This is a genomic window from Acetomicrobium flavidum (assembly GCF_900129645.1).
Taxonomy (GTDB): Bacteria; Synergistota; Synergistia; order Synergistales; family Acetomicrobiaceae; genus Acetomicrobium; species Acetomicrobium flavidum.
The window spans coordinates 1-230,686 of sequence record NZ_FSQZ01000001.1 but is presented as its reverse complement, the minus strand read 5'-3'; the positions used below and the strand labels follow the sequence as shown (position 1 = coordinate 230,686).

The following is a 230,686-nucleotide window of genomic DNA, read 5'->3' as shown; positions in this document are numbered from 1 at the left end:
CTCAGCACTATGATGACACCACCGCTTCGCACGCAATCAACGCTTTTCGTTAAGCCTTGCTTCAATGCATTTATCTCGTCGTTTACCACAATCCTTAAAGCCTGAAAGATCTTCCTGGCCGGGTGTTTGCCCATGTGCCTTTGTATTCTGGCAGGCAGGGCGTTGCGAACGATCTCAACAAGCTCTGTAGTCGAAGAAATCTGACCATGGCGCTCGCGGTAGCGTACAATAGCTTTAGCCAAGAGGTGTGAATAACGCTCTTCTCCATATTTGTAAAATATCTCGGTCAATTCATCGACGGTCAACTTATTAATCAAATCATATGCTGATATTGCGCCCTGCTTGTCCATACGCATGTCTAGAGGTCCTTCTTTGTTGAAGGAAAATCCCCTCTCTTCGTCATCCACTTGCATCGACGAAACACCCAGGTCAAAGAGCACTGCATCAGCTAACCGACCTGACAAATGTGACATCACTATATCGTCTATTAACTTAAAATTGGATTTGACCAGCATTACCCTATCTTTGAAGTCTGCAAGCTTTTTTGATGCTACCGCCAACGCCTCTTCGTCTTGATCAACACCTAAGATGACCACACTTGGGAACGTGGAACATATCCTTAAGGCATGTCCTCCTAGCCCTAGGGTGGCGTCTATCAACAAATCCAATCTATCGATCTTAGATAATATATCAATAATTTCATCAGACATTACTGGAACGTGATCTATTGATCCCATTCTACTCCCTCCACTATGGAAGGAAGGTTTGCCATTACGTCTCTTCTGTATTTATCCCATATGTCGCGATCCCATACTTCCAAATGATCTCCCACCCCAATTATGCAAACCTCTACGTCTAAAGAAGCATGGGATTTCAGTATTTGCGGGAGCAATATCCTTCCTGCAGTGTCCACCGGAAGTTCATGTGCGGTTGCCAGCAACACCCTTAAAAAATCCCTCGACTTGCTTCTGAAAAATGGCATTTTTTGGAAGCGCTCTAGCAACTTCTCCCATTCATTCTTTGAATATAGTGATATGCACTGTTCAACTCCGACGGATGCGACAATAAGATCTCCTAGATCTTGCCGAAACTTTGACGGCAAGACTAGTCGTCCTTTCTTGTCTAAGCGGTGTTCGTAAGTGCCTATCATCATCCTTCACTTCATCCCACTTTAAGACACTTTCTACCACTTTACCATCAAGTTGCCACACAATACAAGCCCCAGGACCCAAAAGTTTCACCTTTGTATGGGTCCCGGGGCTTAAGTTTGATGGAATCTCGAGCATCTCATAAGCCGGGTTCTGTGTAAAGATGACCATTTCTCTTGGAAGGGACTTGCGCCCCTTCTCCAGCGATCAACCCGGAGGTCAGCGGGCCACCTCATTCCTCCCTATTTGATCTTGCTCCAAGCGGGGTTTGCCTGGCTCATTGGTCGCCCAATGACCGGTGGGCTCTTACCCCACCTTTTCACCCTTACTCTCAAAAGAGAGCGGTATGTTTCTGTGGCACTCTCCCGAGGCTCGCGCCTGCTGGACGTTATCCAGCGCTTTGCCCTGTGGAGCCCGGACTTTCCTCATCCCGCTGGGGGACGCGGTCATCTGAGATGCTCGAATTCCTTGCTATGATTTCAATTTAAGGATATCATCATAGACACTTCCCTGCAATAGGTTGTGCCAATAGACCTGTTATAACCGAAAAGTTAGGAGGAGCTGGATGGAATCGCAATTTTCTCCAATGCCTGGATACGAGGAATTCAAAAGAAAGGTACGAACCCTTATGAACATCGATTTAGATGCCTACAAACAGCAGATTCATAGAAGGGTTCATATGTTGATGCAACGATGGAAATGCTCGAATTACGATGAATATATAGATATATTGCGAAAAAACCCCGATAAACGCAAGGAATTCCTCGATTATCTGGCAATAAATGTATCGGAGTTCTTTAGAAATCCGTCCATATGGTGGCTCTTGCGCGACAAGATCTTGCCTTCCCTGGTCAATGAGAGAGGCAAAAGGTTGAAGATGTGGAGCGCCGGTTCGGCCACCGGAGAGGAAGCCTACTCGCTGGCAATCCTTGCACAGGAGTTAAATCTGCTATGCCCACCTTACATAGAGGCTTGGGATATAGACGAAGAGGCAACCAACATTGCCTTGAAGGGTATATACCACAAAAGACAGCTGACAAATGTCCCACAAAACTGGATCGAAAGGTATTTTGTGAAATTGCAGGATGATTATTATCAGATAAAGGAAGAGATCAAAAAGCGCGTTCAATTCAAACTGGTAAATTTATTGAATACGCCATTTTCACAAAACACATACGATCTCATACTGTGTCGCAACGTCACGATATATTTTTCGCCTGATACTAAAAAAGTCCTATACCAAAAATTTGCCCAGGCACTGAGGGCTGGAGGTATTCTGATGGTAGGTGCAACGGAGACGATATACGACTACCGTGACTTGGGGTTGGAGTCTCTGGGGCAGTTCTTATACCGAAAAAAATTGCCCTAATAATATACCCCCCATAGTACAATCCATGGGGGGTATATTATTAGTAAGGTCTTCGCTATCGTTGCTTATTAACGCTTAATGCGAACGAACGATCTCCTTGATCCGCATCAGCCTGCTCAAGTTAGAACGTTCCATTTCGTCAAGCCTCATCGTTATATCCCTTATCGTCTCTTCAAAGGCCGGGATCAGTACATATTCTAGGGCGTTTACCCTTCTTCGCGTTCGTTCGATCTCGCTTGCCATCAAGCGAAGGGCTTTTTCTTCGCCGGCTAAGCGAACTAAATCTGGGAGCAATGCCGTAAACTGCTCCAAGGCCAAATCAAGGCTTCCAGAGGTCATGGCGAAACCATACCCCTTGCTTTTGCTCCTTGATTCCTCCACGGAGAATTCCGGCACGACTACGCTCATTAAATTTCGCATCGTCACTTCAACGCCCGTTTCTCCGCCCCCGGCCATCATGAGCGATTGCTCCAGTATTGCCGGCACCATCTGCGCTCGTGCCATCAAAAAGCTTCGATAGCAGTCAATTAAGGCAGCTTCGACCTTTTCTCGCAATTCTGTTGCATCTCTGGCCTTCTGTAGGAATTCCTTTATAAGGGCATCTTGTTTGTCCTTAAGCAACTTATGACCTCTTTTTGCTGCCACAAGACGCCTCTTGATGACGTTTAACATCATCCTGTTGGGATTTACATTTAACTTATTGGCCATTTTCGATCACTCTCCTGCGTCTACGTGGCAGAGGATACGACCACCTCATCACTTGATTCGCCGCCCCGCCTCTTGGGCTTAAGGTATTTGTCGATGTACTCGTCCCTGACTCGCTTAAGTTCTGACAGCGGAAGCGGAGCCAAGAGCTCCCATCCGAGCTCTAAAGTATCAAGTATGCTCCTGTTTTCGTATTCACCTTGTCTGACATATCTGTCCTCAAATTTATCGGCAAACTCTGCAAAGGCTTTATCGTTTTCCGTCAATGCGCCTTCACCTAATATGACGGCCAACTCCTTGGCTTCCTTGCCTCTTGCGTATGCGGCAAAGAGCTGGTTGAGCAGGTCGGCATGATCCTCTCTCGTTTTGCCCTTTCCAATTCCCTTGTCCTTCAAACGGGAAAGCGAGGGCAAGACGTCAACAGGTGGGTAAATTCCCTTACGATGCAAGCCCCTGCTCAATATAATTTGGCCTTCCGTGATATAACCGGTCAGGTCAGGTATAGGATGAGTTATATCGTCTTCCGGCATTGTAAGTATTGGCAGCTGAGTGATGGAACCCTTATATCCGCGCAATCGCCCCGCGCGCTCGTACATCGTTGCAAGGTCAGTGTAGAGGTATCCGGGGTAGCCCCTTCTTCCGGGGACTTCCTTTCTGGCAGCCGATATCTCCCGAAGTGCCTCGCAGTAATTGGTCATGTCGGTAAGTATGACCAAGACATGCATGTCTAGCTCGAATGCCAAGTACTCGGCACACGTGAGGGCCAACCTGGGCGTTGTTATACGCTCGATCGCAGGGTCGTCGGCCAAGTTAAGGAACATCACCGTTCTGTCTATGGCGCCCGTCATCCTGAAGTCCTCCATGAAGAAGGAGGCCTCCTCGAAGGTGATGCCCATGGCGGCAAATACCACGGCAAAACCTTCTTTGGATCCTAAAACGGTCGCCTGACGAGCAATCTGTGCGGCCATCTTATTGTGCGGCATGCCGCTGCCCGAAAAGATAGGCAACTTCTGGCCCCTAACTATGGGGTTCATGCCATCTATTGTAGATATCCCGGTCTGGATAAACTCCGAAGGATAATCCCTGGAATAGGGATTGATCGGATAACCGTTTATATCCAAGTGTTTTTCCGGAATTATGGCAGGGCCGTCATCAATGGGCTCTCCCCGCCCGTTGAATATCCTTCCCAATAGATCCCTTGAGACCGGGATCATCAGCACCTTGCCCATGAAGCGCACTTTTGTATTTTCCAGATCTATTCCGGTGGTTCCTTCGAAGACCTGGACCAGTGCCCTATCGGTGGATATCTCCAACACACGGCCCCGCCTTTTTTCGCCGTTGCTCAATGCGATCTCGACAAGCTCATCGTATCTTACGTCTATCGTCTTTTCGACTATCATCAAGGGGCCGGAAAGATCACTTATTGTTCTGTATTCCTTAGGCAGCATAGTTATCGCCTCCCGTTGGGATTATCTTGGTTATTTGGGAGCGAATCTCAGCTTCCAGTCTATCTAAAGAGTCAAGGTCTTCTTCCTTTACGTATCGCATCCTGGCTATTTGTTCCCTTACGGGAAGTTCGAAGAGCTTCTTTATGTCAGCTCCACGCTTAATGGCATCCATGGCTATGTGATGGAAGGTCAAAATATTGCGCAACATCCTAAACTGCTTATCCATGGAAGCATAGGTATCGACTTCATGAAAGGCGTTCTGATGGAGGAAGTCCTCCCTTATGGACTTCGCCGTCTCTAGGATCAAGCGTTCTTCCCTGGATAGGGCGTCAATTCCAACCAATCTTACCACTTCCCTGAGTTGAGCCTCTTCCTCCAAAAGGGACATTGCTTCGATTCGCTGGGCGCTCCATTCGCCATCATAACGTTCGTCCCAATATTCTCCGAGCACATCTGTGTAAAGGGAATAGCTGTTAAGCCAGTTGATCGCAGGAAAGTGACGCTGATAGGCCAGAGAAGCGTCCAACCCCCAGAAGACCTTTGTGACCCTTAGCGTGTTTTGGCTAACAGGTTCCGAAAGATCTCCTCCTGGAGGCGATACCGCCCCTATGACGCTTATGGCTCCTTCTCTTTCATCGCTTCCCAGACATATACATCTTCCCGCACGTTCATAGAAAGATGCAAGCCTTGTGCCAAGGTACGCCGGATAACCTTCCTCGCCGGGCATTTCCTCCAATCGCCCCGATATCTCGCGCAGTGCCTCTGCCCAACGGCTCGTGGAATCCGCCATCAAGGCGACCGAGTATCCCATATCCCTATAATATTCCGCAATGGTAATTGCCGTGTAAATGCTGGCCTCGCGAGCTGCAACGGGCATGTTGGATGTATTGGCTATCAGGACCGTCCTTTTCATCAAGGGCTGTCCGGAGCGAGGATCCTGGAGCTCCGGGAATTCCAACAAGACGTCCGTCATCTCGTTGCCCCGTTCGCCGCATCCGACATAAACCACTATCTCGGCATCAGCCCATTTGGCCAACTGGTGTTGGATTACGGTCTTGCCGCTTCCAAAGGGACCTGGAACGCAGGCGGTGCCTCCCCTCGCAATGGGGAAGAACATATCCACCACGCGCTGTCCAGTCAAAAGGGGCACTTCCGGTTTAAGCCTCCTCGCTACCGGCTTGGGAAACCTGACGGGCCAACGTTGCATCATGGTGACCTTATGCACATAGCCATTGCCGTCCTCTATCTCGGCTATGACGTCCTCCACGGTATATTCTCCCTGCTGTATGGATTTAACTTTGCCCTCTATGCCTGCAGGAACTAATATACGATGCTCTACCAATACTGTTTCCTGTACTATTCCAAGCACATCACCCGATACAACGGCATCTCCTTTTTTTGCCCTGGGTATGAACTCCCATTTTTTCTTCCTGTCTAGTGCCGGAACATCGATTCCCCTCGTTATGAAGGGGCTTTTGGCTTCTTTTTCAATTATGTTAAGAGGTCTTTGGACTCCATCGAAGAACTGTTCGATCAGACCGGGGCCCAGTTCTACGCTCAAGGGCGCCCCCGTACTTACGACGGGCTCCTTGGGCTTTAAGCCGGAGGTCTCTTCATATACCTGAATAAAAGCACTGTCTCCCTTTAGCTCTATTATTTCCCCTACAAGACCTAAGTTGCCCACACGGACCACGTCGTACATGGAAGCCCCTGACATTCCGCCAGCAACTACCAATGGTCCTGATATTCTGGTAATTGATCCTTTTATCTGCTTACGAGCCGCTTCGCTCATGAAAGCTTCCCTCCAAATCCAAAATTTTCACTTGTTGGCAAATATGTCAATTCCCACTGCCCTTTCTACCCAATTTCTTATCTGCAATGTCCCGTAACCCGTCGAATGCTTCAAAGTTGGGATTGGAATCACGTTTAAGGCTTCATCATGCGTGAGTTCGCCTATCAGCTGTTCGTATCTTTGGTAAAGATCTTCTGTCATCAGGCAAATGGCAAACTTTTCGTTGATCATATCGAGCATGATCCTTCTTAGGCCTTCTTCGTCGTTTGGATCATCTATCGCATATTGCTTCAAGCCTATTGCTTGAAAGGGCAAAACGCTCTCATAATCGCCCACAGCCGCTACAGGATGACTTCTACGCTGCATTACGCAACAGCCCCTTTATCATGTCCTTTTCCACACCGCTGGCCTTACCGACGAGAATGATCCTGAGATTGCGAACCTCTGTCTCTTTGAGCCATAGATAACGGACGATCTGCTCGGGCGCAAAGGGATCATATTGATATTTATTAAGGTAATCGCTTATCAACTTATCGGAACGCCGCTCAACTTCGGGCAATATATGGGATTCGTCCAATTCTTCTATGTCGTTTAAAATGCTACCCATATAACCAAAAGCCAATGCTCTCGACCAGGATTCCCGAGGTTCGGAGTAAAGTTGGGTTAAAAGCTGTATGGAATAGGTGCCTCCAGGATGAAGGAGATCTAGCGTTTGCGATATATCTGCATTGATCCTTTTTAGGCGCAGCAAGGTCCTGATGTTCTCTCCATCTATGCGATAGCGCACATATTCCTTTACTCCCATAAAAGGAATGCCGTCGGCGATTAGCCGCATGACATAAAACATATGACTGTCCAATATCTTTTCTATTTCCACGACATCCCCACTCTGCTCCCATACCATGATGCATGAGGGTATAACCCGATGAAGTTGATAGGGCAAAAGACGTAGGTCATCGCTTTCGATGGCCAGTATCATATCCTCAGCGGGATAGGATCCCAAGGATATCAATAGATCCCATCGGGTCCTTCCTCCTGCCTTCTGCATGAAGGAGCTCTTGAGGATGACTTTCAGGTTGTGAAAGTCATAGGGAATTTGGAATAAATAAACCAGCGATTGGTCGGGAACAAACTTTTTGAACTCATCATAAATATATGTAAGTTCCGCCTCTAACACCTTATCGTACGAGGAGGTGTTAATCTCGGTTGCCCATTGTCCATAGCATGTTTCTATGAGCGACTTCCAGGCACTATCGTAACTGTCCGCATCGGCCATCTGTTGCATAGTAGCCTGATCGACCATCCTGCTTTCCATGGCCTTAACGCGAGATACAGCATAGGTGTAATCGCCTTTAGCTTCCAACTGTCTCACCGACCCTAAAATCCTTATTTATGCTGATCAATCTGAAAAAAGTTCCTTTGCAATGACCAATTCCAATTCGTCCTGGATGTTGGTTATAAGCATATCGAAGGAACAGTTTATGTCTATATCACCAACATTAAGCACGAAACCGCCTTTAAAGGGCATGGGCTCGCCGGCCAATATAATCTTCGCATTGTGTTGTTTGTTGAAGTTTGCTACCCATTCTGGCGTTATGACTTTCTCGTTCTCTCCGATATATATGATGCCCTCGGAACTTTCCGATTCCTCGACGGCCAGCTTTAAAAGCTTCTCGACAAAAGTCGAATAGCGCTCTTTATTCAGTGAGCAAAGCTTCACGAGAGCCTGATTCAAGATTTCTTCAATTAAAGATCTTTTCATGGCCAATTCGAGCTTCCTCAAGTCTAGATTAGCCACTATCTCCCTGCGCTTAAAGACGTTCTCTCTTTCTGTATTGGCTCGCTGAAGCCACTCTTCCTGTATTTGTCGGGCTTCCTCTTTAGCTTTTGCTAAGATTTCATCTGCCTGTTCTTTAGCCTTCTTTAAGATATCATCGGCTTGCTTTTTAGCATCTTCCTCGATTTTGGTCTTTACATCCGCTAGAGCCATTTCCCACACCCCTAAAGTTTGATGCCGTTCAACAATATAATGCTCATCAAAAGGGCTAATACGGCGTAGGTCTCGACCATAGCTGGAAGTATAACTGCCTTACCGGTTTCCTCGGGACGTTTTGCTATCAATTGAATACAAGCAGCGGATGTCTTTCCCTGTGAGTAGCCGGATATATAGCCAACAATGGCAATGGGAAGACAGGCAAATAAAATTGCCATTCCCTGTGCTAATGTTACTGACATAGGAGAACCTCCAAGCAAACCGACTTTCATGATGGTGTAAAAGCCGGTCAGCAATCCGTAAATGCCCTGGGTCCCCGGTATGGCCTGAAGCAACAAGACCAATCCGAACTTTCCTGGGTCTTCAGTCATGACCCCTGCTCCTGACTCTCCTGCAACCCCAACGCCCAAAGCGGAACCAGATCCGGCACAACCAGCAGCTAAAGCAGCACCCAATATTGACAAAACTAATCCCCACTCCATCTTAAACGACACACTCCTTTCAAAAAATGTAAATTTAGTTTAATCACCTAATTATCAAGCGGAACTAACCAAAAACTCTACTTCTAATCAATGCCTCATAATCATGAGCCTCTGATATTTCTACGTAGCGCGCATCCATGTTGAAAGAATGAAAGGGTCTGCCTCCAGCTTTATAAAACTTGCTAAAGAATTCAACATATTGTAAACGCAAGGAATGAACGAAAGCTCCGAGTACGTTGACAGCCAGGCTGAATACATGACCTCCCACAAATAAAACAATCCCCAATAGCCAACCTATATAGGGAATGTGAGAGAGTTGCAACGTAAGAGTGTTGATGATCATGGCAATTGCCGATGTAGCTAGACCGAGAGCAAGAAGTCGACTATAGCTTAACACGTCCCCCAAATAGGATGTTACAGAATATAAGCTCAATAGACCCGAGAGGATCTTGGAAAAGATGTTTTTCTTTTCTCTTCCTTGAGTAGCGACCAAAATGCCTGCACCAACAAATGAAAGTATTATGCTCGGCATGGAGAAGGCAGAAGGCAGCATTCCGGATCGCACCAATATGTAGCTTGCCAATCCCAAGAGGAAGGTGATCCAGCCCCCTTGATCTCCTATGGCTCCAATGTAATCTTTTCTTCTAAGGTTATCGAAGAAGGCTATGAAAAGCCCAAATATAATCTGCACGAAACCAAGGGACAAGGAGAATCCCAAAAATGGCATAGGATTGTACATTACGTCGGTGATTTTTACCGAATTCTTTATATCTCGGATAGCCTCAAAAATGGGAAAAGAGTCGATCATATCTCCAAACCAGGATCCCGTCAAAAGGCCAACCAATATAGTTGCAATTCCCCCTAAAAACAATAAAGTGAAGAATTTAAAAGTATCCCTGCGTGGGCGATATTTTAATATTGCGTACAAAAGTAAGGAAGCTAAGACGATACCATATCCCCCATCTCCTAAGCACATGCCAAAAAACACAAAGTAGAAGGGAGCAAAAAGGGGAGTCGGATCTATTGCATCGTATTCGGGAAGGCCATAAAGCTTCGTTAGTGGCTCGAAGGGCAAAGCCCATTTTTTCGAGACAAGAAATACCGGTGGTTCATCTTCTTCTCCGGGATCGGTAAACTCCATGTCTACCAGTTTGCCATATGGGGATATTGCTTCCTTGATTAAGTCCACAGTGACCCTAGGGACCCACATTTGCATCCAAGTGGCATGATCGGTAGATAGGCCGGAAGACAATGCTTCGGTCTTCTTTTTGATTAGATCGTAATAATCGTGAAGAAGCTGCACCTTTGCGAAGTTGCTTCTGGATTCCTCGGCTGCAAGGTCGCACAGCTTCTTTTCCTGAATGTTTAGATCTTCCCTGCTGTTGGCAATTTTTGCCAGCTCTTCCAATGGAGTTTCCGTAAGCCTTCTGTCAAGTTCAACTATGGAAGCTCCATTGGCAATAAATATATTGCGTATTTCTTCTTCCTTGTTCTTTAGGAATGTGGCCATCGCATAGACTTCCTTGTCCTTCTCGGCCGGCTTAGTTATGTAAAATTCTCCCTCTTGAGGCTTGATGGATTCCTCCAAATGAGTCCTGATGACTCCAATTTGTTCCACGGGAACCACGGCGACCACGCCAGAGACATATTGCGTACCTCTGGTCAGGAGGGAAAGCGGCAACGGAAAATCCTTGATCTTGATTAGGATTTCCTCAAGGGTTTTGAGCCTTGATAATTCTGCTCTGATCTCAGACAGCTTTCTTTCGATGTCCCTAAGCTTGGCTGAATATTTATGTATATCGAAGTTGCTGTCCAGCTCGGCCATTTCGTTCAAGCTGACCTTAGGCTTATTTCCCAATAACCTCGCAATTTTATCGCCTTCATATTCGTAATAAGGCTCAAGGAAACGTATCGCAAATCTCGCTTCAGATAGCTTGTCCTCGAGATGTTTCAAATCTCCCAATTCCTGGACATCCTCGCCGGAGGGCTGAACCTTAATTATCTCGCAGCAGCCAAATTTTTGGAGGTCTCGTATGACATCATCCCTGACAGACTCATGGACTACCAAGTCGAGCTTGCAGAACTTAGCTATTGCCATACCTCTTCATCACCTCTTCCACGACTAAAGCTGCAACCTTATCAACTTTAGCGGCATAGTCATTTCTTTGTGAAGAGATCCTCTTTTTCCCCTCCTCTATCAGCGTGCGTGCCCTCTCTTCAGCTTCAGCCTGGGCTTTTTGGACTATCTCTCTGTAATGATTTCGCGCTTTGGCCTTAGCGTCCTTAAGAATCTCATCCGCCTTGGCCCGAGCTTCTTCCAGGATGCTGTTGGCCTTGACTTTGGCATCCTCCACCAACTTCTTTGCAGTTTCTTCGGCTTGTCTAAGTTCTTGAGCAATATCCGTTGGCACCCTATTCACCCCTTTGCCAAAATTATGCAGAAAACATGAACTTAAAAAACTTGTTACGATTGCCACAATCGAAATACAGTCTACTGATTTTGCTGAGCCCTGTCAAATGGTTCAGTCCTTGGCGCAAGGACAGCGTATGTACTTTAAAAAAATTCGCAAAGTTATCAGGAAAGTCATACTGAACATGATGGTCGAATGCCTAAAATAAGGCCCATAAGATATTAGCACAGACGCGTCTTGGCCATCAATGACTTGTTTCAAAATTCGTGCAAATGAAAGGTTGGGACTTATAAAACATACTCCCTTTCGTCTTCTGTTGACGACAAGGGAGTATTTGTTATGTTTCCATCAAGCAAAAACAAAATCATGGCGTGCCCGGGGAGACTCGAACTCCCGACCTTTGGATCCGGAGTCCAACGCTCTATCCGCTGAGCTACGGGCACTTAACAGTTGCTCATATACTATAGCTAACGGCTGTAAAATGCGCAAGGTCTTGCTGCGCTTAAGTTTAAGAACCGCCTTTGTTTACGAACCTTACGATGGTGACGCCATAACCTCCCTCTCCCGGGCCGCCAAGGCGAAAGTCTTCAACATAAGGAAGCCTTCTGCAGAGCGCGTGAACCTCCTGGCGCAATATTCCTTCTCCGCGACCATGGATTATCGTAACTTCCCTGTATCCTGCCCTAAAAGCTTTATCGAGATAGGTCTCAACAAGAGGCATTGCTTCGCTGACCCTCATGCCGCGTATCATTATGGAGCTTGGGACGTTTTGGGGTCTTTCGATGCTGATCTTTATCGATTGACCTTCCTTCTTGTCGCTCTCCTCTATCACCCTTATCTTTTTGAGGGATACATCGACCTTAATCGGCCCCGATTGAATGGTAGCCTTTTCATTGTCGACGCTTTCCACAATGCCAGTTGCATTTGTGCCGAGTATCTTGACTTTATCGCCGACCCTTGGAATTCTTCCCTCCGCTATAGAGGATTTGCTTTCTATCCGGGTCGCTTCCTCCCGTTCTATATCATCTAAGATTTTATCCGTCTGCTCACGCATCTTTGCAAAGGTCCTATGCGCATCTGCGAGATTATGGGTCTTGCTAAGCTCCTTGAGCAATAATTTAGCGGACTCTTGAGCCTCCTTGACGATCTTTTTGGCTCTCCTTTCGGCCTCGGCCAGGATGCGTTCTCGCCTTTCCTCTATGCCGGAAAGTTGCTTTTCGAGCTCCCTTTTGGCAGCCTTCAGTTTGGCAGTTTCATTTGCCAGCTCCTTTTCCTTTTCTTCGAGGGCGGACAGCTTGGCTCTTAGCCTTTCTATGAGGTCTTCCATTGAGGTATCGCTGCCCTTTAGCTCCCTTTTTGCTATTTCAAGCACTTCGTCGGGCATGCCCAGCCTTTTTGCTATTAGTAAGGCGTTGCTTTTGCCAGGGACGCCTAAAAGGAGCTTATACTTGGGCTGTAAGGTCTCGGGATCGAAATCCACGCTTGCCGTTTCCACGTTTTGCGTCAGTAAGGCATATCTTTTTATGGAGTTATGATGCGTTGTCGCAAGGACGAGCGATCCCTTCTTCAAGAACGTCTCCAATATGGCAATGCCTAAAGCTGCACCTTCCTCCGGATCGGTGCCCGCCCCAAGTTCGTCGATCAAAAATAGCGATCTGTCGTCAGCTTGCGCCAGCATATCTATGATGCGCTTCACATGCCCGCTGAAGGTGGATAAGTTCTGTTCTATGCTCTGCTCATCGCCTATGTCGGCCTCTAGCGAGGAAAACTGACCTATCCTAGAACCTTCCCTGGCAGGTATTGGTAAGCCGCACCAGGCTAAATACACGCATAGGCCTACAGTTTTTAACGCTACTGTCTTCCCCCCCGTGTTAGGTCCAGTTATCACGAGGGCCTTGAAATTTCTACCGCAGTGCACATCTATGGGCACGGCCTTTGGCTCCAAAAGGGGATGGTGGGCGTTGTTTAGGTAAAAAGAGCTTTTCTCCTCCATCTCAGGCAAGGTCCAGTCATTGGCCTGCAGGAAATAGTAGATCCCCCACATCAAGTCGATTTGGCCGATTAAATCTTGAGCCTTAAGGATAGCCCTTTCCCTGGACAACAGCATCTCGGTCAGCTTTTGGCATATCCTGCGTTCTTCTCGCCTTTCATCTTCCAAAAGCATGGCGATCTTGTTGTTCATGGTTACCAAGGCATGAGGTTCCATGTAAACGGAGTTGCCTGAGCTTGAATAATCCACGAAAATGCCAGGAAAGGAAGGGGCGAGGTCCTTTTTGACCAATAAAACATAGCGGCCGTTTCGCATGGCTATGACCTGATCCTGAAGCTTTGAGGACAAGGACTGGTCTGATATGATTTTTTGCCCTATGCTTCTTGCCTGTCTTTTAGCGACGTCTAATTCATTCCTTATCTCGGCAAGCTTGACGGAGGCGCTGTCATACAACCTTCCGTCCTCGTCTACTACTGACATCGCCTTTACTTCGTCGCCGAAATCGGCAAATTGGCGTGCCATCTCCCCAAGCTTGCCGTAGCCTTCTCTAGCAAGTTCACCGGAAAGCTCCTTTATCCTTACCGCAAGGCCAAGCATGCACTTAAAAGGGAGCAGTTCTTCGCCAAAAAGCACCCCTTGCGATTTCCCCGCCTCGAGGAGATCGCCGATGGGCATTAGTCGATCGTCCCAGGGAAAATCTCCTTTAACATCGATATATCGTTCGAATTCCCTGTACAGAGCCTGCCAATCTTTTAGTGCTTCAATATTGGTAAGCGGCTTTATATCCCTAACGTAGGTCTTGCCTATCTCGGAACGAATGTTCTTGCTGTAGAATTTCGCTATTATTTTGTCGATCTCGAGCAATTGCCTTGTCTGCTTGCTTGATATCATTACACATGTACCTTTATCGTTATATTGGGGAGCGCGATATGGTCTATTATGCCTTTTTCAAGCAACCAGCTGCTGACGTAGTTCCACAAGTTGCCCGAAATCGTCATGGCCTTGCTTTTGTCCATCCAGGACATCGACGTGGCACCTGTATGCTTGGCTATGAATTCCAGTGCCAAATAGACCACAATAAGAACTATTAAGACCTTTATCAAACCGCAAAGGCCTCCCATTAGTTTGTCGAGCATCGATAGATGGCCAAAGTAGATGATCTTTTTAGCGAGCTTACCCAAAAGTGATGCTGCAATGTTAGCTGTGATAAATATAGCTGCAATGGCTATGATGTAGGCGACTATATCGCTAAACCCTAGCTTATATTTGAGCATGCCTGCCAGCGCCGGCGCGTATTTCCAAAGCAAGATAAATCCGCCGACGCTTCCCAGAAAGCCAAAGAGCTCACCGGTAAAACCCCGAACAAGCCCCTTGGCCATGAGAAAGACAGCAAATATTAGCGCTGCAAGGTCGACCATATTGGGAATGTCAAACGCCATGTCCTATCACTTGCCCTCCGCATCTTTCAAGGCCTTTTGCAATCGTTGCTCCAAAGAAACTATATCATAGCACAGATGCAGGGCCGTCAGAAGAAGCCTTTCTTCCTGACTGAGTCGGTGGGGCGTTCGTGAAAATGCATCCTTTAACACCTCAAGGACGCTATCCATGGTCTTTTCGTCGAGGCTCGTCTTTACAGGGTATCGCTTGCCCCCTAACGTCACTTCGATGGTCTTTTGATATCTATCTTCGCTCACAGATATCAACCCTGCTTTTCTTCATTATTGCGCTTGCTTTCTTCCGTTGAAACTCCTAGAGATGCCGATAACTTCTGATGCAGCTTCGACAACTTGTCCTCATATTCGGACCTCTCCTTCTTCAATCTCATCAGCTCGCGCTCCAATGTCTCCATTTGGCGCTGTTGATCCTTCTTTAACCTGATGATCTCCAAGTCCTTTTCCTGCAATTGTCCTTTAAAGGTCTCAATCTGCTTGTAAAGCCTTTCATTTTCCTCCCTGATAGCTGCAAATTTCTCGCACAAACTGTCTATCAGCTGCTCAATCTTTTCCAACGGCTGCATGTCCCTTCACCTTCCTTACCTTAGTTTTAACCCCTTGGACTCTATTTGCGATCTGAGCTCGTTGTGAATGCGGTCCACTTCTTCGTCGCTTAAGGTCCTGTCTGGGTGTCTATATTCAAGGGTAAAGGAGAGGCTTTTATGTCCCTCGGGGATGTTTTTGCCCTTGTAAACGTCAAATAGCCTTATGGAGGTCACCAATTCGGATGCAAGCTCCCGTATTATGGAGCTGACTTCCTTGACCGTCATGTTCTCGGGTGCAACTAGGGAAATATCCCTGTAAACAGCCGGGTATCGATAGGTTTCGCCAAATCTCGGAGCTCGAGGTGCAAGGAATGGGTCAAAGGCCACTTCAAAGACATAAAGAGGTGACGGCAGCTCGAGCTGTCGTTCGACTGATGGCTTTATCTTGGCGATAAAGCCTATCTTTCGTCCATCAAACAACACGTCGGCGGTTTGACCGCTATGGCCAAAGGGTTCGCTACCCGGGATCACGTCAAAGGATAACCCAAAGGCCCTGGCTAACGACTGCAAATCTCCCTTAATTGTAAAAAAGTCATCCTTAACGGCATCGCCATAAGGAGATCTGTCATCCTTTCCGAGAAATATCGCTCCCGCTACGTGTTTTTCCTCTTTGAGCCTTTCGCCTTCCTTTATGAATACGTTTCCTATCTCAAACGCCCTTATCGCGAATCGCCAGCCCCTCCTCAGGTTATCGCATATGGCGTAAATCATCCCCGGTAGCAAAAACGTTCGAAGGACCGACTGCTCGACGCTTATCGGATTTGCAAGCGAGAATGGCATTGCCCTGTTATCGGAGAGGGGAAGCTGTAGGTCCTTTGCAAATTTTGGCGATATGAAACTGTAATTTAAAAGCTCTATGTAACCTCGAGCCATCAGCGTCTCCCTGATCTTTCTTTCAGCGCGGGGTTCTGCTCCTATCGTCGCCGAGTCGTGGATTTTGCCGGGCAGCCTGGCAGGAAGTTCGTCGTAGCCTTTCAATCTGGCCACCTCTTCTATCAGATCTTCCTCTATCTCGACGTCCATTCTGAAGCTTGGGACCTTAAAGATAATGCGCTCAAGCGACGATGTACTTGCTTCAAATCCCAAGGGCGAAAGGACCTTCGATGCTTCTGTCAAATCATCTACCCCTATGTAGGTCTTAAGTTTCTTGGATGTAAGCGGCACCAGCCTTTCCTTGGGGTTGGGATCTCCTTCCATTATCACGGAAAAGAAAACATTGCCACATTTCCATTGATTCATGAGGTCTAATGCGTATGCCAACGCCAGAGGAACTTTGGCCTTGTCTACCCCCCTTGCGTATCTGTAAGCTGCTTCGCTGTTTATCCCCAAGCGCCTGGCCGTAGTGCTTATTCTAGGCGGCAGGAAATGTGCCGACTCTATCAATATCCTTCTAGTTGTGGCGTCTATCTCGCTGTTGGCACCCCCCATAACCCCTGCAAGCCCGATGGGCATCCCTCCGCTGGTGATTAATAAGTCGCCTTCGGAAAGCTCGTGCTCCTTGCCGTCTAGTGTCACTATCCTTTCGCCTGCCCTGGATGACCTGACCGTTATCTCAGGAGCGGGCAATTTATCGAAGTCGAAGGCGTGCAACGGTTGTCCGAAAAGCAGCATCACGTAGTTTGTCACGTCTACCACGTTGCTGATCGGACGAACGCCGCTTAAGGCCAACTTCACGCGATATTGAATCGGAGAAGGGATTACGTTTAATTCTTCGGCAAAGCCCAACCCATAAAGCGGACATCCGGGATCTTTTAAGGTGACGCCCCGGAAGTTAACGGGCCAATCAGGGTGCGTGTGGATGGGTGGACATTTGATATCCTTTAACAAGGAATCCGGAAACAAGGCGCAAGCTTCGCGGGCCATTCCCACCATGCTTAGTAAATCGCCTCTATTGGGCGTTATGGATACGTCAAATACGGTGTCTTTTATGCCAAGCCACAAGGCTGCATCTTCGCCCAGGGGTGCATCTGGGGGCAGGATGAGTATGCCTTCCTCCTGAGAAAGCAACGGCAAGCCCATCTCGTCGGCAGACAACATCATGCCGTAGCTTTTGATCCCCTCGAACTCCTCGATGCCAAGTGTCGTGCCGTCGGCTATGACAGCCCCGGGAGGCGCGTAGGGAACGAAGTCGCCCTCCTTGACATTTTGAGCTCCCGTGACGCACGTCGCCGTCCCTTCGTTCCACGATAAGGTCACGACCTTTAGGTTTTTCTTTGTCGGGTGAACCGATATATCCGTTACCTTGGCTATGACGACACCGTTGAGCTTGCAGGCAACTTGGTTTATCTCCTCGACTTCGGCTCCTGCCATGGTCAACTTATCTGCAAATTCCAAAGCGCTTGTCGGAAGGGATACGAGTTCGTTTAGCCAATTCCATGAAACGAGCATTAGACGACACCTCCAGTGAGAAAGGCAATATCTCCTGAAAACAACATTCGTAGATCGTTTAACCCGTATTTGAGCATGGCAACCCTGTCTATTCCCAAGCCCCAGGCAAATCCGTTATAAATCTCGGGATCTATGCCGCCTGCACGCAAGACGTTAGGATGGACCATGCCCATTCCGCACACCTCAAGCCATCCGGTGCCCTTGCATATCCTGCAACTTGGGTCTTTGCCGGAACATGCGATGCATTCTATGTCCATCTCAAGCGATGGTTCAGTAAAGGGAAAGTAGCTTGCCCTGAACCTCGACTTAAGTGGCCTGCCAAACACCTTGTCGATGAAGTGTATCATGCAACCCTTTAGGTCCGATACGGATACGTCGGTGTCCACCAAAAGGCCCTCTAATTGATGAAACATTGGAGAATGGGTGGGATCGCTGTCACGCCTGTAGACCTTGCCGGGGCAGACTATCCGCAAAGGCGCCCCGTATTTAAGCATGGATCGGACCTGTACGGGCGATGTATGAGTCCTGAGCAGCAGCTCGCTTCCCTCGAGGTAAAAGGTGTCTTGCATATCCCTGGCCGGATGGTGGGGAGGGATGTTTAGTGCCTCGAAGTTATGAAAGTCGTCCTCCACCTCTGGGCCAAGGGCCACAGAGAAACCAAGGCCGAGAAATATATCTATAAGCTCGTGCATAACCTCGACTACCGGATGAAATCCGCCCCAGGGCCTGCCCTTTGGCGGTTGAGTTACGTCAATGGCGTCCAGGCGCTCCAAGCTGCTCTCTTCGAGGTCGATTAATTCCTGCTGACGTTTCTTGATCATGTCTTCTATGTCGTTTTTTAAGTCGTTTATAGCCTTGCCCATTTTAGGGCGTTCATCTTCCGGCAAGGTGCCCAGGCTTTTGAGCATCTGCGTCACTGTTCCCCTTCGGCCAAGGTATCGAACGCGCAGCTCATTTAAGGCTTCAATGTTTTCTGTCTTTTCAAGCTCCTTCATGAAGACTTCCTTTATTTCTAGTATGGCGTCAGATTCCAGTTTCACTTTTCATCCCCCTTGCCGTTGTTTAGAGATTTTGTAATTTATCTATATCCTCTCGCTCCCCTATGACTGTAAGTATATCGCCTTGTTGCAGTACCGTATCGGGGCCCGGAATGAATTTTGTTCCCTTTCTTTCTAGCATGAGAATGGTTAGGTTATATTTGTTCCTAAAGTTAAGCTCAGCCAACGTCTTGCCTATCATCTCGTCCGTAACGTCGATGGACCCTATCAGGTAAGAACTGCCAGGCAAGGTGGCAAACTCGCTAAGCCATGGAAAAACTATGGTGTCTGCAAGCCTCATGCCCATATCCCGCTCGGGAAATATCACCCTATGGGCTCCAACCTGGGCCAGGACCCTGGCATGTAGCGAATTCTGTGCCCTCGCTATTATGTGTTTTACATCAAGACCGCGCAATATAGAAGTAGCCAATATGCTCGCCTCTATGTTCTCTCCGATAGCCACGATAGCGACGTTTGCTTCCTTTGCACCGATCTTGATCAACGCTTCCTCATCGGTTGCATCGATCTGGGCCGCTAAATCTATAATGTCAGCCACCTCTTCGACTCGATGCATGTCGTTATCTACGCCTATCACCTCTTGTTTCAGCGCTGCAAGCCGCCTGCAGACCGATTGTCCAAACCTGCCCAGTCCAATGACGATAACTGTATTTTTGTCGTTCATTATATCTTAACACCTCTTTATCCGATGGGGATATAAGCGCGCGGGAGAACGATATTTTCCTTCTCCCTCTTCCTGAACACGCTGTACATGAACGTCACAAGGCCTACCCGTCCCCAGAACATCAAAATTACCAAGACCAGCTTGCCCGTCTCAGAAAGCTGCGGCGTAATGCCAAGCGACAAACCCACTGTACCAAGCGACGACACGACTTCGAAAAGGAGCTGCTCGAAGGAAAAGGGCTCTATTATGGAAAGGAAAATTACGCTTACGAAGATCGTCGCAAGGTATAGCATCACCAATGTCGTAGCGCTGACGATCAGATCGATCGAGATGGATTGCGCAAAGACGGAGGGAGGTTTGCCCCTCAGGTTGGATTTTACTGTACACCAAAGGACTCCCGCCGTGGTCGTCTTTATACCACCTCCGGTCGAAGATGGCGATGCCCCTATGATCATGAGCAGTATGGTTATGACGTAACCTGCCTTAGAAAGGCTTGCAGGAGCTATCGTGTCAAAGCCGGCTGTTCTTGGTGTTATCGACATGAAAAGGGCATTCCAAATCTTAAGCAAAGGAGAAAACCCCGCTAAAGACCTGTTCCATTCGACCAAAAGAAGCGAGAGCGTGCCAAAAAGTATCAAAGACACCGTCGCCAATATGACCAACTTAATGTAGGGGGTGAGCTTTCTTTCCGTCTTCACGCGCGATGTAAGCTCCATGTAAAATGGATACCCTAATCCGCCGAAAACTATCAGAAACATTATGGTTCCAGGCACGATAAATGTATTGCTGTAGCCTTCAAGGTTATTGGAAAAAAGAGAGAAGCCTGCATTGCAAAATGCACTTATGCTATGGAAAATTGCCGCAAAAAAGGCCCTGCCGACGGGCATCTCGCGGGCGAATGACAGAAAAAGCGGCCCAAAGCCTATTGCCTCAAATAACATTGTTACCTTAATGATATGAATTAAAAGCTTAACTGCGCCCGACGGATAGTCCAACCCCTTTTCCTTGGCAAAATAAAACCGCTGACGAAGGCCGATGCGTTGCCCAACCAAGAGTGGCACAATCGTCATGGCCGTCATGATGCCGAGGCCACCCAGCTGAATCAATGACATTAAGACAACCTGAGAGGCAAATGTCAAATCGCCTCCCGTATCAACGACCGAAAGTCCGGTGACACAGACTGCTGATGTTGCCGTGAAAAGTGCATTGATCAACGAAATGGGCTTTTCTTCCAGATTTAAAAGCCATATCAAAAAGGTTCCCACCGCTATGAGCGATAGGAACCCGAGCACTATGGTTTTTTCTACGTTGAGAGAGCTGTAAGTCTTAACAGCTATCGGACCAACGCCTCCTTAGCCTTTTCGACGAGCTGCCCAAAGGCTTCAATGTCGGAAACTGCAAGTTCTGCCAACATCTTCCGATTGACCTCTATGCCCGATTTGCGAAGTCCATTGATGAAGGTGCTGTAATTCATTCCATAAATACGTGCTCCGGCGTTTATGCGCGTTATCCACAGCTTCCTGAAATCGCGCTTTTTGTTACGCCTGTCTCTGTATGCATAGCTTAAGGACCGAAGCATTGCCTCTCTGGCCCGCTTTAAGACATTTCTCCTGCGGCCGTAATATCCCTTTGTAATCCTAAAGAGCTTAGCTCTCTTTTCTCTGCTTGCACTTCCACCTCTTACCCTAGGCATGGCGTTTCACTCCTTTGATATCTCACGATTAATCGGAATAGGGCATCAGTTGTTTTATCTTTTTCGCGAAGACGTCGTCGAGATACCCCTTTTGCTTCAATGAACGAATGCGCTTTTGGTTTTTCTTGCGCAGCAAATGGCCGCGGCCCACCTTCTTATAGGCAACCTTTCCCGTTGCCGTTATTTTGAACCTTTTTTTGGCGCCGCTGTGAGTTTTGAGCTTTGGCATGACAATTCCTCCCTTTACCTTAATCTTCGTCCGAGATCTTGGATGGCTTGGCCTCCGCTTTTTGCTGAACGGGCACGAGCATTATTCGCATGTATCGACCTTCCATTTTAGGCTCGGCTTCAGGTTTTCCCAGGCCGTCGCATTCTTTCGCTACCCTTTCGAGTACCTCTCTGCCCTTATCCAGGAAAGACATCTCCCTGCCGCGGAAGAATACGGAGACCTTGACCCTGTGTCCTTCGCGCAAGAATTCCTTGATCGCCTTTACCTTGAAGTTGTAGTCATGTTCGTCGATCTTCGGGCGCATTTTTATTTCCTTAATCGTCTGGGTCTTCTGTTTCTTTCTGGCCTCTTTGTCCCGTTTTTGCTGTTGATATCTGTATTTGCCGTAATCCATGATACGACATACCGGGGGATTGGCCTGAGGCGCAACTTCTACCAAGTCCAACCCCCTGTTTTCGGCCAACTGCAACGCCTGTTGAACTGGCACGACTCCTACCTTAGACCCATCGGCGTCGATCAACAGGACTTCGGAGACCTTAATTTCCTCGTTTACCCGCGGTTCGTTAACTTTCGCTATAACCGGTCACCTCCACAATAAAATATGGGGACTGGCAAAAGACACACCCAGTCCCTCATAGTCTGTACACTATCGACCCTTTGACCCGGAAAGCTGCCCCTGCGCCGCCGGGTGAGAGGGATGGGCCCTCTGCTTATTGCCATAAGCAATGATTATGCAATATAGCATGAAATCTATCCAAAAGCAAGCAGTTTGCGAAAATCTGAAACTAAAAATCGTCTTTCAAGGGATGATACTCGTTGCCCAAAAGCTCAACTAGAGCCTCCAGGCTCATGCTTCCAAGATCCCCCTTGCTGCGATCGCGCACGGATACGACGCCTTTTTCAACCTCTCTATTGCCTATTATGAGCATGTAAGGTATCTTTTGCATCTGGGCATCGCGGATCTTCTTGCCAAGAGTTCCTTCCTTCAGGTCTACCTCTATCCTGACGTCCTTTTTCTGTAAGGCGGATGCCACCTTTTTGGCATAAGGCAGATGTTCGTCCGATACCGGCAATATCTTGACCTGGACAGGAGCTAGCCAGTAAGGGAACGCTCCAGCATATTGCTCAATAAGGATGCCTAAAAACCTCTCTAAGCTTCCAAGTATTGTCCTGTGTATCATGACTGGCCTATGGGGCTCCCCATCTGGTCCAATGTATGTTATGTCGAATTTTTCCGGCATCTGAAAATCGAGCTGTATAGTACCGCACTGCCAGGTTCGGCCGATGCAATCCTCCAGATGGAAGTCGATCTTGGGGCCATAGAAGGCACCGTCGCCAGGATTTAACTTGTACTCCACGCCACGGTCCTCTAAAGCTTCCTGCAATGCCTGTTCGGCCTTATCCCAAAGCACCTTGTCGCCCATAGCGTTCTCCGGCCTGGTGGAAAGCTCTATGTGATAGGGAAATCCGAAGACTCCGTAAATGTACTGCACCATCTCCATTATGTCCGTTATCTCTTCCTTTATGTGTTCCTCCGAGGTGAATATATGGGCGTCGTCCTGGGTGAAACACCTCACGCGCATAAGTCCGTGAAGGACGCCGGACCTTTCATGCCTATGCACTACCCCAAGCTCTGCTAGCTTCAACGGCAGGTCGCGGTAGCTCCTAAGCTGAGTTTTGTACACTAAAATTCCTCCGGGGCAATTCATGGGCTTTATGGCAAAGGGTTTTTCGTCTATTTCAGTGAAATACATGTTTTCCCTGTAATGGTCCCAGTGGCCTGAGCGAATCCACAGATCTTGGTCCAATATCAGGGGTGTCTTTATCTCCTGATATCCCCTTTGGATGTGCACCTTTCTCCAGAAGTCAACTAAGGTATTTAAGATCACTACTCCCTTCGGATGAAAGAACGGAAATCCGGGTGCCTCGTTTTGGAGGCTGAATAGATCCAGCTCCTTGCCGATACGCCGATGATCCCTGCGTTTGGCTTCTTCTATCTTGGTCAAATAAGCTAAGAGATCCTCCTCGGAGGAGAAAGCCGTTCCGTAAATGCGGGTAAGCATAGGGTTTCTTTCGTCTCCGCGCCAGTAAGCCCCGGCCAATGAAAGAAGCTTAAAGTGTTTGACGTAAGAAGTGTTCGGTACATGAGGCCCTCTGCAGAGGTCGATAAATTCTCCCACCCTGTAAAGCGAAACGGTGTCGTCCTCGATGTCCCTCAATATCTCGAGCTTATAGACGTCGCCGCGTTCCTGGAACAGGCGCATGGCTTCCTCTTTGCTCATCACGAGCCTCTCAAAGGGAATGGCTTCAGAGGCGATCCTTTTCATCTCGTCTTCTATTTTCGGAAGGTCTTCCTCGGTGATGGCGACCGGGACATCCATGTCGTAGTAAAAGCCGTTCTCTATGGCCGGGCCGACGCCGTATTTTGTGCCGGGGTAAAGCCTATAAACGGCCTGAGCCATTATGTGTGAGGCGGAATGTCTCAGTATCTCTATGCCCTCGGGGCTATCCACTCTAACCGGTTCAATCGTTGCGTCTTCCTCCACTAAAGCATCGAGGTCGTACATCTTTCCGTCTATCTTTACGGCAATTACATCGCCATCTATACCTCGTTCCTTGAGCACTTCAGAAGCCTTTTTACGGTGTTCGCTGTTTGGCAATTATATCCCCTCCCATGCCTAATTTAATAGGTTTTTAAATTATACCACAACCGTCTACAGGAAAGTCTCTAGGCATACGCCTATTTCTGACGGGCTTATCTTAAAGATATTATCACTAATTTGCTTGACCCAGTCCATATTGCAGGTTAAAATATATCTTGCACCGGGACGTAGCGCAGCATGGCTAGCGCACCTGCATGGGGTGCAGGGGGTCGGAGGTTCAAGTCCTCTCGTCCCGACCATAGCAAGAAAAGGCGGGGTATTGCCCCGCCTTTTTTCGTAGTAAGCTCTATCTTGGGATAGGAAGGTGAAGTATAACACGGCATGAGGGACAGATCATTTAGACAAACAGAAAAAGGGAAAGGCCACGGTCCGAAGAAATCTCTTGGACAGAATTTTTTGATAGATCCCAATATTACTCGCTGTATGGTGGATTATGCTCAAATCAGCGAGCGAGATGTTGTCCTGGAAATAGGTCCCGGTCGGGGCATGTTGACCAGGGAGATACTAAATAGCCCGTGCAGCTTTTTGCATATCATAGAAATTGATAAAACTTTGGCGCCTTTTCTAGAACCGCTGTTAAAAAGGCATGAGACCAGGACATCTTTGATATGGGCCGACGTTTTAACCGTAAATCTAAAGGAGCTTTCGCCCTCTCCAACTAAGGTGTTAGCCAACATACCTTACAATATAACAACCCCTTTAATATGGCAGATCCTGGAGCATCTGGCGCCCATGGGCACCAAGGAACTGGTCTTGATGCTTCAGCTGGATTTGGCTGAAAGGTTGTGTGCTAAACCTGGCACAAAGGATCGTTCTCCACTTGGGATAACCATTGAAAGGATGGGGCAAGTCCAAATCGCCAAAAAAGTGCCTCCATCAGTATTTTGGCCCGCTCCGAAGGTCGAGTCGGCCATCGTCCAGATACTGCTCGACAAAAACTACGACCTGGCGTCGAAGCGACCCTGGAGGAGGCTGCTGAAAGTTGCCTTTGCAAGAAGGCGCAAGACGCTAATGAATAACCTGGCCTGCGTTTATGACTTTTTTAAGGATAGAGAGCAGGCCTATGGGCTTTTGAAAGAGTTGGGCCTATCTCCTACCGTTCGCGCAGAAGAGCTCAATGCGGACGATTGGCAGCGATTGTACGAACACATCTTGACTTTATAGCAACATAAGACAAAAACGGACTGCTTGTTAAAAGCAGTCCGTTTTATATTCATGGTGGAGATGAGCGGACTTGAACCGCCGACCTCCTGCTTGCAAGGCAGGCGCTCTCCCTCTGAGCTACATCCCCAAAACATGGTGGGCCGGAGTGGATTCGAACCACCGACCTCACGCTTATCAGGCGTGTGCTCTAACCAACTGAGCTACCGGCCCATCGGGAATGAATATATCATAGTTTGCCGGTCGTTAGCAAGGACTTTTTGTCTCGAATTTTGCTTTCCATGGCAAATCTTAGGCTTGTGCCAGTGATTGCCCTATTTTCCTGGCTTCCTCCATCAGATTAGGCCTAGTTGCTGCTTCGCCAAGGCCGTTAAGGCCGGGAGCCGATAGCACCTTAACATCTTCGAACCCTATAGAGGCTACTGCATCCCTCATTTGATTTATGTGAGTTTCGTATTCCTTGACGTTTTCGTATCCCTGAGGGACGACTAAAACGGCCTTTTTGCCCTTGGGCAAGCGGCTTTTAAACTCAGGTGCAGGGCCAAGAAAGGCAAAAAGACGATCCAAGACTATCTTGAATTGGCCATTTAGCCCCGACATATAGATAGGTGCGCCAAACACGACTATATCAGCCTTCTCTATTTCCTTATAAATGGTTTGCATGTCGTCATTTACAACACACTTGCCCTGTTCCTTGCAGGAATAACATGCCTGGCATCCCTTTATATCCATTTCGTTGGGATAAAAAAATTCAAGATCTTTACAACCGCTGGATTTTAAAATTTCACGGACTAACACTTCCGAATTTCCATTCCTTCGCGGGCTGCAGATAATTCCGATGGCTTTCATCAATATATACCCCCTTTAGGTTGAAATTTGCGCGTAACGCAGGATATCAGGATATTTAGTAAATCCTAACTTTTATATTATCGCATAATGCGAAAGAATTTGCACCAAGCTCATTTGATGTGCCTGTTACAATAAATGTTTTTATATTCGGAATGAATAAAAGTTCACTCATGAGGTATCTTTCGTGAAGGGAACGACAACCACTAAAAAATATTCCATCGTTGTCCCACGTCGGCGAGGGGTGAGCACAGTAATCATGGCGCGCCCGGCGGGACTCGAACCCACAACCTACGGATTAGAAGTCCGTTGCTCTGTCCAGTTGAGCTACGGGCGCCTCAAAAAATCTGGAGCGGGAAACGGGATTCGAACCCGCGACCTACGGCTTGGAAGGCCGTCGCTCTAGCCAGCTGAGCTATTCCCGCCCCTCGACGCGAATAATACTAACATAACGGATGTGGTTGCGCAATACCTTGGAGGCAAAATTCAGTCGTGGCCGACGCTCCTAAAAAGCAGGTTTTCCGAGATGTCGGATTTATGTTGAGGACGCTGTTTTGGTGGTCAACAGGCGCAAGGATAACAGGTTCACAGATACACCAGCCGAGCACCTGCCTGAGCTTCTCAGTGCTTTGCTATTGCAAGCAGGTTTCAAGAAAGTTCTCGACTTCCAATGGATGTTGTAATTCTTCTTTATTCTCTTTCGCTACGTTCAGAAGATCTTGTGCATTGCTGTATATAAAATCTATCAGCCCTAGCCTTTCGAAACATTCTCGACTTATTGAATATTGAATATAAGGTTGCATAGATCTTAGTGTTTTTGATGCCGATGAATCTATCAGCTCGACTAGACAATATTTATTATCTGTCAATTTTTCCAGAAAAGCGTTGAAATGTTCGTCTTTGTTGCTCCATAATTGCCAATTAAGAAGGATCGGTATGGAATTTTCCGACTTCACTAGAATATTTACGTCAAGCTTATCTTCATATAGATGCACTAATTCCTTAACGTATTCCCGAGTCGTTTCTTGAGGAAATAATGCTATGTATCCTGTAAAAAGAAAAGTCAAAACTTTCAGGAGGAAGTAAATCAACTCTCCGTTAGCATGCTTTGTTTTATCAAAAATATAGTCTACGATTTCTCTTTTATTTTCTTCAGAGTCTAAGTTGCTTATAATGTTTTCTATAATTTGTGCCGCTGCATCTAGAGGTTCATAAAGGATTTCTTCGGAAATGGTCGCTTCCTCGCTTGCCCTAATAAGCATATAACTTAGGTTTTTGATTTGTTCTACTGATAACTTAAAATCTGGGTTTATTGAGAGATCCTCGAGTGAACGATAAAGCAGATACAAATACGCCCTGTCTTTAAAAGAATTAAATAGATTCTCAAGTTCTGTTTCATTTAAAGAGGCTTGGATTATCGTCTCCATTTCCAGTCTCCCTATTGTTTCTGGTGGTATGGGTAACGAAAAGTATGATTCAAAGCATTCAGGTGCCGCAAGACGCCAATCTGACCTTAATGACACTATGTCTTCATCTTCAAGCCTTATGGCTTTGTCTCCCAACAAATATTCCCGAATATCGGGAAAAAGAATTGATAACAGTTTTTTTGATGTTGGACCAAACCAATCTAATTTAGAAGTGATATCATCTATATCCGATTTTATTGACTTTTTGTATCTTTCTCTTTCGTCCTTCGATAGATAGGTCATTCTTTCTCCTGTATAAATTGACCTATTATTACGAATATGTACATAAAGCTCATAGCCCAGCACTTCGATAAAAGAAAGATAAAGAAGGTCAATAATATCCAACTGTTGCTTGGCATTGTTCAAATTCAGCGTATAAGTGTTCATTAGGCGAATAATATCTCTAGGGTTCCTAAGCGAATCTTCAATATATTTACGTCCTCGATGTTCAAGGCGTTCCCTCTGGGACATTTTTAATTCATCAAAATTGATTACATCGTTAAGCTCTCTCCAAAACATATTCGCTAATTCCTGTTTAGGAAAACTAGGTAATTGAAAGGAGAATTGAACTATTTTTTTTGTAAATTCCTCTCCGTGATCTTTTTGTATTGAATCACATATTCGAGAAAGAAGTGTATGATCATATGCAAGCAAATAATATGTATTATCAAAATTGGCAATGTATCTTATAATCATTAGCATCAAAACAGTCTCTTTTTCAGGAAGTCTATCAATGTCATCCATGATTATCAAAAATTTTATTCCCTTGTTTTTAATTTTTTCGCTTATGTTTTTTTTAATTTCTTCTACAGTTCGCTTGTTTTTGTGCAAAAATTGGTTAAAACTTTTAGTAGCGTTTAAAATCGCTCCAAACACTTTGCCTACTCCGGGAATATACTCAAGTGGCTTGAGGATTTGCGCCAGTTCCATCACTTTTGAGTTGGTGTCTTTAAGTGGTTTGCCTGTACCATTTAAAGCAATTGCAAACTGTGTCAGAAATTCATAAATCAACCCCTGACTTCCTTGAAAAAACAAGGGAGAAAACTCGATAATCTTAAAACTCTTCTTATCTTCTTCCCCCAAAACTTCTTTAACCAAATTTATAGTTGACGTCTTGCCAGAACCCCATTCTCCTGAAATTCCGAAGACAAAACTAGATGAACTTGATTCGGAACAACTTCGTATCGATCGTGCGATTATCTCTGCGAAATTTTTCCGGTTAAACTTATCATCGCTTGATTTCAAAATTGGCCTGTCATTTTTCAGCATTTCTCGAATATCATCTCCGGGTCTTGGTCTATTTGATGCCCCTGTCCGAGAAACTTGAAACTCAATCTGTCCGGCCAAACTAGTTGAAAGAGATCACATATCACTAATTTATATCATCATACCATATTTGTACGAAATAACATAGATGACGATGCAAATACGATATTTTATTACATGTATTTATGTCACGCTGTTTGTGTTGTTGGTCATGCTTAAGCTTGTTTCGACAGCCATACTCTGCAGGAACATAAAAAGCCCTGGCGTCGTTATAAATGCCAGGGCATAATTTAGAATACCATGAACAGTTTAGCTGAACTGATTTCATTAATTTTTTATATTTTGGTCGGGGCGAAAGGATTTGAACCTTCGACCCCCTGCTCCCAAAGCAGGTGCGCTAACCAGGCTGCGCTACGCCCCGACGTTTGTTTTTTGGTGGAGCTGGGGGGACTCGAACCCCCGGCCTTTTCCGTGCGAAGGAAACGCGCTCCCTCTGCGCTACAGCCCCTTTGGCGATCTTCATTGTAAGCGCCCCTTTGGTCGCTTGTCAAGTGTGATGCCACGTGATATGGTATATTGTCGCGCTGGAAGACAAAAATCGGGCTTACTAAAGTGCAACGGGAGGTCACATTTAAGGTGAAGGTGCGTTACCGTGGTGAAGTTTTTGAGTTCAATGAACCGATGTCCGTAAATAAACTGCTCAAAAAATTTTCTCTGACAAGAGGCGAAGCCGTCGTAGTGAGAAACGGCACCATAACGACGGAAGACGAACTGCTTTTGCCTGACGACGACGTTCGCATCATAAATACCGTCAGCGGAGGATAGGTTGGATGAAATGCAGGATCTGCAGGGCTAAGGCGATAATTTCGTTGCCTCAGCACAATTTGGCGTTATGCGCAGAACACTTTGACGCCTGGATGTTAAAGCGCGTCACCAAGGCCATCGAGGAGTTTGGCATGTTCTCAAAGGAAGACAAGATACTTGTCGCCGTCTCTGGTGGCAAGGACAGCCTTGCCTTATGGGATATACTGCTTCGCCTGGGATACGACTCAAGCGGCCTTTACATAAATTTGGGCATAAAGGAAGGCGACTATTCCGACGAAAGCGAAAGGTTGACTACGGCCTTTGCAAATCGCGCGAATGCCAAGCTATATGTAGTAAACATTGAACAACTTCACGGTATGTCCATACCAGATAAAGCATACACAAAGAAACGCAAGACATGCTCTCTGTGCGGGGTGACGAAGAGATATTATATGAATAAGATCGCAAGAGACATGGGATTTGACGTCATCGCCACCGGGCATAACCTGGATGATCAAGCCGCAGCCCTTCTTGGCAATATGCTTTTCTGGAAGATGGATTATCTTGCAAAAGGTGCTCCCTACTCTCCCCCAATGAAGGCAGGGGAATTTGCCAAGGCCAAGCCCATGGTTTATTGCACCGAGAAGGAGGATACGGTCTACTGCCTGCTTAGAGGTATTGCATACATAGAACGCGAATGCCCCTACTCAAAGGGTGCGACGTCGCTTCGATGGAAGCGAGCGTTGTTTGAAATGGAAGAAAGCTCCCCCGGGGCAAAGCAGGCTTTTTATTTCGGTTACGTGAAAAACATAGATCTCTTTGCCGGTAAGGATGAAAAGGAAGACGTACCTCCGTTGACCTGCAGGGTTTGCGGGACGCCTTCCTGGAACGAGGTATGTTCCTTTTGCTCCACGTGGGACCTTCATGTTGATGAGATATAGTCAATTGCAGTCGAGATAAACTAATTTTTTAAGGAGAAATTTGTCGTGCGATACGGACCTGAACTGGTTTTGGGTTGGATCTTGGACGTAAACGAGCATTACAAGGGCAAAAAGATAGTTCGCTGTGAAGCCGGCCCTGAGTGGTTAGCGATTCAGCTGTCTCAAAACGGCGACTGGCTCTGGTTTAGCTGGGATAGCCAGTGTTGTGGTATGTGTTTGGCTGACAAACGGGAGACGGACACCCTAAAAGAGCTCAAAGATAAGACCCATCCCATATTTGGCGCCATAAAAAGCCACCTTGTCGGAGGCTTTTTGGTCAACGCCTTTCAGATAAACAGGGACCGCGTGGTAGCCTTTGAATTTTCGAGGCCTTTGGGCGCAGGCGTGGACGTCTCCAGGTTTTTGATCTTCGAAGCAACGGGCAGGCAAGCGAACTTATTGCTTTTGGACGACAGACAAAGGATCATCGAGGCAGCAAAACACGTCCATCCCGAGATCAACAGGTACAGGTCCTTGCTTCCGGGACTGTTTTACTCTCCTCCACCGCCTTTTGAGGGTCCCGATGTGGATTCCTTCATCATGAACGACGTGACAAACCTGTCAGGTTACAAGGGGATAGGTCGTCCTCTGGCCGATTTTCTCTTGAAAAAGTGGGAGACACAAATGTTCGACCTTGAGCCTTGCCTAAAAAGGCTTTATTCCTCATCCCTGCAGGAGTTGATTTGCCAGGAGATAGACGATTATTTGACCGTTTTTCCTGCCCGCGTTAGCGAGGAGGCAAAGACGTTCAGTTCGCCCCTAAAGGCCTCAAAGGAGCTGTTATGGCATTATTTCGAGCAAGAAAAAAAGAAGATGCTAGACCTGATTTACAAGTCGATCGACTCCGAAAGGCGAAGGATAAGGGACAAAATAAAGGGATTGTCGGACCTTTTGTCCAAGGTCGAAGAGGCGGAAAAGTGGAATCATTACGGGACCTTGCTCATATCTTACGCCCACGAGGTTAAGGAAGGCGCATCTTCGGTCTGCCTTAGGAGCTGGGATGAACATTACGGTAAAGTAAAAATAGAACTGGATCCAAGCCTTTCTGCCATAGACAATGCAAAGAAATACTTCAAACTTGCCAAGAAGTACCAAAGGAACAAGGAGGTCCTGTTGAAGGAGCTGAACAAGCTCAAAAACTCGTTAAACGAGCTCGATGAATACCGTGAGTTTATATCACTTCTGACAGATGTTAGCGATGTAAAGAAGATATTTGACGACTTTTATCGCCACGATGAGGGTGCGAATGCCAAGAGGAAGGGCAAATACGTGCCGCCCTGCAGAAGGTTTGATTTAAAGGATGGTTTCATAGTTTACGTAGGTTTGAACGCCAAGGCCAACAGGTACGTCACCTTTGAGGTAGCATCTCCCGAAGACCTATGGTTTCACGCCAAAGACGTGCCCGGCTCTCACGTCATATTGAAGTTGCAAGGAAAGCCCTCAAACGATAAGTTGATCGAGTTTGCTGCATCCGTGGCCGTTTATTACAGCAAGGCACATGAAGCTTCCTATCACGTCGTGGACTATACGCAAAGAAAGCACGTAAAGGCATTGCCCAAGGCAGGCCCGGGACATGTCACTTACAGCGAATTTGCCTCTATACGCGTTTCTCCGTCGCTGTGGATCGAACTTCTCGAAGAGCTGCAATAAGCTCATCGGGAAGCGGCGACCTAAAGGACATTATCTTACCGTCCCTGGGGTGCGGAAAGGCGAGCCTCCAGGCATGCAAGAAGAAGCGGTCATTTGGTACCCACGGGGCCTTGAACTTAGCTCCGTATAGCTTGTCGCCTATTATGGGACAGCCAAGCTCCTTCAGGTGTATCCTTATTTGATGTGTCCTGCCTGTGTGTATGATGCATCGCAGGAAGGAAAACGTGTCGGTAGTCCAAAGCACTTCGTATTCCGTAATTGCCTCTTTGCCCTGGGAGACAACGGCCATCTTAAGCCTGTTTTTCGGGTTCCTTCCGATGGGACTTATAATGTGCCCCTTCGGCTCCCTTGGTCGACCTTCAACCAAGGCCAGGTATACCTTTCTCACGGATCGGGATTTAAAGGAAGCCATAAGCTGTTGCTTTGCGTATAAGTTTCTTGCGATCACCATGAGCCCTGACGTCCCGGCATCTAAACGATGCACTATTCCGGGCCTCCTTAAATCCGACGAAGCTAGCTCCGGATATCGGTAAAGCAAGCCATGGACCAACGTATCGTTCCAATGGCCTGCTGCCGGATGTACGACCAGGGGGGCAGGCTTGTCAATAACTATTATGTCATCGTCCTCATAAAGCACCTTAAACGGTATCGGCCGGGGCTCGATCGCGGCCTTGCTCTCCTCTTCCGTGAAGGTCAACTCAAACTTCATGGTGTCTTTAACCTTCATCGAAGGCTTAATGCCCATCTCCTTTAGCGCGCGTTGAATGTTGCTTCGAGATTTGGGCAAAATCTTGCTTAAGGCCACATCGAGCCTTTCGCCGATAAATTCGTTCGTGACCACTACTTCTATTTTTTCGGACATCTCGCTAAAACGAGCTCATCTCCGCTTATCGAGCTTCGTCTTGCATGCTATGCAATAACGAGACCAGGGTATGACAGCGAGGCGCTGTTCCTCAATGGGTTTATTGCACAGCTCGCACAATCCGAACTTTTCCTTGTTTTTTTCGAGCTTAGCAAGGGCATGCTCTATGTCCAATAACATGACCTTGATGCTTTCCAGTTTCCCGGATATTTCTTCTCTGTTGATCATGTTCGTAGCTGAATCGACAAGATGGTTTGTATCCAACGATGACAGTTCATTTACATCGACGTCGCTTGCATCCGCAAGTAAATCTTCCATCATCTTGCCAAGCTCTTGCTTTTTCTCAATCAATTTTCTTTTTGTCTCTTCGTAATCTACTCCCATTTCAAAACGCCTGCCCCCGTCTTGCTATCGAGATTGCATTGCAAGCACTGAAGCGCACCTGCCGCAGAGGCCTTTATGTGCCACTTCAGGTGCATACATCCAACATCTTGGGCATTTCTCTCCCTCGGCCATGGTTATTGCGATCTTCACGCCCGTATCCTCGTCTGTATGGACCACAGGTGCCTCAGGCAGCTCCTCTACCCATTTCACGTCCGATACGATGAAGACCTCCTTCCACCAATAAGAAGAAAGCAAATCCTTCAGGTCTTGAGTTTGAGAGTCCAATTTAATGTTGACGCACGCCTCCAGGGATTGTCCTATTAGATCTTGGCTGCGCGCTGCCTCAAGGGCCCTGCTCACCGCGCCCCTCAACCATAATATCCTTTCCCATTTGGCTTCCAAGGCCTCGTGATACAGCTTCGAATCCAAATCTGGCCAATCCGTCAAGAATACGCTTTCAGGTAATGTGGCGTCTATTTGCCTTAAATATTGCCATACTTCCTCGGCCGTGAAGCTCAGGATTGGAGAAAGCATCTGCGTCAACGTCTTAGCCATGACCCACATTGCCGTCTGACAGCTCCTTCGAAGCTTTGAGATTGCCGCCTCGACGTAAAGCCTGTCTTTGTTGACATCGAGGTAAAAGGCCGAAAGCTCATTTACGCAAAACTGATGTATCGTGAAGGTTGGCACGTGAAATTCGAAGTTCTCGAATCCCTTTGTAACCTTGCTTATCACGCCCTGAAGCTTGGACAATATCCAAAGGTCCATCTCCTCCATCTCATCGGGAGGGAGGCTGTCCTTGTGGGGATCGAAATCGCTCAAGTTGCCAAGCATGTATCTCATGGTGTTCCTGATCCTTCTGTAAGACTCGACCAGGTTTTTAAGGATCGTCTCGGATATCCTGATGTCGTTTCTGTAGTCGGTAGATGCCACCCACAGGCGCAGTATGTCGGCGCCATATTTTTCGATGACCTCTTGAGGTTGCACTACGTTTCCGAGGGACTTTGACATCTTTCGCCCCTCTCCGTCTACGATGAATCCGTGGGTTAAGACCATTTCAAAGGGAGCGCGTCCCTTTGTGGCGACGGAGGTAAGCAGTGACGTCTGAAACCATCCTCTATGCTGGTCGCTTCCTTCCAGGTACATGGTAGCCGGCCATTTAAGCTCGGGGCGCGTGGTGAGCACGGCCAGATGGCTCGTTCCGGAATCGAACCAAACATCAAAGATATCGGTCTCTTTCCTAAGAGACTTAGAGTGGCACTTGGGGCAGAAGGCCAGTTCGTCGAGCAGTTCTTCAGGCTTCATCTGCCACCAGCAGTCGCTGCCATGTACGCGAACCCTGGCACTAACCTTCCTGATCCTATCGCTCGTAAGTATCAGCTCTCCGCAGTCGTTGCAGTAAAAGGCAGGTATCGGAACGCCCCATATTCTCTGTCTGCTTATGCACCAGTCGGACCTGTCGCGCACCATGTTGGCTATCCTTTCCTGTCCCCAAGAGGGGATCCATTGCACTGAGGAGATAGCCCTTAGCGAATCCTCTTTAAATTGCGATACGGCTATGAACCACTGGTTCGTCGCCCTGAAAATTACAGGTTTCTTGCAGCGCCAACAGTGGGGGTAGGAGTGCATTATCTTTCCTTCTCCCAAAAGCCTGCCGCTTTTCTTTAAGATTTCCAGCACTTTCCTGGATCCGTCGTCCAAGCTCAAGCCCCCGACGATGGGCGTTTCAGGCAGGAAGTACCCTTTATCGTCTACCGGGTTATATATCTCTAGGCCGTATTTTACTCCCGTCTCGAAGTCTTCCACGCCATGGCCCGGTGCCGTATGTACGCAGCCGCTTCCGTCATCAAGGGAGACGTATTCCCCGAGGACGAACAATATTTCCCTGTCGTCATAGAAGGGATGAACGGCCTTTCGGCCCTCCAGCTCCTTGCCCTTGATTTCATAGAGCACGCTGTCGAAGGTAATGCCGGTGTCATGTTGAACCTTATCCATCAATCCCTTTGCCAAAAGATAAATTTTATCCCCGCAGCTTGCAAAGACGTATTCGAAATCGGGATGAACCGCAATGGCCAGGCTTGCCGGCAAGGTCCACGGCGTCGTTGTCCAGATGATGGCGTAGGCTTCTCTTCCGTTCAAGAAGGCAAAGTCATCTTTGTTCAGGGGGTAGGCTACATAGATGGACGGCGAGTAAATATCCTCGTACTCTATTTCCGCCGCAGCCAAGGCAGTCTCGCAATCTGTGCACCAATATATGGGCTTTTGCCCGCGATATACGTAACCGCGGTCCACCATCTCAGCAAATGCCTCAAGTTCGATGGCCTCGTATTCGGGTTTGAAGGTGATGTAAGGGTCGTCCCAATCCCCCACCACTCCCAGGCGTTTGAACTCCTCACGCTGTATGTCTATGAAGCGCTCGGCATAGGCTTTGCATTTAGCCCTTAACTCCGTAGGGTGAAGAGAGTCCTTGTCTACTCCTTCGTCTTTAAGCGTTCTGAGCTCTATTGGGAGCCCGTGCGTGTCCCAACCCGGAACGTAGGGTGAAAAATAACCCCTCATCCATTTATACTTTGGGATCATGTCCTTTAATATCTTATTGAAGGCAGTCCCTATGTGTATATTGCCATTGGCATAAGGAGGACCGTCGTGCAGTATGAAGTGCTCTGCTCCTTTTCTTTTGTCAATGAGCTTTCGATATATATCGATGTCTTCCCAAAACTTGAGGATATCCAATTCCTTTTTTGCAAGGTTGGCCTTCATCGGAAATGAAGTCTTGGGCAAGTTCAATGTCTCTTTGTAGTCGTCCGGCATTTTGCAAAACCTCCCAGCATCTTTGTTTAAGAAGGTGCCGCTTATATCTAGCGGCACCTATTAAAGTGCATTATACACACAATGTCTAAAAGTTAGTACTCCCCTATTGCCTTTTCGCTCGTCTCTTTTGGAAAAAGTAAGTAAAGGTTAATACTGCCAATCCAAAGGCGTCGGAATAGATGCCCGGCTTAAGTAGACCTAGGGCACCGCAGAAGACCACTACCCTAAGCCAAAAGGGTATGTGAGTCTTGAAGTAGCCTATCGTCGACATGCCGAGCAAAAAGACGCCTAGCATCGCTGTAACAATTGCCTGAATGAACGGCAAAGGCGTCGCGTTGACCAAGACGAGCATCGGGTTCATGACGTATATGAAGGGCACGAGAAATCCGGCCAAGGCCAGCTTAACTGCTGTTATGCCCGTTTTCATCGCGTCAGCCCCGGCGATACCTGCTCCGGCGTAAGCGGCCAGAGCAACGGGAGGACTTAGGTCAGCGGCTATCCCAAAATACAAGACGAACATGTAAGCCGCCATGGGAGCTACGCCTAATTGAAGCAAGGCCGGTGCCGCTATGGTGCTTGTAACGATGAAGTTGGCAGTCGTTGGAAGGCCTGCTCCAAGCAGTATGCATGTTACCATGGTTAAAAGCAGCGTTACGATCAAGTTGCCGCCAGATATGGTTATAATCAGGCTGGCGATCCGAAGCCCAAGCCCCGTCAGCGTGGCCATGCCCACAATTATGCCCACTGTACCGCAAGCGCAGGCTACGCCCAGCGATCCTCTGGCTCCGTTAACTAAGCCGTTGATAAGCTTTGGTAGCGTCAGCCTCGTATCCTTCGATATAAATGATACGGCGATTGTCGTAAGGATGCCGTAGTAAGCCGCTTTCATAGGAGTATAGCCACCTACAAGGAAATATATGATGGCAAAAAGGGGAATTAAAAGGTGCCCTTTGGACTTAAGAAGGCTCCAAAGCCGAGGAAGCCTTTCCTTGGGCAATCCAAGCAGCCCCAACCTCGTGGCTTCCAAGTGCACCTGTACCATGACTGCTGCGTAATAAAGAAGCGCGGGCACGATCGCAGCCAGCGCGACCTTTATGTATGGAACCCCTAAAAATTCTGCCATTATGAAAGCTGCTGCCCCCATTACCGGCGGCATTATCTGTCCTCCCGTAGACGCGACAGCCTCTACGGCTCCGGCAAAGTAAGGCTTGTATCCAATGCTTTTCATCAACGGTATAGTAAATGTTCCGGTGGTGCACACGTTGGCGACGGAAGAGCCGGAAATGGTGCCCATGATTGCCGAGCTTAAAACTGCGACCTTGGCAGGACCGCCTGTGGATCTTCCGGCTATGGCCAATGCCAAATCGATGATAAATTTACCCATGCCCGTCTCCTGGAGTATCGAACCAAATAGGATGAACATGAATACGAAGGTTGCCGAAACGGAGATTGGAACGCCGAAGACTCCCTCTGTGCCCAGGTACATGTGATTGATTATCCTTGGGATGTTAAATCCCCTGTGGGCAAAAAGCGACGGAAAATAGCGTCCATAGTAGCAATATACCAGCGAAATTATGGCAAGGATTGGCAATACGGGGTTAGACACCCTCCTTGTTGCCTCAAGCAGTAATGCTATCCCAAGGAACCCTACGAGTATGTCCATGGTAGTTGGGAGTCCCGCGCGTGTAATCAGTTGATTGAAGTGGATCACAATGTAGAGGGTAGTATAGGCAGCGGCGCAAGCTAAGATGAAGTCATACCACGGAATTTTATTGCTTGGCGACTTTTTTGTCGCCGGGTAAAGCAAAAAAGTCAAAAATAATACAAAGGCCAGGTGCACAGCTCGCTGTTTCATCGCTAAAAGTAGGCCAAATCCCGCGGTGTAAAGATGAAATAGCGACATAGCGCAGGCAACGGCAACGATCAACGCATTTTGCCATCCGATTAGGGTCCTGTACTGCGATTCCGTATCGTACTGTCGTATGATCTCTTCAAGATCGATAGTTTGGTCTTGCGGTTTGTCGTCTTTCATTCACTGTCCTCCTTTCTTTAATTTTAGAACTTTATTTATTTTACTATAATATTGGCTTTAGGGCCACGGAAAGGCAAATCACCTGCCCCGGATACAAAGCGTATAGTTCGTAATCTCTCCCTCCGATGGACAGGACGTTTTTGCCAATTTCGGCATTTCCAACCCTGCAGTGGATGTTGGCCCAGTGTCGCCTGCCACCTCGAAATATGAGCCAATCCTTCGTCTTTATTAGCGACCCGGGATAGGGATTTAACGTCGGAAGGCCTGCATTATGCGATTTGACCATCTCTTCATACAGGCATAGCTGATTATGCTGAAGGAAGAAAAGGTCTCGAACGGGAGTTCTTTCCAAGCTATGAACGTAGCTTAAAACTATCTCTTGACCTTGTGGAATCAAAAGCATATCTGTGCCATTTCTATGCGAAATGCACAGCCAACATTGTGGGACAAAGGCCAGGTAAACAAAAGCCGATAATAATAAAGATAAAAGAAGAAGGAAAGTTAATCTAAATTTACCCGACACTAAGGCTTCACCCCCGGCAAAAGCGGCACGAAAGAACAATAATCATGGCGTTCCTCAACGGTTTTCCCCTTTACCTTCGTTATTTTGACCAGTTGCTCAACGTTAAACGAAACTACAAGCGGTACCACCAGCCTGCCTCCTTCGGCGAGCTGCTTGATCCAGGCCTCCTCTATTTTGGGTGCTGCGGCTGTTACGATGATGCAATCAAAGGGAGCTTCTTCAGGCCAGCCTAGCCTTCCATCTCCGATTTTTACATTTATCTTATCCGAGATCTCAAGTTTATCGAAAGCTGTTTTTGCCATTAGCGCCAAAGCGGCAATCCTTTCGATGGTAAAGACGGCGCACCCCATGGAGGCCAAAAGGGCTGCCTGGTAACCCGACCCCGTGCCAATCTCCAGGACCTTATCGTTGGACTTTGGGTCAAGCAACTCCGTCATCTTGGCCACGATATATGGTTGCGATATCGTCTGCCCCTCTCCGATGGGGAGAGCGCAATCGCTGTAAGCAAGGTTTGCTAAGTGCTTTGGAACAAAGAGGTGCCTTGGCAGTCCGGCCATAGCTTCCAGCAAAGCGGGATTTTTTATGCCACGGCTTTTTATCTGGGTCTCCACCATTATCTTGGCTTTCTCTTGCCATTCCATGGAAAATCACCCGAATTGCGCTTACTAAAAAGCGCGTGTCTTTATAAAAATAATAGACAGGTTATTCAAACCTGTCTATTGCTGATTATATAAATGGCGGGCCTGGCCGGACTCGAACCGGCGACCTACGGCTTAGGAGGCCGTCGCTCTATCCTACTGAGCTACAGGTCCGTCTTAGGCACGATTAATATTACCATGAACCTTAGTTAGGATTCAACACCCTTGAGGGGAAATTCATGAAAATCGAGGGAGGCCGAAGGTCATAAAGGGTGTCTAACGCATGCATTTTCCCGTACGGATACGGAATTATAGAAAATGACAATATTTGGCCAATGCCTTCGCCGCGGAGTTTTTGATGCCCAAAAAGCTCCTGGCCCGCGAGGCGCACAGATACAGCCTAAGGGCCCTTGCCCACCGCTATTTGGTCTCCATGCAGGCCATGGAGATAAGGCTTAAAGAGCTGGGGTTGGTGTGCAAAGATTTGCGTGGGGCGGTATAATTTAGTTAGATTAGCATTAAAGATATAGTTATAAAACCTTGTTACTGGATAACGATTTCTGATAAATTAATTACTAAAAGTTCCTGGTGCTTGTGGCGGCCTTGACCGCAAGTCTTTTTTTGAAACCGTTCATGAAAAACATCTGACTTTTGCCGGAAAAAGTCGATTGCTTAAGAATGCTCATGCAAAGACAAAGACGTGTAATAATAAGTAGGAGGAAGCAATAATGAAATTGCGCGATGCTGTCATTCAGGTATTGCAGGAGGCGGGCGAACCGCTTCATATTACTGAAATAACACGACGCATTCTTTCTAAAAATCTATGGACTACAAGGGGGAAAACCCCGGACCGTACTGTAGGTGCTCGAATTTATATGGATATCAAAAACAAGGGGGAGCAATCCCCCTTTCTCTTAACGGCTCCGCAAACTTTTGGGCTGCGTACCTTCGAAAAACAACCAACCCCAGAAGAAGCTGTTACAGCAGGGCAGCCTAATTCAAACAACCGCACAATAACGTATTCGTTTACCAATGCAGCCGAAAAAGTGTTGGAAGACTTAGGCAACGGAGAACCCATGCATTATCGCGACATAACTAAGAAGGCCCTTGAAATGAGGTTGTTAGCCACTGAAGGAAAAACTCCCGAAGCTACTATGTACGCACAGATCATTTCCGAGATAAAACGCTACAAGGCACGCGGAGAACAACCGCGCTTCATCCAGCATGGCAAAGGATATATTAGCCTCTCGAGATGGTCAGAACACGGCCTTGCTTCCCAGATTGAACAGCATAACAAAAAAGTACGCCAGGAACTTCGCAACCGCCTGTTTAACATGGAATGGGATAGATTTGAGGATTTAATTGCCAGACTTTTGGCAGAGATGGGTTTTGAAGACATCGAAGTCACCAACCCCACCAGGGATGGGGGTATCGATGTGCGAGGCACCTTAGTAGTTGGAGATGTAATTCGCACTCGCATGGCTATACAGGTTAAGAAATGGAAACAAAATATCCAGGCACCGATAATTCAACAAGTAAGAGGAAGCCTCGGCGCCCATGAGCAAGGTTTAATAATTACCACCAGCGACTTTAGTACTGGCGCACGTAAAGAAGCTGCCCGTCCGGATGCCACGCCAGTAGCATTAATGAGCGGTGAACAACTAGTTCTCCTGATGGTTGAGTATGGGATTGGAGTTACTCGCGTTTCCCATGATTTGATAGAACTTGGCGAAGATGAGGCTATTACAAACGATACGGTTTGAGGCCCTATTGTTCACTTTCCTCTCTACCCCTTCTTTACCAGTCCCAGCAAAATGCAATATACGATTGGTCGCTGGTAGCTCCAACTACTGCAAAATCTATAAATTTGGCGTTTTTGAAAACAATTAACCTGGATCCATAAGCATGTATCATAACCACAGGAGTTGAAAGATATGGAACGATACATTTGGAGCCGCTTAAATAAACAGCAGATAGGGGCGTTTACAGAGTATTACGTAAAGATGGAACTCACAATGTAAGGGATTCAGGTTTATGGGGCAGGAATAGAAGATCGTGACATCAACTTTATCGCGAGAAATGAGCACCGCCCTTTTATTGAGGTACAGGTGAAGTCCTTTCGCTCTTAGGGTTACGCATTTATTCCCAAAGATAAATTCGAATTGTACGAGAACCACTTTTTAGCCTTTGGTTTTCTAATCGATACTTGCCCTCCTCAACTGTACCTGATACCCTCTCTTGCATATAAGGAATGTAACGTCCTTTCTATGAGCCGCAATTACGAAGGCCTGAAAAGTAAGCCAGGGAAGAGAATAAACCTGTCGAAGAAAAATATGAAGTTGATGGAGCCTTATAAGTTTGAGTTAGTGATATCAAGCATGCTGGAAAGGCGGAATTAAAAAGTTCCCGATAAACACTTTGAGGTAATAATCCCTAACCCATCTGAGATTGCGGTCTCCTCATGTCATCAAATATGTGTCAATATCGGTTGCAATTCTACTCACCTCCATCGGTTAAGTTAAAATTAGCCCTTTCCGATTTTCAACTAAACATTATCCTTGCTGCTTTTATACAAGCCTAGTCTTTGTTCTGCTTTTCAGACGATAATTATTTTTCCTGATATCAATTGCATCAAGATATTGTTTATTACCATTTCATTTCTCCTATTCCTTTATAGCCCATTGTTTCCGTTGTGCCCACTGGAAAGTGCTTGGTGTAATAACTGCTATATCAACGTTACCCCCACAAGTGGGCAAACCAACTGCAAATCTGAATCTACCTATTGTCAATTGAACAGCATAATTAGCAAAATCAATAGCATCTTGGAGGGGCATTCCATTAAATATCAATGGTAACTCAGAAACCCTGTCATCCATCCACTTCTGGACAATTTCTTTATTGACACCTCGTTTGATTAATTCGTCGAGACCTCCTCTGTCATAACCGTGTATTAACCTACTTAAAGCGTCTGTTTGTCCAAACCAGTTAGCACCAAAACTTTGGCTGCCATCTGGTCTATTAGGTTGAACTGTTTGCCAAGCAGTTACATTTGGCCACTCACAAAAGAATTGCTCACTGAAGAATTGGCTGTGTGAATATCCCCCGATAAAAATGCCCAAATTAGGACGCTCTCCTGTAGCAGGATAGGTGTTATCATATCGTTCAGCAATGAATGATTGCAGAACATAAGCCATATCATCTACGGTGTAAGGCTGATTGTCTTTAAGTGGGGGCAAACCATGTTCCCATTCCATTATTAGACTTGGGATTGACCTATCACTTAAACTAGATATTCCCCACGTCATTACTCCTATAGGGTAATCTTTAATACGCACCAATTTATTAGCAAACTCAAATGTCTTCAATACCTTTTTTTGTCGGCCTTGCAGTGTATTAATCGACCCTTCGATAGTAACCATACTATCAGCAGCCAATATTAAACCCTCAGGAATTCTTACACTCACGCAAATAGTCATTCTAACCCCCCTTTTTCTTAATCTTTAAAATAATTTATCAGTCCATCCATTTCAACATGGCAAACTAGATGTCTTTAAGATCATACCGATATTTGCGCCTGCCAATTATTTCAATCTTATATGGATCCTATTGTACTGTTAAGCCAATACGTTTGCAGAGATCACTTATACCCAACAGAATCTCTTTATACCTCACGTAACCATTCCATGCGCTATAATGTAAAAATATTCTACGTTCACGGCGCTATAAGGAAGTAAACCCTTGTAGTTTTTATTACGCATAGTGCTTGTTGAGGTATCAAATATAAAGTTATAAAGTCAGCGTTAAAGGTTTGGACATCTATAAATTTTGTTTTAGACTCTATCCTATAAAAGTAAAAGGGTTTTGCTCTCTGGATAAAAAAATGCGAGACATCTTAAAATTGTTCAATTTAAGACCCATTTGTTCTAGATTTTTGCAGTTCTATTCTAACTTTATATCCATGTTGTTGAAATAAAGAAATCAGATTAGAACCATCAATTAAAGTAATAGGTTTGTCTCTGACAAATTCTCTGGAATCATTACCAAAGTAACTTGTGGTTACAAGGATACCTTTCGTTGCCCCCTCGTTTATTACGGTGCCATATAAATCTCTAACGGCAGATACTGGGACTACATTGTTATAACGTTTAGCTTGGATTACAATTTTGCCTCCTCTTATGGGATCAGGATCAAAGGCGATGGCATCAACTCCCCAATCACGACTGGCACGAGTAACGCGCACCTCGCCTCCGTCTTTCGAAAAGAACCTTTCAAACAATTCACGAACCAGGTGCTCAAAGTCTGTCCAATCCATTGTAGCTAGATTAGGTATGGATTCCACTTCATCTAAGATGGGCCGGGATTCGATAAATCTGACATCGTCACGCTTTATCTCCATCACAGGCTTAACCGGAGCTAACTGGGCTAACGGCCCAGCGTTAAGTCCCTTTAGATTGCGGAAACACAGTTTTGGATCCACTTGAGATAAATTGAGTTTTTGAAACTCTTCTCTAAAAACCTGACATGATAAAACACATGATCTAAAAGCTGTACCCGTTGCCCGATCTATACCATCTACCCATCCGTTGAAGACCACAGACTGCACATTATTTGGGTAATCACTCTGAAACACCTCGTGAATAGTGCGTAGAGTTATTTGGTAGAGCACAGACTCATAAAAAGCTTCAAATTGTTTTTGTTTCATTTCGACAGTTTTCACTTCTCTTTTACTTGCTATATATTTAAATTCTATTATTCTCGGAATCTGTTCTGGGTTTGGCAAAAGGTAATTTACAATGACAGTCTTACTTAATGGGTCAAACTGCACTTCATACTTTTTGGATATTTCAGGAGGATAACAAGATTTTTTAAGTACGAGCGAAACGTATTTCTCAACTGCGAGCGGATCACCATTTTCGAAATCGGTTCGAAGTTTGAGCTCTCGTTCTTTCATTTCCTTTATGTGAAGTTCATGTTTTTCCAGGCGATCTTTATATATTTCGCGTGCTTCTTGCTCCTTTGCTTTACGCCTTGCCTTCCAACTAGGGAAAAACAGCTCCCAAAAGCTCTTTTTGGGAATGTTTACTTCAGCTGCTACCTGCTCGTACGTTGGCGGAGCCGGAGGAAAAGATAAGCCAGCTATATCGAGCCAGTTAATCTTTTTACTTGACAACAAGCCTGTTTTTAAGATGTTATTATAAGCTTCAATGGTTTCCATGGCCTCTTTCGTTTCCTCCTGGCACAAGAACTTGTCTATCATCACAGCTTTTTTCCGCCTCCCTTATTGCTTTTTTAATGCCGTGACATCTATTTGTTTCGTAGTTCATTTCATCTTTTATTTTGTCAATACTTTTTATAGAAGAAATTAGGAAGTTAACTTTCCTATTTGGCTACCGTGTATGCCGACCCTTAAAGCTCACCATATTATACGCAAACATGCTACACTAAGTAAAGATGAACAGATGGATACGCGGATAGCTCAGCGATATGATGCAAAATTTTGTCTCATTAAGAAAGATCTTGTTGTGCCGTATTCTGTGTTTAAGCCTGCCTTATTATCAGCTTCATCTCAGCATTACCCTCTTTCTCACCGACACGAGCTTGTTGACAGGCGAGGCATGGGCGTGTTGCTCTTTTATGTCGCCTAAGCTGTAGGCAACATAACGTTTGGTCATTGCAAGATCGGCATGGCTCATGATACACTGCAACAACAGCAGATCTCCAACGTTTCACAGGCAAAAAAGGTCAAAGGCATGTCGCAGGTCGTAAGGCCTTATTCGCATGCCGAGGCGGGCCGAATAGCTGGTTGGCCGCTGGCGCCATGAATCCACGTAGAGCTTTGTGTCCTGTGGGCAAAAGACCGGGATGGTTTCTTCTAGCTTGGGATTGTGGGTCTACGGAAGCTTTAGGATTGCCTTTACCGTGGCTGATGAACTCGTAAAGCCTGATGTGCACGTCTTTTAAGCTTCTGCCCCGATGTCAGAATCTCTTGCTTTGATAATGAGGGATCACGCATAAAATTGAATAATAGGCCCATCAAAGCATGTTCTTCTTATGAAATATGAAGGCGGCAATGGATACTGCTATGCCTGAGATCAGGAGGATGAAGCTAAAGGCGTGGTGGTTATTCTGCAAGGGCAACAACACGTTCATGCCATAAAATGTGCCGACCAATCCCGGGATGGCCAAGATGATCGTTATAGCGGCTAAGAATTTCATTACTATGTTCAGGTTGTTTGAAATTATCGAGGCAAAGGCATCGAGGGTTCCGCTTAAGATGTTGCTGTACACTTCTGCCATGGAAAGCGCCTGTTTGTTCTCGGTGAGTGCGTCCTCCAGCAAGTCTTCGTCTTCTGCATAAAGCTTTATGGGCAACTGGTCTTCTTTTTTGTCGTATACAGGTCGAAAGTACGATCGCAGCAGCTTTTCCATAAGAATTTGGTTGGCCCTAAGTGCGGTAAGAAGGTAAACCAGGCTTTTTTGGATCTCCATTAGCCCGAACATCTCTTCGTTTTCCATGGACTTCCGCAGATGATCTTCCAGCTCTCTGGTCTGCATGTTCAGGCGCCTTATGTTGTCGATGTAGATGATGGCAGTTTGATAAAGAATTTGGAGTAGAAGACGATTTTTCTTGCCAGTGTGAACTTTGGAGCGTTGTAGCAGCTCTTGAATGAGGTGAATATTTTCTATGCAAACGGTGACGATGTAGTCTTGACCTATTATTATCCCCAGAGGAAGGGTTACGTAAACGAGCTTGGATCTCATAATTGGAATGTTGATCAAAATTAGGGCTTGTCCCTCGTCGACTTCGAGGCGAGAGCGCTCTTCTTCGTCCAGTGCTGCCTTTAAAAAATCCAGGTCTAACCCCGTGCGCTTGGAGACCTTTTGTAGCTCCTCTTCCGTGGGTGCTACCATGTGAATCCAAACGTGAGGCTCGATCTCGTCCAATTTATGTATGATGCCTTTGGTTTCCCTGTATATGTCCATCATGTTTAGGCCCTGCGTAAGCCTCCTTCGGGGTTGGGTTGATGTTATTTTATTCCCTAAAGGCCTAAACGTAAACCAGCGTCTAGCACCTTGATGCTTGATTCGTAAGTCTCCCAATGTTTTTTAAGGGCAACGAGCAGGGATTCGTGTTCGTAAAACCATTTGCGGCAAAACTCCTTGGCATGTATTACATCTTCCTTCATCTGGGCTATCAATGCCTGGGCAGATTCAAACTTTCTTTCTTCCCTAATGTGGTTCAAAAACAGGACGATCATCATCTCGCCGTAAAGGTCACCATCAAATTCGTCGAGATGGACTTCGGCGTGAATTTCCGTGCCCCTTTCGAAGGTCGGATTATATCCTATGTTTAAAGCTCCCGACCACCAGCGTTCTTGGGTCAGGACTGCAGTCGCGTAAACTCCCCTTGGGGGAACTAGCTTATAACTCGATAGGCGCAGGTTGGCCGTAGGGAACCCAAGCTTTCGTCCGCGTTGGTTGCCCTCCACGACCCTGGATATGATGAAGTAGGGATACCCTAACATCCTTTGGGTCTGGGGCATAAGTCCTTTTTGCGTGAGTTGTCTGATCAAGGAACTGCTTACCACCATGTCGTCTATTCTGAGAGGTGGGATCGCTGCGAAAAACCATCCTTTTCGGGATAAATACTCCCTGAGAAATGCCACATCTCCGCTGCGGTTTCTGCCGAACTTGAAATTTTCCCCAACTATGATTCCCTTGGCCCTGAAACGCCTTTCCAGCTCTTCGATGAAATCAGCAGGCGATAGATCCTTTATTTGATAGAATGGCATCTTTAAAACTTTAGGAATCCCCAAAAAAGATGCGATGAAATCCCTTTCCAAATCTGTAAAAAGCGGCACGAACTTGCCGTTTCCAAGCACAATCTGGGGATGGGGAACGAAGGTCAGCACTCCCCAAGGAAGGCTCATCCTGCCGGATACGTCACGTGCTATATCAAACAGCGCTTGATGTCCTTTGTGAAATCCGTCAAAGGATCCCAATACCAAAATCATTGAAAACCACCCCTGTTGCGCATCGAAAGTTTAAAGGAAAATATTTGTGACCGGCTTTATAACACAGCCTGAGTCATGCCATTTGATATCGCAAAAAGAAATTAAATCTTTGCCCTTAACCGCAAAGGCCTTCGATGGTTCAATCGTCCCCCACTCTTTTATTCGAGGAACATCGGATAGACTTTGGCCTTTAGCCAAAATCTCTTCTTCCCCTTCGTTGGCCTCGCACGTACAGAAGGCCTTTAAGAGTTCATATGGCGAACATACCTTTGAAAGGACCTCCTCCTCGGACATCTCGTACAGGCAATCCATAGGGATTGCATCTTTAAGCTCAAAGGGCCCTATCTTCGTGCGCTGCAAAAAATCTACATGAGCGTAACATCCAAGCTTTATGCCTAAATCTCGCGCCAAGCCCCTAACGTAGGTTCCTTTGGAGCACTCGAGATCCAACGTGAATTTGCCCTCCTCCGAGATGGGGCTGGTCCTTTTAATGCTTTGGACGAATACGACCCTTTCGGGTAGCTCTGGAGACTCGTCGTTCCTTGCTATTTCGTATGCACGCCTTCCATTGACGGATATTGCGGATACCTTGGGCGGAACCTGGTGCCTATGTCCCAAGAAGGATACTAATGCCAGGTCTATATCTTCTTCCTTGATGTGTCTCCACTCGCTTTTGCGTTGGACCTGGCCCGTTGAGTCATCGGTATCCGTTTGTTCCCCAAGTTTTATGGTCGTTACATATGTTTTTGGCAAGTTCATCACGTAGGGAGAGCTTCGCGTCATCTTGCCCAAAAGCAACACCAACAAGCCGCATGCCGGTACGTCCAGAGTTCCAGCATGTCCTACCTTGGTTTTTCGGCCTGCTTTACTGCGAAGTATATTTACGCAGGCAGCACTGCTCATGCCTTTTGGTTTATCGATCAAAATGAATCCGGAGCTATACATCTTGCGTGTATTCCTCGAGCGTCTGGAGTACAGTTTTTACTGCCCTCTCTAAAGGCAGGCGAAGTTTGCAGGCAGCAGCCTGGGGATGTCCTCCTCCGTCCCATTTTTGAGCCAGTTCCCTGACTGACACGCCCGTTATCGACCTGAAGCTGACGCGCACTTCGTCTTCCCCTTCCGTGAGCAGCGCGCTTATTGCGGCTCCTCTGACGTATAAAAGCTGGTTGACTATCCCCTCCGAGTCATAGGAGTCGGCACCGAGCTTTTCAAAGTCTTCAAGTTTAAGCCAACTTATTACTGCCTTCCCATTAGAAGTGGACAAAGCGCGTATGAAGGCGTACCCCCATAGCTTTAAGCCTGCAAGGCTTCGATTGGCGTATATGTGCCTGAAGATCTGTTCTGGGTTTATGCCTGTGTTTAAGATATCTCGAGCTATTGCATGGGCCTTGGATGTCGTGTTTGAATAGGTGAAATGACCTGTATCGGTGATTATGCCGGTATAGATTCCCAAAAGGGAATCCTTGGGAATCGGGTGTTCGGATTCCTTAAACAGATCCCACACTATCTCGGCGGTCGCGCAGGATGTGGGATCAACGTAATTTAGGTGCCCAAATCTTTGGTTGTCCATGTGATGATCTATGTTGACAATCAAAGTCAGATCGTCTTCAATGCCGGCAACGCACCTCGACAGGTTGCTCGTATCCAGAACGATTATTGCCCTGTCTGGTCCCTTTAATTGATCGGGAACCCTTTCAAGCACTTGGTAAACATCAACGTAAGGGAGGAACTCGTACACCTTTGGTACGGGATGCGTCCCTCCCCACAGACACTTTTTGCCCATTTCAGTTCCCCAGCAATAAAAAGCGCTTCCGGAGCCTATCGCATCTCCGTCAGGCCTTTCATGAACGAATATTGCCCAAATGTCCCTTTTTTCTATTGCTTTCGCAATGTCCTTCAGGGTAGCCTGGTCATTCATGACTGCCTTCGTCGTCCTTATCATCCTTGGGGTTTTCTTGAGCTATCTTGTTCAATAACGCCTCTATCCGTTGAGCCCTATCCTCGCTGTCGTCGACCACAAAGACGAGCTTCGGGGCTATCCTTAACCTCATCTGCCTGCACACTATCCCGCTCAGGGCCCCTGCCAGATTATTGAGCGACTTGCCTATCTCTTCCAATTCGGATTTATCGATTGAGGTGAAGTATACCTTAGCCAGGCTCAAGTCGTTGGTGCATCTGACCTCGGTGATCACTGCTTTCTTTAAAGTTGGGTCTTTGGTGTTATTTAAAAGGAACTCGGAGATCTCTCTCATCATCTCCTTGTTGACTCGTTCAACCCTTAATTTGTCCATAATACTCAACCTCACGATCGAAATTAATTATCTCGAATCCGTTTTTAGCCTCAGCTGAAAGGACGCTGCGTTCCACCGCGTCAAGCAGGCTTTCGGCCTCTTTGGCGGAAGAGGTAACCGAAGCCACGGCTATATAGGCCAAGTCCCAAGTGTTGTCGGGGCCAAGGTCGCTAACGGATACGTTTAGCCTTTTCCTTAAAAGGTCGATCAACGACTTAACGACATGACGCCTATCCTTTAGACTTCCGGCAGAAGGTATCCTTATGGTCATCAATGTTATTGCCAGAAATATCTTTGGAACGCCCGTCATGAAACATCACTCAGATGACGTTTTTCCTCCACTACCTCGAACGCTTCTATAATGTCGCCTTCTCTCAAGTCCTGAAATCCGGCCAAGCCTATCCCGCATTCATAGCCGGCGTTGACCTCTCTCACGTCGTCTTTAAATCTCTTTAGGCTCAACAATGAGCCTTCCCATATCACGACGCCGTCCCTGATGACCCTGGCCTTGGCGTTCCGCTTTATCACGCCTTCTCTTACGTAACATCCGGCAATTTGCCCAACCTTGGGCACCTTAAAGACAGCTCGTACCTCGGCTTCTCCTAAAATTTGTTCCTTCAATTTCGGGGCAAGCATGCCTTCGACGGCTGCCTTTACGTCGTCAATCACGTCGTAGATGGTCCTGTACAGCCTTATTTGTATGCCCTTTTGCTCGGCCAATTTTTTGGCATTTCCGTCTGGACGGACGTTAAAGCCTATTATTATGGCGTTGGAGGCATCGGCCAGCATTACGTCTGATTCGGTTATCCTTCCTACGCCTTCATGGACTACTTCAATGCCTACCTCTTCTACGGCCAGTCGCATCAACGAAGATTTGATTGCCTCCAAGGTACCCTGCACGTCCGATTTCAGTATCATCCTTACTACGGGCTTTTCTCCCTTCTCCATCTGTTCAAAGAGCTCTTCAAGGGAGGTCCTCTTTACAGCTTGCATCTCCTGTTGTCGCTTCTTTTCCATGTATTGCTCAACGGCCTCTCGGGCTGCTCTTTCGTCGTCTACCTTAATAAATCTCTCACCGGCCTGCGGGACATCTTCCAGGCCCAATATTTTGGCCGGCAAGCTTGGCGTGACCTCGTCGACGTTGCGCCCAAGATGGTCCATCATAGCCCGCACGCGCCCCCAGGTCGTCTCGAAAAGCAGGATATCTCCCCTTCTTAAGGTCCCCTGTTGGACGATTACGTTAGCTACAGGTCCTTTCCCCTTGTCAAGCTCCGCTTCTATGACCACGCCCTGGGGAGTAGCCTCGTAATCTGCCACCAACTCGTTCATCTCTGCTACCAGCAATATCATTTCAAGGAGCTGGTCCACGTTTAGCCCCGTCTTGGCGGATATCTCGACCATGATCGTATCTCCGCCCCACTCTTCTGGGATGAGGCCCAGATCCGCAAGCTGTTGTTTCACCCTGTCGGGTTTGGCTGAGGGTTTGTCGATCTTGTTTATGGCCACGATTATTGGGGTGTTTGCAGCTTTGGCGTGATTCAACGCCTCTATCGTTTGAGGCATCACTCCGTCGTCAGCCGCAACGATCAGTACGACTATGTCCGTTACCTGCGCTCCCCTTGCTCTCATGGAGGTGAAAGCCTCATGGCCTGGCGTGTCGAGAAACACAATCTTCTTGCCGTTGTGCTCTACCACGGAAGCGCCGATATGCTGTGTTATTCCTCCGAACTCCCGTGCGGTGACGTTAGTCTTTCTTATATAATCCAGGAGCGTCGTCTTGCCGTGGTCGACGTGACCCATTACGGTTACTATTGGAGGCCTGGGCAACAAGTTCTTGGGCTTTTCATGTTTCTTTGGTTCAACCGTCCTGACCCTGGGTTCGTCTTTTGTCTCAGCGCTTGCTGGGACGATCTTTACGTTCACGCCTAATACCTTGTTTATGGTCTTTGCTATATCCTCATTGATCACGGCATTGGCCGGTACCATGAAGCCTGCCGAGATCAATTCTTTGACCAAAGTCGTCGCGGGCTTTCCAAGGCGATTTGCCACATCTTCGACAGTTGAACCTTCGCTTATCTCTAAGGTGTCCAAGGTTGTCGCAACCTCTTCGCTCCTTTTGCCTAACTTTGATTCCTTTTCTTCGCGCAGCGTCTCCTCAATAATTTGTGCCACGTCCGTATCGATAGAGCTCATATGACTTTTAGCCTCCACCCCTAGATCTTGTATTATTTGCAAGAGGTCTTTATTGTCGATATTTAACATCTTTGCCAATTCGTAAATTCTTATTTTTCTTTTTCCCAAATGCCATTCCCCCTTTGGAAATTCACTGGCCGGCACCTTCGGTTTCGGCTACCTTTTTAAGCAACTCCTCATATACCTCCCGAGGAACCTCAACCTTTAACGCCTTGGAGAGCAAGTCCTTCTTCCTTGCCAGTTCAATGCAATCGATATTGTCACAGACATAGGCTCCCCTTCCCTGACCCTTACCGGTAAGATCTACATAAACGCGTCCTTCGGGGGATCTCACGATTCTGATTAGTTCCCTTTTTGGCTTTTCCGTCTTGCAGGCTACGCAAGTTCGAGGACGTCTCCTTTTGTTCATTCCTTCTTTTCCCACTCCTTGGGCAATTCCCCCTTAATTATATCCTCGAAAAGGTCCTGTAACGTCGGAAGACGATCAGGTTCCAGCACATGAATGTCCACCTTCCAGCCGGTTAACTTGGCCGCAAGCCTCACGTTCTGGCCCCCCTTGCCTATGGCCAAGGACAACTGGTCAGGTCTTACGTAGACGTTAACCGCCTTGTCCTCATCCAACCTTGGCTCAACCTTGACTATTTTAGCTGGCGACAAGGCATTTTTTATATACGTTATCGGATCGCTACTCCAAATGATAACATCAATTCGCTCGCCTGCAAGCTCGTCGCTTATGGCTTTAATCCTGTTTCCCTTCGTTCCGATACATGCTCCAACGGGGTCAACGTTGGGATCAAGTGTAGTTACGGCAACCTTGCTTCTGATGCCCGCCTCCCTGGCTATGCTTTTGATCTCGATGACCCCTTCTTTTATCTCGGGTACCTCTATTTCCAGCAAGTTCCTCAAAAGCCCGGGATGAGATCTGGACAAAAATATGTGAGGTCCTTTTGAGGTCTTGCGCACGTCCAGAACGTAAAACTTCTTCCTGTCTCCGGGACGGTAATGTTCCGTAGGTATCCGCTCCTCGCGGGGTAATATGGCGTCGATTTTATCTCCTATTCGGACCAAGACCTGTCCCCCTTCATCTCTAAAGACGACGCCGGTTACGGTCTCCCCTACCTTTCCCGAGAAATCGTTGTATATTATTTGACGCTCGGCATCCTTAAGCCTTTGTATGATTACTTGCCTTGCCGTCTGAGCGGCGATCCTGCCGAAATCCCTAGGCGAAACCTCTATCTTAACCGTTTCACCGCGATCGACGTCGAAGCCAAGCGACCTTGCCTCCTCGAGCGATATCTCGTAAGTGGGATTTTTTACCGTATCCACGACTTCTTTGATCTCGAATATCTTTATGATACCGTTTTCGGAGTCAAGCTCTACCTCGACGTTTGTGTTCGCACCTTTATATTTCTTGTAGGCCGAGACTAATGCCGCTTCAATACTAGAAATTATCACGTCCATGGGCAATCCCTTATCGGACTCTATTTGTTTTAATGCTCGCATGAAATCCTTTCCTAATTCCATTGCTACCATCTCCCTCTTTAAAACAATCGCTCACTTGTCATCGTCGTTTTCTTGTTCTGGCACTAGGCGTGCCTTCGAAATATTCTGAAAAGCAATCAATGCGCATGTTCCGTCCTCAAGGAGCAGCTTGACATCATTGTTGCTTAAGACGTCTATAATCTTGCCCTTGAACTTCCGTCTCGATTCGATCGGCTCATGTGTCCTGATGCGAACCGTCTTGCCTATGTTTGCCTTGTAATCTTTTATGTAAAACAGAGGTGCATCTAAACCCGGAGAGCTTACCTCCAGGTAGTATCTTCCGCCGAAAAGTTCCTCTTTTGCGTCAAGGATCTTGTCCACCCTTCGAGATACTATCTCGCAATCCTTTATATTTATTCCCCCGGCAGTGTTGATGTATATCCGCAGTATCATCCTGCCGTGTTCGTGGACCAGCTCCATGCCAACGAAGTCATACCCCATGTTTTCTATTGCTTGCTTTATTTCCTCTTCGACCTTCGCCATTTCATCATTCATTTTCTGCATGGCAAATCTTCCTCCGAGTTCCGATTATCTTAAAAAAAGAAGAGTGGGAATTTGCCCACTCTCCAAAAATTTACCCCCTTGAGCCCATTGTGCTTTGAATTTTATCATCGATCAGTTCAATTTTCAAGCACTGTTGGGCACAAGGGGCTTGATGTCAGCGAATAAAAAAGTACTATTTGCCTACTGCTTCCTTTAGCATCTTTCCGGCTCGAAATGCAGGGACCTTTTTTTCCGGTATCTCGATGATTTCCGTCGGGTTTTGAGGGTTGCGACCCTTCCTGGCAGCCCTATTGCGCACCTCGAAGGTTCCAAACCCCATTATCTGAACTTCTTCTCCCTTGGAAAGGGCATCGACTATGCTCTTGATGAAGGCATCAACGGCGCTTGCCGCATCCTTCTTGCTTAAACCCGTAGCCTTCGCAACCTCATTGACGATGTCGCTCTTGGTCATCCTTTACACCTCCTTGAATTTAAGAGATCCTGTCTCCATCGATAATTATCAATGCTTTAAATGCTGCGGTCAAGCCAGCTAACGCCTATTTTTCCAAAAAACTCTCACCGGAACGCCCCTGAAATTGCCAACTTTAACCAATTCATTGATAATTTTTCGCTCAAAGGGTTTATCGACCAAATTTTGGTCGTTTACGAAGAAAACGAAGGATGGCGGTGCCGTTTCGACCTGTGTTACGTAGAAGATGTTTAAAAATCTCCCCTTACCGTCAGAGGGCAACCTTTGAAACGAAACGATGTCGCGGACCATTCTGTTTAAGATGGAAGTAGGTATACGGGTTTGTCTTAAAGTGTAAATCTCGTTGCAAACGTCGAAGATCTTGAGAATGTTCCTCTTTGATAAAGCAGACGTAGTGATTACGGGAGCGTCGTTGGTGAAGTAGAGCTGTTCCTTTGCGAATTTGATTATGCTGTCTCCCAATTTAGGTTGTCCCTCGGGAAGCAAGTCCCACTTGTTCAAGGCAACGACAAGGCCCTTTCCCTTTTCAAAGACCATGCCGGCTATGCGCTTGTCCTGCTCAGTCACCGCCTCCGTGACATCGATTACGAGCAGCACTACGTCGGCCCTGTCCATGGAGCGTTCGGCCCTCAGAAGCGAATAAAATTCGATGTCGTCCTTCAATCTGCTTTTCTTTCTTAATCCGGCGGTGTCGATGAGAAGATATTTCTTGCCTTCATATGTGATGACCGTATCGATCGAATCCCTGGTGGTTCCGGGTATATCGCTGACTATGGCCCTTTCCTCTCCTATCAGCGCGTTAAATATGCTTGATTTCCCGACGTTTGGCCTCCCGACTATGGCGATCTTGATGGCGTCGTCTTCGTCCTCCTCGACTGTCTCTTCGTCTACATGGGCCACAACGATGTCTAGTAAGTTTGAGATGTTCCTGTTGTGTTCGGCGCTTACCCCCACAACATCCTCAAATCCAAGTTTGTAGGCATCGTAAATTAGATGCTCATGCATGGGCTCGTCTATCTTGTTGACGGCCACAATTACCTTGCGGTTGCTTTTCCTAAGTATCTCCGCTATCTTTTCGTCCTGTGGCAATATGCCCTCTCTTCCATCGATCACCAAGATGATGACATTGGCTTCCTCAATTGCCCTGGCAATCTGCCTGCCTACTGCGTCTAAGAGCGGTTCGTCGTCGTTGGGGAAACCTCCGGTATCGACAAGGTAAAAGGATTTGCCTGACCATTCGACTCGCGCGTAAATCCGGTCTCTGGTCACGCCCGGGATGTCGTCGACTATTGCCAGGCGCTTCTGCACTATTCTGTTAAAGAGCGTAGATTTACCTACGTTTGCCCTTCCTATTATCGCAACTACATCGCCATTTCTACCCATTTTGATTCACCGCTTCAATCTCTCCAGATTCTTATTTTAGGAAAGCCGACCTTGGATCGGGAAATGTGAAAAAAGGGTTTCAATGCCTCTCGCATGTTCTTCAAGTCCTTGGTCTTTACCCACAAACGACCCTCGTCGGCTATTGGCTTATACACGGCAAATCCCGATTTGTCAAGGGATGGAAGGATGTCGTCTGTGATTTTCAGTGGGCCCGTTATCTCGACTAAAAGCTCAAAGGGCGGGAAACCGAGCTCACGCCTTTCTGCTAGTTCTTCGTCCCAAAACAAATGCCATCCGCGGCGCAATCCTCTTTGCCAACCGCGGTAAGGCGTTCTTGACTGCACTATCACATTTCTGCTATCGGGATCTTTGCCCCTGCAGCGTGACTCCCATATCATGCTAAATGCCGTAAAACGCGCGTCGTACAACGGCCTTCTCGCTTCGGCGTCAGCGTCCACCCAGCCTACCACTCCCACAAAGCAGTCGTCGCAGAACGTCACCGATAACCTGGAGCCGACTATTATCCCGCCATCTTTTAGGTCGTTGAGCACCATAGTTCTTCGCTTCTTGCCGCTTTCTTCCTTATACCATGTGTGGACAGGTATGGCAGGGTCGACCAGGCTGCGCGCTATCCGATAAAGGGCCTCGATGCCCGGCCTCCTTCCCATTATGAAGTTTGACATGCACGAAGGGCAGACCGTGGGCATCTCATACCTTTTCCCACAGATTGGGCAAACGACGATATCCCGGGTAAGCCTGCAAAGGCTCCCACATTCGGGGCACGTCATCATCCAACCGCATTCCTCGCATGAAATCTCGCCGACGTACCCCTTGCGGTCCAATATCCAAAGAGCAATTTTACCGCTATTTACGGCGTCCAGCGACGAAGTTAGAAGCGTCGAGCTGATGGGAATCCCCCGGGTTACGCCGGGAAGCTCAAGACAGCTAGCTTTCCTTATGTTGACGAAATGAATTTGACCTTTAGGTTTTTCCTCAAGCTGCGGTTTCTTCAATAAATAGACCCTGGACGAAGGCATTCGCCCTCCAAATATCAGCGTAGCCCCCCAAGTTTGAGCCCTTTTTGCCGCAATGTGACGCAATGATATGTAGGGGTATCTTGCGAAGTTATAGGAAGAGCTTGCTTCCTCTTCTATCAGGATAAAATCTATTGGAGCAAGCGGCGCAAAAAGCAAACCAGCAGACCCCACGATGACTGAGACCTCCCCCCGTCTCGTCTTCAACCAGGCATCGAAGCCTTTTTTGCCGCCGCCTGAGGGCCACAGCAAACCCTTTTTCTTAATATGGCACGGAAGGATGTCCCAAAAAGATCTGGCTACGGTCTCTTCGGGGAAAAAAACCAGGCCGTAGCCAGCTTCCTCTATGATATCTACATATCTCGCATATCTTTTCTCGTCGCTTGCCTCATAGAAGCACCTTTCCTGATAAGTGCCCCTTGAAGGTTTTTGTCGCGATAAGTCTTGATGGTCAACGTTACAGCCTTTAGTCACCTGAGGCGGACACATAAGCCTTAATGCCTCGGATTGGCTGCATAGGTACTGGCGGGATATCCATTCGCTTAAACTCCACAGCTCTTCGTTAAGCGGAGGAACTTGATCTAGTACTTCCGTGACTTCCTTGATCTCGTAGGAGGGCTTTTCATCCAGTTTTTCCTTAACGGCCAGCACAAATCCAACTCTCTTCCCGCCGCGTGGTCCCATAGGGACGACCACTCTGCAGCCTGTCTCTACGATTTGAGGAGTGCTATAGGTCAAAGGGTGCCACCATATACCGGGCACCAATACATCGACATACATCTTTTAGGCCGGAAACTCCGACTCTACGACATCCCACAGCCCCCAGGCCACGTCTTCCTTCGTTCCGGCAAGTTTGACCATGCGGCCGTTTTTGCAAATAACGGTTACCGAATTAGTGTCCGATTCAAAACCGCTGCCCTTGGCGGTTATGTCGTTTGCTACTATCATGTCCATATTTTTCTTCTTCAATTTTGATGCGGCGTTTTCCAAAAGTTCGTGAGATTCGGCTGCAAAGCCGATGAGTATTTGGCCGTCCCTTTTTCTTCTTCCCACCTCTGCAGCTATGTCGGGGTTCTCTTCAAGCGTGACCTGAAGGCTGCCTTTTCCTTCGCGTTTAATTTTTTGCTCAAAAACTGTGGCGAACTTATAATCTCCTACGGCTGCAGATTTTACGATAATGTCGGCCTTTTCACACTCATCCATCACGGCCCTGTACATCTCTTCGGCTGTCGTGACGTTTACGACCTTGACGCCGTAAGGTGGCTTTATGCAGGTAGGTCCCTTTATTAAGGTTACTTCTGCTCCACGATACCATGCAGTCTTTGCTACGGCATATCCCATCTTGCCGGAGCTGGGATTGCTGATGAACCTGACTGGGTCCATGAACTCCCTCGTGGGGCCGGCTGTGACCAAGATCTTCTTGCCTGCTAGGTCTTTTTTCGGCGACAGCGTATTCCACAGTACTTCAAGAATTACCTCGTTTTCGGGCAGCCTTCCTTTGCCTTCGTATCCGCAGGCAAGCTCTCCCTCTTCGGGGGGAATGACGATATAACCCATATCGCGTGCCATGCTTACGTGGCGCTGGGTGGCCGGGTGTTCCCACATATGCACATTCATGGCAGGGAAAATGATGACCGGTGCTCTGGTGGCAAGCATGGTTGCTCCAAGCAGTGTATCGGCTTCACCTAAGGCAGCACGCCTAAGTACATTAGCGGTGGCTGGGGCTACAAGAAAGGCTTGTGCCCAATCGGCAAGCGATATATGAGGTATTTTCCAGCCCTGCTCGTCGCTTAAGAAATCCTCCTCAAGCCAGGTGCGTCTGCCGGTGAGAGTGGATAAGGTCAAAGGGGTAACGAAAGAGGTGGCTGCCTTGGTCATAATTACCTCCACATCGTTGCCACCCTTTCTTATTGCCCTTACGATCTCAGGGATCTTGTAGGCAGAGATGCCCCCCGATATACCTATGAGAATCCTTCTATTGGACTTCCACTCAAGCATGATCTTCGCCTTTAACTGGCTTGGGCCTTTTTCGTTCTCATCACGAACTTGACCTTTCCGTCCCTTACCTCTTCGATTGCTGTGACGATGGGCTTGTCCTTGCCTCCATCGAATAGGCGCTTTGCAGCGTCCTCACTCAAGGCTCTTGCCCTTTTTGCGATCATCATGGCTAAAACGTATTTGTTAGGGATGCTGTACTTCCTCATTATTTGGGCAACATCTACGTAGATCATCTTTTTTCTCTCCTTTCCTATAGCTCGTTATAATGTCGATAAGCTCATCAGTGGCTCGATTGACGTCATCGTTAATTATGGCATGATCGTAAATGTCCACCAACTTCATCTCCAACGCGGCATTGTTTAGCCGTATCATTAGGGATTCCTCGTTTTCGGTTCCCCTGGATATCAATCTCTGCTTCAATGCCTCTTCCGAGGGAGGGAGGATGAAGATCAATACCGCTTCGGGAAAGACCTTTTTTATGTTTATGGCCCCCTGTACGTCTATCTCCAAGATCACGTCTCTGCCTTCTTCCAGGTGCTTCAATACGTCATCTTTCGGAGTTCCGTAGTAGTTGCCGTGCACGAAGGCCCACTCCAAAAATTCTCCGCAGCGTTGCTTTTCGGCAAATTTCTCGGGATCTATAAAATAGTAATCCACTCCGTTTACTTCGCCTTCCCTCGGAGGCCTTGTCGTACAAGATACAGAATATATCAAATCGGGAAGTCGTTTGAAAAGTTCCCTTCGAATCGTTCCCTTCCCCGCCCCGCTGGGGCCTGAAATTACGAATAAATGCCCTCTTTTTTTAGTAACCATCGTTCGTTACCGTTCCCTCGAAACGATTTGCTATGGTCTCTGGCTGTATAGCTGATAGTATCACATGATTGCTGTCGGTCAATATCACGGCTCTAGTCCTTCTGCCCTGAGTTGCATCAATAAGCTGTCCCCTCTCCTTGGCTTCGTCTTTAAGCCTTTTGACTGGGGAGGAGTCGGGATGAATTATGGCTATTATCCTGCTCGCCACTACGACATTCCCAAACCCTATGTGGACCAATTTATTCATGTCTGATCATCTCATTCCACATTTTGGATCTGCTCTCGAATCTGTTCCAGCAGGCATTTGCCTTCAACTACATGCCAGCGAATCTCGGCATTTCCCACCTTGGAGGCTATGGTGTTTATCTCGCGAAGCATTTCCTGGAGCAGGAAGTTTAACTTTTTGCCTTCCGAAGATGGGGAGTTCAATGTCTCCCTGAATTTGGCAATATGGGACTTGCTCCTCGTGATCTCTTCCTTGATGTCCCATTTGTCCGCCATTACAGCTACCCCTTGAAGATAGGTTGTATCGCCGCTGTCTTGAGCATTGCCGGAGAGGAGCAAATCGATCTTGCGCCTGAAGTTTTCAAGTTCTTCATCAAATGCCTCATTCCATTCCTTTTCTATGGATAGGATCAAGCTCTCGTAGTCATCTATCGCCCTTGTGACAAATGAGGCTGTGTGATCTCCTTCCAGCCTTTTCATCTCGTTCCATTTTGAGATGGCTTGCCTCAAGACTGATAGAATGTCTTCAGATATTTTCTCGTAGATGTCAAAAATATGAGCCTCGGGCTGCTCAAGGACGCCAGGCAAATTTAGGAGAAGCTCAAGCTGGATTTCCTCCAACAACTTGAGCCTGCCGTGGATCGCCATCAGCTCATCAAAGTAATTTGCGAGGACCTGTCCATTGATCTTTGCCATCTTCAGGTTTGGTGCGAAAGATGCATAAACGTTGACCGTAACTTTGCCCCTTTCGAAATGCTTTGTCAGCTCTTCCGCGATGAGATTTTCGAGCATGGACAGCTCTCTAGGGCAACGTACGGTTACATCCTTATATCTTGAGTTTACGCTGTGCATATCGATTGTAATTGTGCCCCAGTCAAACGATCCGTTAGCGGCTCCATGACCTGTCATGCTTACCAGCAACGACGTTCCCCCCAATGCTAATTTAGTGCGCCCGTAAGCGACGAACTGAAATCCCCTTGTCGTAACGTTTCATCGACTTTTTTAAGGAGTAGCGGCATATTAATCTTTTTTAAAGCGCTTATTGGAATGATATCACATCCCGAATGTATAGCCAGCCTTTCCAATATAGCCTCCAGTTTCTCCTTGTTGTCCAACATGTCTATTTTATTGACGGCTATCAACCTTGAAATGGAAGCGGCACCTATTTGGCTTAACGTTTCTTCAACCACCCTCAGTGATTCAACCGGATCCTTGTCCAGCGGATCTATAACGATCAAAAGCAGTGCGGCTTCGTTGACCTCTTCCAATGTAGCGCGAAACGCTGCCACAAGCTCCACCGGAAGCTTCCTTATGAATCCCACCGTATCGGCGAAAAGAACAAGCTTGCCGCTCGGTAAACTCACCTTTCTCACCTTGGGATCCAGCGTAGCAAAGAGTTTGTCGGCGCAGTAGATATCCTCATCATGGCTCAAGGCTCTAAGCAAGGTCGATTTTCCGCTGTTCGTGTATCCCACGATGGCTACGGTCTGAGTTTCTGTTTTCTTACGCCTTTTTCTTAAGTTGAGACGCCTTCTGCGCACCTGCTCAAGCTTTCGTTGCAAGGCTACTACCTTTCGTTCGAGCTTCCTTCTGTGCCTTTCGAACTCCGTCTCTCCTGGGCCCCTGGTGCCTATGCCGCCGCCCGTCTGAGACATTTGCCACCCCAATCCCTTGAGCAGCGGGATCTCGTATTTGCACAGGGCCAACTCTACCTGCAATTTAGCCTCCGCAGAGTGAGCTCTGGCCTCGAATATCTTCATTATGACGAAGGACCTGTCCCATACCTCTGCCTTTAGGATGGAACGCATATTGTGAAGCTGCGTTGGAAGCAGAGAGTCGTTGCACACGACCAGCGTAGCGCCCAAACTTTCCATGAGGGCTTTTACCTCGTATAACTTACCCTTGCCTATGAACGTAGCCGGGTCCGGGGAAGCTCGCCTTTGATCAATTCTTCCAACGACCCTTATGTCCAGGTTGGAAAGCAGCAACGCCAACTCCTCGGCGAGAAGATCAATGTCATCGTTCGCACCCTGCCTTTCAAGACAAACGATAACGGCCTTTCTTTCTTCGTTAACCAAGCTCTAGCATCATCTCCTTGAACTGTTTTTCCAGTCGATCTAATATATCATATCGTTTCTGTTTGTCCTTCATATCATTGGGCAAATCCAGCGGGTCTATCAACGTCCCAAAGACCACCTCTATCTTCTTGGGCTTGGGAAAAGAACAACCTCGCGGCATCGCCTCAAATGTGCCCTTAATGTAAACGGGCAGCACCGGAGCCTTTGAATGGAGCGCCAGCATGGCTACACCGCCTTCCAGCGGTTGTAGCTTTCCGTCAAAGGACCTGCTTCCCTCGGGAAATATCAGGATGTCTTCCCCCATTGATAAAATATCAAGCAATGTCCTTAGCACCACCCCCGCCCTGACTTCGTCCTCCCTTGAGACAGGAATGGCCCCTAAGTGCCTTATAATACAACTTAAGACGGGAACCTTGAAGAGCTCCTCCTTTGCCAGATATCTTAATCTCCGGGGGTAAGCAACTCCGACCACGACCGGATCAAGGTTGCTGTTGTGGTTAGAGGCCACAATCACGGGGCGACCTTCGGGCAGAGTTGGTGCATTTCTTATTGACAACCTATTGTAAAGTGTCAACAAACATCGACAAAAGCATTTGGAAAAAGCGTAAAAGATGGCGTTATGCTCAAGTCTCACAGCGCTTCACCTGTAGCACCCGATCCTTTATCAGTTCCGTTACCTTGTCGACTACCTCTTCAAGCGTCAGTTCGCTGGTATCCAATATTATAGCGTCTTCCGCGGGCATAAGCGGAGACAGCTTCCTGTTGGCATCCTTTTCGTCCCTCTGGACAATTTGGTAGTATACGTCATCGAAGGATATATCAACCCCGCGCTCCATCAATTCCTTCCATCGCCTTATCGCCCTAGTCCTGGCGTCAGCCTTGAGAAATATCTTCAGATCGGCGTCAGGGAAGACCACGGTCCCCATATCCCTTCCCTCGGCGATCAGGTCCCTATCATCCCGAAGGTCCCTTTGGAGGGAAAATAAACGCCTTCTAACCACGGGTAAGGCTGCGTAGGACGAGACGACCTCGTCCACCTGTGGGGAGCGTATGGCCATGGTGACGTCATTTCCATTTACATATATCCGCTGAAGGTCCTTAATATGGATATTCATACCTTTAAGGCTTTCTTCAATTTGCGCTTCATCGTCGGGGGGTATGCCCTTTTGCAACAGGTAAAGGGCAACAGCCCTGTAAATGGCTCCCGAATCCAGATAAGCAAAACCGAGCCTTTGAGCAACCATCTTTGCCACGCTGCTCTTGCCTGAACCGGCCGGACCGTCTATCGTGATTATTACATGTCTTTTCATACGATCTCCTCTGATCTTATTTCTTCGTCCAGTTGATATAATATGTTCACTGCCTCAGATAACAACATCTCGACTTTATCCTTCAGGTTCAGCCGTTCTAATGCCATTTCCGAGATGTTATGTTGTAACCCGTCTGCACCGAGTCCAAATCCCAGCATCAGGCACATGGCATTGGCGATATGAACTACGTCTACCATGGTCCTGTAATTCTTTTTTTCTTCCGGGAGATCTTCGGGCATATGGTGATAGTGGGCTGCCATGGCATAAACCTCGGGCAATGCCCACTGATCTATGATCATTGCGCCTATTTCGGCATGGTCGAACCCTAAAACTTCCCTCTCGGCCTCGGTAAAGGGGATCGCCTTTTCCTCAACTATTTTGCTTATGATCGAATAGCCGTAACGTACATATTCATTGAGCACTATCTTTCCTATGTCGTGCAGTAAGCCTGCAAGGTAAGCTTCTTCCAGATCGACGCCGCTTAGCTTGCTGCCTATAAAGCGCGAAACGTAAGCCACGCCCAGAGAGTGGCGCCATAACTCTCCCCTATCGAGGGCATAACCCTTCTGCGATTGGGCCATAAAAGGATATATGCTTGCAGCCAGTACGATGCTTCTTAGCGTCTTGAAACCTAAAATGGCCACGGCCTCCGTAACGCTGGTAATGGTCCGGGGAATTCCATAGTAAGCGGAGTTTGCGAGTCTCAAGACACGGACCACCAACCCCTGATCCTTTGAAAGGGAACTGGCAACGTCAGAAGCACTGCTTCTTTCGTCATCGAGCTTCTTTAACGTCAGGAGGACGAATTGAGGCAGGGATGGGACGTTTTGGACCTTCTTCAATATTCTCTTTTTAATTATTTCTTTTGGACTTTCATCTTTTGCCATGGCCCGCCCTCTACACCTTAAGATTTAGCTAAATAACGCCGCCGCTGTGAACCATTTGCAACAGCTCTTCTCTTGAAAATGTCAGGAAAGCGCCTTCCTTTAGGGATACAAGCTTGAGATTTCCTATTTTTGTCCTTTTAAGTTCGACGACCTTGTATCCCAAAGCCTCGGCCATTCGTCGTACCTCCCGCTTCAGGCCTTCGTAGACTTCCACTTCGCAACGCCTTTCGTCGATGGCCTTGACAATTTTAGGCCTTACAAGTTTATCGTCAAGCCATATCCCCTTTTGCCACTTGACCACGTCCTTCGCGGCAATGGGTCTGTTTAATACGACCTGGTAGGTCTTCGATATGTTGTTTCTTGGATGTATAAGATCGTTTGCAAAATCGCCGTCGTTTGTAAGGATAAGCAATCCGCTGCTGTCTTTATCGAGCCTGCCAACCGGAAAGGGACGATATTCCCATAATTTCTTTGGAAGTAGATCTAAAACTGTCCTATATCTGGCGTCGGTCACGGCACATACGCATCCGCGAGGTTTGTTCATCACTACGTATATGCGCTTTAGTGGAACGATCGGTCGTTCGTCCACTTCCACTACTGAGCGATCGTTTACCGTGATCCAAGGCCCCGGAGCAATTTTGCCGTCTACCTTAACCCTTCCGTCGGCGACAAGTTGCTCGACCTTTCGTCTGGAACCTAACCCGCACATGGCCAAGTATTTATTCAATCTAATAATATTATTATCACTTACAGTATGTCGATTTTGCAGATCACGGTCAAGAGATGTTTCCTTCATTCCTCAATTCCTCTTCAGTGGGCAGCTCGCTAAGGGAGTTGAGGCCAAAGGCCTCTAAAAACTCCTGCGTGGTCCGATAAAGCAAGGGCGATCCCGTTCCCTTCTTCCTGCCGGCCACCCTAATAAGTCCGGATGAAAGCAAAGTCTCCAACACTTTATCGCTCCTTACACCCCTCAGCTCCTCGATCTCGGCTCTGGTTATGGGCTGTTTGTAGGCTATTATAGCAAGAGTTTCCATCGCAGCCTTGCTTAGTCGCAACCTATATCCGTAAGAGCTGTTATAACTTTCAATTACTTCGCACAAATCGCTCGCCGTCGCCATTTGCCAACCACCGGCTACGTTTATGAGAGTAAAGCCGTGCTGTGAGTCATAATGTGCCTTTATCCGGTGTAACGCTTCTTCCACGGTTTCTTTGCTTACCGAAAGAATAGAAGAAAGCTCTGTGACCTTTACAGGTTCTGTCGAGATAAACAGTATGGCCTCAATTTTCCTCGCTATTTCTGCAATTTCACGACTTGAGTCCGACATAAATATCTCCAAATTGCTGTCTTTGTTTTAAATAAATGATACCAAGTCGAGCAAGTTCTAGCAACGCTATTATCGTACTAACGACGAAGCTTTTGCTAGCCTTGTCGCTGAGCAGCTCAAGCAGCGTCACTTCTTTGAGCTCTAGTAGGGAATTTTTAATGTCGTCCATGCGAGCCTCTATTGTCTCCTCGGGGTTATCCTCCGTCATAAGGTCGATGATATCTTGCTGCGATGATCTGTTTTTTGCAGCTATATCGCCTATGATGTTCCACCAAAGCGATGCTAAAAAATAAAGATCGCCCACTTCGTAAAAAGGTCGCAGCTCTCCCGACTCTCTTGTATAGTGCTTCGATCTTCTGTAATGCAAGACCTCCAGGAATATGGCTGCGACCTTATAGGGATAAAGGGCCTCAGAGACAGAAGCGTCCCTCTCGACTAAAATTGCATCCTGCTCCTCATCGGCTTCCGCCGTCTGCTGAGGAAAAAGGGCGCGCACCTTGGACAATATCAACGCTGCGGCTCTGGCAAGAAATTCGGCCACTTCGCCAAGAGACATCTTGTCGGAGCGCAAAAGATAGTCCGCATAAACTTCGACGACCTCGCTCACGCTTACGCGGGAGGCCTCTATCTCCCTGCTTTCCAACAAGTTTACCAGAGTGGTCAGGGTGTCGTAAAAATTATCGTGATCTATCTTGACGGTCACGCGACTCTCCTTTTTCGGCAGTCAAAAAGTTGGCAATATCCGAGAGGGCGACTGCCCTTTGTCTACAGCAGGATGAAACCTACTGCGCTTTTTACTTCGTCCATTGTCTTTGAGGCAACTTCAGAAGCCTTCTTTGCGCCCTCGCGTAAGATGTCCATCATCTCCAGGCCATGAGTTTCAAAGTAACGCCTTCTTTCCTGGATGGGTTCAAGCTTAACCTTGATCCAGTCCATCAAGACTTTTTTGCAATCTATGCAGCCGATTCCGGCCGTTCTGCAACCGTGAGCAAGCTCTGCCCTTTTGTCCTCGTCTAATGTAAATACCTTATGCAACTCCCATACGGGACATTTTTCGGGCTCGCCGGGATCTGTCCTTTTCATTCGTGCCGGATCGGTCATCATGGTGCGGACCTTGTCCCACATATCGTTTAAATCCTCGGATATGAATAGGGCGTTATTGTAGGATTTGCTCATCTTCCTTCCGTCGATGCCGGGAACCCTTGGAGTGGGAGTTAGCAGTATTTCCGGTTCCGGGAAGACCTCCCTAAAGACGCTGTTGAAACGACGGGCTAGCTCTTTGGCTATCTCAAGGTGAATTGACTGATCCTCTCCGACCGGGACCTTTGTTGCCTTGTACAGCAATATATCAGCAGCCATCAGGACGGGATAGCCTAAAAATCCGTAGGTTTGAAGGTCCTTGTCGGCCATATTTTCCAGTTGTTCCTTATATATTGGGTTTCTCTCCAGCCTGCCCAGAGGGGCTATCATGGATAATGCCAGATGAAGTTCGGCATGCCCGCAAACGTGTGACTGCTGAAAGATGACTGCCTTGTTAGGGTCTAGTCCGACCGCAAGCCAATCCAATAAGATTTCTTTACAGTAACCCTTAATTGCAGAGCTGTTCATATACTCCGACATCAAGGCATGCCAATCTACGATGCAGTAATAGCATTCGAACTCCTCTTGGAGCTTGAGCCAATTGCTTAAGGCACCGGCCAAATGTCCAAGGTGTAATCTGCCAGTAGGTCGCATACCGCTGAACACGCACTCTTTCATCATATCACCCCACCATAAATAGACTAAAAAGACATAACCTCAGCCGAGGCGTAAGGCTTAATATCGGTCAAATCATATACTTTAACCGGAAGGTAATGCTGCAAGTCCTGTATAAACTTAAATAAACCACTTCGCTCCATTTCGCCATGATCGACAATTGCTACTGTTAAATGTCGTTGCGCCTCGATTATTTGATGATATTTCATGTCGGCGGTTATGTATATATCGGCCCCCAGATTCCAAGCATCACTCCACAATTCGCCACCGGAGCCTCCGCACAGAGCTATGGTTTTAAAATCAGCCTTGCTTCCGTAAAATTTCACCCACGATACCCTCCACCTCTCGTTTAAGAGGTTGGCAAGCTCTTCGCGAGAGATCTCGTTTTTAAGGTATCCTACAGCTCCTAATCCAAAGGCTCCTTCCTGACTCTGAAGCAAAGGCTTAAAGTCAAGCAAGTTTATTAACTCAGCCAATGCAACATTTATTCCATTATAGGCCACATCAAGGTTCGTATGGGCTGCAATTAAATTTATATTGTGGCGTGCTGCTGTACAAAGAAGGGATGCTGTATAATCCGTAGTCTCCCAACGCTTCATCGGAGTGATGAGGGGCGGATGATGTGTAACTATGGTGTTGATTTTGTTGACGTTCGCCTTTTCGATGACCTCGATGGTAAGGTCCAAGGCAACAGCAACGCCTTCGACATGCGAGCTGGGATCTCCTAATATAAGCCCAGAATTATCCCACTCTTCCTGCAGTTTAAAAGGGGCCATTTTATCCACCATGTTTAGAATATCCCTTATCGTGCAGAGCATGGCAAACATCTCCTCAAACTGGCAGTAACTAACAGAAAAAGCCACCTGAAAGGTGGCTTTAGTTAACTAACTGGTGGGCCCACCTGGACTCGAACCAGGAACCTTCCGGTTATGAGCCGGTGGCTCTAACCTGTTGAGCTATGGGCCCAAACCCTTAAGCATTTATGATTATAACTACGAGTTCCCCTTAGGGCAAGTGGTAATATGAATTTTATCGAGAGAAGATGATTACTTTTCTACTGTGATACAGCTTACTGGACAGCTTTCCGCTGCTTCAACGGCGCAATCCGCTCCGCTGGGCTTAATTACTTTTGCTTTGCCCATCTCCTCGTCTAGATCGAACACCTCCGGACATACCTGTGAGCAAACCCCACATCCTATGCATAATTCCTGATCTAATTGCACCTTCATAAGATGTCACCCCCCTTCGCGTCATACTATATCAGCAATTTCGTAACAGTCAAATGAATTCTGTCATAAAACACGAACCCGAGGTCCGTGCTCATCCTTTTCCAGCACCAAAAGAGCTTTATATCCGGAAATGGCCTTTTGCTCTGGTAGGGCTGATACGATGAATACACCCTTTCCCACGACGGTAGCCTCGAACTCGCGAGCCATCATAGTCATTCCTGCGATGGTACTGCCTCCGCGCATGAAGTCATCGATGATGAGCACCTTGGCGCCTTTTTTTAGGTTTCGAGTTCCCATGTACATTGCCCTCACTTCGCCCGTCCCTGAGGGATAGTGCAGTGCAACGGCCGGACCATCGCTAGGCCTGTTTCTAAACCTACACACCGCTAAGGGAAGCCCTAGGGATTGCGCAACAAAGATCGCTATAGGGATGCCTTTGACCTCCGAAGTCATTACAACCTCGGCGCCGCAATCGATGAACATGGACCCCAGGGCCCATCCTAACCACTGAGTGTAGTGCGGATCGAATACAATGTCGCTATAGTATATCAACCCTCCCGGAAGGAACCTCTCCTCTTTTGAAAGTTCCTCCGCTACGCCTTCGAGGAAGCGCCTTTTGTCCGCTTCATCGAAAGTTGGCACAAGGTAGGCTCCCCCGCCTCTGCCCCTATCGATCACGATATTACATCGGCCCTCGTCCTTCATCGCGTTCGAGATGATCTCTATATCGTCGCTTATGACGGTCTTTGATACCTCGAAGCTTTTGGCTATATCGCTAAGAGAAAACAACCTGAAGGGGTTTTTAGCCAGCCTCCACATTATCCTCGCAATGCGTTCCGGTCTTGGAATTTTCACTTTAAATCACTCCAACACGAATATTTTGCTGATCTCATCCAGCTTAAGGCTTACTGCTTCCTGTGCTTTGATGGCTTCATGTCTATCGGTAAAGAGGCAAAAAGCTGAAGAACCGCTTCCACTGAGCCCCCAGGCCAAGCTGCTCTCGAAGGTATCGCACAAATTGAAGAATTTGTCGTAAAAATCGCTCTCCTTTTTCAATACAGGCATAAAGTCATTGGGAAGCAGGCCCACTTTTTCCTTCTTCTCAAGATTGCCATATATATTTAAGGCTTCGTAGATGGCAAATGAGACGGGAACTATGCTGATTTCTCCATTTTTTCTGCCCTCATCAAGCTTTCTGTAGGCCTCTGCCGTGGAGATGTTCTTATCAGGAATGACCAGCAGGACAAACAATCCGGTTAGGGAATCGAGGGGCTTTAGCCTTTCTCCTACTCCCGTGGCTAATGCCGTCTTTGCCTTTGACAGGAAAAAGGGGATATCAGCTCCAAGTGATGCCAGTTCATGAGGATCAAGCTCTGCGTCGTAAACCGTGGAAGCCCATTCAAGTACGGCTGCGGCATTACCGCTTCCTGCGCCTATTCCACTTCCTACGGGTAATATTTTCCATACGTCGCACTCGACGGGAGGCAGTTTTATGCCCTTACTTCTCAAGAAATCGATGGCTCTCGAGATGGTGTTGGTCCCCGATATGGAAATGTTATGACTAGCGACCGCGTCCTCATCGGCAAAATTAGTGGACCTTTTAATGCTAAGCCACTCGATAGGCCCGACTTTGTGGAATAACGTTGCGATCTCATGATAGCCGTCCTGTCGTGCGACGAACACCCTTAAGGCCAGGTTTATCTTTATATAGCTTGGGATGTATATCAATGATATCTTTCCTCCCATCATTCTTCTCAAATTAATTTTTGGCCGAATTTTAGCCTGTCTGAGAGTTTGTATCTTTGATCATTAAGGATGTCGATTAATCCATAATATCGTTGCACTTGTGAGGATTATTGTAAAGAGATAAAATATATTAAAATGTCTCGGACGTGATGGATATGCTGAGAGTAAAGAAGGTTTTGAACAACAACGCATTGATAGCCGAGCATCCAGTTTACAATGAAGTTGTGTTGTTAGGCAAGGGCATAGGATTTAAGAAAATTGCAGGAGATCAGATAACCAAAGCTGAAGTCGAAAAAGTCTTTGTCCTAAAAAATCCAGAGGAACAAAGGCAATATGTCGAGTTGGTTCACCAGGTTGGCGAGGAATTCGTTGCCCTTATGAATGAAGCGATCGCCTATGTGGAAAGCATGTTGAATGCCCCCCTAAATGAACATATACACGTTAGCCTTACGGATCATTTATATTTTGCGTTAAAGCGAATTAGGGATGGCGTGGAAATACGAAATCCTTTCAGGTTGGAAACGGAGCTTGCATACCCACTGGAATATAAAGTGGCTTTGAAACTTGCAGAATGGCTTCAAGAAAGACTTGGCCTGGCCATCCCCGAGGATGAGGTTGGCTTCATAGCTCTCCATATTCATTGTGCGCTATCCAATGCTCATATTTCAAACGTGACTAAAAGGACCCAGCTGATCACCCAACTGGTAAACATTGTTGAAAACGCCTTTAAGATGCCGGTCGATAGGAATGATATAAACTATTTCAGGTTTATCCGTCACCTCCACTTCACGATCGATAGGATAGAATCAGGCAAATACGCTGACGATGTCGGTTTTTTAAACGAAGCGTTGCAGAAGGAATGTCCATTGAGCTATACCTTAGCCTGGAAGTTAATGAAATGCATGCAAAATATATTAAAAAAACCGGTCCCGGAAGCTGAAGCTGTATACTTGACTTTGCATTTACAGAGATTGTATAATGCCATACAAGCTGTGGGGTGTAATTAAAATATTATAAAAACTAAATAGTTGGCAAGCGTGCTCCTTTTGCGTGTAACTGTGTCAGTGCAGGCATGAGCAAAAGAGTATGCAACATTTGGGTGTTGCTTCTCTTTTGCTCATGCCTTTTTTGTTGCATATAACTACGGAGATAGGAGGGTGTGTATAGTGTTTAAGAAGTCTTTCGGTCAACTGCAGAGGATAGGGCAATCGTTGATGCTTCCGGTGGCGATATTGCCTGCTGCCGGCTTGTTGCTCGCCGTAGGAACTAGCATGAAAAATCCGGATGTGGTATCTCTCTTGCCCATTTTCCAGCACGGTTTCTTCGTCAGCCTGGCCTCAATTATGGAATCGGCTGGCGGAATCATCTTCGATAACCTGCCTCTCATATTTGCGCTTGGAGTCGCCGTAGGGCTATCCGGTGGTGCTGGCGTTGCAGCGCTTGCAGCTTTAGTGGGCTATCTTGTAATGAACGTTACCATGAGCGTCATAGGTGGGTTGTCGATTGATATGATATTGTCACAAAACAACCCTGCATACGCCCTGGTACTTGGCATCCCCACCCTTCAAACGGGCGTTTTTGGGGGAATTATAATAGGAGCTTTAGCAGCGTGGTGTTATAACAAATATTACACCATAGAATTACCGCCCTTCCTCGGTTTTTTTGCCGGTAAACGCTTTGTGCCAATCATAACGGCCTTCAGCTCCTTCTTCGTTGGAATAGCAATGTTTTTCCTTTGGCCATATGTACAATCGGGCATGAACGCACTATCTCAGTACCTTACGGGGTCTGCTTATCCTGTAGCCGTGTTTTTCTTCGGATTCGTTAAACGCTTGCTGATCCCCTTTGGCCTACACCATATATGGCATGCACCTTTTTGGTTTGAGTTCGGGCAATATAAGACTTTATCCGGAAATATAGTTCACGGGGATATGAATATCTTCTTCGCCCAACTGAGGGATGGAGTGAGGCTCTCGGCCGGACACTTCATGGCCGGTGAGTTTCCCGTAATGATGTTCGGACTTCCCGCTGCCGCCTTTGCGATGTATCGCCTGGCAAGGCCGGAAAACAAAAAGGTTGTCGGGGGGCTTCTTGCATCTGCAGCTTTGACTTTGTTTTTGACCGGCATTACCGAACCAATAGAGTTTACTTTCTTGTTCTTGTCGCCGCTCTTGTATTTTCTTCATGCTTTTCTTGATGGAATATCTTTTGTGGTGCTTTACTTGCTGGACATTAACATTGGATATACTTTCTCGGGCGGTGCCATCGACTTTTTCCTCTTTGGCGTGGTTCCCGGACGAGAGCCATGGTGGTTGGTAATCGCTGTTGGGTTAGTCTTTGCGGTCATTTACTACAGCGTCTTCAGCTATGCGATCCAAAAGTTCAATCTGCCCACTCCCGGAAGGGAAAAAGCGGAAGCCTTATCAAATGGACCCGCAGCCGTCTCCATGGGTGCAAAGCCTGCCAGATCTCTTCCATATGAAGTGTTAAGTGCTTTGGGGGGACGGGACAATATAACTAAATTAGATGCCTGCATTACCCGTTTACGGGTTTCGGTACGAGATGCATCTAAGGTTGATAAAGATAGATTAAAAACCCTAGGCGCCTCTGGCGTCATGCAGGTAGAAAATAACCTACAAGTTGTCTTTGGCACCAAGTCGGAAGCCATTAAGGAGCAAATGCTTGAAATAATGCGGGGAACGCAGCCGGAGACCATTAAGATGCCGGAAGAACAGCTTGGCAAAGAAAGCCATTCCGGCGAGGGTGTCTTTATAGCCATGCCCATGACTGGAACTTTGATGCCCCTATCGGAGGTGCCGGACGATACGTTCGCTAGCAAGATCATGGGAGACGGCTTTGCCATACTGCCTAAGGACGGTACTGTAGTTGCGCCGGCAGATGGCAGAATTGTCGTGCTCTTTCCGACCAAGCATGCGATAGGCATGGTCACCGACGATGGACTTGAGATATTGATTCATGTCGGCATTGATACCGTTAAACTTCAAGGAAAGGGCTTTGAGGCCTTCGTCAGTCAGGGAGAACGGGTGAAAGAAGGTCAACTGTTGCTGCGAGCGGATCTTGATTATATATCGAAAAACGCTCCCTCCATAATGTCACCTGTAGTCTTTACCAATTTGCCGCCTGACGAGAAAGTCGAGATATTGAGGGAGGGAAAGGTTTCTATTGGGGAAAAGGGTTATGTACGCATAGTGAAAGGTCAAATAGTATCCGTTTAATTTCCTTAATACTTCAAAAATCGTGAGGCCCCTTTCTAATGAAGGGGCCTCACGATAGGTATTTTATATAAATTACGCTAAAATCTAAGCGCATCACGGCTGAGTAACATCACTCTTCATAAATTTGATTTAGAAGGCGATTCGCTCTTTAGATGAGAGTAATTCCATCTCTACGTCGTGGGTCAACAGATCGGTATAACGAAAGGATACTGTGCTATTTTGAGACTTTACGAAGAGCGTAAATATGTTCGGATAGGTTTCCATAATTATGCCTTCGTGTTCTTCGGTCTTTCGCCTTCCCTTTGGCTGTCGGTATCTAACGCGAGCTCCGATGTGGGAAGCTAATTTTTCGCGTATGCAAACCAACTTCTCGGTCACCGGACATCACTCCTAGTTCAATATTTGTATATATTTTACTATATATTTCTATAAAAAGCAAGCAAAACACAAACTCAAATGCTAATTAATTAAATATAGCAAGTTATCAAAAACGCGGCCTCTCGACAAATAGAGATCAAGGGGCCGCTTAACAGTAAGGCTCTGATATCAGTCGATTAGGCCTTTATCGTCTTTCGTATTTTCCCATCAGTTCTCCGTAGGCTACGATATGTCCCTTCATGGCCCTTTCAACTGCTGTTCTATAGGCGCCGCTTTTTAGTTTTAATGACTGAACGTCTAAAGCGTAAACCTTGAAATAATATCTATGTACCCCGTGACCTCTTGGCGGACAGGGTCCACCATATCCAAGTCGTCCGAAGTCATTTATGCCGGAAATTCCCGGTTCCTCTCCCTCGGCTACTCCTTCCTTTGTGGGGCTGATGTCGAAGAAAACAGCGTGCGTAAATGTCCCGCTCGGTGCATCCGGATCGTCTACGATCAATACTATGCTTTGTGTCTCTTCAGGTATTCCCTGCCAACTAAGAGGAGGCATGATATCTTTTCCGTCACAGGTATATTTCGACGGGATGAAATCGCCATCTTTGAAGGCCGACGAAGTGACCTTTATTTGCAATTGAACCACCTCCGAGCTTGCATATGCAGTAAACCCCAGCATTAAACTAAACAAGAATAATAATATTATACAACGAATTAAACGCGCCATTCCCCTCTTTTTTCTCATTTTTCTTCCGCCTCTGATTCATCTTTTATATTTTGGGCAGAAGCCTTCTTGTCTAAAGCACTTCCACCTAGATAGGCAGCCTTTACCCTCTCATCATTGGCAAGTTCATGGGCCGGGCCTTCGATGCTGATCTTGCCGGTCTCCAGGATGTAGGCGTAATCTGCTTCGGCCAATGCCTTTTTTGCGTTTTGTTCTACAAGCAATATGGATACGCCTCTTTCTTCGTGAATCTTCTTTATGGCATTGAAGATCTCCTTGACCAATATGGGGGCCAATCCCAAGGAGGGTTCGTCCAACAAAAGCAACGTGGGTTTCGATATCAAGCCTCTTCCTATGGCCAGCATCTGCTGCTCTCCCCCTGAAAGTGTGCCTGCAAGTTGGTTTTTCCTCTCGTAAAGCACAGGGAAAAGCTCAAAGATCCACTTTTTCTCCGCTTCAATCTCCCCTTGAGACAGCCTTTTTCTGCTGCCATAGGCTCCCAGGTTTAAATTTTCCTCTACGGTAAGGGTGGGAAATACTCTCCTACCCTCGGGTACGTGGGAAATTCCAAGGTAGGCAAGATCGTGCGGTGATATTAAGCTTAAGTCCTTCCCTTGATAATATATTTTTCCGCTTTTTAGCGGCACTATCTTGGAGATGGATTTTAGCATGGTCGATTTTCCGGCTCCGTTTGCACCTAAAACGGCTACCGTTTGGCCTTCATGTATCCTGAGGGATACTCCCTTTAACGCCTGCACGGCTCCGTAGGTCACGACAATGTCTTCGACGATCAATAGCTCCGACATCGCTATTCCTCCCTGCCCAAGTACGCTTCTATGACCCTTGGGTGGTTGTAGATGTCACTAGGCTTTCCTTCAGCAATCTTCATGCCCATGTCCATAGCTACTACCCAATGAGAAATGCCCATGACGAGGTTCATATCGTGCTCGATTAATAATATGGATATATCCAACTCATCCAATATATTTTCCAAAAATATCATGAGATCCTCTGTTTCCCTGTCGTTTAGGCCGGAAGATGGCTCGTCCAATATCAGCAGTCTCGGCATGGAAGACAACGCCCTTGCAAGTTCCAGCATCTTCTGCTTGCCGTAAGGTAAGTTTTTGGCGAGTTCATTTCCCACATTGCCAAGCCCAACCTTCATAAGCCAGTATCTGGCAGTATCGAATGCCCACTTTTCTTCCGTCTTTTGAGAATCGGTCCTTAAGATCGACGATACCACGTAAGATTTCATCTTGTAATGAAGTCCGGCCATTACGTTCTCTATGCACGTCAGGTTTGGGAAAAGCCTTATATTTTGAAAGGTCCTCGCTATTCCCAGGCTTGTAATCTGGTGTGGCTTTAATCCGGTGATATCTTTGCCTTCAAAGTATACCTTACCTGACACGGGCTTGTAAATTCCTGTTACCACATTGAAGACCGTGGTCTTACCGGCTCCGTTAGGGCCTATGATGCTCGTAATCTTGCCGTGACCTACCACTAAATCCAGGTCTTTTACGGCCACCAACCCTCCAAAGGCCATCGTCAACTTATCTGTGACAAGGATATGCCTTTCAAATATGCTCGTATCTTCATTTGTGGCCACGTTAGACGTTGGCATAGGGTCGATGATCTTTAATGCTTTGATATCTTCTTTGACGTCACTGGCTTCATCGGCCTGGAGCGCTATGACTTCCCTCTTTCTTGGCCAGATTCCTCCCGGACGAAATATCATGGTTATGACTAAAGCCCCTCCAAAAAACAGCATCCTGTAGTTTGCTACGACCCTAAATATCTCCGGGAAAATCGTTATGATGCCTGCCCCTAGTACCGAACCGGGGATAGAGCCCAATCCACCCAACATGACTATGCAGAAAAGCAAAGATGATTCAAGAAACGTAAACGTATCGGGAGAGACTATCATCAGTTTGCTTGCGTAGATATTTCCAGCGACCCCGGCCAACGCGGCGCCCAAGACGAAAGCCAATAACTTGAAGCGCCTAACGTCGACTCCGCTCATCTCTGCTGCTATCTCATCTTCGCGGAGATAATTCCAGGCCCTGCCAATGCGCGATCTCTGCAGCCTTATTAAACATATTATGAATATGGCCAATATTCCCCAGACATAGAAATAAAACCTGATTGAGGTGTCGATGGCGAACAACCCAAAGGACGGCCTCATGATGCCCGTTATGCCGTTCGGGCCACCCGTCAGTTTAAAGGGATTGTTTATCAAAGCTAATCTCACGATTTCCCCGATCCCTATGGTAACGACGCACAAATAGTCTCCTCTAAGATGTATGATGGGAGAAGTAACTATATAGGCAAAAAGACCGGCAGCTAGGGCGCTAACGGGCAACAACCAAATGACAGGGATACCAAAAGAGGTATTCAGGATGGCCGTTACGTAAGCTCCAATTGCATAAAAGGCTGCATGTCCAAGGTCAAAAAGCCCCGTCTCGCCCAACACTATGTTTAAGCTTAAGCCGAGCAACGCATATACTCCAAAGAAAAAAGCTACATCTATCCAGTAGAAATTAGAAAAAAAGGGATAAACACAAAAAAACACGATCACCAGCAACAGTGGCAAATTAAGCTTTTTTCTTCTCATAAGCTTACACCTTTTCGGCAATCTTTTCGCCGATGAGCCCAGTCGGCCTGAAGATCAGGATGATGATCAAAATTAAGAAGGTGAAGACGTCTTTCCATGCACTGGATATGTATGCTGCCCCTAACATCTCGATTAAACCTAAAAGCAGTCCACCAAGCATGGCAGCCGGAATGTTTCCTATCCCCCCAAGTATGGTGGCCGTAAAGGCCTTGAGGCCGTAATTCCACCCCATGACGAACGAAATCTGGCGATAGTACATTCCGTTCATCACTCCGGCCATGCCCCCCAATGCCGGTCCAAGGAAGAATATGAACAACGTGATCTTACCAACGTCTATGCCCAGGATCGTTGCCATCTCTCTGTCCAATGCCGTAGCCCTTATTGCAGCACCAAACGTCGTCTTTTGGACGATGAAATACAGGATCAACATTAGCACAAAAGATAAAATCAATATGAAAAGCTGCATCACAGTGATATGAAAAAAACCCAAGGATATGGTGTGCACGGGAACCACTGAGGCGGGATATGCCTGATAGCGTGGTCCCCATATTGCCATAATTAAATTTTCTATGAATATCGATGCACCTAAAGCAGATACCACTAGCGGAAGCCTACCTGATTTCTGTACCGGACGATATGCTATCCTTTCCATCAAAACTCCGACACATCCTACGGCGAAGAACGAGAAAAGGAGGGCCGCAGCCATTCCTCCCCATAGCCCAAACCTTTGGCTTATGGCCCCCGCACTCCATACTAAAAGGGTATAGCCCATGTAACTTCCCAAGGCGAATAAGTCGCCGTGCGCAAAGTTGATCAACTTCATGACGCCGTAGACCATAGAATAACCTAAAGCTATGAGCGCATAAAAAGAACCAATAGTCAGACCGTTTAGGAGCTGTTCTAACAGTATCGCCAAGGCAAACCCCTCTTTCTACCCTGTTTTATGGCTTGTAGACGACCATTTCTCCCTTATCGGTCACCACGTACATCTTATAAAGTATCCCCTTCCTGTCGCCGCGATCCGTGAAGGCGATGCTTCCCGTTATTCCCTGACAGCCTTCCATGTTTGTGTGAAGCACCTTTAACATGGCATCGGTATCGGTGGAACCGGCCTTATCGATGGCCCACGTCAGAGCAAAGAGTGCATCTGCGGCATAGACGGGCCATGGGCTGGTAGGAACGGTGTTGTGCTTTTGTCTGTACACTTCGAGGAATCGCTTTGCTTTAGGGGTATCGAGGTCTGTCGGCATCGGTTCTTGCGTCATCAGACATCCTTTAGCGTACTCAATGCCCGCTATTTTCACGAAGTCTTCGTTGATGGCTGCATTGCCACCTACGAAGGGGCATTTAATGCCCAGCTCGCGGCCCTGACGCACAAGCAACCCTGCCTCGGGGAAATATCCGGTAAAATACCATATGTCAGGATTGGTCTCACGCAGCTTTGTTAGGATTGGAGTGAAGTCCTTCTCACCAGGGGTAATGGCATCGTAAAAGACAAGCTCTGCCACGCCTGCATCTATGTACTGTTTCAGTGCTCTTTTTGCCTCTTCGGCTACCCCCAAGGCAAACGTTGTATTGTCATGCATTATTGCTATACGACGGGCCTTCATCGTTCCTACGGCGTATTCGCTGAAAAACTCCCCCTGGACGTCGTCGCGCCCACAGGTCCTGAAGAAGTACTTTCGTTCTTTGGCCATGGTTAATTTGACTGCAGTGCTTCCGTAGCCAATGTCAATCATTTTATTAGCTTCGTATATATCTGCGGCAGGCTCGTTGACCGATGAACCGTACGTGCCGATGACGGCCGCTACTCGCTGCGAGACCAACCTTTGTGCTGCCAGTGCACTATCTCTCGGGTTGGAGGCATCGTCAGCGATCACGATTTCAATCTTACGACCGCCCAAGATGCCCCCCTGCTCCTCGATCATCTGAAGTGCGACTTCGACGGAATTTTTGGCCATTTCGCCCTCATAAGCCCATTGACCGGTTATTGGCGCCTGTAAGCCAATTTTGATGGGCTTTTCCTGAGCCACAGCCGTATAACTTGCAGTTAAGGCAAAGAGCAAGACAAAGCATAAACAAAACCATGTAACCGCTTTGACTTTCCGCATTTCCCTCTCTCCTCCTTGATTGATTTTTTATTATAGTACAATGAACTGCAATTTAAACACAAGCACGACATGATAATTATACTGCATATTTTATGACGAAACAAATGTATTGCTAAGAAGAGAGAGAATGCTAAACTCAATATCCTTATGCCAAATTGAATTCTTTGGCTACAGCCCTTACTGCCCTTTCTGCATCATATTTGGGAACCAAGGTCGAAATCTTTATCTCTGATGTGCTAGTGCCTAGCAAGCTAATGCCTTCTTTATCCAAGGCGGCAAAAAATCTTGCGGCCACTCCAGGCGAGGACTCCATACCGACGCCCACGGCCGTTACCTTTGCTACTTCGTCATCTTCTATGAGCCTATGTTCGCCGTATTGGGATAAGACCTCTTCAACTACCTCCCTGACCCTTTCGCTTGCCCCCTCAACGACAGTAAACGTCAGATAGGTGTATCCGTTGTCCTTCACTATGGATATCATGTCCAAGTTGATATTATTTGAAGCTAATGCTTCAAAAAGATGAACTTGAGCCCTTTGTCCACCCGGCATCGGACTGATCGTGAACTTGCGTTGGTTTTTGTCCATCGTCACTCCCATTACTACAGGTTGTTCCAGCCATTCCGGCAAAGCATTCACCACGTAAGTTCCCCTCTCTTCTGAAAATGTTGAAGCACAGTATAGTGCCACGTTAAATTTCTTGGCTATCTCTACGGCCCTGGAATGAACGACCTTTGCCCCCATGGATGCGAGCTCCATGAGCTCGTCGTACGTTATATATTCGTGCTTTTTAGCAGAAGGAATAATCTTGGGATCGCAGGCAAAGACTCCGGCTACGTCGCTGTAAATCTCGCATTTAGTGTTCAGCTTCGCTGCTATTGCAACGGCAGACGTGTCTGAACCGCCCCGTCCCAGCGTCGTGATGTCCTTCAAATTGGTTATTCCCTGAAAACCGGTGACGACGATAACGTCGTTGGTCTGAAATTCATCGAGCAACCTTTCGGCGTTTATGTCGATTATGCGAGCGTTGTTGAAATCGGAGGTGGTGATCATCTCGAGCTGAAAGGCGTTGAAGGACACGGCAGGCACGCCGATGTCATTGAGCGCTATGGAAAGTAAAGCCGCTGTAACCTGTTCGCCGGTAGAAAGCAACATGTCCAGCTCACGCGGCTTAGGTGAGTCGCTAACTCTTTTTGCCAACGCAATCAGTTCGTCAGTGGTCTTTCCCATGGCCGAGACCACCACGCATACCTTTTCTCCCGACTCGACTGTCTTTTTTATCTTCTCTGCGATCTTTTTGATCTTTTCAGGCGTCGCAACCGATGAACCTCCGTATTTTTGTACGATCAAGGACATATCCCTCCATTAATTTGTCGTTGCTATAGGTTTCTCAATTCTTCGACGATTTTGCTCTTTTGGGCGACGTTTTCGTCCACTATTTTCACAACCCTCGCCGGGGCACCAATAACCACGGCATTTTCCGGTACATCTTTTGTCACAACGGAACCTGCACCCACTATGGCACCGTTTCCGATTCTTACTCCCTCCAAGACTACGGCGTTGGCGCCAATTAAAACTTTATCTCCAATGATTACGGGGGTAGCGCTGGGTGGCTCTATTACGCCGGCTATGACGGCACCCGCTCCTATGTGGCAGTTGGATCCGATGATTGCCCTTCCGCCGATCACTGCATTCATGTCTATCATCGTGCCCGCTCCGATGACCGCTCCTATGTTTATCACTGCGCCCATCATGATCACTGCACCTTTGCCTATATCGACCATGTCCCTTATTATCGCCCCAGGTTCTATACGGGCATCGTATTTCGTGAGATCAGCCAGCGGGACGGCAGAATTTCGTGCCCTTACCTCGATGTGATAACCCTTAATGCGCCCTTTATTGCTTTCAATTACCTCTTCGATCTCCTTATAATCCCCTAACAGGACACCGAAATCGGCACCGCCCACGAATTTCACGTTTTTTATTTCAAGGTCCTTCAGATCGCCGGATACGAAAGCAATCGATGGCGTCGTCTTTTGAGATTGGCTTATCAGCTTTATGATTTCTTCAGGCTGCATTGAAGCACCTCCTCGAAGCTGTAAAGCCCGGGTTTTGCGGTGGCTGCAAACTCCGCTGCCCTTAAGGCGCCGTAGGCAAAGACGCTTCGCGATATCGCCCTATGATTAAAGGAGAGCACCTCGCCCTCGTTTGAAAAGATTACGTTATGATCTCCCGGTACACCGCCGATCCTAAGAGAATGCATGGGACAAGGCCTTCCTGTGGCATTTTGAAGCATGATTGCCGTTCCCGAGGGGGCGTCCTTTTTCTTGTTGTGATGTATCTCGACGATCTCCAGATCCCAATCCTCGAAGAATTTCGAGTAATTGGCAAGGATTATTTTTAAGGCGTTGATGCCGATGGAGAAGTTATAGCTTTGCACCACAGCTACTTGCCTTGCAAGTTCCCTTAACATTTCAAAGTCACCGTCTTTTAGGCCAGTGGTTCCTATCACCAAAGCTGCCCCATGTTCTCTGCAAAGCCGGACCGTCTCCGGAAGGCAGCTTGGATTTGAGAAATCCATTATGACGTCGGGTTTGCCACCATCGCTCCAGCTTCCTTCGTAGTTTACGGTCAGACACAATGTGTGATCGACAAAGGCCTTCTGAATTTCCTGTCCCATCCTGCCGGTCGACCCAACTAGGCCATAACGCATTGCAGTATCCTCCCTTCTGTCATAGCCCTGTCAACTTCCGCCATCGCCTTCTGCGATGCGGGAACCAAAGGAAGGCGCAGCTCGTTTTTGCACAAGCCCAACTTGCTGGCGGCGTATTTCACGGGAATTGGATTCGTCTCGCAGAAAAGACCCTTCATTAAGGGGAAAAGCTGCAGGTGAAGACGCCGCGCTTCCTCCACGTTTCCTTGCAGTGCGTAGCGTATCATGTCAGAAGTTTCCTTTGGCGCTACGTTGGAAAGGACTGAGATTACACCGTCTCCCCCAGCGTTTACCAGGTGAAAGGCCTGATCGTCGTTACCGGAAAGCACAGCGAAGTCCCCTCTTGCCTTTTTCACCATTCTTATCAGCGAATCGACTTGTGCCTGACTGCCTGATGCCTCCTTTATCCCCACTATGTTTGAAATCTCGGTAAGCCTTAAAACTGTCTCGGGCAGTATGTTGACGCCCGTCCTGCCAGGAACGTTATAAATGATTATTTGACCGCTTCCAAGACGCGAGGCAATTGTTCGATAATGTTGATAGAGCCCTTCCTGAGGCGGTTTGTTATAGTAAGGCGTTACGATCAATACTGCATCAGCTCCTAAGGAAAGCGCTGCAAGTGATGTCTCTGCCGTTGTTTGTGTACAATTTGAACCCGTGCCGATCACAACAGGGATCTTACCGCCAACTTTATTGATGCAAAAACGTATGATTTCCTTTTTCTCCGAGCTTGAGATCGTAGCTGCCTCTCCAGTGGTTCCAAGCACCACCAGAAAATCTACGCCGTTTCTGACCTGAAAATCAAGTAACTTTTCGAGGCTCTCAAAATCTACCCTTCCTTCATTAAAAGGCGTTATTAATGCGGTGCCAGTTCCCCTAAACATGTTTATCCCTCCTATATTTGGATATAAAAAAGCTCGTCCCAAAAAACTGGGACGAGCCATAATACCCGCGGTACCACCCATCTTGAACATCTCTGCTATAGGGGCAAAGATGTTCCTCTCTTTAGCCCTTTAACGGAGGCAACCCGGGCATGTACTCCGGCCCATTGCGACCTTTCCATACCAGCTCCCGCAAGCTTTGGGCCTTACGGTGCATCAAGAGCGCCTCTCAGCTCGTTAAACGCTCATCTCTGTTGATGCCTGAACCCTCCAGCCTCTTGCGTCATCGCCGTTACCGTATTAAAAAATGAGTTGCATGAATCTTACAAGGATATTTTTAATTTGTCAATGGGTCTTATTTGCTTTTTGCACGTTCCAATCTTGCCCTTGCCCGCTTGCCGTCAGGATCTCCAAACCACGGCACTATGCAAAGGAACCTAAAGGGTTTGTCCGAGGCGTTTCCGTAGGAATGAGGAACGTCGGGCGGCACGAAGGCCCAGGACTTTTCGGGCAGATCCCACGTGACTCCTTCTATGATGACCTGACCGTGTCCTTCCAGGGTGATCAGGTAGTGCGGCCATTCGTGTTGGTGTTCGGAGATCATCCTGTTTGGCGGAAGGGTAAAGAAACGGACGACGTAGTCATCGAAGAAGCGTCCGGGGCCGAAGACTATTCGCTTTACCACGCCTTCCCCGAGCGAAAAGGCCTTAAGCTCTGGGAGGTCTTCCAGCTTTCCCGCCAAAGGTTCCCTTAAATCTTCGTCCGTCATTTTTTAGCCTCCTCCAAAGCCTTTAGTATCCTATCCGGAGTTGCAGGAATCGTCTTTAGCCTGATGCCGCAGGCGTTGTGTATCGCATTTATTATAGCAGCATGAGGTGCCGAAAGCGGAACCTCACCCGTGCCGGAAGCGCCAAAGGGACCGAACTCCCTGGGGGATTCCATGTGTATCAGGCGGATATTGTCGGGTATATCCTTGATGTAAGGAAACCCGCAAGCTAAGAGGTTGTTGTGTTTTTTTACGTCCTCAAAGTTTTCCTTCAATGCAAACCCTATGCCCTGGGCGATGCCTCCGTATAGCTGCCCTTCCACGATGGCGTAGTTGTTGATCTTTCCCACGTCACATGCCAGCGTCATGCGGTCGACCTTTGCCTCTCCTGTCGTTACGTCCACCGACACCTCTGCTAAAAAGACGCCGAACATGTGATTGGCAAAGGGATAGCCCTGACCCGTTTCATCGTCCATGCCCGTGCAGTGTTGGATCTCACCATTTACGTTTCGCAAGGTAGCTTTATAGTAGCCCTCGTAGTAGGTGGGTATGCCTTCGGCGATCATCTCGTCGTAGGTCCTGTACGTGCCGTCGGGCTTTCGCATGGCGTCAAGAAGTTTTCGGCAGCTGTCTACGATGGCCATCCCGACCATGACCTGAGAACGGCTGGCTGCTGCCGCTCCGCTATTTGGCGCTTTGGCAGTGTCGTTGCAGACGAGCTTTATCTGGTCAGGTCTCAAGCCCAACGGCCTTAGCGCCTCGTGTGCCGTGCCGACACAGCCCATGTCTGCTCCCTGTCCGTGGTCTTCCCATGTGTTGTAAAGTATCACTCCGTCTTTAGTCAGCTCGATGTGGCTGTTTGCCTCGTCGGGGCCGTCGTCGTTTGAGTTGTAAATCCCTATGGCAACGCCCACGCCATGCTTTATCTTATCGGTTGACAAGGCGGCAGCTTGTTTTTTAGCCTCTTCGTAAAGTGGCCGTATATGGGTGACCATGGCCTGAAGTGGATAAACTTCCGGCCTTTGGCCGCTGGGTAAGGTATCGCCAGGCTGGATTAAGTTTTTCTCGCGGAAATCCAAGGGGTCCATGCCGACCTTTTCAGCCAACATGTCTATGGCAAGCTCTCCTCCAAAGTAGGTTTGCGGTCCGCCATAACATCTAAAGGCCGTGCACCATTTGTGGTTGGTAAATACGGTGTAACCGCATCCACGAATATTGTTTACCCTGTAAGGCGCAAGCATGAACTGTCCGCCCTTGTTGGTTAAGTCTTGGCTGGATTCCGAGTAAGGTCCATGGTCTACGTACCAATAATGCTCTAAGCCTACCAGCTTGCCATTTTCGTCAGCTCCAACTCGAATCTTCATCAAAAAGGGCGACCTCTTGGGCGTGCGAATGATGTGTTCTTTCATGTCGAGCCTCATGTAAACGGGCCTTCCCGTGGCAATTACACAGGCGCCAATCAAGTGTTCGTTCGTGGGGCCGACCTTGTAGCCGAATGTGGCACCCATGTTATTTTGTATGACGCGTATCTTTGAAGGCGGTAATCCTAAACCGCGGGCTATCATGAGTTGATGGCGGTACACGCAGATACTTTTGGTCTGAAGCGTCAAACGGCCTTCTTCGTCGAAATAGCCAAATCCGCAATCGGTCTCTATCGTCAAATGAGGTTGCCTCGAACTGTAAAATTCGTCTTCAACTACGTAGGGAGCCTTGTCTAAGTCTTCCTTTGGATCGTTGCCCTTCTTTATGGGCCGTTTGTTAAACACATTAGGTATTCCGTCTATATCGGGTATGTCCTCATGCACCTTTACTGCCCCGGGTGTCATGGCATCTTTGACGTTCAAAAGCGCTGGGAGTTCTTCGATTTCTACCTTCACGGCATCGGCTGCAGCCCTTGCGTGCTCTTCCGTGTCGGCACAGACTATCGCTACTGCCTCTCCCCACTGGCGAATCTTGTCTCCTTCCTCTACGAGGATTCGACGTTCCCAGCCGTTGGTCGTGGCGGTCTTAGATCCCACCTGACCCCTTATTCTATTCGTGCCCTTGTTTGCGTAGATGTCTTTTGCCGTCACGACCTTATATACACCGGGCATCTTTTCGGCCTCGCTGAAATCTATCTTTTTGACTACGGCATGGTGAGTCTCGGGGCATACGCAGGCGGCGAAAAGCGTCTCTTCAGGTAACTTTAGCGCTACGTCGTCGCCGAAGTCCCATGTGCCGGTTGCCTTATATACAGCGCTTGGCCTCGGGTAATGGCTTCCCCATATTTTCCCGTCTCGAGTCAGTTCCGAGAAATCCGTCATCTCCTCTTCGCCGCGCAAGACTTTAGCGGCAAGCATGACGGCATCTACGATCTGGACGTAACCGGTGCATCTGCAGGCGTTTCGGTTCTTCTGGAACCAATCTCGTACCTCTTCACGAGTCGGATTCGGGTTTTCGTCGAGCAAGGCCTTAGAGCTCATGATAAATCCCGGCGTGCAAAAGCCGCACTGTATGGCGCCCGTCTTTACGTAAGCCCACTGAAGCGCGTGAAGCTTCTCAGGTCTTCCTAAGCCCTCTATGGTGAGAATTTCAGCGTCTTGCGGCACCTTGTCCCATCTTACGATGCAGGAACGCACGAGCTTGCCGTTCATTATGACCTCGCATGCTCCGCATTGTCCCGATCCGCATCCAAGCTTTGTTCCCGTTAGCCCGAGTTGTTTTCTAATTACGTTGACCAGCATGGCGTCGGGGGAGGCGACTACGTGGTGAGGACATCCGTTGACCTTGATGCTTTTCCTTAAATACTGTTTCATGGTTTCCCTCCTCGTTTTTTTCGAACGCCCTAAAGCTCATATATGGCAAACTTCGACCCAAGTGACCTCCTTTCTTTAAGTTATTAATTCGCCATACCAGCCTTAAAGCGTCCATCTAGCGCTAAAGGAGGTTTAAAAAAGCTGCCTCGCTTAAAGGAGGCAGCTTTTTGCTAAAGATAACCTACGGCAGGCGTAAGCTTTCTTTAACATTTCCTCCTTTCCAAACATGGGAGGCATCCTCGTTTCCAAAGATACCCATTGGCCAGAAACCATGGAGCCCATGAAGGGTCTTTAGGTTAAATGGCTCGGAGCAAAATGTATATTTTATACATGATATCGTAACATTAATAAACGTATTGTTCAATATGGTTTACATGTCAGAAAAATATCGAGTTTGTTAAATAACCTTCTTTATGACATCGCAAGAAAAGTCCTGCTTGAGGAATGTTGCTAAACATGCAATAATGTTGCATTTTGTAGATCAAGAAGTAGACGATAATTTTAATTATCTTATTATTTGCAAGTAAGTATATCACAAAACTGCTGTGAGTGATCAAGTTTACATTACGCCTCGCTATACGTAAAGGACTTAATATTCAGCTCGAAGGATGTTATCATTGGTTTAACTTTAAGTATCCTTAAAAATAATAAAATTGGAGCTAGAAGTGACATGGCACAAATAGAGTTAAACGAAGGTTTTCGTAAGGCTTTAGATCTCATGGAAAACAGCGATAAAAACGTATTCATAACAGGGCGGGCCGGCACGGGAAAATCCACCTTGTTGACGTATTTTCAGCAAAACACCAACAAAAAGGCCATAGTTTTAGCCCCGACCGGGGTCGCTGCCTTAAACGTCAAGGGGCAAACGATCCATTCGTTCTTTGGTTTTAAGCCCAACGTCACATTGGACCAGATAAAAAAGATAAATACCCCAAAGGGCTCGACCAGCATTTACAAGAAGATCGATACCATCATCATAGATGAGGTATCGATGGTAAGGGCAGATTTGCTCGATTGCGTAGACAAGTTCTTGAGGCTGAACGGGCCCAAGAAAAAGCTACCCTTTGGTGGCATTCAGATAATCTTCATCGGGGATCTCTACCAGCTTCCGCCGGTGGTCACCAAGAACGAAAAGGAAGTCTTTAAGACCATTTATGAAAGCCCCTATTTTTACAGTGCAAAGGTCTTCGATTCCATGGATTTCGAGTTCATCGAGCTTGATAAAATATATCGCCAACACGACCAAAGATTTATAGACCTCCTCGGTGCAATACGCAACAAGACTGTTACCGACGATGACTTAAAGCTTTTAAATAGCCGAGTTATGCCAGACTTTGAGCCTGACCGCGACGAATTTTTCGTGTACTTGACGACGACGAACAAGCGAGCTGAGGAAATTAACGAGCAGCAACTGTCAAGGTTGAAAGGAAAGACATATATCTTCAAGGGCGCGATCAAGGGCGAATTTGGCAATGATTACCTGCCCACGGCTCCGGAGTTGAAGGTCAAGGTCGGAGCTCAAATAATGCTTTTGAACAACGATTCGCTCGGCAGATGGGTGAACGGAAGCATTGGCAAGGTTATAGACATTTACAAGGATACTTTGGAAGATGAAGATAAAGAAAGCTACATCATAGCAGCTGAACTTTCCGACGGCAGTGAGGTTGAAATAACGCCACATACGTGGGAGATATTTCACCTCTATGTGGAAGGAGATAAGCTTAAATCCCAGACGATCGGCAAATTCACGCAATACCCTATTATGCTTGCCTGGGCCGTGACGATCCACAAAAGCCAGGGCAAGACCTTTGATAAAGTGATCATAGACATAGGACGGGGAGCTTTTGCTCACGGCCAGGTCTACGTGGCGTTAAGCCGATGCACGTCCCTTGATGGGATCATCCTTAAAAAACCGATCAAAAGGGAACATATTTGGATGGATTGGGATGTCGTGCACTTTTTGACCAGGTGCCAATATAAAAAGGCAGAAGAAGCCATGTCGTTAGAAGAGAAGATCGATGTCATAAAGAAGGCCATCTTCGAGGGCATGTCTTTGGAAATCCTCTACTTAAAACCAAGCAACGAAAAAAACGTCAGGATCGTGCGGCCAATCGAGGTTGGCGAGATGGAATATAAAGGCAAAAGATACATGGGAATGCGGGCATTTTGCAGCTTTCGTCAGGAAGAAAGAGTTTTTAGGGTAGATAGAATACTGAACCTAAAAGTGCTTAAGGAGCAGGTCGTTCAAATGTAATGTTAGTGTATCGAGTCGAACAATGAAATATCATTGGCGCTCCACATTCAGGTCTGAAGGGTTGACGGTAAATTCGGTCAATTTCATATCCATGTAAATTGGAGCATTATAGGCTACAGCCAGGGCAATGGCGTCACTAGGCCGAGAATCGACCTCGTAATTATATTTGTCGTGCCTGACGTAAATGTTTGCGTAGTACACATTATCCTTGATATTGGTTATTATCACCTGCTCCACCTCGGCTCCAAGCAAATCCAGGAGATTTTTAAGTAAGTTGTGTGTAAGGGGACGGTTTGGGGCAACGCCCTGCATGTTCATCAGAATGGCCATCGCCTCGATAGGGCCAATAACTATGGGCAGGACCTTTGTCTCTTCCCTATCGCTCAACAGGACTATGTGGTTGTTGTCCTCGTCTACTGCAATGCCCTTTACGAACACTTCGATCATATTATTCACAGCTCTCACCTCATCTTTCACTATGCATTATGAGGCAAAAGCAGTCTAAAGTAAACATGCATATAAAGTAAACTGTCGCTTATTTATCTTGAAATCTCAAGCAAGGTCGTAGGACATGATCGAGCAGACCGCAGCTTCCAAGATATCGATCGATTTGAGGTAATCCTTCACAGAGACGTGTTCCTCCATGCCGTGATCTAGCGAACTGTCCCCAGGCCCGTACGCGGCAAGGGGACAGTTCCATGCGGCCGCATGATTGAAGTCGGCTGTACCGCTTTTGACGAACAACTGAGGTGTCCCGTAATGGTTTCTCACGGCCTTGCGAAGAGCCCTTACGACGAGGTTGTCCTTGTCCACCAAGTGGGGTTTTATGGCAAAGATAATCTCAAACTCAACGCCATGTTTTCTTGTGCACTTTTCTATCAGTGAGGTATATTGCTCTGGCGTGCTTCCTACCGGTATGCGTATCTCCATCTCAATTTCGGCGGTCCTTCGTCCCATTTCGCGGCCCGACATGGAGATAATGGCCCCCGAGGGGCGGAATATCACGGCTTGCTGTAGGGCCTCGCTCTCTTGGCGTATAAAATTTAAGATATCTGCCGCCGCAAGGGTAACGTGAGTTAGGGGGCCTTCGTCAGCGCTTCTGTGAGCTCCGTTGTCTTGGGCTTTGATTGTCGCCTTAAGGCAACCGCGGTAGCCGATAGTGATTCCATAAGTATTTGACGGCTCGCCAACAATGCAGGCTTTAGGTGAATGCAGAGGGATCCTATAAAGAGTCCCCTTTGAGCTTGACTCCTCCCCTACCGCGGCTATCAAAGTCAGTTTAAATCCCGGGTCAAGCTTTGCCCTACCTCCAGCAACGGCCATGGCGCACAATGGGCCTTTGGCATCAACCGCTCCGCGTCCCCATACGAAGTCGTCATCCATCTTAACCTCAGGACCCCCTTCGACCGTATCTATGTGCCCTAGAAGAACGATTTCATTTTTGCCGTCTCCTCTGCTTGCCACCACGTTTCCTGCCTCGTCAATATATGTATCGTCCCATCCCAATGAAGGCAGCTGACTTGCCAGATAGGAACACGCCTTGCCTTCATGGCCGCTGATGCTTGGTATGGATATCAGATGGAAAAGCAGGGATGCTTCTTTACTTGCCATAGCCATGTTCATTCCTCTTTAAGACTTCGTCAAACATATCAGCTGCCCTCTCAAAGTGCTCCTTTTCTGCGACGAAAGGCGACAGGAACCTAACTACAAAAGGCCCTGCCGGAAGGGCAAGAAGCCCCATATCTTGAAGTTGCTTTACAATAGGTGCGGATTTTACCGTTAGCTCCACGCCATTCATGAATCCCATGCCCCGTACCTCTCGAACCAAGGGCGAATTGGTCTTTTTGAGCAGCGCTCTAAAGAATTCTCCAAACTTCACGGCCTTGGCCATGTAGTCCTCATTTTGAAGCAGCGTCAAAGCTGCCAGGGCAACTGACATTACAAGAGGACTGCCGCCGTAGGTGGAGCTGTGTCCGGAGGGAGGAAATCCTCCAAGCTCCTCTTTCCACAGCATCATGCCCACAGGGAGGCCCCCTGCCACTCCCTTTGCAAAACATATGATGTCAGGATCCAATCCCCGCTTTGAGCTTACCGAGTAATCACCGCATCTGCCCCATCCGCATTGAACCTCGTCGCTAACTATCAAAGCTCCATGGCGCTTGCAAGCCTCGACGATGCCTTTGCCCAGGGATTCGTCAAGCGGATAGACTCCTCCCTCTCCTCTGACCGGTTCGACGAACACCGCTACGGTATCATCATCTATCATGGACTGAAGTTCGTTTGGTTCAGCATGAATAACGGGCAAAAGCACATGAGTCCATGGGTTTCTGTACTGTGGATTAAAGGTTATCGACAAAGCTCCTAAGGTTCGTCCATGGAAACTGCGCCGAAGTGCAAATATCTTCTTTCTTTTTGAATTTAAAAACGTCACTAATTTAAGCGCTGCCTCTATGGCCTCTGAACCGCTGTTACAAAAGAAGCAATCCATCCCGGGGAAAATATCTCTGAGGGCCTCGATGAACCTGCTTCTGGCCTCTGAACCCATACCTATACCGATGGTCCACGGCTTTTCGGAAGCCTCCTTAAGTGCTTTTACTAAATACGGATGGCAGTGTCCAAACAAGGCTGCTCCGCTGCCGCAGTAAAAATCAATATAGGCATTGCCGTTGACGTCTTCTACGATTGCCCCATGGCCGCCAGATAAAGTTATACCGCGGCTTCCATAAAGTCCCTGCATAGGACGGTCCCCTTTCCATCAAGCGCTGTGCTAAGCGGCCTTTCCTGCCTGCTGTCTCCGATGATTACGGAGCCTACTCCGCCTTCGAGCGCCTCTTTAACGGCCAGTAACTTCCGTTTCATGTTGCCCAAGGCGTAGTTTTCTAAGACGGGCATGTCTTTCAAAGATGCCCTTCTTATCGCAGTGCTGGCGTCGTTAGGCACTTTCAGCAGTCCCGGTACGTTACTTAAAATTACCAATACGTCCGCTTTTAGTGATGCGGCTGCTGCCGCGGCCATCCTATCTCCGTCTACGTTTAAAAACTCGCCGTCGTCAGCTACGGCCAATGGAGGAAGTATGGGAATGGCTCCAGCTTCCCATAGGGAATAAATTTCTTCGTTAACAAACGAGGTGATATATCCGCTGTAGTTTCCTCTCATCAGACGCACTTTGCCTCCCTCCAGGACACGCAGAAAGTCTTTTCTTGTAGCGATGGCCGAAATGCTGTCGGGCGGATACAGCGGAACGGCGTTGATTCCAAATTTTCCAAATAAATTTACGAGACTAACCGAAAACAAACAGCAGGCTGCACGAAACAGCGTAAGGTCCGACTTGCTCACGAAGCGGCTTTTAAATCCGCTCGGGCTTGTTACATATTTTGGCTCGATGTTTAATTCCTTAGAGAGGTCTTCCATAAACGAGCTTGCCCCGTGGACCAATACCCATCTTTCGCCCCTGCGCAACCTTTCGGCCATCTCGCCTATGAGGTTGTCGTATTTGTTTCCCTTAGCACCTCCTATTTTCACAACGCCCCTGGAAATAGTCTGTCCTTGAGATTCCATGGCTATGTGCTCCCTTCGAAAAATATTTACACTGGATATACAGGCATCATGGTAAGCCCTTCCGTCTCGTCTAGGCCAAGCATCAAATTGGCTGCCTGAACCGCGGTCCCTGCTGCACCCTTCATCAAGTTGTCGATGGCCGTAACGACTAACATCCTTCGCCCATCCTCATGTAAGGCAAAGCCGGTCATGGCATTGTTGCTTCCCGTGACCAGCTTGGGGTCAGGGAACCTTAGATGAGCTGGTTTGGCCGGACAAAGCTGAAGAAATGGGTTACCTGCGTAAGCCTTGCGATAAATTTGCCAAATGTCCCTTTCGCTCATCTTTTGGGATAGGCGAATGTGGCTCAGCATCTGCACTCCCCTTACTATCTCCACGGCGCTCATGGTCAGGGTTACCGCGCTTTCTTTTAGCGAAAGTTCCTGCAAGATCTCAGCCAGATGGCGATGCCTAAAGGGCTCGAACACGCGAAGCGTTCTGCTCCTGTAGGGATGATGGCTCCCAATGGTCGGTGAGGCACCGGCCTCCGAAGAGCCTACCCTTACCTCTATCCGCGCTTCCTCGATAAGGCCCATCAAGGCAAGGGGGTAAAGGCCCAGGATGCAGCAGGAGGCGTTGCAACCTACCCCACTTACCAGGACGGCGTCCCTTATGTCATCTCGATGAAGCTCGGGCAGGCCGTAAATTGCCTTCGACAGCAATTCAGGGTTGGGATGTGAATGGCCATACCATGCCTCGTAATCTTTCGACGATGAAAGCCTAACGTCGGCGGAAAGGTCGACAACTTTCATGTTCTTTTTCAGGCAGCTTTCAATTATGGGTACCGCCGTGCCGTGTGGCACCGCCAAAAGGGCTATGTCTGCAGCCGTCGAAAGGCCTTCGTCCGTGTTACAGAACGCTAAATTGCTGAAATTAGCCCTCAAATGAGGGTGAACCTGCCAGACGAACTGCCCTTTTTTGCTGTTTGATACTGCACATGCGACCTCGACGGACGGGTGCTGTGCCAAGATGCGCAGCACTTCTCCACCTGCCATACCGCTTGCTCCCCATACGGCCGCCCTATACAACCCCTTCACCTTCTTTGCATGCCGCCGACCAAGCCATGTCAACGATTTGCCCTGCAACATCGACGCCGGTTATGTCTCCCTGCGAGCTTCTGAACTCAGGCTGTCCGTTTACTTCGTTTACGAGCCACCCGCTGTCGGTCTCAAACAGGTCGACGGCCAGCATCATGCCGCCGATTGCTTCATGTACTTGTTTTAGCAGTTTTTTTAGTTCGTCAGAAAGGGGATAGCTTTGTGCTGTACCGCCTCTTGCCGTATTTGTGATCCAGTGATCGCTGCACCGCCTTATGGCAGAAACCGGGATACCCCCTATTATCGTTGCCCTGATATCGAAGCCCTTTTTATCGATGTATTTTTGAATATAAATGGCACTGTGTTGGGAGCCAAGGTGCAGCTTGTGTTCCGTTATCGCCTCCAGGGCGTCCCGGTCGTTTACTTTAGCAAGAAGCCTTCCCCAACTGCCGACAGGAGGCTTCAACACCACGGGGTACCCCATTTTTTGGGCACACTCTAGGGCACCTTCGAGCGAAAAGGCTATTGCGTAATCTGGTTGAGGAATGCCTGCCATGGAAAGTCTAGTGGATGTGGAAATCTTATTGCCGCAGATCTCCATTACATTGGAAGGGTTTATAGTGATCAAGCCCCTTGCTTCCACCGTTAAGGCCAAGGCATGATTTTGGACGTGGCCTATGCAACGACAGAGAGCAACGTCTCCCTTACCCCCTATCTCATTTGGCCACATCCTGTCGGAGACGACAACCGGCTCGAAGTGAATTTGCCTTTGCCTAGCTGCTTCAATCAGAAGCCTTTCCTCGGTCCTCAGGCGCGAATAGAACATAAACACCTTAGCCATTACTCGCCCCAGTCTTCCTGCACTTCAGGCGCTTCTTCAAGCGTCAAGGGATCGAGCGAGACTACTTCCAGCTCTGATCCGCAATCGGGACAAACTATAATTTCGCCCTCCAAAAGATCGTCGGAAACCTGAATTTTCCCCTCGCAAACTATGCACGTTACCAATTTGGACATGACCATCCCTCCAAAACCAAAATTTAATAATAGCGGAATTATAAACTTGGGTTTCAAATGTGTCAAGCATATTGGAAATAAAAAATAAGTTTCGTATAATACAAGGAACAGTGCCACACAATCACAATACTTTAAACTTTTGAAGGAGGGATAGCGTTGACTGCAAGAAACAATGGCCTTTTGACGAAGTTTGTAGGATGGATCGAACGGGTTGGTAACAAATTACCTCACATTTTTTGGATCTTTCTGTTTTTTTGGTTTCTCGTAATTGTGCTTTCGGGTGTTTTTTCTGGCATATCTGCCGTGGCGCCAGGGGGTAACGAGAAAATTGAAATTATAAGCTTATTGAACAGAAAAGGGTTAGATTGGATATTATCGAGCATGGTCAGCAATTTCACCAAATTCCCGCCACTGGGATTGGTCCTGGTCATGATGATGGCGGCTGGCTTTGCGGAAAGAGCAGGCTTTATCCCGGCCATAATGAAAACGCTTACGTCAGTTCCGGATAAGTTGATGATACCAGCCATTTTCGTCATAGGTATATGTTCTAACTTGGCCTCAGATGCAGGAACGGTAATAATACCGCCTCTTACTGCAGCCCTTTTTTATGCGAGAAAAAAGGATCCAATATTTGGTTTGATACTGGGTTACGTTGCTTCTGCCTCAGGATTTACCGCAAACTTATTCATAGCTGGTACGGATGTGTTATTAGCAGGAATAACCAATACTGCTGCTAAAATTGTGGACCCAAATTACAACGTCTATCCTACTGCCAACTATTTTTTCATGGTGATTTCCGTCTTTGTCATAACCATTGTAGGTACCATATTTACCATAAAGTTTGCAATGCCGAAATTGGCCTCTTGGGATGAAGAGTATGAACGTGCTCAGGTCCCTCACGAATATTTAACTCCCCTTACGGAGAAAGAAATAGCTGGGATGAAGAAGGCAGGTTTGGCAGCGGGTATATTTTTCCTGTTAATGTTTTTGTTAACGATCATACCTGGAGGGCCTCTACGAGATCCCGTTAAGAATACTATAGTTCCCTCCATCTTTTTTAATGGCATGATACCCATTTTATTTGTGTTTTTTGTGATTGCGGGATGGATTTACGGCAAGAACGTTGGTACCGTAAAAAAGCCTACAGATATGATAAATTACATGGTCGAGAGCATGAAGACCATGGCTTCTTACATAGTGGTGATGTTGCCGATAGCCAATTTTACTTATACATTCACTTACACCAACATGGCGTCAATACTCGCAATAAAGTTAGCCCATCTTTTGGAGTTGGCTCATTTTACCGGCATTGGACTTTTCATAGCCATAATATTGATAACCACATTTATTAATTTGTTTTTGTCAAGCGGTTCGACCAAGTGGGCCTTTTTAGCTCCAGTAATCGTGCCGATGATGTATTACTTAGGATACACACCTGAGTGGACACAATTGCTTTACAGGATTGGCGATTCCAGTACCAATTCATTTACTCCGCTTTTTACTTACTTCCCAATCATTTTGGGTTTTGCGAGCGTATATAAAAAAGATGTGGGAGTTGGCACCGTCATATCACGTACTTTTATTTATTCATTACTCTTCCTTATTACCTGGACAGCAATGGCTGTGGTTTGGTACTATCTGGGGTTACCCTTGGGACCTGGAGCTGCGATAAGGTTGTAAGAAATACGCGAAGAATAGAGGGATCATCATGAGCGAACGTGGTTTGGATGCGAAGATTGTAGATATGGCTAAAGAACTGCAGGGGTTTACCGTGGAAATGCGCAGAGATTTTCACAAGCATCCCGAGACAAAGTTTGAGGAACAAAGGACGTCTGAAATTGTGGAGAACTTCTTGAGGGATTGCGGCTATGCAACGCAAAGGGCTGCAGGTACAGGGGTGATAGGTATCCTTGAATGTAACACCGGCAAGGCAAAAAGCACTGTCGCTTTGCGGGCTGACATGGATGCCCTGAACGTGGAGGAACAAAACGACGTTTCCTATAAATCCACAATTCCCGGTAAGATGCATGCCTGTGGGCATGATGCGCATACGGCAATGCTCATGAGCGCAGCAAAAATAATATCCAGTTTAAAAGATCATCTAGTCGGAACCGTCAAATTGGTGTTTCAACCCGGGGAGGAAGGTGGAGCCGGCGCCAAAAAAGTCATGGATGAAGGTCACCTGAATGACGTCGATGCCATATTTGGTATCCATGTGTGGGTAGAGCTTCCTTCTGGAGTGTTGGCTACAAGAAAGGGTCCTATGATGGCCTCTTCGGACGGATTTGAGATATGCATCACGGGAAAGGGTGGGCACGCAGCACATCCTCATCTGACAAATGACCCGACTGCCCCCGCTGCGGATATATATAACGCCTTTCATAAGCTTATCTCTAGAGCTGTCAACCCTTTCTTTCCGGCAGTCATAACTTTACCCCAATTGGAGGCCAGCAACGGCTATAATGTCATCCCCGATTCCGTCAAGATGAGAGGGACCTTGAGGACATTTGATTCCGATTTAAGGAATAAACTGATGGATCATATGCGATCCATTACGGAACATTACGCAAAGGGATGGGGCTGCAATTCTTCCTTTGAGTTATTTAGAGCCCCGTATCCCCCGCTCATAAATAACCCTGACCTTGTGGATTTCGTTACCGAAGCTTTATGCATGCTTGGGCCTGTCGCCGAAGCGGAAATGACGATGGGAGGCGAAGACTTTGCCTTTTATACCCAGAAAATCCCCGGGGCGTTTCTGCAGCTTGGCATTGGGAATAAGGAGAAGAACGTGATCTTCCCCCACCATCACCCAAAGTTTGACATAGACGAAGATGTTCTTTGGAAGGGCGTAGCAGCTTATGCTTTGATAGCTTATAAATATAATATGTTAAGCTAATGCTATTAAAAATATTCCTTGTATCATAACTTAAGACGGCTTTTGTGAGATACCCGGCAGCTGGGCACAAAAGCCGTCTTTTATATACGATTACTGCTTCGTTGCATTTGAGATTTAGTATTAAAATTTTTGACAACGCAGTATAGATCTTGCTAGAATTTCGGTAACCGATTAAAGAGGGGGTATATATATGTGGAAAAGGGTAATGATTTTGTTTCTGGCGTTATCAAGCCTTCTTACCTTTGCCTCTAACTCTCCTGCAGCGACGCCTAAAGACTCATTGGTAATTGCCGCAGATACTCAAATACTGATCTCTTTGGATCCTGCCGTCTGTTATGAAACTTTTGCGGCGCAGATTACAGAAGCAGGCTATTCAGGGCTTACATCGATCCAGCCTGTTAATGGAGTCTTGACTCCTGTTCCTTGCTTGGCTGAAAAGTGGGATATCTTAGATAACGGTACAAAGTACGTATTTCACCTAAGAAAAAATGCGCGCTTTTCTAACGGAGATCCCGTGACGGCCGATGATGTGGTCTTTTCTTTCCAAAGGCTCTTGAGCATCAACAAATCCCCTGCCTGGTTGTTGGAAGAAATAGGCCTGACCAAGGAAAACATGCAAGAAACTATCGCTAAGCAGGACGATAATACGGTCGTGTTAAAGACCAAGCCTCTTGCTCCCAACGTAATTTTATCCATCCTTGGAGGTTCTTGGGGTGGCATCGTAAACAAAAAAGTCGTAATGGCAAACGAGGTCAATGGCGACTTTGGAGAGGCTTACCTTTTGGATAAATCAGTAGGTGCCGGTGCCGGGCCTTACGAGATAGTAGAATGGAAGAGAAATGACCATATTTTACTTCGCGCGAACAAATACTATTGGGCTGGGATTCCTGCAATAAAACAGATCTACATCAAAGATGTTCCTGAAGCTACAACCCAGTTCTTATTGGTTCAAAAAGGCGACGCCGATGTGGCCTGGAGGGTAACTACGGAACAGGCTGCCCAGCTTAAAAACTCACCCCAAAAGGGAATAAAATTAGTGACAGTGCCGTCTCAGTCCAACGAATACGTAGCGATGAACGCCCAATGGGGGCCCTTCAAGGATGAGCGCGTACTTCAGGCCATCAAATACGCCATAGATTATGACGCCATCATTAAATCAGTCATGAAGGGCTTTGCTATACTCAATCAAAACTTCATACCAATCGGATATTTCGGATATGTAGAGATGAACCCCTACAAAAAAGACCTAGCTAAGGCCAAACAGCTGCTTAAAGAAGCTGGATATTCAAATGGCTTCGAGGTGGAACTCTTGACAAACCCAACGCAAATTAGGACGGACGAGGCAATTATAATCCAGTCAAATCTCGCAGAGGTTGGCATAAAGGTCAATGTCACGACTATGCCTGCTTCAGAGATGTACGCTAAATTTAGGCAGCAGGGTCACCAAATGATCTTGGCCGGATGGGGCATAGATTATCCGGATCCCGATGCTTTGGCAAAGCCGTTTGCCAATTATAAGGTAAAACAGCTCGCCTGGAGAACCATGTGGTATGACGATTACGCCGCTAATCTGGCCGAAAAGGCGGGACAAGAACTTGATCAAGCGCGCAGGCTTGAGCTTTACAGAACACTTCAGGAATACTGGATAAAAAAGAGCCCCTTTATAATGCTATATCAACCTTTGGATTTCTGGGTTGTAAGGGACAATGTGATGGGGTTTGAAGAGGCTGCTACTGGCTACAGCATAACCTTCGATTTCACGAAAATTACAAAAAAGTGACCGCGAAGACATTTATCTACTAAAATAAACCTTAAGAAGGGAAGGATTTGTAAAATCCCTCCCTTCCCTTCTTAAGTTTGTGGGGGTTTAATCTGAATGAGGCTTGAAACCTTCATCATTAAGAGGCTATTTTTAATGCTCGTCGTCCTTTTCGGGGTTTCCGTTGTCGTGTTTGTGGTGGCGAGGGCAATACCTGCCGATCCGGTTGGAGCCATCCTGGGTGGAAATGCCCCCTTGGATGTCGTCGAGGACATGACAAGACGATTGGGCCTGGATAAGCCGCTGTTCGATCAATTTGTAGATTTCATAACCGGCGCTGCAAGAGGAGATTTGGGCGTGTCCATCAAGAGCAACAGGCCTGTCATAAAGGATATAGCCGAGTTTTTTCCTGCGACACTTGAACTTGCTATAGTTGCTGCTTTAATATCCGTGTTGTTGGGGGTGCCACTCGGTATTTTTTCGGCAGTACACAGAAACAAACTAATAGATCACTTCTGTAGGGTTTTTTCGATATTGGGGGTATCTATGCCAGTCTTTTGGACCGGGCTTTTGCTGTTGATCTTGTTTTATTATCATTTGGGTTGGTTGCCGGGAAGCGGACGCGTGGACATATTCACCGTTGTCCCACCCAGGGTAACGGGTCTTTTGTTGATGGACTCATTGCTTGCGGGGGATTTTGGAGCTTTTAAGGATGCTCTTTTGCATATAATACTACCTGCTGTCGTGCTCGGGTATTCCTCTACGGCCTCTATCGCAAGGATCATGCGTTCCAGCATGCTTGATGTCTTGAGGCAGGATTTCATAAGGACGGCCAGGGCAAAGGGAATTGGAAGAAAGCTCGTGATATACAGGCATGCCTTGCGCAACGCGTTAATTCCGGTAGTGACCATAATAGGATTGACGTTTGGCGGACTGCTTGAAGGGGCCGTCCTGACAGAGACCATATTTGGATGGCCGGGCCTTGGTCGATACATAGTAAATTCGCTGTTACTCCTGGATTACCCCGCCATCATGGGAGGCACTTTATTCGTTGCAGTGGTCTACTCTCTGGTCAACTTAGTGGTCGACATCGTTTATGCTGCACTCGATCCCAGGATGAGAGTTTAGGAGGTATGTACTTTGGAAACTGAAGGCTCTAATATCGTCGTTTCAAGGCGCAAACTTATGCTTGAGGATTGGAAGCATACTCTTTATCTATGGAGACAGAACAAGTTGGCCATGATAGGCACAGTTATCATCGTCTTTTTCATAGCGATAGCTGTATTTGCTCCCCTAATTGCACCTTACGATCCCGTGAAGGTCGATCTTTCTCAAGCCCTGCTTTCCCCAAGCTTTGAACATATATTTGGGACAGATCAGTTCGGAAGGGATATCTTTAGCCGAGTGATATACGGTGCCCGTATTGAAGTGGGCATCATTTTGCTTGTGACTGTCATCAGTGGGGCGATAGGGATTGCAGTTGGCATTACGGCAGGTTATTTCGGTGGCGTCATCGACGAGATACTGATGAGGATCACCGACATATTCTTGGCCTTCCCCAACCTCATCCTTGCCATGGCCTTGTCGGCTATGCTTGGCCGCGGCGTGTTTAATGCCATAATAGCCATATCCCTGGTGGGTTGGACCGTTATCGCCAGATTATCGCGTGCGGAGGCCATGAAGATCAAGTCATTGCCATACATTGAAGCCATAAGGGCATTGGGTGCCGGCAACCTACGCATACTTCTTCTTCATATATTGCCCATGTGCATGTCTCCCGTCTTAGTGCAGCTGTCTTTGAGGATGGGATCCATCATCCTTACCGCAGCCGGTTTAGGCTTTCTGGGACTGGGTGCACAACCTCCTACGCCCGAATGGGGCGCAATAGTGAGCGATGGCCGAAGCTACCTTGTCGATCAGTGGTGGATATCGACCTTTCCTGGACTGTTTATAGCCTTGGTGGTCTTGGGCTTTAATCTGCTTGGCGACGGCATTCGCGACATCATGGACCCGAGGATCAGGAGGTAATTGGTTTATGAAGAGGCTACTTGATGTCTCAGATTTGCGGGTCATGTTTCATACCTACAGGGGAACTATCAAAGCGCTTAATGGAGTAAGGCTATGGCTTAACGAAGAGGAACGCTTAGGCATAGTTGGGGAAACGGGTTGCGGTAAGTCCGTGTCCGCTCTTTCTATAATGAGGCTCATAGATCCTCCTGGAGAGATAACGGATGGCGAGATAGTATTTGAGGGGTTAGACCTCTTGAAGATGTCGGAAGAAGAGATGGACAAGTCGGTTCGCGGCAAAAAGATCTCCATGATCTTTCAAGAGCCCGTATCTGCCCTTAACCCTGTCTTTAAAGTGGGATTTCAAATAGCGGAAGCAATTGCTCACAGCAACGATATTAGTATGGATGAAGCTTATAAAAAAGTACCTGAAAGCCTTGAGATGGTGGGTCTCGATTGGAAGAGGTCCATGGAGCTCTATCCCCACGAATTGAGCGGCGGCATGGCCCAGCGGGTGATGATAGCTATGGCGCTTGCGGTAAAACCTAAACTCTTGATCGCTGACGAACCTACGTCTGCATTAGACGTCACAATTCAGGCACAGATACTTCAACTGCTAGATGAGCTAGTTAGGATGGGGAAAAATGCCGTCATCTTGATAACCCACGACCTTGGAATAGCTTCCGAGTTTTGCGATAGGATAACGGTGATGTACGCCGGAAACGTCATAGAGGTATCCGATTCGCAGGAGGTCTTTCAAAGCCCCCTGCACCCCTACAGCAAGGGTCTTATCAATTCCATACCAATCATAGGAGCTTCAAAGGTTTTAAGGGGCATCCCAGGTTCTGTTCCGGACCTCGTCTCTCCTCCTCCTGGATGCAGGTTTCATCCCAGATGCGAATTTTGTTTCGACAGATGTCGCGTAGAGCTCCCCGATCTTAGGGAAGTAAAACCGGACCATTTCGTCGCATGCCATCTATATTCCGACGACTCTAAGGAGGGTTAGGCTTGGAAGCCTTGATAAAGGTCGAAAATCTCAAAAAATACTTTGAAATTAAGAAGTCAATGCTGTCGAAGCCGCTTCAGGTTAAAGCGATTAACGGCATCTCTTTGGAAATTCCTAAGGGTGTGATATTTGCCGTCGTCGGCGAATCAGGCTCTGGTAAAAGCACGCTTGGTCGAGTGATACTTAAATTGATCGATCCAACCTCCGGAAAGGTCTTTTTCGACGGCCAAGACATAACTTCGCTTAAATCCAAAGATATGATCAAATATAGAAAACAGATGCAGATTGTTCAGCAAGACCCTTACAACTCACTGCATCCGAGAAAGTTAATAAAGGATATCGTGGGAGAGGGTTTGAAGATTCATTACAAACTTTCCGCAGAGGAGATATATTTGAGGATCAAGGAGATACTGGAATGCGTCGGCTTGCGCGAGGAGCATATGTTTCGCTATCCCCATGAGTTTTCCGGAGGGCAACGCCAAAGGATAGCAATAGCCAGGGCTTTGGTCCTAAGGCCCAAATTTTTAGTCCTAGACGAACCTACGTCCGCACTTGATGTATCTGTTCAGGCAAGGACGCTGGCTTTACTGTGCGAACTTAAGGAAAACTTTGACTTGACCTATTTGTTTATAACCCATAACCTTGCCGTGGTAGATTACATGGCCTCCCATGTGGCAGTGATGTATCTTGGCAAAATTATGGAGATTGGGTCGAAAGACGATATATTTTCCAGGCCCAAGCATCCCTACACCGTTAGCCTGCTAGAGGCCATCCCAAGCGTGGGGAAGGGCAAAAGGGTCCGCATGATACCGCGAGGAGAGATTCCAAGCCCCGTCAACCTTCCAAAGGGTTGCCTGTTTCACACTAGATGCGTACAAGCAAAGGATATATGCGCAAAAAAAGACCCCCAAGAGGTCGAGATCTCGCCTGGACATATGTGTAGATGTCACCTTTATTCTTGATGCTTTAAGCGGAAAGCATATCCAGAATTGCCCGAATGATGGGCATATCTGGATATAGGCAGCGGACCTCCTTGTGTCTAGATTAAAATCAGGATTATGGGAAGTAAGGGGGGGTCAAAGATGAAAGGTTACGGACGTTTAGTTGCGGTTGTTTTAATTGCATTTTTAGGCCTGTTTACGGCCAGTTCTGCCCATGCGGAAAAAGAGCAGCTCAATGCTTACACCATATGGTCCGAGCGCTACGCTAATGCCATATTCAGTGCCTTCACGAAGGATACGGGCATCAAAGTAAACTGGATGAGGTTCTCGTCGGGAGAAGTTCAGGCAAGGCTTGAGGCAGAAAAAAACAACCCTCAGGTTGACGTGGTGTTCGGCAATATGGCCGAGGCGTTTGTAGACGGTGTTCAAAAGGGATTGTTTGATCCTTACAGGCCGAAGGGCGCAGAAAAGATTCCCGATGCCTTCAAAGATCCAAAGGGCTACTGGACAGGCGTGGCCATTGATCCCATTTGTTTCATGTTCAATAAGAAGTTTTTGAAAGACCACAACTTAAATCCGCCCTCGTCTTGGCAGGATCTGTTAAACCCCGTATATAAGGGGCAGCTTCAAATGGCCGACCCAAGGACTTCCGGCACGGGAATGTACAGGTTACTAAGCGTCATACAAGCCATGGGAGAGGATAAGGCTTATAAATACGAAAAGGCCTTAAGCCAAAACATCCAGCTTTATACCAAAAGCGGCGCAGGGGGAGCGCTTCCCATAGCTAGAGGACAGGCAGCGGGCGGTATATTCTTTTTGGTCGATGCCCTGGAGATGCAAAAGAAGGGTTACGACGTAGTCATAAGCTATCCCAAGGAAGGCGTCGTTGCTGGCATAGAGGCAATGGGCTTGGTCAGGGGCGCCAAACACCTGGATCTTGCCAAGAGGTTCTTGGATTGGGCCTCCACAGAAAGGATGCAGAAACTATACGAGGAAAACGATATCAACTTGATACCGAGCAATCCTAACGTGCCGGTTTCCGATCCGGCTTTAGATATATCAAAAATAAAGGTTCTGCCCTTGGACGTCGAGTGGGCGGGTAAAAATCGCGATCGCCTCGTCGAACGATGGATAAATGAGGTACTTCAGTAAAAAGGGGATAATTCAAAAACCAGATGCCGCGCTGGTGGTTTTATGGCTTGGGATATGGATATTCTTAGGCCTCTTTGTCTTGTATCCGCTAGTGCGGCTGATTTATCTAGTGTTTTTTGCCGATGGCAAATTGAGCTTGGCGATTTTAAGTAAGGTATTTGGCAGTTGGTACAATAAAAAAGCCTTCGTAAACAGCATGGTTCTGGCTTCAGCGGTAGGATTCGGCGGAACGGCCCTGGGGTTTTTGTTTGCCTTTTCAGTTACGAGGATTGAACTGCCCAAAATCGTCAAGTGGTTTTTACGCGCAATCATCGTGCTTCCCTTCGTATCCCCGCCTTTTACCAGCAGCATTGCCTTAACCATGGTGCTGGGGCCAAACGGATTGTTGCTTAAGCTGCTTCACATGCCCGATTTTAACATTTATGGATTCCTTGGGACCTGGATAGCAGAAACTTTGACCTACTTTCCGGTGGCATTCCTGACGCTTACGGCAGTGCTTGAAGCTATAGACCCAAACCTTGAAGACGCAGCCATGAGCATGGGGAGTACCCCGTGGCAGGCCTTTTGCACGGTGACGTTGCCTTTGAGCATACCGGGGCTTGCAAACTCGTTTTTGCTGCTCTTTGGAAGCTCGCTTGCGGATTTTGCAACTCCACTTGTCATGGCAGGACATACCTTTCCTGTGTTAACGACGCAAGCTTACATGCAAATAACGGGAATGTACGATATGCAAGGAGGAGCCGCTATATCCTTTGCACTGCTCGTTCCCGCCCTGATTGTATACTTGCTTCAGCATTATTGGGTAGAAAGCCGATATTACGTTACCGTGTCAGGCAAAGCAGGAGCCCGTTCCAAACCCAAAGGCGCCGGTACGTTTGCCGAAGTCGTGATGCTAGCTGTAATCTCTCTCATTTCTTTGTTCATCATGTTCTTGTATTCCATTATATTTCTTGGGTCCCTTATCAAAGTTTGGGGAGTGGATAACAGCCTAACCCTTGAAAATTACGTATACGTCTTTACCGTGGGACGAAAGGCCGTGAAAGATACCGTGACAATTGCCCTGGTCTCGACCGTTATGGGAGGCGCGGTGGGAGTCGTAATAGGTTATCTCGTAAACAGACATGAACTGCCCGGACGAAAGGCCTTGGAGTTCGTATCCCTGCTTAATTATGTATTGCCTGGGACAGTCGTAGGCATCGCTTACGCCATTGCATTTAGCTCAGGCCCTATTATGCTTACCGGCACCATGGCGATCATAGTGGCACTATGCGTATCGAGATATGATGCAACCGGAATAAGGGCTACGACGGCAACGCTAAAGCAAATAGATACCTCACTAGAAGAAGCGTCGCTAAACTTGGGCGCTTCGAAGTTGACTACATTTAGAAAGGTAACGGTGCCCTTGATTACACCGGCGATCATAACCGGGACTCAATATTTGTTCGTGGTCTCGATGACCGCTATAAGTGCTACGATATTTTTGGTCTCGGTACGATTGAGCTTGCTGACAGTACGTATACTTGAATGCATTACAGAGCTGCTTTTTGCCCAGGCAGCGGCCTTCTCCGTGGTCCTGATACTGATCGTTGCCATGGCCATGTGGGTTATAAGGTTGCTTTTCGAGGCGCTTTATCCTAACCTCAAGTGGCAAAGGGGGATATAAATTGTCCGTTCCCATTTGTCTTAAGCATTTGACCAAAATATTTAATAGTGGCGAAGCAGCCTTTAAGGCGGTAGACGACGTTAATCTTCAGATTAATGCAGGTGAACTTATAACTTTGCTTGGGCCGTCAGGATGCGGAAAGACCACCATCCTGCGCATGATTGCAGGCTTTGAGACGCCCACAGAAGGACAAGTCTTCATCGGCAAACATGACGTAACGAGCATAGCGGCGAACAAACGAAACATAGGTTTTGTGTTTCAAAACTATGCCTTATTTCCCCATATGACTGTATTTGACAATATCGCTTATGGCCTTAAGATCAGGAAGTTGCCGACTGGAGAGATTGTTAGGCGTGTCGCAGAGGCCCTCGAAACGGTAAGCTTAGGTGGAATAGAAGACCGATTCCCAAATCAGCTTTCGGGCGGAGAACAGCAAAGAGTTGCCTTGGCAAGGGTATTGGTTATTAATCCTCAGGTGCTGCTGATGGACGAACCGTTGTCCAACCTCGATGCGAAGCTTCGAATTTACATGCGCTCTGAAATTCGCAGCTTACAGAAGCGCCTTGGGATCACTTGCGTTTATGTTACCCACGACCAAAAGGAAGCATTAGCTCTGGCAGACAGGATTGCCGTCTTAAACGGGGGCAAGGTTGAACAGATAGCGACGCCATTTGAGCTTTATACGAACCCCACTTCCCTTTTCGTTGCCGACTTCATAGGTCAGGCCAACATTCTTAAGGGAAAATTGACGTCCATTGATGGCAATAATGCTAAAGTGCTAATTAGTGAAATAACAGTTATTGCTCATGTTGACGAAAAAAGTTTAGAGTTTAAAGTGGGAGATGAAGTCGCGGCGGCAATCAGGCCGGAATCGATCGAAATTGTCTCTCCAGATGACGGGACATTGAGGGGCCAAATAGTAAGTAGCGTCTTTTTAGGAGACGAAATTGAATATGTCGTTAAGCTTGCATCGGGCGATACGATCCGCGTGGTCGAACCGTATCGCCGTGATGGTGCCCTTTGGCAGGAAGGGCAAGGCATTGGGCTTCATGTAGATCCGCTGGATGTTAGGCTATTGGCGATAATGTGATATATATTGCCCTTCATGTCTATATTTGTAAAATTAGCGTCCCTTTGGGGAATACCCGTTATCAAAACAGTAATAGACCTCGGGGTCAACCTTATCCGCATCCTCAGCTATATTGCCTAATCTATCTTTGAATATCCCAGGCCTGGTGACATCCATGCTTCCAAAGCGGAGTCCGCTCGGGTTGTCTTAGTTTTCAAGGGCAGCTACCTTATTTACCTGATAAGTAGCAACCAAAGTCGGAAAGATAGCCTTAGTTATCGAAACCGTGAGCTAGGGATCGTATATTCTATGATTCCGCTTTGCGGCCCCTAAGGGCTCTTCCGACAGGGTCCTTCATGATAGCAGCACCTGTACCAGAAGGATCCTGATAAAACACGGCGGCGATTAAGCCAATTGGTATGCGATGTCAAAGCAAATGTGTCCGTTCCCACTGTGATACGACTTCACCTATGTATTTGATGCCGGTAAACCATATGTCATTAACTTTTGTGCACCTGTCTGTAGTTCTAGTGCCAACTTTCTGTGCAAGAAGCTAGCGAACCAATGGGTTTATTAGAGTCTTTGGCGCCACCAAATTGAAATAGCTTTTACCTCTCTATTTCATTTCGCTTGATGGCATTCAATACCTCTTGTCTCACTCCCTGATGGTCTGAGTATTCACTGAAACGTCATTGGCCCATTAAGAAACTTAGGATAATGAATTCCCAGTGTTGTGTTGTGACTTCTCATTTCAATAACATTTCTAGATAAAGTGTTACCTTTTTATAGTACATTAACCATTTGTTATCATTTCGTTAGAAATTAACGTGTATTTTACTAACTTTTTTGCGGAATTCGTGAAAGATTGTTGTGCTCCAACCTATATAGCATGAATGCCAAGGTAACCTCAAAGCGTTGTTTTCCCTCTAGCAGACCATTGATTTCCAAAATTTCTTCCAGTTTTTTAATTCTATATTTTAGTGTGTTGTAATGAACGTGGAGAAATGCGGCCGTTTGTCTCATTTGCCAGTCGTTTATAATAAGTGCTTCAAGCGTTTGCAGCAAAAACGATGAACTTTCATCCTGTCTATCAATCAACTTGCCCAAAGTATGTTTCCAGAAGTTTTGGCTCATTTCGGTTCCTTTGAGGGCACATAAAACCTTCTCTACGCCGAGGTCGCACCATGAATATACGCCTGGTTTTTGTTCAGTTCGTCTTAAGATATCAAAAGTTTCCAGGCATTCGGAAAAAGCATGGGGAGCTTCCAATAAATCCTTTTTTACAGAACTTAGGGTTATGACAAGGTCAATTTTTTTAGACTGCGATATTATTTGATGTAGTTCCTTTATTTTGTTGCGTAAAAAGGTGTAATTTTCTTCCTCTCTTACGGGAATTAGGGCTACATAATGCGGGTCAATCCGGGTCAATACTGTGCCCGGGAAATAGGTAGCAAATTTTTGGGACAACGAAAATTCATTTTCATTACCGTAGTTGTTTGTTAAATTAACATCGAAATTTTCCTTGTTTATGTTATCGATTGAAATTACAACCACGATTAGTTTACATTTGGGATCCCACCCATATATCTTGGCCTGGAGAAACACCTCGGCCGGTCTTTTAAACTTAGAGTACAGAAGGTCTTTTAAAAATACATCCCTATGGCGCCTTTCGACTTCATGAGCAAATTCCGTTTTTTGATAATTCAGGAGCAATGCCCTTTGAGCTTCACGAATTGCAATATCAGCAAAATGAGTTAAATAACTCGGCTCTTTTTCATAAAGCAAATATCCTATAACCCTATCCCCAATAGTAATTTGAGTGTTTGGATATTTATTTACTATCTCAGTTTTGTATGAGTTTTCAATTACACCTTTTAGGCCACTATTTTGGGAATAATAACGTATCCCAAGAATATTGTCGACAAATGCTACGCCTATGTTTAAAAAATCCTCCAATATATTAAGTATACCTTCGACTCCTTTGCTGAATAAGATCGAATCGAGAAATTTGTTCCTTAGGGTTTCCGTTGTTTCTAGCAATTTATATTGAGTGTTGATGATAGCTGAAAGCACCGGATTTATAATATCTACATGATTCATATATGTAGGTATCTTTAAGATAGGAAAATTGTATTTGTTGGCCTTTGATATTGCTTCATCCGGTACCTTACTTAAGAAACGACCAACCTTAACACCTAAAGCGGCTGCATTTTTTTGGGCAAGACTATCGACCAGATCAATAAAGGAGAACTCGTCATCGGCAAAAAGGTATCCAGAAGTGAGCAAAAATTCTCCGCCTCTAATCCATTGACCTGCATTTGGTACATCTATTACCACTACCGTCTTAACCGCTCGACTGGAAAGGCCGCGCTCGCCGGCTAAGACTTCCACATCTTTTAAATCGCCGATTTGTAACATTTCTTCGATGGTTAAAGGCATTTATATCCCTCCAAAGGATGCCTTCCGCAATAAGATTTTATTGCATTATACAATATAATAGCACAAATTTTGTAATATTTGACAAATAATATGCCATGATAATCCCAAATTGTTCGAAAATTACAAATAGTCATTCTGGTATTTATTTCGTTAGATGATGTAAATAATCACGTGCTTGAATATAATCAAGGTAATTTATAAAAAGGAAGGCGATTTGATCATGGAATTCAAAAGCGGGATAGAACCAACGGAAAAATATTGTTCTATGGAAACCATGAACGGAGCCCTAAAATTGGTGAGGGACGTTATGCTTGCAAAGGAAGGAGAAACTGTCGTTGTTACTTGTGATAGCTCAGGCGATAGAAGAGTTGCCGAAGCGATTGGTGATGCTGCTTATGCCATTGGCGCCAAACCCATTGTATTATACTACCCTACCCCTGCTAAGACATTTGCAAGCGAAATGCCAGCTCATATGGCAGCCGCGACGGCAAATGCAGATGTTTGGATAGAAATTGCATATGCCACTGTCATGCATTCCCAAACCTGGAGAGATGCTATGGAAAAAGGTTGCAGGTATATCAATCTTACGGGTATGGATGTGATGATGCTGGTAAATTGTGTCGAAAGAATCGATTACGATATGGTGGTCGAGCTGGGGCGTCACTTTCAGGAGATACTTGGGAAAGCAAATAAGGTTGAAGTCAAAAATCCAAGCGGAACCAATCTGGCGGCATATAACCAAGGACGAAATATACGCCTCTCTGGAGAAAAGGCCACTAAAAAGGGATATCCTATCATGCTAGCTGGCCAGGTAAGTTGGTGCCCCATAGAAGAGACAATAAACGGCACCGTAGTATTTGACGCAGCAGTGTTTCCTCCGGCACAACTTGGAATCATAAAGGAACCGATAGCATTAGAGATAGAAAAAGGGGTGATACAATCGATATCAGGTGGAAGAGAGGCAACGATCTTTGAGACGTGGCTTAAATCTTTCAATGATCCGAATATGTTCAGGCTCGCCCACTACTCTCTTGGTTTTAATCCGGGTGTAAATGCTCCTACCGGCAGGATCGTCGAAGACGAGAGGATTTTTGGTTGTATAGAATTTGGTTTTGGCAGTCAAGGTAAGCAGATCATGGGCAAATGTTGGTCCGCAGCATCGCATACGGATGGCGTTACCCTAAATCCTACCATTTTACTTGATGGCGATGTCTTTGAGGAAAACGGGATTTATAAAGACCCTAAGGCTGTCGAGATTTGTAAGAAAATGAATATCCCAGGCTATTAAGCGAAAGGAGAGTTCTATGAATTCCCTTGATGCTAAAATTACAAACTTGTTTCCTTCCATAATATTAAATTTGCAGGAGTCCATAAGAATTCCAAGCGTTCAAAGTGACCCTGCCCCGGATGCTCCTTTTGGAATCGAGGTTAAAAGGGCATTAGATCAAGCATTAAAGACGGCTTCTTCGTTAGGGTTTGCCACACAAAATCTGGATAGCTACGTTGGTTGGGCGGAATACGGAGAAGGGAAAGATATGGTTGCTGTCCTTGGACATCTAGACGTCGTCCCTCCTGGAGACGGATGGACATATCCCCCTTTTGCCGGAGAAATTCATGGAAATAAAATGTTTGGACGAGGTACGATGGATGACAAAGGGCCGACAATAGGCGCATTATGGGCTTTGTACGCTATAAAGGAACTTTCTATTCCTGTAAAACGCAGGATTCGTATCTTATTTGGAACTAACGAGGAAAGCGGTATGAAGGATATGAAGTATTATCTGGAGCACGGCGGAGAAATACCGCTGATGGGCTTTACACCCGACGGAGAATTCCCGATAATTGCATATGAAAAAGGACAGCTGCATATACGTATTGATGTGCCATTCATCCAGCCCAAGGCTTCAAAGTCTATGCTCCTAGATATAAATGGCGGGACCGTTCCCAATGTCGTGCCTTCCGAAGCAAAAGCTACAATCAGGTTTTCGGATCCAGATAAGAAACGAACAGCGTTAAACGCTATCAGGGAAACCGCACAAATAAATGACATAAAAATCTCCCTTCTTGAGGAAGATAATGAGGTTACATTAAAAGTATTTGGGGTTGCTGCTCACGGAAGCACTCCTGAACTAGGTGTAAATGCCATAGCAAATCTTATGTTTGTTTTAGGATCTTCTATTGACGAGGATTGGGGCAAGGTCATAGACCAGCTGGGGAAATGTTTTTACGGAGATGTAAATGGTATGAATCTTGGAATTTTTACCCAAGATAAATTGTCCGGTAAATTGACATGCAATCTGGGACTACTAACATTCCAAGATGAGTGTATGTCTTTAGTGCTAGACATCCGTTTTCCTGTCACGTTTCGATCCGAAGATATACTCACTCCCCTCAAAGCTTTTGCAGGAAAGAACGGATTTTCCTTATCAATCCTTCGCGAGAAAGCACCACTTAACATGCCAGAAGATAGCATATTAATTAGAAAGCTTCAGAAGGTGTATGAAGAAAAGACTGGACAAGAAGCAAAATTGCTATCGATGGGCGGGGGTACTTACGCAAAAGCCCTCCCAAACATGGTTGCCTTTGGCCCGAAGTTTCCAGGAAGTCCAGATGTGGCACATAAGGCAGATGAGTTCATAGACTTAGACGAATACTTAAAGGTCATTCAAATAATTGGGGCTGCCATGGTGGAGATGGCAAATTAGGTTTTTGGGCAGGCATATATCCTGTGCCTGTTAGTTAATTATGCAACCTGCTTGGAGGAGGAGTAAACATGATGGGTAGGAGAGCTGTTACACGGATTATCCTTGTAACGTTGTTTATTGGAGCAATTTTTGCTGGTGGTGCTTGGGCTACCGTAGAAGATCATATAGTGCGATTCACTGCTTCTAACACGCCTAACATAGATCCAGCACAAGGACATGATCGTGCTTCTCAGATTGCCTTGGTAAACCTATATGATCCCTTGATTTTTCAGGATTATTCAGGAAATTTAAAAGACGGGGTTGCCGAGTCTTGGAAGGTATCCGAAGATGGTTTGAAGTACACATTTAGGATCCGAGATGGGATATTTTTTCATAATGGGGATAAGCTTACTGCAGATGATGTGGTATTTAGCATGAAAAGGCTTTTAAAAGTCAAAAGGGGATTTTCTTATTTATATGAAGGATTAATCAAGGATATTACAAAATCGGCTGATAATACTGTGGTAATTACTTTAAATGAACCCTTTGGCCCCTTTCTTTCCACCCTGACCAAGTTCTATATTGTCAACAAAAAACAGGTCCTTGCACATCTTCAAGAGGGAAATTATGGAGAGTTCAAAGACTATGGGACAAAATGGCTCATCAATAATGATGCTGGGAGCGGTCCCTACACTGTGGTGGAAATGGCACATAACCAACACTTGAGAGCAACGAAGTTTTCAAATTACTGGAAGGGTTTTAAACCTGGTAACCCGGAGGGCTTTGAATTGTTGGCCGTCTCTGAACCGGTTACTATAAAAACGATGATGATGCGTAAGCAACTTGAGTTCTCCGATGAGTACCAACCTGCAGAAGTCTATAAAACTCTCGAAAAGGTCAAAGGTATTGAGATATTCGCTATATCTAACGGTAAGATGCTTTATTTATCATTAAACAATGCTAAGGCACCTACAGATGATGTTCATTTTAGAAAAGCTTTATCTTACGCGATCGATTATGAAGCTCTGCTTCAGATTTTCCCATGGAGAAAAAGAGCCAAGGCGCCTGTTGCTCTTTCGCTTATAGGCGCTGCCTCTGATTTGCCATATTATAGTTATGATTTAGAAACGGCAAAAAAGGAGCTTGCTCTCTCGAAATATGCAGATAACCCTAATAAATATCCCCTTGAAATAGCATGGGTGGCCGATGTGCCCGATAGAGAAAAGCTTGCACTGGCGTTTCAGACATATTTCGATAAATTGGGAGTCAACGTAGAAGTTGTTAAGGTTCCTTGGGCTAAATTTGTTGACCAGGCATCGCGTTTGGAAGATACCCCCCATGGTACCACAATCAGCGAATCTTCTCATTATAGCGAGGCCGGTTCGCTTTTGCGGGCAATATATCATTCAGAATCAATTGGAACCTATACTAACACAAGTTGGGTAAAGTACCCTGATATCGATGAAGCAATCGATAAAGCCCTAAAAAAGACAGACATTGATGAGCGAATTAAGCTTTACCATAGAGCTCAAGAACTAATTGTTAAGCACCAACCTCATATTCCAATATTTGAAGAGCCGGAAGTTCACGCTTATCAATCTGGATATCTGACGTGGGAACCGGCAGAGATTAAAAAACATGGAAAGGAAATAATCCCAGGGCTAGATTTGTTATATATGCGTAGTGTTCAATTTAAGAAATAAGCACCTAGCCGATTCGTCGTCAGTGTCAGGAGGGAAATTAATGGAAATATTTAAGTTTATCTGCAAGCGTACTCTCTGGTCCTTAGTAGCATTGGTTGGGCTTTCGATTATCATATTTACTTTGTCTAGGGTTGTTCCCGGAGACCCAGCTCGTATGGCTTTAGGGCCAAGGGCAACGGAAGAAGCGGTCCAGGCATTAAGAAGCGAACTAAAACTAGACCAACCAATGATATATCAATACTTTCATTGGATCGCAAGTGTGCTAAGGGGAGATTTCGGCCTCTCACTTATGACGATGAGATCGGTGACAGATGATATTAAGATTTATTTGCCTGCAACATTAGAACTAGTGATCGTCGCGGCTATAATACAATGCGTTTTTGGCATACTATTAGGGGTTCTTGCCACGGCGAGCCAGGGCAGTTACATGGATTACCTTTTAAGGGTGGTTGCCTATATCGGTGTCGTAACTCCGTCTTTTGTCTTTGCAGTCTTATTCATGCTTCTTTTTGGGTATAAGTGGCCCATTCTTCCGGTTTTAGGACGCACTACAGTTGAGGTGAATGTCTCGCCAATAACCGGGATGATGGTGATAGACAGTATTATTCGCGGTGATTTCTCAACTGCAGCGGATGCTTTTGTTCACCTTCTCCTCCCGGCGACTGCTCTTGCTATGAATGGCATGGCCCAGCTCGCAAGAATTACACGATCGTCTATGATAGACAACAGTGAGAGAGATTACATCGTCATGGAGACAGCCCAAGGGCTAAGCAAAAAAGAAATATTTTTTAAATATCTACTCAGACCTTCCGTTATACCTGCTGTTTCTGTATTAGCCCTTCAGATTGGCTCACTATTTGCAAATGCTTTTTTGGTCGAGTCAATTTTTAATTGGCCTGGGCTTTCACGCTATGGGGTTGAAGCTATGTTGTTTAAGGATTTGAATGCTGTTAGCGCAGTCATATGTATAGTGGGGTTTGTCTTCATAATAGCCAACATATTTGTTGACATACTAGTAGCCATCATAGATCCCAGAGTCAGGCTTAAAGCTGGGGAGTGAGCGTATTCATGAACGATAAAAGGCGTGATAATTTTGGAAGCTTTAGCGATAAGACTAGAAGAGCTTGGTATAGATTATCTAAGAATAAGTTGTCTGTCGTAGGTTTTGTGGGCGTTATCGTGATAGTTTTGGCTGCCATATTTGCCCCTCTTATTGCACCTTATCCAACCCATGCAGGTAAAGTAGTCGATTTTTTGAACGCGAATCAACCTCCTAGCCTAGCACATTTATGCGGCACCGATCCCATGGGAAGAGATGTATTTAGTCGCATAGTATTTGCCTTAAGATCTACGTTATTAATGGGAATTATTGTGTTGAGTATTTCAGTTCCCTTTGGAACTACTATGGGTTTAATGGCAGGTTATTTTCAAGGCTCATTAATAGATTCTCTGATAACGCGACTTACGGATGTTTTTTTAGCAGTTCCTCCGCTTATTTTGGCACTGGCAGTTGCAGCGTTGCTTAAGCCAAGCTTAATGAACGCCATGTTAGCAATCACCATAACATGGTGGACATGGTATGCTCGATTAGCTTACGGGATGGCTGTGACGTTAAATAGAGAGTATTATGTTCGCTCTGCGCAACTGCTAGGTGCAAGTTGGATGCATATAATTTTTAAAGAGATGCTTCCCAATTGCTTGTCTCCTATATTAACAAAGATGACTTTGGATATGGGCATAGTAATCATGACGGCTGCTGCATTGAGCTTTGTTGGGTTAGGTGAGCAGCCACCGGCACCTGCGCTTGGCACTATGATATCCGATGGCGTCAAGTATATGCCAGACCAGTGGTGGCTAACTATATTTCCTGCATTGGCTATCATGATCATAGTGCTTTCATTTAATTTGTTGGGAGACGGGTTTCGAGACCTCTTCTCGACGGAGGAAAAACAATGAATAAAGAAGTGTTATTAGAAGTCAAAGACCTTAACGTGTATTACAGGGTTTACGAAGGCTTACTGCATGTTTTGAATGATGTTTCTTTTTCTCTTGTCGAAGGAGAAAGGCTTGGCTTAGTGGGAGAGACAGGTTGTGGTAAGACGACCACCTTTAGGGCATTACTCAGGGTTCTTGATAGCAACGCTAGCTCTAAGGGTGACATTTTGTATAAAGGGCGCAATGTAAACAAGATGAGTCAAACAGAATTGTTAAATACAAGAAGGACTGAGATGTCGATGATATTTCAGGATCCGACCAGTTCTTTAAATCCGGTTTTTAAAGTGGGTGAACAAATATCTTCCGTCATAAGGGCAAACTTGCAGGCCAAAGGGATAAATTACAGCGAAAATGATATTAAGAACATAGCGCTTAAGGCCTTATCCGATGTCCTTTTGCCAGATCCTGAAAGAATTTTTGAGTCATATCCATTTCAGTTAAGTGGCGGGATGAGACAGCGTATATGTATAGCTATGTCAGTTGCAACCGAGAGAAAACTTTTACTGGCTGATGAACCTGGGACATCATTGGATGTCACCATACAAGCGCAAATTTTGGGGCTCCTTAATAATTTAGTTAAGACTACCGGCATGTCGGTCATTTTGGCTACCCACTCCTTAGGGGTCGTAAGGGAAACTACCGACCGCGTCTGCATCATGTATGGTGGTGAGATTGTAGAAATAGGTCCTACCCGCTCTCTTTTCGCAAATCCATTTCACCCTTATACAAGGGCGTTATTGGCATGTGTTCCTAAATTGACAGGAGAAGGCATAGCTGAAGGTATACCGGGAGAAATGGTAAGTTATCTAAATCCGCCTAAGGGATGTAGATTTCAACCACGATGTTCTTTTTGCAATGAAGATTGCAACAGGACAAAGCCAAAATTAACTCTGTATGAGGACGATCACTACGTTGCATGTCATAAGGCTGATCTCTAAAGGGAGGATAGTACGTTGGATATTCCTATTTTAAAGTTGAGCATGTTGAAGAAATATTTTCCATATAAAAAAGGTAGCTTTGTAAGGGCAGTTGACGGAGTAAGCTTAGAAATATTTCGAGGAGAAACGTTGGGCTTAGTTGGAGAGTCTGGTTCAGGCAAAAGCACGGTTGCCTATACCGTTGTGGGGATGTATGAGCCTACAAATGGTCAAATACTATACAATGACCAAGATATATCATCACTTTATAAATTTAGATCCAATGAAATTAAAGGTAAGATACGTATCGTCTTTCAAGACCCTAATTCCTCATTGAATCCCAGAAGGACAATAAGACAAATATTGTTCACTCCGTTGAAATTGCATAAAAATGACAGATACAAAGGATTTCCTGCATCTCCTGAAGCCCTTTTAGAAGAAGTAGGGTTGTCTTCAATCTATGCATATCGATTCTCTAGGTCCTTGAGCGGCGGAGAGCGTCAGCTCGTTGCTATAGCTCATGCAATTGCAACAAACCCCGATTTAGTACTTTTGGATGAGCCAACTTCCGCTCTGGATGTATCAATACAGGCAAAAGTAATAAATCGCTTGATGGACCTACAAAACAGATATAAATTGTCATATCTTTTTATAACCCATGATCTTAGCCTAATGAGAAACGTGGCACATAGAGTTGCGATAATGTACTTGGGCAAAATTTGCGAGATTGCTCAAACCAAGGAATTTTTCGAGAAGCCACTGCACCCATATACGCAAATGTTACTCTCCTCAATTCCGGTAGTTACCGATGAGGAAGAACAGCTTAAGCCTAAAAAAATAACTTCAAGAGGCGAAATTCCCAGTCCTGTAAATATTCCTCCCGGTTGTAGCTTTCATCTTAGATGTCCGTTTGTAACGGATCAATGCAAAAAGCTGGATCCAGATATGAAAGAATTAGAAGCACGTCATTATGTCCGTTGTCACTTATATAAATAAATTACTCAAGGAGGGCATCAAAGTTGGCGAATGTAAAGAAATTAATGTATATTAGTCCTATAGGCTATAGTTTTTTAGACGACCAAATAAAAAGTTATATCCTTAAATATGTAGAAAATTGTACAGTATGCGCAACCTCTCTTGCAAAGGCTCCGTATCATCTAGAATATCTTTACTATTCTGCGTTAATTGCTCCTGAGCTGTTGAATAAAATAAAGCAAGCAGAGATTGATGGATTTGATGCTGCAATTATCGGGTGTTTTTATGACCCATTTCTATATGAAGCTAGAGAGATGAGCGATAAACTTGTGGTTACTGCACCATGTGAAGCATCATTATCAATTGCTGTTAAGCTTGGGGCCAGCTTTTCGATAATAGTAGGGCGTCGAAAGATGATCCCTTATATGGAGGAAAACGTGAGAAAATACGGTTTTGAAAATAAGCTGGCGTCGTTTCGCTCGGTTGAGCTAGGCGTCCTTGATTTTCAAGACAAGAAGGATCTTGCGGAAGAAAGGATTCTGAGAGAAGCAGAACGTGCAGTGAAAGAAGATGGCGCAGAGGTTATAGTTTTGGGATGCACTAAAGAGTTTGGGTTCTTTCAAAAGGTTCAGGATGAACTTGGCGTTCCAGTGATAGATTCCATGATAGCTGCGTGCAAAGAGGCCGAATTTTTGGTAAGTTGCAAAAATATGCTGAACTGGACGACAAGTAAAGTGGGAGCTTACGAAAAGCCCAAATACAGCGAAATACACCAATGGAAGCTCGATGAATATTTCAAGATACCCATGAAATGATATTGTTTAGCACCATCTTCAAAGAGTGATTTTACTTACATTTCAACAAGTTTTGTGTATAGCCATGGCTTCCTGTCCCTCAGATACGGTATTTGGATTCTTTGGTCAACTACTTCGTCTAAATCGATGCTAAAAACCGTGATATCTTCCTTGTCGATAGGCAACTCGCATATTACTTCACTCCTAGGGTTACATATTTTGCTGCCCCCAAATAAGCGTAAATCCTCCTCTACTCCTACTCTGTTGACGCCAACTGTGAATAAGAGGTTTTCGAGGGATCTTTGCCGAAGGTTCAGATCCCACATATCTTTGTCCTGTTTTCTCCATGCTGCCGGTACGAAGACAATTTCAGCTCCTTTTAAGCATAAACTCCTGCATGCCTCCGGAAAGCCGGCATCGTAACATATCATTATGCCGATTTTGCCGTATTTCGTTTCAAAAACGGGATATCTTGATCCTTCTTTAAAATACAATCGCTCCAGTGTCCAAAGGTGTGTCTTCGCAAAGCTTCCCATCATCTTTCCTTCGTCGTCAAATAGTAAGGCAGAATTATATACTACTCCTGAAACCTCTCCTTTTTCACCGAAGGGGGCGATTATGTAAACCTTATTGTGTTTGGCAATATCTGAAATTTCTTGGCAAATTTGTTCGTAATATTGAATGCTTAACTTCACAACGTTGTCTTTAAGAACGCTTAAATTATATCCAGTAGCAAAAAGCTCTGGCAAACATATTATGTTTGCGCCTGCCTTTACGGCAATATCAATCAAACTTTTGGCATGATCGATATTGTATGGCACATCTCCTAGTTTTGAATCCATCTGGACGATCCCGATATTCACTATCCTTGACATTTTACAGCCCTCCAATTAATCATTTATTTATTATTTTTCAGCAAGATGAAACAAGCGGGCAAAAACAAGATATAAAATGCTTGCGCTTACGATGCCGTTTATCGGTGGTAAACCGTATTGATATTTTGTCGAAAGGTAAGATATCAAAAACCCTAGCAACCAAGCAAGGAACGCTGGAACATTAATGCCCTCGCGGACCCTAAACTGCCTTCCTTGGATAATGTAGTACTCGACCCACATTACACCGGCGATTGAGGGTATCATCATGCTTAAGAATCCAAGAAAGCTTTGAAATTTAAATACAATACCTAAAGCTGCTATTGTTGTTCCTATCAATCCCGCGATGAATGTCAATGTAGATCTGTTTATATTCGGAAATAAGTTTTTAAGTGCCAAACCGCCGGAGTAAGCATTTGATAAATTTGTCGACCAAGCAGCCAACAGTAGTATTGCAAAGGCAATCCAGTTGAAACCAAGCTGTGCAAGTACTTCCGTTATATCCCATGTCGGCGCTTGCATTGCAATGATGCCTGCTGCAATCTGTTGGAAAATGGATATGATGGCAAAACCGATAAATCCTACCATGAAAATATCTAAAGTCCTTTTAGCATAGCGAAGGTAATCTGGAGATATCACTGCACCAACTATAATTAATCCTACGACCATATTGATACCTTCTTTTAAGCTGATGTGTTGAGAAGGTATGTAAGATTTGATGGTATCAATGTTATTAATTCCTACAGTTTTGATCAACCCCCATGTGAGCAAAATAATCAATGGCGGTATTGCTATATAATTGAAGACCGCCATAGTTTTAAACCCATACGTAGCCACGATTACCATCAACAGTCCTATTACGATAGTTGTAATGGTGAAATTAAAGCTTGGAAAAATCTTTTGGATCGACAACCCGGCTACTCCAGCTTGGACTCCAAACCAACCAAAGCTCGTAATTCCTAAGATCAAGGAAATGATCCATTTGCCTCCCACATTGCCAAAGGCCCCTTTTGCAAGGATGTAAGTGTTAAGCCCTTCCTTGTATCCTATATATCCTTGGATGGACAATATAACTACCAACAAAAGATTGCCGATGACTGAAGCTATAGCCATATCCTTGAAAGTCATACCCGCTATAAGTGCTCCGCCAACCATTAGTTCTGAAATGGCTATGTTACAACCTAGTATATTAAAAAGCGGAGCCCTCCATCCTGTGCGTTCTTCTTGTGGAACTGGGTTGAGGATAAGCTCTTCTCTTTCCTGCACTATTAATTCACCTCGATATAAAATAATGATTTGTTGATCTTTAAATCAGGTTGTATAATTTTAATATTACATTTACTGGGGAATAATTAAACTGAGTAGGATAATTCAAGCAAAAAGAATGATCACCAAAATAGCTGATAAAATTATATTGTGTCTGAAAAAACAGTCAATGTGTCAAAAGCATAAATTGGATGGCCATGTTGTTGTGCAGAAAGCATATAACGTTCACCCAAATTTGGAGGCCAAAATATGATTTCAGTGAATGAAATGTTGAAGTTACCAGTTCTCTCAGGATCCTCTATTTTAGCAGGGCAAAGTGGTCTCAACAGGAAAATAAAATACCTAGATATACTGGAGGTACCTGATGCCGAAAATTGGCTTGTTTCCTATGAATTTATTCTTACCACTGCCTTTGCCTTTAAGGACAATGAAGATGGATTGAGTAAGCTTGTCGAAGTGGGTGCAAAGCGAAATTTAGCTGGATTCGGAATAAAACTGGGGCGTTTTATAAACTCCCTTCCAGCTTCTGTAATCGAAGCTGCAAATCGCTATTCCATGCCCATTATTGGCCTACCGATCAATGTACCTTATATACAAATTATAAAAGATGTAATGTTTGAGATTATAAAATCGGAAGAAAGCCTGAAAAGAAGCTTGGCCAAAAGTGATGTTTTCATTCAACTTTTAGAGGGTGATGTACAAACTGCAGTTGAAGAACTTGGATCGTATGGATGGGAAAGGGGCACTCCTGTGCGTATCGGTGTTTTGACTTCCTCTGTCGGATTTAATTTTAATAATGATGATATCGCTCTTTTGCGGCATGTCCTATTAAGGGCTGATCTCGAATTTATCCTCGCTCCTCGCCATGAAGATCTAGTAATTCTTCTTAGAGATTTACCCGTAGAAACAATTAAGGAAGTAGTTGAATTTTTAAAAGGTCAACTTAAAGGTAAGGATTTATTGCTTGGATTAAGCGAGCCACGTCCTCTTGGCAAGTGCATAAAACATTCTTTGAACGAGGCACAAGTGGCATCTCAGCTTGGCAAAGTCTTAGGTTACAAGATTGGAGTTATACCCTTTTCCCAGATAAAGATGCTTTCAATAATTCTCGAACACCCGCAACTTGGGGAAATAATTTCGACCGCATCTCATATGCTTTCCCCTATCTTGGATCACGATGCCAACCAGGGAACAGAACTTTTTAAAACTTTGAAGGTCTTTCTGGAGTCCGGTAAAAATCAACAGATTGCGTCATCCCTCCTCCAAATCCATAGAAATACGCTAAGGTATCGTCTAGGGCAGATTGAAGAATTGTTAGGCGATCAACTGCTTGATAGCAAGAGCAACTCTATTTTGCAGCTTGCCATATTTTTCCATTCTGTATATCAACACAAAGCGGATGTTTAAAAATAGCTTTTGTTCATTATGCACAATAACCTCCTCATTTTTTGCAATATATCAAACATTGTATCACATCCATTTATAGCTATAAAATAAAAACAGCATTGAATTAAAACATATATATTTCTAAATAATTCAGCCGTCTGCTTAACTTTTAAGTTCGGTATTCAGAACTTATTATCTCTATTTGTTCAATATACAATTCAACATTATCAACTATATTCCCATGCTATTTATTACATTCAATTACTACTTGAAAAACAAAGTTGACAAGATAAAAACAGGAGGGATGAGAAGGTGTCTCAAAATACTAATCAACACGTCAAAGCAATGGAAAAAGAAACTTTCTTGATAAGCCTTATTGTAACATTCTTTTCGGCAATTATTTGTATGCAGATCATAGCGCGTATTGGAATCACTCCCAATACTTCCATCATCGGTGCTTTGATAGCAATGTCTATCGCTAGGATTCCTTCGGCAGCACTGTCGAAATTTAGAAACCTTGATCGGCAAAATTTAGTTCAGACGATGACATCAGCAGGAGGGTTTGCAGCTGCTAATTGCGGTCTGCTCGCGGTGGGCATTTTGTATGCCTTTGGAGACTTGAAGTTAGTAATTCCTATGCTGCTGGGAAGTACTATCGCTACATTAATCGGGATATATTTTGTATATAAGGTCTATGATTCTGAAATGTACCCAGCCAGTGGATCATGGCCTCCAGGGGTTGCGACTGCAGCTGCATTGATCGCAGGAGACGAAGGAGGAGCGAAGGCGAAGACGTTATTTAAGGGCATCATTTTAGGAGCTCTGGGTACAGCGCTGAGGGTAAAGCCGGTTATACCCAGTGGGCTTCCTATGGCAGGTGTCGGTATTGCCTTTATAGCCAATCCTTCGGCTATGCTAGCCTTGGGAATAGGTTTAATATTGAGAGGTTATTTTCCCCAAATTTCCTCTGTTATGACTTCTATGGGTCTAAGTGGCCTTCCTGCAGATTTAGGGAAGACCTATATACCACACGGTGTCATGATAGGTGCTGGATTTGTATCGCTAATTCAGGCTATGATCATAATATTTAAAAAGGACTCTTCAGCTGATAAAACAAGAGGTAAAATTGAAAATAATGAATATATTCCTACGGTATCTCCATCTGAAACCAAGAAGGTCATTCTTATGTCTTTTGTCCTCTTTATCGCGGGAGCGTTGGTCTTGGCTTTTATCTCTGGCGTATATACGGAAATGACAACATCAAAACTGGCTTTGTGGATTTTTTGGTCTGGTATATCAGCGCTTATCGCACCAATACTTGTTGGCCTATGTGCCATGCACTCCGGATGGTTTCCAGGTTTTGCCATCACAATCATATTTTTAACCATAGGTTTATTTATGAACTTTCCTCCTTTAGCCCTAGCTTTACTTTCCGGTTATGTAGCAAGCACGGGTTCTTGCTTTGCCGATATGGGCTATGATTTAAAAACAGGATGGATCATAAGGGGAATGGGCAAAAATATTCCCTACGAGCTTGACGGAAGGCGCCAACAGTTTATATCAGAGATGATAGGCGGCATAGTTGCCATGATCGCAGTAGCTTTGTTCATGAATATGCATTTCAAGCTTGATTTGATTCCTCCTGTGAGTCGTGCCTTTGCCGTCACTATTAAGGCCGGTTCAAGTCCACAAATCCTGCGGGAACTTGTCATTTGGGCAATACCTGGGGCAATAATTCAGTTTGTTGGTAAGGCAAAACGTGCATTGGGTATACTTTTTGCCACTGGGTTACTTATAAACAATCCGATTTACGGGGTAGGTCTCCTGATCGCCGTGGCCATAAGACGCATTTACGAGAAGACGCATAAGGAAAAGATGGAGCTTTACGGTGCTGGTTTCATAGCAGGCGATGGCATATATGGATTTTTCTTTTCTATAGGGAGGAGTTTTGGATGGTGGTAAAAAGGGCAAAAGTAGGTCTAATAAGGGTACTCACTACAAGCGATCGGGATTTGCTCGAACTTCACGGGAAAAAGGTGATGTCGTGGTTTCCGGAGCTGGAGGTGGTGTCGCGCTGCATTCCCGATCAGCCGGAAGGTATACACGATGACACGACGGAGCAAATGGCCGTTCCGAAGGTTATAAACCTGGCAGAGGAATTCGAAAGCGAAGGTTTCGACGGTATATTGGTAAGCTGTGCTGGAGACCCTGGAGTAAGCGAGCTTAAAGAAGTACTTTCGATACCTGTAGTTGGCGCAGGGAGGACGACGGCCTGCATCGCTCTTTCCTTTGATCTCCCCATTGGTGTCTTAGGGATTACAGATGAAGTACCCGTGGGCATGAAGGCGGTATTGCGTGATCGCATGATAGCTTGGACAAAACCCAGTGGTGTAACTTCGACGCTTGACTTAATGACCCCTGCGGGCAGATCGAACACACTAAATGCGGCAGAGGAACTAAAACAGAAAGGTGTCAAAGTGCTCGCTTTAGCATGCACTGGCATGGCAAGCATAGACGTAGCGCCTTTGATCGCTAAAGAAACGGGTCTAATTGTAGTAGATCCGCTCAAGGCGGCTGCAGCTGCCTTGTGGACGGTTTTAGAGCAAAGAGGAGGTAATTGATTTGAGCGAAATCTTGATCACTGAAGATATGGTAGATGCCATAGCCCTCGGCGGCTGTCTGCTCGGCGGTGGCGGTGGCGGTTCTATGGCGGAAGGAATTAAGCTTGCAAAGACAGCCCTGAAACATGGCAAAGTTTTATTGAAGGATATTAATGCTGTTGACCTCGAATCAGTTGTGTTGACCTCTTCTGCCGTCGGAGCTCCGTCGTCAAGCGAAGCCTTTGTGACAGACCAAGATCACCTGCGTACGGTCGAACTGTGTCAAGCGGTAGGTGTTTCTGGGATAAACGCATTCATCACCAACGAGTGCGGAGGAGGATCCATCTTCAACGGGTGGGTGCCAGCTGCTGTTTTGGATCTTGCTTTGCTTGACGCACCCTGCAATGGGCGGGCCCATCCTACGGGTTTGATGGGTTCTATGGGGTTGCACCGAATTAAAGATTACGTTTCAGTTCAAAGTGCCGTTGGAGGGAATCCCAAAACTGAAAAGCACTTGGAAGCAGTTTTCAAAGGTGCACTAGATTCTGCTTCTTCTTTAGTAAGACAATGTGCGGTCTGTGCAGGTGGTCTCGTAGCTGTGGCAAGGAATCCGGTGAAGGCATCCTTCATAAAAGACCATGGTGCTCCGGGTGCAATAAAGTTAGCTTTAAAGTTGGGTGAGGTCATGATGAAGCTAAAATCAAGCGGCCCACGGGCTATAGCTTCTGCTTCGATGGATATTTTAGGAGGCAACGTAATCACAGCTTCCCGTGTAAAGGATAAAAAACTTGTCTCCGAAGGAGGATTTGACCACGGAAAGATAGTATTGGAAGATGGCCATGAAATTACTTTTTGGAACGAATACATGACATTAGAGTGCAACGGCAAACGTATCAGTACCTTTCCGGATCTTATTATGACGCTTGATGGAGAAAGTGGCATTCCCGCAACAAGTGCCGAGGTTCGCAAAGATCAAATGGTAATAGTCGTATCAGCTTCGGCCAAAAACCTAATTTTGGGTGAAGGCATGCGGTGTAAAGAGCTATTTGAACCGATAGAAAAGGTCATTGGAAAAGAAATAATAAGCTACTTAAAAATTTAACGGGAGGCGTAAATTTCATGTCGCTAAAATGGACTATTGAGGCAATAGATCTTTTAGGTAATCCCAAAGTAAATGGACAAGACGTCAAAGAAGTGTTGGTTAAGATAGGGCTTAAAGACGTTGAGGTAAAGACGGTAACAGGTCCAAATGGGAAGACCGATTTTGTAAAGGTTTGGATACCTGGAAACGAGGGCAAAAGATCTGGAGGATCTGCTCCAACCCTTGGCATAGTCGGCAGGCTTGGCGGCATAGGCGCAAGACCGGAAAGGCTTGGCCTGGTCTCCGACGCCGATGGAGGCATAGCTGCCGTAGCTACTGCCATGCTTTTAGGTGATATGTATAGCAAGGGAGATATCTTAAAGGGCGATGTTTTCATCTCTACTCACATATGTCCAGATGCCCCCACCCAGCCACACGATCCCGTCCCCTTCATGGGCTCCCCCATCGATATGGCGATGGCTAACAAAGAAGAAATAACCGGCGAGTTGGACGCTGTGCTTTCGATTGACACGACTCGTGGAAACAGAGTCATAAACCATCGCGGTTTTGCCATATCGCCGACTGTAAAAGAGGGATGGATACTGAGAGTGAGCGAGGATTTGTTGTCTCTCATGAGTTATGTTACCGGGAAAATGCCGGTGGTATTTCCCATAACCATGCAGGATATCACGCCTTACGGCAACGACATTTACCATTTAAACAGCATAATGCAGCCGTGTACGGCGACCTCTGCACCAGTAGTAGGAGTTGCCTTGACGTCCGAGGTGCCGGTCCCGGGATGTGCAACGGGCGCTACGCAGGCCATGGATATTGACGAGGCGGTTAGATTTAGCGTTGAGGTCGCTAAGTACTACGGTGAAGGAAGGGTATCTTTTTACGATGCGGCGGAATTCGACAGATTAATCTCGCTTTATGGACATATGAGGCATTTACAGACCTTAGGAAAGATAAAATAAATGAAAATTCAAGTTACACTTACCGTAGAAGAGGGAAAAAGGGTCATAGCAAGAGGCATTTCCTCGTTACCCGAAGTCAACCGCGTAATGAAGCAAGGCATCTTACTCTTGAAAGGGGGAACGACAGTATCTGCAGTTTCGGAGACCTTGGTTGGGATTAAACTGAGGATATCCGGAAGGATAACCGAGAGAGGTGCCGTATCGACCGAAGGTAATGTTGAAGGCCCGCATTCCATTGTGATTAGAAACGGCAAACCTGAAACGGCGGATGGACACCTTGAGGAGATAGTATCTCAAATGGGTTCGAGCGATTTGGCAATTTGTGGGGCAAACATCATAGATGGGGACGGAAATGCAGCTATGATGGCAGGTCGTTTTTTCGGGGGTGAGCCGGGCAGGATTCTTCCTCTTTTGCATGTCGAGGGAGTGCCTATCATCGTAGCTGCAGGGCTTGAAAAATATTGCCCCTTTTCTTTAAGGGAAGCGATGTCCAGGTGTGGACGAAACGTACCGGATATGTCTATGGGCATGTCAGTTGGATTAGTTCCAATTGTAGGCAAGGTCTTTAGCGAGGTTGATGGCATCTATGCACTGGGTGCCACGTATGTAACAGTGATAGGACGAGGTGGAATTTACGAAGGCGCAGGTAGTACCACTTTTTTGATAGAGGGAGATAAATCGTGGGCTAGCAACTTCATGGAATATATTTGTTCCATCAAAGGTACATTACCAAGTGGGATCGAGGATTCCTTAAAAGAATGCCTGCGTTGTGGCCCAGGAGCCCCGGATCACTTGAATTGTATTTATAAAGGGAGAATGAACAATGTATAAAATTGGTGCCGTAACAATAGGACAGTCGCCAAGAAACGACGTTATGGTGGACATAAAACCGATTTTGGGGCATGACATTGAAATTGTAGAGGCCGGAGCGCTAGATGGACTTAGTAAAGAAGAAATAGCCAAGTTAGCTCCAAAAGAAGGAGATTATGTATTGGTAACCAGGCTTCGTGACGGCACATCCGTCAAAGTTGCAGAAAAGCACATCACTCCCCTGCTCCAGGACAAGATCGGCAAGCTTTTTGAAAGCGGTATCAAAGTGACTTTGCTTCTGTGCACTGGAGAATTTCCTGATTTTGGCGCAAATGGCTTTCTTTTGAGACCCCAAAGAATGCTTTTTGAGGTAACCAAGGCAGTTGGAGAAGGTTTGAAGTTAGGCGTATTTACCCCTTCAAAGGACCAAATAGAGCAATCGCGCAAAAGATGGTCTGCCGTGACAAAGGACCTTCGGATAGTGGCTGCCTCACCTTACGTAGAGTCTGATGCCTCAATAGCAAGGGGCGCTATGGAGTTATCCGAATGGGGAGCGCAATTAATAGTAATGGATTGTATAGGCTACACTTCCAAGATGAAAAAGCATGCAAAAGAAATTACTTCATGTCCCGTGATCTTGGCCAGGACCGTTGCAAGCCGCATAGCCAGGGAATTGCTTGAGTGAGGAAAAGATCATGATGAGCGAAATAAATAGTTTGATGGAAATTGCAAAGAAGCTTTTAATGGTAAATATGGGCATAGCAGGGGGCGAAAGGCTCCTTGTCCTGTGTGATGATGCTACGCAGGACATCGGCGATGCGATCTTTAAGGCTGGCATGGAGGTAAAAGCTAGATCTTTCTTGCTTTGCATGCAAAAACTTGAAAAAAGCGGCATGGAACCCGACGAGCTGGTGGCAAAGGCTATGGCGATGTCGGATGTGGTTATGGCACCTACCAGCGCTTCTCTTACCCATACGCAGGCACGGAAAAATGCCTGCAGTTGTGGGGCACGAATTGCCACCATGCCAGGGATCACTGAAGATATGTTTTTTAATGGCCCGATAAATGCCGACTATGAAAAAGTAGAAAAATTGACCAAAAAGGTTACTGTCTTGCTGGATAAGGCGAGATCGGCCAGAATTGTTACCGGAAAGCATACGCTTTTAATGTCGCTTGAAGGAAGACGTGGCGTGCCAAGCACCGGAATTTACCGCAATAAAGGAGAATCGGGAAATTTGCCCTCAGGCGAAGCTTACATAGCGCCCCTTGAGGGCACTGCGACGGGGAGCGTTCTTATAGACGGTTCTTGCGTTGGTATTGGGCTTCTTGATTCTCCACTCATCCTGGAATTTGATCAGGGGTTACTTTTGGACGTGAAAGGCGATCGCGCTGATCGCCTGCTTGAGGTTTTGGGTGATAATTCCAATGCGCGTAATTTGGCGGAACTTGGCATTGGGACCAACGATAAAGCTCGCCTCACCGGGGTTATCCTAGAAGACGAAAAGATATATGGATCTGTTCATGTAGCAATGGGAAGCAATGACACCTTTGGTGGAAAAGTTGCTGCAGGCGTTCATGTTGATGCTGTAATGAGGAGCCCTGAACTTTATTTGGATGATATACTTGTCGTAAAGGATGGTAAGATATGGATTTAAGCTATTGAATTAGGAGGTTTAAGCAATGGCGCGCGTTCTGGCAGTATGCGTTAGCTCAAACAGACAGGAACCAAAAAAGCCCGTGGCGGAGGCGCGATTCATCGAAGGAAAAGGCATTGATGGGGATTCCCATTTTGGCATTTCGTCACGACAGGTCAGCTTATTGAGATATGAGGATATAAAGCTCGCCGAAAAAGAGGCGGGCTTTTCCTTTCCGCCGGGGTCCTTGGCCGAAAACCTGGTGGTGGAGGGATTGCCTGATCAGATCCCCCTAGAAAGCCGCCTTAAAATTGGCCGTGACGTGGTCTTGCTTGTAATAGAAAAGGGCAAAAAACCGGATGAACCTCACACATACGATTACCGCGGATGGTGTCTGCTGCCCAAGGTGGGCTATTTCCTTGAGGTAGTCAACGGTGGCATTGTTAAGCCAGGAGACGAGGTTGTACTCGAAGGAGATTAAAATCCAGAAAGGAATCCACACCATTTGGATTTACGACATGCATAACATCTTAAGTTGTTAGCTCAATTCACTAACTTGACTGAAACTTAATCGAGCCTTACATTTTAGTTTACATATTGTGTTGATGAACTAAAAAGGGGTGATCGTTGTGATAGGCTGTGAAAGGCCAAAGATCGTGGTGCGTAATGATTTTACCTTCTTCTCCTTCGACCCGAAGCTTCCTCCTGCTGCTGAGGTTGAACAGGGCTTATTGGTTGAGATAGAAACTAAGGACTGCTTTTCCAATCAAATTACCGAAGAAGAGCAACTGGTGACGGAGATCGACTTTTCGCGCATAAACCCGGCCACAGGGCCCATCTTCGTAAAGGGAGCTAAGAAAGGTGACGCTTTAGCGGTCAAGATTCACAGGATAGACCTGAAAGAGCAAGGTGCCATAGTTACCATTCCCAAAGAAGGCATCCTTGGTGATAAGGTAAGGCAGGCCAAGACCGTAATATGCAATGTAGATCAGGATAAGGTCAAGTTCTTAAATCTTGGTTTACCCGTAAGAAAGATGATAGGCGTGATCGGAGTTGCCACGCCTGAAAATACGCCTACGGGCACACCGGGAAGGCATGGAGGAAATATGGATACCACCGTGATAACCGAGGGCGCAACCGTTTACTTTCCGGTTAGTTATGACGGCGCCTTATTTGGACTAGGCGATCTTCACGCTGTGATGGGAGACGGCGAGATCTGCGTGGCTGCTTGCGAAATAGCCGGAAGCGTTACCGTCGAATTTAAATCGATAAGCGCAATGTCACCGTCGTGGCCCTGTGTAGAGACAAAAGACTGGCTGTATATAATCGTTTCCGATGAAGATATCAATAAAGCTTTTTATGTAGCTACGGACTTGGCGGTAAAATCTCTCGAGCATGCCCTTCAAATAGACTGGCATGATGCGTATATGTTGGCAAGCTTGGCGATGGACTTAGAAATTTGTCAATTGGTCGATCCGCGTAAGACGGTAAGGGCTAAACTTCCTAAAAGCCTAATTTCAGCAGAAAAGCTTTTGGAAGCAATATCCGAGTAATTGGAAGTGATATGTCATGGCTGAAAATCATAGCGAGAATCAGACGGACAAACAAGGGTTAAAACGAGTCTTAAAGATGGGCGACCTCATCGCCTTTGCCATAATAACGATGGTCCCCATAGCCCCCATGGGCATATATGGAGTCGTTGCCGTATTGAGCAAAGGTCACGTTCCTCTTGCGTATGTGATAGCAGCCTGCGCCATGGTGTTTACTGCGTGGGGATATGGACAATTTGGCCGTGATTACCAGGGGTTTCAAGGTAAAGACCATACTTCCCGTGGATTGAGGATCGCTTTTTGAAAACGGGCTTGATGTATTTTTCATGCAACTATGTTACGCTATGATCATGATCAATAAACAAGCCCGTTTTTCTTCATTTTTACGGAGGAAGATAAAAGGTGATCGTTGAAAGATTAATTACTTCTCTTGAATCGGAGCTTTCGCGATTGACTGTCAAGAAAGTGGTGGTAGGCTTGCGCTATACCTGTGTGGTGCTTTCAGACGACAGTTGCGGCTTGGCTGCGACCTTAGACGAAGGCAGATGCTGCAGTAAGTTTAATTGGTCGGGGCCTCTGGCTGGACGGCTTGCTTTAGACCTGGCACGCGGTTTGATGACGGCCGATTCTATAGCCTCTTCCATAGGCCTTGCGACAGTAAATGCGGTGCTGTCTCAAAATGCACCCATGCAGGATGTAGAGCCTATAGAGTTTCTTGGGATAAGCGAAGACGATGTAGTCGGTATGGTCGGAAACATTGCCCCTTTAGCCCGTCATGTCGCCGGGCGGGCAAAGGAACTTCTCATCTTTGAAAGAAACCCCTTGCAACATTCGAAGGGAATCCTTCCTGATTGGGCGGCAGAATGGGAGCTGCCACGCTGCGATGTTGTCTTTATAACTGGCACTGCCTTCATCAACAAGACCATAGACCATCTGCTTGACCTCTGCTCAGGCCGCGTAGCGATCATCGGGCCTTCTACTCCACTTTGGCCTGAATTGCTAAACGGCCTTGGCTCCAAGCGCGTTGTGGGGTTGTTTGGCTTAAGGGTATGTGATCCGGAGCTTGTGTATCAAATTGTAAGCGAAGGCGGTAGCACGGGGTCGTTTTTGAAAAAAGGAACAGCCAAAGCGGTATTGATATCGTTACGATCGTGATGTGAGCAAGTTGCTTATTCTTCATGATGCTGCTGTAGGATGCATGGTTGCTGGTTTTAACATTATCCAAGGTTTATCCTTAAAAAGCTCATTTCTTTTTTAGCAGTATTCTTTTATCCCCTACCCTCCTCGTGATGCCTCGGGCATCGAAGTCCTCAAGAAGGGGCAATATGTATTTTCTGCTGGCGTTAGCGGCATCCCGCAGCGACGCTATGGTTATTTCGGGAAGTGAGCGTAATATTTCTAGCGCCTTTTCCTCTATGTTTCGCGAGAGCAAAAATTCGCCACCTATCAGCCTTAACTCGCCGTTTTGTCTGGCGATGTTTATGATGCGATCTAGCTTGACCTTGTCCAACTTGAGTTCGCTCATGGCTTCTTCGATAGTCGGAAACTGAAATCCCCTTTTGTTGCAGTAATCTAGCAGGATTTCCTTGTCCCTCAACGTGTCTTCGCTGACCTTAGGAGAAGCTCCGGGAAGCCTTACCATTTCGCCGTCAATTTCGATCAGGCCCCGGCTTGCCAGCAGTCTCATCAACTCCTGTGACTGTTTTTTTGTCAAAGAAAGTCCTAGGGCCGATATCAAATCCAAGGCCTTCATGCCCGACATGTGTGGGTTTTCGTCATGATACTTTGTTAAAATGTTGTACAGGTCCTCCTTAAGCGTATCAAAATAAGCAGATGACATGACCAGGGGTTGATCTCCCGATTCGACCAACAAGACTTCAGATCTTTCAGCCATGAGACGCAACGAGCTCTCCAGCTGGCCAGAGGTCTGCTGGATAAGCGTGAGAGCATCCTCAAGCGAGAGCAAACCAAAGCGATCTATGATTGCCTTGATCCTTTCATCAAAGCTTTGGGCTTGAGTTAATTTATTCAAAAAAACCGTGAGCTCGTTTCTTGCCTTTTTGCCCTTGGGCTTTTTATCGTAGGGGAAAAGCACTTCGCCGCCGCCTATGGTACGCAGGGGAGTGTAAGCCCTTATTACAAAGCGTTGCCCTATTAAAGCTACAACTGGCTCATGTAATACCACCTGCGCCAAGGCTTCATTTCCGGGCGTTATCCTTGCGTCGTTTAATAGTGCCACCCTTGCCATGGATTCACTGGTGCCCATGTGGAAGTGGACCTCTTGCCAATGTCTCAATGGTTCCTGTGCGGACGAAAGAAGCATAAGCCTTACGTCAAGACATTGCGTGCTCTTAAATAAGCCCCTTGAACACGCCACATCGCCCCGCTTTAACTCGGCTGACTTGACGTCAGGAAGGTTCAGTGCTGATCGTTGTCCTGCCAGGGCTTGCTTTACGGATTTGCCGTGCACCTGAATGGACCGCACCTTGGAGCTTTTATCCAAAGGCAGGACATCTACGGCATCGCCCACCGATACTTTTCCTTTGTAAACCGTACCCGTAACGACCGTGCCGAAGCCCGCTATGGGAAAACTTCTGTCAATCGGCATGAAGAATGGCCCCTTTATATCCCGGGGGCTAATATTCTCCAAGATGGCATCAATTTGTTTGAGAAGGATATCTAAGTTGAGGCCCGTCACGGCAGATACGGCAATTATTGGCTTGCCCTCAAGGAAAGTTCCTCTTACCAGATCTTTAACGTCTTCCCTTGCAAGCTCAAGCATCTCCTCATCGACCATGTCCGCCTTGGTCAGCACGACGAGGCCTTCTTTTATGCCAAGAAGCGACAGGATCTCAAGGTGTTCCCTTGACTGGGGCATTACGCCTTCGTCAGCAGCCACGACAAAGATGACGGCATCTATGCCGGCAGCTCCTGCGACCATCTGCCTAATAAAACGTTCGTGTCCTGGCACATCTATGATGCTAATGATGCGGCCGCTGGGAAGTGAAAGAGGTGCGAAGCCAAGCTCTATTGTAATGCCCCGCTTTTTTTCCTCAACGAGCCTGTCGCAATCCACACCTGAAAGGGCCTTTACCAAGGTCGTCTTGCCGTGGTCTATGTGCCCAGCCGTTCCAAATACTACAGTGGTTTCTACAGGTTCTGCCATCAGACCATCCTTCCCATTTGGGAAATTAAGATTTGGCAGTCCTCTGCGGACATGGTCCTTACGTGAAAGATCAGTTTGTCCTGATCTACGTTTGCGACCACGGGAGTTTCAAGATCCCTAAGTTGCGAAACCAGCGTCGACGCGCTCATGTCCCTTGGGGGTCTTATGGCCACGCCGAAGCCGTCAAGCTCGTCGTCAGGGAACGCTCCCCCGCCGACGACGTCTTTTACCTTTACCGTTTCGACCAGCCAACCCTCCTTTTCGCTTAAAAGCTCTTTTAACGAGTTTGCAAGGCCCGTTGCCTTTCTTTGCAAATCCTCGATGTCCGTCATTATCATGCGAATCGTAGGTATCTTGGCGATATCTTCCCTTAAGTATAGCCTTAAGGTAGATTCAAATGCAGCCAAGGTCATCTTGTCCACCCTCACGGCGCGCAGCAGAGGGTGTCTTTTTAGCTTAGATACGATATCTTTTTTCCCGACGATGCCGCCGATCTGGGGACCTCCAAGCAACTTATCGCCCGAAAAGGTCACGACATCTACCCCATCCTCGATGCACTGGCCTATGGTAGGTTCGCCCCTTAAGCCATAGGAGGATAAATCTACCAAAAAACCGCTGCCCAAGTCCTCCATTACAAGCAACCCCCTGGAGTGAGCCAGGTTTGCCAGGTCCTTTCTCTCGACCTGCGAGTGGAAGCCTACGATCCTGTAATTGGAAGGGTGTACCTTGAGAATTATCTTGGTGTTTTCGGTTATGGCCCTTTCATAATCGTAGAGGTGTGTTCTGTTGGTGGTGCCCACCTCTACCATCTTGGCACCGGAAAAGGCCATTATATCAGGTATTCTGAAGGATTCTCCAATCTCGATGAGCTCTCCCCTGGATATGATGGCCTCACCATTGACAGCAAGTGCAGCCAAACATAGAAGGACGGCACTTGCGTTGTTATTTACGACCAATGCTGCCTCTGCGCCCGTCAGTTGACACAGCAACCATTCGACGTGATCGTACCTGTGGCCCCTTCTGCCGGCTTCAAGGTCGTATTCGAGGTTACTGTAATATCTTGAGGCTTCGCTTACAGCTTCTATCGCCTCTTCTGCCAGACATGACCTTCCAAGATTGGTATGAACTATCACTCCTGTGGCGTTAATCACGCGCCTCAAGCTTTGCTTGGACTTTTCCTCAAGCACGTCTTTAATTTCGTTCATTAAAACCTCGACGTCGAGTTCTTTCCTGTTTCCGCTTAATATGTCCTCTCTACAGCTTGTAAGGATTTCCTCGATGAGCGATTTTACGGCCTTGCGTCCTAGGGCCGCATAATAGCTTTGCACCCATTCCAAGGACAATATTCTATCCATGGAGGGTATATTCCGCAGTAGTTTACTTGCTTCGCTCACTTAGTCATCACTGCCCCTTAGTCGAGCTGATTTGTATTGCCCTTTTTACGTTGATGCCTGTTCGTTTAAATTATTATATTACTGTGCCAATTTTACCAGGGAGTTAACCAGGACGTCACAGCCTGTCTTTAAGTCCTCAAAGGTCGTATTTTCATCTGGAGCATGGCTTATGCCTTCAATGCTCGGGACAAATATCATTCCCACGTCGGTGACCTCGGTAAGTATGGCTGAATCGTGGCCGGCCCCGCTGTGCATCTTAAGGTACTTTACGCCAACCTCTTCGGCGGTCCTTTGAATTACAGAGATGACCTCCTCCGATAACTTGACCGGCTTTGAGTCGCCGACCAGGCTTATTGAATATTGTAACCCATATTCGCTTGATATTCTTTTTACTTCTTCTCTGATAAGCTGCTCGACCTTTGAAATGCCTTCATCTCTGATGTCGCGGATGTCAACGGAAAAGACCACCTTTCCGGGGATTACGTTAGTGACGTTGGGGAAGCAATGTATTTTCCCGACGGTCGCTACTGTGGTGTCGAAGGCTTCATGCCTGGCGCAATGTTCGACGAAAGATATCAGCTTACTCGCTGCTGCCAAAGCGTCATGCCGCAGGTTCATCGGGGTGGTTCCTGCGTGGTTTGCCATCCCCGTAAGCGTTACGGAAAGCTGCCTTATTCCGACTATGGCCTCAACCACTCCCAGGGGGATTGATTTAGTATACAAGACATTTCCCTGCTCGATATGAAGCTCGATCAATGCCTTCACGTCGCCTTTTTTGATCACGTAATTTTCAAGATCGTCCGGATTTAGGCCGAACCTTTTAGCAGCTTCGTAAAAGGATACGCCTTCGTCGTTAACGATCTTCATCAGGTCCTTTACTGTATATTGCCCGACCAATGCCTTGCTTCCCACCAGGCCCCCGCCGAAGGAAGCCCCTTCCTCCTCCACAAAGGCGATGAGCTCAAGGGGATGTCTCAAGGAAACTTCTTGTTCTTTTATCACCGTGAGAGCTTCCAGTGCAGCTACGACTCCTGCTGCTCCGTCAAACTTGCCACCGTGAAGAACCGTGTCAATGTGGGATCCACACATGACGGCAGGAGCGCTTAAGCTCGAACCCTTAAGCCTTGCCCTGAAGTTTCCCACAGGATCTATGACGACATCCATGCCAAGCGATGTGCAAGCCTCAGTCAAAAAATCTAGAGCTCTTCTATGTTCGTGCGAGAAGGACAAGCGCGTACATCCATGATCCGGTGTAGAATTGAACGTGCTTAAAGTCTCTAAGTTATGCCTGATTCTTTCGAGATTTGTCTCTAACACTTAACTCGCCATCCTTTTTAATTTTAATTATTGCATAGAAACTCAAGGGCATATTGGGCATAAAGGGCAACGCCTATCTCGAGCGCGTCTTCGTCCATGTTGAAGTTCGGATGATGGTGTGGATAGATAGTTTGTTTTTGTTCATTTCCAATGCCCACCAGTGCCAATGCTCCGGGGGCCTTCTTTAGGTATTCGGCGAAGTCCTCTCCGCCCATGACCTTTTCGTACTCCATCAGGCCTCCCTCGCCCAGTATCTTTTTGACGGCAGTTGCAGCTATCCTGGAACACTCCGGATCATTTATGACGGGTGAGGTAGCAAAGGTGTAATTTACCTTTGCCTCTGCCCTAAAGCCTGCTGCCACGTGTTTGGCGATCCTTTCTATTGCTGCAGGCAAGACGTCTTTTATCTTGGGATTAAAATACCTGTTAGTTCCTTCCAGTTTGGCTTCAGATGCAAGAACGTTAAACCTTGTGCCTGCTACGAGCTTGCCTACCGTTACGACGACAGGCTCAAGTGGCGACAGCTCGCGACTTACCACGGTCTGTAGCGCCATTACCATGTTCGATGCGACTACTACGGCGTCGACTCCTTCATGGGGCGCAGAGCCGTGCCCTCCTTTGCCCTGCACGGTTATGTCAAACACATCTACCGCTGCCATTCTGGGGCCAGCTTCGACTGAGACCTTGCCAATGGGCAGCCCGCTCCAAAGATGTATGCCAAAGATGCTGTCAACGCCTTCCATGGCACCATCTTCGATCATCTTCACGGCGCCATTAGCGGTTTCCTCGGCGGGTTGAAAGATCAGCCTGACATTTCCCTTGAGCTCTTCCCTCATCGCCGACAATACCTTGGCAGCACCCAGTAGCATGGCTGTGTGTCCGTCGTGGCCGCAGGCATGCATCAGGCCTTCGTTCTTAGATCTGTATGGCACGTCGTTTTTCTCCTGCACTTCGAGGGCGTCCATATCTGCCCTTAAAGCTACGGTCTTTCCCGGCTTACGTCCGCTGATCGTAGCAATTACGCCCGTTCTGCCGGCAGCAATGTAGGGAATGCCAAGCTTGTCCAGCTCTTCTTTAACCCTTTTGGATGTCCGAAACTCCTCGCCCGATCTTTCGGGATACATGTGAAATTCTCGCCTAAGCTCGATAACGTAATCCTTTACCTCTTTCGCCAGCATTTTGACGTCCATTTTAGAGAATGCACCTCCAGTTTGATTTGTTATAGCAACTTAATAAACAACCCTGCTAAAACGACAGAAGCAATGGTGACCGTAGTAAATCCGCCGACCAACATCTTGGGCAACATGGTATCCATGAGAAATTTAAATTCCTCCGGCGTCTCGGCTAAGGCTTTGGATGCCTCCTCGGTCAACACATAATTTGGCGGGAAGCCGTAAAGGGCCGTTAATGCACAGGCAAAGGCCATGTCCGTGGAATACCCAAGAATTTTGCCCAAAGCCATCGACAGTATCGCCATCCCGACGACGCCGATGATTATTATCCCGAAAAGCGGGCCAATGAGCCTCATGATCATGTCTGGTGTGGCCTTGGCCAATCCTGCGAATATAAAGGCCATTAGGGTGGTCATCATAAAACCAAAGGAATTGGACAGATCAAGAGGCCTGCGCTCAAGAAAGCCAATTTCTGCCGCTATGACGCCAAATACCAAACATATGACGAATCGGGATATAGCTTCGTTGATAGCAGTTGCAGTCATGGCAGACGCCCAGGCAACAATGCCAAGTTTTAGAAGGTACATGTAGGTCGTCCTGTATTTAGGTGGAACTTGTGCAAATATTTGCAGCTTAGAGCTGTAAGCAGGGGCTGTTTTATCGGGGACAGTAACCTCTTGAGCCTGAATCTCTCCCTTCCTAAAGGCAGAAAGTAGCCTCTTTCCTTCACGTTTGAGGGCTATGGCCGTAAGGGGGTAGCCAAAAAAGCCCTGCGATACGTACATCACTATGGCCAATACGGAAAGCTCAACAAGGCCCTTCTGGGCTGCGGCATCCTGCATCATCAAAGCTGCGACAATTCCTCCTGTCAAAGGTGGAGTGGCGATGACGACCGCTTCCCATCCGAAGAGATATTTACCTAATGTCATGGTCCCCAAGACAATTCCCACTATTCCCGCCAAAGATATGACTACGGTCTTCCATTGTGCGGCTAATTCTTTTATATTTAGCATCGTACCCATGTGGACCAAAAGCAGGTACATGGATAACGTCGCCAACGGTTGACCCAGACATGCCAAATCTATCAGGTTCTTTGGTAAAATTGTCCAAAAACCCAGCAGAAATAAGACTGCAGACACGAATACTGATGGCACAAAGGCTTTCGTCTTGACAGATACTACATCGCCGATGTAAAGGATGAGCAAAACAATAGAAAAAGCGGTGATTAGATCAAAATTCATACATACATCCTCCTTTTATTTTGTTTGTTTTTTTCAAATTTTCTATCTTTTTGTTTGAACACTTCTAGAGCGTTTATAATTATATAGCCTTAATTTGACAATATTAAAAGTAATAAACGATTATAAATAAGATGATTGTATTATATTTCAAAGTTATATTAAATTACCCCTTGGCAAATTGAATTTAACAGGAGGATATTTGAGATGCCGATATGCAAGACTGATGCCCTGATAGTCGTGGATGTTCAGGTGGACTTCTGTCCCGGAGGAAATCTGGCTGTTCCTGGAGGTGATGAGATAGTTACAATCGTAAACAGGCTTGTCGAACTGTTTGAAAAAGGGGGCGGATTGGTCATCTTCTCGCGAGACTGGCACCCGCAACGTCACAAGAGCTTCAGGGATGAAGGCGGCACTTGGCCTCCCCACTGCGTTCAAAATACGAAGGGTGCCGAATTTCACCCCGACCTTCTCATACCCGATTCTGCCATTGTCGTAAGCAAGGCCACCGATGTTGCGCGCGAGGCATACTCCGCCTTCGACGGCACCGGTTTATCCGAAACTTTAAAGGCAGCCGGCACGGAAAGGATATTCGTATGCGGTCTGGCAACCGATTTTTGCGTAAAATCTACCGCCATGGATGCCAGAAAATTGGGCTACGATACATATGTCGTCCTGGACGCCTCTAGAGGCATAAGCGAAGAAAGCGTTAGGGCAAGCCTTGAAGAGATGAAAGAGACAGGAATAAAGATCGTCAAAAGCTTTGAAATCGAATCGCTATAAGGTCTTTGCTTCTTCGATTTAGGGTTATATTTAAAGATCAAGGGCAGTTTTGCTCTTACTTCAGATTAAAAAGGAGCGCATGAGCGATATGAAAGTAGTTGACGCAAGAGGAATGACCTGCCCAAAGCCTGTCATACTCACCAAACAGGCGATAGACTCGGGGGAAACCGAGATCGAGGTCTTGGTAGATAACGACGTTTCATTTCAAAACGTCAAGCGTTTCCTGAATTCGCGCGGATATCGAGTCGTGGAAGAGGGGAAACGGGAAGACGGGATTTTTGTCATTCGTGGAAAATTGGAGGTTTCGCCCGAAGGCCATCGGGAATCGCCTAAAGAGACTCTTTCGTCAGGTACGCCTTTGGCAACTGAAAAAGGAAAGACCGTAGGGATCTTGCTTCTCTCAAATACGCTTGGGAGGGCAAGCGACGGATTGGGCGAAGTGTTGATGAAAAGCTTCCTTGGCGTTCTGGTCGAACAAGACGAACCACCTGTGGTTTTGGCGCTAATGAACGAGGGCGTACTTTTGGCCCTGCCGGATTCAAGTGCCTGCGATATACTAAAGGACCTCGAGAAAAGAGGAACCGCCATCCTTGTCTGCGGCACGTGTACGAATCATTTTGGAATAACCGACAAAGTTGCCGTAGGCACGATCTCCAACATGTTTCAGATAACAGAGGCGATGATGGAAGTAGACAAAGCCTTAATTTATGGTTAAAACTAACAAAAGCAGGCGTCCATGCCATGGCACATACGCCTGCTTTTGTTCATCATGATCACAGAAATTCCTCCCAAAGCGAATTTGCCACCCGAAAGCCCTTTGGCGAAAGGGCGTATCTCCCATGACAGGTGATTTTGCAGTCCTCGGGCAATCCCCTCCACGTGTCGCAAAAGTCCCTGTAGGCCTTCCATCCCCATCTCCTCCTAAAGAAACGTCCTGATACCCCCCACATCGTCCTCAGGGCAAGTACGGCAGATTCCCTGGCTGCCTGCTCGGTCGGCAAAAGCTCCTCATCGGCTATGGCAAGCTTTCCCTCTGAAATTTTTTTTGCATAGATCTTGATGTCTTTGACGTTTCCGTACCTGTAGCCGTCGAGATAACCCCAGGCGCTTGCGCCTATGCCTAGAAAATTTTCACCCTGCCAGTAAGCTATGTTATGTCTACACCAATGTCCTGGCAGAGAAAAGCTTGCTATTTCGTAGTGGGTAAATCCCTTTTTAGGCAGGTACCATTGGGCAAAGCGGTATAAGGGGTAACCTGCAGTCAAGCCCTTTGGCGGATTTTCGCCCCAGGGGGTGTTTTCTTCCAGGGTCAGTTCATAAATCGACAGGTGTCTGATCCCAAACCTTAGGCAATCCTTGATGGCCCTGTGCCAGCTTTGTATCGTCTGCCCCGGTAAGCCGAAAAGCAGATCCACGCTTACGTCTAGGCCGCTTGCCACCAAGGCAGCTAACGAGTCAGCGACGTCGTAGGCATTGTGAGGCCGGCGAAGCCAGTTAAGCTCGCCTTCATCCAGGCTTTGAGCACCCAAACTGACGCGCGTGATTTTCCAGGAACGCCACAGCTTAATGTGATCTGCACGTAAGCTGCCTGGATTTGCCTCCACGCTTGCCTCTAAAAATGGCAAGAAATCCACATATCGTTCAAGGATAAGGATCAGCTTTTCCCACTGCTTTGCGCTTAAAACGGTGGGCGTTCCTCCTCCGATGTAAAGCGTTTGAGCGTGCAACTTGTCCCCTGACAGGGACGTCCATAGCTGAAGCTCTTGCCCCAAGGCATCCAAGTACTTATCCATGTCCTCTGGGCTTGCCGTGATGCTGTAAAAGGCGCAGTAGGGACATTTCCTGACGCAAAAGGGGATGTGGACGTAAAGCGAAAGGGGGCATGACAACGCCCAGCCGAGCCGCGCGGTTGCACCGTTTGTCATGCCCGATAATTTATTCTTCCTCATCAGCCTGCAGGAAGGCAAGAAAGGCTTCCTGTGGAATTTGAACCTTTCCTATCATCTTCATCTTTTCTTTGCCCTCTTTTTGTTTTTCAAGCAACTTGCGCTTTCGCGTCACATCGCCGCCGTAACATTTCGCGAGCACGTTTTTGCGCAAGGGTTTCACGTTCTCCCTGGCTATCACGCGGCTTCCAATGGATGCCTGTATAGCCACCTCGAACAACTGCCTGGGTATGAGCTCCTTTAGCTTTTTTATTACGCTCAGCGCTCGCTTGTAGGCGTTGTCTCTATGGCATATGAACGAGAAGGCGTCTACGGGCTCTCCATGGATGAGTATATCCACCTTCACGAGGTCCGATTTTTTATAACCTATGTGTTCGTAGTCTATGGATGCGTAACCCCTGGTTATGGACTTTAGGCGATCGTGAAAGTCTATTATGAATTCCGCCAATGGAAGGTTGTAGATAAGCCTTACTCTCTCGGGAGTTATGTAATCGAGCGAGACGAACTCTCCGCGCCTGTCCTGACATAACTTCATGGCCTTGCCGACGTAATCCGATGGCAAAAAAATCGTGAGCTTTATGTATGGCTCTCTGATCTCCTCGATCTTCGTGGGTTCGGGAAAGTCAGACGGCCGGTGTGCCTCGATGATGTTTCCGTCTGTAAGCACCACTTCATATGCCACGTTCGGCGCTGTGGCCACAAGATCTATGTCAAACTCCCTCTTGAGGCGTTCCACCGTTATGTCCATGTGAAGCAATCCCAAAAATCCGCATCGAAAGCCGAACCCAAGAGCTTCAGAAGTCTCGGGCTCAAACGTTAAGGCTGAGTCGTTCAACTGAAGCTTCTCGATGGCCTCCCGCAAACGCGGAAAGTCGTCCCTGTCGACCGGGAAAAGTCCGCAGAACACTACCGGCTTTACGTGCTTGTAGCCGGGCAAAGGTCTATCCGTCGGCTTGTTGGCATCCGTAATGGTATCTCCCACTCTGGCCTCAAAGAGAGTCTTGACGTTTGCAATTACGTAGCCAACCTCTCCTGCTCGAATTTCCTCAGAAGGAGACATGAAGGGGATAAAAAATCCCACCTCCTCTACCTCGTACACTTTCCTGGTTGCCATGAAAAGTATGTTTTGCCCTTTTTTAACGGAACCGTTAACCAGTCTCACGTAAGAGATGACGCCTCTGTAGTTGTCATAAACCGAATCGAAGATAAGCGCCTGTAGAGGGGCGTTGACATCGCCCTTGGGAGGCGGAATCCTTTTGACTATGGCCTCCAAGACCTCCGGTATGCCTATGCCCTCCTTGGCACTTACTAGTAGAGCTTGAGAGGCATCCAAGCCTATTATTTCCTCTATTTGACGTAAAACTTCATCAGGCTGCGCGCTAGGTAAGTCTATTTTATTGATCACGGGAATTATCTCCAGCCCCTGATCTACCGCCAAATAGGCATTGGCCAAGGTTTGGGCCTCCACTCCCTGCGTGGCGTCCACCACGAGCAGTGCCCCCTCGCAGGCTGCAAGGGACCTTGACACTTCATAGCTGAAATCTACGTGACCGGGAGTATCTATCAGGTTTAAGATGTATTCCTGTCCGTCATTTGCCTTATACTTCATCCTGACGGGAACCAACTTGATCGTTATGCCTCGTTCCCGCTCTATGTCCATAGTGTCCAGAAACTGTTCTCTCATTCTTCTTGACTCTATCGTATTGGTGTATTCAAGCAGTCGGTCCGCCAGCGTCGATTTCCCATGGTCGACGTGAGCGATTATGCAAAAGTTCCTGATATTGTCCATCTACTAACCACCTCATAGGTTTCGAGCGTATTTGACGCATCGAGAAACTTCGGATAGTCTATCAAAGCTGATATGTATTTATCAATAAATAATTATACGTTTTGGGAGGAAGGAAAGATGGCAAAAAGATCGCCCAAAGCACTTCTTCTTTTTTCTGGAGGACTCGATTCGCTGCTTGCAGGCGAGGTCTTACGCCGAAACGGCGTCCAAGTCACATGTTTGACGTTTACCGCACCCTTCCTTACCTCCGAAAAGGCAGTTTCTGCAGCTCGCCTGTACGACTATCCGCTAATTATAGCACCGCTTCCCGAAAGAGTATACATTAATCTCCTGACTGGCCCGCCTCACGGTTTTGGCAAATACATGAACCCCTGCATAGACTGTCATGCCTTGATGCTAAAGACGGCAGGGAATATGATGAAACAAAGAGGATACGACTTCTTGGCTACGGGCGAAGTGGCAGGAGAAAGGCCAAAATCTCAGACCATTGCCGCTTTAAGACGGGTTGACGAAGCGTCCGGCTTTGGAGATTACATCTTAAGGCCTTTATCGGCAAAGTTGTTGCCACCAACGGCTCCTGAAAGGGAAGGATTGATTGACAGGAACCGCCTGCTTGCCATCTCCGGACGCGGCAGAAAGGTACAGATAGCCTTAGCGCAAGAATGGCATATCAAGAAGTATCCCTCGCCTGCGGGAGGATGTCCGCTTACGGAAAAACTGTTTTCGCTAAAGCTAAGACGTTTCATGAAGGCCTTTGAGGGGCAAATTTCCTTCTTTCACATTGCCCTCCTTCGTGTGGGCAGGCATTTCTTACTGCCGCCCAAAGCCCACCTGGTCATAGGAAGGGATATGAAGGAGAACAAAAGACTGCTTCAACTGCGCCTTCCATGGATGTGGCTTGTAAACCCAATTAACGTGAAAGGCCCGGTAGCATTGCTTTATTCCCGAGACGGTTTGCTCACTCAGGAAAACTTTGAAGTATCTGCCAGGTTTGTTGCGCGCTACAGCGATCATGAAGGTGATCCTGTGCGAATTTTGATGACGTCCGAGGAGGATCGCTTAAACATAGTCACAAAGCCGGCCCATCCTGCAGAACTGGAGAAATTTAGGATATGACAATTTGCGGGATAGGGCTGTGGTTATGTACATATCTTATTTCTTCGCCTCGTCCTTTGCTGCTTTAACGAGGCTCGTTACGGCATTTAGGTAAATGGCAGCTTCAATGCCAAGGCCAACGGCGTTAAAGCCTTCCTTGATGTATCTGGCAGCTCCATCGGCCGATGTCGCAAAGGTTCCTGCAGCCTTGCCGAACTTTTTGCATACGTCAAGCACTCTTGCGGCTGCGTCCCTTACTTTCGGGTCGTCAACTTTGCCAGGTATACCCAAGGAGGCGGACATATCGAAGGGACCGAAAAATATCATATCCACTCCCGGCATGCTTGCTATCTCTTCTAGATTAGCTAGCCCTTTGGTGTTTTCGCATTGCAGTGCAACAAATGTATCCTCGTTGGCTTTATTAAGATAGGACGAAATCTCCAAGCTCCCGTATCTTGACGACCTTACCAGGGCCACTCCTCTATGGCCTATCGGAGCGTACTTAGATGCCTTGACTGCATTAGCCGCATCCGAAGCCGTTTCAATCATAGGAACCAGCACTCCGTCAGCGCCGGTATCCAGCGCCCAAAGTATTTCCTTCTCGCAATTTTCCGGTACCCTCACCAGAGTTCCCATTCCGTGCAATTGGGCTACCCTGACCATGTCCTGCAATTTTTCCACTGAATGAGGGCCGTGCTCCCTGTCCAAAACCACGAAATCAAATCCGCCAAGCGCCAGTATCTCGATGGAGTCCGTCGAGGGCACAACCGCAAACGTCCCAATCAATGCCTCTCCGTTGCGCAGGCGCTCTTTTATGTTAGCCATGATTGTAATTCCCCCTTTTCATTTGTCAGTATATTACCCTTGAGCGATTAAAATGTCCAGGTGGCGTTTGCCATTTATTAGTGGTATAAAATGTAAAGCGTAGGGATTCACGGCGAATTTTTCACGATATTAAGGTGGTAATGATGTTGGACGATATTTGTGTGACCATCAATGACATAAAGGAAAATTTAAAGCCGGGAGAAAAGTTTAAAGCGGTAGGGGTGTTAACATCAGCAAGACTAAAGCGCGATAAAAACGATCAGCCTTATTGGGATCTTGCCGTCATGGATGCAAGCGGTACTTTAAATGTCAAGGCATGGTCAGACACGAAATGGTGGGATGCCCGCCTGGGAGAAAAGAAGGCCTTGGATCAAGACCAGTTGGCCGAGATTGAGCGCATATCAAGACAACCCGTCGGGATATTGGGCGTAGTTACCAAGTTTAAACAGAAGCTCCAGTATCATGTCAACCAGATCTACTTGCTTAGTGCGGATAAATATCCTCCCGAGTCCTTCATGGAAAAATCACCCGTTCCCATCGAGCAGATGGAGCGCGACTTTTGGGCTATAGTGGACAGTTGCGGTGAGCCTGTCAGAACATTGCTGCACGATTTCTTTGACGACGAGATGTGGGAACGCTTCAAGGTGGCTCCTGCAGCGGTTAAAAATCATCACGCTTACGTTCACGGCTTGATTGAGCATACCCTTGACGTCACTAAGGCTTCCAGGGCCATAGGGTCCATCTATTTAAACAAGGGCTTAAAGATAGATATGGATATACTCACGGCAGGAGCCCTGCTTCACGACATCGGCAAGTTAAATGCCTACTCCATTGACCTGGCTCCGCAAATCACGCTTCAAGGTGCCGTCATCGATCACATTCCATTGGGTTATTTCACCTTCATGGAGTTTGCCAAAAGGTTCAATTTCGACGAAAACGTCATCTTGGCTATAGGCCATATCATAATCAGTCACCATGGGAAAAAGGAATATGGTTCTCCGGTTTTGCCAAGCACGCCGGAAGCCTTGATAGTTTCTGCTGCAGACGAGCTGGACTTTCTCGTCTACTGTTGGAATTCCACCCCGCCGGCTGACGAGCTTTCCCTGTCGGAATACAACGGGGTGGCGCAGCGCCGTTTTTGGAAATCATAAGCCTGCTAGTATATTAACAAATTGGAGATGATCAAATGACGGTAAATCGCGAGCATATCGAAATGGCAAGGGCGCTTCACGAAAAGCACTTCGTCTCGGATGCCCACTTTGACCTATTGCCACTTATATGGGATAGGCGCCAAAGGGGAGAGACCAAGGTCATGGAAAATCGTTACATCCCTGCCTTCAGACAGGGAGGCGTAAATTTGATTGTCTCCTCTCTTTTCGTCTCTAACGAATATCTTCCCGAAATGGCACTGAGGCGCGCTCTGGACTATATAGGCGTACTTCACGAGGAAATTGAAGAAAGCCCCGGCCTTTTTTCGTTGTGTCGCAGCGTAAAAGAGATAAAGGAAGCAAACTCAGCGGGCATGGTAGCTATAATGCTTTCCTTTGAGGGCGTTGAGCCCATAGGCAACGATTTAAACTTATTGCGTATATTCTACGAGTTGGGCGTGCGGGGCGTTGGGATAGCATGGAGCAGGAGAAATTACGCTGCCGACGGTTGTCACTTCGAAGCCCGGGAAGAGGGCCAAAGGGGAGGGATAACCGATTTTGGAGTCAAGCTGATTCGAGAGGCGGAAAAGCTTGGCATGTACATCGACGTAAGTCACCTAAATGACGAAGGCTTAAGCGACGTATTAAAGTTTTACGATAAACCAGTGATTGCCTCTCACTCCAACTGCAGAAATCTAGCGCGATCCATGCGCAACCTGACGGATGAGCAAATACTGCAGATTGCCCAAAGAGGTGGCCTCATGGGCATGAATTCCTGTAGCGAGTTCGTCAAAGACGCGAAGGAAAAAATTGGTGCAGCCGACCTGGCTGATCACATCGAGCACATTTATAAAATAACGGGATCATTTGAGCACGTTTGTTACGGCTTCGATTTTTGCGACGAATTTCGAGAGCTCTCCCCATCGCCAAAGGAAAGCCCTAACTACGACTGCATAAAAGGGCATGCCAGAAGCTTCGAGCTTACTGCCGAGCTCATCGCAAGAGGCGTGAAGGAAGAGGATATAGCCAAGATAATTGGAGGTAACTTCCTGCGTTTCCTCGAGCGCACTATAGGCTAGATGTATTGGAAAGTTTGTTGCGACGGCAGGAACTTAGGGCAAATTAGCCGTAAGTCCCTTACCGCCGCGATATTGTCTACCACCTATTGACGTGTATCTTATCCCACCTCAGCTTCTCTGAAGGCGTAGGGTCCTTCTTTTCATCGGGATAGCCTAAGGCCACAAGACACACTACCCTACACTGCTCCGGTATGTTTAAAACTGACTTCACGTAACTTTCAGCGCTTTCGTCATCGGAATGCATTCGATTTCGTATCTGTATCCAGCACGAGCCCAGTCCTAAGGAAAGAGCGGTAAGCTGAACGATGATGGCAGCTATCGATGCATCCTCTATCCAGGTGTCGTTTACGTCTTCTCGTCCGATCACTGCCAGGCAAAGGGGTGCTCCCTTGAGAAAATAGGAGCTTTGGCCCCTTACCTCCGACAGCTTGCCGATCGTGTCTTTGTCATCTACAAAGACAAATTCCCAGGAATGCAAGTTCTTGGACGTAGGGGCTCGAAGGGCTGCTTCCTTCAGCAGGTCTACCTTATCCTTCTCTATGGCGACGTCCTTAAAATGCCTGATACTTCTTCGTTTTCTCAGAAGCTCTATCAAGTCCATCCCTCCTTAAACCTTGCGCCTTGATTTGGCTTTCTTTCGGATAATTTTACGCCGTTTATCGGATGCTTTCAGATCTAAGGAATATATGGTATAAATGCAAACGATCAAAAGGATTTAAATTATCCATGATTTTCATAGTCCATGTTAAAAGCATGGCATGGAAGGAGTGCGTTTGATGAAGCCGCGAACTATTTTAGCCATAGTTGCTATTTCGCTATTGAGTATAGCATTTGTTTTTGAGACACCTGTAATTTACGGTAGCTCTAAGGTGAGTGCCAACCAGCTGGACCGCCTGGAAAAGGAGGTTTGGAAGAAAGCCCGCGACCTTTCGTTGTCCCCATATCAGGAGTCTGTCGGTAAAATCCCAACCTCTTTGAAGGACCTCAACTACGACCAATGGAGAGACATAAGGTTTAGGCCTGAAAGATCGGTCTGGCGCGGCAAGAATTCGCTTTTCGAGATCCAGTTCTATCATTTAGGCTTTCTGTACAACGTTCCCGTAAAGATCAACTTAGTGACGCCCGAGGGCGTAAAACCCTTCCCCTTCGATCCCAACCTCTTTGATTACGGCAAAAACACTTTGCCGGTGCACGAGTACAAGGACATAGGATTTGCAGGTTTTAGGATTCACTATCCTTTAAACAGGAAGGATTATTATGATGAACTGATCTCCTTTTTGGGTGCAAGTTACTTTAGGGCTCTGGGAAAGGGACAATGGTATGGCATGTCAGCGAGAGGTCTTGCAATAGGCACGGCATTGCCTAAGGGCGAGGAGTTTCCCTACTTCAAGGAATTTTGGATCGTAAAGCCTCCGCGAAGATATGACAAGATCACGGTTTACGCATTGCTTAACAGCCCAAGCTTGACCGGGGCTTACAAATTTTACATACAGCCCGGAGAAAAGACGGCCATCGATGTCAAGGCGTCTATCTTTAGAAGGAAGGACGTAGAAAAGCTCGGCATCGCGCCGCTTACCAGCATGTTCTATTACGGCGAAAATACCGTTAACCGACCTGACGATTATCGCCCTGAAGTGCACGATTCCGACGGTTTGTTGATCGCCTACGAAAATGACAAATGGGAATGGCGGCCGTTGCAAAATTCAGCACGCCTTAACATAGTTGACTTCCCTGCAACCAATGTTAAGGGTTTTGGACTGCTGCAGCGCGACATAACCTTTGACCATTATCAGGACTTAGAAGCCAGATACGAGCTTAGGCCGAGCGTATGGATCGCTCCCAGGGGCAGATGGGGAAAAGGCCATGTCGAGCTAGTGGAAATACCAACGACTTGGGAGACGACGGACAACATCGTGGCCTTTTGGGTCCCTGAAGAAATACCTCCTCTGGGCAAACCAATAGATGTCTCTTACAGGATGAGTTGGCATCGACCAATCGGCTCTCCCCATGGGCTGGGTTACGTCGTTTCCACTCGTACTGGCAAGGGAAGGGATAATGACACGAGACTTTTTGTGGTCGATTTTAAGGGAAGATCCATTGAAGCCATACCGGCAAGTACCGGACTTACTGCCGTTGTCAACGTGTCCGAAGGAGCTGAATTGGTTGAAAAGATCCTGATGAAAAACGAAGCTACCGGCGGATGGAGATTGTCATTTCAGGTACGGGCCAAAGGCGGCAGCGCCATAGAGCAACTGCAGCCTGACAAACGTCCAAAGATAAAGATCGAGGCCTATATCAAGAAAGGCGACAATCTGCCTGATGTATTGACGGAGACGTGGAGCTACCTATGGCAGCTATAACGTTAAAGCTAACCAGGCGCATACTTGCCTATGTTTGGTTATTGGGGGTAACGTCTACCCGCTCCTTGGAGATTGCGCTAAACGTCATGCGCAAGATTTCCTTAATTACATCGAACTTTTTCGATGAGCTTGCCGGTGAACTTTTAAATGGCATTTCAAACGACGATAGCTTAATAGATGACCCACGATGGCCGGGCATCAGCAAAAATGTCTTGTCGAAGCTGCTGAACGATGGATATGGAGGTCTGACTTCGACGCCGCCCATAAACAGGTCATCGATGGTTCCCAAGGGGTTTCTGGTCAGCCTTTCCAATTTGTTTGAACTTCCAGCCAGCAAGGCTTTTTGGGAGACCGTGGCCAAAAGGCGACGCAGGCTTTTTGCAATACTAGTGATTGCCTCTACGGCTCTGGCGACATATCTCATGAGTTTAATCATATATTTCAGGAGCAGGGCCCTCTTAGGCTACCTCATGCTTTTTGCCTTTGCCGTCCTTTTTGCCTGGATATCGGTGGGCTTTTGGACGGCCCTTGTTGGCTTCATATCGGTCCTTCGGGGCGTGGATCGTTACGCGCCCAAGGCCAAGGTGCGCGGGATAAAGGATGACACGCGCGTTGCTCTAGTGTTTCCCATCTATAACGAAGATGTCAACCGCGTCTATGCCGGGATCGAAGCGACTTATCGTTCCCTTGAGCGAACGGGCAAGTTGAAGCATTATGATTTTTATGTTTTAAGCGACAGCAATGACCCCGATTCATGGGTGTGTGAGGAGTTGGCCTGGGCCGAATGGTGCGAACGCCTGAAGGCAAAAGGCAAGCTGTTTTACCGGCGAAGGACCAGAAACGTAAAGAAAAAGAGCGGTAATATTGCCGATTTTTGTCGAAGATGGGGCAAAAATTACAAGTACATGATCGTCTTCGATGCCGACAGCGTCATGACCGGTGATATATTGGTACAGATGACGGCGATTATGGAGGCTAATCCCAAGGTAGGGATACTGCAAAGCGCACCAAAGGCCATTGGCAGGCGCTCGCTTTACGGTAGGATACAGCAATTTGCGACTTATGTGTACGGCCCTATATTCGCTGCCGGTTTAAGCTTTTGGCAGCTTGGCGACGCGCAATACTGGGGACACAATGCCATCATCAGGATTAAGCCCTTTATGGAAAACTGCGCCCTTCCCGTTTTGCCTGGAGATCCTCCCTTTGGCGGCGAGATATTGAGCCACGATTTCGTCGAAGCCGCCCTGATGCGAAGGGCGGGCTACGAGGTTTGGCTTTCCTACGATTTAGATGGCAGCTATGAGGAAACTCCTCCTACCTTGCTTGAAGAACTGTCGAGGGATAGGCGTTGGTGCCAGGGAAATTTACAGCACCTGAGGCTTTTCCTGCTAAAGGGGATCATTCCCGCCCATCGATTTCTCTTCTTAAATGGCGTGATGATATACGGATCGGGGTTGCTTTGGTTTTGCTTCATATTCATGAGTTCCCTCCAGGCCCTGTTGGATGTTTGGATTGAGCCCGTCTACTTCCCTGCCGAGTACGCCCTTTTCCCCGAATGGCCTGTATGGTATCCTGGATGGGCGATTTTCCTATTCATAGTGACCGTCGTGTTGCTATTTCTTCCGAAATTGCTGGGTTTGTATTTGGTCATAGTCAAAAAAAAGGCAGGACTTTTTGGGGGAACCGGCAAGCTTGTGTCAAGCGTTCTTCTTGAGACGCTTTTTTCGGTGTTTTTTGCTCCAATAAAGATGTTATTTCACAGTAAGTTCCTTTTGTTGGCGCTGCTTGGCAAAAAGGTCGGTTGGGGCCCGCAGGAAAGGTCCGACGTGGGCCTCAGTTGGAGGCAAGCCTTAAAGTTTCATTGGAAGGATACGCTCATAGGCCTGTTATGGGGTACAACTTTGTGGATCGTTAATCCTGCATTCTGCATATGGCTCTCGCCTATACTAATCTCATTCGTGCTGTCGATCTTTCTTTCCGTTTGGACCAGCCGGCCAACTGCGGGGGAGCTCTTCAAAAGACATGGAATTTTCTTGACGCCACAGGAGATGGATCCGTCGCCAGAGATGAAGGTTTTGGCTGAGGTGTTGGCAAATCCGCCTTTGCCTGCTGACCAGGACTTTAAATTGGCTCTTTTCGATCCCTGGGTTAATGCATTGCATCGAAGCCTTTTGCGCAAAAGGGGGAGGTTGATGCCTAAAGTTCTAAAAAAAGCCCTAAATGCCATCGACTCGAAAGAGGTTTTGAGCAGAAGCGAGATTATGGCTCTGCTACGCTCCCCCGTCATGCTCTTTGAGCTTCACAAAAGGGTCTGGGAAAGTCCCGAGGACAAATTTATAGAAAAATGGTCGAAATACCTGTCGCGGATTCAATGATGGCCCGACAGCTTGCCTTAAATGATCAAAGGAGTTAATATATCTTGTAAAATTTTCAAAAGTAAAAGTTTATGGGAGGAACGTTTGGGAATGCGCTTTGTGCTTTATAATATTCGTTACGCCACCGGAACTGGGTGGGATTATCATATCCCCTTTCCCTTTTGGGGATGTTTTAGAAAGACCGAAAAAAATTTTAAAGATATCTCTAGCTTCTTGATAAAGTTAAATCCAGACATCGTCGGCCTGGTCGAATCCGATGGAGGTTCCTATAGGCAGAACGGTAAAAGCCAACCTAAGGAAATGGCCTCGCAAATCGGAGGGATGCCTATCTTTTGCTGTAAATACTACCCTGAATCCTTCATTACCAAGACGCCGATTCTCAAGTCGCAGGGCAATGCTGTCGTAACCAAGATCCCGCCAGTCAGCCACAAGGTGAGGTACTTGAGTTACGGCGTAAAGAGGGCTCTTCTGGAAGTGGAATACGAGGACTTCGTCTTGTATTTGGTCCACCTTTCCCTGGGGCGTAAGGCCCGTACGAAGCAACTGGAGGAGTTGGCAGAAAGATGCATGTCGTCCAAAAAACCTGTAATATTAGCAGGAGATTGCAACACCTTCGGCGGCGAAGATGAGCTGTTCCCCTTGATCGAACGCGTCGGGCTCAAAAATGCAAATTCTGACCTCATGCCCACTTACCCTAGCTCATCGCCAAGGATGTTGCTTGACTTCGTCTTGTATAGCCCTGAAATAAAGGTAGATAATCTATTCATTCCCAAGGTGACGTTTTCTGATCATCTGCCGCTCGTGTGTGATTTTTCTCTTTAAATTAATTATCCTGAGGTAACAGGATATGAATGACGATATTTCGATGTTACTCCTTTGGTTATACAATGCAACCTCCTTTTGTATCCGCATTGGCATGCTCTGCTATGTCCCCTTGAAGCATGAGCCGCCTACTGCCATGGCCTGGCTTTTGGCCATCAACATATGGCCGTGGGGCGGATTCATCCTCTATTCGCTCTTTGGCTCCACGGGACTTCCCAGAGAAAGGCTAAGGCGTCGCATGAGGCTATTGTCGGAATTAGGCGACATGCTTCACAACTTAAGAGTGCATGTGCTAAATGAGGTCAACAACCCTGCCCTAAACGAAGATCAAACGAGGATCAGCCGCATGGCCTACAAGATGGTGGATATGAGCCCGGTGGCTGGTAATTCCGTTTTGCTTATAAGCGACCCTGAGGAATTCTTAGATCATATGTGTCGTGATATAGATAACGCCAAAAAATACGTCAACTTGCTGTATTATATATTCTCATACGATAAATTGACCGAAAAGCTCTTTGACGCCTTGGAAAGAGCCGCCAGACGGGGCGTCGAATGCAGGTTGCTTGTCGATTCAGTGGGCTCAAAGGCCTTCCTGAGGCGGCACGCACATATATTGCGAAGAAGCGGCGTAAAGGTTGCGGAGGCTTTGCCTGTAAGGCTTCTCAGGCGGACGCCCTTCACGGCCCGTTACGACATAAGAAACCACAGAAAGATCGCCATAATAGACGGGTTAGTCGCCTATACGGGCTCCCATAACGTCATAGAGCCTTCCTATAACAATAAGGCAAAGGGCCGCCTCTGGCATGACCTTTCGGTGAGGCTTACGGGTCCCGTGGTAATTCAGCTCCTGGCGGTCTTTTATGAGGATTGGTACGTAGAGACCCATGAGGATTTGCCCTTTGATCAATTGCTGCACTTTCTTCCCGATCTTAATGCCACAGGAAGCGCGATTTTACAGACCGTCCCGAGCGGTCCGTCGATGCAGCTGCAAAACTATCAGCGATTGATCGTGTCGGCCTTGATCAACGCTAAAAGACAGGCCACCATCACCACTCCATATTTCATTCCCGACAGCGAGACGATGCACGCCATAGAGACAGCCCGCATAATGGACGTCGACGTAAGGCTTGTGATACCTCAGCGAGCAGACAAGGCCATAGTAGGGGGCGTTGCAAGATCCCACTTTACCCCCCTACTCAATATGGGAGTCAAGATATATCTTTACAAGAATGATATCCTCCATTCCAAGACCGTTACGATCGATGACGAAGTGGCCTTTTTGGGGACTAGCAACTTCGATATTCGATCCTTTGCTCTCGATTTCGAGGTTGATATGATCTTCTATAGCCCGGATGAGGTATCCCGGATCGTTGAGGCTCAGGAGATGTATATAAGAAATTCGAAACTATTGCACCGTCAAGAGTGGGAAAAAAGGCCGGCCATAGAACATGTTATTTACGGAATTACCAAGCTCTTCAGTCCATTATTTTAATTATTTGAATCCAAAGAGAGGTATGATTCGTGGCCAATTCTTCATTTAAAAGGACCGTCCTCTTCGTCTCTGCAATAGCTTCCCTCTTAGGACCGCTTATGATATCGACGGTGAACGTTGCTTTACCGGTTATCGGCAGATACTTCGATGCTGACGCTGCCACCCTCGGTTGGGTGGCTACTTCCTACATGTTAGCCACAGCTGCTGCTTTAGTTCCCGTTGGAAGGGCGGCCGATATAGTGGGCAGGAGAAAAATCTTTCTCCTTGGCGCTGCCCTTTTGGCCTTCTTTAATTTCCTTGCCTTATTTTCAGCAAATTTGACCTTTCTCATCCTTTGCCGTGTATTGCAAGGTATAGGAGGAGCTATGATAGTAACGACATCTATAGCCATACTTGCCTCTGTTTTTCCACCCGGAGAAAGAGGAAGAGCCATGGGAATAAACACAGCTGCGACCTATTTGGGATTATCGTTGGGACCTTTTTGCGGTGGCATTTTAGTGCAAAACTTTGGATGGAAGAGCATCTTCGTTGCGACGGGAATTTTAAGCCTCTATGTATTTTTTACGATTCTTCGCCATATTAAAGGAGAGTGGATCGCCTCCCCAGAAGAGCCCTTCGATATTGTAGGCAGCCTGCTATACGTCGCTTTCTTATTATTCTTCATGTATGGTCTCTTCTTAGTTCCTCAGATAAAAAGTTTGTATTTTGTCTTGACAGGGATCATATTTGCTTTGGTTTTCTTAAGATATCAGTTGGTGGCATATAATCCGGTGTTTAATGTGAGGCTCTTCTTGAGCAATCGAAGTTTTGCCTTTTCAAATTTGGCTGCCTTGATCAATTACGCGGCAACGGCATCGGTAGCTTTTTTATTGAGCCTTTACCTCCAATATGCAAAGAATATGTCGCCCCAATTAGCAGGGATTGTTCTTGTGCTGCAACCAGCAGTTCAAGCTGGGTTTTCTCCCTTGGCCGGGCGACTGTCCGACAGGGTTGAACCCCGATTTATAGCTTCGGCGGGCATGGCCTTGACGGCTTTGGGTTTGTTTTTATTATCGAGATTAAATTACGATACCACCATTTTGTATCTGGGCTTCACGCTATGTTGTCTTGGCTTTGGGTTTGCACTTTTCTCATCGCCCAACGTTAACGCCATTATGAGCTCTGTCTCCAACGAGCATTACGGTACGGCATCAAGCTCCTTGGCAACCATGCGACTGATCGGTCAGACGATGAGCATGGCGATGGCAACAGTGATATTTTCGATAATGCTCGGCAAGGAACAGATAGGCACGGAGAATCTTGATCTCTTCTTGGAAAGCGTTAATTTGGCATTCGTCATTTCTGCCGTTACGTGCTTGGTTGGAATTTATTTTTCCTATGTCAGAGGCAAGATACATGTCGATAAGGCAAAAAACAGCCTTGCTTAAAAAGTAAAGCTATTTATTAAAAATGCCAGCCCATACTATGGTCAAAGGATCTGCCATGAGGCTGGCATTTTTAATACTTATGATTAAAGATGAATTTTGTTAACCCCAGGCCTTTTTTTCGCTCTCCTGTAAAGCCTCAAAAAGTAAAGAGATCGTTTTTTGCTTTGCACGTACGGCTTCCATCAGCTTCTTTTGGATGGTTTCGTCATCGATCATGTGCCAGGTTGCGGCCAGTTCGCTCATGGAGTCCAGCTCTTCCGCCAAGGTCTCCCTTAACATCTCTGCTATCTCTAGAGGGTCATCCGTATGGGAATGGATGTGTTCGTGTTCTTCGTCGGTCACTATCTTACACAATGTTATTCACTCCTTTGTTGTAAATTACTTCGCCAATTAATGTTATCATTTTAATAGCTACAGTCAAGTTGAAGCAACTTCGTTCACAATCTGAGGGGGGATTTGTATGGCTGATTGGGAAGCTTTCAGAAAGAGGCATTACGAGCTTTTGGGCAGCGCTATCGTCAATAACCTCAACAAAAAAGGTTATAAAGCCGAGTACGCAAGAACCGCTGTCGAGGCCAAAGATAAGGTGTTGGAGTTAATACCTAAGAATGCAAGCGTAGGCATTCCGGGAAGCGTCACCGTAAGAGAGTTGGGCTTGCTTGAAGAGCTTGAAAAAAGGGGCAACAAGATCGTACATCACTGGGATCCAAACCTCGCAGGGGCAGAACGCATTCAAAGGTTGCAGGAAGAGCTGCTCTGTGATGTGTTTTTGACCAGTGCAAACGCAGTAACCATAGATGGCACCATGGTCAACATTGACGGCAACGGCAATAGGGTTGCCGGCATGGCTTGGGCGGCGGGAAAGATCATTTACGTCATAGGGATAAATAAGGTCTGCCCCGGGGGCCTTGAAGCTGCGATTGCCAGGGTTAAGAACTTTGCTACTCCACCTAACGCAATGCGCCTTAATATCAAAACGCCCTGCGCATCCCTTGGCTATTGCGTCGACTGCGATTCACCCGAGCGGGTTTGCCGTGCCATGCTCGTGCTTGAAAGGGCGCCTCAGGGCAGGCAATCTCACGTGATCATCGTGGGAGAGGTCCTCGGATTTTAGTGAAGTAATTTAAGCATAAGCGGGCCATCGCACATTTGATGCAAGGTCTCGATGGCCCGCTTATTTATTCAATACTATAATCACGAAGAATCCTGACTAACTTTTGGATGTCTACCGCTTCGCTAATGTTTCCATCGCGCCCAACTGTCGTTTCAGCCTTTAAGATGGAGTTGATTACTGCCTCTTCAGCGGTTTCTACCGTCGCTAAAAATAGTGATGAGAGCGCATCGTTGGTCATCGCTACCCCTTGAAGGGTAACGTCGGTTGGTTCGTGAGGTATGGTTGTGGCTGTAGAAAAGGCTATGAAAAAATCTCCAGAACCATTGCTGCCGTAAAATCCTGTCCGGGCAAGCCCCAGCACTGCCCGTTTGGCCACGCGTAAGAGATGTCTTTGATATAAAGGGGCATCTGTCGCTGTGATGACCATGACGGAGCCTCCGGGATCTTTGAAGGGAATGTGCCCTAACTTTCTACCTACGGGAGCGCCGTTTACGGTAAGTAGCCCATCAAAATTGGTAAGCACGAGAACGCCGACCGTGAAACCGCCCAAATCTTGTGGCAACACACGAGACGACGTCCCAATGCCGCTTTTCCACCCCATACAGGAGCTTCCTGTCCCGGCACCAACTGCACCCTCCTTTATCTGCCCTGACTGCGCAGTGGTTAAGGCTTCGAAGACGTGTTCCTTCTTTACATGGCGTCCTTGAATATCATTTAAAAAACCGTCGTTTATTTCGCCAACTACGGGATTAACGGTACAGGTATCAATTCCTATTTCAGGATTTTCCTTCATCATCCATTCTATTAGGGCGTCTGCAACTATCGGGGCGTTTAAGGTATTTGTCAAAAGGATAGGTGTCTCTAAATTGCCGAGTTCATTGACCTGGTGCAATCCGATTGACTTGCCAAACCCGTTAAACACAAAGCTGGCAGCAGGCACTTTTTGCTTAAACATGTTGCCATCGTGCGGCAGAATCGCCGTCACTCCTGTTCTAATCGGGCCTTTGCCCGGCGTAAGCGGTCCGTGGCCTTGTATTAACGTGCAATGACCCACCAAAACGCCCTTGACGTCGGTTATAGCGTTATATTTCCCTGGCGAAAATACGCCTATATGAATGCCAATATCCCTGGCTCTCGGACGTTTATCCTTAGTGATTCTGACGCTGTCATTCAATGGGATCGCTCCTTATATGACAAAACAAGTTATTTTTATCATTTAGCTTTGTTTTTAGATTATTGCATCTGTTTCGCTAGCCCTTTTGCATCGAAGCCAAGCAGACATACCCCTTACCTGTCGCGACTTCCGTTAATGTCACACAATGTCATGGCGTCTTCATGTGAAGAATGATGAAATTTCTTCGTCAGGAACGCCTCAAGTTCCGTAAGTACGACACCTGCAAACACTACCATTCCGCCAAGGATGACTTGAAAGTTGATCAATTCTTCGCCTATCAGGTAAGCAAACATGTAACCGGAGGGGCTTTCCAGGGAAAGAAGTACGGCAGCGTGGATCTCGGGGCTGTAACGTTGGGCGACGGTCTGGATCAGAAAAGGAATGACCGTTACGAAGACGGCCACGTAGAGAATGCCAAGCCAGGCTTTGGATGGCACTTCTCCGAAGGGAGGTAGGGGCTCCAAGAATAATGCCAGAACAGTCAGGATTAAACTTGCTGAAGCTATCTGCACCACGGTTAGCGCTATGGGGTCCATTTTTCTGCTTAGGTTGCCAACGAATAGCACGTGCAAGGCACATCCAAAGGCCAGCAAAAGAGAAAGATAGTCGCCAAAGTTGAAGCTCATTCCGGGAGTGAATGCCATGATCAAAAGGCCTGCGGTGGTCAAGAAAGCCCCGGCTGTAGCTATCAAAGAAGGCATTTTTCTGTAGATAAGGGCATATATAAAAGGCACCATCACAACGTTGCTTCCTGCAATGAAGGATTGCTTGCCCGGCGTGGTGAAAAGAAGGCCAAATATATGGGCTATAAAAGTTGAAGCCAAAAGGCTTCCGAGCAAGAATCCCAAAAAGACATCTCTGCGGCTTAGAAGGGGAAGCCTTGACCTGAATATCAAGGCCAAAATCCCGGCGCTCAACATAAACCTTACGGACAGCAACCATAGGGGCGACATGAACTTGAGCAGCCAGTTGGTTATCCCAAAGCCGGACCCCCAAAACATGGCCGCCACGAATAGTGCCGCATCCGCTAAAAGTACTGCCTTCTTGCTTTTAAGCTCGAGCATCTCATTCACCCATACATTGGATTTGCGCCGTTGTATTTATTGTACATCATTGGGCGAGGTTATCTCTTCCATGAATCGGGCAAAAATAGGGCTATCATTGGATATAGTTCAAGACGTCCAAAGAGCATGCAGAAGGACAATATCCATTTAGCAGGTGCAGCAAGGGCAGAATAATTATCCATGGGACCGACTGCGCCCAATCCCGGGCCAACGTTTCCCAACGTTGCAGCCACAGCCGCAACTGACGATATAAAGTCCATTCCCATGAGCGATAACAACAGAAACGATACGACAAAGACAGCGAAGTAAAGCACGAAGAACGCCGAAATGGAGAGGGCTATTTCTTTTTCTACCGTATTGTTGTTGAGCCTCATGGCATAATGGGCGCGCGGGTGAAGCATTGTCTTAAGTTCGATGCTAAGATGCTTAAGCAAAATTAAAAGCCTCACTACCTTCATGCCGCCGCCCGTAGAGCCTGCACAGCCGCCTATGAGCATCAAAAGGATGAGCAGAAGTTGAGCGTAAGCCGGCCATTGTTCAAAATCCGCCGTTACAAATCCTGTAGTGGTCATGATGCTGACGACCTGAAATGAGACGTAGCGGAGGGCATCGCTGATGCTGCTATAGATGTGGTCCTTAAGCAACACAAGAGAGATCGTAGCAATTGATCCTAAGACGATGTAAAGATAAAATCTGAACTCCTCATCCTTCCACCAGGCAGTGAAATCTTTCTTTAACATTCTGTAATGCAATGCAAAGTTTGCACCCGATATGAACATAAATACGGTGATCACGACATCCACATAAACCGAATTGTATTGTCCGACGCTGCCATTTAAGGGAGAAAATCCGCCCGTTGCCACTGTTCCAAATGTATGGGTAAGCGCATCAAAAATGGATAGACCGCCGAAGTACAAAAACAAAGTTTCCAAGATGGTTAAAAATACATAAACCCCCCATAAAAGAAGGGCCGTATGATGAATCCTCGGGGTTAATTTTTCAGGCACAGGGCCGGGAACTTCCGCATGAAATAGCTGGCGTCCGCCCACTCCTAAGAATGGGAGTATGGCTAAGCCAAGCACTATAATGCCCATGCCGCCCAACCAGTGAGTTAAGCTTCTCCAAAAAAGAATTCCTCTGGGGTTTGCCTCTATGTTTGTCAGGATTGATGCTCCGGTCGTAGTGAAACCGGAAACGGACTCAAAGAAAGCATCCGTAAAAGAAGGCGCTGATCCCGAAAGCCAAAAAGGCAAGGCGCCTATGGCGGAAACGACCAACCACGATAGCCCAACCGTTACCAGTGCTTCCTTTGGCCTCATGTCTTCGGAAGCGTTGTTGCCCCCATATAAAAGCAAAACCACGCCCAGGGCAATTCCTATTATCATAGAAGTAAATATCGCCCCGACGTCATGCGACCTGTCTAATACAGCCCATACGAGCGGCCACAGCATGAAAAAAGACACGACCTCAACTATGAGACCGAGAACCCTTAGTATGATCTTAAACCTCATAGCAGTTAATCCTTTTCTTGTTTTATGAACATGTGCAAAATTCGTTCGTCATTTGGAGCTTTTAAGTAAAGCAAGACCCTGTCGCCCTGTTTTAACGCGGTCATGCCGTTTGGAACGAATATATCCTCGCCACGTTGGACCAACACGACTATGGCCATAGGAGATATATGCAGGTCCATTATTTTCTTTCCAACCACATAGGCGTCTTCGGGTATGATCAAGTCAACCATCTCTGCATTTAACTGCTTTATAGTGGACATGATTGCTCCCTTTGTACGCAAAGTAACATAGCGCATTATCGCACCTACTAATGCCTCGTGGGGGTTTACCATCGCATCAAGTAAAAGCCTGCCCTCAAGTTTTCTGTAAGTATCGTTTCTTACGATCGCGATGGACCTTTTTGCTCCAAGATCCTTTGCTAATATGGCTGCCAATATGTTAAGCTCGTCATTGGCCGTCGTTGCTACAAATCCGTCAGTCTCGTCGATGCCTTCGCTTAGCAACACGTCTTCATCGACTATGTCTCCTTGCAGGATCAAGGTTTTGCTCAATTCCTTGGACAGGCGCTCGCATTTTTCCGGGTCAAGATCTATTAACCTCACATCAACGTCTTTATGATGGATCTCAAAGCGTCTAGCTATTTGAAAGCCAATTTTACCCCCCCAGCGATCATAATGCGCCTCAACCTGAAAGAATCTTCAATGCCAAAAAGCCTTTCGAGTAAATGGGCATTTTTCTTCAAGGTAACTACGTAGCACAGGTCTCCTTCCTTTAGTACAGTGTTGCCGCGGGGGATAAATCCTCCCTCTCCTTGACGATCTATGTATACGATAAGTGCATCCACGTCGGGACGCAGATCTTTTACCTCCTTCAAGGGACGGCCCTCAAGGAGGGCGCCCTTTTTTACCTTCATTGCATAGAGGCATGCAATGCCGTTCCACAGTTCGTCAGAAACAATGACCGAGCGCATCGACAACATATCTTCGATGACCCCCGCAACTGACCTTTCCGGCGATATCATCTCATCGATGCCTAGTGCATCAGCCCAAATGCGGCTGTCGGTGAACTCTAAGCTCCGAGCCCTGGATATAACATGTTTTACTCCGGCCTTTTTGGCGATCCAACAAGATAGGATATTGACCTCGTCCCTATCTGTGCAGGCTATTAGCAAATTCACGTCTCCGCCTTGGTGAACCCCGGCTTGTGCCAACACCTGTGGTCTTGCTCCGTTGCCGGTTACTACCATGACGTCAAGCATCTCGTCGATCCTTGCGGCACGATCCTCGTCCTGTTCTATCACTATGACGTCGTGTCCCTGTTCGACTAAATTCTTTGCCACTGAAAAACCGACACTGCCTCCGCCCACCACAACGGTCCGCAAATATGATCACCCTTCCCTTTCTTTTGCCTTGCCTCGGGTATAATATTCTATCACTACAGTCATCTTTTGTAAGTCAAAAAGTGTTAAACTTGTACGTACGTCGAGGAGGTGGTTGGGATGCCGGAACGCCCTAATGTACTGGTTGTAGCTGCAGGGGGAACGATAGGCATGACGTATGATGAACGTGCGAAAAGTTACGCTCCAACCCTGGGTGCAGGTGATATGCTGGCTTGGTTTAAGGATAAGAAATTACCGTGTGATGTTAGCGTACTGGACTGGAGTCGCCAACCTAGCAGCCATTACAACATTCGCATGATGGCCGACCTCGTGGAACTGCTTAGAAAACAAGCCGGCCAAGGGATTAACGGCATAGTCGTAACGGCAGGAACGGATTCCATCGAGGAGATGTCATATCTGGTAGATCTTCTTTGGCCTTACCCCTACCCGGTCATATTTACCGGGTCCACGCTGCCCTCGGACCAATTGGGTTCCGACGGTCCTTTGAATTTATATCATGCCATCCTTGCCGCCTCCTCGGAATGCACCTGGGGGTTAGGGGTCTTGATATGTTTTCAGGATCAACTCTTTGCAGCAAATGAGATATGCAAGATCAGCAACTTCAAGAGAGATGCCTTGGCTGCACCCTATCGCGGGCCTGTTGCCGAGATAGTGGCAAACAAGATACACATCATAAAAAAACCAAGGCGTGGCAGAGCAATAGAGGAAATGGTAGTACCCGCCAAGGAGGTTGAAATCATCTGGGCAACGCTTGGCGGCGGCGAAAGGATGCTTAAACTGCTGGCCGAGGACGAAAGCTTGGAAGGGTTGGTCCTGGCGGGCTTTGGTGCAGGTAACGTAAACCCTGCCTGGGTCCCACAGATAAGGCAGATCATCAGACGTAACGTACCTGTAGTGGTCACTTCAAGGTGTCTTCGCGGAAGGGTCGTGACGTCTCACGGCTACGAGGGAAGCGCGCAAAAGCTAATTGAATTTGGAGTCCTTTCGGGAGGAAGCCTCACCCCCCTGCAAGCGCGATTGAAACTTGCCGTGGGCATTGGCATGCACCTTACCGGCCGCGACCTTCAAAAATATCTGTTGGACGAATGATGACAAGGAAGGGTGGAGACGTTTATGGGGGACGAAGCGATCTTATTGCTCTTTGACGAAGAGCATCCTTGTTGGGACGAGGAAACCGTGAGGTTAGCCGGAGAGGACAGCGAAGGCTTGAAACGATTAGAACGTTCGGGCTTGCTTGAAAAAAGGGAAAATATTTACATTTTGACGGAAATGGGCCGCAAGGCTTACATCGACCTTTGCAAGGGCCAATTTGTCGAAGCAAATCCCGGCATGGCTCCTGAAAAGCCTTCGGATCAAAGGCGGTCCTTATGGCGCACCAGGCTTCAGGTTTTACTGGATAAAAGCTTCATTGCACGATGGGGGCTTAAGGAGTTTCATCCGGGCATTGCACTTGAATACGTGCCGGGATTAAAGGGAGAAGAAATCGTTTCGCTTAAAGGTTGTGACTTAAAGTGGACCTACCTATCAAACCCGGAAGTACAAAGGATAAAAGCTCACTTTTCCGTTACGGGTTTAAAGGCAAGGGAGTTGAAACCTCATAGCTTGGATGAAATCCGTATGTGGCTTGAGGAAAACAATATATCGCGTGAATGCTTCACAGTAGACCTGCTTTTCCTGTCGCGATACGATTTTGCCTACTACGTACAATTCCCAAAGCATCCCAACGACAGGCTCGGCTTGGTAAATGCCGACAGGTTCTTTTTCTTTAAGGCCTGCCCTCCTTTTAAAGATAACTTGAGAAATTTCGTTGAGACGATAGGTCAAGTGCATCTTTACCTGATGAACCAACGGCACATGCACCTGCCGGGATACTTCGACCTGGACCTAGCCGATCAGGATTCGCTGAGTTGGATCACCTGGATTACGGAAACCGAGGAAGAGGCTTTAAGCCTTGCTGGTTGTTTTAAGCCCTTCGGCCAATCGCTAATAGAGCCTGCAAAGCCAATGGATATATGGATCATAAGCACGGAAAAGCTTAAAGAGATTAGAGAAAAACAGGAGACGCTTTTTGACCTTTTCTCCATGATAGCCCATCCGGTGGCAAGAACTGTATAGATATATAAATATAAAAAGGAGGTTTGAAGGGGTGAACACATCGACTTTATTGATAATTGGAATCGTCATTTATCTCGTCTGCTATTTATGGTACGGTAAAAGCCTCGAACGAAAGGTCGTCGGGGCAGATAATTCCAGGCCAACCCCTGCGCATTCCAAGTTTGACGATGTAGATTTCGTTCCCTCACATCCGGCAGTTTTGTTTGGACATCACTTCGCTTCAATTGCAGGCGGAGCGCCAATACTTGGTCCCGCGTTGGCCATGGCCTGGGGCTGGTGGGCCGGTTTGCTTTGGATTTGGTTTGGAAACATATTGATAGGAGCAGTCCACGACTATTTGGCCATCATGGCCTCGGTGCGACACGAGGGAAAATCGATCCAGTGGATAGCCGGCAAAATGATGCGGCCGCGTACTTCTTACCTTTTTCAAGTCTTCGCTTACCTTACGTTGGTCTTGGCTTTGGCCGCCTTTGCCACATCCCTTGCATACCTTTTTATTGCCCGCCCAGACGTGGCGAGCATGTCCATGTGGTTCATAGTAGCTGCTGTCATAACGGGCCTTTTGCTCTACAAATTACGGATCAACTTCGTATTGGGAAGCCTTTTGGGTATTCTGCTCACTCTTGGAGCCATATGGCTGGGATTCTTGACGCCGCTGAGCATCAGTTATAAGGGGTGGTTGCTCGTATTTTTCTTCTATATGATGGCAGCTAGTGCCTTGCCGGTGTGGATATTGCTTCAACCGCGAGATTATCTTAACTCCTATATACTCGTCTTCGGCCTTGTCCTGGGAGTAGTTGCCCTGATCTTTGCAGGAGCAAAGATGGAGTTAGCGGGTTTTTCAAGTTGGAGCCCGAATATCGTCGGGGGAGTACCGTCTCCCTACTGGCCCGTCGTTCCCCTGATAATTGCCTGTGGTTCCCTCTCGGGGATACACGGGCTTATTGGCTCAGGAACAACCTCCAAACAGCTGGACAAGGAGACTCAGGGCCTTATCGTAGGCTATGGAGGCATGTTGACCGAAGGATTGCTTTCTTCGGTCGTAACGGTGACCATCGCTGCCTTCGGCTTGCTCGTATTTAAGGAAGCAAGCGGAAAGCTCTCAGAAATCGGCGTAGTGGCTGAAAGCTTAAAGGAGCCTCTCTATCTTGGTAAGAATTATGTGAAGGCCATAGGAGCCGTTGGGGGTCCCCTGGGAATTTTCACGGAAAGCTACGGAAGGCTTTTCGAGCAGGCCTTTGGCATTTCAGCCCAGGCAGGGACGATCTTTTCGAGCCTGTGGGTTTCGGCCTTTACCCTTACGTCCATGGACACGGGAAACAGGGTGTTGCGCTTTGCCTGGGAAGAGGTGTGGGATCCGCTCAAAAGCCGAGGGGGAAGGCTTTACAGGGCTATTACCAACCGTTGGCTGGCATCGGCTATACCATCGGCTTTGAGCGTAGCCCTTGCTTGGGGCAAAGCCTATAACGTGTTGTGGCCCGCCTTCGGTGGCGCAAACCAAATGCTTGCAGCCGCCACTTTATTAACGGTTGCTCTGTGGGTGTTGCAGCTAGGCTCTGCTCCCAAGGGACACGTCAAGTTTATAATTGCCTGTGCCGGAGCTTTATGGTTTACAGTCTTTGCTGGGCTTTGGTGGTTCCTGTTTGCCGTGCCATCTTCGCTCTTAGTGCGAGGATTCGTAGTTTTGGAGATCCTTTTAGCCCTCATATTCCTATATGATTTTTATCGTTCGCTACAGAATACATCTTCTCTAAAAGCAAAATATCCCGAGACAATAAAGCTTTAAATTTACAGCTCCAGTGAGGATTATTCCATGATTGGCGAGGGCTTTTTTGAGCTACTAAAGAAAATGACAAAATTTCAGGCCACGGATTACGTGAAAGAGGAACTTACGGCGCTGGAAGAGACATTTGCCCTTTTGCTTCTGGGTAGCTTCATCGGATTACCGGCTCCTTCAGCGGGGCTGGTAATCCGGCTTATCCCCCATTTGGGGCCGGAACTTGAACTTTTAGAAAGGCGAGTGGCAGAAAGCGATGACCTTTTTGCGAAGGTTGCTGGGATTCTCAGGATCTAGGCATGGGAAAAATAGCAGATCCTTTACAGGTGACGGTAGCGCTCAGCCCAAGCGCTTCATCGTAATGGGCAAGGGTGGAACTGGAAAGACCACTATCTCTTCTGCATTAGCTCGTGCGCTTTCATCGAAGGGCAAAGACGTCTTGGCCGTCTCCTTGGATCCCGCCCACAATTTGGGCGATGTCTTAGGGTGTTCCTTGGGCAGTGAGCCTAAAAAAATTGACGATCATCTGGCCGCCTTTGAATTGGATTTGGATGAACAGGTACAACGGTTCGTAGAAGAAAAGTTACGCCAAATGCGCCCCCTTTACGGCAATTTACAGATATTTAATGCAGACAAAATCTTAGATGCCCTCAAGCAATCTCCGGGCATGGAGGAGTTTGCCATCCTTGAAGCCATAGGAGAAATATCTGCTTTTGCAGAAAAGTGCAATGCAGTGGTACTTGATACTCCTCCAACTGGCATGACCGTGAGGGTCTTGTCCCTTCCAGATATAACCCTTCTTTGGGTAGCTGAACTAGTGAAATTACGCTCTAAAATTTTAGACAGGCGCGCTTACATTCAAAATATCGAAAGAACCGATCTCGAAACAGATCCTGGCGATGACATAGTAATGGCTGAGCTTCGCAGGTACAAGATCGAAATTGAGGCGACCAGAAGCTTCTTGCTTGGCGAAGGCTCCTTTATATTTTTGGTGCTTCAGGCCGATAAGCTATCGGTATCAGAGACGGAAAGGACCATCAGAAAACTCGACAGCAACGGTTATCGAATAGGCGCCTGTTTTATAAACAGGGCTTCGAAAGGAGAAGGGCGCGCTTTCCTCTATGATTCTTGCGGGTTATCGAACTTGATGGAACTTTACGACGAGATACCGTGGATAGAATTACCCGACCTTGGAAGCGATATATCCGACCCTCAAAGTTTGCTTGACCTTGGCGATGTAATTTGCGGTTTCCTCGATGCAGGTGATGCAAGGTGAACGCGGGCGTAACTTTATTGGTCATTTTGGGATTGGCGGCAAGCCTTCAGTACTGGCGCGGCAGGAGGTTGAACTTAACCTTAATCAGGGAGCTTTCAAGGCAGATGGAAGAAGCTCTTCAACCTGTAAACAAAAATTACACTTGGATAGGCGGGTATGTCGGCGTAGTGGCCGAATATGATTTAAAGCACGAGATTTACGAAAAGGTCAAGGGGACAATTTCTCTCTTGCCCCATCACAGCTTGCTTTATTTCCCCATTTCCCTTCTTTTGGGGCGAAGGGACAGGGTTTATATATTGATCTATCCCAAAAGAAAACTTAAAGGGAAAGCTCATATAGCCATAGGAAAAATCAAAGACATCTCTAAGGTTTCCTTTAAAGATGAAATAGAATTAAAAGGGGTTGTCGTCGAAAGGCGCTATGATAGCAAAGAAGAGATCGATTTTTTGACGAAGATCATGTCTCAACTCGAAGATCCTTCTTCCGTAGAACTCCTGGCTGCCAATGTGGAAGAAAACGCCTATTATGCGAGGTTAAGGATTGGTCGTGGCGATATTTCGGAGCTATTAAGGCGTTTTATTGTGACCGCGTAATTAATATATTAGATATGGCGCCGAAGCTTGGAGTTTTCGGCGCCATATCATTTTTTTTTATTCTACCGTTACGCTCTTAGCTAAGTTCCTGGGCTTGTCTATCTCGCATCCCCGCTTTTTGGCCACGTGGTAGGCAAAAAGCTGCAAGGGCACGACCGTGACAAAGGGCGAAAATTCCTCCAAGGTTGGCGGAACACATAAGACGTGGTCCGCGTCACTCGCCAGTCGCTCGTCGCCATCGAAACCCACTGCAATTATAGGGGCGTGCCTTGCCTTTGCCTCCTGAATATTGGACAAAGTTTTCTCGTAAAGGCTGTCTTTAGGTGCAACGACTACCACGGGAACGTTTGGATCGATCAATGCGATTGGACCGTGTTTCATCTCGCCTGCGGCGTAAGCTTCGGCGTGAATGTAGGATATCTCCTTTAATTTAAGGGCGCCCTCCAAGGCCACCGGGAATGATATGCCCCTTCCAAGGTATAGGAAGTTTTGGCTAAAGGCAAACTTAGAGGCCAACTCTTCAATGAGGTGTTCCCTTTCTAAGACGGTCTCTATCTTGTAGGGAATTTGCAAGAGCTCATCTATTAACTCACTTTCCCGCTCGATCGGAAATGTTCCCCTCACCTTGGCGATGTACATGGCAAGAAGGTACAGGGCGGTTATTTGGCCCATGAAAGTCTTGGTCGCCGCTACCCCTATCTCCGGGCCAGCCTTAAGGAGCAGTACGTCGTCGCAGCAGCGGGCCAGGGTGGACCCTTGCACGTTCGTTACAGCCAAGCAGTATGCCCCACAGGCACGCGCCTTCCTTTGAGCGGCAAGCGTATCGGCGGTCTCCCCGGATTGGGATACGAATACGACCAGCGTATCGGGCGTAATTTTGCTGTCGCGATATCGGTATTCCGATGCAATATCGACCTTAACGTCCAGGTCCGTCCAACGCTCAAATATCCTTTCGGCAATCAGGGATGCATAATAAGATGTTCCGCAGGCAATGAGGTGAACCGCCCTGAAGCTTATCATGGTATGCTCATCCATTGAAAGCTCCCCGGATAGATCGACGCTGCCGCCGGATATCCTGCCCTTAAGGGTGGACCTGCAAACGCCGCCTTGCTCATGGATTTCCTTGAGCATGAAGTGAGGATATCCGCCCCTTTCTGCCATGGACAGGTCCCAGTCAATAAAGAAGCTTTTCTTTTGAATAGGCGTTCCCTTAGCGTCCCAGACCTTTATGCCCTGAGACGACAACTGAGCGATCTCACCGTCGTCCATGTACATGACCTTACGCGTATATGGGAGGATTGCAGGTATGTCCGATGCGCAAAGCGACTCTCCCTCCCCTATTCCCAATACCAAGGGTGACCCCTTGCGCATGCAATAGATGTGGTTTTTGTCCTCACGATCCATTATGGCCAAAGCGTAAGAACCCCTTAATTGGTCCTGTAGCGATGTGAGAGCTTTTAACATGTCGCCGTCGTAAATTTTAGAAAGCAGGTGAGCTATAACCTCGGTATCAGTCTGCGATATGAAGGTAAACCCTTCAGCGGCAAGTGCTTCCTTAAGTTCGTGGTAGTTTTCAATTATCCCGTTATGGGCAAGGACAAATCGCTTGTATTCGTCAGAGTGAGGATGTGCATTTACTGTCGTAACTCCTCCGTGAGTGGCCCAGCGGGTATGTCCGATCCCCTGTTTTCCCTTGGGCGCCACGTTCGCGACGATGCGCTCCAGATCTGAAACTTTCCCGACTTCCTTTATGATCTCTATCTCATTGCCGTCGTTAATGGCAATTCCTGCAGAATCATATCCCCTATACTCCAGCCTTTTCAATCCGTCTAAAAGCACATCACAAACATTTCGATAGCCAATATAACCGACTATACCGCACACTGCTGCTTCATCCTTTCTATTTCCCGACAAACGGAAGATCGTCGTCCCCTTTGTCCCGCAGATCGCTCCGCGGCTTTGTAGGACGACTGATTGGCCCATCTTCCGGGGCCCGGGGGCATCCGCCGATAGCTTCGATCCTCCCCCGACCTCGTCAACTGGCTTGCGACCAGTCCAGGCGCTTAACCACAGACCATATTAAATCTAAAGACTTGACGTTGCAGCTAAATCAGTTGTCACACCTCCTTATCCTCAAAGGCCATAATGAAAGAGATAGGCGCTTTCCCCTTCCATACACGAAGAAAACGCCTTTCTCTTCGTTTAAAGTGAGTATATAAAAAATTTCCTGGTTTATCAAGATTATCTTTGATCTTTGCGCACAACATATTAGCAAAATATTGCCTCAATATACTGCTAATATCAATTATTGATCTCTCTTGATACCTCCTCGTCGCTCTTCAAGGCTTTCATCAAGGAATAACAGGCTAAAGCCATGATCACGGCAAAAGGCGCTGCTGCGGCTATGGAAGCTATCTGAAGGGCCTGCAGCCCACCGCTCATCAAAAGGACGAAGGCCAATGCAGCCTGAAGCACTCCCCATATGGCCATCTTGGACTTTGGCGGGTTTAAGTCGCCTTGGGTCGAATACATTGAAAGCACAAACGTTGCCGAATTCGCTGACGTTATGAAAAACGTCGAGATCAGCACCACCATGACGACTGACATCGCCATCCCCAAGGGGTAATGCATATACATCTCAAAAACTCCAGTCGATATGTCGGCGCTCACCTTTGAAGCGATGTCGGCTATTCCGTTCAGCTGCAGGTAAAGTCCTGACGTACCAAACACGGCAAACCAGGTAAAGCTCCCGAGGGCAGGTACAATCAAAACGCATGTCACGAACTGGCGAACGGTCCTCCCTCTTGAGATCCTTGCTATGAATGAGCCGACAAAGGGCGCCCATGCAATCCACCACGCCCAGTAAAAAAGCGTCCAACTGCCGAGCCATTTTTTAAAGGGGCCGCCATAGGGGGCTAAGGTCAGACTTTCGGACACCAGGTTGGATAAATACTCCCCTATGCCAGTCAATAGCGAGTCCAGTATTGAAATTGTCGGTCCAAGCAAGAAGAGAGCTACACAAAGCAGGGTTGCTAAAAATAAGTTTAAGTCGGATATTGCTTTGATGCCTTTTTCGAGACCCGAAATGGCTGAGACGGTGTATATCAGACACAATACAAAGATGATCATAAACTGAACCGTAACAGTCTGTGGGACCCCAAACAGGTACTTAAGGCCGCTGTTGATCTGAAGGGTACCCAATCCCAGCGATGTCGCGATTCCGGCTGCCGTAGCGAATATGGCCAGTATATCAATGGCCTTGCCTATGGGGCCTCTTACTCCCTCTTCGCCCAACAACGGAGTAAACAGCGTGCTTATCAAGCCCGACCCGTTCTTTCTGAACTGAAAATACGCCAGAGGCAAAGCAATCACGGTATAGCCTGCCCAGGGGTGAAGCCCCCAATGAAAGAACGATATCCTCATGGCGTCAGTAGCGGCCTTTACGGAGCCCGGCTCGGCTCCGAAGGGCGGATTAAGAAAATGAAACAACGGCTCTCCCACTCCGTAAAATACCAGTCCCACACCCATGCCTGCGGAAAAAAGCATGGCAAACCAGGAGATGTCCCTAAACTCCGGCTTTGAATCGGCAGGCCCCAGTTTAAGCTTGCCGTACTTGCTGATGGCAAGCCCAATCGGGAAGATCACGAAAAAGGTCATAAAGAGCATGTAACCCCAACCGAAATTTTGAATTAGGAAGTTAAAAAGATTGTTGGCTGCGGCTCCAAAGCTTGCTGGGGATAAAAATCCCCAACCTACGGCCAAAAGCATTATGACCATGGAGATAACATATACCGAGTTGTCTTTCTTCTCTTTTGCACTCACGTTACTACCCCCTCTGCTGTCCGATGGGGGGAGAAGTACGTTTGACTTCTCCCCAAAGTGGTTTAAGCTATATCTTCACGGTAAATACAGTCTGTTCCTTGATGTCCGTCTCCAGAGCATCAAGCGCCACGCCAACGCGATGATAGCGCAATTTCCATTCGTCTTCCGGAGAGAGGTTCGGATTGCCCAGGGGGTAAGGAACTGCAACGCCCGGGACGATGCGGTTTACGCCTACTGTCTTTGCAATGTTAACGAGATTGCATATCACTACCACGGGAATGCCCGTGCGTTCGATTTCCTTTGCGATCGTTGACCCGCAACGAGTACACGTTCCTCAGGTCGCCGTTAAAACTACTGCTCCTACGTTTCTTTCCTTGAGCCTTTGGGCTATCTCACGGCCCATCCTGGCGGCCTCAGCCTGCGTGGTGCCGGTGCCAACGGTGACGTAGTAGTGATCGTCCACCTCGCCGATGCGCCCTTCCTTTTGATACTGTCGTATGGCGTCAAGGGGAAGGACGACATTTGGATTTTTGTTGGCCTGCTCGGGGTCGTAACCGGCATGGATCGTCTTAAAATCCGGAGCCATCAGGCGATCGAGCTTGGAAATGTCGTAGGCGCCCCATTTCGTCGCCGAACATGACTGTATCCTGTCGGGGTTATCCTTAGGGACGATGCCACCGGAAGTAACAAGTGCGATCTTTACCTTCCGAAGATCCTTTACTGCTGGTGCTATAGGCACCCTTTCCTGTTTTGGTATGGGAAGTTCGGTCTCGTAGGGCTCGCCCTTGAGCTTTTTAAGGAGCATATCAAATGCCCTGTCGGCTGCACATTTAGGCTCCAGGCCAATGTCCTCAAGGAAGACCTCATGACGTATGCCTCTTGGAAAGTAGCCTTCCATTGAGGCAGGAAGCAGTTTATCTCCACGCGCTATTTTATCGGCAAAGGCGGCCATCTTTTCGACGTCCTGCTTCATATAGGTTGCACGACGTCCGCCTTTAAATATGTACATGTTGGATTTAAACATCTCCACCGCAGGGTTTTCCTCGTTCATGGAGGTGATGACTGGGACGCCGAACTTTTCCTTTACGGCCTTGCAGATCGTTCCGCAGGCTACGCCGTAGCGACCTGCATTGAAGGCAGGACCTGCCAGGAAGATGTCGAACTTCAATCCCTCAAGGATCTTTAAAATCCGAGCGACTGCTTCCTCAGGATGAGATGCCATGAAGTTGTCCCCGCATATCACGGTATGGGTGATCTTTACTTCCTTCATGGCTTCATTTAAAAGAAGCCCTGGCCCGACCGGACCTTCCTGCAATACAGGCTCAAAATCGGCGCTTTCTTCTCCTCCCACCTGTCCGAAGAACTGGTTTATGTAATGAACGGCCTTTAACATAAAATCATCCCCTCATTTCTTAAAACTCAGCGCAGGTCTTCAGCGAAAACCCGCTTATGTGATCGGAGCAAAAGAAGGCGTTATTTTCCATAATGACCGATCCGTCCTCCCTGACGCAGCCTTCCCATCCGCCGGATAGCCCGTCCCTGGCAAGGGATTCAAGCTCCCCCAATACCGTCTTCATGGGAGGAAGCTCGTAAAGCTCGGAGACGTTTCCGGTTGACACGAGCGCATTTGCCCTCTCGTCCAGCGCAACCAGGGGTTGAGAAGTTCCGTCGCGTCCCGTGCATTCGTTCGTCATGCCCACAGTCTTGATACCCGCCTTTTCAAGCTCCACGATGGTAAGGATGTAGTCTACGTCGGGATTCCCGTAGCCTTCCTCGGCAACTATGGCACCGTCTGCGCCCAGAGCTTTTGCGATGTTTGCCACCATCATGGCAGATCTAGCCTTTTCTTCCATTACTACGTTGAGGTTGGACAGTACGACGCCTAAGAAGTTTATCGTCCTTCCGTGTTCTCTCATGAGGCGCTTTATCATGGGGTTATTTACCCACTCGTAGGTGGAAATCTTTGACGAGCAGGGCATGAAGCTTCCCGATATTATGGCTCCGTCAAGGATTTCGTTGGGATGAAGGTATGTAGGTAGCATGCGGTTGCCGTCCCAGCCGTAGACCAGGGCGTTGTAGCCCAGGGCCTCCATCTGCGTTTGAATTTGAGGCACGTAGACGACTGATGGAAGATTTCTTACATCAGACGCCCTTTCGTTTACGGGCTCAAGCTCCCACGTCTCTATCTCTTCAGGTTCCAAGTCTTTGACGCATTTCCCGACGTATTCGGATAACCTCATACCTGCCCAACGAAGAGCGCGGTTTTTCTTCTGCTGCTCGTGTCTTTCGAATTCCTCGTCGGTATCCCCGACTAATACCAGGTTGGGCATGGAGCCAAAGATGGTGTTTCTCTGTGCCGGCCCGCTCATGTCGATGAGGCCGTCCTGAAAGGATCCCCAATGTTTTCCCACCACTAAAAGTGAGCACCCTTTTAGCGCATGTGTCCTTCCTGACCCGACTGGTGCCACAGGTGCCGTGCAGCCCGGATATACGGACTGACCTCCCGATACCTTGCAACGCATCTCGTAGGCTTCCTTTACGGGAACGAGCCTTACCTCGTCTCCCGGCCTAACGATATAAAGCTCGGCCTCGGTGATGTGAGAGTCCTCGAAGACGACGTCTAAAGCCTCTTTTTTGTTGACCGTTAATACGCCTCTTTCGTAGAAGGTCCTGTCGCCGAAGACGATGTCCTTTACGAAAAAGTTGCCTATTTCTAATTTCATAAATCAACACTTCCTTTCATTAAAATTACCGTATCCTTTGCCGTGCCGCTGCAGCAGGAGACATCAGAGCACATATTTGCTGTGCTCCTTGCGCATTTCGGCAACAGCATTGACCAGACCGTCAACGTCTAGGACCATTTCCATCATGCCGAGCTGTTCTTCCCAAAGGTTCGGGTCGACTTTTTCCTTGAAAAGGGGATCAAAGATGTGATAAACAGCGAGCCCCAACGGGACTCCGGCTAATGGCCCTGCAAAGGTGGGATCACCAGCTGTTACAGTCTCCGCGTAAATCGACGCGCCTTCCGCGTCAGAGCTTCCAAGTACGACCACCACGTTTTCCGGTCCGTACTTTTCAGCTATTTCCTTAACGCGCTGCTGGTTTTGCAGGTCCATCGCCCCTGCCGCGGTTCAGACGAAGCATTCCGTCACGGCAAAGGCAACTTCACAACCGAGGGATTTTAAGACTTCTTCCATCACGGGTCCGGGGATGCCGTCCCTTTCGCCGAGCAAAATGAACTTTTTGCCCTCAAAAGCCATGTTACACCCTCCTTCCTTCCCTATTTTGGGAACTATTTCACTTTTGGTCCTGCAAGCTTCTAAAAATGCGCCTGCAACTTGACCATAGTTTAGGAAGGAAGCCGTATGAGGGACAATTATCAAAAGTGCGATCTTTTCATCATGAAATGTGCTAGTCGTCGTCTAGGTCGATTAGCCCTTCCCGTAGGACGTAGCGAGTGAGATCTGCCATGTTGTTGCAATCCAGCTTTTCCATGATGTTTCTCCTGTGGGTATCCACCGTACTTTTGCTTATGGATAGTTTGGAGGCAATGGACTTGGTGTGTTCTCCCTTGACCAGGAGCTTTAAAACTTGCATTTCCCTGGGCGTTAGCTTGTGCTCTGCTGCTTGGGCGTTGCCTTCCTTTAAAGCTAGGTAATCATCGAGCACGATCGCGGCTACCTTTGGGGTAAGGTAAACCTGTCCGTCCGTCACGGCTTTTATGCCTCTTACGAATTCATCCACGCTACATTCCTTTAAAATATATCCGCGAGCGCCGGCTTGCAGGACTCCCGATATCATGCCCTTGTCCAAGTGCATGGAAAGGGCTAAAACCTTTACGTCGGGGTAGTTTTTGACGATGATTTTGGTGGCTTCTATCCCATTTACATCGGGCATTGATATGTCCATGACGACTATATCCGGCTTGCATGTCGAAAGCAGGTCCAAGGTCTCTCGCCCGCTTGAGGCCTTGCCTACGACGAGAAACCCTCCCTCTTTGCTCAAAAGCTCTTCCAGGCCGTCCAAAAAGATCTTATGATCATCTGCTAAAAGAACTTTAACACTATCCTGCATCCCCGTTGTCCTTTCCCGTCGGCGCGACCAGGGACACGATCGTGCCTCTGCCGGGTTCTGATATTATTTGGATCGAACCACCGATGGAATAAAGCCTTTCCTTTATGCTGAAAAGCCCAAATCCCCTGCATTTGCTATCTCGTTTCTTTTGGTCGTCAAAACCCCTTCCGTCGTCTTCTACCACTATGCGGACCTTATTTTTGCCGAAATGCACGCGGATGGATACGCGGGTCGCCTCGGCATGCTTTACGACGTTTATGAGAAGTTCCCTGGTCATCTGATATAAAAGCACGTTGATGTCCCTGCCAAGCTTGTTGTCGGGCGAACCGATTGCCTTGAAATCCACAGCGATATCGTGAGGTTTTAGGATTTGTTCGGCAAGGGATTCCAAGGCGGCAGGCAGCCCAACTTCGTAAAGCAAAGGAGAGCTTATTTCAAAGGTCATATTCCTAGTGTCCTGAATGACGTCGCTCAGCATCTCCATGATCTCATTTATCTTTTGACGACTGCCTTCTTTGTCAGTTTCGCTGTAGAGGTGCTGAAGGCGATGCATTATCATGGCGAGGGAATAACCCACCTTATCATGAAGCTTTATTGCGATGTCTCGACGTGTCTCCTCCTCGGCAAGGGAAAGCTTTGCGACCAAATCTCTCAGCTTTTCGCGGTAACGGATAAGCTGAGACTCGCTTTTCTGCAGGGCTTCCTGCGACCTTTTCCACTCAGTCATGTCTAAAAAAATAACGGCTACTTGGCCTTTGACCGGGCTGAATCCGAGCGCGTAGAGGTATTTTCCCGTGTCATGGCTTTCTCCTTCGTAGTGCTTGGAGCGTCCGCTTCGAGCTACGTCGATGACGAGCTGGTGCCACTGCCTTTCCGCAGAGGGCCAAACTTCGGCAAAGGTCTTTCCTATAATGTCCTTGCGTCTTACTCCCATGACGCGTTCGTAGGCTGGGTTGATGTCCATGAAGATCACATTTGCAGTATTGCCCTCTTCGTCGTATGAGACCTGATACAAGGCGATCGGGTCAAATATCCTGTAAAAGAGCTTGCGGTTTATGGCTGCAACCTTGTCGTCCAAGTCATTTTTTGAGAAATCCCCATAAGGTATCTCCTTCATTTGCGTCACTGCCTTCGCGAATGTGCTTAACATATATTATACGATCTTTGACAATTGCTCAGTCTTCCCAGTCCATCTTTGGGCTTTGATGTCGAATCGAGGAAGGGCTTACTTTTTTTACGATGATATTGCGGGGAACGCCGGGGACTTGCCTTAAAACCTCAACTGCTTTGTCGACATACTCCTGTTTGCCTTCCGCCACGGCTATGGTCAAAGATAACTTTTCGGGGATGTCTCCCGTATTCTGCAAGGATACTTTAAAGTCTTCAATCCAGGGCAATCTCCAAAGGGCGTCTTCCACGTCATAAAGGCGAAGTGGGACGCCACCTGCGCCTTTTCTGGGTAGGCGCCCGAGGACTTCTATGCGTTTTAAGGGCGAACCGCAAGGACAAACGTCCTGAAGGATGCGACCTTCGTCGCCCGTTCTATATCTGATCAACGGAAAAGACCTTCGACTAAGTGTGGTGATGACCATCTCTCCCCACTTGCCGTCAGGAAGGACTTGCCCGTTTTCGTCTACGATCTCAACGTAGAGGTCAAGCTCTCTGACGTGACAGCCCTGCCTTGCACGACATTCAACGGCGCAGCCCCAACCCGTTTCGGTGAGGCCATAATGGTTGAAAGTCGTACATCCCCATAATTTTTCTATCCGCTGTCTTATTGAAACAGGCGCCATGTCGGCGCTAAGCAAAACATAGTGGGGCTTATGCTCAGTCTTTCCTGCGATCCTTGCCATCTGGGCGGAAAGGCCGACTACGACATTGGGATGGTAATCATCTATGGCACGAATTGCATCCCTTGGATCACGGATAAGCCCCAAGACAAGCGTTTCGCACCCAAGGCGCTGCAATGCACGTTTAAGGATTTGTCCTATGCTGTCGGGTGAAGGCCCCTCCATGAAGACTAAAACTATGCTTTCGGGGGGCGTAAACGTCGTCATCCCGCACATGAAAAAATCCTCAGTTGCTTTGAGATCTTCTTCGGTGAAAAAGACTCTCTTGGGAGGAGCTGACGTACCCGATGTGCTCAAAGTAACGATGCGCCGTATCTCCGACTGAGAGACGGTTAGGAAACGCAATCCCGATTCAGCGAGATCCGACGGGAAAGTAAAGGGAAGTTCATTGAAGGGCACGCCCCTTACGGGGCCAAGGCGGTCACGGTAAAAGGGAGAATAAAGTGAAGCATCTTCAATTGTACGGCTTAAAAGGTGTTTTTGGGCCCTTTCTATCTCGCTGCGATCTTCGATCCTGGCCTGTTTTTCTGCGGCCGCATATCGGGGAAACTCATTGATGAGGCGGCCTGCGATCCATGGGTCTAAGGGGGTGATTGGAATTTTCATCGTTTACGATGCAAGGCCCGGCCGTTCCTTGCGGTAAGGTTCCAGGCACAAAAAGGTACAAATCTTCCATCGGGTGCTGCCACGTGGATGCAGCAGAAGCGCAGCCGTTCGAGGTCAAGGTTTTCACCGTCTTGAAAGGCCATTGCGCTTATGCTGAAGCTTCCCCTTTCGTAAATGCGGATAAACCTATCAAAGGCCTCTCCGGCCTGGGCATCCATTTCCTGAGGAGCTTTCTCCTGCTTTTTGCAGTTTTTTGGGGTGATGTCGGCCCCCCATCGGCGGCCGATGCTTTCGACGGAGCTTTGAAATCCTTCATCGGAGGACCGACCGTTACAGCAACATGGCCCACTTGTCAGGGGAATGATTTTGTCAGGGGAATCGACAAGGTAAATCGCCCGAAAGGAACATCGTTCATGCTCACACCGAGACGGGCGAAAATGGGATAAATCGATCATCTCGTCAGCCTGTTCTGCCAGATCTCTCATGATCCTTGGAAGCGTCAGACGTTTATCGTTGCGTGGCGGTTCGGGGAAACGGCCGAAATAGCTGATGGGCTGAAAATGGACTCCTCTAACGACTGGAAAGCGAGAAAGTCCGAAATGGACGATATCTCCCATCTCGTCATCGTTGACCCCCTTTACGAGCGTGGGAACAAGGACTACCCCAAGGCCGGCCTCTTTGCAGGCATCGATTGCCCGTATTTTGTCGGTCAGAAGCGGCTTTCCCCGTAGGGCCTGGTAGGTCGCTTCGCGAAGGCCGTCGAATTGCAGAAATACCCAGCTCAGTCCTGCTTCCTTTAATCTTTGCCCGTACCTGGATTCTTGAGCCAGCTTAAGGCCATTGGTATTTAACTGAATTCCTGGAAATTTGAGGCTTGAAGCCAATCGAATAAGATCTGTCAAATCGTCTCTAAGCGTGGGTTCTCCCCCTGAAAATTGCAGGATGGCACCTGGTGCCTTACGATGTACGTCATGTAACAACTTCTCCAAAACATAAAAATCGGGCTCAAAGTCGTCTCCCGCGCTTGCAAAACATACAGGACACTTGAGCTGACACCTTTCGGTAACCTCGACGACCACTGTGCAGCTTTTTTGCAGGTGATCCGCGCATAGCCCGCACCCTTCGGGGCAAGATTTCGGTGGTCTATCTTCAGGTCTTGCGAGGGTAAAACGGCCCGAAGTCCAAGCGTCAAGGCTTGGCTTCCCTTCCCATACCAGGCAGGAAAACTCTCCATGATCGGGACAATGTTTCCGCATGAAAACGTCATTTTCTTCCTCTTCCAGGAATGCTGGTACTTGCTTTAGGCAGATGGGACATACACTGTTGGTGTGTCGTAAAATCGTCATTAAAGGGGCCGCCCTTCCCGTATATCAAAGCCGTGCGTTTCGAGAAGCTCTAAGGTCTTTTCCAACGTTTCCATTATCATAGGAAAACATTTTTGAAAACATTGCTTCGGATCAGCAATTGGTTCAAAGCCCAGGATATCCCCACAGTTGACGCGCCCGCCTGATCCCCACTTGCCTTGAAACCATTCGTGAAGGCGCCCGATCATTTCGGGCAGTCTAGGATCTTTATCTTCCAGCGGCGCTCCTTTGCCGGCATAAAACCCCAAAAGGCAACAGGCACCGGTCAATGCCCCGCACGTACATACAGGTGAGAAAGTGCCTTTACAAAGGCCATTCATGGCCGCCGTCAGGTCCTTATTTTCCTTTCCAGTAAGCGCCAATCCTGTCAGTATCATGATCTGCGAACAGCAAAAACCTTCCTGCCCCCATTGCATGACTGCAGTATTTAGGTCTTTCATCTCAACCTCTCCTTCAATCTTCCTGGTTAACCTGCCGCTTTTTCGGCGCCTTCAATTTCGTATCGCTCTTTTAATGAACCCTCATCGCCCAACTTTCTACACAACCAAAGGCCGTAACTCAGGCTACAACATGTCTTTATGGGTGCTTCGATGATACCTGCCCACACTAGTTGGGCAGTACATTCCCGAAGCAACCTAGGATAGGCTTCAAAGAAAAACGCCCCAAATCCATGGATCGTGAATGCTTCGTGCAGTTCAAGGGCGGATCTGGCCCCGCTTGCACATGAACCGTCCCAGCCTTGACTGTCGTAACTGCGATTGAGGGAGAAGATGTCGGTTACCCCCAAAATTCCTCCGTTTTTTAAGACTCTTGCAAGCTCTGACAAGGCTGGTGAAAGCTCCTTTTGCTGCGAGAGGACGCACTCACAAATCGCGCCGTCAAAACTGCCGTCTTCGAAGGGCATACTACGCAAATCTCCATGTATTGCCGGACCCTTTTGCTTTGCCTTCGAAAGCAAGTCGTAAGACTTGTCAAATCCGACGGCATCAAAACCCTCTTCAATCAAAAGTCCTACTGTTGCGCCTGCACCACAGCCTGCATCAAGCACCTTGGCCTTTGGGGGAAAGTTGCACAGGTGTATAAGCCTTCTTGATAGCGCTTCCCCTCCCGGGTGAAGCGCTTCGCCCATAACCCTGTGCCACCTTGGATGTTCATAGGGCAAGGACATCATTTGTCCTCCAATATCTTCTCGACCTCGAGCATCTTGCCCACCGCTAAAGACTCAGGCACAAGAATAAAGCCGCATCGGGAGCAGGCGGGAAGCTCTATCTCGAAGCGATTGCCAAGATAAAGCGCCGCGACCTTGTGCGGCGTAAGTTCTCCGCCACAGCTGCACCTCCAGACAGTCTGTTCGTGAAAACCGAGATCACTTTCCTTGCTCATGACATCAACTCCATGATCATCCTGTGGCTCCAGGCGTTGACGATCGTAAAAGAATGATAATCCTCGCGATATTCCACCCAAAAGGTGACATTTCCTATCCTTGAAGAAGCAAGCCTGGTGCCATCGGGAGAGATGAGATACCTTCCCGTAGAAGAAGCTTCCCACAGAGTTTGTCTGATATCGCTGTCTAAGATGTGGCGGTCTTCAAGTTTTTCGCGCACCGCGTCGGGTATCGATATAAGTAAATCATCCCATGGATTGGGAGCAAGGTCGCAAGGACCAAGAAGCTTTACGCGAAGCAATTCCCTATTTTGCTGACGTTTGGAAAAGCCTGCACGTTTCTTTTCTGCAGGAGGAGGAAATAGGATGTCCAGCAGATGTAAGACCGTTTTTTCTGACCCGGAAAGGCTTTCGCGGCACATGGCACAATAGGTCAGAAAATCGTTTTTGCTTTCTTGAAGCCTTCGCGAGACGCCCTCGCGGGCAAGGTCGGGGTCGGCCATGGATTGTAAGCCGCCGTAACCGCAGCAGCGCGTGGCTTCACCGCCAAAGACAAGCTCTTCGTAAGGTTGCCCAAGGATTTGAAGTATCTTTCGCACCGACTGTCTCCACTCCGGTTCGTGGCGGGTCGTGCAAGGGTCATGCAGAGCAAGCGTTTCTGTAGCGGGCCTTGTTTCAGGTAACCCCTTTTCAAGCAACACTTGCCATAAAGAGACCCTTGACAAATTAGGCATGAAGTTTTTAAACACCTCGTTGCAAGAAGAACAAGCCAGGATCAGGGTGGGGTTTCCTGCGGATTCTACGGTTTTCTCGATGTTTTTGATGACCTCATTGAGCTTGTCTTGCCGGCCAGCCCACCAGGCAGGTGCACCGCAGCATCCAAGCATTATGCCCATCTTGCCATCAAACATCTTGCCAAGGAAGTTTGCGACCCTTTCGGTCTGGTCGGGCATGGCACCGCTCAATTGACAACCCGGAAAGAAGATGGCCTCAGTAGTCTTTGCTCCGCTTCTAAATCCGGACGATCTTGGAGAGTTGGCATGTTCCATGTCAAGGAGGGCAAACTCATGTACCGATGGCGGCATGATGTTTCGCTCAACCATCTCTTCCCGTGCAAATCTGCACAGTTCAGCCATTGAAAAATCGTTTGGACAAAGGACCTCGCAAAGCCCGCAAAGCGAACAGGAATTTATCATTTTATTGGCGCTGTGAGAGCCTCTGACTATGGCGAAATTGTTGTAGATCTGTCGAACGTAAATCTTTGGATATCCCTTGTACTTTTCAAGAAAGACACATTCGCGCACGCAGCATCGACATTCGCATTGAATGCAGCGTTTGGCCTCCTCTATCGGGTCATCCTTGGGCGAGAGGGTTGGAACGCCTTCAATGGAAGTGTAAAGCTTCGTATCAAGCGAGAATTCTTTCTCTCTTCCCGACGTCAGTGACGCACCCTGAAAATAACGGTCGATGGAGTTGGCGGCACGCTTGCCATCGGCAGACTCCCATGAGGGTGAAGGCTTGTTGTTTCGAAGATAGCCTCCGGCGAAAAGCCCCTTTGTGAAAGTCTCGTAAGTGATTGGATCGATATCATTTCCATTGATCAGATGAGTCCATTCGGGGTCATCGATACCCACGTAGGCGACATTACCTTCTTTCAAGCAGTCGCGGATGGGATCTTTTCCGGATGACCTTGTTACGCCCAATCGTTGCAGGTTCTGCCAGGCAGTGACAAGCACTTCCTGGGGCAAAACTTCTTGTGTAAGTGTCAAAAGCCTGCCACCGGGGGTCTCATCATTAAAGACCATACATACTTGGTAGCCCTTTTTTGCCAGTTCAAAGGCACAAGTCAACGAAGAAAGGCCTCCGCCGTAAATAGTCACGGACAACCCCTTTGGGGGAAGGCGCAGGGGCAGCCCCGTATCTTTAGTTTGTTCTAGGCAAGCCCTTTCAAGCTTTCCTATTAAAATGGCGCCGCCCTTTTGGGACAAGATACAGGCATCCTGACAGGGGTGATCGCAGATTCGGCCGATGATGTCCGGCAGTGGCATTGTCTTTGATAAAATTTTTCTTGCTTCATCAAAGCGTTTCTGTGCCATGGCTGCACAAAAGGCCTTTGCGTCGACTTTTAGAGGACATGCCGCCTGACAGTAGGGAAGCTCATCTTGAATGCAGCGTTGCTCAAAGTCATCGAGTTTATAGCGCTCCATTAATACTTCCTCCCGAATATCTCACAATGAGATCACATAACCAGATTAACCAGGTTTGCCAGGAAATTGACGCTTTCAGGGGATTCGATCAAAAGAAAAGTATAAAGATCCATGTCGGTTATCTTTTTAATAACGCCCGCCCCCGAATTTAAGCAGTCAAGGGCAGGCGTTATAGGGCATTTCTAGACGCGTTCTCCCCTGAGACCGGCGAGGACCTTTTCGGGTGTAGCTGGCAGACGATGAACCCTAACACCACAGGCATGGTAAATAGCGTTTCCAATGGCTGCATGTGGGCTGGAAAGCGGCAGCTCTCCTACTCCAGCAGCACCAAAGGGACCAAGCTCCCGGGGGTAATTTTCGAAGTAGACTATCTCTATGGCATCTGGGAGATCCTTAGCGTAGGGGAACCCTCCCCCGATGAGGGAAGAATGCCTTTTAATATCCTCAAAGTCCTCCGATAGGGCAAGCCCGATTCCCTGGGCGATCCCTCCGTAAATCTGGCCATCGGTCACCAGGCGGTTATTGACTTTTCCGATATCAGCCATCAAGGTCATCTTGTCCACGGCAACCTTGCCTGTTTCGGTATTAACCGAAACCTCGGCAAGAAAGACTCCATACATATAGACGACGAAGGGCCTTCCCTGTCCCTTTTCGTCGCAGGGAACGCCTGGAACGGTATATTTACCAACGTACTTCAACGGTTTACCAGCACTGACGGCTTCGGCGTAGTTCATATACGTCCCGTCGGGCTTCCGTAGGGATTTGAGCATTTCAGAACAGGCGATCCTGATTGCGCTGCCGGTCAACACCTGCTGACGCGATCCGCCGGAAGGCCCCGAGTTGGGGGTTTTAGACGTATCGGGCCAGGTAAATCTTATTCTGTCAGGCGTAATGCCCATGGGACGAAGCGCCTCGTGAGCTGTCCCCACCATGCCCATATCGGCGCCTTGGCCGTGGTCCTCCCAGGCAGCTACGACTGTGACGGTATCGTCGGGATTCAAAACTGCCCATACCTCGGAACTGTCTGGACCGTCGATCCCACAGCCGTAAACGGCCATTGAAAGTCCGACGCCTTTTTTGATCTTATCGGTGGATTCTTTCTTGGCCCTTTCCTTTGCCTCCTCATACCTTGGCTTGATGGCTTCAAGCATCTCGGGATAGCTGAAGACCTCAGGTTCCTGCCCGCTCGGATTTGTGGAACCCGGACGATAGCAATTTTTGTAGCGTATCTCCCATGGGTCCATGCCGATCTTCTCAGCCAGCTCGTCCATGAGGAGCTCGGAAGAGTAAAGGGATTGCGGAGAGCCGTAAGCTCTGAAGGGAGAACCCCATACGTGATTGGTGCAGACCGTCTGTCCTCTTCCCCTGATGTTGGGGATATTGTAGCCTGCTCCCATGAACTGGGCGCCTCTGAGCGTGAGCAAATCCCCAAACTCCGAGTAAGGCCCGTGATCCACAATGTAGTCCGTTTCCATGGCAAGAATTTTGCCTTCATCGTCGGCAGCGAACTTGATGTTCACAAAAAAGGGAGATCGCTTCCCCGTGTAGGTCATGTGCTGGAAGTAGTTGTACCTGAGGAAACAGGGCTTGCCCGTCGCCAGGGCTGCCGCTCCGACCAATCCCTCCATGGTCGGGCAGAACTTATATCCAAAGGTGCCGCCCATGGGGTTCGATACGAGCGCAATTTTATCGGGCTCTACACCAAGACCGGGAGCGATCATCAGTAAATGCAGATGAGCGCCGATAGTCTTGGAATGAATCTTTAGAACGCCGTTGTCGTCAATGTAGGCGAAACCAACGTCTGGTTCAATCGTCATATGGGGTTGCCTTTGCACGTAAAAGTCGTCTTCCACAACGTATGGGGCCTTCTCAAAGATGGGGGTCGTGGGCTCGCCCTTCTCCAGGTTTTGGACGTAGTAGACGTTTGGCGTGCCTGGGTGGATCTCAAGGGCGTCTTCGGCCATGGCTGCCGGAGCGCTCATGTAGGCAGGAAGCACTTCTAGGTCGACCTTTACTTTTTCTGCAGCAGCACAGGCGTTTTCGTAGGTATCAGCACAGACGATCGCTATGGCATCTCCAAACTGGAAGACCTTTTCATCGCAAAGTATCGGGCGATCCCATCCGTCTCCCTTATTGGTCGGGAATGTGATGAGCCCTGTTATGCGATTTCTGCCCTTAATATCCTTGTGTGTGACTACCTTGTAGACGCCGGGCATCTTTTCGGCCTCGGAGGTGTCAATGTTTTTAATATTGGCATGGCTCACCGTTGCCTGTACAAGCGCCAGTTGTAGCGTGCCCTTTGGCATCTTAAGCCCAAGGTCAGCACCGTAATCCAGCGTACCTGTGGCTTTGGCCACGGCAGTGGGTCTTGGGTAGGTTGTGCCCCAAATTTTGCCGTCTTCGGGCATCTTGAACTCCAGCTCCGACTCGTCCATCTCTCCCCTAAGGACTTTAGCTGCATCCATGACGGCGTTGATTATGGGGATGTATCCTGTGCAACGACATGCATTGCGGTTCTTGTGGAACCACTCCCTAACTTCTTCGCGTGTTGGAGATGGGTTGCTGTCTAAAAGGACCTTAGCCGAGATTATGAAACCAGGATTGCAGAAACCGCATTGGGTTACTCCGTGCTTAACGAAGGCTTTCTGGAGGGGATGCATCTTTTGGGGTGTTCCAATTCCTTCGATGGTGGTTATGGAGTCCCCGTCGTTAACCTTGTCGATCCTAAATGTGCACGATCGAACGAGTTTGCCATTTAAGATAACATTACAGGCGCCACACTGCCCTTGTCCGCAACCGACTTTCGTGCCCGTCAGACCCAGTTGTTCGCGCAAAACCTTTGCCAATGAGTCATTGCCATCTACTATAGGAATGTTGCGTTCTATTCCGTTGACAAAAAAATGCCTTTGGATCATCTCATATCACTCCTTCTCTTTCATTACGCGGCGCCATCTCATCCCATCTAAATAGAAACATATGGTAATTTTTGGCACCTAGTTTTCTCTCACCATTTGGGGTGTCTACACTCGCATGAAATTAAAGAAGAATTCATAACGATTGACGATCCTATATAACTTAGTAATCATTAAAGTATTTTTGCCATCACCTCTTTTGTGAATATAATATGTGGCCATTGAAATTAGTGAAATATCGAAGCACTGGCGTGCGTGTGAGATATAAGGATATATAAAAAAGTATGCTTCTCGCAGGATATTACGGATACCCATACTAAAAAAACAACCCCCTTCCTTCCGGGAAGAGGGGCAACAATATCGCTTCCTCCTTTCCAGACGGGAGGCCCTTTCGTTTCCGAAAAGACCCTATCGGTCAACGTTCATAGGCAATTACCCTTAGAACCATTGACTCGGAGGTTATATAAATACAACTTTATTATTACTATTTTAAATCATACTAAATATAGAAACAAATGTCAACTGAATGAGTTATCATGTATAAAACTCGAGTAAAATTGGATCGATGTCGCACCAAAATCATAGCGTAACTCTCATTGCTTCATAGAGAGATAATCTATTATTAGGGCCTTCGCCTGAAATGACGAAGGCCCTTTAACTAATTATATGAAAGAATTAAAGCTATTAAGCTTCTAATCTGTGAGGTAAATAAGTAAGTTTTAAATTTCTCCGATGAGCTTTAATACAATTTGCGCAATGATGGTAGAGCCTATGTATGTTCCTATGAATACCACAAAGGATACGATCAAGATCCTCCATCCGGTCTTTTTAAGCACACCAAGGTCTTTCCCAATTGAGATCCCGGCATAGGCGAGAATTGGCGTTGTGAGGGCTAAAAAGTTTACTTTTTGCGCCCAGGCATTAAAAATTGTTGCACCAGGAAATCCGGGAATAGTTACTATGCATCCGATTGTAACGATGTAGGCTACAGCAGGAATCCTGACCGGGATGACTTTTGCGAATATTACCCCAAGAATACTGATGGCGATTAAAAAAATCATGCCAGGGATGGCATCGATCATCGGGATATTTGCTCCAACGAAGTTGCCGACCAAAGTAATGATGCCGATAATTATAAGAACAGCAAGAACTTCCCTGATCTTCATCGATTAGCCCTCCCTAACGGCAGATTGACTTGGATATGTGCCATATTTCATTTTATAGAACTTTCTATACAGCCATTCTGTCATAGGCAAGGCCATCCAGAGGGACATATAAACCCCGTCCAGGCCGCTTAACATGTTGCTTGCCGCTCCCAGGGCCTGAATTTTATCGGCTATTTCAGGAAACATAGCGCTCAAAGCACCAACGGAGGCAGTCATCATGCTGGCACTTCCCACTCCGGAGGCCATGGCTAAAGCGAGGGGATGAAAGATTCCCAACGCTGCCGTAAACGTCGCCATAAGACCAAAAAAATCGTCCCAAAAACGGTGCCGCAGATGTAGACACCCATGACTCCTTGACCTTCGGGAGTATCCAAGCCGTAGATGTCACCTATCAAAGCCACATTAGGCTCTCTGGCGATCGAATGGGCTGCCCCTATGGTTTCTCGTCTAAGTCCCAAGTACACCGCCACGGGCACACCAATGATGACCGTGCCTAGATTGCCAAATTCCTGCAATATCAAGGCTGGACTTGTCCTTAATATCATTGGAATGTTTGGCCCCACAGTTGTTCCGTACTTTGCCATCAAGAGCATCAAAGTAACCCCAATTAGACTGCCGGCATCAATCATGTCCTTATGATTAGCAAGCTTAAGAAACTTGGGTCCTGAAAAGATTCCCATGATGAGCGCATAAAGCATTGGCAGCAGGACCACTTTGCCCGGGCCTATGGGAAACGAAAAAGCGCCGATCCACTCGGCTACGATCACAAAAATTAAAACCAATATATGGAGCTTCCAATTTTTGATCGCCTCAATCATACACCTATCCCCCTGTCTTAAATTGATCGTGCCCTTAAGTTGCCTGTATGAATTTGTCACAGGCAATTAAAGCAGATAAAGCTAAAAGTGCTGCTCCAAGCGGGAAGGCCTCTTCGTCGGCCTTAAAGTACGGGCTATGCCATGGATGTACGGCATCGATATCGGGGTTACCCACGCCAAGCCAGAAATAACACCCGGGGACCTTTTTTTGATATAATGCGAAATCCTCTCCTCCCATAGAAGGAGTCGGCAGAATGATGCCGTCTTCGCCGAATACTTTTTGAGCTGCCCACAAAGCTATCTTCGTTGCCTCCGGATGATTTACGACGGGAGGAAGATCTCTGCGATAGTTAAATTCGACCTTACACCCTAAGCCTGAAGCTGTATTTTCCACGGTTCTTTTCATCCAGCCTTCAATGGAATCGCGAAGGCCCTCGTCAAAGGTACGCACTGTGCCGGCAAGCTTTACCTCATCGGGGATTACGTTGTTGGCCATTCCCCCATTGATGCTTCCAAAGCTAATGACGGCCGACTTTTGGGGATCGACGTTTCTGCTTACGATAGTCTGCAGGTTCATGACTATGGAAGAAGCGCATACTATAGGATCAATTACCCTATGGGGATAGGCAGCGTGTCCTCCCTGCCCTATAACGGTTATAAAGGTGGAGTCCACAGCTGCCATTAAAGGGCCTTCCTTTAATCCTACTTTGCCTACCGGTATCTCGGGATTGTTGTGCAAACCAAAGATCATGGAAACATTGGGGTTTTCGAGCACGCCATCATCGATCATGGCCTTTGCCCCTGCGTTTATCTCCTCTGCCGGCTGAAAGATAAATTTGACGCTTCCTTGAAGTCCATCTTTAAGAGAAGCTAAAATTTTTGCAGCTCCTAAGGCGCAAGTGACGTGTATATCATGGCCGCAAGCGTGCATCACTCCATCGTTTTTAGAGGCATAAGAAAGGCCGGTCATCTCCTTTACAGGCAGTGCATCCATGTCCGCCCTAAGCGCGACGGTTGGGTTTTCTTTTGCCCCTTTCAGTAAGGCGACCACGCCTGTTTTGCCCACGTTTTCTTTGACTTCATAGCCCAATTCCTTCATATAAATGGCGATCTTCCTCGCCGTCTCGAACTCCTTAAAGCTAAGCTCGGGAAATTGATGGAAATCCCTTCGTAAAGTCCTTAGCTCCTCTGACATGGACTTGCTAAGTTTCATCACTTCATCTGAATACATGCCAATTCCTCCTTTTATTGCCCTTTGCCTGTCCGCAAAGCAAGCTCAGCCTTGGTCATGTAAAGGGGATGCCTCAGGCATATATCACGTACTTCTCGTTTAAAGCCGTGGATATTCGATTCATCCTCGTTTTCAAGGACCCTTACGACAAGTTCTGCCACTTCTTTGGTGTCGCATTCGTCAAAACCCCTGCTGGTGACGGCAGCAAGCCCTATGCGAATGCCGCTGGTGACCGTCGGCTTTTCGGGGTCATAGGGTATCATGTTTTTGTTGACTGTTATGCCTACCTCTTCGAGCTTCTTTTCAGCTTGAGCGCCCGTCATCTTCTTGCTCCCGAGGTCTACAAGCATGAGGTGGTTATCCGTGCCCCCTGAGACTATATCAAATCCGTTATTCTTTAACACATCTGCCATTACCCTGGCGTTTTTTACGACCTGGGCACCGTAAGCCTTGAACTCTTCCGTCATGGCCAGTTTAAACGTCAATGCCTTGGCAGCGATTATCTGAGGTATGGGCCCTCCCTGGATCCCCGGGAAGATGGCCTTGTCTATGCCTTGAGCAAATTCCTTTTTACACAGTATGTTTCCGCCGCGTGCTCCACGCAGCGTCTTAGTAGTAGTAAATGTGACGAAATCGGCGTAAGGAATTGGGGAAGGATGGACTCCGCCTGCAACAAGCCCAGCTATGTGGGCCATGTCCACCATGAGGTAAGCTCCAACCTTTTTTGCGATCTCAAAGAAGCGCTTGAAGTCTATGATCCTGGAGTAGGCGCTTGCTCCTGCGATTATTAGCTTTGGTTTTACCTCGCAGGCGATACGCTCTACCTCGTCGTAATCTATTAACCCGGTTTCTTTGTCTACGCCGTAGCTGTGGGCCTCGAAAAACTTACCTGAGATGCTGACGGAAGCTCCGTGAGATAGATGTCCTCCGTGGCTTAGGTCCATGCCAAGTATTTTATCGCCGGGATTAAGCACTGCCATGAATACAGCAAGGTTTGCGTTGACGCCCGAATGGGGTTGTACGTTAGCATGCTCAGCACCAAACAACTTTTTGGCACGCTCGATCGCGAGGCTTTCTACGACGTCGATGAACTGACAACCTCCGTGATAGCGCTTGCCCGGGTAGCCTTCGGCGTACTTGTTGGTCAGCAGCGACCCTTGAGCCTCAAGTATCACTTCGGGAACGAAGTTCTCCGAGGCAATTAGCTCAATCGTCAGATTTTGCCGTTCCTTTTCCCCTTCTATTGCCGCAGCTAACTCCGGATCAATGAAGTGGATGAGGTCCATGAGATATTCCTCCTAATTAATTCAATTTCAACTAATTATACATGGAAATGACGACCGAACCAATTGTAAGGAGATGTATAACAAAGACATGACGGTTAATTTTTATTCGTATTTGTTATTACTTTACTACGCCAGATTCAATTATAGTAAATGTAGAATCAGAGCCATCTATCACTGCACGAACACCTAAGGGTATGGTGACCTTTTTCTCGCCGTGACCGAAATATCCGTTTATCAACGTAGGCCTGCCTGCCTTGGCCACTACGTCTTCAAATACCTTTTCTAAAGCAAAAGTCCTGCTTGGGTCTTTGTGGGTTATGTTCGTAAACTGTCCCAGCACTATCCCCGAGGCCGCTTCGAGTTTGCCCGCCAGCAACAGTTGGCTCAGCATGCGGTCTATCTTGTAAACGGGTTCGTCTACGTCTTCAAGTATCAGAATGCGGTCCTTAGTGTCTATCTCCCATGGCGTTCCCATCAGTGCGCAAACAAGGCTTAAGTTTCCTCCTATTATTTCCCCTTCAGCTGATCCTTCGACGAGGGTTTGCATGGGAAGGGCGCCATCGTAAGGTCTTAGTTCCCCTATTGGCTCATCGTCACATATTGCCCTTAAAAGGTGGTCTTTCTCGTAACCGGGGAAGAGATCCTTTATCATGTCCGTCGATGGCATGGGACCATGGAATGTGCAAAATTGGCCGTGTAAATTAAACATCAAATGAAGGATGGTGATGTCGCTGTATCCCAAAAAGACCTTGGGATTCTTGTATATGAGCTTCATATTGATGAGCCTTGGCAGGCGGATGGCACCGTTACCGCCTCTAACGCAAAATATCCCGTTTATTTTTGGGTCGCCGAACATTGCATGGATATCTCGGGCTCGAATTTCTTCAGGGCCCGCCATGTAACCGTAGGATTCATAGCAACTTTTACCAACCTTAACGTTAAAGCCCAGTTCCGTCACGGCCGCAACGGCTTTCTCCAAGTCTTCCAGAGGGGCTGGGCTTGAAGGCGCGATTAACCCCACCGTATCGCCTTGATGTAGTGCCTTAACCTTCCTCATCATCCTCACATCCTGCGGCAATTTTATAAGAACTCAATTGCCGTGTTAACCTTAAAGCTGAAAGGCTTGCACGGCAATTGGGTTTAGAGTTAAAAAGACCAAAGCTCACGATCATAGCAGAGCAGGATTAATTGACCTAACAGGGTAATCATATTAAGGTTGTTATGATTGTTACTCCTTTTAGCACTGCCTGGGCATTTCACCTGCCACGGCCTCGGCTTTTATCTTTATGCCGCCACGAGGTTTTTGGATAACCGTTACCTTGCACCACAGGGGGCTACATGCCTTTTGCACATCGTGTAAGATCTTGGAGGCCAAGGCCTCGCAGAAGTGGCCTTCTTCTCTAAAGCTCCAAAAATATAACTTCAGGCTTTTACTTTCTATGCAGAGCTTGTCTGGCTTGTATTCTATTATCACTGTCTCAAAGTCAGGTTGCCCTGTAATGGGACACAAGCTTGTGACCTCGTCGCTTTCCATGACGACCATATCGACGTCCGGTGGTTTAGGGAAAGTATCAAGCTCCCTTAGCGGCGTCCTTATGGGTTTACCTAGTGCCTTAAATTCCTTCTCCAAAACATCATCTCCCCTTTTCTCGTGTAAAATAATAAAAGAACGGAATGTCAATGATCGTGATTATCACCTTTACGGTGTATTGCGACACTATCATCTGCCATATATTGGGAACCACTCCATAAAAGGATATGGTTATGAAAATGGCAGTATCCAATATTTGAGACAATACAGTCGATACGCTGTTTCTGATCCACTTATATTTTTTCCCAGTTAGTTTCTTGAGCCAGTTAAACGAATATATGTCGTTGGTCTGCGAGATGTAGTAAGCAGTCAGACTGGCAATGACAAACCTTATGTTTTGGCCCAGCAATGCCTCGAAGGCCTTTTGCATGTCCGGCATGAAAGGAGCCACGGGCAAGATCATCGCAATATATATCAAGATGCACGCCAATATCTGAGCCATCAGTCCGTATCTCACTATCTTTTGAGCTTCCCTTTGCCCGTACAGCTCGTTAATGATATCCGTCGACAGAAATGTTATGGAGTAAGCTATAACTGCCGATGGGACCAAAAAGACGTCAAAGAGCAACACAAGCTTGCCCGATACCACGTTTGAGATCACCAGCGACGTAATGAACACGATCTGCCAGCATAGCAACTTGTCGCTAACCATCCTAACGATATCCCTCCCAAAACGAATCGCCCAATGATTATACAGCCTTTCCGAGGCAGGATCGACAATGCCCTTTAGAGATGCTATAAATTTTAAAGCAAGAAATTTCGAATAAAGGGGGATTTTCCATGAGCTTCAAGTCGCCGGCTGAGGTAACAAACAGTGCCTGTTCCGTAGCAGTGGCAAAGTGCAGCTTAAAGTTCTACCAAATGCTTTTGCTTGGAATTTTAGCAGGTGCCTATATAGGCATTGGCGGATTTCTTTATACCGTCGTAACACAGGACTTAAGCAAATATGCAGGGATTGGCCTGTCTAAGTTGCTGGGCGGTGCATCTTTTACGGTCGGGTTAATGCTTGTAGTCATAGCCGGGGGCGAGCTCTTTACGGGCAATTGCCTTATACCGATAGGAATCATGAAAGGGTGCGTCACGCCTGGGGCGGTGGCAAAAAATTGGATCTTTGTATATTTTTCCAACCTCATCGGCTCGATCCTTCTTGCCTACTTAATCTTTTATTCAGGGCTGGCAAGCGAGCTTGTGGGGGCAAATGCCTTGAAGATCGCCTCGAATAAGATGGCCTTAGCGTTTGGTCCTGCCCTTTTTAGGGGAATACTCTGCAACTGGCTTGTGGTGTTGGCAGTGTGGATGTCCATGGCGGCAGAAGATGTAGCGAGCAAAATATTTTCGATATTTTTCCCCATAATGGCCTTCGTGGCCTCGGGGTTCGAGCACAGCATCGCAAACATGTATTTCATGACGATCGGCATCCTGCTTCGACATAACGAGGCGCTGATCGCTCAAGCCGGTTTAACCGATCAAGCCTTAAACGTATTGTCCTTAAAGGGATTTATGAACAACATCATCCCCGTCACTTTGGGAAATATCGTAGGGGGAGTTTTATTTGTGGCCGTGTTTTACTATTTGGCCTATAAAGATAAGTTGAGTGATTAGCTTACAGCAATTTAGATTAAGGCGATGGTATTCTTGCATGTCTATTATCATCTCAATTAATAATTAATAACAACATTCTCAGCCAGCTTAACGAACATGGTTTATCTCTTAAGGCATGAAGAACCCCCTCCACCCTCTTGATCATATCTTTAAAACTGAGGGCGAAGGGGGGTTATTGCTTACTTGATGATCTTATTTAAGGAAAAGTTTCCCCTTATTGCTCTTTCCTAATCTTCCATCTCGATGTTAATGCGATAGCCGCCTTCCTCTTCAGGTTCCTTTTCAGGTATGGTGATCGTCAGAAGCCCGTTTTTGAATTTGGCCTTTGCCTTTTCAGGTATTACCTCCACGGGAAGCGAGATGATCCTGGATATCTTCCCGTAGTAGCGCTCGGACCTAATGACTTCCTCGGATTCTACCTCGCGGCTTGCGCCCTTCTCCGCCCTTAAGATCACTTTATCCTCGTAAACCTTTATATCGACATCCTTAGGATCCAAGCCGGGCAGCTCGGCTTCCACTATGACGTTTCCGTCCTTGCGATACACGTCAACCGAAATTGCGCCTCCACCCAACACGGGCGGCATAAATCTGTTGGAAAATTCGTCAAACACTCTGCTTATCTCCTCCTGTAATTTATCTATGCCCATCCACCAGGGATTCCACCAAGGTCCACGCTCTCTTCTTTCGGGTAAATCTGACCTCCTCATGACAGGTCACCTCCTCATTTTTGATCTTTCTTGACCTTCGATTTCATTGTACCAAAAAAGCCGTTTAGTTCAAATAATTTCAATGAAATTTGGCGGCAACTAATCTAACCTGCTAACAATAATACCATATTTTATGGCGTCTTTCTCCGTATATTTCATGATTTCTCAAGTTTCGGAGGAATTTTAAGACCTGGGCTTTAGGATCCAACGCAGCTCACTGCTTTTTGAGGTCGCAGACTAAACCGCCCGTAAGCGCTACAAGTTCATCCGGCGATACGGGAAAGAAGGCATGATCGTTGCCGGCAGCAGCCCAGAGGATTTCGTACTTTCGGACATCTTCGTCGATCAATGCCCTCATCTTAGTATCGTAACCAACAGGAGGCACGCCTCCGACCTTATAGCCGAAGTTTTCCTCGATGTACTCCGGACCGGCCATCTTGACCTTTCGTGCCCCCAAGGCCTTTTTAACCTTTTTTATGTCGACCTTGTTGGATCCGCTCATGAGCACCAACACCGGCTCGTCGTCCACCAAGAAGATAAGGCTTTTAAGTATTTGTTCCTCGGGGACTCCTATGGCCTTAGAAGCATCTTCGACCGTAAAGATCGTCTGATCGCTCACCAATATTTGACCGCCATACCCCAAGCTTTTTAACGTTTCCCATACCTTCTGAACTTCACTGGTGTAATGCCGATCACAGCTCATCCTTCCACAACTCCTCTTCATATTTTGTCGCCGTATAAAGCGCTGTAGACCTCGTAGTTGGCCAGGACCTTTCGCACGTAAGTCAGGGTTTCATTGAAAGGTATCTCTTCGATCCATTCCGTAATGTCAAAGTTGTCTTCGTTGGGCAACCACCGCGATACGTTCCCAATTCCGGCGTTATAAGCAGCAAGCGCAAGGGGCAGCCTCTTTAGCCTCCCCAAAAGCCATGAAAAGTGAGCGACGCCCAGCCGTATGTTGGTCTCGGGGGAATATAGGTCGAAATCCTTGAGCTTTAACTTATTTGCCTCGTCTTTGGCCGTCGCAGGCATGAGCTGCATCAATCCGCTTGCCCCTACCCAGCTTGTCGCGTTGGAATTAAAGGCGCTTTCCTGTCTCATTATTGCCCACACCACATGGGGATCGACTTCAAACTCCTTGCACGAGCGGCGCACCTCGGGCTCGTAGGGCCTAGGGTATAAGGTCTCCAAAAGCTTTCTCGATATGGATTTGTCCCCCCTGATATACGATTCAAGTGGCCTGGCGACATTGTAGGCCATGTCATAGTTCCCAAGCCACCTGAGAAGCTGCGATGCCCTATAGCGAGAGGAAGGATCGGGCCTTTGGGACAATATCCTGCTTTCCCAAAACACGAAGCCCCATTCCTCCATCTGGCTTGGCTTGCTCTTGAAAGCCTTGGGGAGGTCGCCCTGTATTTTGCCGCCCAGATCATTTACAAGTAAGCCGTAATATGTAAGGGGATAATTTATCTTTAGCTTGTTTTTCAAGGCCTCGGCCTGCTTTGTATCACCTGCCTGATCGTAAGCTCGGGATGCCCAATAAAGGGTCCTTGAGGCCCACAGATCATCTTCGACGCCGGTGGCTGCGCGCATAAAATATTCAGCCGCTTGCGGTGCATCCTTTTGCTTCCAGGCCTTCCACCCCATTTGCCACAGGATCTTCGTAGAATAAATGTCGTTTTCTTCGGACAGGATGCGTGCGGACAGGGCTTGAGCTGTTGCACTGTCGCCTATATTTTCATAGTAACGCATCAAATGATAAAGTGCCGCTCTAGCCGATTTGCTCTTTGAACCAGCCACTTCCTTCAAGATGTCCAACGCCAGCACGTTGCCATTATCGGCCAAGGTGGCAAGCCTACCGACGGAGGAAACGGAAAAGCTGGTGTTATCCGACGCGAGCTTTCCCCAAAGCATGGCCGCCGTGTCGTAGTTTTTAAGCTTGTAATTTGAATAAGCCCTGTAGTAGTAAGCCTTCTGCCAGTGAGGCGAGTTTTGGCTGATTTTCTTGAGTAGCGCGTCGGCTTCCCTGTAGTTTCCGTTTAAAAAGGCCGCATACCCCAAGTAGAAGGGTATGCGAGGATCGCTGTCAAGGGGAAGGTTTTTTAGCAGCTTCAAGGCATCCTGATGTAGGGGCTTTATGTCGAGCAGCGTGCATGCTTCATCTATGCCTGCAGAATTTAAAGAGAACAAAGCAGTAAGGGCCTGAAGCTTTTGGCTGTCGTCCATGGCAGATGACAGCATGGCCCTTGCCCACTTTTCCCTTTCTTCACCTGCTTCGGTCCTAAACAGCCCGTAGGACACGTAGAAACGAAGCAACTGAGGAGACACGGGCCACAGCTTGTAAAGCAACGTCCTTGCTTCCTCTTTTTTGTTGGTCCGTTCGAAGGCTAACGCCGTGTAAAATTCGCCATAGGGCTTTACGGAGGGAGGGAATTTATCCTGTATCTTGAGCAGAATTTGCAGGGCTTCATCGTACCTGTTTTGAAACCACAGTGCATTGGCGTAAACCGATAACTCTCTGGGTGAAAGGGAATTGCCGTGCGTCTTGAAGTATTCGTCCAGGGCCTTCCATTGCTTTGCGGCAAACAAATTATCTACGTCCTGTGTCGATGCCTTGATGCTAAAAAAACCAGCGCTGACGAGGATGAACGACATGATCACAATTAAGGGAAGAAATTTTCGCAAAAACCGATCTCCTTTCCTTGGGCAATGTTCGACATTAGTATAATACACATGACTGCAAAATGAAAACAAAAGGGAATTACACCTGGGAAAGGAGGCTAATTCGAGCCCTCGTCTTTTTTATACATATCACAGGAACAACAGGTCACACATGCAGAGCCATTGCCTGTGCTCACGAACTGTCTGAAGTGTTCCAAAAACTTGGGTTTGTCGTAAGGGCATGTGTGCAGAAACTCGATAAAGGCTACGAAGCGATCAAGGCAGCTGGGCGATATGTAATGTTCGATGGCGCATGCGTTCTCCTTGGCTTCCTTGCTGGGAAGTTCAAGTACGTATTCAAAGAATCTGTTTATGAGCTGCTCCCTTTGGATTAAAGCCTTGGCCTTCTCCCTGCCCATATCCGTCAGCTCAAGGTAGCCGTAAGGTTCTTGATTGACGTAGCCATCTTCTTTTAACATGGCGATGATGCCAACTACGGTTGGTGCCCTCACGCCCATGACCTGAGCGATGTCTTTAACGCGGACGGCCTTGTTTCTTTCGCTAAGCTTAAATATTGTCTTTAAATAATCTTCTTTTCTTGGCGTTAAGCCTGACATTAGCATCACCTATCTTTTTTAGCTTAAAATAATTATGAGCAATATACGGCAATTAGTCAAGGCTGACAGGGTGTGTAAAATTTGTCGTTGCATACAACATCATGCACCTTGGCATGAGGCATACCGTTGATGCTATTATAAAGGCATATATACTACGAGGAGCGAATATGGATGAGTTTGGGCGTGAGGATAAAAAGGCTGAGGCATTTACGTGGTTTGACGCAACGTGAGCTTGCCACGATGGTCGGGGTGAGTCCCGGCTACATACAGGCATTGGAGAGCAACAAAAGAACAGGCTCACTTGAATTGATGAGAAAGCTGGCCGATGCTTTGGGTACTGACCTTTCTTCGTTGCTTGATGAGGCACAAAGAAAACAATCCAAGGTCTATCTCGACGACCTGTTATCGGATGAAGGGACGGAAATTTGGTACAAAGGACGAAAGCTCGATCCGCGCGACACAGCGATGCTCGCGAGGATACTCGACGCCATCCTGGAGCACCGCCTAGGAGAATAAAAATATGAAGATGACAAAGACAGTAGATATGGGCCACGACCCCGTTTCAAAGGTGCTCTGGAGCCTGGCTATACCCTCTGTTATCACAATGTTTGCTCATACGGTCTTTCACATAGTCGATACCATGTTCATCGCCTGGCTAGGGACAGTTCCCTTGGCAGGGATGTCGCTGATGCTTCCCGTCATCTTCGTCGAGTATGCCCTCATGAGCGGATGTACCATTGGAGCGACTACCCTGATAAGCAGAAATTTGGGGATGGGGAGGCTTCACAGAGGCCGCTATCTCGCCAATGCAACTCTTTCGCTGGTTTTTTTGCTCTCCCTTCTTCCCTGTGCCCTGCTTGTCCCAAGCGTAAAGACCTTGTTTTTTTCATATATGGGGGCAAGTCCCGAAGCCTTGGTCCATATAGATAAGTACCTATTTTGGCAGGTCTGGTCGTTTCCGGTGGCCGCCTGGACGTTGGTGTTGGACGCAGTCTACAGGAGCCAGGGCAATGCTACGGTACCGATGTACGCCTTGCTCATAGGAAACCTCGCCAATATTTTTTTAGATCCCCTGCTCATGTTCACGTTCGGGATGGCGATAGGAGGGGCTTCGCTTGCCACGTTGATCGGAAGGTCGTTGACGCTAATTTATTCCGTAGCCAAATTGAGGCAGTACAGCCAGATAAAACCCAAGTTTAATATCACAAGAAACACCATTCCTACATGGCGCAGCGTAATTACAATAGGGCTTCCGCTTTCGCTTTCTCAGATAAGCTTTTCCGTGGGGGCTGCGCTGCTAAACAGGATGCTTGCCAAGTACGGAGAGGCTGCCATAAGCGGATGGACGCTTGGCAACCGAATAGAGGACATAGCCTTTTTGTTCGTCTTTGGATTTAATACAGCCTTAGTTCCCTTTGTGGCCTACAACCTGGGCAGAGGTGCATATGACAGGGTAAAGGAGGGCTTTATATTCACAGCCAAGTGGTCCTTTATCCTGATGTCTGCCGTAGGTATTGTATTATACCTTTTCCCCTACGTTTTTCTTGCGGTTTTCAAGCCTGAGGCGCTCACTTTAGCTTACTCCACCGCTTCCATTCGAGCCTCGACGACCGCATACCCAGTAATTGCCCTGACCATCGTCATAGGAGGCCTGTTTCAAGGGGCAGGCCATACCCACTACAATTTATTCACCCAGGTAATCAGAAACATCTTGATTCGTTACCCGTTGGCAGTGCTTTTAAACAGCATCTTCGGGATTAACGGCATCTGGTGGTGCCAGCCGGTCTCTTCGGGTTTCGCCTTTTTGGTATCGCTGTATTTCCTAAAAAAACTTAAACCCGAGCTTTTCGGGACAGGATAACCAATTATTTGTTGAAATTGCTTGATAAAGCAAAATTTATAAATAATAAATAGCGGTGTTACGTGAACACCGCTATGTTAAGATTGTCAATCTTCCGCCTCAAGTTCCTTGCAAACGTCTTTTAGGGCATCGATAATCTTTATGTGTTGAGGGCAATGCTCCTCGCACTGGCCGCAGGCTATGCAGTCTGAGGCCTTGCCATGTTCCTTGGTTAGATTGTTGTAATAGGATACCTGTACGGGCGTAGGTCCAAAGGTCTTGCGCTCGTTATATATGGCAAAGTACTCCGGTATTGCTATATGCCTGGGACAGCCGTCGACGCAATATCTGCATGCCGTGCAGGGTATGACGACGTTCTTTCGTATTATCTCTACGGCCTCTTTTATGATCCTTTTTTCATCATCGTTCAATGGTACAAAGTTTTCCATGACGCTTACGTTGTCTACCATTTGCTCGAAGCTGCTCATGCCGCTTAAGACCATGAAGACGTTTTCTAGGGAAGCGGCAAACCGTATTGCCCAGGAGGCGACGCTTAGGTCGGGATGGTAGCCCTTAAACAGCTTAACTGCCTCGGCAGGTACGTTGGCAAGATATCCTCCCTTGACGGGCTCCATAACTATAACGGGCTTTTTGTGCCTGGTTGCCACCTCGTAACATTTGCCCGACTGTATGAGTTCGCTATCCCAATCCAGATAGTTTATCTGAAGCTGCACGTATTCTATCTCGGGATGCTCCATTAGTATCTGGTCCAGCAGGGTAGCCTTATCGTGAAAGGAGATGCCGATGTGCCTGATCTTGCCCTGCTCTTTAAGCTTTTTTACGAATTCAAACCCGCCAAGCTCCGAAGTCTCGGCATAGCGTTTTACGTCCAGGCTGTGAAGGAGATAGTAATCGAAATATGTTACACCGCACCTTTCGAGCTGCTCCTCAAAAATAGCCTCGTAATCCTCGTATTTAGTGGCAATCCAGGTGGGCAGTTTGTCGGTTAAAGTGAAGCTGTCCCTGGTATACCTTTCAACCAATGCCTTTCTTATTGCTACTTCGCTTTTTCCCTGATGGTAAAGATAGGCTGTATCGAAGTAGGTAAATCCCCTCTCAAGGAAGATATCTACCATCCTATTCAACTGATCCTGATCTATGCTCTCGGGGTTCTCGGGATCAATCAGGGGCAGTCTCATTAGTCCAAAGCCGAGTTTTTTCATATACCTTTTCCTCCTGCTCTCGTAATTTTTATATTATTTTAAATAGCTTATCACTTTGAGTCCACTTCAAGTCAAGCTTTTCGTGAGGGGGCCGCTTAATGAAATGGAATACGTGAGACATATTAAGTCTATTTTGATATTATACTTAAGCTGGCGCAGTACCATCATGGCCCTATGAGACGCATTTGTAGGTTCAGGGGGGAAGGGGTAAGTGTATTCCGATGAAGTCGCAAACGTCGTTAAATTGATCCAAAACTGCAAATATGATAAAGCCTTGTCCGAAGCCGAAAAGGCCCTGTATAGGGCAACAAAAGAGCTTGGCCGCAACCACCCCGATTTGGTCGTATACTTGGATCTTTTGGCAGGAATTTATGAAGCGGAAGGTCAATACAGCAAGGTAAAAAAGATCCGCAGGAAAGCGCTCAAGATTTGGATGAACGCCTTTCTCCCCAAGGATAGCTATAAGTACTTTTTTGCCGATCTTTTGCCGTTTCTTTTTAAAAGAAAGCCCCTGCAACCGCGCTTTTTTCCAAAAGAGATCATACGCTTAAGCTCTGACCTTTTAATTCACAGCGGAAGCAAGAGGGACACCTTCGTTCATCCCAAGGATCCCCGCCTTTGCATCAAAATCGATAGGCTCTGGAAAGAAGGCTATCGCGTTTCTCCAAGGAAGCGCTTGGAGAGGATTTTAATGCCCTGGCTCATTGATTTTTGGTCAAACCGCGAAGAGGCAAGGGTATACCGTTCTACGGCACTCAGAATAGGAGAAGCTTTTTACGAGCACGCCCCAAGATGTTTTGGCATAGCGATGACAAACCTGGGGCCGGGGCTGGTGGTCGAGCGCGTCTGCAACGAGGACGGTTCGTTTTCTAAACCGATCGACGTTTTCGTCAAAGAAAACCCGGACAAGGCAAGGCATGCCCTTGAACTTTTAAGGGAACTTTACGATTTTCTCGTAAGCCACAAACTGGTGATCTACGACTGGGCCAACCCGGCAAACTTTTTGGTGCGCCAAAGCAAGTCCAAGGGAGACAAGATCATCGTCGTTGATTGGAAGACAGAGGGCACTGCCGATAAGGACATACCGCTGCGCGATATCTTTCCCGCCTTGGCTTTAAAGAAGATGACCTACGAATACAGCTGTTTGTATAAGAAGATATCGCGCCTATGTGACTAACGATAATCTATCGGCATATATTAAGTTAAGTATGGTTTCTGCCCGTAAGCGATGAGCCTACGGCCTGAGCTGCCTCCAGCGTATGAAGGCAAAGCACTTGAGATTCAATGGCCGCCCTTCTCATGGCATAGCCGTCCTTCAGCGTATTTGCCCGGAGGGAGGGGATGTTTACTATGACGTCGAACATGTTAGAACGAATGGCCGAGATAAGCTCCGCTCCCTTGGGTACTTCTCTTGAGGGCAACCCCCATTTCTTTAGCGCCGCTGCCGTGCCTGGTGTAGCGTAAATTTCCCATCCGAGATTGTAAAATATCGAGGCTACAGGAGCAAGTAAGGACTTTTGGTCATCTCTGACGCTGAAAAGGATGTTGCCCTTCTCCGGTATCTTCCATCCTGCGCCCTGCAGGGCTTCCCTTAAAGCCTCGGCAAAGGTCTCCCCAACGCCTAAAGACTCTCCCGTCGACTGCATCTGCGGACCGAGCCTGCTGTCTGCTCCTGGGAGCTTCTCAGTGGAAAAGACCGGGACCTTTACCCCCAGCGGGCCTTTGTAATCCAAAATGCCAAGCCCGTAACCAGCGTCTTTAAGGCTTTCTCCCAAGGCAACGCCGACGGCCAGGTCTACCATTGGAATTTCCGTCAGTTTGCTTGCTATGGGGACGGTTCGGCTGGCACGCGGGTTTGCCTCTATTACGAAAAGCTTGCCGTCGTGGCGGACGAATTGTACGTTAAAGAGCCCCTTGACGCTTAATGCTTCAGAAAGGGCTGAAACTATATGAAGCACCTCGCCTTTTTCCTGCGGCAAAAGGGAAAAATCAGGAAAAAGGGCTATGGAATCGCCGGAATGCACACCGGCTGGGTCCAAGTGTTCGAAGATGCCTGGGATTAGCACGTCCTTTCCGTCGCAGACGGCATCGGCCTCGAACTCCTTGCCCTGAAGGAAACGATCGATCAAAAGGGCGACGCCGGGGGCATGGGAAAAGGCAAGGGAGGCAAGCCTTCTAAAGTCATCCATTTCGTAAACCACCTGCATATCGACTCCGCCTATGACGAAACTTGGCCTTATCATCACCGGAAAGCCCAACCCTTCGGCGATATCCACGGCCTCCTTCAAATCCCTCGCAGCCTCTCCAGGGGGATAGGGTATGTCAAGCTTGTGCAGTATATCGCAAAAACGCCCCCTATCCTCGGCCTCCACGATCGCCGAGGCGCCGGTGCCAAACATGTTATAGCCTTCTTCGGCCAAGGAAAGGCCCAACTTCAGCGACGTCTGTCCTCCGAAGGAGCAGAAAAACCCTTCGGCCCTTTCGCGCTTCAGAATGGCCCTAACGTCTTCGACGTGAAGGGGCTCAAAGTAGAGGGCGTCCGAAATATCGTGATCGGTGCTGACCGTCTCGGGGTTATTATTTGCCATTACGGCCCTAAAGCCCCTGCGCCGCAGGCTTTCAACGGCCTTTACGCAGCAATAATCAAACTCAACCCCTTGGGCTATCCTAATGGGGCCTGAACCTAAAACGATGATTGAACGAGCTTTCGCCGGAGAAGCGACTGGAGGGACATCATCTTCGTAAACGCCATAGAAATATCCCGATAGGGAGGCCTCTCCTCCCACCTTTCTGTGCTTTATCTCGATGTTGTAGCCCTGGCGCAGGCCCGCTATTTCTCCGGTCGGTTTTTCGCAGATGCAGGCGATATCCTCGTCGCTAAATCCCGCACCTTTGGCTTCTGTCAAGACATCTCGGGTAAGTCCGGTTTTTAGCCTTTTTTCTATCGAGATGATCTGTTGAAGCTGTTTTATAAAATAGGGATGTATTGCCGTAGCGCCCGAAATTTCCTCTGCCTTTTTGCCCCGCCTTAAAAGTTCCAGGATAGCGCCCATGCGCCTGTGGGTGGGAAGTGTGCAGTGCTGCCACAGCTCGTCTTTCGTGGCCTTTTTAAAGCATTTGTCGGTGAGGGGCGAAGGTGCATCCAATGAACGGAAGGCCTTAAGAAGGGCATGTATAAAGGAACTTCCTATTGCCATGACCTCACCGGTGGACTTCATCTGCGTCCCAAGTTGTATATTGGCGGTTGGAAACTTTTCAAAGGGCCAGCGGGGGTACTTGACTACGATATAATCAAGCTTGGGCTCCGACAAGGCGTTGCCCTTTCCCGTGATGGGGTTTGGAAGTTCCGCCAGGCCTTTGCCCACGGCAATCTTTGCAGCTATCCTCGCTATGGGGTATCCCGTGGCCTTGCTTGCCAGGGCGCTTGACCTGCTGGCGCGGGGGTTTACCTCTATGACGTAATAGGAATCGCCGTCGGGTGAAAGGGCAAACTGCACGTTGCAGGCACCGCGTACGTCCAAAGCCTCAACTATCGCCAAAGCGGCAGAGCGCAAGCGGTTTCGTTGGAAGTCTGAAAGTGTCACGATGGGAGAGACGACGATGCTGTCTCCCGTGTGAATTCCCATGGGATCGACGTTTTCCATGCCGCAGACACATAGGGCATTTCCGGCGCTATCCCTCATGACCTCGAACTCGAACTCCCTCCACCCCGACAGGTACTCCTCCACCAGAATTTTATGGACTGGTGAAGCCTCAAGGCCTTCCTTTGCCTTGATTTTCAGCTCTTCCTCTTTTTTTGCCACACCTCCGCCGGTGCCGCCCAAGGTATAATCTGGCCGGATTATCAATGGATATCGATTGCTGCCGGCAAACCCCAACGCTTCATCTACGGAAGATGCGGAAACACTTGCAGGAACGGGCTGGCCGATTTTTTTCATGAGCTCCTTAAAGCTCTCGCGCCCCTCAGCGGTCTTTATAGCGGATGTCGGGGTGCCCAGGACCTTGACGCCAAATTCACGCCATATACCCTTCTCTTCGCACTCTACGCATAAATTAAGGGCGGTTTGCCCGCCCAATGTTGCTATGACTCCTTTGGGGTGATGCTCTTTGACTATGGCCTCCACGGTTTTGGCCGTAAGTGGTTTTATGTAAACGATGTCGGCCATCGCAGTGTCGGTTTGTATTGTAGCGGGGTTGCTGTTGAGCAGTATCACGCGGTAACCTTCCTCGTGAAGTGCCTTGCAGGCCTGGCTTCCCGCATAGTCGAACTCCGCAGCCTGGCCTATCTTTATGGGGCCAGAGCCCAAGACAAGTATGCTTTTGATGGTCACCTTACACTTCTCCCTCCCTATCTCTGCCGCAACCCTTCCTTCGCATAGCGCACATATCCTCCTAAGAGATCATTAACAAAGGTTTCAGCAAAGAATAAAATTAACCCTAGGTTTATTTTGCAGTCAATTATAAAGAGGGGGCCATTAGATGTCAATCAAGACGTCCTGGCATGCGCTTATTCTGCGAGCATGGACACGAGGCCCAGCGGGATAGGCTCGCTGAAGGCAGGATATGTCACCTTAAATGGAGCTTTTGCTTCAAATGAGGGCTTTTTGACGTCGCGTCGATATAAGATCTCGAAGCTGCCGTCTTCATGTTCGACTACTGCAGAGCAGCTCTCTACCCAGTCGCCACAATTTACGTAGAGCACATCACCCATATGGTTGATGGCCGGTCTATGGATATGACCGCAAATTACGCCGTCACAGCGGTGCCTTTTAGCTTCCCTCTGTAACAGCTTTTCGAATGCCGAAAGCATCTGTATGAAGGTCTTTACCTCGTGTTTCAAAAACTGCGAGATTGGCCAATAGCTCATCCCAAGCCAATGGCGCAATTTATTTACCCATAAATTAAGCCAAAGCGCTCCGTTGTAAGCCAAATCTCCCAGCCTGGTAACCCAGGGGCTTAAGCTCACGGCTTTATCGAATTGGTCGCCATGAAGGACCAGCATGCGCTTACCATCCGCGGTCCTATGAACTGCATGAGGCTGAACTTCCAGGTTGCCAAATTGACGCCCTATGAAATCCCTCATGCAGTAATCGTGATTACCTGGGACGTAAACTACACGTCCCTCAAGCGATTTCAAGTGTATTTGATTGAAAACCTCGATTTGAGAGCTTGACCAGGAAGACGTCTTCATTGCTTTTTTGCTTTCAAGAAGGTCGCCAACTAGGTAAAGGCGCTCGCACCTAACATTTTTAAGAAAGGAAACCAATTTTTGCGCCTGACACCACCTGCTTCCCAGGTGCGTATCGGAAATAAATACCGAACGATAAAAGGTTTTCAAGTTGACATATCCTCCTATAGCACATGTATGAACATTTGCGATTCGTAGTGTATTATACATCATTACAAATTGCGAAATTTGTTATACATGTTGTAAATATGTGACAAATGCGTATCTTCTCAGCTAGCTGTAACCGGGTACCCACAATATTATCTCGTCGACGTAATTACAGCTGACCAGCCTTTTATGCTAATAATATATTATAGCGACACCTTGTGACCGACAGAGTGGTGGTAATATAATTAATGAACAAAACCTGTGCCGACGGGAGCGATCGTAAATGTCTTTGAGCGATACGGCAGGCGAGAGAAAAGCATGCTAAGGCTGGATTCGAGTGAAAGGGCCTGGCTTGAAAAACTTGCTCATAGCTGGGGGGTAAAGCTCATCTTTAGGGAATACCTTGGCGCCGATATGTTCGCGCGGGTCACCATAACTTCAGACGGCGAAGCTTGGGTGGAGATGCTTCAAAGTTTCGATCCCGAAGATTACTACAGACGTTGGGGAAACCGCGACATCGCGCCGGCTGAGCTTTTCAGGTTCCTGCTTCTTCATGAGATAGCTCATTTAAAGCTGGGACATGACAGAGAAAGTATCCCTAAGGACATACGTACCAAGGAAGATTGGCAAAAGCTCATTCTGGAACGCGAAGCAAGAGCCGACCAGTGGGCAAAAAGGCGCCTCAGAGATCCCTGGCCTAAATAAATATTTTATAGGTTAAGAACCTTAACTTCGTCCTTTGGAATAACAAGATCTACCCATGTATCGTAATTTATACTACAGTCCATGCTGTTATTTAAGACGTCTACGTCTAGGATGGAATCTTTCGATCTAACCCGATAGCGCAGTATATTTCCTTTGAGAAAGACGCCGACGACCTTGCCTTTAATTCTCCAGGAGCCATTATGGCCTTTTCCGTTTTCGCCATTCAAGGAAAGCTTGATCACCTCCGGCCTTATAGCTAAGCTCTTGCCGGTGAAAAGGGGTTCTCCTACGAGTTGTTCAAATTCCTCCCCTTTAAGGACGTTGAAGTTTCCTATGAACCTCGCCACGAACTCGTTTGCTGGTTGGCTGTATATCTCCAAAGGCTTGCCGGATTGCGCCACCCTACCTTCGTTTATCACGAATATCCTGTCTGAAATCGTCAAAGCCTCTTCCTGGTCATGGGTGACAAAGATCATGGTCATGCCGGATTTTTTCTGTATATTTTTAAGCTCCATCTGGAGCGTCTTTCTTATCTTGGCATCCAGTGCGTTGAAGGGCTCGTCAAGAAGCAGCACGTCGGGCTCCACGATCATTGACCTAGCGAGGGCTACCCTCTGTTGCTGGCCGCCGGAAAGCTCTCTTGGATAAGATCCCTCTTTGCCGGCCAACCCCACGAGGTCGATCATCTCCCTAACTCTTGCTGCAATACGGTCGCCTTTAAGGCCCTGCATTTTTAGCCCAAATGCTATATTTTCATAGACGGTCATGTTCGGAAAAAGGGCGTAGGACTGAAATACCATTCCCACTCCTCTCTTTCTCGGTGCAAGGTAGGTGATATCCCTGTCGTTTAAAAGTATGCGACCGCCATCGACCTCATTTAACCCTGCGATGCAGCGAAGCAACGTGCTCTTGCCGCAGCCCGAAGGCCCCAGCAGTGTTACCAGCTCTCCCCTTTCGACGGCTAGGCTTATCTCGTCCAAGACTACCATTCCGTCGAATTTCTTTGTAACTTTATCTATAATGAGGTAACTCATATTTCTTCCCCCTTAAGTTATCAAAATTGCCGTTTTTGAAGTTTTGGCCCAACTTTAACGCAATCCATGAAAGGCAGAAGACGAAAAGGTAGTAGCTTATCACGACGGCACTGGACAGATGGCCGCTTTCCCTCATTCGCCTCATCAGGTATATCTGGACGGTTTCGTAGTATCCGCCTACCAAGAGGTTTGTCAAAACGAACTCGCCGAAAAGCACGGAGAAAGAAAGGAGGGCGGATACCATGACCCCTGGAAGTATATTTGGCAGTACAACCTTAAAGAAGGCTTTAGGCTTGGAAGCCCCCAAAAGCTCGGCTGCGCTGACGAGTTGAGGAAGGTCTACCGTCCTCATGCTGTTTCTCGTCCCCTGATATGTATAGGGAAGTATGACGACGAAGTAGGCTCCTATCAATAACCAGACTGTCCCGGAAATTGCCAAAGGTCCGGAGGAATAGACCTTGATCAGCCCTACGGCACCAATTACTCCAGGTATGGCGTAGGGAAGCATGACGAAAGCCTGAAGGAATCGCTCTAACTTTGGAAGATAAAGAGAGACGATGAAAAGAGATACGACCATCACGGCAATGTTTAAACCTACCGCGACGGAGCAGGCAAAGAGCGTTCGCCCCAAAGCCGCTACGAAACGTACATCCTGGAAGAGTTTCACATACCAAGAGAAAGTCAACCCCTTGGGCAGGACGGTATCGTACCAGTCGGTGGCAATCGAATATAGGAAGGTTGCTATCAAAGGCATGAACAAATATAGAAACATCAAAGCTATGGCGAAGCGATGAAGTGCTTTCTTTTCCTTCATTTTAAATCCCTCCTGACCCGCCTCATCATGTATTCGTTTGTAAGCATGGCTGCGATGAGGCTCAAGGCGAGAAGCATGGCCAGCGCGCTTGCAAGATGAGGGCGTGCGTATACATCTCCCGATATCAGCGCGCCAATCCTGACGGAAAGGAGGTTGTAATTGCCTCCGACCAAGGCGTAGGCCGTGGCATAGGCTCCCATGGCGTTGGCAAAGAGGATGCTAAAGGTCCCGACAAGCCCCGGCATAATGACGGGAAGGCCAACCTGAAGCCAGAACTGCATATCTGAAGCCCCAAGCAGATGTGCGGCCTCCCGCCATTGCTCTTTTATCTCGAAGTAGATCGGATAAAGCAGAAGTATGGCTAAGGGCAGCTGAAAATAAACGTAAACTAGGACCAAGCCGCTCCAGCTGTAGAGGTCGAATTCCGAAAATATATCCAACCCCCACCTTTGGAATAGGATCGTAAAAAGACCGCTGTTGCCGAGCATGATTATGTAGGCAAAGGCAAGTGGGACGCCTGCGAAATTTGCCGTGAGATTTACGTAAGTCAATACCGCCTCCTGGGATTTCGGCTTAAGGCGCGTTATGAAATAAGCGACGAAGGCTGCTGCGACTATTGCAATGAAACTTGAAAGAAGCGATATGAGCAGGCTGTTTTTGATGGCGACCAGATAGTATGGATTTTTTAAGGCGGTGATATATTGTCCCAAAGTCCAAACATTACCGTCGTCTGCCCTAAAGCTGTCAATGAGCATCCCCATAATTGGCAGCAGCTCGAATCCGAAGATCATTGCTGCCAATGGAAGAAGCGCGCCTGCAAGCCAGAGGTTTTTACTGATCTGCGCCCACGTCGCCCTCACGACAATCACCCCATGGTTGCCGGCGAAGTGATAGAGTTCATCGCCTTACTCGGATTTATCTTAAGCAGCCTGCAGATCAAGGGCGCTATCCCAAGCTGCGAAGGAGGTTCGTAGCATACCGACGTAAATCGGTCGCCAACGAGAAAAAGAGGCACGTCCCGCTCCTCGCTGCTTTCTCCTCCGTGGTTCCCGAAGTCATCCATCCCGTGATCGGCCGTCACGATCACCTGATAGCCGTCGTCCAGCCATAAGGGAATGTACTTGCTTAAAAGCCCATCCGTTTCCGACGTCTTTTTGGCATACTCTCTTGATGAACCTCCGTAGAGATGCCCGAAGTAATCGACCCCCATGGGATGTATCAGCAAAAAGTCGGGCTTATACTTTCTTCGAAGTATTTCACCATCGACAAAGAGGTGGGAATCGGGATAGTCGTCCTCAAAGTAGAACCTCCCGAATTGAATTGGCATATCTTCCTTCTCCTGTTCGCGGTGAAGCGGCGGATCGAAGGGATAGCAGTTGTAAAGCTCGCTGATCCAGTAATAAGCCGCTGCCGCGTTGATGAGCCCTTTTTCTTTAGTCAGATGAAATATGCTTTTTTGAGTCGACCTTCCTTTAAATTCGTTAGAGGTCACGCCGCTTATATAAGGAGGAATCCCCGTAAGCAGCGTCTCGTATAAGGGTTTGGAAAGGCTTGGCATTTCAGCCTTTAGGGTAAATCTGGCTGCCAAGCCTTCCCTGCTCAAACGGACCATATAGCGCATTTCCTTAAAGGCCACATCGCACCTGAGTCCGTCTATTATTACGAGAATTACCTTATTCATGGCTGCTATCTAAGATACACCAACACTTGTTCCTGCCAGATTTGAGGCAGCATCTTCGCCGTCTTTTCCCATGCCTTGAAGTCTTTAATAGGCCTCGCTTTTGCGTACTGTTCCATGGGAATCATCTTTTTTGCCACTTCCTCGGGAAGCTTTACACTGCTTCTTATCGGACGTGCGTAGCCCTTTGCAAGGTTGATCTGCCCGGCATCGCTTAAGATGTATTCCCTGGTGAGCATGGCTGCGAAAGGATGGGGGGCGTATTTGTTGATTATAGTGGCGTAACCGCTCGCTACGCTTCCTTCTTTGGGGATGTTGACCTCAAACCGATTGGGGTCTATTTGGTCCCTATAACCCAAGGCGTTGAAGTCCCACAGAAATCCCACGGGTATCTCTCCCTTTTCGAAATTGGCCGGCAATACGTCGGTAAGCAATAACCTTCCCTCTTTGGCAAGCGACGCAAAAAAGTCTATTGCAGGTTTAATATTGCTCTCATCTCCGCCAAGGGCAATCGCAGTGGCAAGCACCGCCATCTGAGCCTGGGCAGCCTTGGTTACATCTCCGATGGCGACTTTGTAATCTCCCCTTTTAATGTCCTCGAAAGACCTGGGGGGATTTTTAACCTGGGACTTGTCCGTGATGACGGCCATAGTACCGAGATATCCCACGATCCAGTGTCCATCTTTGTCCTTGGCCCAATCTGGTATTTCCTTCCAGTAAGATGTCTTGTAAGGTTGCGTAACTTTCCGCTCGACTGCAACCGGCCCAAAGGCCATGCCCACGTCTCCTATGTCAGCTGTAGGGTTATTCTTTTCCGCATCGAACTTGGCTATTTCCTCGGCGCTCGACATGTCGGTGTCGATATGCTTCAGGCCGTATTTAACCTCCAGATCGCGCCACGTATCCTTCCAGTTAGCCCATGCATCGGGCATGCCAACGCTTACGATCATGCCTTCCTTCCTTGCGCGCTCCTCTATTTCCTTCAGGCTAAGCTGCTGGGCATTTGCTCTGGCAGGCATGACTAGAATGGCCAATATCATACAAACGATCATGCTTAGTAAAATCCTTCTTGCCGTAACTGCTTTTCTCACCGAACCTAACCTCCCCTGAAACCGAATTTGTGTTGCCGAAATAAGTATAAGATGCGCATGTTACGACACTGTTTATATTTGGCAACAAGGATGTAACTATCGATCTTCTGGGGGGTGTCTTGAAATAAAGGATTTTTCGGAATCTATATAAGACCCAGATTTTAGCATTCGTATAGCTTTCAAGCTTTTGACGATGATAATTTACCGCGAGGCCGAGGCTTTTAGGGCCAGAAATGACCCGATAAGCACGAGAAGCCCTCCGAAACATTGGGCCACACTTAAGCTTTCTTTGAATATTAAAAGCGAGAGGATGACGGTCACGAGAGGTTCTGCCATGCTTAAGATGGCAGCTATCGACGGGGAGGTCAGCATGACCCCGAGGAAAAAGGATAGAAAGCCAAAAAGGGAGACGAAGGCTATCACGCAGAGCAACATCCATGCAGAGCAAGCACCCGGAAGGGTCAAGTTATGTGTACCTATTCCGAGGATGAGGAACGACACTGCAGAAAACAGGCAGACATAAGCCACAGTCACCTGGTACGGGATATCCCTGATTATGAAATTTCCGTAAAGGATATAAGATGTATATGATAAAGCTGCCAAGCCGGCGAGCAAGACGCCCTTCATGCTGACGGAAATGGCAGTCTTTCCGGAAAGAAAAACAAGACCAAGGAAGGAAATTATTATTGATAGGATAATAGGCCTCGAAAGACGTTCCTTGTTGACAAAGGACGATCCGACGGACACCAAAGCGGGATACGAATAAAAGATGAGGGCTGCCACCGAGGCCGGTATATATTTAATGCTTGAGAAGTAGCCAAAGCTCGTTAGGGTAAACATGATGCCGCCAAGAACAAATAACTTAAGTAAATTTCTTTTGCCCACCTGCAGAGCTGCTTTTCCTCTTTGCATATAAAGCAAGAAGCAAAGCGCAACAGATGCGATCGTGAATCGCACAAAGTGAAGGGACATAACGCTGACGCGACTTTTATAGACAAAGAGGGCAAGGATAGGGATAAGCCCGAACAAGAAGGCGGATAACAAGACGAAGGCGGCACCTTTGTAGCCTTTATAGTGTCCTGCCACGTCTTTCATGGACAGTAAACCTCATTTATTAAATTATTGAGACTCACCTGATGGATAATCTAGATTATTATAGCAATAACAGGATTGATGACAAAACGACAGAGAAAGCGATCTATATTCTCCGATAACGTTCAAACAGCGACTGTCGAGCTTTAACCTATCTTTGGTTTTTAGAATAAATATGAGGCTGCTTAAAAAATCTCTGAATCTCCCGTAAATAAACTATAGTTTAAATAGGGGCTGAACAAAAATGAGCTACATCAAGTGTTCTTTATGTATATTTGTTTTTTCGGCAGTCTTCGTATTTTATTTAAAGCGGACAACCTCCACTCCTTCTTCGGCAATGATCTCTTCGAGTCTGCGTATATGCTCTTTAGAGGGTGCCTTGAAATCATGTCGAAACTCCTCAAGCCCAAGCAAGCTATACTTAAACGTCCCGAGATTATGGTACGGCAGCATCTCCATTTTCTTCCATGTCATGTGTTGGTAAACAAACCGTGCAGTGCGCCTTATATTTTCCTCGCTATCGTTGACGTCTTTGATAAGGGGAACGCGGATGACCGTCTCAATCCCCGTAGCGCCAATGCGCCTGATATTGTCGAGAATAACGCTGTTTTCCACTCCCGTAAGCCGCTTATGTTCAAGGCAGTCCATATGCTTAATGTCAGCAAATATAAAGTCCAGCTTTGCCACTATATCTGCCACCTCTTCCAAATTGAAAAAGCAGGAAGTCTCTACCGCCTGGGAAATGCCGAAGCGTGAAAGGGCGTTTACTAAGAGGCGCAACGACTCGGGGAAAAAGAACGGTTCACCCCCAGACCACGTAACGCCCCCGCCTGAAGCTCTATAGAAAATAAAATAGCGCTTAAGTTCTCGAGCAATTTCTTCCACCGTCATAAAACGACCCATCATCTCGCGCTTCCCTGAAGGCAGCATGCTTTCCTTGGGAACTGGTGTCCATGTCTCGGGATTGCAACACCAAAGGCACCGCAAAGGACATCCGCTCAGGAAAACCGTGGAGCGGATGCCCTCTCCATCGTTCATGGTAAAATGAAGTATCTGCGATACGCAGATTTCTTTGTCTTTCATCTTAAAAATTAATAGGAGCCATGCTCCGTTCGGGCTATGATGGCATCCTGCATCTCTCGAGAGAGATTGACAAACTGGGTGCTGTACCCTGCCACTCGAACGAGAAGATCCCGATACTGTTCCGGATGAGCCTGTGCCTTCCTCAACACCTCCGTGGAGACGGTGTTAAACTGAACGTGAAAAGCACCGAGGGAAAAGTATGCCTGGATCATGGCCGCTAAATTTCTGCGTCCCCTTGGGGTATCGACCAACGATTTATTAAGCCTGAGGTTAAGAAGGGTTCCGCCGCTATGAAGATCGTGGTTCACTTTTGCAGCAGAGCGCATAACTGCAAGGGGCGTGGACACATCGCTTCCCGCAAAAGGAGAGACCCCTTCCGAAAGAGGCTCCCTTGCCCTTCTGCCGCATGGAAGGGCCCCCACAATTTTTCCTGTGGGAACGTAGTTTGATATGCCCATAAAGGCAGTATTGAAGGGCGAACCAAAGACGTCTTTGTATTTTCGCGTCTCTTTAAAATAAAAGTCAGAAATTTCCCTAGCCAAAGAATCGACATAATCATCGTCATTTCCATACTTAGGGACGCCAAGAGCCTGCTTGCGCAATTCTTCGAAACCCTCCCAATTTTTATCTAGGGCAAGGTTGAGCTCTCCCAGAGATGTAATTTTGTCCTCAAAGACAAGTTTCTTTATTGCGGCCAGAGAATTGGCCACTACCCCAAGGCCGATCCCGGTAAGCACGGGCCCCATGTTATAATTTGCCCCACCCTTACTGAGATCTGCTCCCTTTTTCAGACATCCATCTACGCAGGCTGACAAAAAGGGGCGCGGGACCATTTCCATATGAATTTTTTGGGCTACGACCGTTCCTATCACGGCATGTTCTATTAAATTAGAAAGTTGTCTAAAAAAGGCTTCCTTCACTTCCTCAAAATGGGCAAACTCCTCTATAGGTTTTTCCGGTAACCCCATAAGCTTGCCCGACAGACGACTCCTCCCTTGATTTAATGCATACTCTAAGGCTGCTCCAAAGTTGACGTTAACGGCGGAAGTCCATTCTCCCGTCTTTCTGAAATGGGGAACGACACAACCACAATTGCTCCAATCCCTTGCATCTTCAGGATCGTACCCCATCTGCAACAACATCTCATATCCTGCTCTGTCGCTATGGATGGCGGGAAACCCCAACCCCTTGCTCACGAGTTCGGCCACGGCCATGAGGAATTCATCTGGGCAATCGGGATGAATTCGTACGCTCAAGCCCGGCTGATGGGTCTTGACGCTCTCCGTGGCCTTCAGGCAAATATAAGATAACTCATTGGTGCCGTCGCTTCCGTCTCGTTTTCGGCCACCCACGGTTAGATTTTGAAACTGGTTATATCCGGCAAAGTAATTGGCCGTGTTAGAGGAGATGGTCCACACCCACTCTGAAAGCTTAAGCCAGAGGCATTCCACGAGCTCTTGTGCCTTTTTGCGATCCAAACGGCCAGCCTTTACATCGGCTTCATAGAAGGGATGCATATATTGGTCGAAGCGCCCGAGGTTTAGGGCAAGGGGATTTTCCGAGATGATGCCGCCCAGCTGAACAAACCACACGAACTGACACGCTTCATGAAACGTGCGAGGCGGATCGGCGGGAACGCGACTGCATATGCGAGCAATGGCAAGGAGTTCTTCTTTTCGCCCCTCGTCTTTCTCGCAGGCGGCAAGCGATTTGGCCGCATCCGAATAGCGCTTTGCCAGGCGCATAATTCCATCACATGCAATGATTACCGATTCGTAAAATTCGATCTTTTCGATGTTTGAAATCGAATCTGCCTTGAGAGTCTCACGCCTAACTTTCGCCTCCTCCCGAATTTTTCTAAATCCCTTGGGGAAGAGGACATCCTGGTAGTCAGGGGTAATTTCGCCCACGGCTTGTCTCCACTTTGAATCGTTATCGAGAATTCCCGTGTCGACTAAAAGTTTTGCCGTTTCCCCGGGAACCCGCTTGAGAAAGGCTTCTTCCAGGGAATTTCCCTTCCAGTAGGGCCAAACTTCTTCCCGCAAAAAATTGCGCTGCTCTTCCGTGATGACGTAAGGGTCTTGGGGTCGTTTATCGAAGGCGTCCATCTCTTTATCCACCCACATCCAGGAAAACTCGGGTGTCAAGATGGCGGTACGGCGAAATTCTCCCGCCGTTCCAACTATGAGCTCGTCAGGGAAAATCAACGCAGGAAGTTGATCGCAGGCCTCTGCGAAGGCCTTCGCCCGACGGATGCAGATGGGCTCTCCTTCCGTCTCCTTGTGGGACTTTGTCCAAATTTCAGCTCTGAGGCAGCTGATGGACGGCTTATTGTTCAAATACTCCTGCCGAATCCTTTCCGTTCTTTCGCTTATGCTCACGTCTTTCCCTCCCCTGCTTTAAGTGCTATTCCGGGTAAAACATCACGTTGCAAAATCGCGCTACGCCATCACCTGAATTATGGTAGGAATGAGTGCAATCCGCGCGGAACTTGATGGCCTCCCCCGCTTTGAGGACATACTCTTCTGATCCTGCCATAATAGTTACCTCTCCCTCAAAGACCAGAACGTATTCTAAAGTTTTCGCGTTGTGGGCCTCGGAGCAAGAATAAGCTCCTTTCTCGAGGACAATGGCCAAAATCTCAGATCTAGTCTCCCCATCAAAAGGAAAAACGGGATATACCCGAAATAGTCCGTTATCGCTGATGATGGGAGAAATATCCTCTTTTGAGATGACCACCGTTTCTGACCTAGGAACCTCGGTAAGATCCGTGAGCGATACTCGCAGTCCATTTGCTATTTTCCAAACTGTCTGGAGAGTGGGGTTTGATTCTCCGCGCTCGATCTGGCCCAACATGCTCTTGCTCACGCCTGTCAGTTCCGATACCTTATCGAGGCTGAGCCTGCGCTCCTCTCTAATCCTTCGGAGATTAGAAGCCAAAATCAGTTGCATATTTTCCATCGGCAACTCCCCTCATCCTGTTCATTATAACGATCGATATGTACGTTATAACGGTTTACCAACCATACCACTCTATTGGTGTTTTCGTCAACCTTGAATCGATCGTTATCGCAAATAATACCGATGCGTCATTGTGGCATGCTATAATATTCTAATAATATATAAATCAATAATTTATAAGGGGGATTGAGCCATGAAATCAATGAAAAGGGCAGTCCTTCTACTTTTCTTGATTACTTCCTCGGTGCTGTTTGTAAATTCTGCCTTCGCTGCCATGGGGGAAATCCAGAGCTTTACCTTTAAGGGCACCGAAACGGACCTCCTGGGGATGAAAGAGACCTTGAAACCTGACGGCAAACCGGATGCCCATTTCGTAGTTTCCGTCAAAGGGGCTGGAGCTATCACGGGCGTAGAGCTTAAGGCTCTGGGAACGGATAGGACATGGGATACGATACCGGGCAACCAGAAATGGGGAATGATCGTACAAGACGGCAAGGGAGAGGATGTAACAACTGCTTCGGGGTCCTTTTCAACCAAACCATTTCTTGCCCTAATTACGCTTCACCTTTACGTTGCCGATGACGGTACTGCCTTCTCTAAAACCCGTGAATATGAGGTCGCTGTCTCATTCATCGATGGGAGTACCGCAAAGGCAAAGACGACCGTTCCGGGAATGCCCGATATTTTTACGGCTGAGGCTGAAAAGGTCGAACCGCCAGCGGGCGAGGAATTCTCGGCCGTGCTGCTTGGGATTGGAGACAAGGACATCGTAGGAAAGTCGGAAAAGATCCAAAGCGACGGCGTAAGGGACGCTCACTTTCAGATTCGGTTTAACACAATATCTGTCGTTGAAGAAATTTCGATAAGAAACGTGGACGGCACATCTTCGGCGTGGGACACCGCCCCGGGCAACGGAACATGGGCCATAGCGGTCTATACCGACGGCAAGCTGCGAAACAGAGAGGATGGAAGCGTAAAATTTGCCGTAGAGGGCGATACGACCTTGGACCTTTGGGTCGCAGACAACGGCTCCATTGCAGCCGGCTCTACCCGTTATGAGGTGATCGTCAAGTTCAACGATGGTAAGGTCCTGCGCAAGGCAGTCGAACGCAAAGAGGTGACCAAGGCAATACCGGATAAAGGGATTCTTTCGGCAGCCTTAATTGAGCCGGCAAAGGGAGATCTCACGTCAAGAAGCGAAGCCCTAAAGGGCGACGGAAAGCCCGACTGGAAGATCGCCCTTGAACTGGTAGCTGATGGTAGGATCATCAACTTCATCGTCCGCGGCGATGACGGTGCCTCGGAATGGGATACGATACCGGGAAACGGAAAATGGCTGGTAGCGGTGACGGATTCTTCCGGAAACGTCTTAAACGAAAGCAACGGCTCAGTCTCTTTGAGCGTGTCCGGGAAGAAGGACTTCAACTTATGGCTCACCGATAACGGTACCATCACAGAAGGCGACGTGAAATATAAAGTCCTCGTGGTCATGAGCGATGGAAGCATCCTGGAAAAGGAGGTCCTCCGCATCATTGAAGGAGAGCAAACTTCAAAAACTACTGCTCCTTCTGCCACTGCCCAGGTTTCAGACAAAATTAGGGCAACTTACCTGGGCAAGGGCCCGATGAACTACCTAAAAAAAGGGGAGGTTTCATCTCTTCTTGCTACGCCCGACACTAACCCCGATGTTCACGTGCTGCTCAAGCTCATTAATACCAAGGGGACCATAGAAAGCATAGCCATTAAGGCAAAGGACGGCAAAAGCGGAACCTGGGACACCATTCCGGGAAACGGCATATGGAATATAGTAGTAACCCGCGCGGCGTCTGGAGGAATACTATCTAATACGGACGGGTCTTTCAACATGGAGGTCGAAGGTGGCACGGAACTGCACCTCTGGCTGGCTGATAACGGAAATTTAAGCGTCGCACCGGAGAAATTTGAGATTTTTATAGCCTTTGAAGACGGACGATTGCTGAAAAACACCATAAAAAAGTAACCGAACAATTTATACGAAAGGGTCGCTTGCGCACGAGCGACCCTTTCGTCTTTTTTGTTTACGTTAAGCTATCCCCACAAATCAGCGTTCAAGGCATTAAAGCTCTATCTCCAAATCGACGAAGCTCACCAGCAATTTTACCGCTCCTTCTACGTCGTTTAGGTTCACCGTCTCGCTTGGCGAATGGACGTATCTGGTGGGTATTGAAAGCGTTGCGGAAGGGATGCCTTCCTTCGTCCTTTGAAGTGCGGCAGCGTTAGTGCCGCCGAAGGTCAAGACTTCCTTTTGGTAAGGCACATTCGCCTTTTGTGCTGCCTGCTCCAGCAGTTCGACGACCTTCCTGTGACTTATGGACATCTTGTCCTTGATCTTTATTGCAGGGCCTTTGCCCAACGCCATGGCATGCCTTTTAAGCCCCTTCGGATGATCGGCCGAATCGGTGACGTCAACGGCTACGCAAATTTGAGGAGAAAAGCTGTATGCCGATACAAAGGCTCCGACAAGCCCAATTTCTTCCTGGACGGAAAAAGATCCTATGACCGTATGGCGCGGATCCTTTAAATTCCTGAATACTTCAACTAAAACGGCACAGCCGATCCTGTCGTCCATGGATTTCGATGTGAGGTAATTGCCGTTTTTGTAAAAATAGGAATCGTAGACGCCAAAGGTGCCTATGGAGACCAAGCTTTCGGCCTCACTGCGGTCGCCGGCGCCGATGTCCACGAAGAGGTTGTCGAAGGTGAGGTTGGATAAATTTTTCTTTTGTTCCTCGGGCGTCTCGCCTTCGTAATAAACTACGCCTATGGCCTTGGGGAATCTGACCCTGTGGCCCACGTAGGTATAGGGAGAAACTCCGCCCACCGGTTCTACCCTGAGGAACCCCTTATCGTCTATATTCGTTACCACAAGCCCGATTTCGTCTATATGGGCGTCTAAAAGCACCTCTTTGTCATCTCTTCCCCTTTTCCAGACGAGTAAATTGCCCACGGGGTCGAACTTGTGTCCGTCTATGTGGCCTTCGAGGTATTTAAGGACGACTTTTTGGACCTCTTCTTCTCTGCCGCTGGGGCCGTAACTTTCTGTCAGTTCCTTGATTAAATCTATCATCTTGCAAAACCCTCTCCTTCTTCTAAGATTTTGCTGACCAGTTTGACCGTGTTTTCAAAATCTCCCAGGTCAATCATGGACAAAGGGCTATGGATATATCGAGCAGGAACGGAGATTACCCCGGCCGGCACTCCCCCGCCGGTCTTGGCGAGGCGCGCGGCATCCGTTCCGCCCGCGGTCCTCCTTTTCGGCTGGTGTTTGATGTCGTATTTTTGGGCGACCTGCAGTATGGATTCATAGATCTTTTTATTTACCACGTAGCCCCTGTGCATGAAGGTGATGGCCGGGCCGTCTCCTAGGCGAGTTGCCCACTGATGTTCCGGAAGCCCTGGATCGTCTCCTGCCGTGGTCCCCTCGATGACCAAGGCAAGATCTGGGCAAACTTGTTCAAAAAGCACCGCGCTTCCCCGCAGGCCTGGCTCTTCCTGGACCAGGAAGGCAAAGTACAGGTCGTCCTCGTAACGTTGTTCCTGTTCTATTACCTCCATCAAGACGGCGCAACCTGCCCTGTCGTCGAAGGCCTTGCCCGTTGCCCTGGAGTTTTCCTGCCTGAAATCCGTCGCAAATGAGATGTAGTCTCCTAATTCCACTTTACGTGAGGCTTCTTCCTTTGACCTTGCACCTATATGTACGCGAAGGTTTTCGAATTTGGGCGAGGCCAGCAGCTCGTCTTTCTTTTGAAGGTGTATGGCCTTGTAACCGATGACGCCCGGTAGCTCTCCCTTGATCCTGACGTGCTTTCCAACGACGACCCGGGGATCGACGCCCCCTACGGGGCCAAATGACAAAGTTCCGTCATCCTCTATGTTTGTCACCATGAAGCCAACCTCGTCCATGTGGGCAGCCAGGACGAACTTTCTGTTCGACCTGGTCCCCTTCTTGAAGGCGATCAGATTGCCTAGCACGTCGACCTTTAAGCTGTCCACCTTGTCTTTGATCTTTTCTTCTATAAAATTTCTGACGCGTTCTTCGTCTCCAGAGACGCCGTCAAGTTCGGATAACTCCTTTAAGTACAACGCCTTCACCTCTTTCATCACAGGTTCACGGTGCTTGCCAATGCCAGCAGGCGTGCGGTCTCTTCCACGTCGCGGGGATCTACCAATTCTACGGGCGTGTGCATGTACATGAGCGGTATGGAGACCAGCGCCGTCTTTATACCCGACCTCGTAAGCTGTACCTCGTCCGTGTCGGTATGAGACCTCCCGGGCGTCGGCTCGATCTGCGTCCTTACGCCGTGACGTTTTGCCACGTCACATAAGGCCTTGTAAAACTCCCTGTTTATTACGGGCCCGACTGCCAATACGGGGCCTTCCGAGATCTTAATCGGGGGCATCTGCGGCACGTGTTCATTGCCATGGGTGACGTCTACCACTATGGCCTCGTCCAACCCAAGCTCGTACGCGACGGAGACTGCTCCCGGGCCTGCGATCTCCTCCTGGCTTGAAAAGATGAAATAAACGTCAGCCCTGTTTTTTATAATCTCAAGCTTGCTGGCAGCCATGATGAGGGCAGCACAGCTTGCCCTGTTGTCTAAGGCCTTACCTGCGAACCTGTCGCCTAACGAGGTACATCTTCCTTCGATGACGCAAATGTCTCCTACGCTTACGGCTTCGCTCAAGGGACTACAGGATACGTCGACGTAAATGTCGTTGTAATCGGGGACCTTATCTTTTTGATCATCTTTTTGGAGGTGAGGAGGAAGAAAGCCTACAACTCCTGTGGCGACACCTTGTTTGGTGAATATCTTTATCCTTTGGGAGATGACCACCTTCGGATCTATGCCGCCGATGGGCTCGACCCTCAAAAAACCTCTTTCTTCAAGCTTTGCGACGACGAACCCTATCTCGTCAGCATGAGCAAATATCCCAAGCTTTTTGCCGTTTTGCCCATTTTTTACGGCTATAAGTGCGTTCATCTTGTGCTTTCTTATGGAATCGACGTAGGGTTTGATGTTTTCTTCGATGGCCTTTAGGGCTTCGTCCTCATAACCTGAGGGACTGTCCGCGCTTGAAAGACATTTAAGCAAAGAAACCGTATCCAATGACATCACTCCTTTTAAAGAACAGACATTTAAATCAAGATAAAACCCATAACAGAAAAATGTTTATCAAAAGCGAATGCCCTTTTGATGCCTATCTCCCTACAAAGGGCAAAGCTTGTACAGTCAGTATAGGAGAAATCTTGATCTTGATAGGATACAAAAATGTTCCAGGCTATCTCTTCAATCTTTTCATTAATGCGTTCCAGCAACAGATCTCCATTCAATGCAGATTCCATGACAAGGTTGTGAAATGTAATTGCTGCCTCCAAACCCGCATCATAACGAAGTCTCGTATACGTTTCATCGAGCACATAATTTGAGGTGACCAATACATCCTTTTCTTTTACAAGTCTATCCAGTTTTTCTCTAGCCGGGTTGTGATGGATGTCGTTAGCGATACAAACAGCAATCCACGCACTTGTGTCTACAAATACTAGCATTTTTCCCTGCCGTAAAGGTATTCGTCGTGTTTTTCGCTAGCATCCGACACAATGCTGTTTGCTATGCCTATCATTTTTAACAGAGGGTTCTCTTTATTATCCTTTTTTTGCTTTAACTTTAAAGCATACTCCTGTAAGGCCCTCCTAATGGCCTCCGATTGGGAAATGCCCATGCTAATACAGATCTCTTTTAAAATTTCCTCGGTGTCATCATCGAGATAAATCTGTTTACGCAGCATTTTATAACACCTCTTATTTTATAATGTCTATTGCTATTGTAAGATTATTTTATAAATAATGTTACTCCATATAGTCCTCAGATAACTTTAAACTGAAATTACAGATATGGTCTAATCATGTTAATATTTCAGCAAAGAAAGCCCTCATTGCTTCCCAGGACCTGCGGTCCGCCAGCTCATTGTAAGCGGCGCCCTTGGAAGGATCGTTTCCGGAGGCAGGGTTGGTAAAGCTGTGCACAGCACCGCCATAAAATATCATTTGCCAGTCAACGCCTGCGTTTCGCATCTCATCCTGGAAAGCAAGGACATGTTCCCTGGGTATAAATGGATCGTTTGCTCCGTGACATACCAGAATCTTGCACTTTATGTTTTTAGCTTCGTAGGGGTTTTGTGTGTCTAGATTACCGTGAAAGCTCACAACGCCATTTAATTCGGCTCCACTTCTTGCAAGCTCAAGCACCGTTCCACCGCCAAAGCAGTAACCGATGGCAGCTATCCTTGACGAGTCCACAAACGGGAGATCTTTTAGAGCCTCAAGCGCTGCACTTGCACGGGACCGAAGCATGGCCCTATCCGAGCGATACTTGGCGGCAAGATCTGCTGCCTCTGCTGTAGTTTTTGCCCTTACTCCTTTGCCGTAGATATCGGCGGCCAAAGCGACGTAACCAAGCTCAGCCAATTGTCTGGACCGTCTTTTCTCGTAGTCTCCCAGTCCCGTCCATTCGTGTACCACCAACACTCCGGGGCGCTTGTTTTCCGTCTTATCGTCGTAGACTATGTATCCCTCACAAACCACATCCCCGCATCTATATTCAAAAATTTCCTCTCTCATTCTCTTGGCCCTCCTTTTGGACTTTATCTCATCAAATTTAAAGCCATCCTTTCTCCCTCCAATATCCATACTCGCCTGCCCACTGCTCTTTTCTTGAAGAGATTGCATCTTTAAAGAACCTTCGCCTGACTTCCATGATTGCCAACTGATCCGGAAATTTTTTGCCCTCCCTGACAGCTTCGACAATTTGAGCACCGAGCGATCTGGCCCTTTCCTTTAGGGCATCAAATTCTGACATCGGTCCAGAGACTCCACCCACATACTGGATGCCACAGCTTATCATGTAATCTTCGAGGTAATCCAAAACCATCACGTGAGGCCCGCCTCCCGATGTGGCAAAGGCGGCGCCGTATTTGCCCAAAAGCATTTGGCAGTGAATAAAGGGGCTTGAACGATCCAAAAGCGCTTTAAGCTGAGCCGAGATATGGTTTATATAAACGGGCGAAGCGAACATTATGACGTCCGCCTCCAGCATCTTTTGGAGGATATCTCTTACGTCGTCCCTGAGAGGACATTTAAGAAGATCTTTGTGGCACAAGCCACAGCCAATACAATATTTGACGTCTTTATCGCTAAGATGCACACATTCAATTGCAGCGCCCGCATATTGCGATTTAATTTCGATCAAAGCCTCTTCCGTAAGTTTAAAGGTATTGCTTTGCTTTCCCCTCGGGCTTCCCGATATGCAAAGTATCTTCATGGTTTAGCCTCCCGTATGCTATTGAAATTTTAGATCAGTCAGGTAAATCAAGCTTCGACTCGAACTTGTACCTTAATTATATGCCTCAAGGCACGAAGGGGATAGCTATAGCAGTTACAAGGTAAATTGTTTACCAAGCGAATTTACTGCTGATGGGGCTGCTGGTATTTGTAAGTGAACATGATTTTAGATAGGGATTAGCGTCTCCAGAAAAAGGCAAGCCATATACATGGAGGGGTGGCGCTTGTCGAAAGGACGCGGTGTCTGACGTGAGCGGGGATTAAGACCCATTCTCCCCTATCGAGCACTTTTGTGCTGCCATCCTCCCACTGGATAGCTCCCTGTCCTTCGAGGACGCACACCCACTCATTCTCTTTTTGGTCGTACCAAAACCCCTCGGGAGATGCCTGGCCTGTCGAAATGATGCGCTCTATCCGCACCCATTCGTCGACGTAAAGGGTTTCGGTGACTTCCTCGCTAAGCGACGCCGATGATAGATCATAAAGATTCGCATTCTTTTTCATTAAAGGTACGCTCTCCATTTTTTGAGATCGGGCGAAAATTCAAGATTTAGGCCAAAATATATTTTAAATGCTAAAAAGCTGGGGTTCTATATTTATTTGCCATCTTTTCTATTGCTTCCCACAGGCCCTGCAGGTAAACTGCACCTAATGCCCTATCGTATAACCCATAACCGGGGCGGCCTGTTTCTCCCCAAATCATCCTGCCGTGATCCGGCCTCATGTATCCGTCAAACCCCACATCGTAAAAGGCCTTTACGATCTCAAACATGTCAAGGGATCCGCATTTGGAGAGGTGTGCGCTTTCGTAGAAATCCCTGTCGGAGGTGAACTTAAGGTTTCTGATGTGCGCAAAATGGATCCTGCCTTCCTTGCCAAACTCCCTAATGATGGCAGGGATGTCGTTTTGCCTGTTAGCGCCCAGAGAACCGGTGCAAACGGTTATGCCGTTATACTTGCTTTTGTTCAGGTCCAGAAATTTGCGTATGTTCTCCCTTCCCGTTATGACCCTTGGTAAGCCAAACACCGGCCACGGAGGATCGTCGGGGTGTATAGCCATCTTTATGTCGCACTCCTCTGCGGAAGGTATTATGCTATCGAGGAAATATTTGATGTTTTTCCAGTACTTGTCCTCCGACATATCCTTATATCTTTCTATGGTCTTGGAGATTTCCTTAAGCCTTTCGGGCTCCCAACCGGGTAGCTCTGAATCCTTCGACTGTTCCATAAACTGTTCGGCGAAGTTTTCAGGATCTATCTTGGAGACGAAATCGTGCCTATATGCCATGGTCCTGGAGCCATCTTCTAATTGGTATTCCAACTCCGTCCTAAGCCAGTCGAAAGCGGGCATGAAGTTGTAGCAGATCACCTTCACGCCTATTTGGGAGAGGTTTTTCATGGTCTTTATGTATTTTTCTATGTAACTGTCCCGTGTTTCGAGCCCTAACTTAATATCCTCATGTACGTTTACGCTTTCTATCACTTCAAGCTTTAGGCCGTAGCTTTCGACCTCTTCCCTTAGGGCCTTGAGGCGTTCTAATGGCCACACCTCGCCAACCGGTATGTCAAGCAAGCTGGTTACAACTACCTCCATCCCGGGAATCTGCCTGATCTGCTCAAGCGTTATATGGTCATATCCCTTTCCAAACCAACGAAAGCTCATCTTCACGACATATCTACCTCCATGTTTACGCACTTAGATGACCGGTGCGATCTTGTCTATCATATTATATGAAAAAACACAAGCTTCGGTTTGTTGGTGTGATTCCTGAAGCGTAAATAAACGAAGCCTTTCTTTGCTAGATTTAAGCTCCACTTAAGCTGCGCGCATACTAAAATACCTGTATGTAAGTTGTCAATACAAACCAGCTGTATTTTAACGCCCTATTTATATATCCGCGATAAATTGTTATATTTGCAGTACGATAGATACTATTGGCACGACAGATAGGAGGAGTTGTATAATTGGTGTTTAATCGATCTGTGCTGCGGATTTTTTCAAGGATTTCAAGGAAGGGAGATATTTTTTGACTGTTGAGATCGCGAGTTTCTGCGGGATAAAGATATACGCGCAACTGTCAAACAGGGTGACCTTTTTCAACAGCCCCTACCCTGCGCACTTCGAGCATAAAGCTGTCGACATCTACCCTTTCTCTCATGACGCCCCCTCTCCCGTAGAGGGAAAGGTTATGTATATTTATGAATTTACGGCTCCAAGGACGAAGCAATTTCAAATGCCCACGAAGGAATACCTGATCGCCATCGAAACGCCGGTGGCGTCTGAGTACCTCGTTCGCATCCTACATGTAAAACCAATCGTCAAGGTGGGCGACAGCGTAAAGGTCGGCCAGATCCTGGGGGAAATGGTAAAAAACGGGCACTTCGACTCCTGGACCGATCTTCATATGCACGTCGAAATTAGGCCGCGCGACAATCTGATCAGGGCAAGGGGAGGCATGCCGATTTACGCTTCCTTGAAATGGGAAAAGTTTTACGGCATGCTTCCTGCTTCAAGCTTTCAGGGCAAAGTCATCGTCCAAAGGCCGAATTACACGCTCCTTAAAGGCCCCATTGCCCGGATGGGCTTATTTTCCGGCCTGCCCGTTACAGTTGGCAAAGGCATTGGGATTTTAGACGGGGGTCTGCCGCATTACGGCTTTGGAGGCGTGCTGGCACGCGGAAAGGTAGAGATCGGCGATCCCGTATACATTGACGGTGTAAAGATAGGGCACGTAACAAATATTTACTCCGACGGTTTTGCCAGGTTTGAGGTAGAACCTTTTTCAGTAAAGCTTGACAACTTCATCATGAAGGGCATTTCGTGCTATATGGGCTTGTCCGGTGATTTTATGTGGAAGTTGATCCCTCAAGACGGAAAAAAGATGAGTTTGAAGGATAAAGCCTCAGTCATCATCTGCCCGCAAGGCCAAGCTCATTCTTGATGGATTCTATCTCCTCTTTTGTGGGCTTTCGAGGAAAGTTATACATCGGGCCCAAGGGCGATTCGTTGTAGAAGGGCCTGTTGCAATTAGGACATCCCGACGTCATGAAGGGAATGCCGCTGTCCGCGTCAAGCTCAAGCGTAGCGCCGTCAACTCCAAAATCATCTAAGCGTCCGCCTTGAAATTTCATGCCATCTGCTCTGGCGATGCCGCTTGCTATGAGGTGGCGTGCCATCTGGATTTTCCTGTAGCTTGAAACTTTAGGCCTCGCCCATTTTTCAAGTGGGGTTCCCTTGACGGGAGTAAAGGCAAAAAGCCCTACCGTTATACCGCGGTCGTAGAGCATCTGGATTGTCCTTATCATCTCCTCTTCGCTTTCTCCCAAGCCGACGACGAGGTGGGTCGTCGCCCTGCCGATGAGCTTTTTTGCCTCCTCAAGGGCCTTTAAGTGGGCCTCCCAGCGATAGGGAGATTTTGCTCCTTTGCCCTTTATTTTCTCGAAAAGTTCGGGAGTAGCGGCGTCCAGAGCGATCCCTATGCGCTCTGCTCCTGCATCTGTCAGCCTTTTTATGTCCTTTGGCGAGATCGGATGGCAGGCGACGGAAAGGGGAAGATCGCAGGCTTTCTTTATCGACGAAACTATTTCGACGAGGTCATCTGCGACGCCGGGGTAATTTACGGACTGAAGGCATACCCTTTTGAAAGCATGGGTTGATTTCTGCAGCGCTTCGATGACGTCGTCCAGCGAAAACCTTGGCCACTCCACTCTGGAAAGCATCTCGCCGTCGGCGAGGCTTTCTCTTGCCTGAGGGCAAAACATGCAGTTGGCAAGGCACTTGCTTTCGCTGTAAACCAGCAGATGGGCCGTGGTGGGGGCAACTTCAATTTTAACCTTGCAAAAGCCTAAAACAGCAGCGGTGCCCAGCGCAACCCTTACATATTTGACCAACTTTTACCCTCCTATCTCCATTGGGACGGCACAGCAGAGCTCTATTTTTTGAAGTTTTAAACCCATATTTCTAGCCGCTTCCAAGGTTTCTTTTTTCGGCACCACGATCCCGTTTACGCGCGCCTTGAGCGCCCGAAGCTCGTATTCTGTTTGTCGGGGCCTCATGCAGCCAAGGAAAATGTTTGCCTCTTCCATTTTGCTGCGGGCGTAGGATATTACGTCCTCGACCTCATCGGCCGACGGAGGGTTTACTGCCTCGAAGGCCGTGCCTCCTGTGGGTATCAACACCAAAAAGACAAGGGTGCTCACTTTCCTTGAGCACGCTATTTCAACGGCCCTTTTTTCGCCTTTGAGGCGCCCCCCGTGGAGGCCAATCGTTATATGGGGCACCACGCAGGAGACATTTTCAAGCAAATGATCCAGGGTGCTGACGTAGTCCTCGACAGATTTGTCAAGACCTGTGACTTCCCTTATCGTTTCGTCGTCGCCTATCAGGTCAAAGGAAACGACGTCGACGCCAGCGTTGCCAAGGCTTCGGGCAAGACCTTCGGGGACGAGCCCGCAGTGGACGTTTATCGCCAGCTTTGTATCGCCCTTGATGCGTGCCAATGTGTCGACGAAGCCCTCCAAAGGCACCCACCCGTTTTCGTTGTAACCGCCGCTTACAAGCACTCCCTTGTATCCTTTTTTGTCGAATTCGAGGCACTTTCGGTAAAGGGTTGCGGAATCGCTACAGGGGATCATATGTTCGAGGTAGTGGCGATCGCAGTGTTTGCAGTGCATGGCGCAAGCATTTCCCGTTATCGAAAGGGAGGGAAATAAGGGTTTTGGGTAGAAGGCGTAAAAATTATTTTTGTTGTCGCCTGTCGTTTCGTATTCTTTCATTCCGCCTGCACCCTTACCGCTTCATGAGCCATTCTTTTGAGGCGTATTTTGCCTTTAGCTCTTCTGCCAAGTTTATTTCCTCGGGCATCAAGTCGCCTTCCTCGAAAGATGCGCCCAAGGAATCGGCAAAACCCGCACACATCGCATCTCTTACCTCCTCAAAGCTTGGGCGCTTTTTTAGCTCTCGCGCAAGAGACGTTACCCGCTCATAAACGGATGCGATGAACTTGTCCGAGATCTTCTCAGGGCTTACCTTTAACAGCTCGAACATCAATCGGATGTCAGGGTCAACAAGTATCGTGCCGTGCTGCAGGACGCTTCCCCACTTTCTTGTCTGTGCGCTGCCTGAGATCTTTTTGCCGCCCACCTCGACATCGTTTAACGGGGCAAAGCGAGCTTCAAGGCCCAAGCGATCAAACCCCTTAATCAGCCCACCGCAGATCACCCTGAAGGACTCCATGATGTCGCGGGGTAAATCCTCCTGCCTGCAGACGACGCTGTAGGTAAGCTCGCCGTCGTGATCGTGAAACACGGCACCCCCGCCGCTTAAGCGCCTAACGATGGCTATGCCGTATTTGGCTGCGGACTGCATGTCGACCTCGCGCTCCAGGCTTTGAAAATACCCGAGCGAAACGGTCGAGGGCTGCCACCTCCAAAATCGCAATGTATTTAAAGACCTGCCCTCTGAGTTAAGTTTTAAAATGGCCTCGTCAATGGCCATGCTATAGAAGGGATCGTCTATCCTTAAAGGAATTACCCTCCAGCCCTCCATGATTTACCTCCTAACGGCCCTTATTATGGCCTCAACAAAGCAGTCGGGCGTAAGCATTGGCGCTTGGATCTGCCTTTGCTCGTAAAACTGCTCAATCAGCTTGGATAACTCTGCCCTTTCTGCCTTGGCGCCGACCAACAGTCTCTCAAGGTCGTCGAGCGCCTCTTCGGGATACATGAAGAAATCCCCGCTTATGTTGATATCCGATATGACGGTCCCGTCAAGCTCAAGCGAAACCTTTATAATTCCCTTTGGCGCCTTAAACTCGCCGTAATACATGTCCTTCTCCTATTCTATCTGTTCATTAAACTGCAATTTATCATTGAAGTTAAAATTCCAGCACCTTTAACACCTCAGACTTCAGTTTAGCATCGATCAAGGCCTCAAGCGCTGCATCCAGCTTCGCTTCATCATTAACTGAGAATATCTTTTCTTCTTCCTGAGGTGTCAGGCAAAACTTGCTGTTGAGAAGCTTCACCAGCTCCTTTTGCTTTTCTCTTAACTTCTTCGAAAGAAATGTCATGAACATTTCGCCCCCGCTTGCCTGAGATCAGGCATAAAAGCACTGTCTTTTGCTGCCGGCGAAGATATTATAGCAGCTAGGGCAAAAACCTTGATATGCGAATTTAGCAAGCAGCCGACTTAGTTGGCTTGAGAGAATCATATAGCATCCTCCGGTATTTTGAAATCGATTTAACCTGTACCTTTCTTTTTGATCGTCGATAAACTACAATAAACCCAGTGTGTAACCAAATTGGTCTTCTTCACAAGCACAACAATCGTAAGTCCTAAGTTAAGCATGGATAAGGAGGATGTTTCATGAAGTCTGTACGCACAAAGATGTTGGTTTATGTGCTTTCCGTTGTAGTAGCATCATTTGTGGTCATCGGGATAATTTCATACCTTGAAGTTTCTAAAAATGTAAGGGGTGTAACCCTAGACCTTACAGGCCAGATTAGCAAGGCTGTGGCAGGGCAGCT

General features: G+C 47.5%; 215 protein-coding genes, 10 tRNA genes, 1 other RNA gene, 1 pseudogene and 2 riboswitches (1 of these 229 cut by a window edge). Of the genes and pseudogenes, 65 read left to right on the top strand and 162 right to left on the bottom strand.

All coding sequences use genetic code 11. From position 1 onward, the window contains the following. The 3 genes from rsmH to rnpB all read right to left on the bottom strand — a co-directional run. A protein-coding gene (gene rsmH, locus BUQ78_RS01145) for a 16S rRNA (cytosine(1402)-N(4))-methyltransferase RsmH (protein WP_074199023.1) crosses the window boundary here: on the bottom strand, window positions 1-737 show its 5' portion. 166 nt of this gene lie to the left of the window's left edge; the window shows 737 of its 903 coding nt (coding positions 1-737); the start codon lies at window positions 735-737; the stop codon falls past the left edge of the window. Then, complete coding sequence (gene mraZ, locus BUQ78_RS01140; RefSeq protein ID WP_014806759.1) at window positions 725-1,153, bottom strand: division/cell wall cluster transcriptional repressor MraZ; 429 nt, start codon at window positions 1,151-1,153, stop codon at window positions 725-727. The genes rsmH and mraZ overlap by 13 nt, the downstream gene beginning before the upstream one ends. A 122-nt stretch (window positions 1,154-1,275) precedes the next feature. Beyond that, window positions 1,276-1,610, bottom strand: an RNA gene (rnpB, locus tag BUQ78_RS01135) — RNase P RNA component class A. Window positions 1,611-1,713: 103 nt separating this feature from the next. Here rnpB and BUQ78_RS01130 point away from each other — a divergent pair. Beyond that, window positions 1,714-2,517 carry a CheR family methyltransferase gene (locus BUQ78_RS01130; RefSeq protein WP_074199022.1) on the top strand — a complete coding sequence of 268 codons (804 nt, stop codon included), beginning with the start codon at window positions 1,714-1,716 and terminating at the stop codon, window positions 2,515-2,517. A gap of 75 nt (window positions 2,518-2,592) precedes the next feature. Here BUQ78_RS01130 and BUQ78_RS01125 read toward each other — a convergent pair whose 3' ends face one another. The 22 genes from BUQ78_RS01125 to thrS form a co-directional block, all read right to left on the bottom strand. Then, window positions 2,593-3,225 (bottom strand): V-type ATP synthase subunit D, encoded by a 633-nt coding sequence (locus BUQ78_RS01125; RefSeq protein ID WP_014806761.1) that lies wholly within the window; start codon window positions 3,223-3,225, stop codon window positions 2,593-2,595. 20 nt (window positions 3,226-3,245) lie between these two features. After that, window positions 3,246-4,670 (bottom strand): V-type ATP synthase subunit B, encoded by a 1,425-nt coding sequence (locus BUQ78_RS01120; RefSeq protein ID WP_014806762.1) that lies wholly within the window; start codon window positions 4,668-4,670, stop codon window positions 3,246-3,248. Then, complete coding sequence (locus tag BUQ78_RS01115) at window positions 4,660-6,462, bottom strand: V-type ATP synthase subunit A (RefSeq protein ID WP_074199021.1); 1,803 nt, start codon at window positions 6,460-6,462, stop codon at window positions 4,660-4,662. Before BUQ78_RS01115 ends, BUQ78_RS01120 begins: the two co-directional genes overlap by 11 nt. 27 nt (window positions 6,463-6,489) lie before the next feature. Next, entirely contained in the window at window positions 6,490-6,828 is a 339-nt protein-coding gene (locus tag BUQ78_RS01110; protein ID WP_074199020.1) for a V-type ATP synthase subunit F, read from the bottom strand. Continuing rightward, a complete protein-coding gene (locus tag BUQ78_RS01105; RefSeq protein WP_074199019.1) occupies window positions 6,818-7,834 on the bottom strand; it encodes a V-type ATPase subunit in 1,017 nt (338 codons plus the stop codon). The genes BUQ78_RS01110 and BUQ78_RS01105 overlap by 11 nt, the downstream gene beginning before the upstream one ends. Window positions 7,835-7,861: 27 nt before the next feature. Next, window positions 7,862-8,452 (bottom strand): V-type ATP synthase subunit E, encoded by a 591-nt coding sequence (locus tag BUQ78_RS01100; RefSeq protein ID WP_074199018.1) that lies wholly within the window; start codon window positions 8,450-8,452, stop codon window positions 7,862-7,864. Window positions 8,453-8,463: 11 nt separating this feature from the next. Then, window positions 8,464-8,937 (bottom strand): V-type ATP synthase subunit K, encoded by a 474-nt coding sequence (locus tag BUQ78_RS01095; protein ID WP_074199017.1) that lies wholly within the window; start codon window positions 8,935-8,937, stop codon window positions 8,464-8,466. A 64-nt stretch (window positions 8,938-9,001) separates the two neighbouring features. Further along, window positions 9,002-11,035 (bottom strand): V-type ATP synthase subunit I, encoded by a 2,034-nt coding sequence (locus BUQ78_RS01090; protein WP_074199016.1) that lies wholly within the window; start codon window positions 11,033-11,035, stop codon window positions 9,002-9,004. Next, on the bottom strand, window positions 11,022-11,348 hold the full coding sequence (locus tag BUQ78_RS01085; protein ID WP_014806769.1) for a F0F1 ATP synthase subunit B family protein: 327 nt from the start codon (window positions 11,346-11,348) through the stop codon (window positions 11,022-11,024). The genes BUQ78_RS01090 and BUQ78_RS01085 overlap by 14 nt, the downstream gene beginning before the upstream one ends. 367 nt (window positions 11,349-11,715) lie before the next feature. Then, window positions 11,716-11,791: transfer RNA gene (locus BUQ78_RS01080), tRNA-Arg, on the bottom strand. A gap of 65 nt (window positions 11,792-11,856) precedes the next feature. Beyond that, window positions 11,857-14,229: an endonuclease MutS2 gene (locus BUQ78_RS01075; RefSeq protein ID WP_074199015.1), complete on the bottom strand. Its 2,373-nt coding sequence runs from the start codon at window positions 14,227-14,229 to the stop codon at window positions 11,857-11,859. Beyond that, window positions 14,229-14,777: a CvpA family protein gene (locus tag BUQ78_RS01070; protein WP_014806771.1), complete on the bottom strand. Its 549-nt coding sequence runs from the start codon at window positions 14,775-14,777 to the stop codon at window positions 14,229-14,231. The genes BUQ78_RS01075 and BUQ78_RS01070 overlap by 1 nt, the downstream gene beginning before the upstream one ends. A gap of 6 nt (window positions 14,778-14,783) precedes the next feature. Then, on the bottom strand, window positions 14,784-15,032 hold the full coding sequence (locus tag BUQ78_RS01065) for a cell division protein ZapA (protein WP_014806772.1): 249 nt from the start codon (window positions 15,030-15,032) through the stop codon (window positions 14,784-14,786). Between the two features lie 5 nt (window positions 15,033-15,037). Next, on the bottom strand, window positions 15,038-15,355 hold the full coding sequence (locus BUQ78_RS01060) for a hypothetical protein (RefSeq protein WP_014806773.1): 318 nt from the start codon (window positions 15,353-15,355) through the stop codon (window positions 15,038-15,040). 15 nt (window positions 15,356-15,370) lie between these two features. Continuing rightward, window positions 15,371-17,764 (bottom strand): phenylalanine--tRNA ligase subunit beta, encoded by a 2,394-nt coding sequence (gene pheT, locus BUQ78_RS01055; protein WP_074199014.1) that lies wholly within the window; start codon window positions 17,762-17,764, stop codon window positions 15,371-15,373. After that, entirely contained in the window at window positions 17,764-18,804 is a 1,041-nt protein-coding gene (pheS, locus tag BUQ78_RS01050) for a phenylalanine--tRNA ligase subunit alpha (RefSeq protein ID WP_074199013.1), read from the bottom strand. Before pheS ends, pheT begins: the two co-directional genes overlap by 1 nt. A gap of 22 nt (window positions 18,805-18,826) precedes the next feature. Then, the gene (locus tag BUQ78_RS01045; RefSeq protein ID WP_014806776.1) at window positions 18,827-19,483 is read right to left on the bottom strand and encodes a potassium channel family protein; all 657 of its coding nucleotides are present in this window, start codon (window positions 19,481-19,483) and stop codon (window positions 18,827-18,829) included. 17 nt (window positions 19,484-19,500) lie between these two features. Beyond that, the gene (locus tag BUQ78_RS01040; protein WP_404792217.1) at window positions 19,501-20,748 is read right to left on the bottom strand and encodes a TrkH family potassium uptake protein; all 1,248 of its coding nucleotides are present in this window, start codon (window positions 20,746-20,748) and stop codon (window positions 19,501-19,503) included. Between the two features lie 68 nt (window positions 20,749-20,816). After that, entirely contained in the window at window positions 20,817-21,176 is a 360-nt protein-coding gene (gene rplT, locus BUQ78_RS01035) for a 50S ribosomal protein L20 (RefSeq protein WP_074199011.1), read from the bottom strand. A 28-nt stretch (window positions 21,177-21,204) separates the two neighbouring features. Then, on the bottom strand, window positions 21,205-21,405 hold the full coding sequence (gene rpmI / locus BUQ78_RS01030) for a 50S ribosomal protein L35 (RefSeq protein ID WP_014806779.1): 201 nt from the start codon (window positions 21,403-21,405) through the stop codon (window positions 21,205-21,207). Window positions 21,406-21,424: 19 nt separating this feature from the next. Beyond that, window positions 21,425-21,925, bottom strand: a complete 501-nt coding sequence (infC, locus tag BUQ78_RS01025) for a translation initiation factor IF-3 (protein ID WP_014806780.1) — start codon at window positions 21,923-21,925, stop codon at window positions 21,425-21,427. Between the two features lie 265 nt (window positions 21,926-22,190). Beyond that, window positions 22,191-24,065: a threonine--tRNA ligase gene (gene thrS, locus BUQ78_RS01020; RefSeq protein WP_074199010.1), complete on the bottom strand. Its 1,875-nt coding sequence runs from the start codon at window positions 24,063-24,065 to the stop codon at window positions 22,191-22,193. Between the two features lie 164 nt (window positions 24,066-24,229). On the opposite strand from thrS, the gene BUQ78_RS01015 reads away from it, so the two are divergent. Both BUQ78_RS01015 and rsmA read left to right on the top strand, forming a co-directional pair. Further along, window positions 24,230-24,307: transfer RNA gene (locus tag BUQ78_RS01015), tRNA-Pro, on the top strand. Window positions 24,308-24,389: 82 nt separating this feature from the next. Continuing rightward, window positions 24,390-25,232, top strand: a complete 843-nt coding sequence (gene rsmA / locus BUQ78_RS01010) for a 16S rRNA (adenine(1518)-N(6)/adenine(1519)-N(6))-dimethyltransferase RsmA (RefSeq protein WP_074199009.1) — start codon at window positions 24,390-24,392, stop codon at window positions 25,230-25,232. Between the two features lie 52 nt (window positions 25,233-25,284). Here rsmA and BUQ78_RS01005 read toward each other — a convergent pair. The 8 genes from BUQ78_RS01005 to BUQ78_RS00970 form a co-directional block, all read right to left on the bottom strand. Further along, window positions 25,285-25,359: transfer RNA gene (locus BUQ78_RS01005), tRNA-Ala, on the bottom strand. 6 nt (window positions 25,360-25,365) lie between these two features. Beyond that, window positions 25,366-25,442, bottom strand: a tRNA-Ile gene (locus BUQ78_RS01000). Between the two features lie 78 nt (window positions 25,443-25,520). Next, window positions 25,521-26,078 (bottom strand): flavodoxin family protein, encoded by a 558-nt coding sequence (locus BUQ78_RS00995; protein WP_074199008.1) that lies wholly within the window; start codon window positions 26,076-26,078, stop codon window positions 25,521-25,523. A 257-nt stretch (window positions 26,079-26,335) separates the two neighbouring features. Further along, window positions 26,336-26,412: transfer RNA gene (locus BUQ78_RS00990), tRNA-Arg, on the bottom strand. A gap of 11 nt (window positions 26,413-26,423) precedes the next feature. Continuing rightward, window positions 26,424-26,500: transfer RNA gene (locus tag BUQ78_RS00985), tRNA-Gly, on the bottom strand. 207 nt (window positions 26,501-26,707) lie between these two features. Beyond that, window positions 26,708-28,810 carry a KAP family P-loop NTPase fold protein gene (locus BUQ78_RS00980; protein ID WP_074199007.1) on the bottom strand — a complete coding sequence of 701 codons (2,103 nt, stop codon included), beginning with the start codon at window positions 28,808-28,810 and terminating at the stop codon, window positions 26,708-26,710. 340 nt (window positions 28,811-29,150) lie between these two features. Beyond that, window positions 29,151-29,228: transfer RNA gene (locus BUQ78_RS00975), tRNA-Pro, on the bottom strand. A gap of 12 nt (window positions 29,229-29,240) precedes the next feature. Next, a tRNA-Ala gene (locus tag BUQ78_RS00970) sits at window positions 29,241-29,315 on the bottom strand. 128 nt (window positions 29,316-29,443) lie between these two features. Here BUQ78_RS00970 and BUQ78_RS00965 point away from each other — a divergent pair. From BUQ78_RS00965 to BUQ78_RS00955, 3 genes are read left to right on the top strand one after another with little or no spacing between them, the layout of a single operon-like run. Continuing rightward, window positions 29,444-29,632, top strand: coding sequence for a MoaD/ThiS family protein (locus BUQ78_RS00965; protein ID WP_014806784.1), 189 nt, complete (start codon window positions 29,444-29,446; stop codon window positions 29,630-29,632). 5 nt (window positions 29,633-29,637) lie between these two features. Further along, window positions 29,638-30,552 carry a PP-loop family protein gene (locus BUQ78_RS00960; protein WP_074199006.1) on the top strand — a complete coding sequence of 305 codons (915 nt, stop codon included), beginning with the start codon at window positions 29,638-29,640 and terminating at the stop codon, window positions 30,550-30,552. A gap of 45 nt (window positions 30,553-30,597) precedes the next feature. Next, window positions 30,598-32,241: an Rqc2 family fibronectin-binding protein gene (locus BUQ78_RS00955; RefSeq protein WP_074199005.1), complete on the top strand. Its 1,644-nt coding sequence runs from the start codon at window positions 30,598-30,600 to the stop codon at window positions 32,239-32,241. On the opposite strand, the gene BUQ78_RS00950 is transcribed toward BUQ78_RS00955, so the two are convergent. From BUQ78_RS00950 to BUQ78_RS00920, 7 genes are all read right to left on the bottom strand, one after another. Continuing rightward, window positions 32,189-33,103, bottom strand: a complete 915-nt coding sequence (locus BUQ78_RS00950) for an RluA family pseudouridine synthase (RefSeq protein WP_074199004.1) — start codon at window positions 33,101-33,103, stop codon at window positions 32,189-32,191. The genes BUQ78_RS00955 and BUQ78_RS00950 overlap by 53 nt on opposite strands. A gap of 15 nt (window positions 33,104-33,118) precedes the next feature. Next, window positions 33,119-33,487: a TraR/DksA family transcriptional regulator gene (locus BUQ78_RS00945; RefSeq protein ID WP_014806788.1), complete on the bottom strand. Its 369-nt coding sequence runs from the start codon at window positions 33,485-33,487 to the stop codon at window positions 33,119-33,121. 24 nt (window positions 33,488-33,511) lie between these two features. Next, window positions 33,512-36,298 (bottom strand): isoleucine--tRNA ligase, encoded by a 2,787-nt coding sequence (gene ileS, locus BUQ78_RS00940; protein ID WP_074199003.1) that lies wholly within the window; start codon window positions 36,296-36,298, stop codon window positions 33,512-33,514. Window positions 36,299-36,401: 103 nt separating this feature from the next. Next, complete coding sequence (locus tag BUQ78_RS00935; RefSeq protein ID WP_074199002.1) at window positions 36,402-38,330, bottom strand: TRAP transporter permease; 1,929 nt, start codon at window positions 38,328-38,330, stop codon at window positions 36,402-36,404. A gap of 43 nt (window positions 38,331-38,373) precedes the next feature. Beyond that, complete coding sequence (locus BUQ78_RS00930; protein ID WP_318259429.1) at window positions 38,374-38,733, bottom strand: DUF1850 domain-containing protein; 360 nt, start codon at window positions 38,731-38,733, stop codon at window positions 38,374-38,376. Between the two features lie 119 nt (window positions 38,734-38,852). Next, window positions 38,853-39,494, bottom strand: coding sequence for a protein-L-isoaspartate(D-aspartate) O-methyltransferase (locus tag BUQ78_RS00925; protein ID WP_074199000.1), 642 nt, complete (start codon window positions 39,492-39,494; stop codon window positions 38,853-38,855). A gap of 94 nt (window positions 39,495-39,588) precedes the next feature. Then, window positions 39,589-39,665 (bottom strand) — tRNA-Arg (locus tag BUQ78_RS00920). A 154-nt stretch (window positions 39,666-39,819) separates the two neighbouring features. On the opposite strand from BUQ78_RS00920, the gene BUQ78_RS09940 reads away from it, so the two are divergent. Beyond that, the gene (locus tag BUQ78_RS09940) at window positions 39,820-39,993 is read left to right on the top strand and encodes an ImmA/IrrE family metallo-endopeptidase (protein ID WP_084532127.1); all 174 of its coding nucleotides are present in this window, start codon (window positions 39,820-39,822) and stop codon (window positions 39,991-39,993) included. Between the two features lie 226 nt (window positions 39,994-40,219). Continuing rightward, the gene (locus BUQ78_RS00910; protein WP_074198999.1) at window positions 40,220-41,254 is read left to right on the top strand and encodes an HTH domain-containing protein; all 1,035 of its coding nucleotides are present in this window, start codon (window positions 40,220-40,222) and stop codon (window positions 41,252-41,254) included. Between the two features lie 900 nt (window positions 41,255-42,154). On the opposite strand, the gene BUQ78_RS00900 is transcribed toward BUQ78_RS00910, so the two are convergent. The 34 genes from BUQ78_RS00900 to BUQ78_RS00740 form a co-directional block, all read right to left on the bottom strand. Continuing rightward, a complete protein-coding gene (locus BUQ78_RS00900) occupies window positions 42,155-42,967 on the bottom strand; it encodes a hypothetical protein (protein ID WP_074198998.1) in 813 nt (270 codons plus the stop codon). Between the two features lie 431 nt (window positions 42,968-43,398). Further along, window positions 43,399-44,748, bottom strand: coding sequence for a restriction endonuclease (locus tag BUQ78_RS00895; protein WP_143228384.1), 1,350 nt, complete (start codon window positions 44,746-44,748; stop codon window positions 43,399-43,401). 304 nt (window positions 44,749-45,052) lie between these two features. After that, window positions 45,053-45,196, bottom strand: coding sequence for a hypothetical protein (locus BUQ78_RS10030; RefSeq protein WP_159432086.1), 144 nt, complete (start codon window positions 45,194-45,196; stop codon window positions 45,053-45,055). A 328-nt stretch (window positions 45,197-45,524) separates the two neighbouring features. After that, entirely contained in the window at window positions 45,525-46,478 is a 954-nt protein-coding gene (locus BUQ78_RS00890) for a magnesium transporter CorA family protein (protein WP_014806798.1), read from the bottom strand. A 53-nt stretch (window positions 46,479-46,531) separates the two neighbouring features. Then, complete coding sequence (gene ribF, locus BUQ78_RS00885) at window positions 46,532-47,506, bottom strand: riboflavin biosynthesis protein RibF (protein WP_074198996.1); 975 nt, start codon at window positions 47,504-47,506, stop codon at window positions 46,532-46,534. Window positions 47,507-47,536: 30 nt separating this feature from the next. Continuing rightward, window positions 47,537-48,451 carry a tRNA pseudouridine(55) synthase TruB gene (gene truB, locus BUQ78_RS00880; RefSeq protein ID WP_074198995.1) on the bottom strand — a complete coding sequence of 305 codons (915 nt, stop codon included), beginning with the start codon at window positions 48,449-48,451 and terminating at the stop codon, window positions 47,537-47,539. Next, a complete protein-coding gene (locus BUQ78_RS00875) occupies window positions 48,444-49,424 on the bottom strand; it encodes a DHH family phosphoesterase (RefSeq protein WP_074198994.1) in 981 nt (326 codons plus the stop codon). Before BUQ78_RS00875 ends, truB begins: the two co-directional genes overlap by 8 nt. After that, entirely contained in the window at window positions 49,417-49,797 is a 381-nt protein-coding gene (gene rbfA / locus BUQ78_RS00870) for a 30S ribosome-binding factor RbfA (protein ID WP_014806802.1), read from the bottom strand. Before rbfA ends, BUQ78_RS00875 begins: the two co-directional genes overlap by 8 nt. Then, entirely contained in the window at window positions 49,778-50,107 is a 330-nt protein-coding gene (locus tag BUQ78_RS00865) for a DUF503 domain-containing protein (RefSeq protein ID WP_014806803.1), read from the bottom strand. Before BUQ78_RS00865 ends, rbfA begins: the two co-directional genes overlap by 20 nt. Continuing rightward, a complete protein-coding gene (gene infB, locus BUQ78_RS00860; protein WP_404792215.1) occupies window positions 50,104-52,059 on the bottom strand; it encodes a translation initiation factor IF-2 in 1,956 nt (651 codons plus the stop codon). The genes BUQ78_RS00865 and infB overlap by 4 nt, the downstream gene beginning before the upstream one ends. 61 nt (window positions 52,060-52,120) lie before the next feature. Next, window positions 52,121-52,414 (bottom strand): RNase P modulator RnpM, encoded by a 294-nt coding sequence (gene rnpM / locus BUQ78_RS00855; RefSeq protein WP_318259426.1) that lies wholly within the window; start codon window positions 52,412-52,414, stop codon window positions 52,121-52,123. Then, window positions 52,396-53,514, bottom strand: a complete 1,119-nt coding sequence (gene nusA, locus BUQ78_RS00850; protein WP_074198992.1) for a transcription termination factor NusA — start codon at window positions 53,512-53,514, stop codon at window positions 52,396-52,398. The genes rnpM and nusA overlap by 19 nt, the downstream gene beginning before the upstream one ends. A 30-nt stretch (window positions 53,515-53,544) precedes the next feature. Next, the gene (locus tag BUQ78_RS00845) at window positions 53,545-54,036 is read right to left on the bottom strand and encodes a ribosome maturation factor RimP (protein WP_074198991.1); all 492 of its coding nucleotides are present in this window, start codon (window positions 54,034-54,036) and stop codon (window positions 53,545-53,547) included. A gap of 172 nt (window positions 54,037-54,208) precedes the next feature. Then, a complete protein-coding gene (locus BUQ78_RS00840) occupies window positions 54,209-54,487 on the bottom strand; it encodes an HU family DNA-binding protein (RefSeq protein ID WP_014806808.1) in 279 nt (92 codons plus the stop codon). Window positions 54,488-54,565: 78 nt separating this feature from the next. Beyond that, window positions 54,566-55,888, bottom strand: a complete 1,323-nt coding sequence (gene der, locus BUQ78_RS00835) for a ribosome biogenesis GTPase Der (protein WP_074198990.1) — start codon at window positions 55,886-55,888, stop codon at window positions 54,566-54,568. Window positions 55,889-55,902: 14 nt separating this feature from the next. Continuing rightward, the gene (locus tag BUQ78_RS00830; RefSeq protein WP_074198989.1) at window positions 55,903-57,702 is read right to left on the bottom strand and encodes a primosomal protein N' family DNA-binding protein; all 1,800 of its coding nucleotides are present in this window, start codon (window positions 57,700-57,702) and stop codon (window positions 55,903-55,905) included. Between the two features lie 3 nt (window positions 57,703-57,705). Beyond that, complete coding sequence (gene coaBC, locus BUQ78_RS00825) at window positions 57,706-58,920, bottom strand: bifunctional phosphopantothenoylcysteine decarboxylase/phosphopantothenate--cysteine ligase CoaBC (RefSeq protein ID WP_074198988.1); 1,215 nt, start codon at window positions 58,918-58,920, stop codon at window positions 57,706-57,708. A gap of 11 nt (window positions 58,921-58,931) precedes the next feature. After that, window positions 58,932-59,153, bottom strand: a complete 222-nt coding sequence (gene rpoZ, locus BUQ78_RS00820; protein WP_014806812.1) for a DNA-directed RNA polymerase subunit omega — start codon at window positions 59,151-59,153, stop codon at window positions 58,932-58,934. Beyond that, a complete protein-coding gene (gene gmk / locus BUQ78_RS00815) occupies window positions 59,104-59,733 on the bottom strand; it encodes a guanylate kinase (RefSeq protein WP_074198987.1) in 630 nt (209 codons plus the stop codon). The genes rpoZ and gmk overlap by 50 nt, the downstream gene beginning before the upstream one ends. Further along, complete coding sequence (locus BUQ78_RS00810) at window positions 59,723-59,980, bottom strand: DUF370 domain-containing protein (protein WP_014806814.1); 258 nt, start codon at window positions 59,978-59,980, stop codon at window positions 59,723-59,725. The genes gmk and BUQ78_RS00810 overlap by 11 nt, the downstream gene beginning before the upstream one ends. A gap of 11 nt (window positions 59,981-59,991) precedes the next feature. Next, the gene (locus BUQ78_RS00805) at window positions 59,992-60,879 is read right to left on the bottom strand and encodes a YicC/YloC family endoribonuclease (RefSeq protein ID WP_014806815.1); all 888 of its coding nucleotides are present in this window, start codon (window positions 60,877-60,879) and stop codon (window positions 59,992-59,994) included. Between the two features lie 17 nt (window positions 60,880-60,896). Continuing rightward, window positions 60,897-62,036 carry a GTPase HflX gene (hflX, locus tag BUQ78_RS00800; RefSeq protein ID WP_014806816.1) on the bottom strand — a complete coding sequence of 380 codons (1,140 nt, stop codon included), beginning with the start codon at window positions 62,034-62,036 and terminating at the stop codon, window positions 60,897-60,899. Next, window positions 62,029-62,670, bottom strand: a complete 642-nt coding sequence (locus BUQ78_RS00795) for a lysophospholipid acyltransferase family protein (RefSeq protein WP_014806817.1) — start codon at window positions 62,668-62,670, stop codon at window positions 62,029-62,031. Before BUQ78_RS00795 ends, hflX begins: the two co-directional genes overlap by 8 nt. Next, window positions 62,660-63,346 (bottom strand): (d)CMP kinase, encoded by a 687-nt coding sequence (gene cmk / locus BUQ78_RS00790; RefSeq protein ID WP_014806818.1) that lies wholly within the window; start codon window positions 63,344-63,346, stop codon window positions 62,660-62,662. The genes BUQ78_RS00795 and cmk overlap by 11 nt, the downstream gene beginning before the upstream one ends. Further along, complete coding sequence (locus BUQ78_RS00785; protein WP_074198986.1) at window positions 63,343-64,233, bottom strand: HDOD domain-containing protein; 891 nt, start codon at window positions 64,231-64,233, stop codon at window positions 63,343-63,345. Before BUQ78_RS00785 ends, cmk begins: the two co-directional genes overlap by 4 nt. Before the next feature lie 28 nt (window positions 64,234-64,261). Beyond that, complete coding sequence (locus BUQ78_RS00780; protein ID WP_084532123.1) at window positions 64,262-65,029, bottom strand: pseudouridine synthase; 768 nt, start codon at window positions 65,027-65,029, stop codon at window positions 64,262-64,264. Further along, window positions 65,010-65,558: an SMC-Scp complex subunit ScpB gene (gene scpB / locus BUQ78_RS00775; RefSeq protein WP_014806821.1), complete on the bottom strand. Its 549-nt coding sequence runs from the start codon at window positions 65,556-65,558 to the stop codon at window positions 65,010-65,012. Before scpB ends, BUQ78_RS00780 begins: the two co-directional genes overlap by 20 nt. Continuing rightward, on the bottom strand, window positions 65,539-66,261 hold the full coding sequence (locus BUQ78_RS00770; protein WP_074198985.1) for a segregation and condensation protein A: 723 nt from the start codon (window positions 66,259-66,261) through the stop codon (window positions 65,539-65,541). The genes scpB and BUQ78_RS00770 overlap by 20 nt, the downstream gene beginning before the upstream one ends. 62 nt (window positions 66,262-66,323) lie before the next feature. Further along, window positions 66,324-67,316: a tryptophan--tRNA ligase gene (gene trpS, locus BUQ78_RS00765; protein ID WP_074198984.1), complete on the bottom strand. Its 993-nt coding sequence runs from the start codon at window positions 67,314-67,316 to the stop codon at window positions 66,324-66,326. 23 nt (window positions 67,317-67,339) lie between these two features. Further along, window positions 67,340-68,131: a Nif3-like dinuclear metal center hexameric protein gene (locus tag BUQ78_RS00760; RefSeq protein ID WP_014806824.1), complete on the bottom strand. Its 792-nt coding sequence runs from the start codon at window positions 68,129-68,131 to the stop codon at window positions 67,340-67,342. A 71-nt stretch (window positions 68,132-68,202) separates the two neighbouring features. After that, window positions 68,203-68,279 (bottom strand) — tRNA-Ile (locus BUQ78_RS00755). Between the two features lie 80 nt (window positions 68,280-68,359). Beyond that, the gene (locus BUQ78_RS00750; RefSeq protein ID WP_014806825.1) at window positions 68,360-68,542 is read right to left on the bottom strand and encodes a ferredoxin; all 183 of its coding nucleotides are present in this window, start codon (window positions 68,540-68,542) and stop codon (window positions 68,360-68,362) included. 63 nt (window positions 68,543-68,605) lie between these two features. Further along, window positions 68,606-69,397 (bottom strand): phosphoribosyltransferase family protein, encoded by a 792-nt coding sequence (locus BUQ78_RS00745; protein ID WP_014806826.1) that lies wholly within the window; start codon window positions 69,395-69,397, stop codon window positions 68,606-68,608. A 6-nt stretch (window positions 69,398-69,403) separates the two neighbouring features. Then, a complete protein-coding gene (locus BUQ78_RS00740; protein ID WP_014806827.1) occupies window positions 69,404-70,270 on the bottom strand; it encodes a 4-(cytidine 5'-diphospho)-2-C-methyl-D-erythritol kinase in 867 nt (288 codons plus the stop codon). A 173-nt stretch (window positions 70,271-70,443) separates the two neighbouring features. Between BUQ78_RS00740 and glcT the strand changes: the two genes are divergently transcribed. Then, window positions 70,444-71,295, top strand: a complete 852-nt coding sequence (gene glcT / locus BUQ78_RS00735) for a glucose PTS transporter transcription antiterminator GlcT (RefSeq protein WP_084532114.1) — start codon at window positions 70,444-70,446, stop codon at window positions 71,293-71,295. A 159-nt stretch (window positions 71,296-71,454) separates the two neighbouring features. After that, a complete protein-coding gene (gene ptsG, locus BUQ78_RS00730; RefSeq protein ID WP_074198982.1) occupies window positions 71,455-73,524 on the top strand; it encodes a glucose-specific PTS transporter subunit IIBC in 2,070 nt (689 codons plus the stop codon). 129 nt (window positions 73,525-73,653) lie between these two features. Here ptsG and BUQ78_RS00725 read toward each other — a convergent pair whose 3' ends face one another. The 12 genes from BUQ78_RS00725 to BUQ78_RS00670 form a co-directional block, all read right to left on the bottom strand. Beyond that, window positions 73,654-73,902: a Veg family protein gene (locus BUQ78_RS00725; RefSeq protein ID WP_014806830.1), complete on the bottom strand. Its 249-nt coding sequence runs from the start codon at window positions 73,900-73,902 to the stop codon at window positions 73,654-73,656. Between the two features lie 184 nt (window positions 73,903-74,086). Continuing rightward, complete coding sequence (locus BUQ78_RS00720; protein ID WP_318259636.1) at window positions 74,087-74,545, bottom strand: YbhB/YbcL family Raf kinase inhibitor-like protein; 459 nt, start codon at window positions 74,543-74,545, stop codon at window positions 74,087-74,089. A gap of 95 nt (window positions 74,546-74,640) precedes the next feature. Next, window positions 74,641-75,429: an ABC transporter ATP-binding protein gene (locus tag BUQ78_RS00715; protein ID WP_074198981.1), complete on the bottom strand. Its 789-nt coding sequence runs from the start codon at window positions 75,427-75,429 to the stop codon at window positions 74,641-74,643. A gap of 2 nt (window positions 75,430-75,431) precedes the next feature. Then, complete coding sequence (locus tag BUQ78_RS00710) at window positions 75,432-77,234, bottom strand: branched-chain amino acid ABC transporter ATP-binding protein/permease (protein ID WP_074198980.1); 1,803 nt, start codon at window positions 77,232-77,234, stop codon at window positions 75,432-75,434. 4 nt (window positions 77,235-77,238) lie between these two features. Beyond that, on the bottom strand, window positions 77,239-78,150 hold the full coding sequence (locus BUQ78_RS00705; protein WP_014806834.1) for a branched-chain amino acid ABC transporter permease: 912 nt from the start codon (window positions 78,148-78,150) through the stop codon (window positions 77,239-77,241). A 25-nt stretch (window positions 78,151-78,175) separates the two neighbouring features. After that, the gene (locus BUQ78_RS00700) at window positions 78,176-79,345 is read right to left on the bottom strand and encodes a branched-chain amino acid ABC transporter substrate-binding protein (protein WP_074198979.1); all 1,170 of its coding nucleotides are present in this window, start codon (window positions 79,343-79,345) and stop codon (window positions 78,176-78,178) included. Window positions 79,346-79,490: 145 nt separating this feature from the next. Then, window positions 79,491-80,699, bottom strand: a complete 1,209-nt coding sequence (locus tag BUQ78_RS00695; protein ID WP_074198978.1) for an aspartate kinase — start codon at window positions 80,697-80,699, stop codon at window positions 79,491-79,493. 23 nt (window positions 80,700-80,722) lie between these two features. Then, a complete protein-coding gene (gene dapD, locus BUQ78_RS00690; protein ID WP_074198977.1) occupies window positions 80,723-81,421 on the bottom strand; it encodes a 2,3,4,5-tetrahydropyridine-2,6-dicarboxylate N-acetyltransferase in 699 nt (232 codons plus the stop codon). Further along, a complete protein-coding gene (locus tag BUQ78_RS00685) occupies window positions 81,400-82,056 on the bottom strand; it encodes a 4-hydroxy-tetrahydrodipicolinate reductase (protein ID WP_074198976.1) in 657 nt (218 codons plus the stop codon). The genes dapD and BUQ78_RS00685 overlap by 22 nt, the downstream gene beginning before the upstream one ends. Then, on the bottom strand, window positions 82,041-82,940 hold the full coding sequence (dapA, locus tag BUQ78_RS00680; protein ID WP_014806839.1) for a 4-hydroxy-tetrahydrodipicolinate synthase: 900 nt from the start codon (window positions 82,938-82,940) through the stop codon (window positions 82,041-82,043). Before dapA ends, BUQ78_RS00685 begins: the two co-directional genes overlap by 16 nt. A gap of 352 nt (window positions 82,941-83,292) precedes the next feature. Further along, entirely contained in the window at window positions 83,293-83,706 is a 414-nt protein-coding gene (locus tag BUQ78_RS00675) for a cupin domain-containing protein (protein ID WP_014806840.1), read from the bottom strand. Next, on the bottom strand, window positions 83,703-86,498 hold the full coding sequence (locus BUQ78_RS00670) for a molybdopterin-dependent aldehyde oxidoreductase (protein WP_074198975.1): 2,796 nt from the start codon (window positions 86,496-86,498) through the stop codon (window positions 83,703-83,705). Before BUQ78_RS00670 ends, BUQ78_RS00675 begins: the two co-directional genes overlap by 4 nt. Before the next feature lie 197 nt (window positions 86,499-86,695). Then, window positions 86,696-86,821: riboswitch (molybdenum cofactor riboswitch) on the bottom strand. Between the two features lie 347 nt (window positions 86,822-87,168). On the opposite strand from BUQ78_RS00670, the gene BUQ78_RS00665 reads away from it, so the two are divergent. Further along, complete coding sequence (locus tag BUQ78_RS00665) at window positions 87,169-88,752, top strand: AAA family ATPase (RefSeq protein WP_074198974.1); 1,584 nt, start codon at window positions 87,169-87,171, stop codon at window positions 88,750-88,752. A gap of 30 nt (window positions 88,753-88,782) precedes the next feature. Here the strand turns inward: BUQ78_RS00665 and BUQ78_RS00660 are convergent, their stop codons facing one another. From BUQ78_RS00660 to lysW, 7 genes are all read right to left on the bottom strand, one after another. Further along, window positions 88,783-89,199 (bottom strand): bifunctional nuclease family protein, encoded by a 417-nt coding sequence (locus BUQ78_RS00660; protein ID WP_074200127.1) that lies wholly within the window; start codon window positions 89,197-89,199, stop codon window positions 88,783-88,785. A 105-nt stretch (window positions 89,200-89,304) separates the two neighbouring features. After that, window positions 89,305-90,369, bottom strand: coding sequence for a M20/M25/M40 family metallo-hydrolase (locus tag BUQ78_RS00655; RefSeq protein ID WP_074198973.1), 1,065 nt, complete (start codon window positions 90,367-90,369; stop codon window positions 89,305-89,307). Then, a complete protein-coding gene (locus BUQ78_RS00650; RefSeq protein WP_074198972.1) occupies window positions 90,353-91,489 on the bottom strand; it encodes an aspartate aminotransferase family protein in 1,137 nt (378 codons plus the stop codon). The genes BUQ78_RS00655 and BUQ78_RS00650 overlap by 17 nt, the downstream gene beginning before the upstream one ends. Further along, on the bottom strand, window positions 91,459-92,310 hold the full coding sequence (locus BUQ78_RS00645; protein ID WP_074198971.1) for a [LysW]-aminoadipate kinase: 852 nt from the start codon (window positions 92,308-92,310) through the stop codon (window positions 91,459-91,461). The genes BUQ78_RS00650 and BUQ78_RS00645 overlap by 31 nt, the downstream gene beginning before the upstream one ends. A 26-nt stretch (window positions 92,311-92,336) precedes the next feature. Further along, window positions 92,337-93,377, bottom strand: coding sequence for an N-acetyl-gamma-glutamyl-phosphate reductase (argC, locus tag BUQ78_RS00640; RefSeq protein ID WP_074198970.1), 1,041 nt, complete (start codon window positions 93,375-93,377; stop codon window positions 92,337-92,339). Beyond that, window positions 93,370-94,227, bottom strand: a complete 858-nt coding sequence (gene lysX / locus BUQ78_RS00635) for a lysine biosynthesis protein LysX (protein WP_074198969.1) — start codon at window positions 94,225-94,227, stop codon at window positions 93,370-93,372. The genes argC and lysX overlap by 8 nt, the downstream gene beginning before the upstream one ends. Next, window positions 94,227-94,400 (bottom strand): lysine biosynthesis protein LysW, encoded by a 174-nt coding sequence (gene lysW, locus BUQ78_RS00630; RefSeq protein WP_014806849.1) that lies wholly within the window; start codon window positions 94,398-94,400, stop codon window positions 94,227-94,229. Before lysW ends, lysX begins: the two co-directional genes overlap by 1 nt. Before the next feature lie 156 nt (window positions 94,401-94,556). On the opposite strand from lysW, the gene BUQ78_RS00625 reads away from it, so the two are divergent. The 10 genes from BUQ78_RS00625 (at window position 94,557) to BUQ78_RS00580 (ending at window position 106,914) form a co-directional block, all read left to right on the top strand. Further along, a complete protein-coding gene (locus tag BUQ78_RS00625) occupies window positions 94,557-96,080 on the top strand; it encodes an AbgT family transporter (protein ID WP_014806850.1) in 1,524 nt (507 codons plus the stop codon). A 28-nt stretch (window positions 96,081-96,108) separates the two neighbouring features. After that, a complete protein-coding gene (locus BUQ78_RS00620; RefSeq protein ID WP_074198968.1) occupies window positions 96,109-97,296 on the top strand; it encodes a M20 metallopeptidase family protein in 1,188 nt (395 codons plus the stop codon). 190 nt (window positions 97,297-97,486) lie between these two features. Beyond that, window positions 97,487-99,076: an ABC transporter substrate-binding protein gene (locus BUQ78_RS00615; RefSeq protein WP_074198967.1), complete on the top strand. Its 1,590-nt coding sequence runs from the start codon at window positions 97,487-97,489 to the stop codon at window positions 99,074-99,076. A 96-nt stretch (window positions 99,077-99,172) separates the two neighbouring features. Continuing rightward, window positions 99,173-100,183: an ABC transporter permease gene (locus BUQ78_RS00610; protein WP_014806853.1), complete on the top strand. Its 1,011-nt coding sequence runs from the start codon at window positions 99,173-99,175 to the stop codon at window positions 100,181-100,183. A gap of 12 nt (window positions 100,184-100,195) precedes the next feature. After that, on the top strand, window positions 100,196-101,083 hold the full coding sequence (locus BUQ78_RS00605) for an ABC transporter permease (protein ID WP_014806854.1): 888 nt from the start codon (window positions 100,196-100,198) through the stop codon (window positions 101,081-101,083). A gap of 7 nt (window positions 101,084-101,090) precedes the next feature. After that, window positions 101,091-102,068 carry an ABC transporter ATP-binding protein gene (locus BUQ78_RS00600; RefSeq protein WP_074198966.1) on the top strand — a complete coding sequence of 326 codons (978 nt, stop codon included), beginning with the start codon at window positions 101,091-101,093 and terminating at the stop codon, window positions 102,066-102,068. A 2-nt stretch (window positions 102,069-102,070) separates the two neighbouring features. Next, complete coding sequence (locus tag BUQ78_RS00595) at window positions 102,071-103,030, top strand: ABC transporter ATP-binding protein (protein ID WP_074198965.1); 960 nt, start codon at window positions 102,071-102,073, stop codon at window positions 103,028-103,030. 120 nt (window positions 103,031-103,150) lie between these two features. Then, window positions 103,151-104,161, top strand: coding sequence for an ABC transporter substrate-binding protein (locus BUQ78_RS00590; RefSeq protein ID WP_074198964.1), 1,011 nt, complete (start codon window positions 103,151-103,153; stop codon window positions 104,159-104,161). Then, window positions 104,145-105,824, top strand: a complete 1,680-nt coding sequence (locus BUQ78_RS00585; protein WP_084532110.1) for an ABC transporter permease — start codon at window positions 104,145-104,147, stop codon at window positions 105,822-105,824. Before BUQ78_RS00590 ends, BUQ78_RS00585 begins: the two co-directional genes overlap by 17 nt. Before the next feature lies 1 nt (window position 105,825). Further along, window positions 105,826-106,914, top strand: a complete 1,089-nt coding sequence (locus BUQ78_RS00580; RefSeq protein WP_074198963.1) for an ABC transporter ATP-binding protein — start codon at window positions 105,826-105,828, stop codon at window positions 106,912-106,914. An 816-nt stretch (window positions 106,915-107,730) separates the two neighbouring features. On the opposite strand, the gene BUQ78_RS00575 is transcribed toward BUQ78_RS00580, so the two are convergent. Then, window positions 107,731-109,332: a PucR family transcriptional regulator gene (locus BUQ78_RS00575; RefSeq protein ID WP_074198962.1), complete on the bottom strand. Its 1,602-nt coding sequence runs from the start codon at window positions 109,330-109,332 to the stop codon at window positions 107,731-107,733. 220 nt (window positions 109,333-109,552) lie between these two features. Here BUQ78_RS00575 and BUQ78_RS00570 point away from each other — a divergent pair, with 220 nt between their 5' ends. The 8 genes from BUQ78_RS00570 to BUQ78_RS00535 all read left to right on the top strand — a co-directional run bounded on the left by BUQ78_RS00570 (window position 109,553) and on the right by BUQ78_RS00535 (window position 118,421). Further along, window positions 109,553-110,620 (top strand): 2,5-dihydroxypyridine 5,6-dioxygenase NicX family protein, encoded by a 1,068-nt coding sequence (locus tag BUQ78_RS00570; RefSeq protein ID WP_074200125.1) that lies wholly within the window; start codon window positions 109,553-109,555, stop codon window positions 110,618-110,620. A gap of 16 nt (window positions 110,621-110,636) precedes the next feature. Beyond that, window positions 110,637-112,037 (top strand): dipeptidase PepV, encoded by a 1,401-nt coding sequence (gene pepV / locus BUQ78_RS00565; protein ID WP_074198961.1) that lies wholly within the window; start codon window positions 110,637-110,639, stop codon window positions 112,035-112,037. Window positions 112,038-112,105: 68 nt separating this feature from the next. Beyond that, window positions 112,106-113,719 carry an ABC transporter substrate-binding protein gene (locus BUQ78_RS00560; RefSeq protein ID WP_074198960.1) on the top strand — a complete coding sequence of 538 codons (1,614 nt, stop codon included), beginning with the start codon at window positions 112,106-112,108 and terminating at the stop codon, window positions 113,717-113,719. A gap of 40 nt (window positions 113,720-113,759) precedes the next feature. Continuing rightward, window positions 113,760-114,779, top strand: coding sequence for an ABC transporter permease (locus tag BUQ78_RS00555; RefSeq protein ID WP_074198959.1), 1,020 nt, complete (start codon window positions 113,760-113,762; stop codon window positions 114,777-114,779). Between the two features lie 8 nt (window positions 114,780-114,787). Continuing rightward, window positions 114,788-115,675 (top strand): ABC transporter permease, encoded by an 888-nt coding sequence (locus BUQ78_RS00550; RefSeq protein ID WP_074198958.1) that lies wholly within the window; start codon window positions 114,788-114,790, stop codon window positions 115,673-115,675. Beyond that, window positions 115,672-116,652, top strand: a complete 981-nt coding sequence (locus BUQ78_RS00545; RefSeq protein WP_074198957.1) for an ABC transporter ATP-binding protein — start codon at window positions 115,672-115,674, stop codon at window positions 116,650-116,652. The genes BUQ78_RS00550 and BUQ78_RS00545 overlap by 4 nt, the downstream gene beginning before the upstream one ends. 15 nt (window positions 116,653-116,667) lie before the next feature. After that, a complete protein-coding gene (locus BUQ78_RS00540; protein WP_143228289.1) occupies window positions 116,668-117,627 on the top strand; it encodes an ABC transporter ATP-binding protein in 960 nt (319 codons plus the stop codon). Window positions 117,628-117,650: 23 nt separating this feature from the next. Further along, on the top strand, window positions 117,651-118,421 hold the full coding sequence (locus BUQ78_RS00535) for an aspartate/glutamate racemase family protein (RefSeq protein WP_143228287.1): 771 nt from the start codon (window positions 117,651-117,653) through the stop codon (window positions 118,419-118,421). A gap of 35 nt (window positions 118,422-118,456) precedes the next feature. Here the strand turns inward: BUQ78_RS00535 and BUQ78_RS00530 are convergent, their stop codons facing one another. After that, window positions 118,457-119,275: a nitrilase-related carbon-nitrogen hydrolase gene (locus BUQ78_RS00530; RefSeq protein WP_074198956.1), complete on the bottom strand. Its 819-nt coding sequence runs from the start codon at window positions 119,273-119,275 to the stop codon at window positions 118,457-118,459. Window positions 119,276-119,305: 30 nt separating this feature from the next. Beyond that, window positions 119,306-120,538: a cytosine permease gene (locus BUQ78_RS00525; protein WP_074198955.1), complete on the bottom strand. Its 1,233-nt coding sequence runs from the start codon at window positions 120,536-120,538 to the stop codon at window positions 119,306-119,308. 249 nt (window positions 120,539-120,787) lie between these two features. On the opposite strand from BUQ78_RS00525, the gene BUQ78_RS00520 reads away from it, so the two are divergent. The 12 genes from BUQ78_RS00520 (at window position 120,788) to BUQ78_RS00465 (ending at window position 131,731) form a co-directional block, all read left to right on the top strand. Next, entirely contained in the window at window positions 120,788-121,945 is a 1,158-nt protein-coding gene (locus BUQ78_RS00520) for a PucR family transcriptional regulator (RefSeq protein WP_074198954.1), read from the top strand. A 291-nt stretch (window positions 121,946-122,236) separates the two neighbouring features. Continuing rightward, a complete protein-coding gene (locus BUQ78_RS00515; protein WP_318259417.1) occupies window positions 122,237-123,886 on the top strand; it encodes an OPT/YSL family transporter in 1,650 nt (549 codons plus the stop codon). Further along, window positions 123,877-124,545, top strand: coding sequence for an aspartate/glutamate racemase family protein (locus tag BUQ78_RS00510; RefSeq protein ID WP_074198953.1), 669 nt, complete (start codon window positions 123,877-123,879; stop codon window positions 124,543-124,545). Before BUQ78_RS00515 ends, BUQ78_RS00510 begins: the two co-directional genes overlap by 10 nt. A 1-nt stretch (window position 124,546) precedes the next feature. Then, window positions 124,547-125,626 carry an S-methyl thiohydantoin desulfurase domain-containing protein gene (locus BUQ78_RS00505; RefSeq protein ID WP_318259416.1) on the top strand — a complete coding sequence of 360 codons (1,080 nt, stop codon included), beginning with the start codon at window positions 124,547-124,549 and terminating at the stop codon, window positions 125,624-125,626. A 17-nt stretch (window positions 125,627-125,643) separates the two neighbouring features. Continuing rightward, window positions 125,644-126,582, top strand: coding sequence for a DUF1177 domain-containing protein (locus tag BUQ78_RS00500; protein WP_074198952.1), 939 nt, complete (start codon window positions 125,644-125,646; stop codon window positions 126,580-126,582). Beyond that, window positions 126,583-127,413, top strand: coding sequence for a hypothetical protein (locus BUQ78_RS00495; protein ID WP_074198951.1), 831 nt, complete (start codon window positions 126,583-126,585; stop codon window positions 127,411-127,413). Then, on the top strand, window positions 127,406-128,077 hold the full coding sequence (locus BUQ78_RS00490) for an AroM family protein (RefSeq protein WP_074198950.1): 672 nt from the start codon (window positions 127,406-127,408) through the stop codon (window positions 128,075-128,077). The genes BUQ78_RS00495 and BUQ78_RS00490 overlap by 8 nt, the downstream gene beginning before the upstream one ends. A 13-nt stretch (window positions 128,078-128,090) precedes the next feature. Beyond that, complete coding sequence (locus tag BUQ78_RS00485) at window positions 128,091-129,047, top strand: aminopeptidase (RefSeq protein ID WP_074200120.1); 957 nt, start codon at window positions 128,091-128,093, stop codon at window positions 129,045-129,047. A 25-nt stretch (window positions 129,048-129,072) separates the two neighbouring features. Then, the gene (locus BUQ78_RS00480) at window positions 129,073-129,507 is read left to right on the top strand and encodes an MOSC domain-containing protein (RefSeq protein ID WP_074198949.1); all 435 of its coding nucleotides are present in this window, start codon (window positions 129,073-129,075) and stop codon (window positions 129,505-129,507) included. Window positions 129,508-129,655: 148 nt separating this feature from the next. Next, window positions 129,656-130,579, top strand: a complete 924-nt coding sequence (locus BUQ78_RS00475) for an acetamidase/formamidase family protein (protein WP_074198948.1) — start codon at window positions 129,656-129,658, stop codon at window positions 130,577-130,579. Window positions 130,580-130,595: 16 nt separating this feature from the next. Beyond that, a complete protein-coding gene (locus BUQ78_RS00470) occupies window positions 130,596-130,880 on the top strand; it encodes a hypothetical protein (RefSeq protein ID WP_318259415.1) in 285 nt (94 codons plus the stop codon). A 98-nt stretch (window positions 130,881-130,978) separates the two neighbouring features. After that, a complete protein-coding gene (locus BUQ78_RS00465) occupies window positions 130,979-131,731 on the top strand; it encodes a DUF364 domain-containing protein (protein ID WP_074198947.1) in 753 nt (250 codons plus the stop codon). 88 nt (window positions 131,732-131,819) lie between these two features. On the opposite strand, the gene selB is transcribed toward BUQ78_RS00465, so the two are convergent. The 5 genes from selB to BUQ78_RS00440 all read right to left on the bottom strand — a co-directional run bounded on the left by selB (window position 131,820) and on the right by BUQ78_RS00440 (window position 138,866). After that, complete coding sequence (gene selB / locus BUQ78_RS00460; RefSeq protein WP_074198946.1) at window positions 131,820-133,742, bottom strand: selenocysteine-specific translation elongation factor; 1,923 nt, start codon at window positions 133,740-133,742, stop codon at window positions 131,820-131,822. After that, entirely contained in the window at window positions 133,742-135,136 is a 1,395-nt protein-coding gene (gene selA / locus BUQ78_RS00455) for an L-seryl-tRNA(Sec) selenium transferase (RefSeq protein ID WP_074198945.1), read from the bottom strand. The genes selB and selA overlap by 1 nt, the downstream gene beginning before the upstream one ends. Window positions 135,137-135,214: 78 nt before the next feature. Then, window positions 135,215-136,453, bottom strand: coding sequence for a Zn-dependent hydrolase (locus BUQ78_RS00450; RefSeq protein ID WP_074198944.1), 1,239 nt, complete (start codon window positions 136,451-136,453; stop codon window positions 135,215-135,217). Between the two features lie 23 nt (window positions 136,454-136,476). Continuing rightward, a complete protein-coding gene (locus BUQ78_RS00445; RefSeq protein WP_074198943.1) occupies window positions 136,477-137,643 on the bottom strand; it encodes a M20 family metallopeptidase in 1,167 nt (388 codons plus the stop codon). Window positions 137,644-137,672: 29 nt separating this feature from the next. After that, on the bottom strand, window positions 137,673-138,866 hold the full coding sequence (locus BUQ78_RS00440) for a membrane protein (RefSeq protein WP_014806868.1): 1,194 nt from the start codon (window positions 138,864-138,866) through the stop codon (window positions 137,673-137,675). 204 nt (window positions 138,867-139,070) lie between these two features. Between BUQ78_RS00440 and BUQ78_RS00435 the strand changes: the two genes are divergently transcribed. Then, window positions 139,071-139,646 carry a nicotinamidase gene (locus BUQ78_RS00435; protein ID WP_074198942.1) on the top strand — a complete coding sequence of 192 codons (576 nt, stop codon included), beginning with the start codon at window positions 139,071-139,073 and terminating at the stop codon, window positions 139,644-139,646. 79 nt (window positions 139,647-139,725) lie between these two features. Beyond that, window positions 139,726-140,361, top strand: coding sequence for a sulfurtransferase-like selenium metabolism protein YedF (yedF, locus tag BUQ78_RS00430; RefSeq protein WP_318259413.1), 636 nt, complete (start codon window positions 139,726-139,728; stop codon window positions 140,359-140,361). Window positions 140,362-140,419: 58 nt separating this feature from the next. On the opposite strand, the gene hemW is transcribed toward yedF, so the two are convergent. Further along, window positions 140,420-141,595, bottom strand: a complete 1,176-nt coding sequence (gene hemW, locus BUQ78_RS00425; RefSeq protein WP_318259412.1) for a radical SAM family heme chaperone HemW — start codon at window positions 141,593-141,595, stop codon at window positions 140,420-140,422. Further along, window positions 141,582-143,381: a translation elongation factor 4 gene (lepA, locus tag BUQ78_RS00420; protein ID WP_014806872.1), complete on the bottom strand. Its 1,800-nt coding sequence runs from the start codon at window positions 143,379-143,381 to the stop codon at window positions 141,582-141,584. The genes hemW and lepA overlap by 14 nt, the downstream gene beginning before the upstream one ends. 117 nt (window positions 143,382-143,498) lie before the next feature. On the opposite strand from lepA, the gene BUQ78_RS10025 reads away from it, so the two are divergent. Next, complete coding sequence (locus tag BUQ78_RS10025) at window positions 143,499-144,497, top strand: tRNA(5-methylaminomethyl-2-thiouridylate) methyltransferase with PP-loop ATPase domain (RefSeq protein WP_014806873.1); 999 nt, start codon at window positions 143,499-143,501, stop codon at window positions 144,495-144,497. A gap of 36 nt (window positions 144,498-144,533) precedes the next feature. On the opposite strand, the gene BUQ78_RS00410 is transcribed toward BUQ78_RS10025, so the two are convergent. Further along, window positions 144,534-145,301, bottom strand: a complete 768-nt coding sequence (locus BUQ78_RS00410; protein ID WP_074198940.1) for an HpcH/HpaI aldolase family protein — start codon at window positions 145,299-145,301, stop codon at window positions 144,534-144,536. A gap of 143 nt (window positions 145,302-145,444) precedes the next feature. Here BUQ78_RS00410 and BUQ78_RS00405 point away from each other — a divergent pair, with 143 nt between their 5' ends. Both BUQ78_RS00405 and BUQ78_RS00400 read left to right on the top strand, forming a co-directional pair. Further along, on the top strand, window positions 145,445-146,452 hold the full coding sequence (locus BUQ78_RS00405) for a 3'-5' exoribonuclease YhaM family protein (RefSeq protein WP_014806875.1): 1,008 nt from the start codon (window positions 145,445-145,447) through the stop codon (window positions 146,450-146,452). A 35-nt stretch (window positions 146,453-146,487) separates the two neighbouring features. Next, complete coding sequence (locus BUQ78_RS00400) at window positions 146,488-147,528, top strand: dipeptidase (RefSeq protein ID WP_074198939.1); 1,041 nt, start codon at window positions 146,488-146,490, stop codon at window positions 147,526-147,528. Between the two features lie 76 nt (window positions 147,529-147,604). Here BUQ78_RS00400 and BUQ78_RS00395 read toward each other — a convergent pair whose 3' ends face one another. Beyond that, window positions 147,605-148,129, bottom strand: a complete 525-nt coding sequence (locus BUQ78_RS00395; RefSeq protein ID WP_318259409.1) for a nitroreductase family protein — start codon at window positions 148,127-148,129, stop codon at window positions 147,605-147,607. 175 nt (window positions 148,130-148,304) lie between these two features. Between BUQ78_RS00395 and BUQ78_RS00390 the strand changes: the two genes are divergently transcribed. From BUQ78_RS00390 to BUQ78_RS00370, 5 genes are all read left to right on the top strand, one after another. Then, the gene (locus BUQ78_RS00390) at window positions 148,305-149,888 is read left to right on the top strand and encodes an OpgD/OpgG family glucan biosynthesis protein (protein ID WP_074198938.1); all 1,584 of its coding nucleotides are present in this window, start codon (window positions 148,305-148,307) and stop codon (window positions 149,886-149,888) included. Beyond that, window positions 149,876-152,263 carry a glucans biosynthesis glucosyltransferase MdoH gene (gene mdoH, locus BUQ78_RS00385; RefSeq protein WP_084532108.1) on the top strand — a complete coding sequence of 796 codons (2,388 nt, stop codon included), beginning with the start codon at window positions 149,876-149,878 and terminating at the stop codon, window positions 152,261-152,263. Before BUQ78_RS00390 ends, mdoH begins: the two co-directional genes overlap by 13 nt. Window positions 152,264-152,353: 90 nt before the next feature. Beyond that, window positions 152,354-153,085 (top strand): endonuclease/exonuclease/phosphatase family protein, encoded by a 732-nt coding sequence (locus BUQ78_RS00380; protein WP_074198937.1) that lies wholly within the window; start codon window positions 152,354-152,356, stop codon window positions 153,083-153,085. A gap of 25 nt (window positions 153,086-153,110) precedes the next feature. Next, window positions 153,111-154,577, top strand: a complete 1,467-nt coding sequence (gene cls / locus BUQ78_RS00375; RefSeq protein ID WP_074198936.1) for a cardiolipin synthase — start codon at window positions 153,111-153,113, stop codon at window positions 154,575-154,577. A gap of 29 nt (window positions 154,578-154,606) precedes the next feature. Further along, on the top strand, window positions 154,607-156,004 hold the full coding sequence (locus BUQ78_RS00370; RefSeq protein ID WP_074198935.1) for an MFS transporter: 1,398 nt from the start codon (window positions 154,607-154,609) through the stop codon (window positions 156,002-156,004). Between the two features lie 99 nt (window positions 156,005-156,103). On the opposite strand, the gene BUQ78_RS00365 is transcribed toward BUQ78_RS00370, so the two are convergent. Next, the gene (locus BUQ78_RS00365) at window positions 156,104-156,358 is read right to left on the bottom strand and encodes a hypothetical protein (RefSeq protein WP_074198934.1); all 255 of its coding nucleotides are present in this window, start codon (window positions 156,356-156,358) and stop codon (window positions 156,104-156,106) included. Between the two features lie 106 nt (window positions 156,359-156,464). Between BUQ78_RS00365 and BUQ78_RS00360 the strand changes: the two genes are divergently transcribed. After that, window positions 156,465-157,118, top strand: a complete 654-nt coding sequence (locus BUQ78_RS00360) for a lactate utilization protein (protein ID WP_074198933.1) — start codon at window positions 156,465-156,467, stop codon at window positions 157,116-157,118. A 64-nt stretch (window positions 157,119-157,182) separates the two neighbouring features. Here BUQ78_RS00360 and BUQ78_RS00355 read toward each other — a convergent pair whose 3' ends face one another. The 5 genes from BUQ78_RS00355 to BUQ78_RS10095 form a co-directional block, all read right to left on the bottom strand. After that, window positions 157,183-158,292, bottom strand: coding sequence for a DmpA family aminopeptidase (locus BUQ78_RS00355; RefSeq protein ID WP_074198932.1), 1,110 nt, complete (start codon window positions 158,290-158,292; stop codon window positions 157,183-157,185). Between the two features lie 113 nt (window positions 158,293-158,405). After that, window positions 158,406-159,356: a DMT family transporter gene (locus BUQ78_RS00350; protein ID WP_074198931.1), complete on the bottom strand. Its 951-nt coding sequence runs from the start codon at window positions 159,354-159,356 to the stop codon at window positions 158,406-158,408. A gap of 59 nt (window positions 159,357-159,415) precedes the next feature. Further along, window positions 159,416-160,867, bottom strand: coding sequence for a TrkH family potassium uptake protein (locus BUQ78_RS00345; RefSeq protein ID WP_074198930.1), 1,452 nt, complete (start codon window positions 160,865-160,867; stop codon window positions 159,416-159,418). A 5-nt stretch (window positions 160,868-160,872) separates the two neighbouring features. Beyond that, window positions 160,873-161,469 (bottom strand): NAD-binding protein, encoded by a 597-nt coding sequence (locus tag BUQ78_RS10100; protein WP_318259407.1) that lies wholly within the window; start codon window positions 161,467-161,469, stop codon window positions 160,873-160,875. Between the two features lie 35 nt (window positions 161,470-161,504). After that, a complete protein-coding gene (locus BUQ78_RS10095; RefSeq protein ID WP_318259406.1) occupies window positions 161,505-162,248 on the bottom strand; it encodes an NAD-binding protein in 744 nt (247 codons plus the stop codon). A gap of 117 nt (window positions 162,249-162,365) precedes the next feature. Here BUQ78_RS10095 and BUQ78_RS00335 point away from each other — a divergent pair, with 117 nt between their 5' ends. Genes BUQ78_RS00335 through BUQ78_RS00310 form a run of 6 tightly spaced genes read left to right on the top strand, consistent with a single transcriptional unit; the run spans window position 162,366 to window position 168,027 of the window. Then, window positions 162,366-163,355, top strand: coding sequence for an asparaginase (locus BUQ78_RS00335; protein WP_074198929.1), 990 nt, complete (start codon window positions 162,366-162,368; stop codon window positions 163,353-163,355). A 24-nt stretch (window positions 163,356-163,379) separates the two neighbouring features. Next, window positions 163,380-164,381 carry a hypothetical protein gene (locus BUQ78_RS00330; protein ID WP_074198928.1) on the top strand — a complete coding sequence of 334 codons (1,002 nt, stop codon included), beginning with the start codon at window positions 163,380-163,382 and terminating at the stop codon, window positions 164,379-164,381. A 31-nt stretch (window positions 164,382-164,412) separates the two neighbouring features. After that, entirely contained in the window at window positions 164,413-166,167 is a 1,755-nt protein-coding gene (locus BUQ78_RS00325) for a carbon starvation CstA family protein (RefSeq protein ID WP_074198927.1), read from the top strand. A gap of 27 nt (window positions 166,168-166,194) precedes the next feature. Beyond that, a complete protein-coding gene (locus BUQ78_RS00320) occupies window positions 166,195-166,455 on the top strand; it encodes a DUF7990 family protein (protein ID WP_014806896.1) in 261 nt (86 codons plus the stop codon). Next, window positions 166,415-167,434: an ArsA family ATPase gene (locus tag BUQ78_RS00315; protein WP_074198926.1), complete on the top strand. Its 1,020-nt coding sequence runs from the start codon at window positions 166,415-166,417 to the stop codon at window positions 167,432-167,434. The genes BUQ78_RS00320 and BUQ78_RS00315 overlap by 41 nt, the downstream gene beginning before the upstream one ends. Beyond that, window positions 167,431-168,027, top strand: a complete 597-nt coding sequence (locus BUQ78_RS00310; RefSeq protein ID WP_074198925.1) for a hypothetical protein — start codon at window positions 167,431-167,433, stop codon at window positions 168,025-168,027. Before BUQ78_RS00315 ends, BUQ78_RS00310 begins: the two co-directional genes overlap by 4 nt. A gap of 57 nt (window positions 168,028-168,084) precedes the next feature. Here the strand turns inward: BUQ78_RS00310 and glmS are convergent, their stop codons facing one another. The 21 genes and pseudogenes from glmS to BUQ78_RS00190 form a co-directional block, all read right to left on the bottom strand. Next, on the bottom strand, window positions 168,085-169,911 hold the full coding sequence (glmS, locus tag BUQ78_RS00305; protein ID WP_074200117.1) for a glutamine--fructose-6-phosphate transaminase (isomerizing): 1,827 nt from the start codon (window positions 169,909-169,911) through the stop codon (window positions 168,085-168,087). Between the two features lie 417 nt (window positions 169,912-170,328). Then, window positions 170,329-171,849: a BCCT family transporter gene (locus BUQ78_RS00300; RefSeq protein ID WP_318259404.1), complete on the bottom strand. Its 1,521-nt coding sequence runs from the start codon at window positions 171,847-171,849 to the stop codon at window positions 170,329-170,331. 67 nt (window positions 171,850-171,916) lie between these two features. After that, entirely contained in the window at window positions 171,917-173,242 is a 1,326-nt protein-coding gene (locus BUQ78_RS00290; RefSeq protein WP_084532107.1) for a glycine/betaine/sarcosine/D-proline family reductase selenoprotein B, read from the bottom strand. Window positions 173,243-173,261: 19 nt separating this feature from the next. Continuing rightward, window positions 173,262-174,572, bottom strand: coding sequence for a glycine/sarcosine/betaine reductase component B subunit (locus tag BUQ78_RS00285; protein ID WP_074198922.1), 1,311 nt, complete (start codon window positions 174,570-174,572; stop codon window positions 173,262-173,264). Window positions 174,573-174,635: 63 nt separating this feature from the next. Next, a complete protein-coding gene (grdA, locus tag BUQ78_RS00280) occupies window positions 174,636-175,109 on the bottom strand; it encodes a glycine/sarcosine/betaine reductase complex selenoprotein A (RefSeq protein ID WP_084532106.1) in 474 nt (157 codons plus the stop codon). A 151-nt stretch (window positions 175,110-175,260) separates the two neighbouring features. Further along, the gene (locus BUQ78_RS00270) at window positions 175,261-175,923 is read right to left on the bottom strand and encodes a response regulator (protein WP_074198920.1); all 663 of its coding nucleotides are present in this window, start codon (window positions 175,921-175,923) and stop codon (window positions 175,261-175,263) included. Beyond that, window positions 175,913-177,040: a PAS domain-containing sensor histidine kinase gene (locus BUQ78_RS00265; RefSeq protein ID WP_074198919.1), complete on the bottom strand. Its 1,128-nt coding sequence runs from the start codon at window positions 177,038-177,040 to the stop codon at window positions 175,913-175,915. Before BUQ78_RS00265 ends, BUQ78_RS00270 begins: the two co-directional genes overlap by 11 nt. Before the next feature lie 58 nt (window positions 177,041-177,098). Beyond that, window positions 177,099-178,379 (bottom strand): DVU_1553 family AMP-dependent CoA ligase, encoded by a 1,281-nt coding sequence (locus BUQ78_RS00260; RefSeq protein ID WP_074198918.1) that lies wholly within the window; start codon window positions 178,377-178,379, stop codon window positions 177,099-177,101. Next, a complete protein-coding gene (gene trsS / locus BUQ78_RS00255) occupies window positions 178,376-179,725 on the bottom strand; it encodes a radical SAM (seleno)protein TrsS (RefSeq protein ID WP_074198917.1) in 1,350 nt (449 codons plus the stop codon). The genes BUQ78_RS00260 and trsS overlap by 4 nt, the downstream gene beginning before the upstream one ends. Further along, a complete protein-coding gene (locus tag BUQ78_RS00250) occupies window positions 179,725-180,183 on the bottom strand; it encodes a DVU_1555 family C-GCAxxG-C-C protein (RefSeq protein WP_014806910.1) in 459 nt (152 codons plus the stop codon). The genes trsS and BUQ78_RS00250 overlap by 1 nt, the downstream gene beginning before the upstream one ends. Window positions 180,184-180,209: 26 nt before the next feature. Next, window positions 180,210-180,911, bottom strand: coding sequence for a DVU_1556 family methyltransferase (trsM, locus tag BUQ78_RS00245; RefSeq protein WP_074198916.1), 702 nt, complete (start codon window positions 180,909-180,911; stop codon window positions 180,210-180,212). Further along, window positions 180,911-181,126, bottom strand: coding sequence for a DVU_1557 family redox protein (locus tag BUQ78_RS00240; RefSeq protein ID WP_014806912.1), 216 nt, complete (start codon window positions 181,124-181,126; stop codon window positions 180,911-180,913). The genes trsM and BUQ78_RS00240 overlap by 1 nt, the downstream gene beginning before the upstream one ends. Then, window positions 181,123-183,333: a pyridine nucleotide-disulfide oxidoreductase/dicluster-binding protein gene (locus tag BUQ78_RS00235; protein WP_074198915.1), complete on the bottom strand. Its 2,211-nt coding sequence runs from the start codon at window positions 183,331-183,333 to the stop codon at window positions 181,123-181,125. Before BUQ78_RS00235 ends, BUQ78_RS00240 begins: the two co-directional genes overlap by 4 nt. Window positions 183,334-183,515: 182 nt before the next feature. After that, a complete protein-coding gene (locus tag BUQ78_RS00230; protein WP_074198914.1) occupies window positions 183,516-186,248 on the bottom strand; it encodes a molybdopterin-dependent aldehyde oxidoreductase in 2,733 nt (910 codons plus the stop codon). 348 nt (window positions 186,249-186,596) lie between these two features. Further along, a riboswitch (molybdenum cofactor riboswitch) is annotated at window positions 186,597-186,715 on the bottom strand. Between the two features lie 249 nt (window positions 186,716-186,964). Beyond that, on the bottom strand, window positions 186,965-187,411 hold the full coding sequence (locus BUQ78_RS00220) for a hypothetical protein (RefSeq protein ID WP_014806915.1): 447 nt from the start codon (window positions 187,409-187,411) through the stop codon (window positions 186,965-186,967). Between the two features lie 3 nt (window positions 187,412-187,414). Continuing rightward, window positions 187,415-188,229: pseudogene (locus tag BUQ78_RS00215) on the bottom strand (DUF3100 domain-containing protein). Between the two features lie 34 nt (window positions 188,230-188,263). Next, window positions 188,264-189,460: a M20 metallopeptidase family protein gene (locus BUQ78_RS00210; protein WP_074198912.1), complete on the bottom strand. Its 1,197-nt coding sequence runs from the start codon at window positions 189,458-189,460 to the stop codon at window positions 188,264-188,266. A gap of 14 nt (window positions 189,461-189,474) precedes the next feature. Next, a complete protein-coding gene (locus tag BUQ78_RS00205; protein ID WP_074198911.1) occupies window positions 189,475-190,746 on the bottom strand; it encodes a serine hydroxymethyltransferase in 1,272 nt (423 codons plus the stop codon). Between the two features lie 118 nt (window positions 190,747-190,864). Continuing rightward, window positions 190,865-191,803, bottom strand: a complete 939-nt coding sequence (locus BUQ78_RS00200; RefSeq protein WP_074198910.1) for a S66 peptidase family protein — start codon at window positions 191,801-191,803, stop codon at window positions 190,865-190,867. 180 nt (window positions 191,804-191,983) lie between these two features. Beyond that, window positions 191,984-192,376: a preQ(1) synthase gene (gene queF / locus BUQ78_RS00195; RefSeq protein ID WP_014806920.1), complete on the bottom strand. Its 393-nt coding sequence runs from the start codon at window positions 192,374-192,376 to the stop codon at window positions 191,984-191,986. A gap of 4 nt (window positions 192,377-192,380) precedes the next feature. Further along, window positions 192,381-192,989 (bottom strand): queuosine precursor transporter, encoded by a 609-nt coding sequence (locus BUQ78_RS00190; protein ID WP_014806921.1) that lies wholly within the window; start codon window positions 192,987-192,989, stop codon window positions 192,381-192,383. Window positions 192,990-193,117: 128 nt separating this feature from the next. Between BUQ78_RS00190 and BUQ78_RS00185 the strand changes: the two genes are divergently transcribed. Further along, the gene (locus BUQ78_RS00185; RefSeq protein ID WP_074198909.1) at window positions 193,118-193,939 is read left to right on the top strand and encodes a formate/nitrite transporter family protein; all 822 of its coding nucleotides are present in this window, start codon (window positions 193,118-193,120) and stop codon (window positions 193,937-193,939) included. A gap of 227 nt (window positions 193,940-194,166) precedes the next feature. On the opposite strand, the gene BUQ78_RS00180 is transcribed toward BUQ78_RS00185, so the two are convergent. From BUQ78_RS00180 to BUQ78_RS00165, 4 genes are all read right to left on the bottom strand, one after another. Next, a complete protein-coding gene (locus BUQ78_RS00180; protein ID WP_014806923.1) occupies window positions 194,167-194,646 on the bottom strand; it encodes an Hsp20/alpha crystallin family protein in 480 nt (159 codons plus the stop codon). Between the two features lie 214 nt (window positions 194,647-194,860). Then, a complete protein-coding gene (locus BUQ78_RS00175) occupies window positions 194,861-195,349 on the bottom strand; it encodes a YbaK/EbsC family protein (RefSeq protein WP_074198908.1) in 489 nt (162 codons plus the stop codon). 17 nt (window positions 195,350-195,366) lie between these two features. After that, window positions 195,367-197,331: a lytic transglycosylase domain-containing protein gene (locus tag BUQ78_RS00170; protein WP_074198907.1), complete on the bottom strand. Its 1,965-nt coding sequence runs from the start codon at window positions 197,329-197,331 to the stop codon at window positions 195,367-195,369. A 95-nt stretch (window positions 197,332-197,426) separates the two neighbouring features. Next, window positions 197,427-197,924, bottom strand: coding sequence for a metal-dependent transcriptional regulator (locus BUQ78_RS00165; protein WP_074198906.1), 498 nt, complete (start codon window positions 197,922-197,924; stop codon window positions 197,427-197,429). A gap of 171 nt (window positions 197,925-198,095) precedes the next feature. Here BUQ78_RS00165 and BUQ78_RS00160 point away from each other — a divergent pair, with 171 nt between their 5' ends. Next, window positions 198,096-198,440 carry a helix-turn-helix domain-containing protein gene (locus BUQ78_RS00160; protein WP_014806927.1) on the top strand — a complete coding sequence of 115 codons (345 nt, stop codon included), beginning with the start codon at window positions 198,096-198,098 and terminating at the stop codon, window positions 198,438-198,440. A gap of 4 nt (window positions 198,441-198,444) precedes the next feature. Next, window positions 198,445-199,785, top strand: coding sequence for an MATE family efflux transporter (locus BUQ78_RS00155; RefSeq protein WP_318259402.1), 1,341 nt, complete (start codon window positions 198,445-198,447; stop codon window positions 199,783-199,785). An 86-nt stretch (window positions 199,786-199,871) separates the two neighbouring features. On the opposite strand, the gene BUQ78_RS00150 is transcribed toward BUQ78_RS00155, so the two are convergent. After that, a complete protein-coding gene (locus tag BUQ78_RS00150; protein ID WP_074198905.1) occupies window positions 199,872-200,987 on the bottom strand; it encodes an aldo/keto reductase in 1,116 nt (371 codons plus the stop codon). Window positions 200,988-201,198: 211 nt separating this feature from the next. Here BUQ78_RS00150 and BUQ78_RS00145 point away from each other — a divergent pair, with 211 nt between their 5' ends. Next, the gene (locus BUQ78_RS00145) at window positions 201,199-202,164 is read left to right on the top strand and encodes a YrbL family protein (protein ID WP_074198904.1); all 966 of its coding nucleotides are present in this window, start codon (window positions 201,199-201,201) and stop codon (window positions 202,162-202,164) included. 25 nt (window positions 202,165-202,189) lie between these two features. Here the strand turns inward: BUQ78_RS00145 and carB are convergent, their stop codons facing one another. Together carB and BUQ78_RS00135 are read right to left on the bottom strand one after the other, a co-directional pair. Continuing rightward, window positions 202,190-205,318 (bottom strand): carbamoyl-phosphate synthase large subunit, encoded by a 3,129-nt coding sequence (gene carB / locus BUQ78_RS00140; protein WP_074198903.1) that lies wholly within the window; start codon window positions 205,316-205,318, stop codon window positions 202,190-202,192. Window positions 205,319-205,494: 176 nt separating this feature from the next. Beyond that, window positions 205,495-206,325 (bottom strand): UDP-2,3-diacylglucosamine diphosphatase, encoded by an 831-nt coding sequence (locus BUQ78_RS00135; RefSeq protein WP_159432084.1) that lies wholly within the window; start codon window positions 206,323-206,325, stop codon window positions 205,495-205,497. 258 nt (window positions 206,326-206,583) lie between these two features. On the opposite strand from BUQ78_RS00135, the gene BUQ78_RS00130 reads away from it, so the two are divergent. Beyond that, window positions 206,584-207,027 (top strand): ImmA/IrrE family metallo-endopeptidase, encoded by a 444-nt coding sequence (locus BUQ78_RS00130; RefSeq protein ID WP_318259401.1) that lies wholly within the window; start codon window positions 206,584-206,586, stop codon window positions 207,025-207,027. A gap of 5 nt (window positions 207,028-207,032) precedes the next feature. On the opposite strand, the gene BUQ78_RS00125 is transcribed toward BUQ78_RS00130, so the two are convergent. The 9 genes from BUQ78_RS00125 to BUQ78_RS00085 all read right to left on the bottom strand — a co-directional run bounded on the left by BUQ78_RS00125 (window position 207,033) and on the right by BUQ78_RS00085 (window position 216,780). Continuing rightward, a complete protein-coding gene (locus BUQ78_RS00125; protein ID WP_074198901.1) occupies window positions 207,033-208,061 on the bottom strand; it encodes an ABC transporter ATP-binding protein in 1,029 nt (342 codons plus the stop codon). Further along, window positions 208,039-208,875, bottom strand: a complete 837-nt coding sequence (locus BUQ78_RS00120; RefSeq protein WP_074198900.1) for an ABC transporter permease — start codon at window positions 208,873-208,875, stop codon at window positions 208,039-208,041. Before BUQ78_RS00120 ends, BUQ78_RS00125 begins: the two co-directional genes overlap by 23 nt. Then, complete coding sequence (locus BUQ78_RS00115; RefSeq protein WP_318259400.1) at window positions 208,872-209,735, bottom strand: ABC transporter permease; 864 nt, start codon at window positions 209,733-209,735, stop codon at window positions 208,872-208,874. The genes BUQ78_RS00120 and BUQ78_RS00115 overlap by 4 nt, the downstream gene beginning before the upstream one ends. A 5-nt stretch (window positions 209,736-209,740) precedes the next feature. Further along, the gene (locus BUQ78_RS00110) at window positions 209,741-210,556 is read right to left on the bottom strand and encodes an alkaline phosphatase family protein (RefSeq protein ID WP_074198899.1); all 816 of its coding nucleotides are present in this window, start codon (window positions 210,554-210,556) and stop codon (window positions 209,741-209,743) included. Window positions 210,557-210,561: 5 nt separating this feature from the next. Continuing rightward, complete coding sequence (locus BUQ78_RS00105; protein ID WP_074198898.1) at window positions 210,562-211,644, bottom strand: ABC transporter substrate-binding protein; 1,083 nt, start codon at window positions 211,642-211,644, stop codon at window positions 210,562-210,564. Window positions 211,645-211,845: 201 nt separating this feature from the next. Further along, window positions 211,846-212,739: a DMT family transporter gene (locus BUQ78_RS00100; RefSeq protein ID WP_074198897.1), complete on the bottom strand. Its 894-nt coding sequence runs from the start codon at window positions 212,737-212,739 to the stop codon at window positions 211,846-211,848. A gap of 297 nt (window positions 212,740-213,036) precedes the next feature. Further along, window positions 213,037-213,819: a glycyl-radical enzyme activating protein gene (locus BUQ78_RS00095; RefSeq protein WP_074198896.1), complete on the bottom strand. Its 783-nt coding sequence runs from the start codon at window positions 213,817-213,819 to the stop codon at window positions 213,037-213,039. 8 nt (window positions 213,820-213,827) lie between these two features. After that, window positions 213,828-216,200 carry a glycyl radical protein gene (locus tag BUQ78_RS00090; RefSeq protein ID WP_074198895.1) on the bottom strand — a complete coding sequence of 791 codons (2,373 nt, stop codon included), beginning with the start codon at window positions 216,198-216,200 and terminating at the stop codon, window positions 213,828-213,830. 25 nt (window positions 216,201-216,225) lie between these two features. Continuing rightward, window positions 216,226-216,780: a helix-turn-helix domain-containing protein gene (locus BUQ78_RS00085; protein WP_074198894.1), complete on the bottom strand. Its 555-nt coding sequence runs from the start codon at window positions 216,778-216,780 to the stop codon at window positions 216,226-216,228. Window positions 216,781-216,973: 193 nt separating this feature from the next. Here BUQ78_RS00085 and BUQ78_RS00080 point away from each other — a divergent pair, with 193 nt between their 5' ends. Beyond that, window positions 216,974-218,779, top strand: a complete 1,806-nt coding sequence (locus BUQ78_RS00080) for a hypothetical protein (protein WP_074198893.1) — start codon at window positions 216,974-216,976, stop codon at window positions 218,777-218,779. 96 nt (window positions 218,780-218,875) lie between these two features. On the opposite strand, the gene BUQ78_RS00075 is transcribed toward BUQ78_RS00080, so the two are convergent. The 9 genes from BUQ78_RS00075 to uxuA form a co-directional block, all read right to left on the bottom strand. Further along, a complete protein-coding gene (locus BUQ78_RS00075; protein WP_074198892.1) occupies window positions 218,876-219,886 on the bottom strand; it encodes a M42 family metallopeptidase in 1,011 nt (336 codons plus the stop codon). After that, window positions 219,883-220,911: a M42 family metallopeptidase gene (locus BUQ78_RS00070; RefSeq protein ID WP_310847715.1), complete on the bottom strand. Its 1,029-nt coding sequence runs from the start codon at window positions 220,909-220,911 to the stop codon at window positions 219,883-219,885. Before BUQ78_RS00070 ends, BUQ78_RS00075 begins: the two co-directional genes overlap by 4 nt. 8 nt (window positions 220,912-220,919) lie before the next feature. Continuing rightward, the gene (locus tag BUQ78_RS00065; RefSeq protein WP_074198890.1) at window positions 220,920-221,933 is read right to left on the bottom strand and encodes a M20/M25/M40 family metallo-hydrolase; all 1,014 of its coding nucleotides are present in this window, start codon (window positions 221,931-221,933) and stop codon (window positions 220,920-220,922) included. A 23-nt stretch (window positions 221,934-221,956) separates the two neighbouring features. After that, a complete protein-coding gene (locus BUQ78_RS00060; protein ID WP_074198889.1) occupies window positions 221,957-222,367 on the bottom strand; it encodes a type II toxin-antitoxin system VapC family toxin in 411 nt (136 codons plus the stop codon). Beyond that, window positions 222,361-222,606, bottom strand: a complete 246-nt coding sequence (locus tag BUQ78_RS00055) for a ribbon-helix-helix domain-containing protein (RefSeq protein WP_074198888.1) — start codon at window positions 222,604-222,606, stop codon at window positions 222,361-222,363. Before BUQ78_RS00055 ends, BUQ78_RS00060 begins: the two co-directional genes overlap by 7 nt. 115 nt (window positions 222,607-222,721) lie before the next feature. Next, window positions 222,722-223,438, bottom strand: a complete 717-nt coding sequence (locus BUQ78_RS00050) for a dienelactone hydrolase family protein (protein WP_074198887.1) — start codon at window positions 223,436-223,438, stop codon at window positions 222,722-222,724. Between the two features lie 37 nt (window positions 223,439-223,475). Further along, window positions 223,476-224,138: a flavodoxin family protein gene (locus BUQ78_RS00045; RefSeq protein WP_074198886.1), complete on the bottom strand. Its 663-nt coding sequence runs from the start codon at window positions 224,136-224,138 to the stop codon at window positions 223,476-223,478. Window positions 224,139-224,335: 197 nt separating this feature from the next. Then, window positions 224,336-224,662 (bottom strand): cupin domain-containing protein, encoded by a 327-nt coding sequence (locus BUQ78_RS00040; protein ID WP_074198885.1) that lies wholly within the window; start codon window positions 224,660-224,662, stop codon window positions 224,336-224,338. Window positions 224,663-224,732: 70 nt separating this feature from the next. Then, on the bottom strand, window positions 224,733-225,821 hold the full coding sequence (uxuA, locus tag BUQ78_RS00035) for a mannonate dehydratase (protein ID WP_318259635.1): 1,089 nt from the start codon (window positions 225,819-225,821) through the stop codon (window positions 224,733-224,735). A gap of 364 nt (window positions 225,822-226,185) precedes the next feature. On the opposite strand from uxuA, the gene BUQ78_RS00030 reads away from it, so the two are divergent. Further along, entirely contained in the window at window positions 226,186-227,100 is a 915-nt protein-coding gene (locus BUQ78_RS00030; RefSeq protein ID WP_074198883.1) for a DUF8155 domain-containing protein, read from the top strand. Here BUQ78_RS00030 and BUQ78_RS00025 read toward each other — a convergent pair. From BUQ78_RS00025 to BUQ78_RS00005, 5 genes are read right to left on the bottom strand one after another with little or no spacing between them, the layout of a single operon-like run. Next, window positions 227,069-228,049 (bottom strand): LipS2 family lipoyl synthase, encoded by a 981-nt coding sequence (locus BUQ78_RS00025; protein WP_074198882.1) that lies wholly within the window; start codon window positions 228,047-228,049, stop codon window positions 227,069-227,071. The two genes, BUQ78_RS00030 and BUQ78_RS00025, sit on opposite strands and share 32 nt — an antisense overlap. 3 nt (window positions 228,050-228,052) lie before the next feature. Then, window positions 228,053-228,934, bottom strand: coding sequence for a LipS1 family lipoyl synthase (locus BUQ78_RS00020; RefSeq protein ID WP_074198881.1), 882 nt, complete (start codon window positions 228,932-228,934; stop codon window positions 228,053-228,055). Window positions 228,935-228,947: 13 nt separating this feature from the next. Beyond that, window positions 228,948-229,706, bottom strand: coding sequence for a lipoate--protein ligase family protein (locus BUQ78_RS00015; protein WP_074198880.1), 759 nt, complete (start codon window positions 229,704-229,706; stop codon window positions 228,948-228,950). 3 nt (window positions 229,707-229,709) lie between these two features. Next, window positions 229,710-229,985, bottom strand: coding sequence for a lipoate-protein ligase small subunit (locus BUQ78_RS00010; protein ID WP_074198879.1), 276 nt, complete (start codon window positions 229,983-229,985; stop codon window positions 229,710-229,712). A gap of 49 nt (window positions 229,986-230,034) precedes the next feature. Then, window positions 230,035-230,229 carry a hypothetical protein gene (locus BUQ78_RS00005; RefSeq protein WP_074198878.1) on the bottom strand — a complete coding sequence of 65 codons (195 nt, stop codon included), beginning with the start codon at window positions 230,227-230,229 and terminating at the stop codon, window positions 230,035-230,037. Window positions 230,230-230,686 lie beyond the last annotated feature (457 nt).

Coding starts and splice junctions, on each gene's coding strand:
- yedF (WP_318259413.1), top strand. CDS start 139,726: ATGAGCGATATGAAAGTAGTTGACGCAAGAGGAATGACCTGCCCAAAG.
- coaBC (WP_074198988.1), bottom strand. CDS start 58,920: ATGCTTGAGTGGAAGTCCAATAGAAGGATTCTCATAGGTATATCGGGG.
- BUQ78_RS00500 (WP_074198952.1), top strand. CDS start 125,644: ATGTCGCTAAAATGGACTATTGAGGCAATAGATCTTTTAGGTAATCCC.
- BUQ78_RS00150 (WP_074198905.1), bottom strand. CDS start 200,987: ATGAAAAAACTCGGCTTTGGACTAATGAGACTGCCCCTGATTGATCCC.
- uxuA (WP_318259635.1), bottom strand. CDS start 225,821: ATGAGCTTTCGTTGGTTTGGAAAGGGATATGACCATATAACGCTTGAG.
- BUQ78_RS00095 (WP_074198896.1), bottom strand. CDS start 213,819: ATGAAAGACAAAGAAATCTGCGTATCGCAGATACTTCATTTTACCATG.
- BUQ78_RS01125 (WP_014806761.1), bottom strand. CDS start 3,225: ATGGCCAATAAGTTAAATGTAAATCCCAACAGGATGATGTTAAACGTC.
- BUQ78_RS00100 (WP_074198897.1), bottom strand. CDS start 212,739: ATGAAAGACGTGGCAGGACACTATAAAGGCTACAAAGGTGCCGCCTTC.
- BUQ78_RS00265 (WP_074198919.1), bottom strand. CDS start 177,040: ATGAAGGAGATACCTTATGGGGATTTCTCAAAAAATGACTTGGACGAC.
- BUQ78_RS00395 (WP_318259409.1), bottom strand. CDS start 148,129: ATGGACTTGATAGAGCTTCTGAGAAAACGAAGAAGTATCAGGCATTTT.
- BUQ78_RS00780 (WP_084532123.1), bottom strand. CDS start 65,029: ATGAAGGAAACATCTCTTGACCGTGATCTGCAAAATCGACATACTGTA.
- BUQ78_RS00440 (WP_014806868.1), bottom strand. CDS start 138,866: ATGAATTTTGATCTAATCACCGCTTTTTCTATTGTTTTGCTCATCCTT.
- BUQ78_RS01120 (WP_014806762.1), bottom strand. CDS start 4,670: ATGCTGCCTAAGGAATACAGAACAATAAGTGATCTTTCCGGCCCCTTG.
- BUQ78_RS00710 (WP_074198980.1), bottom strand. CDS start 77,234: ATGAGAAGAAAAAAGCTTAATTTGCCACTGTTGCTGGTGATCGTGTTT.
- BUQ78_RS00980 (WP_074199007.1), bottom strand. CDS start 28,810: ATGCTGAAAAATGACAGGCCAATTTTGAAATCAAGCGATGATAAGTTT.
- BUQ78_RS00470 (WP_318259415.1), top strand. CDS start 130,596: ATGGCTGAAAATCATAGCGAGAATCAGACGGACAAACAAGGGTTAAAA.
- rpoZ (WP_014806812.1), bottom strand. CDS start 59,153: ATGATCTACGTAGATGTTGCCCAAATAATGAGGAAGTACAGCATCCCT.
- BUQ78_RS00760 (WP_014806824.1), bottom strand. CDS start 68,131: ATGCTCTGCACGATAAGGGATATTCTAAACATGGTGGATAAAATGGCC.
- BUQ78_RS00360 (WP_074198933.1), top strand. CDS start 156,465: ATGGCTGATTGGGAAGCTTTCAGAAAGAGGCATTACGAGCTTTTGGGC.
- BUQ78_RS00830 (WP_074198989.1), bottom strand. CDS start 57,702: ATGTATGTCGATGTATTGGTGCCCGGTATATGGTGGCACCCTTTGACC.
- BUQ78_RS00080 (WP_074198893.1), top strand. CDS start 216,974: ATGAAATCAATGAAAAGGGCAGTCCTTCTACTTTTCTTGATTACTTCC.
- der (WP_074198990.1), bottom strand. CDS start 55,888: ATGGGTAGAAATGGCGATGTAGTTGCGATAATAGGAAGGGCAAACGTA.
- infB (WP_404792215.1), bottom strand. CDS start 52,059: ATGTTAAATATCGACAATAAAGACCTCTTGCAAATAATACAAGATCTA.
- BUQ78_RS00165 (WP_074198906.1), bottom strand. CDS start 197,924: ATGTCAGGCTTAACGCCAAGAAAAGAAGATTATTTAAAGACAATATTT.
- BUQ78_RS00495 (WP_074198951.1), top strand. CDS start 126,583: ATGAAAATTCAAGTTACACTTACCGTAGAAGAGGGAAAAAGGGTCATA.
- BUQ78_RS00125 (WP_074198901.1), bottom strand. CDS start 208,061: ATGAGTTACCTCATTATAGATAAAGTTACAAAGAAATTCGACGGAATG.
- BUQ78_RS00520 (WP_074198954.1), top strand. CDS start 120,788: ATGATTTCAGTGAATGAAATGTTGAAGTTACCAGTTCTCTCAGGATCC.
- BUQ78_RS00380 (WP_074198937.1), top strand. CDS start 152,354: ATGCGCTTTGTGCTTTATAATATTCGTTACGCCACCGGAACTGGGTGG.
- cls (WP_074198936.1), top strand. CDS start 153,111: ATGAATGACGATATTTCGATGTTACTCCTTTGGTTATACAATGCAACC.
- rsmA (WP_074199009.1), top strand. CDS start 24,390: ATGAGGGACAGATCATTTAGACAAACAGAAAAAGGGAAAGGCCACGGT.
- BUQ78_RS10025 (WP_014806873.1), top strand. CDS start 143,499: ATGGCAAAAAGATCGCCCAAAGCACTTCTTCTTTTTTCTGGAGGACTC.
- BUQ78_RS00075 (WP_074198892.1), bottom strand. CDS start 219,886: ATGATAGATTTAATCAAGGAACTGACAGAAAGTTACGGCCCCAGCGGC.
- BUQ78_RS00005 (WP_074198878.1), bottom strand. CDS start 230,229: ATGACATTTCTTTCGAAGAAGTTAAGAGAAAAGCAAAAGGAGCTGGTG.
- hemW (WP_318259412.1), bottom strand. CDS start 141,595: ATGAGGAAGAATAAATTATCGGGCATGACAAACGGTGCAACCGCGCGG.
- BUQ78_RS00200 (WP_074198910.1), bottom strand. CDS start 191,803: ATGAGGAAGGTTAAGGCACTACATCAAGGCGATACGGTGGGGTTAATC.
- BUQ78_RS00205 (WP_074198911.1), bottom strand. CDS start 190,746: ATGGACCTCATCCACTTCATTGATCCGGAGTTAGCTGCGGCAATAGAA.
- BUQ78_RS00180 (WP_014806923.1), bottom strand. CDS start 194,646: ATGAGGAGGTCAGATTTACCCGAAAGAAGAGAGCGTGGACCTTGGTGG.
- BUQ78_RS00650 (WP_074198972.1), bottom strand. CDS start 91,489: ATGCAGGGACTTTATGGAAGCCGCGGTATAACTTTATCTGGCGGCCAT.
- BUQ78_RS00235 (WP_074198915.1), bottom strand. CDS start 183,333: ATGGAGCGCTATAAACTCGATGACTTTGAGCAACGCTGCATTCAAGAT.
- BUQ78_RS00865 (WP_014806803.1), bottom strand. CDS start 50,107: ATGACGGGCGTTCCAAAGATATTTCTGGCAATAACATTGATGACCATA.
- BUQ78_RS00750 (WP_014806825.1), bottom strand. CDS start 68,542: ATGAAGGTGCAATTAGATCAGGAATTATGCATAGGATGTGGGGTTTGC.
- BUQ78_RS01060 (WP_014806773.1), bottom strand. CDS start 15,355: ATGCAGCCGTTGGAAAAGATTGAGCAGCTGATAGACAGTTTGTGCGAG.
- BUQ78_RS00575 (WP_074198962.1), bottom strand. CDS start 109,332: ATGCCTTTAACCATCGAAGAAATGTTACAAATCGGCGATTTAAAAGAT.
- BUQ78_RS00845 (WP_074198991.1), bottom strand. CDS start 54,036: ATGCAGAAAATGAATGATGAAATGGCGAAGGTCGAAGAGGAAATAAAG.
- BUQ78_RS01070 (WP_014806771.1), bottom strand. CDS start 14,777: ATGGCGTTTGACATTCCCAATATGGTCGACCTTGCAGCGCTAATATTT.
- BUQ78_RS00665 (WP_074198974.1), top strand. CDS start 87,169: ATGGCACAAATAGAGTTAAACGAAGGTTTTCGTAAGGCTTTAGATCTC.
- selB (WP_074198946.1), bottom strand. CDS start 133,742: ATGGCAGAACCTGTAGAAACCACTGTAGTATTTGGAACGGCTGGGCAC.
- BUQ78_RS00675 (WP_014806840.1), bottom strand. CDS start 83,706: ATGACGGACGAAGATTTAAGGGAACCTTTGGCGGGAAAGCTGGAAGAC.
- BUQ78_RS00545 (WP_074198957.1), top strand. CDS start 115,672: ATGAATAAAGAAGTGTTATTAGAAGTCAAAGACCTTAACGTGTATTAC.
- BUQ78_RS00930 (WP_318259429.1), bottom strand. CDS start 38,733: ATGCTTTTGATTCCACAAGGTCAAGAGATAGTTTTAAGCTACGTTCAT.
- lysW (WP_014806849.1), bottom strand. CDS start 94,400: ATGTCCAAATTGGTAACGTGCATAGTTTGCGAGGGGAAAATTCAGGTT.
- rbfA (WP_014806802.1), bottom strand. CDS start 49,797: ATGGACAAATTAAGGGTTGAACGAGTCAACAAGGAGATGATGAGAGAG.
- ribF (WP_074198996.1), bottom strand. CDS start 47,506: ATGATTTTGGTATTGGGATCCTTTGACGGATTTCACAAAGGACATCAA.
- BUQ78_RS00715 (WP_074198981.1), bottom strand. CDS start 75,429: ATGTCGGAGCTATTGATCGTCGAAGACATTGTCGTGACCTACGGAGCC.
- BUQ78_RS00945 (WP_014806788.1), bottom strand. CDS start 33,487: ATGGGAGTAGATTACGAAGAGACAAAAAGAAAATTGATTGAGAAAAAG.
- scpB (WP_014806821.1), bottom strand. CDS start 65,558: ATGTCGGACTCAAGTCGTGAAATTGCAGAAATAGCGAGGAAAATTGAG.
- BUQ78_RS00015 (WP_074198880.1), bottom strand. CDS start 229,706: ATGGAGGGCTGGAGGGTAATTCCTTTAAGGATAGACGATCCCTTCTAT.
- BUQ78_RS00410 (WP_074198940.1), bottom strand. CDS start 145,301: ATGGCTAACATAAAAGAGCGCCTGCGCAACGGAGAGGCATTGATTGGG.
- BUQ78_RS00935 (WP_074199002.1), bottom strand. CDS start 38,330: ATGAAAGACGACAAACCGCAAGACCAAACTATCGATCTTGAAGAGATC.
- BUQ78_RS00960 (WP_074199006.1), top strand. CDS start 29,638: ATGAAATGCAGGATCTGCAGGGCTAAGGCGATAATTTCGTTGCCTCAG.
- BUQ78_RS00160 (WP_014806927.1), top strand. CDS start 198,096: ATGAGTTTGGGCGTGAGGATAAAAAGGCTGAGGCATTTACGTGGTTTG.
- BUQ78_RS00020 (WP_074198881.1), bottom strand. CDS start 228,934: ATGAAAGAATACGAAACGACAGGCGACAACAAAAATAATTTTTACGCC.
- BUQ78_RS00185 (WP_074198909.1), top strand. CDS start 193,118: ATGAGCTTCAAGTCGCCGGCTGAGGTAACAAACAGTGCCTGTTCCGTA.
- BUQ78_RS00700 (WP_074198979.1), bottom strand. CDS start 79,345: ATGCGGAAAGTCAAAGCGGTTACATGGTTTTGTTTATGCTTTGTCTTG.
- pheT (WP_074199014.1), bottom strand. CDS start 17,764: ATGCTCGTTTCATGGAATTGGCTAAACGAACTCGTATCCCTTCCGACA.
- ileS (WP_074199003.1), bottom strand. CDS start 36,298: ATGCCGGACGACTACAAAGAGACATTGAACTTGCCCAAGACTTCATTT.
- BUQ78_RS00345 (WP_074198930.1), bottom strand. CDS start 160,867: ATGAGGTTTAAGATCATACTAAGGGTTCTCGGTCTCATAGTTGAGGTC.
- trpS (WP_074198984.1), bottom strand. CDS start 67,316: ATGAAAGAGTGCGTGTTCAGCGGTATGCGACCTACTGGCAGATTACAC.
- BUQ78_RS00045 (WP_074198886.1), bottom strand. CDS start 224,138: ATGAAGATACTTTGCATATCGGGAAGCCCGAGGGGAAAGCAAAGCAAT.
- BUQ78_RS01115 (WP_074199021.1), bottom strand. CDS start 6,462: ATGAGCGAAGCGGCTCGTAAGCAGATAAAAGGATCAATTACCAGAATA.
- BUQ78_RS00350 (WP_074198931.1), bottom strand. CDS start 159,356: ATGCTCGAGCTTAAAAGCAAGAAGGCAGTACTTTTAGCGGATGCGGCA.
- BUQ78_RS01075 (WP_074199015.1), bottom strand. CDS start 14,229: ATGATATCAAGCAAGCAGACAAGGCAATTGCTCGAGATCGACAAAATA.
- BUQ78_RS00560 (WP_074198960.1), top strand. CDS start 112,106: ATGATGGGTAGGAGAGCTGTTACACGGATTATCCTTGTAACGTTGTTT.
- mdoH (WP_084532108.1), top strand. CDS start 149,876: ATGGCAGCTATAACGTTAAAGCTAACCAGGCGCATACTTGCCTATGTT.
- glcT (WP_084532114.1), top strand. CDS start 70,444: ATGCTGAGAGTAAAGAAGGTTTTGAACAACAACGCATTGATAGCCGAG.
- BUQ78_RS00585 (WP_084532110.1), top strand. CDS start 104,145: ATGAGGTACTTCAGTAAAAAGGGGATAATTCAAAAACCAGATGCCGCG.
- BUQ78_RS00055 (WP_074198888.1), bottom strand. CDS start 222,606: ATGCTGCGTAAACAGATTTATCTCGATGATGACACCGAGGAAATTTTA.
- BUQ78_RS00995 (WP_074199008.1), bottom strand. CDS start 26,078: ATGAAAGCCATCGGAATTATCTGCAGCCCGCGAAGGAATGGAAATTCG.
- BUQ78_RS01095 (WP_074199017.1), bottom strand. CDS start 8,937: ATGGAGTGGGGATTAGTTTTGTCAATATTGGGTGCTGCTTTAGCTGCT.
- lepA (WP_014806872.1), bottom strand. CDS start 143,381: ATGGACAATATCAGGAACTTTTGCATAATCGCTCACGTCGACCATGGG.
- BUQ78_RS00010 (WP_074198879.1), bottom strand. CDS start 229,985: ATGTATTACGGCGAGTTTAAGGCGCCAAAGGGAATTATAAAGGTTTCG.
- BUQ78_RS00590 (WP_074198964.1), top strand. CDS start 103,151: ATGAAAGGTTACGGACGTTTAGTTGCGGTTGTTTTAATTGCATTTTTA.
- BUQ78_RS00060 (WP_074198889.1), bottom strand. CDS start 222,367: ATGCTAGTATTTGTAGACACAAGTGCGTGGATTGCTGTTTGTATCGCT.
- BUQ78_RS01090 (WP_074199016.1), bottom strand. CDS start 11,035: ATGGCAATAGCTAAGTTCTGCAAGCTCGACTTGGTAGTCCATGAGTCT.
- BUQ78_RS00120 (WP_074198900.1), bottom strand. CDS start 208,875: ATGAAGGAAAAGAAAGCACTTCATCGCTTCGCCATAGCTTTGATGTTT.
- BUQ78_RS00950 (WP_074199004.1), bottom strand. CDS start 33,103: ATGTCCGAAAAAATAGAAGTAGTGGTCACGAACGAATTTATCGGCGAA.
- BUQ78_RS01110 (WP_074199020.1), bottom strand. CDS start 6,828: ATGCAGCGTAGAAGTCATCCTGTAGCGGCTGTGGGCGATTATGAGAGC.
- BUQ78_RS00040 (WP_074198885.1), bottom strand. CDS start 224,662: ATGAAAAAGAATGCGAATCTTTATGATCTATCATCGGCGTCGCTTAGC.
- cmk (WP_014806818.1), bottom strand. CDS start 63,346: ATGAAAAGACATGTAATAATCACGATAGACGGTCCGGCCGGTTCAGGC.
- mraZ (WP_014806759.1), bottom strand. CDS start 1,153: ATGATGATAGGCACTTACGAACACCGCTTAGACAAGAAAGGACGACTA.
- BUQ78_RS00270 (WP_074198920.1), bottom strand. CDS start 175,923: ATGCAGGATAGTGTTAAAGTTCTTTTAGCAGATGATCATAAGATCTTT.
- trsM (WP_074198916.1), bottom strand. CDS start 180,911: ATGTCCTTGCCCTATGAACATCCAAGGTGGCACAGGGTTATGGGCGAA.
- BUQ78_RS00320 (WP_014806896.1), top strand. CDS start 166,195: ATGATTGGCGAGGGCTTTTTTGAGCTACTAAAGAAAATGACAAAATTT.
- BUQ78_RS00925 (WP_074199000.1), bottom strand. CDS start 39,494: ATGGAATGGCAAGAGAAAGCCAAGATAATGGTGGAGACCCAGATAAAA.
- BUQ78_RS00785 (WP_074198986.1), bottom strand. CDS start 64,233: ATGGCAAAAGATGAAAGTCCAAAAGAAATAATTAAAAAGAGAATATTG.
- BUQ78_RS00220 (WP_014806915.1), bottom strand. CDS start 187,411: ATGAAGATCAGGGAAGTTCTTGCTGTTCTTATAATTATCGGCATCATT.
- BUQ78_RS00230 (WP_074198914.1), bottom strand. CDS start 186,248: ATGATCCAAAGGCATTTTTTTGTCAACGGAATAGAACGCAACATTCCT.
- BUQ78_RS00435 (WP_074198942.1), top strand. CDS start 139,071: ATGCCGATATGCAAGACTGATGCCCTGATAGTCGTGGATGTTCAGGTG.
- BUQ78_RS00490 (WP_074198950.1), top strand. CDS start 127,406: ATGTATAAAATTGGTGCCGTAACAATAGGACAGTCGCCAAGAAACGAC.
- BUQ78_RS00065 (WP_074198890.1), bottom strand. CDS start 221,933: ATGTCATTGGATACGGTTTCTTTGCTTAAATGTCTTTCAAGCGCGGAC.
- truB (WP_074198995.1), bottom strand. CDS start 48,451: ATGTATAGCTCCGGATTCATTTTGATCGATAAACCAAAAGGCATGAGC.
- BUQ78_RS00615 (WP_074198967.1), top strand. CDS start 97,487: ATGTGGAAAAGGGTAATGATTTTGTTTCTGGCGTTATCAAGCCTTCTT.
- BUQ78_RS00550 (WP_074198958.1), top strand. CDS start 114,788: ATGAACGATAAAAGGCGTGATAATTTTGGAAGCTTTAGCGATAAGACT.
- BUQ78_RS00335 (WP_074198929.1), top strand. CDS start 162,366: ATGCCGGAACGCCCTAATGTACTGGTTGTAGCTGCAGGGGGAACGATA.
- BUQ78_RS01130 (WP_074199022.1), top strand. CDS start 1,714: ATGGAATCGCAATTTTCTCCAATGCCTGGATACGAGGAATTCAAAAGA.
- BUQ78_RS00330 (WP_074198928.1), top strand. CDS start 163,380: ATGGGGGACGAAGCGATCTTATTGCTCTTTGACGAAGAGCATCCTTGT.
- BUQ78_RS00895 (WP_143228384.1), bottom strand. CDS start 44,748: ATGATAGACAAGTTCTTGTGCCAGGAGGAAACGAAAGAGGCCATGGAA.
- rpmI (WP_014806779.1), bottom strand. CDS start 21,405: ATGCCAAAGCTCAAAACTCACAGCGGCGCCAAAAAAAGGTTCAAAATA.
- BUQ78_RS00910 (WP_074198999.1), top strand. CDS start 40,220: ATGAAATTGCGCGATGCTGTCATTCAGGTATTGCAGGAGGCGGGCGAA.
- BUQ78_RS00670 (WP_074198975.1), bottom strand. CDS start 86,498: ATGAAACAGTATTTAAGGAAAAGCATCAAGGTCAACGGATGTCCTCAC.
- dapD (WP_074198977.1), bottom strand. CDS start 81,421: ATGCAGCCTGAAGAAATCATAAAGCTGATAAGCCAATCTCAAAAGACG.
- BUQ78_RS00620 (WP_074198968.1), top strand. CDS start 96,109: ATGAGCGAACGTGGTTTGGATGCGAAGATTGTAGATATGGCTAAAGAA.
- BUQ78_RS00600 (WP_074198966.1), top strand. CDS start 101,091: ATGAAGAGGCTACTTGATGTCTCAGATTTGCGGGTCATGTTTCATACC.
- BUQ78_RS00900 (WP_074198998.1), bottom strand. CDS start 42,967: ATGACTATTTGCGTGAGTGTAAGAATTCCTGAGGGTTTAATATTGGCT.
- nusA (WP_074198992.1), bottom strand. CDS start 53,514: ATGGAATTAGGAAAGGATTTCATGCGAGCATTAAAACAAATAGAGTCC.
- BUQ78_RS00695 (WP_074198978.1), bottom strand. CDS start 80,699: ATGTCCTTGATCGTACAAAAATACGGAGGTTCATCGGTTGCGACGCCT.
- BUQ78_RS00400 (WP_074198939.1), top strand. CDS start 146,488: ATGACGGTAAATCGCGAGCATATCGAAATGGCAAGGGCGCTTCACGAA.
- BUQ78_RS00260 (WP_074198918.1), bottom strand. CDS start 178,379: ATGAAAATTCCAATCACCCCCTTAGACCCATGGATCGCAGGCCGCCTC.
- BUQ78_RS00050 (WP_074198887.1), bottom strand. CDS start 223,438: ATGAGAGAGGAAATTTTTGAATATAGATGCGGGGATGTGGTTTGTGAG.
- BUQ78_RS00155 (WP_318259402.1), top strand. CDS start 198,445: ATGAAGATGACAAAGACAGTAGATATGGGCCACGACCCCGTTTCAAAG.
- lysX (WP_074198969.1), bottom strand. CDS start 94,227: ATGGCTAAGGTGTTTATGTTCTATTCGCGCCTGAGGACCGAGGAAAGG.
- BUQ78_RS00685 (WP_074198976.1), bottom strand. CDS start 82,056: ATGCGTTATGGCCTAGTTGGGTCGACCGGCAGGATGGGACAGGAAATT.
- BUQ78_RS00655 (WP_074198973.1), bottom strand. CDS start 90,369: ATGGCTATGGCAAGTAAAGAAGCATCCCTGCTTTTCCATCTGATATCC.
- BUQ78_RS00175 (WP_074198908.1), bottom strand. CDS start 195,349: ATGAGCTGTGATCGGCATTACACCAGTGAAGTTCAGAAGGTATGGGAA.
- BUQ78_RS00285 (WP_074198922.1), bottom strand. CDS start 174,572: ATGAAATTAGAAATAGGCAACTTTTTCGTAAAGGACATCGTCTTCGGC.
- BUQ78_RS00510 (WP_074198953.1), top strand. CDS start 123,877: ATGGTGGTAAAAAGGGCAAAAGTAGGTCTAATAAGGGTACTCACTACA.
- BUQ78_RS00480 (WP_074198949.1), top strand. CDS start 129,073: ATGGCGCGCGTTCTGGCAGTATGCGTTAGCTCAAACAGACAGGAACCA.
- BUQ78_RS00445 (WP_074198943.1), bottom strand. CDS start 137,643: ATGGACGTCAAAATGCTGGCGAAAGAGGTAAAGGATTACGTTATCGAG.
- BUQ78_RS01100 (WP_074199018.1), bottom strand. CDS start 8,452: ATGGCTCTAGCGGATGTAAAGACCAAAATCGAGGAAGATGCTAAAAAG.
- BUQ78_RS00250 (WP_014806910.1), bottom strand. CDS start 180,183: ATGAAAGACCTAAATACTGCAGTCATGCAATGGGGGCAGGAAGGTTTT.
- pepV (WP_074198961.1), top strand. CDS start 110,637: ATGAATTCCCTTGATGCTAAAATTACAAACTTGTTTCCTTCCATAATA.
- BUQ78_RS00390 (WP_074198938.1), top strand. CDS start 148,305: ATGAAGCCGCGAACTATTTTAGCCATAGTTGCTATTTCGCTATTGAGT.
- rplT (WP_074199011.1), bottom strand. CDS start 21,176: ATGCCTAGGGTAAGAGGTGGAAGTGCAAGCAGAGAAAAGAGAGCTAAG.
- BUQ78_RS00810 (WP_014806814.1), bottom strand. CDS start 59,980: ATGAATAAATTGGTCCACATAGGGTTTGGGAATGTCGTAGTGGCGAGC.
- dapA (WP_014806839.1), bottom strand. CDS start 82,940: ATGTTTAGGGGAACTGGCACCGCATTAATAACGCCTTTTAATGAAGGA.
- BUQ78_RS00570 (WP_074200125.1), top strand. CDS start 109,553: ATGGAATTCAAAAGCGGGATAGAACCAACGGAAAAATATTGTTCTATG.
- BUQ78_RS01045 (WP_014806776.1), bottom strand. CDS start 19,483: ATGAACGACAAAAATACAGTTATCGTCATTGGACTGGGCAGGTTTGGA.
- BUQ78_RS00645 (WP_074198971.1), bottom strand. CDS start 92,310: ATGGAATCTCAAGGACAGACTATTTCCAGGGGCGTTGTGAAAATAGGA.
- BUQ78_RS00315 (WP_074198926.1), top strand. CDS start 166,415: ATGACCTTTTTGCGAAGGTTGCTGGGATTCTCAGGATCTAGGCATGGG.
- BUQ78_RS00610 (WP_014806853.1), top strand. CDS start 99,173: ATGAGGCTTGAAACCTTCATCATTAAGAGGCTATTTTTAATGCTCGTC.
- gmk (WP_074198987.1), bottom strand. CDS start 59,733: ATGGTTACTAAAAAAAGAGGGCATTTATTCGTAATTTCAGGCCCCAGC.
- trsS (WP_074198917.1), bottom strand. CDS start 179,725: ATGACGATTTTACGACACACCAACAGTGTATGTCCCATCTGCCTAAAG.
- BUQ78_RS00890 (WP_014806798.1), bottom strand. CDS start 46,478: ATGATGGACATATACAGGGAAACCAAAGGCATCATACATAAATTGGAC.
- BUQ78_RS00110 (WP_074198899.1), bottom strand. CDS start 210,556: ATGAATAAGGTAATTCTCGTAATAATAGACGGACTCAGGTGCGATGTG.
- BUQ78_RS00530 (WP_074198956.1), bottom strand. CDS start 119,275: ATGTCAAGGATAGTGAATATCGGGATCGTCCAGATGGATTCAAAACTA.
- BUQ78_RS00875 (WP_074198994.1), bottom strand. CDS start 49,424: ATGAATGACCAGGCTACCCTGAAGGACATTGCGAAAGCAATAGAAAAA.
- BUQ78_RS00240 (WP_014806912.1), bottom strand. CDS start 181,126: ATGAGCAAGGAAAGTGATCTCGGTTTTCACGAACAGACTGTCTGGAGG.
- BUQ78_RS00405 (WP_014806875.1), top strand. CDS start 145,445: ATGTTGGACGATATTTGTGTGACCATCAATGACATAAAGGAAAATTTA.
- BUQ78_RS00485 (WP_074200120.1), top strand. CDS start 128,091: ATGAGCGAAATAAATAGTTTGATGGAAATTGCAAAGAAGCTTTTAATG.
- BUQ78_RS00210 (WP_074198912.1), bottom strand. CDS start 189,460: ATGTATTCAGATGAAGTGATGAAACTTAGCAAGTCCATGTCAGAGGAG.
- BUQ78_RS00085 (WP_074198894.1), bottom strand. CDS start 216,780: ATGGAAAATATGCAACTGATTTTGGCTTCTAATCTCCGAAGGATTAGA.
- BUQ78_RS00555 (WP_074198959.1), top strand. CDS start 113,760: ATGGAAATATTTAAGTTTATCTGCAAGCGTACTCTCTGGTCCTTAGTA.
- BUQ78_RS00840 (WP_014806808.1), bottom strand. CDS start 54,487: ATGACCAAGAGCGACATCGTCAATGAGGTTGCGAAGGCTACGGGTTTA.
- BUQ78_RS00660 (WP_074200127.1), bottom strand. CDS start 89,199: ATGATCGAAGTGTTCGTAAAGGGCATTGCAGTAGACGAGGACAACAAC.
- BUQ78_RS00190 (WP_014806921.1), bottom strand. CDS start 192,989: ATGGTTAGCGACAAGTTGCTATGCTGGCAGATCGTGTTCATTACGTCG.